The sequence below is a fragment of the Sulfitobacter sp. M05 genome (assembly GCF_029285175.1).
Classification (GTDB): domain Bacteria; phylum Pseudomonadota; class Alphaproteobacteria; order Rhodobacterales; family Rhodobacteraceae; genus Sulfitobacter.
Genome location: NZ_JABEDH010000003.1, coordinates 1 through 224,303 on the forward strand (window position 1 = coordinate 1; position 224,303 = coordinate 224,303).

The following is a 224,303-nucleotide window of genomic DNA, read 5'->3' on the forward strand; positions in this document are numbered from 1 at the left end:
GCCCGCTTGTCAATGCAATCCGCACAGCATCTTGGCGGAATTCGTCCGTCCGTTTCAGTCCCATAGTTCATCTCCTTTGCTGCAATAAATGCTATCAAAGGAGCGGCATCAAACCGTGACAGGTCCACTCTGGAAAAACCAATCAGCAGGCGCAAAGAGTAGCATAATATACACAAGAATATTCTTTCTAGCTTTCGGTGAGTGGTGCAATACTCTAGCGCTTATCGTATGATTTAACATGTACACAATTTCGAAATATGGACAGGTGGCGCATGTCTTTCAGATTATCGCGACGACAGATGCAAGGCCCGCCGATGTCGGATGTCGCCTTTGCGGAATGGTTTGTTGATGAAATTATGCCAGAAATGCATCCGATCCCACGCCGGGAACTGATGCGCGTAGAGTGTCTTCGCAATACAAAATCAGCTCGCGCCTATCTCAAGCATTTCGGTTTTGAGGTGACTTCAGATCAAGGCCAAGTCATGAGCCTTTTTTGGCTGTTGGGCCCCAACCTCTTTGAGATTGAACCATTCAAGGCGATCTTTGAAGATCGTGAAACCCCTGCCGAAACCCGTGTAAACGCGCTATGGGACGCCGATGATGCGGCATGGCACCGGGCCGAAGTCAATTGCGACGACCGCTATTGGCACCCCAGATTGGTGTCCGGTAACGTACTGGATTTAAAGGCGTATTCTGATATGACCAAGGCGGAGCTGGACGCACCTATCGATGAAGATGAGACCGATCCTTGGAGCCAGTTCCATGACAACGACTAACCCTTCGTGGCGCGGGGCGCGGAGATGACTGATATCCTTAACAACACCCAAGCACCTGACACGCCCGATGTGCGTGCGGCGCAGACACGGTTGGATGCAGCGCAGGCGGAATGGGTCGATGCAGGTGTTGAGGCGGGCCTGCTGGTTGCTTCGCTCAGTCCGGTTGGGGGGCAGGTCGCTGACGGTATCTCTTTGGCGCGCAACGTGGCTGGCGGCAATTACGGCGCAGCGATTGTGGACGGTATCGGCTTTGTTCCGGTGCTTGGCGACGTATTCAAAGGCTGGTTCCGAGGCGGTCGAGTCGCCCGTCGCGTGCAGCAGGCCGAAGAACTCCTGAGTGCCGGACGCCGGCAGTTTCAGCGCGTTTCAGAGATCGCTCGACGAAAGGCCGCGTCTGGTGTCCTGCGCCGAAGGATGCAGCAGCGACGCGACGACATCATGCGCAAATACGAAGGCTGCCAAGATGAGGTGTGCCGTGCGGCGCGCGACGCAGAGTTGCGAGATATGTACTCTCAGCATGGACGAAATTTGCCCGCCGAAAGCACGGGGTCGTTTCGAAATCCGGACGGATCGCCTGCACCGCCGGGCGAAGGCACGTTCATCCCCAACCCAAACGACAGAACCGGAGGTGATCTGGCGGATGCGCTCGACGAACATGGGGCGCGCGGCATTCCTTATTCAAACGGCCAGCCTGACTTGTCCGGTTTTCCGCCGAGAGGGTCTGCTGGACCGGATGGAAATGCCTGGTCGGTGGAAATCGAACAAAGTCTTACAGGAGAGCGTGGTGCGGATCGCAATGCGTCTTGGGGGACTTGGCGGGATCAGTACGGTGACACCCATCGCGACCCGAGCGGTGGGCATTGGCACCATTCCGGCGACGGGGCGACGATGCAGTACGTGGATGCAGACATTCACGGGGCGCTGTCGCATAGCGGCGACGCTTCGATTAACCAATCACCTGAATTCTAGAGATATTCGAGACGAGGGAACACATGTCTGAACTGGTATGGCGCGAAAACTGGCAGTTAAACGATCCTGCCGAACTTGATCTGAATACGGATGGTTCGTTCACCATCAAAGATCCGGTAGGTGATATCTTTTTGCCGGATGACTACATCGCCTTCATGCGTCGTTCCGAAGGAGCCGCGTTGCGGGATCGTGGGTCGTGTTTTCTCGGGCAATTCCACGACGGTGTCATTATTTTCGAAATCGAATGGCTTGGCAGTTTAAGAAATCTACGGCTTTCGACACGGCGCAACTATTATGACGACGAGGCCGAAGACTTGCTACCACGCTTCTTGGCGTTTATCGGCTACGCTGAACCAGGCCCCTCGGACGTCCTCATCAACGTCTCCAAAGGTGACCCCGACTATGGCAAGGTTTACGTCTGGACCCCAGCCAAAGACCCGTGGATGACGGGCGATAACACGCGTGGGTTAGGATGGGTTGCCGACAGCTTCGCCGACTTCATGAACAACCTTGCGCCCAAAGAGGCGCTATGAACGCAATGACTGGTTTTGGCCCGGTCGTCTGGGCGGCGGATATTGCCGCATATCCCGACGCCATACGTGCACTGATGGGGCCGATGGCCCAGGTCGAACTTGAGGCAGATGACTTTGCCTGCTTGACGGGTGAGGCCAAAGCCATCACCCCTGACAGCCAGGACAAATTAGACGAGGCCTTGGCAGATTTCCAGAGCACGGGCGCGTTTCTGCGACTGGGTCTGTGCAGTTTCAAGTTGGGGCCTGGTCGGCTTTTGCCTATCTACACCGGGACACAAGCCGCACTGACGCTGGCACAGCGAAATGCGCGGGTGCAAACCGTTGCGAGGGCCATGGTATCAGCCAAGAAAAAACGCCTGTTGTACCTACGCCCGCACCTCAATATTCCGCGTTGGAGCGAGTTTCGCGTTTTCATCAAAAACCGCTCTGTCATTGGTGTAAGCCAGTATCATTGCGACCAACGCTATTTGCAAATTCACCACTATGCGGCTCAGATCGAGAATACCATTCAGGTGCTCTTACAGCACCTGTTGCCCGCCCTTCATGTAGACAACACTGTTGTCGATCTCAGCATCGATCCAGAACAGAAAACAGCGCTCTTGCTAGAATTGAACCCGTTTGTACGTCGCACGGGATCGGGGCTGTTTTGGTGGACTAAACCTGGTGATTTCGATGGACGGATGAGATTTCTTTGAACGCTAATACGCCTCATGGAAACCAGTATCATTGTGTCAAGCTGCAACGATCCGGTCTGGGATGTCCTTGGCGACAGCGGCAAATATGATCGTTCTTAAATCTAATGTATTGTTCAGCAGTCATTGGCACAGCCGCAGCGAAAGTCGGTAAGGTCCGGCCTTATGTATCAAACGCACCAGCAATATAGCTTATAAAAACAAGGCTGTGAATCCATAATGCCCGGATGGGACAATCAATCGTTATACACGGCTTAATCAAGAAACGCGGCGAGATAGCAGGCCAGCACAAGGTCGCGCAGAAGGCCGCTGATGCCCTCAAGACTGATCTGGACGCCATAGACCGCGCTCTGGTGATATGCGGCTATGAGGACGACCCCAAGGCCATTCCAGCGCGTGGCAAGTACAAGCAGCTATTCGGGCGCAGTGAGTTGAAGCTGACTATCATCGACATGCTGCGACAAGCGCCTGCGGATGATGAAACGATTGCGGCGCAGATCATGGACGCTAAGGGCTGGGACGAGGACATGTACCCCGATGTGCTAAAGCGGGTGCGTGACGCCATTCAGCGCCAGCAGAAGGATGGGCATGTGGTGCAGGACTTCGGGCCGGATGGGTGTTTGTGGCGGCTGGCCGAATAGCTGAGATTTACCGCATCGTGCCCAACGTGGCCCAGATTGACATTTCACCTAAATGTTACAATAAAGGCTTGGGTCAGATTTTGCACATCTGATCCAAGCCGACGAAGGCCTGTTCGACCCTCTATTTACAACTGCTATTATCTACTATGTTTTAGCATTCGTATAGGCCTTGACGTCACCACCCTAAGTGATTGAAAAGGAAATGCAAAATGCCCAACGAAACACCTCCGGTCATCGGCTATCAGCAGGAATTTGACCTAGAGATAGTCGTAGAGAAAGAAGTCGACGGCGTCGGGATGGGCGTCCTAAATGACGGGACGCCGTTCCTCAATATTCGGGGTTTAGCGAGAATGTGCGGTGTCGATTCCGCCGTTATCGTCCGTATTACCAACAACTGGGATGATGAGTCTGCCAAGCCTAGGGAAAAGCGGATCAAAGAGATCATCCGAGAGCAAGGGTTTGATACTTCTGTTGCCTTTTTCGCGGTAGTAAAAGACGGGACAGTAAACCATGCTATCCCGTCTCACGTCTGCATGGCAATACTCGAATACTACGCATTCGAGAGCAATCAAGGCTCTAGAGATCAAGCACTAAAGAGTTATCGAGTCCTAGCCAAGAAGGGATTGAATGACTTTGTGTTTGCTCAAGTCGGCTATAACCCGAGCGGGTCTGTCGACATTTCTTGGCGGCAATTCCACGACAGGGTTTCGCTAACGGCAGATTCCGCTCCGGATGGATATTTTAGCATTTTCAGAGAGATCGCCAGTCTGATAGTCCCAATGATCAATGCGGGCATATCTGTGGGCCCAAAAATTGTTCCAGATATCAGTGTTGGACAGCGTTGGGGTAAAAAATGGACTGCTGAAAACCTGGAGTCTGTCTATGGGATGCGGCTGAAATTTGAGCATAACTATCCAGACTACTTCCCGCAGGCTCTTTCAAACCCCCAACACCCTTGGTGCTATCCAGACGATGCCTTGGCTGAATTCAGATCATGGCTAAAGAAGGAATACCTAAAGGATTTCTTTCCAACCTATCTGAACGGGCAGGTGAAACTTGGGAAACTTCCGGCACCTGTTGGTGCCAAGATGATTGCGTCGACAAAGTCGAAGAAAACTTTGGGAAAGCTCTAGTTTCAGATGGCAGCGGTTAGGGTTATGCCGCCCGCTGCCAATACCCCTTCCACTGGCGAGACACGGGCGCTGCCATAGAGTTAGACACAACGATCTTCGCCAGCGTCCCGTTGTCCGTGCGGCGGTTGTCTTCCAGCCATGCAGCGTGGTTTGCATACTGGTGTAGGTACTGCGGTGAAACGTGGTGGTGCTGGCCGCGCACCATGTTGCGCAGGCGGCTAAAGAAGCTTTCAACCAAGTTGGTGTGCTTGCCATCGTCGCTGTAAATCTCGGAGTGGTTCACGCGATCAACGTGGTGGCCCAAGTGCAGTTCATCCCAATGTGACGCTTCATCCGCTGACATGGTGGCTATGCGGCTCACATTCTCGTTTGCCAGTGCGACGCCTTCACCCTCAGACATGCCAACGAAAGGCAATGTGCGGCCCTCACGCTCACGCATGGCGATCACAACGCGGCGCTTGCCTGTCTGGTGCTGCTTCAAGCGGCGGTCCTTGCGGTCTGCCTTGGCGTTCTCTGGGCGGATGTGACCACCAAAGTATGCGCCGTCGATTTCAACGTGACCTTCAAGAACTTCGCCCGTGTGGACTTCCTGCGCCATTGCCTCACGCAGCTTGTGCGCCAACACGAATGCGGTCTTGTACTGGCAATCCAGATCGCGGCTCAGTTGAACCATGCTCACGCCCTTGGATGCGTTCACGATGATGCAGATCGCGGCTAACAGGTCTACAAAGTCCATCTTGCGCGATGCAAAGATTGTGCCGCTGGTAACGCTGAACTGGTGGTGGCACGCCTTGCACTTGAATTTGCGGCGGGTGGTGATCTTGTACGCTTCATCAAAGCCGCAGCATGGGCAAACGGCTTCGCCATCTGTCTCGGGCCAGCGCATTTCGCAGAACGTCTGGTACGCAGCATCTTCGCCAGCTTTGTAAATCGAACGCAAAGAGAGCGTCCGAGATGTTGCTGAAAGAAGGAAGTGCTGGGGCATTGTACTCTCTGTGATTACCTATATCACAAATATAGTACATGTAGATCACGTTTACAATGGCAAATATCACACATATGATGCCTTTATCACTTATGGAGCGATATCATGCCAGATCAGAGCGATTGGGAAGCCAAAGCGGCAAACATTTTGAAAGCGGAATTGAAACGGCAGGGCGTTACTTACGCCCATCTTGCCGAGTTGATTGGGGATAAAGAGCCTAATGTGCGCAACAAGCTGTCACGCGGGAAATTCAGCGCGGCGTTTATGCTCCAATGTCTTTCAGCAATACACGTTACTGAAGTTCGGCTTTAATTGGGCGTTCCCACGCGAAACGACATTGCGCTTTCAGACACTTGAAATATCCGTGCCAGTTCTGAAACGGAGTTCACACCGTTAGAGATGTGTTGATTGAGCAAATGCCTAGGCATCAAGATATCAGCGGCCATCTTGTTAGCCTGCACTTCCATCGAATTACTCAACCTGCTTCGATACAATCCATCATCCACGATCCCGTCACCAATAAACTGCCTGTGCAGAATAAAGTGGGCAATCTCATGTGCGGTAGTGAACCGGCGACGATTGATGTGATGACCCTTGTTCACATATATCGCGTAACCAGACGCTCCGCCCTGTTCAGCAGACTTTACAATCTTGCCGGACAAATCATCAGGCCAGTTAGGAACGTGCCAGACTTTTAGGCCCAGATCATCCGCCAAGGCGACAGTCTGCACTGGTGCAGCGATCTGGTGCCTTTGGATAATGTCTAGTTGCTCTGGGTACGTCTGGTTCATTCATCCTGCGCGGGTGTCGCGCCCTCAATTGGTTGATCGCCTAGGCCGTAGTTGCCGCTATGTTCCGGCGCTTCGCCCTGCGCTTTACTTATAGTCTGCTGATACAGCTTGATTTGTTCACTGGTAGTCTCGCGGGCTTCTTTCTCTGCGGCCTCGACTGCGGCCCTAACGGCAGCATTCTTGATCTCAGTATAGCCGAAAAGCCCCAAAGCCGCGAGGATAAAGCCTACAAGTACCAATATCATCTCAAGGATCGTAACATTCAAGGCCAGCGCTTCGACAGTGTAGCCTGTGGGGCTAACAGGCATAATAGCCGTTACTTCCGACACGCTGTACCAGTACACGAAGAAGGCGAGATTAACCGCCCCCACAAGGGCGATGAACAAGATCAACAGTCTTTTCGCTAACTTCAAGATGCAAACCCCAGAAAAAACTTATGATTGGATATCCGAAATTATAGGATACTGGAAGGCTTGGTGCGTTTGATACATAAGGCCGAAGGAGAGCCCTACTTCCATTGTTCGGCGTTGCAGTGAAAGTCTTACTTGCTGTCATGAAGCATCAACGTCGCAAGGTCGGAAATTTCGCTTTGGGACAGTAGATTGTTGGCAGGAAACGGAAGCATAAGTCGCCCTATCGCTGCCCAGTACAACAGTTTCGCTCGGGCCATTGCCGCGGACTTTGGCACCCCACCATTGACGAGAATTGCTTCTGCCACACCGATCCGCTCTTGGTCAACACGATCAACGGCCTTGGCGACAGATGCTTTGACTGTCGACCACGATCTAACAGCGCGTTCCAATTCCTCACCTGAACGAAGTGTTTTTTGTAGCAATTCATCTAGCGCTTGCTGCGGATCATCAACGTCCTGTGCCCTTTGGATAAGGTGACGGCTGGAACGCTCGGACCAGTGAGCAATGACAGCAGCATGAAAGTCATCAAGGCTTTCAAAGTGGTGGTAAAAACTCCCCCTGGTTACATTTAATTTCTTGGCCAGCGGTTGCGCCTTTAGAGCGTTGTAGCCGCAGTCCTTCAACTCTACCAAAGCGAGGTCTAGCCAATCTTCAGGTGTCAATGCAGTTGCTTCCATAACCTAGACATACACTTACGTATGTCGTAATCAACATGCACATGTGTATGCTGAGAGGGAAAAATAATGAATCGAGCCTTTACGAACATCCTGAGCAATAACGTTGAAGGGACGGCTAGCTTCTATGAAGATCTATTGGGGATGAAACGCGCTGGAGATTTCGGCTGGTTCATCGTCTTGTCGCATGACGAAATGCCGACGTTCGAGATGGGCGTTCTAGATAGAGATCATGAGACTGTTCCCGATGGGTTTTCGTCCGGCTCTACTGGCAATATCCTTACGTTCGTGGTGAACGATCTAGAAGAGGTGCATGCCCGGGCTGTTTCTATGCAAACCGACATCATCCAAGAGCCGACTGACTTGCCATATGGCCAACGACGTTTAATGCTGCGTGATCCGTCAGGCTCAGTGGTCGATATCAGTTCGCCAATTCGTTAAGCTTGACCGAAGCGGCAATTGGCGCACCCGCAGCGGATGTCTCGAAAATCTGCATCTGTTATGCTCGGATTCGATACAGCGAAAGGGGTATGTACCAGACAAGCCGTTTGTTCAGAGCGCGACGAAGGTGCCGGATGAACCCACTTTAGCCGATGCCACATTGTGGACGAACAGCAGCTTACCGCGTTGGCAACAAATCCGATCACCATCGGGAATCCATTAGGCTTTTGCCGCAGCACACCTGCGACAGTTTCCAAGCCAAGTTGCAGCCTCTCTTCGTTTGCCTCGTGACTGACGCAGAGGCGAATGGCTTCCGGCCCATTAAACGCGAAGCTGCGACCTTCACTGACCTGAACGTTCAGACTAGCACACTCCGCGCGAAATATGTCGGCACGCCAACCTTCCGGCAACGGTAGCCAGAGGTGGAAACCATCCGAAAGATTAAGGATCGCGTCAGCCCCCAGAACGCGTTGGGAGCGTTGCTGTCGAAGTTTGGCGACGCGCTGTTGCCGGTCAGCCAATTTGGCTGCCGTGCCATCCTCGATCAACCGGCTCGCAACCTCCAGCGTCAGCGGCGGTGTCATCCAAACGCTGAGATCGACCGACTGACACAGGAGACCTGACATGCGTTTCTTTCTTCCTCTGACCTCGGCTTTCGTTCTTTTGGGATCGCGGTTGTTCGCGGATGGTTTCGACCGGCCTATTCCTTAGGCGCAATCCGCAACTGCCGAGTTCTGGTATGCAATGGCCTGTATCACTCTGGTCCTGCGTATGGCAGCGGTGCATTGGCTGGTGTCGCGCAGATGAGCAAGGCGGGATGGTCCACGCGCAGGATCGCTCCTGTGCTTTATCCGTTCGGGGCGGATGCAGTCGCGGTCAATGTCTTCTTTGCATCTTTGATCTTTAGTTGGGTCGGAGGCTCGGTCCTTTCGACGTGCGCTTCCATCCTGATCGGTGCTATTCTGGGGCTTCCGGCGATATGGTATTTTGCCAAACGTATTCGCCGCCTGATGGGTCAGGCAAACAGGGGGACGTGACATGAAAATCGACATGACCGGCAGCCAGCCCACGATAGATGCAGGCGACCTTGGCGCACTACTGGATATGGCACCGAAAAAGGTGCAAGCCTTGATGCGGGCAGGGGAGATTACATCCCGTTTTGAAACCGGCGAGGGAGAAGACGCCGGTAAGTTCAGGCTGACCTTCTTGCACGCTGGTACGCGGATACGTTTGACCTGTTCGGAAGACGGAACTGTTCTAAGCAATACCCGCGTCGTGACGGAGCCGCGATGATGGCACAGAAATCAGCAGAGCAGATGCGCAATTGGCAAGGTCCGGCGTTGTTCAGTTTCGGGTTTCGTCCCTTTTTCCTTTTTGGCGCGATTTGGGTCGTGGTGGCGATGTGCCTGTGGCTGGCCATGCTGATGGGCGTGCTTGATTTGCCAATGCGATATGACAGTGGCTCGTGGCATGCGCATGAATTCCTTTTTGGTTATATGGGAGCTGTGCTTGCCGGTTTCCTGCTGACGGCTGTGCCCAACTGGACGGGTCGTTTGCCGATTGTTGGCTGGCGGCTGGCGGGGCTATTCGCACTTTGGGGCGCGGGGCGGATTTGTATCGCGTTTTCGCAGATGCTGCCGCCGCTTGTGGCCCCGGTTGTCGACCTGGCGTTTCCAATTGTGTTCGGCCTCATGATCCTGCGCGAAATCATTGCCGGGAAAAACTGGCGCAACCTTCTTGTGCTTGCGTTACTGACAGTCTTTACGATGGCCAACGGGCTGTTTCACGCCGAAGCGCTTGCTGGCGATTACGCGGCGCAGGGTTATGGGCAGCGGCTTGGGCTGGCGACGGCTGTGATGATGATCGCTGTTATTGGCGGGCGGATCATTCCGTCTTTCACTGGCAACTGGCTGGCTCGGGTCCAACATCCGGTGCGCCCCTCCCCACCGATGCAGGGTTTTGACAAGGCGGTTTTACTGAGCAGCCTTCCAATCCTCGCACTCTGGACGCTTTCGCCCATGTCATTTGCAACCGGGTATTGCCTGTTGGCCTTTGGCTTTTTGCATCTGGTCCGCCTCGTTCGCTGGCAGGGGCACCATACGCTGGCCGAGCCTTTGGTGGTGGTCCTTCATGCGGCCTATGCCTTCGTTCCTTTGGGGGCGTTTGCGCTGGGCGTTGATTTGATCACGGGCAATGCTGGCACTGCCGGGGCGCAACATCTCTGGATGGCCGGGGCAATAGGCAGCATGACCCTTGCGGTGATGACCCGTGCCACGTTGGGTCATACAGGACGGGACCTAACGGCGGATAAGGCGACCGTGGCGATTTACCTCTGTGTTTTTGCCGCTGCCGTAACGCGGTTCCTGACACCGCAGGTCGCTGACCTGACCGTCCTTTCCGGGGTGTTCTGGCTAATGGCCTTCGCCGGTTTCGCCTTCTTCTATGGCCCGTTGCTGCTGCGGGCGAAACCCAAAAAAGGCGCGAGAGCAGGGCAGGGATAAGTAGTTCACGGTTTTTGCGAAGTGCGATAGGTTCGCTGAATGAACACCTTTGACCCTACCCGTTTCGCTGTCATTTCGGACATTCACAGCAACGCTGATGCTTTGGTGGCGGTCCTTCGCGACATCTCGGATCAGGGGATCGACAGCATTGTTAATCTTGGTGATCACCTTAGCGGACCAATGGCCGCGCGCGAAACGGCCGAACTGCTATTGGCGCAGGGGATGCCGTCGATCCGCGGCAATCATGATCGGTGGCTTGTCGAGAAAAGACCGGAGGATATGGGGTCGATTGATCGGGTTGCCTTTGATCAGCTGGAGGCGCGGCACCTGAAATGGCTTCGGGAACTGCCGCCGGTACTTTGGGTGTCGGAGGATATTTTCGCCTGCCACGGCACACCAGACAGTGACACGACCTATTGGATGGAGGCGGTATCATCAAAGGGTGGCGTTGTCCTGAGATCACGGGAGGAGATCAATTCCGAGGCCAGCGAGATCACAGCAAGTCTCTTGCTATGCGGCCACACCCATCTTCCCCGCCGCATTGACCTGCCCGATGGACGGGTCCTGTTGAATCCGGGAAGTGTTGGGTGTCCGGGTTATGGTGACGACAGGCCCGTGCCTCATTTGGTTCAGACCGGCACAGGCGCTGCCTGTTATGCGGTTGTTGAAAGAAAGGCTGGCGGATGGGTGACGGCATTTCGGCATATACCTTACGATCCGCGCAGAATGGTCGAACTGGCCAAGGCCGCGGATCATGCGAATTGGGAAACTAGGCTGGCGACAGGCTGGGTCAACTGAGACAAGCGGTCGGGTACAGGGCGCATTTGAGGCCGGGAACCGGTACGCCGCGCCGAATCGGTAGGACACAATTTCAACACAAATGCCCAATTCACGGTCCAAATTTATCCACCGCCGTTTCAGAATCCCGTCATATCCCGCTGTATTTTGCGCATTGGCGCGCCTGCTGGCACAATAAAGGCGAAATTAAGGCACAATTGCAGCAAGGAATTGAAACCTGCGTCTGTCCGATCAATGCTGAACACCTCAAAACGAGGTCTGAACAAATGCACATGACACATCAGCCGGTTACCCTGTCGCAAAATCTTTGCGTGAACGCGTATAAGAAAGCCCAGTCAAATGGCGCGTACCAATCGCGGACCGGCGCTGTTGTTCAGCCTGTGAAAGCACAAGCAAACCGGGCTCCAGTCACCGCTGGCTCGCGCAAGACAACAAAAGAACTGAAAGTTTCGGTTCTGAGTTCGCTGCAAAGTCAGTCCAATGCCGGCACAGTGAAGATCCGCGATGTTGCAGTTGCCCTGGACCGTATTCTGAAGAAATCCTGACGGCAGCAGGGCAGCGCGCCGCAGAATAATTGGCTCTTCACGCTTTGCTCGTTTGGTCTGGTTGTTCCGCCAGCACCTGTTTCGAGGCTGATTGCAGCCAGTGCCGTGGATTAACCCCCATCACCCTTAAAAACTCGCGGTTAAAGTTTGACTTTGTATTGAAACCGCTGGCCAGCATTGCCTCTGTCACGGATTTACCGTCTTTCAGGGCGTTGCAGGCAAACAAGATGCGTTGCCGGTTGATGTAGCGCGATACATTCTCGCCTTTGCCTTTGTTGATGGCGCTGGACAGCTGTTTCTCTGGCACCTGCATTTTACGCGCCAGCCGGACCAGCGTAAGATCAGGATCGAGGTATGGCTTGTTTGTCTGCATGTATGTTTCAAGCTTTGTGATGATGGCCGTATCGCGTTCCTTGTCTTGTGGGGAGTAGGTAAGCGGGGTGTCGTTGTCCGCGCTTTGGGTCTCAATCGCGTGTGACAGACCGAGCGCGCCCAGAACGAACAATGTGATCGAGGAAAACAGACTGGGCAGCCAGAGCAGTATTGTCGTATCCCCCGCTGCCCGGCGCAGTTCAATGAACACGTCGACGCTTGCGGACAGGAGCAGGGCTGCAGCCAGCACGCGCCACACCAGAAGCGTAATGCGCCCGTTTTCCAGACGGCTGTGGGGCATACTGTCTTCACCGCGCAGCAGGGTGACCGCGATGGCGGTGCCATAGCCGGCAAAAAGCAGCGGGATCAGCAGGTCCAGCAATTGCGGGCTGTACACAAAACAAATCAGCGCAAAGGCTGGCCCTGCCATGTGCAGGTAAAGGTCCTGCCGGCGCAGACGGCCTAGCGACGACTGACGGAATGCCAGCCACGCCACCGCAGGGATCAGGGTTGGCAAAAGCGGCTGGAACCGTTTCAGACCGGAGATGTCATAATATTGAACCAGCGCGATCATGGCGCTCTGTGCCGCGCAGCATCCGATAAGGACCAAAAGCGTGGGGTGTGTGCTGCGGGTCGTAACGCGATGCACAAGTAACCCTGTCAGCAAGAGGGCAATGATCACGGGAATTGGCAAAACTGGCATCGGGCGCGGGTCCGTTTTTCACTTGATAGGACCTAAATCCTGATTTGTACGACCTTAAACCGGATTGAGGTCGCAAAAAACCGCAGGGGTCTTTGAATGAACCGATGAAATTCCCAATCGGATAGGCCCGTTATGAAACTTGCACTTGTTGCTCTTGCCCTTGCCCTCACTGTATTGACCGCCAGCGAAACCGCCGCTGGCGAGGTCGGCCTTGTCGAATTGAGCATAGCCGTGCCGCATCATGATCGCGACTTGCTGATGGCGGTTCTGTTCCCCAGCGCAGGCCAGAACCAGAGCCTCTTTGCCGAGAACGCGGTATTTCACGGCACTGTGGTGCATCGGGACGCGCCCCCTTTGCCCGGGAAATATCCGCTTGTCTTATTGTCTCACGGGTGGGGCAGTAATTATGCCCGATTGGCGTGGCTTGCGGCGGGTTTGGCCGAGAAAGGGGCAATTGTCTTGGCCGTGAACCATCCCGGCAGCACAACCGGAGATCTGGATTTTGACACGGCCTTTCACCATTGGACCCGGGCCAAGGATCTATCGGTTGGATTGGATCATTTGCTGCAAGACCCAGGTTTTGCGCCACATATCGACAGTTCCCGGATCTATGCCGCTGGCTTTTCCTATGGGGGGTGGACGGCGCTATCGCTGGCCGGTGTTCAGGGCAATCGCAATGGTTTTTTCGACTATTGCGAGGCCGCGGGTGCGGGATCACGGTTTTGTGCCAAACTGACTGCTGTCGGCGTGGACATCACCGCAATCGACCAACAGAAATACGAGGCATCTTACAAGGATACCCGTATCAGCGGTGTTGCGGCGATTGATCCCGGACTGACCTGGAATTTGACCCCCAAGGATGTGCGCAATGTGACGGCACCGTTGTTGTTGCTTGGGCTGGGAGCGGGGGGGGACCGCCTGGCGGCGACAGACACCCGCGCCACAGGCAGCGGTTTTGAGGAGGTCGTGCCGCAGGCCACGGTGAAAGTCGTGGCACCTGCGACCCATTTCACCGCCCTTGGACTGTGCAAACCTGCCGGGGAGGCGATTTTGATCGAGGAACAGGACGATCCTGTTTGCACCGATCCTGTCGGCACAGATCGCGCGCACGCACTGGGTGTGATTGTCGCGGCCCTGGGGGATCACTTCGGGTTAGAGTGATCTTTCGGCGCAAGCAATTGGCTTTAAGGGGTATAGTTCCGATACTCTTGAACCAGCGCATTCTCCCATTCACGCATGAAGGCCTGTTTCTTGATCTTGTCCAGATAGGTAATCAGCGCCGGTTCAAGGTTGATCGTGCGCAGCAGGTCGTCGTTTTGCGATTGCGTCAGAGGGGGCAGAGGGAATTTGAGTGCATCGCCGGTTTCCTGAAGCATGAGCAGGTGCCGGATAAAACCCTCAGCCGCCTGCGGCGACCGTGCGTCTTTGGACATAAGAACGGTCCGCATCATGGTTGTTGGGAACTCCGAGGGCAAAATGACTGTCAGTTCCTCTGATTGTTCCGCCTGCGCCTGCGCGTAGCTGCCCAAGACGTTATAGGCCATCACCAGCTCACCTTTGCGCAGATCGTCGATCATTTGCCCTGAGCAGCAATACAACCTTGCGCCGGTCCGGCCCATCACTTCCATCAAACGCCAGAAGGTTTCCGATGCCCGTGCGTCCTGTGTGGCAAAGAGATAGCCCAAGCCGGATTGCCTTACGTCATAGGTTCCAACCCGTTCTTGGAACCGGTCAGGATGGGCGCGCATCAATGCAATCAAATCCTGCCGGCTGCGGGGCAATGGCAGGTCGCCAAAGGCCTTGCGATTAATCACAATCGCGGCCGGTTCGGAGGTGAAGGCAAATAAGCGGTCGTGCCATTGCGCCCATTCTGGATGGTCCAGATCAACAAGCGGCGCGGCAAAACCATCGTTGGTAAGCTTGAACTGCAAATCCATGGCGCTGGAGATCACAACGTCAAAATCCGCCGGCGATGCCCGAAACGCATGGTCAAGATCAACCGTGCCGGTCACAAGGTATTCAACAGAAATATGCGGTGCTGTCTCGATGAAATCCTCGATGATGGGCGCGAAGAACGATGTGTCCGTGCTGGAGAGGATGCGCAGGGAAACCGCCTCGGAGGTGCCAAAGACCTGCCTGTCCTCCCATTCTTGAGCGGTGAGGGCACTTGGCAAAAGGAGTGATACTAAAAGGACAAGGTAACGCATGCGCCGCCCTCCGGTCTGTTGCGCAAGGTCATGGTGCCGCCGTGCGCTGTGGTGACTTCTTGGGCGATGGTCAGGCCAAGCCCTGATCCGATTTTGTTGCCCGTGTCCTTGCCACGCACAAAACGTCCGGACAGGGTGTGCATTTCAGCAAGGTCGAAACCCGCCCCATCGTCGAGAATACTGATGCTGATCCCATCATCCTTGGCAGTTCTGATCACGACATCGGTCTCAGACGGCGCATATTTCAAGGCGTTATCGATCAGGTTGCGCAGGGCATTTTGCAGCAAAATGGCATCCCCAGCCAGAACGGCAGGCCCTTCTGTCTGCAACGACAGCGCAATATCTTTCATTTCGGCAACGGGGGTCATCCTTTGCACCAGATCTTGCAGGACCTCGACCAGATCAACCTCTTCCATGTTCAGGTTTTCGGTACGAAACGTGACCATTGCATGATCAAGAAGCTGCCCAGCGGCACGGCTGCTTTCGTCAATCGCGCGGACCATGGATTGCAGTGCCGCCCGGTTCTCGGCGTGTTCCACCCTTTGCAACGTCGCCTCGGCATGAGATCGAACTGTCGCCAACGGTGTGCGGATGCGGTGTGCCGCCTCAGCGATAAAGTCCTCAGATTGCTGAAGCGTATGGTCCAGACGCTGCATGAACATGTTCAAAGACCCCACCAATGGCCCCATTTCAGTGGGCACGGCCTTGGTGACAGGACTTAGGTCCTGAGGGCCGCGGCGGGTTACGGAACGGGTCAGACGATGCAACTGGCTGCTTGTTGTTGAGGCGGCCCACAAAGCCAATCCGGACGACAAAATGAAAAAACCGACCCCCAAGAGCGCAACATTGCGCGAAATCGCGTTCAGTGTCTCAGACAGGGCATCTTGGGTCTGGGCGACAGAGACCGAAACGGTACGCGGTCCGTCCGATGCAAGCAAAAGCCGTGCCCCAGAGGCGATGCGAATTTTCTCGCCGCTGAAACTGGCGGTGTCGAAATGGCGATGGTCCGCTTTCAGGACATCCGGCGCGGGCAGCTTTTCGTAGCCAGACAACAGCGTACCGTCTTCGTAAATCGCGTAATACACGCGGTCATCCGCGTTGGTGCTAAGCATGGAAAACGACGAATAGGGAAAATCCAAAGTCACACTGCCGTCCCGAACAACAGCGGTGTCAAGGATTGAGGACAAAGACGCATTCAGGATGTTGTCTTGGCCCTGTTGTGCGACTTGCGTTGCCAATGCGCGCACGACGACGAATAGGATCACCGCCATCACAGCCGCTCCGCCGGTCAGAATAAGGCCCAACCGGTTTCTTAACGATCCTGCGACGTTCACATTACCCGTTATCATCCAACCTGTACCCTATGCCGCGAAGTGTTTTTATCTGGACGCGTGATCCTTCAAGGTGTTTGCGAAGGCGCCCAATATAGACCTCAATTGCGTTTTCAGAAACGTCATCGTCGTAAGAGAACAGGCGGTCTACCAACTTTTGCTTGGAGAAAACCTGTCCTTTGGCAGTGATCAGTAATTCCAGAAGGCGCAGCTCCCGATTGCGCAGGTTTATGTGATTTCCTTTTACCGTCAAATGCCCAGCAAGCGTGTCAAATTCGACGTCGCCGATTGTGAGAACTGAATGCGCTGAGCCTGATTTCCTGCGCAATACAGCTCGGCATCGGGCCTGCAATTCGGCGTGATCAAACGGCTTGGTCACGTAATCATCGGCCCCCAGATCCAACATGCTGATTCGATCAGACACCTGACTTCGCGCTGTCAGGACAATAATCGGGGTGTCGTTTTGCGCTGCGCGTTGTTGCTTGAGGAAGCTGCGGCCATCCCCGTCAGGCAACATGATATCCAGCAGGATCAGGTCATAATCACCGGTTGCCGAAAAGGCCGTAGCGTCTTCGATTTTTGCAGCGTGATCAACGATGTGCCCATCTAATCTAATGCGTGATGCAATGGCATCCGCGAGGTCCAGATTGTCTTCGACGAGCAGGTACTTCATGGGCGCAAAATATCCAAAAATAGACGTGACAGGTTTGTGTCAGGTTACTGTGCTTTGTTCTTCGGACGGGGCTGTGAGGAGAACGGCTACCAAATGGGAGAAGAACATGACAACGATGAAATTGGGCCGTCGCGCCCTGATGGCAACGGCCCTCGCCACTCTTGGCTTTGCAACACCAGCTTTTGCGGACGGCCATCAAATTCTTGATAGCATCCATTTTGTTATCCCCGGGGGTGCGGGCGGTGGCTGGGATGGTACCGCGCGTGGCACTGGCGAAGCGCTGACGAAATCCGGCATTGTCGGGTCTGCGTCCTACGAAAACATGTCCGGTGGCGGCGGTGGTGTTGCGATCGGGTATATGATTGAAAATGCCGACAGCCTTGAAGGCACATTGATGGTCAACTCGACCCCGATTGTGATCCGTTCCCTGACCGGTGTGTTCCCGCATAATTTCCGCGATCTGACATTGGTGGCCGGTACAATAGGCGATTATGCCGCGCTTGTTGTGCCCGCAGACAGCGACATTTCCAATATGGAGAACTTTCTTGCGGTCTTTGACGCCGATCCGGCTGGCACGCCAATCGGTGGCGGTTCTGTTCCGGGGGGCATGGACCACCTTGTTGCAGCCATGGTGATGGAAGCATCTGGACGTGACGCGCTGGGCGTGAACTATATCCCCTATGACGCGGGCGGCACTGCGATGGCGGCCCTGTTGTCAGGCGAAATCAAGGCCTTGTCGACCGGGTTTTCCGAGGCTGTTGATCTGGCCAATCAGGGCGAGGTCAAAATCATTGGCGTTACCTCTGACGCGCGGGTTGATGCGGCACCAGAGGCCATGACCATGATGGAACAGGGCATCGATACGACCTTCGTGAACTGGCGTGGTTTCTTTGGCGCGCCGGGCATGTCCGGTGAAAAGCTGTCGCAGTATCAAGCCGCAATCGCAGCCATGTATGACACACCCGAATGGGAGGCCGTTCGCGCCCGCAACGGCTGGGTAAATATTCACAATTCCGGTGATGACTTCCGTACCTTCCTTGAAGGGCAGGAAAAAGCCATCGGCGATTTGATGAAGAAACTGGGCTTCCTCTAAGCGGAAACCGGACCGGCAGAGCGTGATACGCGCTCTGCCCCAAATTTACGAATTTCTGAAAATGTTAGGGGTGGCTGATGGCCTTGGATCGCTGGATCGCACTTGTTCTATTGGGCATCTGCATTGTGTACGGGTATGCCGCGTGGTTCTTGATGGACGCAGATCTTGCGCCTTTTATGCGGCGCAATCCGATCTGGCCAAGCACCTTCCCCAAGGTTCTTTCAATTCTTGGTATTGGTGCATCGCTGGTTATTTTGCTCGGGCTTGAAAAAGGCGAGGAAAAGATCGGCGATATCGATCATCGCCGTTTAGGGGATTATTTTCTGGGGCAGGCGTTATTCCTGCTGGGATTGATGGTTGTCTATGCGCTGTGCCTGCGCCCGCTTGGATTTGTATTCTCGACATCGGCGTTCCTGATTATTGGGTCCTTCATTCTGGGGGAACGAAAATGGCATGTGATGGTGCCCGTCGCGCTGATTGCTACCGGCGCCGTCTGGTATCTGGTGCAGGAGGTGCTGGGCATTTTTCTGCGTCCGCTGCCGATCTTCGTGATGGGGGTATAAGAGGTGCTTGAAGGAATTTTGATTGGCCTGCAAACGGCCCTGTCGCTGCAAAACCTGCTGGTTGTCATCGGGGGCTGTCTGATCGGGACATTCATCGGGATGCTGCCCGGCCTTGGCCCGATGTCGATCATCGCGATCATGATCCCAGTGGCGATTACCATGGGGGACCCCTCTGCGGCGCTGATCCTGTTAGCGGGCGTTTATTATGGCGCAATTTTTGGCGGTTCGACCTCGTCAATCCTGCTGAATGCGCCGGGTGTCGCTGGCACGGTCGCCTCCAGTTTTGATGGCTATCCGATGGCGCGTCAGGGCAAGGCGGGTAAGGCACTGACCATCGCCGCCATTGCCAGTTTCGCGGGGGGGACAATCGGCGCAATCCTTTTGATGATCTTTGCACCGATGTTGTCCTCTGTGGCGTTGCTGTTCCACTCTGCTGAATATTTCTCTCTGATGGTGGTTGGTTTGTCGGCGATTGCGGCCTTTGCCGGACCGGGGCAGGTGACCAAAGCCGTGATGATGACGGTTCTTGGCCTGATCATGGCGACGGTAGGAGAGGGGGCCCTGTTCAACATGCCGCGTTTCACCGCTGGCATTATGGATCTGCAATCGGGTTTTGGTTTCATCACGCTTGCGATGGCAATGTTCGCCTTGCCCGAGGCGGTGTTCCTTGTGCTGAAGCCCAAAAACCTCGGTCAGGACGGCGGCGAAATCAAAGATTTGCGCATCACCCGCGCCGAAGCGCGCGCAATTGCGCCGGTGATCGGGCGCCAGTCGATTCAGGGGTTCTTTATCGGCGTCCTGCCCGGTGCCGGTGCCACGATTGCATCTTTTCTCGGCTACGCGGTGGAGCGCAATATAGCGCCCAAAGCGGAACAGGCCGAATTCGGCAAGGGGTCGATCAAGGGGCTTGCCGCGCCGGAAACCGCCAATAATGCCGCTTGTACCGGTTCGTTTGTGCCCTTGCTGACTTTGGGCATCCCGGGGTCGGGCACCACGGCGATTTTGCTGGGTGCTTTGATTGCATTGAATGTCACGCCGGGCCCGCGCCTGATGGTGGATGATCCACAGATTTTCTGGGCGGTTATTATGTCGATGTTTATCGGCAATCTGGTCTTGTTGATCCTCAATCTGCCGCTCATTCCATACATCGCGAAATTGCTGGCAATCCCCCGCAATTTCCTGATCCCTTTCATCTTGTTCTTTACGCTGATGGGGGCCTACATCGGGCAGAACAATGCGACAGAGCTGTTGATGCTGGTAGGGTTCGGAATTTGCGGTATTGCCCTGAAGTTCGCGAATTTTCCCCTGCCGCCGCTTTTGATTGGGTTCATCCTTGGGGGAATGCTGGAAGATAATTTTTCGCGGTCAATGCAGCTGTATGGTGGGGTGTCATTCATTTTGGAGCGGCCTATGACACTTGGCCTTCTGATCGTTGCTGCCGGCCTCATCGTGCTGCCGGCTGTGCGAACGCGTTTCGGGAAATAGAGGGCAGGAGCGGCCGGGCAGCCATGGGGCTGGCCGCGCCCTTTGCCAAGGTCGGACGGTGAGAAAACTCTGACGTCCATAACAAACGCACGCTGTTGAATCTTGGCTTAGGGTCCTGAACCTAAGCCTCATATTCACTGGGTTAGATTGGTAATCGCGCAACTGTCGAAAGATCATCTTGGAGGTAGTTTGGGGGAAGTCTTGTTTCAAAAAGCGGGCGGGTGCCAGTGAACCCGCGGAGGAGAGTCATTGGTGTCGCTGTCGCTCGGCGAATTGCATCAACCAGGCGATCGCCTACAGAATTCACCATAGTGGACAGAGCTTGCGTCATTTCAAGATCAGCCCCTGCCAAAGTTCCGTCAATCAAGGTCAACCGCTGATCTTTCCTGACCACATGTCGGCCATTCAAATCAAATCCAGAAATTGTTGATCCGGCGGTGGCCATCGCATCCGTCACGAGCATGATCCGCTCGCTTTTTTGGGCGGCGGCCAACGCGATGCGGATCGTTGCGGGATGAACATGAATCCCGTCCGCAATGAGTCCCGCATAGATGTCGTCGCGCGCGAGTGTCGCACCGACGAGACCGGGCTCACGATTGCCCAGTTGGCTCATCGCATTGAATAGATGTGTGACGCAGAGCGCGCCAGAATCGAAGGCCGCCATGCAGGTTTCAAAATCTGCGTCAGTGTGGCCGAGCGAGACTACGACACCTGCGTCAGACATCCTGCGAATTTGGGCGTTGCTTGTGTTCTCGGGCGCGACGGTCATCATGACGTTGGGCAGGCGCTCGGCCGCACGCAATACGGTGGCAACGTCATCGTCATCCATTCGTCGGATCAGGCTCGGATCGTGCGCGCCTTTCCGTGCCACAGACAGGTGTGGTCCTTCCAGATGGATGCCTACGATACCTTCAACGCGTTCAGCAATCGCCTGTTCTATTGCAGTGATTGCCGCTCTCGTGCGTTCTGGTGTGTCGGTGATCAAGGTCGGCAGTACCGCAGCAGTCCCAATAGAAGCATGAGCGGTCGCAATTATTTGCAGTGCCTCAACTGACTGGTCATCGTTGAACATGACCCCGCCACCGCCGTTGATTTGCAGATCAACAAAGCCCGGCGTGATGATGCCGCCCTGCAGATATTCCGTGCGGCAGTCTGTCGGCAAGTCCTGGCGCGGGATTATGCCGCGCGAGCTGTCGGCATAAACAACGAAAGCGTGATTGTCATAAAGATCGATACCGTCGTGAATGCCCGCTCCCACAAAGGCCCTTGAGAGTGCGGTCATACCGTTTCAGTCACTTTTTTAAGATGACGTGGTGCGTCTGGATTGATTCCCCGCGATTCTGCGACCCGTTCGACCATGGAATAGAAAGTCGCGATCAGACTAATCGGATCAGTGAGTGCATGTCCGGTCCTTATGGTGTCCAGCTGAGTTGCCCTATCAACCATGTTGCTTGTGGCGAACACGCTCGCACCCTTAGTGGCGATCTCATCTGCGACCTTGGCCAAAGGGGGTTCGGCTTCGTCTTTTGATGCAAGACCGATCACAGGGAAACCACCATCAACGATAGAGACCGGTCCATGAAGCACTTCGGCGGACGAGTAGGACTCGGCATGGATTTGGCAGGTTTCTTTGAATTTCAACGCTGCTTCGTTCGAGATTGCACAAGCAGGCCCGCGCCCAAGACAGAATATTGAGTTGCGGCCACCCAAAGCGGCACGAACCTCCGGCCAGTCAAGCTGCACGGCTATTTCCAGCTTTGAAGGCAGATCAAAAATCGCACGGCGCAGGTCATCGTCATCGGCACACTCTGCCAAGAACCAGATACCGGCGATGGCGGAGTTTACAAAAGTCTTGGTCGCGGCAACACTGATTTCAGGACCAGCATGCAGGTTCAGCGTATGGTCAGCTACTTGTGCGAGAGGGCTATCTGTATGATTTGTCATTGCAATCGACAGCGCACCACCTTCACGAGCCATTCGCGCCATCTCTACGATGTCCGGGCTTTTGCCCGATTGAGAAACTGAAAGACAGACGCTTCTGTCAAGCTTGAGTTTGCGACCGTAGATTGAGGCGATGGAAGGTCCGATAGATGCAATCGGAGTGGCGAGAAGCAGTTCTGATGCATATTTCAGATAGGTCGCGACATGGTCTGATGAACCGCGTGCCACGCTGACCATAAACTGGGGGTCGCGGGCACGGACAGCATCGGCGGCCCGTCTTACTGCGTCGCCACCGTTGGACAGCAAGCGCTCCGCTGCCACAGGAATTTCCAGCACTTCTGTGCGCATTTGGGTTTGTACGGTTGGCATAGTCTTTACCTACTCTTTGGCAAGGCGAAGCTCAGCTACGAAGTTGTAGGCGTCTCCACGATAGATTGATTGAGTGAATTCGACGACCCGGCCGTCACGAAGATAGGAGGTGCGTTCGATCCGTAGCCCTGCGGCGCCTGCCGGAATGTCCAACAGGTTTGCATCCTCCTCTTGCAGGTTTATCGCCGAGATTTTTTGAAGCGCGCGATGAGGCCGCAACCCGGAACGCTCCAAGACTTCATAGAGCGAGGTCTCGACTTCCAAGGGGTTCGGAAGCATCTCTGTTGAGAGCGAGGCCCGTTCGATAGCCATAGGTTTGTCATCAGCGGTTCTCAGGCGGGCGATCCTCGAGACAGACGCATCAGGGGTCAGGGCAAGTGCCAATACCTCATCCGGTGACGGCATAAATATGCCACGCTCCAGCCAGACACTTGTCGACGTCATTCCCCGCCGCGACATGTCTTCGCTAAAGGATGTCAGCCGCGACAAGGATTGTTCGAGTTGGGGCGTGTTGGATGCTATGAAAGAGCCGTGCCCTTGCTTTTGGACAATGATCCCGTCCTCTGCGAGAGCCTGAAATGCTTTGCGAACTGTAACCCGTGAGGTTTCGGTAATGGCGGCGATTTCGCGCTCCGGCGGCAAAGGGCTGCCGGGTTTGAGGACGCCTTGCTTCACACCGTCACTCACCCGTCTGCGCAGCTGCATATAACGCGGGCCGCCGTCCGATTTCAGCCAACTATCAGGAGCTAGGAAGTTTGCTATACTCATGAGAGGCCCTCCTGGCTGTTCTCAACGCTTTCTCTGGCAAGGGCAAAAGCGCCATCCAGGGCGTTTCCACGACGGTCGATTAGCCCAGCAGTGATTTCGTCAGGCAAGTATTTTGCGTAATGTGGCCCCACTCCCCCTGTCAGGCAGAGTGGATCACCCGCATTGAACCGCAGGGCGCTCAAGCACCGCATCAGGTGGCCTGCACCTTTCTCGAATAGCTTTTTTCCCACAGGGTCTCCGACACCCGCACTTTCCACGACCTCAGGGGCAAACACGCCATAGTCGCCGGGCTTCGCAGACCTACTGAAGGCGACAATTTCATTGGGATCGTTGTTAAATTTGGCGAACACTGCGCGGGTCAAGTCACTGTGTGGTGCTATTTCGTCATGGCACAACAAGACTTGGCGCAGGCATTTATGGCCAAGCCAAGACCCAGATGCATGATCGCCAACAAAAAAGCCCCAGCCGTCAACGCTTCGATAGGTCCCGTCTATTTTCGCAGCTGCAATTGTTCCTGTCCCGACAGACAACAAGAACCCGTCCTGCCCGCCAAATGCGCCATTGAGTGCTGTTGGGCGGTCGTCGGTAACAGTGACATTTTTATAAGGGACAGCGGCGGCAACGTTACCAGCGTCTTGGCTGGTCATAACTCCGGCGAGGCCGAGATGAGCGGTTGCGCCCTTTAGCTGTTCTAAATCGATCATACCTTTTGATGCGGCAGCTTCAACAGTATCGATGACGTTCTTGATCGCAAGCTCAGGGTCTGATGCAACGTTCGCGCGGCCGCCTTCTGCGCGGGCAAGGGCTCCATCCGCCGTCGTGCCGATAACAACCCGACATCCGGTGCCGCCGCCATCGACGCCAATAAGGAGGGTATGAAATGAATCGGACATATAATGCCTATAAGATACCTTTTCCCGTAAGGATAGCCCCTTGTACGCAAAAAGTCTTATATTGGCCTCTGATTTTTTACGGAAATCACCTCTGAAAAAGAAGTGGTAGACAAATGGTATTGTAAAGGTATTGTGTTGGCAGTGGGGGGATTCGAATGTCATTGCCAGCAACCGAAGTGGTTTCAGAGGGGCAGCACATAGATGTGCGGTCGCCGGCTGATGCGGCGGGTTTTTTGCTTGATGGTCAATCCGCAGCCATTGACGCGGTGAGGGCTGCAGAGCATTTGATTTTAAGAGCTTCGCATAGGATGGCCGTTGCAATTGGGTCAAATAATAGCTTGCACTACGCGGCGGCAGGGAGTTCTGGGCTTATGGCTCTTGCCGATGCCAGCGAGCTGCGTGGAACGTTCGGCATCCCATCTGAGAAAATTTATATCCATATGGCCGGTGGTGTTCCTGTGGATGCACATATGCCGGGTGATGCTGAAGATGACGAGGAAGCAGTTGAGCTGATCTCTGACACAATTTCTGAGGGCGATGTTGTGATCGTTCTGACGGCCAGCGGCTCCACACCCTTCGCGCTCGCTGTGGCGCGCGCGGCACAGCGGAAATCGGCAGTTGTCATCGGCATCGCCAACAATCCGGACACACCCCTATTAAACATTGCAGATGAACCGATCTGCATTGCGACGCCGCCAGAAGTCATTGCTGGATCCACGCGACTAGGTGCCGGGACCGCACAGAAAGCTGCGCTTAACCTCTTGTCCAGTTTGATGGGCGTCGAATTGGGTCACGTCTATCGTGGTGAAATGGTCAACTTCATAGCCGACAATGCCAAGCTCGTGCGGCGGGCGACCAACATGGTTTCGCGCATTGCAGGCGTTTCCGCAGAACTGGCAGAGGACGCAATCACAAAAGCAGGTGGACGCGTCAAACCTGCCATTCTTGTCGCCGCCGGGTGTTCACTCGAAGAAGCAAATATCTTGCTTGAGCAAAGCAGCGGCCAACTTGGCCCTTGTTTTTCATCACTGAAATCAAACCGGACAAACACGTCAATTTAGGGAGAAGACCATGAAGAAATCTACTTTGATCGGAGCCATGATGGCCACGTCTGTGCTTGCAGGGGCCGCCGCCGCGCAAGATGTTACACTGACAATCGAAAGCTGGCGCAATGATGATCTTGCCATCTGGCAAAACAAGATCATTCCAGCGTTTGAGGCGGCTCATCCGGGCATCAAACTGAACTTCACGCCATCTGCACCAGCCGAGTATAACGCTGTGTTGAATTCCAAACTTGATGCAGGCTCTGCTGGTGACATCATCACCTGCCGACCATTTGATGCCTCTCTGGCGCTCTATGAGGCCGGGCATCTGGCTGACATTAGCGATCTTGACGGCATGGCGAACTTTTCACCTGTGGCCAAGTCTGGATGGAGCACAGATGACGCATCCGTCCAGTTCTGCGTGCCAATGGCGTCCGTGATCCACGGCTTTATCTATAACAAAGACGCCTTTGCCGAGCTGGGCATCGAAGCGCCTGCAACTGAAGAAGAGTTCTTTGCCGCCCTCGACACGATCAAAGAAGATGGCAGCTACATTCCGATGGCGATGGGCACGAACGACCAGTGGGAAGCCGCAACCATGGGCTATAACAACATCGGTCCAAACTACTGGAAAGGCGAAGAGGGCCGCTTGGCCTTGCTGGCTGGTGACCAATCGTTGACAGACGAAGGCTGGGTTGCCCCATATCGCCAGTTGGCCCGCTGGGGCGAATATCTCGGCGACGGGTTTGAGGCACAGACCTATCCAGACAGCCAGAACATCTTCACGCTTGGCCGCGCGGCGATCTATCCGGCGGGGTCTTGGGAGATCTCTGGCTTTAACAACTTGGTCGATTTCGAAATGGGTGCCTTTTACCCCCCCGTCCAGAACGCTGGCGACACCTGCTATATCTCGGATCACACCGACATCGGCATCGGAATGAACGCCGCGACCGATAACCCCGAAGCCGCTGCGACGTTCCTGAACTGGGTTGGTTCATCCGAATTCGCGACGATCTTTGCCAACGCTCTGCCGGGTTTCTTCCCGCTGTCGGACGCACCGGTCACGCTTGAAGATCCACTCGCACAAGAATTCATCTCTTGGCGCGGTGAATGCGAAAGCTCGATCCGGTCTACTTATCAGATCCTGTCGCGCGGTACGCCCAACCTTGAGAACGACACATGGAATGCTTCCGTGGCGGTAATCAAGGGCGAGGAAAGCCCCGAAGACGCTGGCGCACGCCTGCAAAAGGGTCTGGCAAGCTGGTACGAACCACAGCAGTAAAGTTACCTTTCTGGCTCTGCGCGACACTGATCGTCGCGCGGGGCCGTATCTACTCACACAATGACCTATCTGCAAGGCGTCCGTCCGGCGCTTTTCAAATGGATCGTATCAATTTGAAGGGCCGAGCAAATGACAGAAAAACCACGCTTCCGTTGGCACATTGTTGTGTTCTTGGCTCCCGCAGTGTTGGTCTACACCGCCGTGATGATCTACCCGCTGTTCAACACGCTGCGCCTATCGTTGTTCACCGAAGTGGACCAGGCCCGGGTCTATGTCGGTTTGCAGAACTTCAAGACTTTGTTCGGTGATACGGTCTGGTCCACCCAATTCTGGAACGCATTGGGGAACAACTTTTGGTTCTTCATCGTCCATATGCTGGTGCAAAACCCGATCGGGATTGCACTGGCCGCCATTCTGAGCCACCCCAAACTGCGCTTCGCCGCATTTTATCGCTCTGCCATCTTTATCCCTACAATCCTGTCCTTTGTTATCGTGGGCTTTGCCTGGAAGCTGATCCTGTCGCCCATCTGGGGCATTGCCCCGGGTATGCTGGACGCAGTTGGCCTCAAGTCGCTTTACGCCCCGTGGCTGGGCAAAGAGGAATACGCCCTGACCACCTTGTCACTGGTGTCAGTCTGGCAGTTTGTCGGTATCCCAATGATGCTGATCTACGCGGCCCTGCTGTCAATCCCGGACGAAATTCTGGAAGCCGCAGAGGTCGAAGGGATCACGGGGCTGTCCGCTTTCTGGAAGATCAAACTGCCGCTGATTTTGCCATCTATCGGGATCATTTCAATCCTGACGTTCGTGGCAAACTTTAACGCCTTTGACCTGATCTATGCCGCACAAGGCGCTCTGGCAGGGCCGGACTTTTCCACGGATATTCTGGGTACGTTTATGTATCGCACGTTCTTTGGCTTCCAACTGCAATTGGGTGACCCGCATATGGGATCGACCATCGCTTCGGCCATGTTTGCAATCATCCTCATCGGTGTGTGCCTGTACCTTTTCGGTATCCAGTCGCGCATGCGCCGCTACCAGTTCTGAGGAGAATGAAAATGAATGCCGCACGTCAAAATCGCCTCAATACATTTGCTGCCCACGGTGCGCTGATCCTCTATGTACTGATCGCCCTGTTCCCGGTCTTTGTGATCGTGATCAACAGCTTCAAGGATCGCAGGTCAATCTTTCGCGAACCTCTGGCATTGCCAAATTCGGAGAGCTTTTCACTGATCGGATATGAAACCGTGTTGAAACAAGGGGATTTTTTTCTCTACTTTCAAAACTCCATGATCGTGACCGTGGGATCGCTTTTCTTCATCCTGCTTTTTGGGGCCATGGCCGCCTTTGCCCTTGCTGAATACCGATTCAAGGGCAACACGCTGATAGGGCTGTATCTGGCACTCGGCATAATGATCCCCATTCGGATCGGCACCGTCGCCATTCTGGAAATGATGGTGCAAACTGGTCTGGTGAACACACTGTGGGCGCTGATCCTTGTTTATACGGCGCAAGGCCTGCCGCTGGCCGTGTTTATCCTGTCTGAATTCATGCGTCAGGTCAGTGATGACCTGAAGAACGCGGGCCGCATTGATGGCCTGTCTGAATACCGTATCTTCTTTGTGCTGGTCCTGCCGCTGGTACGCCCTGCGATGGCGACGGTCGCCGTTTTCAACATGATCCCGATCTGGAATGATCTGTGGTTCCCATTGATCCTCGCGCCAGCCGAAGAGGTCAAAACACTGACGCTGGGCAGCCAGGTCTTTATCGGGCAGTTCGTGACCGACTGGAACGCAGTGCTGTCGGCCCTGTCGCTGGCCATCCTGCCGGTCATGGCGCTCTACGTTGTATTCTCACGGCAATTGATCCGGGGCATCACATCCGGTGCAGTCAAATGAGGGTCCTGGTCGCAGGTCTGGGAAATATGGGGCGCAGCCATGCGCTGGCCTATCACACCCATCCCGACGCGGATGTTATTGGGCTGGTGAACCGATCTGCGGTAGATCTGCCAGAGGCGCTGCTGAACTACCCGTGGGTCACGACATTTGCCGAAGGTCTCGCGCTGAAGCCTGATTTGGTTTGTATCGCAACCTATTCCGACAGTCACGCCGACTATGCGATTGCTGCGATGGAGGCGGGGGCGGATGTGTTCGTCGAAAAGCCACTGGCGACCACAGTGGATGATGCGCGCCGCGTTGTGGCTGCTGCTGAACGGTTGGGCCGCAAGCTGGTTGTGGGATATATCCTGCGCCATCACCCCAGTTGGCAACGCCTGATTACTGAGGCGCGCGACCTTGGCGGGCCATATGTGTTCCGTATGAACCTCAATCAGCAATCTGATGGTGACACATGGAAGACGCATAAGGCCCTGATGGAGAACACCTCTCCAATCGTCGACTGCGGTGTGCATTATGTTGATGTCATGTGCCAAATCACAGATGCCAAGCCTGTGCGCGTCAATGGCATGGGACTGCGGTTGTCAGATGAGATTGCGCCCAGCATGTACAACTACGGCCAGCTTCAGGTCTGGTTTGAGGATGGCTCTGTCGGTTGGTATGAGGCCGGATGGGGCCCGATGATGTCGGAAACCGCGTTCTTTGTGAAAGACGTGGTGTCGCCCAACGGGGCCGTGTCGATCACCGACGGCCACAAGGGCGCGTCCGATGACATCGATGGTCACACTAAGGTGGGTGGCATTCTGGTCCATCGCCCGTCCGACGATCAACTGATCGAAATACACAACGAGCCCGGCCATCAAGACCTGTGTGATGCACAAGCGGCCTTCATGATCGACGCTGTCAAAACTGATGCCGACCTGTCACGGCACATGGATGATGCCGTCCAATCCCTCGCAATTTGCCTAGCTGCCGATGAAAGTATCCGGTCTGGCCACCCAATGACACTAGGAGAAACCCGATGACTGCTCTGACCCTTACCAATGTTTGTAAATCCTTTGGCAGTGTGGAAGTTCTCAAAGACATCAACCTGACGGTTGAGGATGGTGAATTTGTTGTATTTGTCGGCCCGTCTGGCTGTGGCAAATCTACCCTGTTGCGTGTGATCGCAGGGCTGGAAGACGCAACCGACGGTACGGTCAGCATTGGCGGCGATGTCGTCAACAACACGCCACCCGCGAAACGCGGCATTGCAATGGTGTTTCAATCCTACGCGCTTTATCCGCATCTGAGCGTGCGGGATAACATGGCCCTTGGCCTCAAGCAGGAAAAGCAACCGAAGTCGGTAATTGATGAACGGGTCACCAAAGCGGTACAGATGCTTGATTTGACTGCGTATGTGGATCGCCGCCCGTCAGATTTATCAGGGGGTCAGCGTCAGCGAGTGGCTATTGGGCGTGCCATTGTGCGCGAGCCCAAGCTGTTCTTGTTTGATGAACCGCTTTCCAACCTTGATGCCGCGCTGCGGATGAATACACGCATTGAAATTGCTGAACTGCACCGCACGCTGAGTGCATCTATGATTTATGTGACCCACGACCAAACTGAAGCGATGACGCTAGCGGACAAGATCGTCGTGCTGAGGGACGGACGTGTTGAGCAGATCGGCAGCCCAATGGATCTGTACAACAATCCTGCGAACAAGTTTGTCGCTGGTTTTTTGGGCTCTCCCGCGATGAACTTTCTGCAACAGGCGCCTGTTGATATGCCCCAAGGTGGTACATTTGGTATCCGACCTGAACACCTGCGATTGGAAAAAGGGGGGCGGATCAAAGGGACTGTTACCCATGTTGAGCGTTTGGGCGGTGATACAAACCTTCTTATCTCCACTACTGCGCAAGAGCCGATGACAGTTCGTCTGTTTGGACAAGACAGCACCTCTGTTGGTGAAGCAATCGAGCTCGACTTTGATAACAACACGGCTTTTGCCTTTGATGCGAACGATCAACGCATCGCGGTTTAGGGCTTGAACAGCATTCGGAACAATTTTTACTGAAACACATCCACGGCTCTGGAATAAAGCCTTAAGCGTTTTGCTATCGCCAATGCCAAGTCTTGCCGCCGCGCAGCAGCGTAGCGATATGTCGTGCTGCGGTAATATTCGCGTTGCTAGGGTCCTGACCCTAGCGCGCGGCATGAAAACGCATTCACAGTATGGGCTGATTTTGCGAAAGCGTCGCATAGTCCCTGACGGTCTGTTGTTCGTCTGGCAAGTCACTTGGGTCAATGTTGTGACGTAAAAGCCAAAGTCATCTGACGCCCACCAACGAACAACTGGCGATCCCGGGAGGACTCGAACCCCCAACCCCCTGATTAGAAGTCAGGTGCTCTATCCAGTTGAGCTACGGGACCGCTGAGGACGGTTGTCACGCAAAATCGAGACCTATGCAAGACCAGCTTGTGGCCAATTGTGACTTATAACGTTTCGAGTTTAACTTGAAACACTTGTTCGCTGCCTCTTCCTCTGATCGAACGCGAAAAGGGGTGCGTTATGTTTCAGGCCAAATTCGAAAATTCTTAGCAAGCAAAACGCGCGGAAACCAACACGGCCAAGGGCTAGCGGTTCTGCACTTGTTTGGCTGTCACCTTGCCAGCGTCGAAGGCTTGTTTGCGGCATTTGATTTCTTGCGGTGAGAGTTTGGCCGCATTGGAATAGTCGTCTTTCCACCGCGGGGCACCGATCCATTCAAGGCCCGAGTGCAGGGTTGTGCGGGGGTGCTGCGCACTTTCCAAAAGGTCCAGCGCCATGTTCAGGACCGCGGCCTGTGACGCGGTATCCTTTGGCCGGCCTGCGGCATTCCCCAGTGGAAAATCGTTGAACAGGAAACGTGGAACACCGGCATGTTCGACGATATCCTTGGCGCATCCCATGATGACGGTTGTAATGCCGGCCTCTTCCAATTGGCGGGCCGCGATTGAAACGGATTGGTGGCACACCGGACAATTGGGCACCAGTAGGGCTGTGTCGATGCCGTTTTCGCGGCAAAGCTCAATAAGGGCCGGGCTGTCCACTTCGAGGGTTATGCGTTGGGACCGGTTGGTCGGCAATCCGAAAAAATGATCAGCTAATTTGCCGATACGTCCACCAGCCACTACATTTTTTAAGGCGGTCAGCGGGAAATAGCTTGCCTGGTCCTCGGCGGTGGTGTGGTCGCGGTCGATGGCGATATGGGAAATGCGCAGATCTGGCGTGCCCAAGGTTGGATGTGCATAAACCTCATAAAATTTGGCCGCAGCATTATAGGGTGCGCCGGGGCCTTGATCGCCCTTGTCTGGCTGAAAAAGCGCCGCAGTTGTGATCAGGCCAAGGGTGCATTCTGCCAAGGGTTTTGTGAGCGGGGCAAAGGGGACATCTATAAAACTGGCCCAATCATAAGGCGCACCATACCCCAGCGCCTGATAATAGTCGCGGGTGCGTTGCATATAGGCAATCGGCTTATCAGCGGCGCTCATTCGGGGGCTTTCCTGGACCAGTTGCGATATAGGGTAGCGCAGTTTCCGGCGGGTTCGTAGCCCTGTCAGGATTTTACCTTTGCCATCTTCGGATCATAGAGCGGGGCCAATGTCACCTTGGCCTTAACCCGATGGGTGGCCACCTCCAGCTCGTAATCACCAGATAAAACATATTCCTTATCAATGGCTTGGTCGCTGCGTACATAGCCCATGCCGATGCTTTCCCCCAACGTATGCCCATACCCTGCCGAGGACAGCCAGCCGCAACGTTCCCCATTGCGATAGATCGTTTCGCGGCCCGACAGGATAACCTCGCCGTCACAGGTAAAGGTCGCCATAATCTTTTTGACACCGCTTTCACGTTGGGATTGCACCGCTTCGCGGCCCTTAAACGGGATGTTGGATTTCATCTTTACCGCCCAGCCAAGGCCTGCCTCGTCCGGTGTGTGGTCCGGCCCGATGTCCGAACTCCATGCACGATAGCCTTTTTCCAGACGCAGGGTTTCAATTGCGCGGTACCCGGCATTGCGCAGGCCAAGGTGCGCACCCGCCTCGTGCAGCGCGGCAAAGACCGTCAGGGCATATTCGGTTGGCAGGTGCAATTCCCACCCCAATTCCCCCACATAAGTGATGCGCAGGGCAAGAACCGGACATCCGGCGATGCCGATGGTGCGGGCCTGCCCAAAGGCGAACCCTACGTGGCTAACGTCATCTCGGGTGCATTGTTCAAGAATGTCTCGGGCTTTCGGGCCGAACAGCGACAGGACCGCGTTAGAAGAGGTCACATCGACCAGCTGTGCGTTCATACCTTTGGGAATGTTACGGGAAATCCAGTCGAAATCATGGGTGGCAAAGCCGGTGCCGGTGACGATGTAATATTCATCTTCGGCGGTGCGCACACAGGTCAAATCACATTCGATCCCGCCGTGATCGTTCAGCATTTGGGTATAGATGATCCCCCCCACAGGTTTGTCCACACGGTTGGCGGCGATCCAGTTCAACGCCTCTTCGGCGTCCGGGCCCTTGAGGATAAATTTCGCAAATGAAGTCTGGTCAAACAGCACTGCTGCCTCGCGTGCGGCCTTGTGTTCGCGCGCGACTGGGGCGTGCCAGTTTGGGCGGTCGAAGGTGTAGATATCACGTGCGTCTTCGCCCGCTTCAGCGAACCAGTTCGGGCGTTCCCAACCTAGTTTTTCACCAAACACCGCACCGCTGTCCTGCAAGGCAGCATAGAGCGGCGAGCGGCGGCAGGGGCGGCCACTGCTGTGTTCCTCAGAGGGCCATGCCATGGTGTAATGCTTGCCGTAGGCTTCCATCGTGCGGGCGCGCACCCAGTCCTCATCCGTGTGCGGGCGGCCAAAGCGGCGAATGTCGACCGGCCAGAGATCATAGGGCGGCTCTCCCTTCGCGACCCACTCGGCCAGCGCCATGCCTGCGCCACCACCAGATGCGATGCCAAAGGCATTAAAGCCGGCACCGACAAAAACATTGGCCATTTCGGGCGCTTCGCCAAGGATGAAATTCCCGTCGGGGGTAAAGCTTTCGGGGCCGTTGATCAGTTGTTTAATGCCTGTGGTTTCCAATGCCGGAACGCGGGGCAGGGCCAGTTCAACCAGTTGTTCAAAGTGATCGAAATTTGAGTCCAGCAATTGGAAATCAAACGGGTCGGGGATGCCGTTTTTCGCCCAAGGAATGCCATTGGGTTCATAGCCGCCCATGACCAATCCGCCGACTTCTTCCTTGTAATAGGTCAGCCGGTCGGGATCGCGTAGGGTTGGCAGATCGGAGGGCACACCAAAAGCTTCGGTGATCATGTATTGGTGTTCCACGGACACCAAAGGCACCGTCACCCCGATGGATTTTGCCAATGTTCGGGTCCATTGTCCGCAACATAGCACCAACTTTTCGCAGGTGATATCGCCCTGCGGGGTACGCACGCCGACGATCTTGCCCTTTTCGGTCAAAATCTCGGTGACGGGCGTGTTTTCAAGCAGTTGCGCGCCTTTGGCTCGGGCACCTTTGGCTAAGGCCTGTGTGATATCGGAGGGGCTGGCCTGACCGTCAGTTGGCAGAAACGCCGCGCCCACAACATCACCGATATCCATTAGGGGCCACAGATCCTGCGCCTCTTGCGGCGTCAACAGCTGCATATCAAGGCCGAAACTATGGGCTGTGGTGGCTTGTCGTTTGACCTCGGTCCAGCGTTCCTGATTACAGGCAAGCCGCAAACCGCCGTTCATTTTCCATCCGGTGGCAAGGCCGGTTTCCGCCTCAAGCTTGTTATACAGTTCGATCGAATAGCCCAGAAGTTGGGTGATATTGGCGCTTGAACGCAATTGCCCGACCAGACCGGCAGCGTGCCATGTCGAGCCGGAAGTCAGCTGTGCCTTTTCCAGCAACAGCACGTCGTGGCCCATTTGCGCCAGATGATAGGCCGTGGAACAGCCGATGATGCCGCCGCCGATGATGATGATCTTGGAGGAAGATGGGAGTGTCATTTCAAACCTTATGTCTGCGCGAAATCGGCAAGTGCCGAGGTCAGTCGTTCCATGTTTTCAGAGGTGTAAGCGCCGTAATCCACATCCAGTTCAGAATGGATTTCCGAGGTCATTGACCAAAGGGTTTCGCGCATCAGCGATGTGCATTTCATGGCGCTGTAGGCGCGCCAGTGTTTTTCGGGAGAGGTCTCAAAATACTGCGCCAGCATCGCGCGTTCCTGATCTTCGGAGAGGGCGTTGTTTGACGCCAGCCCCGCCAGATCGAACAGCGGCGAGTTATATCCGCCATATTCCCAGTCAATCAACCAAAGCTTGTCACCATCATCGAGGATATTGGCGGCCAGCAAATCATTGTGGCCGATCACCATATCAATCTGGCCGACCGCAGCTTCCAACTCATTAAGCTGGGCCAGCATCGCAGGCAGGGCCTTGGCGTGGTGCGACCCATCCGTGTGCAATCGCGCCGCATAACTGCGGTTCACCTGAAACGGCCAGAAGGTTAGTACCGGTTGGCTGAGGTGACCGGCAAGGTCGCGATGAACGTGGGTGATCATTGAAATGATCCGCTGCAAATTGTCGGGGTTGCGCACATCTGCCTCGCTGAAGGTCTGGGCGTTCAGAAACTCCAGCACCAGAACACCGGGCTCATGGTGGATCACCTTGGGTGAAAATCCTGCTGCGCTGGCGGCTTGCGAGAGGGCCAGTTCGTTCCAGCGCATCACGCCATGTTCGGCGATGTCTTCGCCAAGGCGCACAACAAACTGCTGCGTCCCGTCGCGTACCCGCAGGTTCACATTGGTCAGCCCGCCGCCAAGGGCAGTGATGTCTTGCGGGTCTTGGAAACAGCTAAGGTTCGCGATCTTGTTGATGATTTCACGTGTCATATGCCCAACCTCTTACGTTGTCCCCGGGCCAAAGCGTTGACCAAACGGTCAGCGATGATGGCGATAAAGGCGACCGACAGCCCCGCGACAATCCCCTTGCCGGCGTTGGCCTTGGTCAGCGCGATATAGACCTCCTGACCCAGATCACGGGTGCCGACCAATGCAGTGATCACCAGCATCGACAGGGCAAGCATAGTGGTCTGGTTCAACCCCAACAAAAGCTGCGGCGTGGCCAGTGGCAGTTTAATGCGCCACAGGATCTGGCGCTTGGTGCAGCCGGCCATATGGCCCGCCTCGATCATTTGTTCGGGTACATCACCCAGCCCGTGGGCGGCATAGCGTACCGCAGGGGCCAGCGCATAAAGCACCACAGCGATCATCGCGCTGAAATCGCCGACGCGAAATAACATGATGACAGGGATCAGATAAACAAAGCTGGGCAAGGTTTGCAGCGTGTCCATCAGGCCAAGGATAACCTTGCCCGCCTTGGGCCGTTCCGCCGCCCAGATGCCCAAGGGTATGCCGACTATTGTGGCGATCAGAACCGAGACACCACAAAGGTAAATCGTGACCATCGCCTTGCCCCACAGACCACTGGCGGCGATGAACCCCATCATCAGCATGGCCATGATGCCCAGTTTCCAGCCACCGATCCGTGCTGCCATCAGCCCCGTGGCAATAATGCCCCAAGCCCAGGGAATGCCGGTGAAAAACTTCTTTACCGGCAAAAGAAGCCCCTGAAGGATCACCAGCTTTATGGCCTCGAATGTGTCAAAGAAATTGACGTTGATCCACTCCATCGCACCGGCCCAGAAGGGGCCCGTGGTCAGGGTCAGCGCTTCTGGATAGGTTTGCACCGCTGGGATAAGACGCCCGAGGATCATTGTTGCGATTGCGAAAAACAGAACCGTGCTGCTCAGCGGGTACCGCTGGATCAGATTGCCGGATTTGCGGACACGGTACTTGCGTTCTGAAAACGCCTGACTGGCCCGGTCCAGCGCGATGGCCATCAGGACAATGGCCAGACCAGCCTCAATCCCGCCACCGATATCAAGCCGGCGCAGCGAGGCCAACACGTCAAAGCCCAAGCCTCCCGCACCAATCATCGAGGCGATGATCACCATGTTCAGCGACAGCATGATCACCTGATTGACCCCGACCATAAGCGTGGGGGTGGCCGAGGGCACCAGAATTTTCCACATGATCTGGCGCTGCGTACATCCTGCCATGTGCCCGGCTTCAAGGATTTCGTCGGGGACATTGCGCAAAGCGACGATGGTGATGCGCACCATGGGCGGCATCGCATAGATGATCGTAGCGACCAGCGCGGCAACGGGTCCAAAGCCGAACAGGATCAGGATTGGCACAAGATAGGCGAAAACAGGCACCGTCTGCATCAGGTCCAGCACGGGGCGCAGGGCCATGTCGACCCAAGGATGGCGATAGGCCGCGATGCCCAGAAACAGCCCCCCAACAGCACCAATAGGCACGGCAATCAGGACCGAGGCCAGGGTGATCATCGCGCTGTGCCACTGGCCGAATACTGCGAGATACAAAAAGCAACAGCCAACCAATGCTGCCAACGCCCAGTCGCGGGCGTACAGCCCGATGGCGGCGATACAAATGATGATGGCAATCCAGCTGAGGGAGGGGGCCAGTTGTACGGCGGTCTCGCCATAGCCGCTTGAGAACCCTTCGATCAGCAGATTTCGCAGGAATTGATAGGGGGCTTCGATCAAGGCCGCCATCGCGCGGGTCAAATCCTTGAACGAAAACAGGTAAAACCCTGCGTCCTCAACCAGCCAGATCAGAAAGCCACTGATTGCACCATCAAGCTCCAGCTGCCATTTCTTGGGAAATCGGATGATCCAGCGTGCATCAAGCGCCTTATAAAGCTGGAACGACCAGGTGGACAGCGCCCAGGTTACAGCGAATAGCGCCAGCCAGAACACGCGCCCCGATGTCAGCCAACGCGGCATTTATGCGCGCCCCACAAGCACATCAATCACGGCCTGTCGGGTGATCTGGCCGATGACCTCGCCGTCCTTTTCGACCCTGTAGGGCGCGTTGGCCCCCTCGATCTGGCTGGCGATGTCATCAATCAGCTGTTTGTGATCGACAGTGCCGGCAAACGTGCCATCTTGCAGCGGCTGTATGACAGAGCCGGCAGTGATCACTTTGGAGCGGCTAACGTAGCGGGTGAACTCTGCGACATAATCAGTGGCCGGGTTCAGCACCAGTTCCTCGGGTGTTGCGACCTGTTGGATTTCACCGTCTTTCATCACGGCTATACGGTCGGCGAGGCGGATCGCCTCGTCAAAATCATGGGTGATGAAAACGATGGTTTTATGGAGCATGTTTTGCAGCCGCATGAATTCATCTTGCATTTCGCGCCGGATCAGTGGGTCAAGCGCCGAAAATGGTTCGTCCAAAAACCACAGATCAGGTTCGACAACGAGGGACCGGGCGATGCCGACCCGTTGTTGCTGACCGCCGGACAATTCGCGCGGATAGTTGTTTTCGCGCCCCTTTAACCCGACCAGTTCGACCATTTCCATGGCGCGGTCTTCGCGGGTTACCTTGTCGATCCCTTGCACATCCAAAGGAAAGGCGGCGTTTTCCAGAACGGTCAAATGCGGCAGCAGGGCAAATTGTTGAAACACCATGCCCATCTTTGTGCGCCGGATATGGATCAGCTCTGCTTCGTTCATGCTCAGCAGATTCTTGCCTTCAAAGAATATCTCGCCGGCAGTTGGTTCAACCAGCCGCGACAGGCAGCGAACCAAGGTGGATTTCCCCGAGCCGGAAAGGCCCATGATCACGAAAATCTCACCCTTGCGGATTTGTACATTGGCGCGGCGTACCGCTCCGATCAGGTTGTGCTTGCGCAGGTCGCCTTTCTGCGGATCGGGCGTGTGGGTCAGAAAGCTATCGGCCTTGGCCCCGTAGATTTTCCAGACGTCGCGGCACTCTAGGATGGTTGTCGTGTTCATTGGGGCCTCGGTCGCGCGTCATCCGTCAGCCGGAGGCGGCTGGCAGGTCGGCAATCCATGTGAAAAGGGTAGGGTGTTGCGCGCCGCAAGACCGGCGCGCAGCTTTTGTCGGTGGGATCAGGTGCGGTCAGTTGGCAATCCAGGTCGACCAGACATCCTTGTTGTCGGCCATCCATGCGGCAACAGTCTCGTCCACTGATTTTCCGTTCAGGTCGACGTCGGCAACCATCGCGCCCATGGCGTCATTGTCGATGTCGAAATTACGGATAGCTTTGCCGGCGTTTGGCCATTTGTCGTCCAGACCAGCCCAGGATACTTTCCAGATCGGGCCCGTCGGTTTACCACAGTCATAAGCCGCGTCAGGATTCATGCCAACAGATGGGTCGGCGTAACACTCTGGCGAATACTCAGGGAATTTAACGAATTTACCGTCGTATTTGGCCGGAGCCCAGTGTGGCGAATAGATCCACAGCATGATCGGGTCTTGGCGTTGGTAAGCGGATTCAAGTTCCGCGAAAAGTGCCGCGTCCGTGCCCGCGTGGATCACTTCGAAATCAAGGCCAAGTGCCTCGACACGTTCTTCGTCAAATCCGCCCCAAGTCACAGGCCCGCCCAAGTAACGGCCAAGCGGTGCGGTTTCCGGCGTGGAAAACGCGTCTGCACATTCCTTCAGCGCCTCCCAATTCGGCAGGCCGGGACAACGTTCTTCCATATAGGCGGGATACCACCATTCTTCGATGGCGATCATGCCGGTTTCGCCCTGATTGATCACCTTGCCAGATGCAGTCGCCTCGTCCATTGCCTCGCGGCCAGTGGTCTCCCAGATTTCCATCGCAACATGCAGGTCACCGGTTTTCAGCCCGGCAAATTGGGCGATGTAATCGGCCTGCACATATTCGACGTTATATCCGGCTTCTTTCAAAACCTCACCCATCAGGGTGGTGGTGATCAGCTGGCCTGACCAGTCATGCAGGGTGAGCTTGATCGGGTCGGTCGATTCTTGCGCAAGGGCTGGTGTCGCGGCCAGTAATGCGGCTGCTGCAACGGATAGAATTTTCATTGTTAACTCCCGGTTATGGGCCCGGTTCGTCTATGAGATATAGCATCTAGGCTAGCATAGCGCGGGCTCTCTGGGATCATTCAACAAGGTTAAAATCCCTAAATCAACAAAAATCAACATATCGCAACTAATTTTGTAGCTTTTGGATGTTGGTTGCGGAATAGATGGGCGGTGCGCTGGCCCAATGAAAGGATGCCCCATGACTGACCTTGAAAAGCGGCTGCTGACAGCCTTAGGGATCACCGAAGCCGCGGCACAGGTTGCACTGGGCCACTTCCGCAACAGCCCTGACATTGAAACCAAGCTGGATCAAAGCCCGGTGACAGTAGCGGATAAGGAAACCGAAACCGCGATCCGCGAGGGTTTGGCGCGCGCTTTCCCGAGGGAGGCGATTTTCGGTGAAGAGTTTGGCCAGACGGGCGCGGGCGGTGATATGTGGATTGTCGATCCGATTGATGGCACGCGGTCCTTTATCACGGGGTTGCCCTTGTTCGGAATGTTGTTGGGGTATCTGACGGGGCAGGGCCCACAGTTGGGGATCATCCGTATGCCGGCGCTGGATGAGGTCTATGCCGGGGCAGTGGGGTTCGGGGCGACCTGCAACGGTGCGCCAATCAGCGTGAGCGCGTGTAGGGAGCTGGCAAAAGCACGGTTGTTCATCAACGAAGGGGACAAAATCGCCGCCCAAGCCCCGACGGTCTTTGCACGTCTTGTGCAGGCCGGTGAGCTGCGCCGAATGGGGGCGGATTGCTATCCTCATGCCTTGGTCGCGCGCGGGTTGGTGGATGCGGTGGTTGATTTCGATTTGCAGCCTTATGACTATCTGCCCGTCAGTGCCGTGGTAGAGGCGGCAGGCGGCATAATGACCGACTGGCAGGGTGGGCCACTGGGCATGGGATCTGACGGGCGAACCCTGACGGCGGCAACGCCTGAATTGCACGCGGAGTTGATCGAGTTGGTGAACGCCTAACCGGCCCGGACCGCATCGACATGGGCTTGGAACGCGGGGTCCTGCATCAGTGCCTTGCAACGCTCAAACCGGCCCGTGGCATAGGCCCAGAAATCTTCCGCCGGGTTGCCATCAGCGTGCTGGATCAACCCCCACAACGTCCACAGGAGATCACACATCGCCTTGTAAATTACCATGCGACCTGTTTCTGCTGCCGTTGCAGGCCGACCGAAATACGCGGTCATCAGCTCGCTATCCTGCCGTGCATTCATGCCGGCTTCGACAGATAGATCACCAACATCCCACAAGGGATCGTTCATGCCGGAATATTCCCAATCCACGATCCACATGACGGTGCCATCATCCAGAAAGTTCTCGCACAGGGGGTCGCAATGGCAAGGGGCCAGCGTGATGTTTGCACTTTCCAGAACCTGTTTGATCGGGTTTGCCGCCGCAACAACCCCGTCATAGCCTTCTGGCAGTTCGACGTCCTTGGTCGATAAGATGTTCAGATAGTCATCAATCATTGCAAATAACTCGAACCGGAATTGGAAGGTTTCACCCGAGGTGTGCAACTTCGCCAATGCGATCCCTGCACGGGCCGGTGATCCGCCGCGTGTCGCGAACAACTCGGGCGACATTGTTTCTACATCCGGTACGGTTTCACTGATCATCAGACCGCTTGCCGGTTCGGCAAAGATCACCCTTGGCGAAACACCTGCGCGCGCCGCTGCTTCGGCGTTATGTACCTCAACTGTGCGGTCAATATATTCCTCTGTGCCATCGCCCGCGATACGGACGATGACCGAAGTGTCGCCCATATCGACACGATGCACCAGATTGGTCAGGCCGCCCAGACGGGTGATGCTGTCGGGGTTTTCAACCTCCGCAAATTGCGGGGCTTTACGCAGGGCTTGCAGGACGGTTTTCGCATGTTTGCTCATCAATTTACCCTTTCAATGCTACGTTCTGGGGGTCGTAAAGTGGGCCCTCGACCTGGGTGATCGGGTGGCGGTCGCCAAAGACTTCAAGGGTGAAGTCACTTGTGTCCCAATGTTCTTTTTCAAGATAGCCGCGAATGATGGTTTGCCCCACGGTCCAGCCAAATCCGACCGAGGTGGCAAGCGAGACCAGTTTTTCCCCCAGTAAAACCGCCTCGCCGCCCGTCAGCGGCAGGTTTTCCGGCGTCACAAAGGTGCAAAGCCTGCGTTGAACACCGACGGTTTTCTGTGCTTCAAGGATACGTCTGCCAATGAAATCGCCCTTGGACTTCAGGTGTACGCGGAACCCCAAACCCGCCTCGATCGGGGTATAATCCGGCGAGATGTCGCCCGACCAATAGACATAGCCCTTTTCCATCCGCAGGCTTTCAATCGCGCGGTAGCCGACATTGGTGATGCCGTGCGCTTTGCCCGCCTGCCAAAGCCGGTCATAGACATGGGCGGCAAATTCGGTGGGGATGTGCAATTCATAACCCAGTTCCCCAACATAGCCGATCCGGGCAGCGCGCACCGGGGCGGCGCCGATGATAATGTCGCGCGCGGTTGAAAACGGCAGAGCCGCGTTCGAGACATCGCTTTCCGATGCCGCTGCCAGCACCTTGCGTGCATTCGGACCCGCAATGTTAATCACCGCCATCGCGCTGGTCACTTCGATCACATGGACCGACCCATCGTCAGGCAGGTGTCGTTCGATCCAGTCACTGTCATGCACGCCAAAACCGGAGCCGGTGACCAGATAAAACCGATCCTTTGCAAGACGGATAAAGGTCACATCGGCCTCTATCCCGCCCTTAGCATTGCACATCTGTGTGTAAATGATCGTGCCCACTGGTTTGTCCATATTGGACACACAGAGACGTTGCAGCGCGGCCAAGACCCCAGTGCCGATGATCTCGAACTTGGCAAAGCTGCTTTGATCAATCAGCGCCACATTTTCGCGCACCGCCATATGTTCCTTGGCGGCAAAGGCCTTCCAGCCCGGGGTCAGGAAATCAAGCTGATCTAGCGGCTCCACCCCGTTGGGGGCAAACCACAGGGGCCGTTCCCAGCCATTTTTACTGCCATATACCGCGCCCTGATCCTTGAGCCGCTGATAGAGCGGGGACAGGCGCAACTGGCGTATAGTTTCATGCTCCTGACCGGGATACCGCATTTTGTAGTGATGCGCGTAATGCTCGACCGCGCGTGGATACATGAAGGCACGGGTGCCGTGATGCGGACCAAAGCGGCGCACGTCCAAGGGCCATAGGTCCAGCGATGGCTGCCCGTCGACCACCCATTCGGCAATCATCTCGCCGGCACCACCACCCGCCGCAATGCCGTAGAGAAAACCGGTGGCCAGCATCAGGTTTTGGTAACCCGGCTGCCAGCCCATAACAAAATCGCCATCCGCGGAGTAAGGGATCGGTCCGTTGATCACCTGCATTATGCCGACCTCATTGATCACCGGTGTTACCTTTCCGGCCAGTTCGGCCAGTGGCAGGAATCGGTCAAGATTCTCGGGCAACAGCTGGCGCACGAATTTGCCCGGAATGCCGGTGTCGCCGAAGGGCAGTGTGGCGTCCTCGTACCCGCCGACAACCAGCCGCCCGCCGACGTCAGGTTTATAATAGACCAGCCGTTCAGGATCGCGCAGCGTGGGGTAGTGACCGATTTCGTTGCCGGTGGATTCCGTGATGATGTATTGGTGTTCGACCGCGCAGGCGGGAATTTTCAGCCCCAGTTTCGCGGCGATTTCGCGACTCCACATGCCGGTGGCCAGAATGATTGTCTCGGCCTCCCAACGCCCTTCCGTGGTTTCGACAGAAGTGATCCGCCCGTCTGTGACGTTAAAGTCCAGCACCTCGACATTCTGGCGGATGTTCGCCCCTTGCCGACGTGCCGCCCCCGCGACGGCCTGACACAGGGATGCGGGATCGACATAGCCGTCTGTGGGGATAAACGCCGCCCCCTCCAGCCCGCGCTCTTCGATCAGCGGGAACAACTCTTTTGCCTCTGATGGGCTGATGATCTGCATGTCCAGATCAAAACTGCGTGCCATTGTGGCCAGCCTTTTCGCCTCAAGCATCCGTTCTTTGGTCGCGGCCAGACGCAAGGAACCGGTCTTCTTCCAATCGAATTGCAGCCCGTCCTCATTCTGAAGCCGGTCATACATCTCGACCGATTTCTTCAGCATCCGTGTGGTGTTGCGCGAGGAACGCAGTTGCCCAACCAGACCGGCCGCGTGCCACGTCGCCCCTTCGGTCAGGTTTGCCCGTTCCAAAAGAACCACATCTTTTTCGCCCATACGGGTCAGATGATAGGCAATCGAACAGCCAAGGATGCCGCCACCGATGATAAGATGTTTCGCGCTGTGCTGTGCCATTGTGCCGCCCAATATGGTGTATTATGGCGTCGAGCTTACCTTGAATCGACATTTCATCAAATAAAATGTTGATTTATGTTGATATTTGATCCGAATATCTTGCAAATATTGCGTTTCCCTGTTGGAATTATGGGTATATGTCTGGGTCATGTCGAAATACAAAGCCCAGATTTTACATGCCGTGAACATGCGCGGGACCGTTTCAGTCATGGAATTGGCCCAGATTCTTGGCGTGTCGGACCAGACCATCCGGCGTGTGTCACAGCCTCTTGTTGAAAGTGGGGATTTGGACAAAGTGCATGGCGCCCTTGTCTCTAACCGGACTGCGTCAGACCCGCCATTTCTGGCCCGAATGAATCAGAACCGCAGCGCTAAGGTTGCCATTGCCCGGCTGGCGGCGGAAATCGTGCCGGACGGGGCCAGCGTTGCTATTGATACCGGCTCGACCTCGGGGTTCATCGCCCAAGCGTTGCGCACCCGCCAGAAACTGACGGTGGTAACCAATTCGGCCTTTGTCGCCAGTACGCTGGCAATCATTCCGGGCAACAGGGTGTCGATGGCGGGCACACAGTTGCGCGATCATGATGGGGCCGCATTTGACCGTTCCGCTTTTGACGTGATTGAACGGATGCAGGTTGATTTTGTCATTCTGTCGGCCTCAATGGTGGATGCGGAAAAAGGCTTTTTGGTGCATGAACAATGCGAGGTCGATATGGCCAATGCCATGCTTAAAAATGCGGCGCAGGCAATCATGTCGGTTGATCACTCCAAGTTCCTTCCGCAAAGCCATCGACCAGCCTTGCGGCAACCGGCGCTAGGTGGCACCGATATGTTGATCACGGATACGCCACCGCCGCCTGCCTTTAATACATTGTTGCGCGATTTGGATGTGCGGGTTGCAGGTGGCAAATAGCGGCCCTATCACTTGGTTTCAGGCACCGATGGTCACGGATGACAAGCCGCAGCGCTTGCAGCATATTTTCACAACCCGCGCCCCTCGGATGTTTGATAGATCTTGAAAACCAGAGCGCGCATTTTGACAGGTGCCGCCGAGAAATTTCCAAAAAGGAACGTCACGATGAGCAAAATTGCATTCCTTGGCCTTGGCGTGATGGGCTATCCAATGGCGGGCCATTTACAGGCCGCAGGCCATGAGGTGACAGTCTATAACCGGACCGCCGCCAAGGCACAGGATTGGGTAGAACAACATGGTGGCCAAAGCGCGGATACACCGGCGCTGGCTGCAAAAGGGGCCGAATTGGTGATGGCCTGCGTTGGCAATGACGATGACTTGCGGTCGGTTTGTCTGGGTGCTGATGGTGCCTTTGCGGGCATGTCGCAGGGTGCGCTTTTCGTTGATCACACGACTGTGTCTGCAAAAGTGACCCGTGAACTTTATGTCGCAGCCAAGGATCAGGGCTTCGGTTTTGTAGATGCACCGGTGTCCGGCGGACAGGCGGGGGCGGAAAACGGCCAGTTGTCGATCATGTGCGGGGGCGACGCTGCTGAATACGATCGTGCTGAGCCGGTGATGAATATCTATGCCAAGCTGGTGCGCCGTATCGGAGAGAGCGGTGCGGGCCAGCTGACCAAAATGGCCAACCAGATTGCGATTGCGGGTTTGGTTCAAGGGCTGTCAGAGGCGCTGCATTTCGCCACCAAAGCCGGGCTTGATGGCCGTGATGTGGTTGAGGTGATCAGTCAGGGTGCCGCAGGCAGTTGGCAGATGGCAAACCGTTACGAGACCATGCTGGACGATCATTTTGAACACGGGTTTGCGGTAGACTGGATGCGCAAAGATCTGGGCATCTGTCTGGAAACGGCAGATGAAAACGGGGCGAGCCTGCCGGTGACCGCGTTGGTAGATCAGTTTTACAAGGATGTTCAGAAAATGGGCGGTGGCCGTTGGGATACGTCTTCGCTGTATAAACGCCTGAAATAAACATGCGGGCGGGGGTGGCTGCCCCCGTTGCGGACTTGCGGGGTGGTTTATGCGCGGGCAAGGCTGTCTGATGTATGCGGCTGCCCTGCCGGTGTGGTGCTGCGCCACAGGCTTTGCGCGACAACCGTCCCGATCAGGATCAGAAGAGGACCGATCAGCGCGGGCGGGGTTGCGCTTGCGGTGGGGCCAAGCAGGTCAATCAGGGCGGTTGCAGCAAAGCCGTAAAACCCGATGGTCCAGGCCGCAGCAACGACTATGTAATTTTGCAAGCGCGTGGCATGTTGCGTCACTGTTGGGCCAAGCAAACTGGCCGCCACTGTCAGGGTCGCCAGATCGTAATCATAATTGTAAGGGCTGAGCAGGGCCGAGAAGAACACCCCAATGCCCAAAAGATCACGGGTGGCGAGGCCAAGTTGCATCAGCCGCACCATTGTTAACAATGCGGCCGCGATAACACCTAAATGCAGGGCAAGCGCGACACTGTGAACCAGGCCAATCGACCGGCCAAAGGCATAGAGCGATGACATGCGAAAGATCGTAAAGGCATCGTTTTGGAAGGCGTCGCCGGTGGCGGTCACCCCGGCGATGAATGCTTGCCAAGCTTGCGCACCCAACAGCAGATAGGACAGCCCGCAGAAGATGGTGACAGTGGTAAGGGATGTGAACGCCAGCCGCCAGCGCCGGTTAACCAGTGACCAGATACCAAACCCCACGGCGAGATGTGGTTTGATCGCCATCAAACCCAGCGGCACACCGGCCAGTCGCGATTGACGCAGGGCCAGCAAACAGGTCAGCCCCATCAGGGAGGCCATAAGCAGGCTGTTTTGCCCCGCGCGGATGATCAGGGTGATCAGCGGCAAAAACAGGATAACCGTGATTTGAAATGCGTCTGCATCTAACCGCCCGATGACCCAAAGGAACAGCGCCAGCGTCGCTGTCATAAACAGCGCATAGGCCAGCCAAGCGGGCAGATACCCCAGTGGCGCGATGACCAGATCAAAAGTTGGCGGATAGCTCCACAGCAGCTGTGTACCGTTAAAGCCCGGCAGTACAGATTGGCGTTCGATAAAGGTGGCAACGTCATAGGTTTCGGGCAGGCTGCCTTGGGCCATCATGACGCTGGCAAGGTGGAAGGCGTCGAAATCCAGCAGCTTGCCTTTGTCCAGCGCTGCGGGGAAAGCGAATTCCAGCGTGACATAGAGGACCATCACCAGGGCGCAGGCCAAGAGGCCCAGTAATGTGGCGGGTTTCAAGATCATGAGTTTGCCCCAATCGGATCAGCCACCCGTGGCGGGGTCGAAAAGGCCCAATAACGTGCGCCGACAAAGGAAACGGTGGGCACAATCAAGGCCATGCAGATCATGGCTTGCGTCAGGGATGCGCCTGCGGCGGTTGCCACTGCGGTAATGGCGCTGCTTAACGCGAGGGATACAGCAGAGAGCGCAAGAAACCGACGCGAATGCCGGGCGCTCGGCGCGCCGACGCGGAAAGTATATCTGGCATGACCCGATAAAGAGACAAGAAAAGCTGCGCAAAATCCGGCAAGGTTCGCTGTCATCGCGCCAAGCGCAAAAATATGGGCGGCACCCAGGGCGGCAGTGACATGCACCAAGGTGGCCAGCACACCAACCCCGGCAAATCGGATGACCTGTGCGACTGTGGCGAGGGCGCGGTGCCCTTTGTCTTGCGCCGGCGTGGCTGTGTTCACTCCGCAGCTCCGATTTCGGCATGAGCCTCAAGACCATAGCGCGAGCGCACAATATACAGCGGGCGGTCGCGCACTTCGGTAAGAATGCGGCCAACATATTCGCCAACGATCCCGATGGCGATCAACTGTACCCCGCCAAAGGCCAGAATAAGCAGTAAGGTCGAGGCATATCCGGGCACATCGGTGCCATAGATCAATACGCTGATCAGATAGTAGAGCCCGTACATGAATGCCGCCATGGCCAAGCCGGTGCCGACATACGTCCAGATGCGCAGAGGTTTGGTTGTCGATGAGAAAATCCCGTCGAGCGCCATGTTCCACAGCTTCCAATAGGACATGGTGGTGCGTCCGGTATTGCGTTCCTGACGGGTATAGACCACCTCGTCTGTCTTGAAACCAACCCAGCTGAACAGCGCCTTGTTCAGCCGTGCGCGTTCCCCCATCGAACGCAGGACATCAACCACCTGACGGTCCAACAGCCGGAAATCCCCCACATCCGACGGCATGGGGTGATCGGCCAGAGCATTGAAAACCTTGTAGAACGCCCGCGCGGTTGAACGCTTGAGCCAGGTGTCTTGTGACCTATCACCGCGCCGCGCATTGACGATCTCGGCACCGTCGCGCCATTTCTGAATCATCTGGACGATCACATCGGGTTCGTCTTGCAGATCAACATCAATTGGAATGATCGCATCACCGGTTGCATGTTCCATGCCAGCGCAAAGTGCGGCCTCTTTGCCAAAGTTGCGCGACAGGTTGATCAGATGGATTGCCCGATTGTTGCGCATGAAGGAGCGGATGGCGAATTCGGTGCCATCTTTGCTACCGTCATTCACAAACAGGATTTCCCAATCAATATTCTTTACGGTGCCGCTGGTAAGTGTCTGGATCTCGTCCAGAAACGGTTTGATTGACTGCTGTTCGTTATAGACCGGCACCAGCAATGTGACCCGCTTGTGGGCCGGTTCCACGGGATGTGCGCCTGCGTGCATTTGCGAGATGTCTGGTGCGTGCATGTTCTCTGGCCTTCACAATAACAACGGGGACCCGCGCCGGCGGGTTTTGCTCTCGCGCCATCTTCTGCGAAAAAAAAGGACAAATTGTGTCGTGAAAGGGCCTTCATCATGACTGCCCATGTCGCGATTGAGCATGCATGAAGGCATTGATCCCCCGGCGAATCGTGCCCTGATGGTGCGGCGACCAGCGGTTTTTGCATCCCAAATCACAGGGAAGTGCGGGCGGATTGCCCTGATGTCGGCAGGGTTGAACATGCACAGCGCGGGCCAGATGGTTCGTTATCGCTACAGGATTGTGCGCAAAAATTGGGCGACGGGAATTTTTTTTGGCTTCTTTCCGAGGTATACTGTTAGACTACCAACACCAAGTTTCGTCGCAAAGTTATAGCTTTTCGTCGTTTGCCGGGCGCAATCACTGGAGCACTTGCAGAATCTTTTCATTGTTCCCGCAAGAGTGGCAAAACAAGAAGTGAGTGCATTTTCGGGTTTTAAATTTTTCGTTGTCAAATGGCGTCTCTGCCGTCAGTCTAACCCAGGAAGACAAAAAAATCTGCCCTCGGACGAATTGTGTGGCAGGGAAAAACGGGGATAAATCATAATGACTTCAACCGACGGGGCCTTTGTTGCCTTTGATCGTGTGCAAAAGAGCTATGACGGTGAGACACTTGTCGTCAAAGACCTCAACCTGTCGATGCCGAAAGGCGAATTCCTTACAATGCTTGGGCCATCAGGGTCTGGTAAGACGACCTGCCTGATGATGCTGGCAGGGTTTGAAACGGCAACGCACGGCGATATCACGCTGGATGGTGTGTCGATCAACAATATTCCACCTCATAAGCGCGGCATTGGCATGGTGTTCCAGAACTACGCCCTGTTCCCGCATATGTCGGTTGCCGAAAACCTGTCTTTTCCTTTGGAAGTGCGCAAGATCGGTAAATCAGCGCGTGAGGAAAAGGTGATGCGCGCCTTGGATATGGTTCAGATGGGCGATTTCGCTGGTCGCCGTCCCGCGCAATTGTCTGGTGGGCAGCAGCAGCGTATCGCCCTTGCGCGGGCCTTGGTTTTCGAACCCGAGCTGGTGCTGATGGACGAACCTTTGGGCGCGCTGGACAAACAGTTGCGCGAAACCTTGCAGTTCGAGATCACAAACCTGGCCCATGAGCTTGGCATCACCACGGTTTATGTGACCCACGACCAGACCGAAGCCTTGACCATGTCAGACCGTGTTGCGGTGTTCGACGATGGCCGCATTCAGCAGCTGGCCCCGCCGGACGAGCTTTACGAACAGCCTGAAAACAGTTTTGTTGCGCAGTTCATCGGCGAAAACAATACGCTGGAAGGTGTGGTGCAGGAGATCAAAGGCAACACATGTATCGTCAAGCTGGACAGCGGCGATATTATTGATGCGGTGCCGGTGAACGTGAACAACGTGGGTGACCGGACCAAAGTCTCCATTCGCCCCGAGCGCGTGGAATTCAACCGCGAGCGCCTGCATGATGATGCGCATACGCTCAAGGCTGAAGTGCTTGAGTTTATCTATATGGGCGATATTTTCCGCACCCGCCTGCGCGTTGCCGGTACGGATGAGTTTGTCATCAAAACACGCAACGCCCCCGATCAAGAGCGCCTGAAACCGGGCCAGATGATCGAAATCGGCTGGTTGCCACAGGATTGTCGGGCGCTTGACGCCTGACGGCCAAGCACTTGAACAAAAGAGAATGTGGCGGCCCGGGCTGCATTTTCAATCGATCAAACCGGGCAGAGATCAACGGGAGATACCTATGAACGTAACCATGAAACTGATGGCCACATCCTGCCTGACGCTGACCGCCACTATGGCGTTTGCGGATGGCCATATGGCCGATGAAATGACGATTGTCAGCTGGGGCGGTGCGTATTCCGCTTCGCAAAAGAACGCCTATCATGACCCCTATTCCGAAAAGACCGGCGTCAAGATCATCAACGACGAAAGCTCGTCCGAAGCGGTGGCCAAGCTGCGCGCAATGAACGAAGCGGGCAACGTGACCTGGGACGTTGTTGACGTGGTAGCATCCGATGCGATCCGTCTGTGCGACGAAGGTCTGGCGATGGAAATCGACGCGGACACTCAGCTGGCCGATGGCGATGACGGCTCGAAAGCGTCTGATGACTTTGGTGACCTGCTGGTTTCCGACTGCTTTATCCCGCAGATCGTATATTCCACCACGGTTGGCTATCGCACGGACCTTGTTGGTGACACACCGCCGACAAGCATTTGTGCCCTGTTTGACACAGATACATATCCGGGCAAACGCTCGCTTGAAAAACAGCCGATTGGTAACCTTGAGTGGGCCTTGATTTGTGACGGCGTGGCCAAGGAAGATGTTTACGACGTTCTTGAAACCGAAGAAGGTCAGGCACAGGCCTTTGCCAAGCTCGACACCATCAAAGACAGCGCCATCTGGTGGTCTGCCGGTGCTGACACACCTCAGCTTTTGGCTGATGGTGAGGTGATCATGGGCTCGACTTATAACGGCCGTCTGTTCGCGCTGATTGAAGAGCAGAAACAGCCGGTTGCGATGCTGTGGGACGCGCAGGTCTTTGACCTTGATGGCTGGATCATTCCAACCGGTCTGTCACCAGAGCGTCAGGCGCGTGCGCTGGATTACATCATGTTCGCGACAGACACACAGCGTCTGGCCGATCAGGCCAAGTACATTTCTTATGGTCCTGCGCGCAAATCTTCCGCACCGCTGGTTGGCAAGCACGCAACATTGGGCATCGAAATGGCACCGCATATGCCAACCGATCCTAACAACGCCAAGAACACCTTCCTGTACAACTACGAATGGTGGGCAGACTACCGTGATGATCTGGACGCGAAATTCCAGGCTTGGCTGTCCAAGTAAGCCATTGATTTCGGGGCACGGTTCGCCGTGCCCCGTTCTTTGATACCTCCGAACACGATCTATAAAAACCGCGCTGATTCAACACGCGCGAACCCGTACCAACAAGGGATGCCCCATGTCAGAACCCGTGATTGCCGCCGACGGCCGTCCGCTCAAAGCCTCGCTGAATCGTGCGCTGCGCCGTCAAAAGATGCGTGCGCTTGCACTGATCGCGCCTTTGCTGATCTTTATTCTGGTGTCATTCGTGATGCCGATTGCGGACATGCTGTTCCGCTCTGTCGAAAATGAAATTGTAAGTGAAACCCTGCCGCGCACCGTCGCTGCGCTTGATGCTTGGGACGCTGGATCCGGCGAGACGCCGGACGAAGATGTTTTTAACGCGCTTTACACCGATATGGCGCTGGCGGTCGAGTATAAGTCCCATACCCGTTTGGGCAGCCGGCTGAACTATGAAACCACCGGCATCGCGTCGCTTTTCCGCAAGTCGGGGCGTCGTGTCGGCAAGTTCGACACCGATGTCTATACCAAAGCGTTTCAGGATGCCGACCCACGCTATGCAGACCCGCAACAGTGGGTCGCGTGGATGGCAGATGACAGCATTCGCGCAAAACTTCCCATGACAACAAGTGCTTATGACGATTGGGCCAAGATGATTGTCGAGGCCGAAAATGATGTCCCAAGCGAGGAAGAGCCGTGGGATTTCGTCTATTCTGCGCTCTACAACGATGCGGTTAGCGGCGCGGAATTGCCGGTTTCTGTTGATGTCTCTGGCATCACGCCAGTATCGCTTCGGACGGCATTCGGGGATATCGACGACAAATGGCTGAATCCCAATGTCTGGCGCACGATCAAGACCTATTCGCCCCGATATACGGACGGGTATTTCCTGAATTCTGTTGACCTGATGAAAGGGGCCGAGGGTGTCGAGGCGCGTCCCGAGAACGAACAGATCTACATCACCCTGTTTATCCGCACGATGATCATGTCGCTGTCGATCATGGGCATGTGTGTTTTGCTGGGCTATCCCATCGCGTGGTTGCTGGCCAATCTCAAAGACCGCACTGCCAACCTGTTGATGATCCTTGTTTTGCTGCCTTTTTGGACATCACTTTTGGTGCGGACCTCTGCATGGAAAGTGCTGTTGCAACAGCAAGGTGTGATCAATGATATTCTGGTCTGGATCGGGATCGTCGCAGATGACAACCGGCTTGAACTCATCAACAACCAGACCGGCACAATCATTGCGATGACGCATATTCTACTGCCATTCATGATCCTGCCGCTTTATTCGGTGATGAAGACCATTCCCCCCAGCTATCTGCGGGCGGCCAAGTCACTGGGGGCCACGAATTGGACGGCTTTCTGGCGGGTCTACTTTCCGCAATCAGTGCCGGGGATCGGTGCGGGGTGTATCCTCGTCTTTATCCTTGCCATTGGGTATTACATCACACCGGAACTGGTTGGTGGTACCAAAGGTGTCTTTATCTCGAACCGGATTGCCTATCACATTTCCAGTTCTCTGAACTGGGGCTTGGCGGCCGCTCTTGGTACTATCCTGCTGACGATTGTGATGGTGCTGTACTGGGTCTACGACAAGATTGTCGGGATCGATAACGTGAAATTGGGGGGCTAATAGAATGTCCGGATTGCCACCTTATGCGACAACAGGTCAGCGTGCCTGGTACTATTCCTTCCGTGTGATTTGCGGGTTGATCTTCTTTTTCCTGATCGCGCCGATCATTGTGATCATCCCTTTGTCGTTCAACGCGCAGGATTTCTTTACCTTCACGCCGGAGATGCTGGCGTTTGATCCTGCGGGGTATTCGACCAAACATTACGAGGATTTCTTTACCAACTCGGACTGGCAGTTGGCGTTGAAGAACTCGTTGAAAATCGCGCCCGTGGCGACATTGTTGTCGGTGTCATTGGGAACATTGGCCGCTATCGGTCTAAGCCAGAGCCACGTGCCGTTCCGCCGGGCCATTATGGCGATCCTGATTTCACCGATGATTGTCCCACTGATCATTTCGGCAACGGGGATGTATTTCTTTTACTCCAACCCCTACATCCCGACACCCTTTGGCAAGATCGAACTGCCGTTCACCCTGACCGGTACCTATCTGGGGGTGGTTCTGGCTCATGCTGCGCTGGGTATTCCCTTTGTGATCATCACCGTGACGGCAACGCTTGTGGGATTCGACAATTCCCTGACGCGGGCGGCTGCCAATATGGGGGCAGGGCCGGTGACAACCTTTTTCCGGGTGCAGATGCCGCTGATCCTTCCGGGGGTGGTATCGGGGGGGTTGTTCGCCTTCATTACATCATTTGACGAGGTGGTCGTGGTGCTGTTTGTCGGTTCTGCGGGCCAGAAAACCCTGCCTTGGCAAATGTTTACCGGTCTGCGTGAACAGATCAGTCCAACCATTTTGGCTGTTGCCACGATCTTGATTGCGGTCTCGATTGTACTGCTGTTTGTGGTCGAATTGTTGCGCCGCCGCTCAGAGCGGCTGCGCGGCATGTCGCCCAGCTAAACCTGCCAAAGCCGCCCGGGTAGTCCCTCGGGCGGCGTTACCCCACCCAGACGCATAAGATGCCAGGCCAGTACCTGATTGCTGGAAAGCACAGGTTTGCCAATCTCGGTTTCAATTTCTGTGATCACGCCAAGGGTCCGCAGATTTGTGCAGGACAGAAATACCGCATCGCAACTGCTGTCCTTTGCCATATCAATTGCCGCATTGATAATCGCGTCGGCCTTGATGCGGACGACGTTTTCTTCCAGCTTTTCCTCGAAACTGGCGAAATGGGATACCCGGATGTCTGCCGCCTCGATCACCACCCGCAATTGATCCGACACATTCGCCACATAGGGTGTGATCATCCCGAGCCGCGAAACACCCAATGCGGAACAGGCCGCAATCAATGCGGTTACCGGATCGGTCACATGGGGGGTGGGCACGCCAGCCTTGATTAAATCGCCAACCCGTGCGGCCCCGATTTGGGCCGTAGCCGAGGTACAGCCATAGCCCACCGCCGCGATCTGTGCCCCGCGCGGCAAAAGCTCTGCTGCACCTGTCAGGCGGCCCTCCATGCCGGCAATCATCGCGGTGTCCAGTTCGGTACCCGAGGCAACACGGCTGATCAGAACCTCAGTTTCGAGCGGCAGCAACTGGCGCATGTCCCGTTCAAGGGTCTCGTCCGATTGCAGGACAACGAGGCCCAGTTGCACGGGGCGGTCTGATGATAAGGAATAGGGGAGGCCCATCAAATCACCCTGATTTCTGCCGGTTGCGGCGTCGACAGCCAAACCGGAGTACCATCGGTGACCACGATGTTTTCCTCGTGAACCATGATCCGCCCGTTCGGCAATATGATCCCCGGTTCAAGCGTCAGAACCATCCCTGCCGCCAGTGGCGTATGATCAGCGGCAATGATCGACGGCCATTCTGTCAACTGCATCCCCAATCCATGGCCCAGCCGACCAGCATCCGACCCGGTTGCCTGAGGGTTTACGCAAGCGTTCATCGCGTGGAACAAATCCGACATCAGCGCCCCGGGGCGGGCCAGATCAAAAGCGGCTCGCGTTGCGGTGATAAGCTGCTGATGGGCCTTGGAAACTTCGGCAGAAGGCGGCCCGACACTGAAATTTCGGTCAAAGTCGCAGAAATACCCATCCCAGACCAGACCCGTGTCCAACATCAGGACATCGCCAGCAGCCAGCGGCGTATCGGTTGCCGGCGAGATGACATCGCCGTACCCGTCTTGGCCCAAGCCGCCGGCAAGATAGGGCACGTAGTCCGCCCCTTCCTCAAGGCATAGGCGCTGAAAATCACGAAACACCTGTGCCAGCGCGGTGCCTGCTTGTGCAATTTCGGGAACACGATCAAAGGCGCGGTCGGCGATGGCTGTGGCGGTTTTGATCTTGGTCAGCTCTGCGTCTGATTTGACCAACCGCAAGCGGCGGGTCACGCTACAATCCCCCACGATCTCGCGCGGTGCCAGCATGCTTTCCAACTGCCGGAAATTTGCCAGTGGCATCCGCAAACTGCTTTCCATTTGATCGGCTATGCCAATCCGGGTGCCCTGCGGGGCGACTTCCATCAGGGTATCGGCCAACAGTGTAATCCCGTCGTCAGTGTAGTCAGGTGCCTGCCAACAGCGGACATCCGTGATCCATGTCTGGCGCATCAAATGGGCACCAATGGAGGGAATGACCGCAATCGGATCGCCGACGGCGGGCAGCACGACAAACCAAGGGCGTGTCGGGCTTTCCCAGAACCGCGTCAGAAAACCGGTGTAATAGCGCAACTCGGCTTCGGTGGTAAGCAGCAGCGCAGCCAGATCGTTTTCGGCCATCAAAGCTTGTGCGCGGCGGGTGCGGGTCTGAAACTCGGCATCCGGAAAACCACGCACAAGGGAGGTCATTGTGTAGGCTCTTCACTGAGGATCAGAAGCACCCGCGACTCTGCGGAAAGGCGAAAGATGTCAGGCTCTTTCATCGCAACCTGAAGACCGGCCAGCCCCGCCGCACCGGAGGGCGTCGAGGGCAATCCGGCGAGGGCAAAGGTCTCGTGTCCAGCGGTGCCTTCGTCTTCGGTCACGGTCATGAAAATATCGGCGTCACGGGCAAGCCCCTTGAGGGCGATCAATGAAGGTTCCTTGCAATCCAGTCGTCCCATCTGCGACGCTGGCCCTTGTGTCACCTGCGGCGAACCGGCGGCGATCGAGGCGATCAAGGCAGGGGCGGCGTCTGGCTCAACGACGATTATTGTCGGTTCGTGCCCCCAGACCTTGCGGGCATAGGCGGCTGAGGCGGCAGCCAACCCGCCAACACCTGCTTGCAAGAACAGATGTGTGGGCGGTGTCGGAATTTGTGCTGCGGCCTCTTGCATCAAAACCAAATAACCCTCCATCAGGCGGTGGGGGTGAACCACATATCCGCCCCACGAACTATCCGAAAGTAATGTCGCCCCTTCGGTTTCGGCAAGGGCGGCAGCGGCCTTCATCGCGTCCTCGTAAATGGCACCTTCGCGGCGGACTTCCGCGCCGATGTTGCGCAGGCGCTCGGCAAAGCTTTCTGGTACTGTCTCGGCCAGAAAGACGATGGCATTTGCCCCAAAAGCAGCCGAACCGGCAGCGACCGACAGGCCGTGATTTCCGGCGCTTGCGGTGACATAGGTCTGGCCCTTGGCGCGCCCCGCCTGTGCATCATGGGCAATTACATAGGCCGCTCCCAGAGCCTTGAAACTGCCCAGCCCCATGCGCGTGCGTTCGTCTTTGACATGAAGGCTTGCAACGCCCAGTGACGCCGCCAGATGGGGAACAGATGCAAGCGGTGTTTCGCCAGCACGTGGGCAGCGCTGAAGCAATGTCGTGGACATTGAGACATCGTCACTTGGCCAAGGGATATGGGCAAGCTGGATTAAGGTTTCGCGGCGCATGTCGGGGCTTGGTTGTATGTAATGCATAATTTTGTCGGCTAACATAGTGATGGTTTTTGAGAAACACATTTTCAAAAATGGATGTGTTTATTTTTTTCAACACCTGCTTTCGATCCGGGTCTAGACCAATGGTAAATGTATCAGCGCAGGCCATCAATTTGGGGAAGAGGCGTCATAGATTGAAGGTGATACACCTATTGCGGGAAAAATGTGCCGCTAAGCTGCAGATTGACGTCGTGTTTCTACTGACCCGCGGTTGGCTGTGGGAGTGTTTGTGCAGTGACCAAAGTCGCAAGTGTTGCCGCTGTGTCTGGGGTTAGCGGTTTGTTTGCAACATATTTGCAAAGGTGTGCAATTCCCCCTTGCTCAACGGTTTGCCGAGAAAACCCCGGACAGACTCGAAACCTTGGGCACGTTCTTTGCTTTTGGCGTGGATCGAGGTGTCCAGCATCACGATAACCGGGCAGAGGTTCGCACCGATCTGGTCCTGGGCGGCTTGCAGGAATTCGAAACCGTCCATTCTGGGCATGTTGATATCCAGTAGGATCAGGTCGGGCTTCAGGGTGCCAGGATCGGACAGGTATTCAAGCGCCTCTTCGGGGGCCGTGTATTGCAACAGATTGCTGACCAATCCAGTGCTGGCAGCGACCCGTTTACAGATCAACTGGTCGAAAGTGCTGTCATCAATCACCATCAGGGTCTTGATCAGTGGCTCCTGTGATCCGGTCGTGGCCAGCGTGATCATCAGGCGTTTGTCTTGCTTAAATGCACGGCGGCAGGCAAGGAAAGCCGGACATCCGGTGTTGCGTCAATGATGTGTTTCAAAAACCGGCCCGATCCCTGCTGTTTGTGGTGTGCCATGGTTAGGTCGAATAGGTTAACGGAGTCTAAAGTTGCGCGGCGGTTGACCTGTGGGTTTCACGCTGGCGCTTGCGGAAGGAAGGAAGACTGTATGCACGCCGGATTTGACGCTTTTATGGGGTTGCCCCTTGAGGAACTCGATTTTCAACTGTCGCCCAGCCGCTCCGCGAAAGATGCAGCGGGGGTGCTGAACGCTATGGTGACACAGACCTTGGCGGCACAGGATGATCCGGCGCTGGAGGTGCGGATGGATCTCCCGTTTGGGCCAAAACCGCGCCAGAAATTTGATCTGTACCAGCCGAAAGCTGCAAAACCGACCCCTAGGCCGGTCATTGTTTTCCTGCATGGCGGGTTCTGGCAGGAGGGGGACAAAAGCGTATCCGGTTTTGCAGCATCCTGTTTTGCCGCCCGTGGGTGGGCCAGTATTGCGCTGGGATATACCCTGACACCTGAGGTGAGCCTGACCGAGCTGACACGGGAAATCCATGCCGGCCTGGCCCATGTTGCGGCACAGGGGGCCGCATTGGGGATTGATACAGACAACATCATTCTTGTTGGCCATTCCGCCGGCGGTCATTTGGCGGCATCGGTGGTGTGCGATCTGTTGGGGCAGGGTGTTCACCGGCTGGTGCGGGGGGCGGTACTGATCAGCGGTGTCTTCGAACTTGCCCCGATAGCCCGATCATATGTCAGCGACCTGACCCCCATGACTGATGCCGAAATCCAAGATCTTTCGCCGTTGCGTCATCCGCCGCTGGCAAATGTCCCGATTCATGTCCTGATCGGGGCGGATGAACCGGCAGCATTTCAAGTGCAATCGTCGGTCCTGCGGACGGCATGGGCCCCGGCCTTGCCCGGTTTGACCTATCATCTCGCCGCAGGGCGGGACCATTTCGATGTGCTTGAAGAACTCCAAGATCCAACCTCTATTACTGTGCGTTCAATTGAGCAGATGATCCAAGGCACTGCGGAAAGCTGATTGATTTCAAAACTCTCCCTGCGCAGGATGGGGCAATCGGGATAGGTGACAGACCTGACCCTGCGGGGAGGCGTAAGGAAGAGATATGATCAGCAAGGAATTGAACGACACGATTACATTGACCGGACCGGGCAGTGACGCAGGGGCGGTGTTGCGCCGCTACTGGCAACCTGCGGCGCTTTCGGATGAACTGGCGGGGGAGCGCCCGCTGGTGCCGGTGACTTTGCTGGGTGAACGGTTGGTTTTGTTTCGCGACAACAATGGGGCCTTGGGGCTGATAGACCGCCATTGTCCGCACCGTGGGGCTGACCTGTGTCATGGCCGGTTAGAAGATAACGGGCTGCGCTGTCCGTTCCACGGTTGGCATTTTGACCGCAGCGGCCAATGTGTCGAGCAGCCGGGCGAACCGGACGGCAGCCGGATGCATGAAAGTATCCGTGCGACCTCTTATCCGGTAGAAGAGCGTAACGGCATCATCTTTGCCTATATGGGGCCGGGTGATCCGCCGCCGTTTCCGAACTTCGACTGTTTTCGCGCTCCTGACACCCATGTGTTTGCGTTCAAGGGGCTGTGGGAGTGTAATTGGTTGCAGGCAATGGAGGTCGGGATCGACCCGGCACATGCGTCTTTCCTGCACCGGTTTCTCAAGGACGAAGACCCCGCGGACAGCTATGGCAAACAGTTTCGGGATAAGGCGGCGGATACAAACATTCCGATGACGAAACTGCTGCGCGACTATACCAATCCCGAGATCACGGTGGAGGAAACCGATTACGGCCTGCGTCTGATCGCGCTGCGCCATCTGGACGCGGCCCAAAGCCATATCCGGATCACCAATCAGATTTTCCCACAGGCCATTTCGATCCCGATGAGCCGCGAGATGATCATTACCCAGTGGCATGTGCCGATCGACGATGAACATTGTTATTGGTATTCGATGTTCACCAGTTTCACCGACCCGGTGGATAAGGAACTGATGCGCGCGCAGCGACTAAAAGAACATCGCCTGCCGGATTATGCGCCGCTGAAGAACAAGCGCAACAATTACGGGTTCAACCCCGAGGAACAACGCACCGAAACCTATACCGGCATGGGAATGGACATCAACGTGCATGACCAATGGGCGGTTGAAAGCCCTGGACCGATCTTTGACCGCACCCGTGAGCATCTGGGCAAGACCGACGTTGCGATTATCAAATACCGCCGGATGCTGCGGGCAGCGATTGCGGCGGTGAAAGACGGGCAAGAGGATGCCTTGCCAATGCGGGGTGATGTGGACCCTGCAACGGTCTTTGGTCCGATTTCAAACGATACTATCGGGGACAAAGCCGCGTGGCGCGCGGTTTCCGCAACCAGCGATGCAGAGCGGCGGGCCGGGTGTACGGATTGGGATGCCACGGTCAGCCCCTCATGAGCGCGCTCAAGGACCGGATCGCAAGCGGCAGTCTGGCGCGCCTTGGCTTGCTGGACGGTGCGCGGATTGACCAATGCGCCGAGGTGGCGGCACAGGCCGAGGCCGCCAATCTGGAGACCATTCGCGTATTGTTCACCGATCAGCATGGTATTTTGCGCGGCAAGACGGTTGTGGCCAGCGCCTTGCCATCGCTTTTTGCCGACGGCATGGCCGCCCCGTCGACCTTGTTGCTGAAAGACACCTCTCACCGTACGGTTTTCCCGGTCTGGGAGGCGCAGGGCGCTGTTGCAAGTGACATGCGCGGTGCGGGGGACATCCTGATGGTGCCTGACCCCGCGACGTTTCGGGTTTTGCCGTGGTCACCGCATTCGGCATGGCTACTTTGTGATCTGGCGGATTGTACGGGGGCATCAACGCCGCTTTGTACACGTGGCATCCTGCGCAAATCCGTTGACCGTCTGGCGACACAGGGGATGGCGCTTGTTGTTGGGCTTGAGGTTGAATTTCATGTGTTTCGCGTGCTGGACCCCAAGCTTGGCCACGCAGCTGCGACCATGCCCGGGCAGCCGGTGCAAACCGAGAACCTTGCCCAAGGCTACCAATTTCTGACCGAAACCCAGTATGACGCGCTTGAGCCGGTAATGGATGATCTGCGCCGCACCTGCGAGGGGCTGGGCCTGCCGATCCGATCCATGGAGGTCGAGATGGGGCCAAGCCAGTTCGAATTCACTTTTGATCCCGCCGCTCCGATGACCCATGCCGACAATATGGTGATGCTGCGCACCGCCGTGAAACAGGTCTGCGCGCGCCATGGATTGCACGCCACGTTTATGTGTAAACCGAACCTGCCCAATGCCGTGGCCAGCGGGTGGCATCTGCATCAGTCATTGACCGACATGCACACCGGTTCGAACCTGTTTCAGACGCAGGAGGATGCCCTGACGCCAGAATGCAGCGGCTGGATTGCCGGATTGTTGGCACATGCGGCGCAGACTTGCCTGCTCAGCACACCGACAGTGAACGGGTACAAACGCTATCAGCCCCATCAACTGGCTCCGAACCGCATTGTCTGGGCCCGTGACAACCGTGGGGCGATGATCCGCGTATTGACGAAACCGGGCGATCCCGCCAGCCGGATTGAAAACCGTATCGCGGAACCCGCTGCAAATCCCTATCTGTTCTTCGCAAGCCAGATCATTGCGGGCATGGATGGGCTGACACAACAGATGGTGGCCCCTGCGCCAGTTGAAAATCCCTATGATGCCGAGGCGGCCCCCTTACCGGACAGCCTGCTGGCGGCGATTACGGCCTTTGACACCTCGCCGCTTTATCGCGCGACACTGGGGGACGCGTTTGTGGATTATCTGTGCAAGATCAGACGGGCAGAGTGGGACCGGTATCACCTGACTGTATCGGCTTGGGAGCAACAGGAGTATTTTGGTCTTTACTAGGGCCTGTGGACAATCATCCTGCCGCATTGGTTTCAGTCCAAAATTGCTCAGTTCCAGGCAAGAAAGCGTAGGACTAACGGGTTAATTCCAGCTTTCTTAACGCAGAACTGGGCAATTTTGGCGAAATCGCTGCGCGACGCGGCCCATTTTGCCTCCGGATTCACCGCATTGCCCTTCCGATGAACCACATCGGGGCGGTCAATTCGGCTCGCCAGCGGCAAAATGGGTCTCGCGCCAGTGCGGCAGGATGATTGTCCACAGGCCCTAGGCTTGGGGCGCAGCCCACTTGCAAGCTTCTGTCAGAAGATGTCTAACTTGGGCATTAATTGAACAGGAGTTCTATTCATGGAAATGTGGTCAGGAAGTGTGGCGATTGTCACGGGTGGGGCATCGGGTCTGGGGGCTGCGACAGCCACGGCTTTGGCCGGTGCCGGGTTGAAAGTGGCGATCTTTGATCTGAATGCGGAGGCTGGCGAGGCGCATGCCGCCAGCCTGGGCGGTACGTTTCACAGCGTCGATGTGTCAAATGCCGAACAGGTCAAGGCGGCAATGGATGCAGTCACCGAGCAACAGGGCGCGCCACGTGTGCTGGTCAATTGCGCGGGGATCGGACCTGCGGCCAAGACGGTTTCGCGCGGCGAGCCTCATGACGCGGGATTGTTTGCCAAAGTCATCGGCATCAACCTGATCGGATCGTTTATCTGTGCGTCAGAAGCGGCATCCCGCATGGTTGCCCAAGATCCGATGGCCCCTGACGGCGCGCGCGGCGTGATTGTGAACACGGCATCGGTGGCGGCTTATGACGGTCAGATCGGGCAAGTTGCTTATGCGGCGTCCAAGGGCGGTATTGTGGGCATGACCCTGCCTATGGCGCGCGATCTGGCGGACAAGGGCGTGCGGATTTGTACGGTGGCACCGGGGCTGTTCCTGACACCCTTGTTGGAAGGGTTGCCGCAGGATGTACAGGACTCACTGGGCGCGCAGGTGCCGTTTCCTTCACGGCTGGGCCAGCCCGCGGAATATGGCAAGCTGGTATGCCATATCCTCGACAACCCGATGCTGAACGGCGAGGTCATTCGGCTGGACGGCGCGATCCGTATGGCACCGCGCTAGGGTCCTGACCCTAGGCTCAGGCCCGGGCCGGCGGTCCGGGTTTCAGGTCTCCGGATCAGCCGCCAGTTCGCGGTCTGCTTCGGGGACGTTCAGGGTGGACCATGTGTCGTCACGCAGGGGCGGCGGTGGCGCGGTGCAGGACTGTTTGTGGATGTTCACCTTGGCGATAAAATTCGCCGAGATCGGGGCGGTGACAAACAGGAACGCCATGATCAGCAATTCATGCATCGACCCTTGGCCAATCAGATAGGAATTGATCATCGAAGCCAGCAGCAAGGCCCCGATGCCAATGGTGCCAACCTTGGTCGGGGCATGCAGTCGCGTCATGGAATCGTTGAATTTCAACAAACCGATGGTGCCCACCAGCGCAAAACCTGTCCCGATCAAGAGGCAGATACCAACCAGATATGTACCGATAATTTCAAAGCTCATTCGATGATATCCCCCCGCAACACGAAGCGCGCATAAGCTACGGTGGATACGAACCCCAGCATGGCGACAATCAGAGTTACCTCGAAATAAATCTGCGTCCCTTGCAGGATGCCAAGCAGCACAACCAGACCGATGGCATTCACCACCATCGTGTCCAGCGCCAGAATACGGTCGCCGACAGAGGGGCCGATCACCAGCCGTATCATCGACATGATCTGCGCCACCACAATGCCGACAAAGGCCATGTTATAAGCAAAATTCATAAAGTCGGTTGCAGCGTTCATAGGAAGATCTCCTTTAACCGGCGTTCATAACGCTCCTTGATCCCGTCACGTTCGCCATCAGGGTCATCCGTATGCAAAACATGCACCAACAGGCTGTGACCCTCGTCTGACAGGTCTGCCGAAACGGTGCCGGGGGTCAGGGTGATTGTACCTGCCAACACGGTGATGGCTTCGGGTGTGGTCAGATCCAGCGGGATGGTAATCCACGCGGGCTTTAGCGATGCGTTGGATTTTGTCAGCACGATCCATGCCACCTGAATATTGGCAACAATAATGTCCCACAACACGATCATCGCATAGCTGAACAGCCGCCCTACATGTACACCGCCGGGCCGCTCGGGCCACCAGATCGCTGTGGCTTTGGTGATGACGATGCCAAGGATCACTCCGAACAACGCCATGCCGGGGGTGAATTCATTTTGCAGCAAGGTCCAGACCACAGCCAGCAGGACGGTCAGCAACGGATGGGGAAACAGCCAGCGAAAACTGCGGGTCATGTCAGTACACCTCCTTTGTCGGGCTACTCAGCTTGCCTGGGGTCTCCAGCACCTTGGATATGTAGGGATCCGGTGCGAACAATTGTGCCGCAGTGCGTTCAACATAGGAATAGGCCGGACCGGCGAATACCGTATGTGCCACCAGCAATGCCAGCAATCCACCCACTGCAACATAGGATAGGGCGGCGGGTGCCGGGAAGGGCTCGGCGTCTTCTGGGACGGGGATGCTTTTAGCTTTCCAGAACAGGGTTGCGCCAGCCCGTGAAAAACCAACCACACTGATCAGGCTGGTGCCCAGTACGACCGCCCAAATCCAGACGGCCATCGCGCCGTCAAAGCTTGCATCTAGGATCAACAGCTTGCCGACGAAACCAGAAAGCGGCGGCAGGCCGGCCATGGCAATCGCGGCGAGAAAGAACAGCGCGGATGTCAGGGGCGCGCCCGATGCCGGTGCCATCGCGGTTAGCGCAAGAGAGGGGCGCCCGGTCCGCACCAGATCGGCGATCAGGAACAGCGCAGCTGCGGCCAATGTTGAATGCACGATATAGTAAAGCGCGGCGGCGATCCCTTCAGGAGTGAACATGGAAATCGCCACCATCACCATGCCCATCGACCCGATAACGGAAAACGCAACCAGCCGGTCCAGTTTTTGCGCGGCCAACACGCCAATCATACCAATCGCCAGCGAGACCAGCGCGGCGGGCATCAGCCAGATCGAGTGCAGCCCGTCGGTGGCCGCAAGCTCTGGCGGAAAAATCATCGTATAGACGCGGATGATGGCATAGGCCCCGACCTTGGTCATGATGGCAAACAAGGCTGCCACCGGTGCAGGGGCTTCGGCATAGCTGGACGGCAACCAGAAATGCAGCGGCACAATGGCGGCTTTGATGGCAAAGACCAGTAGCAACAGCACCGCAGCGACCCGGATGCCAACAGTGTCACCCAGATCAATCAATGCCACACGCTGCGCCAGATCGGCCATGTTCAGCGTGCCGGTCTGGGCGTAAATCGCCCCCAGCGCAAACAGGAACAGGGTTGAGCCGATAAGGTTGAACAGCACATATTGCACGCCGGCGCGCAGGCGTAAGTTGCCCCCGCCGTGGATCATCAACCCGTAAGAGGCGATCAGCAACACTTCGAAAAAGACGAACAGGTTGAACAAGTCGCCTGTCAAAAAGGCACCCATAATGCCCATCAGCTGAAACTGAAACAGCGCATGGAAATGCCAGCCGCGTTTGTCCCAGTTTGATCCGATGGCGTAAAGCAGCACAAACAGCGCCAGCACCGAGGTCAGCAGAACCATCAGTGTGGACAGCCGGTCCCCGACCAACACAATGCCAAAAGGGGCGGCCCAATCGCTGAGTTGATAGAGCGTGACCGTGCCATCGGAGGCCTGCCACGCAAGGCCCGCGCTGATGGCGATCAATGACAGAACACCGGCAATTGAAAACACCCGCTGGATGGCAAAGTGATACCGCGCGGCCAGCACGATGAACGGGGCCAGCAGGGCAGGCAGGATAACGGGGGCAATGATCCAGTGCATCATGTTGTCTCCTCCGCTTCTGTTTCCGGTGCCGGATCGTTCACCCTGTCATCATCGCCGCCCAAATAGGCCCCCAAACCAATCATCACAACCACGGCAGTCATGCCAAAGGAGATCACAATTGCGGTCAACACCAGCGCCTGCGGCAGTGGGTCTGTATACCGTGCGGCGTCGGTCAGAATCGGTGGCGCGCCGATGGTCAGCCGCCCGGATGCAAACAGAAACACGTTCACAGCATAGGTCAGCAGGGACATCCCCATGATCACCGGAAAGGTGCGCAGACGCAGCACCAGATACATGCCGGCGGCTGTCAGGATGCCGATGGCCGAGGCGACAAGAAGTTCAAGACCCATGTTACACGCCCTCCCGTTTCGGGTTGCCCGGATCGGCGGGATCGCTTTCCGCGCGCGATGGGTCGATATCCATCGGATGTTCGTTGTCTGTCATCTGGCTGCGCCGCGCCAGCCGTGAAAAGCTTTCGAGGGACAGCATCACGGCACCGACGACGGCAAGGAAAACGCCAAGGTCAAACAGTGCTGCGGTTGCCAGTTCGAATTTCTCGAAGGGTGGAATGCGGACATAGGTGAAATCCGAAGTCAGGAAGGGCTTGCCAAAGAACCATGATCCGATGCCCGTCAGGCCCGCGATCAAAACACCTGCCCCGATCACCCCGTGATAGGGATAGCGCAGCCGTGCGGAGGTCCAGCTAAAGCCGCTGGCCATATATTGCATCACGACGCCGATCGACACGATCAGGCCGGCGATGAACCCGCCACCCGGCTCGTTGTGGCCGCGCCAGAAGATGTAGAAACCAACCAGCATGACCAGCGGCATCAGAACACGCGTCAACACAACCATCATCATCGGATGCATGTCACCGGCACGTGGCTGATCCGGTTTGCGGTTCAACAGGCGCGCGCGCACAGGGCCATCCAGAAGGGTCTCGGTCAGCGCGTAGATCAGCAAGGCCGCAATGCCCAGAACGATGATTTCACCAAAGGTGTCAAAGCCCCTGAAGTCCACAAGGATAACGTTCACCACATTGGAACCGCCACCGCCCTTATAGGAACTAGCAAGGTGGAATTCGGAAATCGAAGGGGCAACCGTGTCGCGCAGCAGGAAGTGGTAGGAAAGGGCAAAGGTTGCCAGACCGGCAGCAATCGCAACCACCGCGTCGCGCATCCGCCGCAAGACCGTGCTTTCGACGGGGGTGCGGTTGGGCAAAAAGTTTAACGCCAGCAGCAACAGGATGATGGTCACCACTTCGACGGTGATCTGGGTCATTGCAAGGTCAGGTGCGCTGAACAGGACAAACCCGACCGAGACCATCAGGCCGACAATCCCGATCAGGATCAGGGACAACAGGCGGTTGCGGTGCAAAAAGACCAGCCCCAGCGTCGCAGTAACCAACATGACCCAGCCGGCAATCTCAACCGGACCGGCCGGTTGCGGTACGCGTGTTGCGGCCCCGACGCTGCCTGTGGCCCAAGCGTGGTATCCGGCGGCGGTAATCGTCACTGCCGCAATCGCCGCATAGCGTGAAAACGCGCCGGTATGCAGGCTGTGGATGATACCGCGCGACAGAGCAACAACAGCGTCGACAAGCGCCTCAAAGATAACCTTGGCTTCGGGGCGCGGGGCACCGTCCCACATTCTGAGCAAGGGTTTGAACAGGGCCAGCACGACCAGCCCCCCCAGAACCGCGGCGATAGACATGTAAAGCGCCGGCACTAGCCCGTGCCAGATTTTGAAATGCGCTGTCGGCACCGTCGCGGCCTCTCCCAGCAGGGAGGCGGTGACGATCTTTACAAAAGGTTCGGCAAGGAAAGGTGCGCAGCCGATCATTACAACCAGCACCACGAGCAGTGCGGGCGGGCCCCACATGCCAAAACCGGGGTCATGTGGATGGGCCGGATAATCATCGCGTTTGGGGCCAAGGAACGTGTGGCTGATCAGGCGGAAGCAATAGGCGGCGGAAAACAGGGAGCCAATAACCGCGAGGCTGGGTGCCAGCCAATGTGACCCGAACAGCACCGTGTGGTGGGCCTCTTCCAGCATCATTTCCTTGGACAGGAACCCGTTTAACAGGGGGATACCCGCCATCGACAGAGCGGCAAGGGTGACGATGCCAAATGTGACTGGCATCAGATGGCGCAAGCCTCCCAAACGGCGGATATCGCGGGTGTGGGTCTCGTGATCAACGATGCCAGCGGACATGAACAGTGCCGCTTTGAATGTGGCGTGGTTGAGGATATGAAACACCGCCGCCATCGCGCCAAAGGCTGTGCCTGTGCCAAGCAGCATGGTGATCAGACCCAGATGGCTGACCGTGGAAAACGCCAGCAGCGCCTTGAGGTCATGTTTGAACAAGGCAATCACCGCGCCCAGAACCATGGTCACCAGACCGGCAGTGGTCACAATCACGAACCATTCCGGCGTGCCTGACAAGACCGGCCAAAGCCGCGCCATCAGGAAAATGCCAGCTTTGACCATGGTAGCCGAGTGCAGATAGGCGGAAACCGGTGTCGGTGCAGCCATCGCGTGGGGCAACCAGAAGTGGAACGGGAATTGTGCGGATTTGGTGAAACAGCCCAGCAGGATCAGGACCAGCGCGGGCAGATATAGTGGGCTTGCCTGAATGATCTCGCGGCTTTGCAAAATGACGCTCAGGTCATAGCTGCCAGTGATGTTGCCCAGAATCAGCATCCCCCCGATCAGGGCAAGCCCCCCCATGCCGGTAACGGTCAGGGCCATGCGCGCGCCCTGACGTCCTTCGGGAAGATGTTTCCAATACCCGATCAACAGGAAGGAAGAAAGCGACGTAAGTTCCCAGAAAACGATTAAAAGCAGGATGTTATCGGACAGAACGATCCCAACCATCGCGCCCTGAAACAGCAGCAGATAGGTAAAGAATTCGCCCATATTGTCGTCACGCGACAGGTAGAACCGCGCGTAGGTGATGATCAGCAAGCCGATGCCGAGGATCAGCAGAGCAAAGAAGAACCCCAGCCCGTCGAGCATCAGGTTCACATTCATGCCAAGTGCCGGCAGCCAGTTCACACCGGTGGTGACAACCTCTCCTGCCAGCACGGTCGGAAGATTGGTCAGTAATCCAATAAAGGCGGCCAGCGTTACGGTGAAGGTGACACCGGCACAGGCCTGACGTCCCGCGCTGTTCATAAGGCCGGGCAGCAATGCGCCCAGGAAGGGCAGGGCGACGACAAGGAAGAGGGACACGCGAACTCCTGACCAGGACCTTAATACATCGTCCATATTTGTGGTAAAAAGCACGGTTTCTCAAGGGCAACCGACCCTCAAGAGGTCGAATTTTGGGATCAGGGGGCTGAATTAGTCACCTGTGATGGCGCATCTCGCCTTAAGACAGCTTGCCTTTGACCTTTGCCAACAGGCTATCTGACGCTTTGGCCAGCAAAGAGACATCCGATCCGCAGGCCACAAAACTGAAGCCTTCGTTCAAAAGCTCGGCAGCAAAATCCGGGTCCAGCACCAAGGTGCCGACGGGCACGCCCATTGCCATCAGTTTCTTGGCGGCGGGTCTGATCAGGGCCCAAACCTCGGGGTCCATCGGCTTGCCCAGCTTGCCAATGTCGGCGGCAATATCGGCCGGTCCGAAAAAGATACCCGACACGCCCGCCACGGCACCGATTTCTTCAGCACGGGCAACGGCGGCGGCGGATTCCAGTTGCAGCAGGACGGTGGTTTCTTCTTCGACCCGCGCCACGTAATCCGTAACACGTCCGAATTTATTGGCGCGCATTGCACCGGAAACGCCGCGTGTGCCATGTGGTGGATAGCGGGTGCTGGCGACGGCCTGTTCGGCTTCCTCAACTGTTTGGATCATTGGGAAGAGCAGCCCGCGCGCACCCAAATCCAACAGGCGTTTTACGATCACCGGATTATTCCATTCAGGCCGCACGATAGGTGTGGTGGCGGTATCGGCAAACCCCTGCAATTGCCCCATCACGGACAAATAGTCGTTTGGTGAATGCTCCATATCAATCAGCGCCCAGTCAAAACCGGCAGGACCAGTGACCTCGACGGCCAAAGGGCTGCACAGGCTGATCCAGAGGCCCAGCTGTTTGTCACCAGCGGCAAGGGCACGGGTAAAGCGGTTGGGCGCGAGTTGCATCAGATGTTTTCCCCTTTGGTGATGGCTTTCTGCACTGCCGCAATGTCGGCACTGCTCAGCCCATAGTCCTCGCTTGCGGTTTGGGCCGAAATATACCCCCGTGCAAGGTCGCGCATCACGCTTTCTCTAGGCCGTTCAGCCGGATCACCATAGCCAGCGCCGCCCGGAAAGGCCATCATCACCTTGCGGCCATGGGTCACCAGTTGCTTGCCCTTGCCGTACATCTTGGCCCCATCATCTTGAGCAATGGTGGTGGGCGCACCGGGCCCGCCGCCGCGTCGACCTTGGGCCGGATGATCCACGCGGTCGAACATGGCCTGAATGTCGAATTCATGGCCTTCGCGTGCGCCAACCACCATGTACTGGCCCAAACCGCCGCGCTGTTTGCCGCTGCCGCCTGAATCGGGCCGCAGTTCCTTGCGCCAGATGATCACGGGGCCTGCATGTTCGGTTGCCTCAACCGGCATGGTCATCACGCCTGAGGGGAAAGCGGTGGCATTCAGCCCGTCGTGTTCAGGCCGCGCCCCTGATCCGCCCGAGTTGAACGTCAGGACTTCACGGCGGACAGCGTCTGCGGGTGCAGGTGCGTCCATGCGCGGGCGTAACGAGACCTGAAAGTTACACAGGCATCCCGCACCCTCAGCAGGCACAAGGCTTGGTACGATCTTGTCAAAGGCATTGAACACCACGTCGGGAATGAAGTGCCCCACGATATGGCGCAGGGCCACAGGCGCGGGATGCAAGGCGTTGACGATGGTATTGTCGGGGGCGGCGATTTCAAACGGGGCAAGCGAGGCTGCATTGTTGGGGATTTCAGGCGCAATCGCGACCTTGAGGGCGTAACATGCATAGGCTTTGGCATAGACCAGCGGACAGTTGATGCCCTTGCGATCAAGGCCTGAGGTGCCTGCAAAATCCGACAGGATGCGGTCTGCTTCGATGCTCAGCGTGACCTTGAGGGTGATCGGCGCGGAAAACCCGTCGATGGTCATTTCGCCCGACGCTTGGGTGCGGGGCAGGGCGGCGATCCGCTCCAGCGTGGCACGGCGCGAGTTATCGAGGATAAAGGCGGCGATACCGTCGAGTGTTTCCAGCTCGAACTCCTGCATCATGTCGATCAGGCGGCGATGGCCGATCTCGTTACAGGTGGTTAGCGCGTAAATATCACCGATCAGTTGGTCCGGTTCGCGCACATTGCCCCGGATGATCCGCACAAGGGTTTGATCCACTTCGCCCGCATCAGCGAATTTCATAATGGGCAGATAAAGCCCCTCTTCGTAAACGCTCGCCGCATCCGCACCAAAGCCGCGCCCGCCAATGTCGACGATATGCGCGGTACAGGCGAAGAACCCGACCAGCACATCGTTGTGAAACGAGGGCGTAACCATGGTGATGTCATGCAGGTGGCCGGTGCCTTCCCAGGGGTCATTGGTTATATAGACATCCCCTTGGGTGATGTTCTGCCGCCCGATCCGCCGGATGAAATGCGCCACCGCGTCGGCCATAGCGTTCACGTGGCCCGGTGTGCCTGTGATGGCCTGCGCCAGCATCCGGCCATGGGTGTCATAAACACCGGCAGACAGGTCACCTGCCTCACGTACGGAGGTGGAAAAAGCAGTGCGTACAAGGGCTTGCGCCTGCTCTTCAACAACCGATATCAGACGATTCCACATGACCTGATAGGCGACGTTTGAGTGTTCTTTAACCATGGATCAACCTTTCGCAGTCACGTCAATGCAGCCATCAGGCTGGCGGATCGCCTTGCGGCTGGTGGGGATGATGATGGTGGTTTCATCCTCTGTGATAATGGCAGGGCCCTGTGCTTCTGCGCCTTCTGACATCCCGTCCCGAAGGACAACCGCGCTGTCCTGAAAGCCGGCAAGCGCGGGATCGTACATGGGGCGACGTGCGGTGATGGTGGCAGCCGTTTTGTTTGAGGCAGTGGCCACTTTTGCGACCTGCTCGGGTGGGGTTGTTGCATTGGCGGACCAGACGGTGATTTCAATGTCCAACCCCTCAACCGTGCGGCCAAACAGCTTGGCGTAATCCTCGGCGAACAACTGTTCGAAGGTTGCCGCGTCAGGATTGGCGGCTTGATCCGCGGTCAGGATGATCGGAATTTCCCAGCCCTGACCGGCATAGCGCATGTAGGCTTTGAATTCTGACAGGATGGTTGCATCGGGTGCGCAATTGCGCACGAAGCCTGTTGCTTCGCTCTGCAACTCGCCCAGCAGCGTCTTGATCTTACCTGCATCAAAATCCGACAGGCGCATGTAGACGGATCGGTTTGCCTCAAAGCTGAAAGGTGCGCGCAGAAATCCGATGGCCGATCCAACTCCGGCACCCGGTGGTACGAGCAAACGATCAACGCCCAGCTTTTCACACAAGCGACCCGCATGAAGCGGAGCCGCGCCGCCAAAGGCGATCATGGTATATTCTGATAGGTCTTCGCCGTTTTCGACAGCATGGACCCGTGCAGCATTGGCCATGTTTTCGTCGACGACCTCGGCCAGACCAAAGGCGGATGTAGCCGCATCCATGTCCAGCACATCGCCCAAAACAGCGGTCAGCGCCCCTTCGGAGCTGGTTGTGTTCAGCTGGATCGAGCCGCCAGCGAAATTGTCGGGGTCCAGTTTGCCCAACACCAGATCGGCATCGGTCACGGCAGGTTTTGCGCCACCCCGGCCATAGCAAGCGGGGCCCGGTTCCGATCCGGCACTTTCTGGCCCAACCCTGATCTGGCGCATGGCATCAACATGCGCGAGCGATCCGCCGCCTGCGCCAATCTCGACCATATCGATCACGGGGATCGATATCGGCATACCGGAACCCTTTTTGAAACGGTAGGTGCGGGCCACTTCAAACACGCGGCTGGTTTTCGGGGTCTGGTTCTTGATCAGGCAAATCTTGGCCGTGGTGCCGCCCATGTCAAAGGACAACACCTTGTCCAAACCGTAACGTGCCGCGATATGGGCTGCGAAGACTGCACCACCTGCTGGGCCGGATTCGACCAGTCGGACAGGAAATTCTGCGGCGCTTTCGATGGAGATAATCCCGCCACCGGAATGCATCAGGAAAATGTTACAGCTGACACCTTCGTCTTTCAGGCGTCCCTCAAGACGGCCCAGATAAGATTTCATCAGCGGTTTGATATAAGCGTTGGCGACCACCGTGTTGAAACGTTCGTATTCGCGCATCTGCGGCGAGACTTCGGAAGACAAAGACACCATCGCATCCGGCATCATCTCTGCCAACACATCGCGCACCATCTGTTCATGCGAGGGGTTCAGATAGGAATGCATCAGCCCGACCGCGACGCTTTCAAAGCCCGCGGTCTTGATCTGTGCCACTACCGCCTCGACATCGGAACGCTTCAGCGGGATCAGAACATCCCCACGGGCATCAACCCGTTCGGCCACGGTATAGCGCATCTGACGGGCCAACAGAGGTTCGGGCAGATTGAGGTTCAGATCGTACTGCTCAAATCGCGATTCGGTACGCATTTCGATGACATCGCGAAAGCCTTCGGTGGTGATCAGGGCTGTCTTGGCCCCGCGCCGTTCGATCAGCGCATTGGTGGCCAAGGTCGTGCCATGGATAATCTGGGTAATGGCATGGGGCGTGATGTCCGCCTTGGTGCAGACCTGATGCATGCCGTCGATGATGGCGTTTTCGGGGGCGGCATATGTGGTCAGCACCTTGGTGGAAAAGGACGCGCCATCCACCTCAAGCACCACATCCGTGAAGGTGCCGCCAATATCCACGCCAAGCCGGACAGATGTTTTTTGCATGTTGGACTCCCCGATTTTCGCCAAACATAGAAAACCGGGAGGGATAAGTGCAAATTATTATATTCTATCGCGGTGATCAGTATTGGTGATCCAGTCATCTACCCGGCGGATGGCCCGGTTGTGAAATCCGTCGCGCATTCGGCGGCAATCTGCGCTGCGTTTTGCACGAACTGGGCGGCCCGTTCCACATGAAAACGCGCTGCAACCCGCAACGGGCTGGGATGCCAGAGGTGGGGCACTTCGTTCAGCGTGCCGTCAGTCAGGTGGTGCGCCAGTAGGGCACGAGGCAATATCGCAATGCCAAGTCCGTCCATCGCCATATGCATCGCCGCGGACAGACTGTTGGAGGGGACAATGCGGATGGGTGCTGCGGATTTCGCATCAAAATGTCCAACAACCTCAAGATAGGCTTGGGTATGGCGGGTATGGGTCAGGATGGGATGCCGGACCAGATCATCCTGAGAAATAGTGCCCCGGCCCAGTTGCTGTGCAAGGGTCGGTGCCGCGACCCAAGCATAGCCATATTCACCCAGCTCGATACTTCCGCTGACCTCTGCGGCAAACGGGGCGGTTTGGAGTGTCAGATCAAGCGCGTTCGAGGCCAGTTCGCGGTCAAGGTTGCGCGACAGATCGACCGTCAACTCTACGGTCACATTTGGATAGGCCCGTTTCAGACGTATCATCAACGGCCGCAGCCATGTGGCAGCGACCAGTTCGGTCACACCAAGGCGCAGGCGGTCGTCAACCAGATCGGGCCGACCTGCAATTTCGATCACACGGGCGGCGTCCTGTAGGGTGATCCGCGCCTGTGCCAAAACCTCTGTGCCGCGCGGGGTCATGCGCACCGATCCGGCGTCACGCAACATCAAAGGCAGGCCAAGCGCGCTTTCCAGACTGGCGATCCGTGCAGAGATATTCGGTTGGGTGGTGTTCAGATGATGGGCGGCCTTGCGAAAACTGCCCAAGTCGGCAACCCAAACCAATGCTTCAAGTTGTTTGAGGGTAAGGTGGTGACCGATCATGCGGTGCCTCATGCGTTGCAGTTGTTGTTGAGTGCGCCGCACCGGTGATCATGTCAATTGTTCAATTTCTGGCTGGCTGATCGTGAAACTTGATCTTGCCCCAAAGGAGTGGGGTGGCCCCCGCACATCGGCAGAACGTGCAGGGGGCGGTTGTGTTCAGGTTTCTTTGGGGGCGAGTGTGCCGACTGTGACCTCCAGCGTGACCTCCTTGCCGCGGCGCAAGACGGTAATTTCGGTGGTTTTATCCGGCGTTGTTGTCGCGACGGCGCGGGTCAGATCACGCAGTTCTTCGACCGGTGTGTCGGCAAAGGCAGTGATGATATCGCCTTTCTTCAGGCCTGCCGCTTCGGCGGGGCTATCCTTGCCGACCGCCTCGATTACCGCGCCTTTGGGGGCGTCATACCCCAACACGGCGGCGACCTCTTCGGTCATCGGGCGGATGTTCACTCCCAGCCAGCCGCGCGCGATCAACCCGTCATCCGCCAGATCGGCGACGATGGTTTGAACCAGATCGGAAGGGACGGCAAATCCGATCCCGACAGAGCCACCTCCAGGGGATAGAATGGCGGTATTCACACCGATTACCTGACCGGCGTTGTCAAACAGCGGTCCACCAGAGTTGCCCCGATTGATTGCCGCGTCAGTCTGGATGAAATCGTCGAAGGGGCCGGAACGGATGTCACGCGACAGGGCCGAGATGATACCCGATGTCACCGTGCCGCCCAAACCGAAGGGGTTGCCAACAGCAACAACTTCGTCCCCAACGCGCAGGTCTTTCGACGTGCCAAAAGAGACCGTCGGCAGGTCAACATCAGCAGTGATTTTCAGAACCGCAATGTCGGTCAACGGATCGCTGCCCAGCACATCGGCATCAAAACTGCGCCCATCGGACAGTTTGACAGTAACGCTATCGGCCCCTTCAACAACGTGGTGGTTGGTCACGATCTGCCCGTCTTGCGAGATGATGAACCCCGATCCGAGCCCTTGTTGCGGCTGGGATTGGCCGGGCATCAGCCCTTCAAAGTGGCGGCGCAATTGCGGCGGCATGTTCGGGGGCAAATTACTATTGGCGGGCAGTGCCCTGGTGGTAACTTCGATAAAGACGACCGCGGGGGAAACGGCTTCCACCAGATCGGCATAGCCACCGGCGGGCACTGCAAATGCCGGTGCCGGTGCCATGCTAAGGACAGATGCCGAGATCAGCGCGGCGGTCAGGGCAGCGGTGGTGGTGCGGGTGGAGGTTTTCAGTAAGGTTCGCATTGGGATGCCTCATTGTTATCTTGGATGAGACGGATATGGGGTGCTCGGTTTACAGAAAAATTGGGCCGCCTATACAAATTTGTAACGCGCTCTGATCTGGGGCGGGAAGCGCCTATATAGAGGGGCGGAACAAAGGTTGGATCGGCAGAAATGAAACTATTGGTTGTAGAGGATGATGCCACCACGGGAAGTTATATCGCGCGCGGGTTGCGCGAAGAGGGGCATGTGGTGGACCTTGTCACAGAGGGCAAGGGCGGCTTGGTGGCTGCGACGTCCGGCGGCTATGATGTGATCGTGCTGGACAGGATGTTGCCGGAAATTGATGGGCTTACCGTATTGAAAACACTGCGGGGGGCCGGGACGCTAACGCCGGTATTGCTGTTGACCGCTTTGGGGGATGTCGAAGACCGGATAGAGGGATTGCAGGCAGGCGCAGATGATTATTTGGCCAAGCCATTTGCATTTGGCGAATTGTCCGCCCGGGTTGCGGCGCTGGCACGCCGACCGCAGGCGCTTGAGGCGGAAACGGTGCTACGGGCCGCTGACCTTGAGATGAACCTAATAACCCGTCAGGTGGCGCGCGGCGGCGTGGTGATTGATCTTTTGCCGCGTGAATTTGCCCTGCTGGAACATTTGTTGCGCCGCAAGGGGCGGGTGCAGACCCGCACGATGTTGCTAGAGAATGTCTGGGACATCGGTTTTGATCCCGGCACCAATGTGGTGGAAACCCATGTCAGCCGGCTGCGGGCCAAGGTGGACAAGCCGTTCAGTCGCGAGTTGATCGAGACCGTGCGCGGTGCGGGTTACAGGATTGTGGCGTGATCCGGCTGCGCCAGATTTGGCGGTCGATGCCTTTGCGTCTGGCCATTCTGCTGGTGGCGTTGTTTGCCATGGCCAGCCTGCTCAGCCTGGCGGCGAGTTATGCCGTGACGCAGGCCTCTTTCGAAGAGAGTATTCGTGCAGATTTGCAACAGGATCTGGCGGGCTTTCGGGCCGCGCCCTCGGCCCGCGCTGTGGCACAATTGGTCGAGGCGGAATCGCGCGCCGCTGATCCGGGGCGGCTGATCCTCAGTTACATCGCGCCGGACGGGCGTATCTATGGCAATGGCGCAATTGCACAGGACGAGGGGGGGTTTCACATCTTTTCCCTCAATCCCGAGCGCGCCGAGTTTGAAGGGGAATACCTGTCGCTGACCAACGCACTCTATGGCGGGGTGATCACCATTGCCCGCAGTCGTGCCGAAATTGTCGCCTTGCGCGGTGTGTTTGTGAACATCCTTTTGATCAGCCTATTGCCTACGGTTTTGATCGCCCTGTCCGGTGGATTGATCCTTGCGCGGCGCTCAAAGCGTCATGTTGAACTGGTAGAGCGGGCGCTTGATAAGATGACCAGCGGGGATTTGGGTGCGCGGGTCAGGACCGGGCCGCGCTGGTCGGATGATCTGGTGCGGATCGGTGGCAAGCTGAACCAGATGGCGGTTGCGCAAGAGGCGCAGATGGGAGCCTTGCGCGATGTTACCTCTGACATTGCCCATGATTTGCGCACGCCTCTGCAACGGGTGGCGCTTTACGTGCAGGATTTGCAGGACCGCGTCGGAGATGATCCGGAAAGCGCAGCGTTGACGGCCAAAATGCAGGGCGAGGTTGAAGGCATGAGCCACGTTTTTAATGCCCTGCTCCAGTTGGCCCGGGTCGAGGCGGGATCGCCCAAAGCACGGTTTGAAACGGTGGATCTTTGTGATGTCTGCCGCACGCTTGCCGAGATGTTCGAGGACAGCGCCACAACCAGTGGACATGTATTGTCGCTTGACGTGCCTGCGGCACCCCTTTGCCTGCACGGGGATCGTGCGTTGTTGGGGCAGCTGTTGTCGAACTTGATTGAAAACGCGTTGCGCCACACGCCTGCGGGGACGCAGATCACCGTTTCCCTTGACATGCAGGGGCCGGCCCCGGTGTTACAGGTGTCCGACAACGGGCCGGGAATTCCGGCAGAGGAACACAGCAAGGTGTTGCAACGGCTTTATCGGCTGGATCGCAGCCGCCAGACGCCGGGACATGGGCTTGGCCTGAGCCTGGTTCAGGCAGTCGCAGGGTTGCACGGGGCAGAGGTGACCCTGCAAGACAATGCGCCGGGGTTACGCGTTACTTTGCGTTTCCCAGCGGCAGACGGGTAAATTTGTCACGCACACGGCTTGTCATTCGCGGCGCGCTCTGACTTTTTGCACGAGCCTAATCAGACAAGGACCGACCCCATGCGCGCAATGCAAGTCATCGCTTACGATCAACCGCTGTCGATGCAAGACATTCAGGTGCCGACGCCAAAGGCGGGCGAAGTTTTGGTAAAAATTGACGCCTGCGGGATGAATTTTGCCGATACCTTGATGATCAAGGGAACCTATCAGGAAAAGCCGCCTTTACCTTTCACTGCCGGAATGGAACTGGCTGGAACCGTTACGGCGGTTGGCGCCGGTGTTACCACACTAGCCGAAGGACAGCGCGTTGCGGCCTATGCAGGGGTCGGCGGCTTGGCCGAATACGCGGCATTGCCGGCGGATATCTGTGTGCCGATCCCGGACACGATGTCGTCCGCTGATGCTGCGGCCTTTCTTATTGCCTATGGCACCAGCCACGTGGCGCTGGGGTATCGGGCGGGATTGCAGCCGGGGGAGCGTTTGCTGGTGCTTGGGGCCTCTGGCGGTGTGGGGCTGACCGCGATTGAATTGGGAAAACTGATGGGGGCCGAGGTGATCGCCTCAGCGCGTGGGGCGGAAAAGCTGGAGATTTGCAGGGCCGCCGGTGCGGATCATCTGGTTGATTCAGAAACGGATGACCTGCGCGCTATCGTCAAAGAGTTGGGCGGTGCGGACGTGGTTTATGATCCTGTAGGCGGTGATCAGTTCAAAGCGGCCCTGCGCGCCTGCAATCCCGAAGCGCGGTTGCTGCCGCTTGGGTTTGCGTCGGGTGAGGTGCCGCAAATCCCAGCCAATATTCTGCTGGTTAAGAACCTGACCGTGATGGGCGTGTACTGGGGCGCTTACGCCAAACTGCGCCCCTCTGTGCTGACCGATAGCTTTGCAGCGCTTTTCGACTGGTATGTTGCAGGCAAGTTAACCCCACATATCAGCAACGTGTTGCCGCTGGATCGTGCGAATGACGCGCTTGATCTCTTGCGTACCCGCAAAGCCACGGGCAAAGTCGTGGTCCAGATCGCCTGAGTGCGTGAAAATTTAGGAGCTTCCCCATGCAGATGTCCGACACCCGCCAGATCGCTGTTCCGCCTGCACAGGTCTATGCCGCGCTTTTGGACCCTGAGGTTCTGAAGAATTGTGTCCCGGGTGCGCAGGAAGTAACCGGTTCAGTCGAGGATGGATTTAGCGCCACTGTGGTGCAAAAAGTCGGGCCGGTGAAGGCGACCTTTAAGGGGGAAGTCGCGATTTCCGATCTGGTGCCGGATACGTCGTTGAAAATCGACGGCGCGGGCAAGGGCGGGGCGGCAGGGTTTGCCAAAGGCGGGGCCGACGTGCGGCTGGCAGCCAAGGATGGCGGCACCGAGCTGAGCTATGATGTCGAAGCCAAGGTCGGCGGCAAGCTGGCGCAGCTGGGTAGCCGGATCATTGACGGTTTTGCGAAAAAGATGGCGGACCAGTTTTTCCAGAACCTGCAATCCGCGCTGGAAGGTCCTACTGATCCTGAAGCCGGGGCAGCCGAAGACCACCCTGCAAAAAAAGGCTGGTTCGGGCGCACCAAAGACTGAACCCATCTGTTTACTCAGTGGCATCCGGTTTAGGGTGTTGTGCGGAACAAGGACGGCAGCATGAGAAACATAGTCGAGATAAAAAACCTCAAGAAGTCCTATAAAGGTGGCTTTGAAGCGCTCAAGGGTGTCAATCTCGACATTCGGGAAGGTGAAATTCTGGCGTTGCTGGGGCCAAATGGTGCTGGTAAAACCACATTAATTTCAACGGTTTGCGGTATCACTACGGCCAGCTCCGGCTCCGTTTCGGTGGGCGGGCATGACATTGTCCATGACTATCGCGCAGCACGTGCGATGATCGGGTTGGTCCCGCAAGAGATCAATCTGGAACCTTTTGAACGGGTCATCAACACGGTGCGGTTCTCGCGCGGACTGTTTGGTCGGTCCGGCGACGACGGCACCATGGAAAAGGTGCTGCGCCAGTTATCTCTGTGGGACAAGAAAGACAGTCAGATCCGGGAACTGTCGGGCGGTATGAAGCGCCGCGTGTTGATCGCCAAGGCGTTGTCTCATGATCCGCGAGTGCTGTTCCTGGATGAGCCCACGGCCGGCGTCGATGTTGAATTGCGTAAAGACATGTGGGAAATTGTGGCCGGGTTGAAAGCGGCCGGTGTGACGATCATTCTGACAACCCATTACATCGAAGAGGCCGAGGCCATTGCCGACCGTGTGGGTGTGGTCGCCAAGGGCGAGTTGATGTTGGTCGAGGACAAAGACAAACTGATGGCGCGAATGGGACAGAAAGAACTGGAGGTGCAGCTAAGTGCGCCTCTCAGCGAGATCCCCGGTGCGCTGCAATCAGACGACCTGCGCCTGTCGAAGGATGGTGCCCTGATTTACACCTATGATACCCGTGCAGAGCGGACCGGCATCACGTCCCTGCTTGCTGCTGTTGCGCAAGAGGGGCTTACGTTGCGTGATCTGGTGACGCGACAATCCAGCCTTGAGGAGATATTCGTGAACCTTGTCCACGAGGGTGGCTCGAAAACCGAAGCGGAGGGTGTCGCATGAACTGGACAGCTGTGATTTCCATTTATCTATTTGAAATGCATCGATTCTTTCGCACGATTGCGCAGAGCTTTCTTGCGCCGGTCATCTCAACCTCGCTGTATTTTGTGGTTTTCGGGGCGGCGATTGGCAGCCGCATTCAAGAGGTTGACGGCGTGAGCTATGGTGCGTTCATTGTGCCGGGGCTGATCATGCTGACGGTGATCACACAATCCATCTCGAATGCCTCGTTTGGCATCTATTTCCCGAAATTCATCGGAACGTTTTCCGAACTGCTGGCCGCGCCCATCAGCTTTCTTGAGATTGTGCTGGGCTACGTCGGGGCGGCGGCGACCAAGGCGTTGATCATTGGGGTTATTATCCTGATTACCGCATTCTTTTTCGTCGATTTCAGTATCGAACATCCACTGGCGATGCTGACTTTCCTTGTCCTGACCGCAATCAGCTTTTCCCTGTTTGGTTTCATCCTTGGCATTTGGGCGGGGAATTTCGAACAGTTGCAAATCGTGCCGCTGCTTATCGTAACGCCGTTGGTTTTCCTTGGCGGGTCGTTCTATTCGATCTCTATGTTGCCCCCGATCTGGCAATCGATTTCGATGTTCAATCCGGTGGTCTATCTGATTTCCGGTTTTCGCTGGGCGTTCTATGGGGCGGCAGATGTGCCGATTGTGACCAGTTTGCTGGCGATCGGTGTCTTTACCGGCATTTGCCTCTATGTGATCTGGTGGATTTTCCGGTCCGGCTGGCGCATCCGCGATTAATCACGCCCGCGTCCTTGTTTGCGCAGGCTGTGCGTTCTACATGAGGTTACATGAAAAACTGGCTGCCTTTCCTGAAATCTGATCCGACTGTTGCTGTGATCCGCCTTTCTGGCGTGATCGGCGGGCAGGGGCGCGGGGTATTAAACGACGCGACGCTGGGGCCGGTGATCGACAAGGCGTTCTCTAAGGGCAAGCCGGCTGCGGTGGCGCTGGAGATAAATTCGCCGGGGGGCAGCCCTGTGCAATCGTCATTGATCGGCGCGCGTATTCGCCGGCTTGCCGAGGAAAAGAACATTCCCGTTATCGCCTTCGTCGAAGATGTTGCAGCATCGGGTGGCTATTGGCTGGCGGCGGCGGCAGACGAGATATATGCCGATCCGTCATCGGTTGTTGGGTCCATCGGGGTGATTTCCGCGTCTTTTGGCCTTTCTGAATTCATCACTAACCACGGCATTGAACGGCGGGTTTATACAGCGGGTAAATCCAAAAGTATGCTGGACCCGTTCCGCCCTGCTGCGCCGCAAGATGTCGCACGTCTCAAGACTTTGCTGGAAGATGTGCATGGCAACTTCAAAGATCACATCACAGCGCGCCGCGCGGGCAAGTTGCCTGAGGATCAGGATTTGTTTACCGGCGAGGTCTGGTTGGCCAAACGTGCGACCGAATTGGGGTTGATCGAAGGTATTGGCCATCTCAAACCCTTTATGAAAGAGCGTTTTGGCAAGAAAGTCAGGTTCCGCTCTTATGCTGTCAAACGCGGGTTCTTTTCGCGGTTTTCGACGCAGGTGGTGCAGGACGCAGTACAGGGTATTGAGGAACGCGCAGCCTATGCACGGTTTGGTCTTTGACCGATGGTTGCTAAAATTGTTCTTTTGTTTCTGGTGTTTATGGGTGTTTTGGCCTGGTTTGGCAAAATGCACTGGCTGGGTTCAAATCGTTTGAAACAAACCAAATGTGCGGCCTGTGGCCGATTTCGCATTGGCAAAGGGCCCTGCGCCTGTGGGGGTAAAGGCTGATGTTGATGCCGTGGGTCTTGTCTGGTTTGGGTCTGGTGATCCTTCTATTAGCGGGTGACGCGCTGGTTAAAGGGGCAGTGAACCTTGCATTGCGCTTGGGGATACCGGCGCTGATTGTCAGCCTGACAATTGTTGCTTTTGGCACGTCAGCACCTGAATTGCTGATTTCGATCAAGGCGATTCATGACGGAGCGCCGGGTCTTGCGCTTGGCAATGTTGTCGGGTCGAACACCGCGAACATTCTGTTGGTGTTGGGTATTCCGGCCTTGTTGGCAACCATGCACACGTCGCAATGCGACACCCGCAAAAGCTATAATTTCATGATTGCAGCAAGCTTGCTGTTTATCGGGTTGGCATTTCGGGGGGTGTTCGACTGGCTTGCCGGTTTGGTGCTTTTGGGCGCGCTGGCCTATGTATTGTTCGATCAGTTACGTGATGCGCGTGAACACCGCCGGTGCGGGGCGGACGGGCCTGAAGAACCCGAAGGGGCTGACCCCAGCATGCCGTCATGGCAAATCGGAATCTTTCTGGTGCTTGGTCTGATCGGTCTGCCGGTCGGGGCCGGGCTGTTGGTTGATAACGCCACCCTTATCGCGCAGGCCTACGGAGTCAGTGACACAGTTATCGGTTTGACGATGGTTGCCATCGGCACGTCGTTGCCGGAACTGGCGACCACGGTCATGGCGGCGTTGCGGCGGCAGGCAGATGTTGTGTTGGGCAGTGTGATCGGTTCGAACATGTTCAACCTTCTTGCGATCATCGGCATCGCCAGTTTGGTCGGACCGATTTCGGTCGATCCCGAGTTTTTGAAATTTGACCTTTGGGTCATGCTAGGGGCGTCTTTGTTGCTGATCCCGTTTGTATTCTTGAAAAAAGATATTACGCGGAACTGGGGGGTCATGCTGAGTGCCCTATATGCGCTTTATCTGGTACTGGTTCTGGTCTGAGGAGAAAGCTGATGCGGCGGGCACTTGTGACAGGCGCGGGGCACCGGCTTGGCGCGGCGATGGCCTTGTATCTTGCCAAACGTGGGTTTGAGGTTGCTGTGCATTACGCCAGCAGCAGCACTGGCGCGGATGATGTGGTTCAACAGATCAAGACGGCGGGCGGTAACGCGGTTGCCTTGCAGGCTGATCTACTGAGCGAGACGGCGACAGGCGAGCTGTTCGGGCAGGCCACGGCGGCTCTGGGCGGGCCGATCACCTGTTTGGTGAACAACGCTTCGATCTTTGAGTACGATACGGTGGCAACAGCGACCCGTGACAGCTGGGACCGGCATATGGACAGCAATCTGCGTGCGCCTTTTGTACTGACGCAGGCCATGGCCGCGCAGGGGCTGGCAGCATCGCCCGATGCTATGGGCGAGCCGCAGGCCAGCGGGCTAATCATCAATATGGTGGACCAGAGGGTGCGCAAACTGACGCCCGAGTTCATGACCTATACCCTTGCGAAGATGGGACTTTGGGCATTGACCCAGACCACCGCACGCGCCCTTGCGCCGGCGATCCGGGTGAATGCGATCGGGCCGGGGCCAACGCTGAAGGGCGCGCGTCAGTCGGACGCCCATTTTGAAAACCAAAGGACCAATACCGTGTTGGAACGGGGGGCGAACCCTGCCGATATCACCGCCGCTTTGGGGTACTTTCTGGATGCGCCTGCGGTAACGGGACAATTGCTCTGTGTGGATGGCGGTCAGCACCTTGGCTGGCAGACGCCGGACATTGTCGGGGTCGAATAGGGTGACGCTAGGAAAGTTCTACACGGGGGCGTTGGGGGAACACAAAACCGTTACAATTAACCCGTGTTTTCAGAGGGTTGGAAAGTCGTTAATAATTTGTTAATACTTTTCAAACGGTTATATATGTGCCTAAAAATTAGGCATTCCAATGAAGTCTGCCAAATACAACGATAAATTCAGATCCACCCAAACTTACCCGCAGAGTTATCCACAGGTTCGGTGGACAGGTTAGCTCTTGTTGCCACCACAGGCATAGTGCAGCGCAAACGGAGAATCAGGCGGTCGATGACGGAACAGAGTCAGACAAAACCTCAGGGCTACGAGGTCATCCAGAGCTACCTCAAGACGCTTGATGCGTCGCCCGGGGTTTACCGGATGCTGGATGGCGAAAGCCGTGTTCTCTATGTGGGCAAAGCGCGCAATTTGCGGGCGCGGGTCAGCAATTATGCGCGCCCTACCGGGCATTCCGGACGTATTGAGCGGATGATTTCGAATACCGTCTCGATGATGTTTCTGACCACAAAAACCGAGACCGAAGCGCTGTTGCTGGAACAGAACCTGATCAAGCAGCTGAAACCCAAGTACAACGTATTGTTGCGGGACGATAAGAGCTTTCCCAATATTCTGGTGACCGCAGATCACGAGTATCCCCAGATCAAGAAACACCGCGGTGCGAAAAAAGAGAAGGGTGCCTATTACGGCCCGTTTGCCAGTGCAGGCGCTGTGAACCGCACATTGAACCAGCTGCAACGGGTCTTTTTGCTGCGCGACTGTTCCAACGCCATGTTCGAGAGCCGCACACGCCCCTGCCTGCAATACCAGATCAAACGATGTTCAGCGCCCTGTGTCGGCAAAGTAAGCCCGCAGGAATACCGCCAGACCGTCAGCGATGCGCAGCGTTTTCTGGGGGGCAAAACGACAGATATTCAGGCACGGCTGGCCAGCGAGATGAATGCTGCCTCTGAAGAGATGGAATTTGAACGTGCGGCGGCGTTGCGCGATCGTATCAAGGCGCTGACTCAGGTGCAGACGGCGCAGGGGATCAACCCCAAGGGCGTGTCAGAGGCTGACGTGATTGGGTTGCATATGCAGGACGGGCAGGCCTGCGTGCAGGTGTTCTTTATTCGCGCCAATCAGAATTGGGGTAACAAGGATTATTACCCGCGGGTGGGGGCGGATGTAGATGCGGCCGAGGTGCTTGAGGCCTTTATCGGTCAGTTTTACGATCAACGTGATCCGCCGCCGCAGCTGATCCTAAGCAACCAGATTGAAAACCCTGATCTAATGGCGGATGCTTTGTCAGGCAAACTGGGGCGTAGGGTTGAATTGCTGGTGCCCCAGCGCGGCGAAAAGGCCGAACTGGTCGATGGTGCGCTGCGCAATGCGCGCGAATCGCTGGCGCGCAAAATGGCCGAGACAGCGACACAGGCAAAACTGTTGAAGGGGCTGGCGGAGGCTTTTGAACTGCCTGCGCCGCCTGCGCGGATTGAGGTTTATGACAACTCGCATATTCAGGGTACTAATGCGGTGGGTGCGATGGTGGTCGCCGGACCGGATGGGATGATCAAGAACCAGTACCGCAAGTTCAATATTCGTGGGGATGAGCTGACCCCGGGTGATGATTTCGGCATGATGAAAGAAGTGTTGCAGCGCCGGTTCAAGCGGCTTTTGAAGGAAGACCCGGACCGCAAGGAAGGCCATTGGCCGGACCTGCTGTTGATTGACGGCGGGGCAGGGCAGGTTTCCGCCGTGGCGTCGATCATGCGGGAATACGGGGTTGAGGATATTCCGATGGTGGGGGTCGCCAAAGGGGTGGACCGTGACGCCGGCAAAGAAGAGTTCCACCGTGTCGGCAAGCGGCCCATGGCGCTGCGCCACAATGATCCGGTGCTGTATTTCGTGCAGCGGATGCGTGACGAGGCACACCGGTTTGCCATCGGGACACACCGTGCGAAACGGGCCAAGGCCGTCGGGGCGACCCCGCTGGACGATGTTCCGGGCGTGGGGGCTGCGCGCAAACGGGCACTGCTGGCGCATTTCGGGTCGGCCAAGGCAGTGGGACGGGCCAATTTGTCGGACCTCAAGGCGGTGAGCGGGGTGTCGGATGCTTTGGCCGAAACGATCTATGCCTATTTCCATGAACGGGGTTAGGAAGTTGGCCATAGCGCGCGCAGGCGCGGGCCGTGGGTGCGGACAGTATTTAAGGCCAAAAAGAGGAGGCGCGTTGGTGCTTTTACATGGGCGAAGGGCGCTGTAGGGTGCCGACATGATGTGGAATTTGCCAAATGCCTTGACGTTTTTACGTCTGATCGCCGCGCCAATGGTGGCGGTGATGTTCTTGTATTTTACGCGGCCTTACGCGGATTGGTTTGCCCTGTTGTTATTCGTTTCGGCAGCGGTGACCGATTGGTTTGACGGGTATCTAGCGCGGGCCTGGAAGCAGGAGACCAAGTTGGGCGCGATGCTGGATCCAATTGCGGACAAGGCGATGGTGGTGATTGCATTGATGGTGATCATAGCGTTTTCCAGCTGGTCTGCCTGGCTGGTGCTGCCGGCGACAGTTATTCTGTTCCGCGAGGTTTTTGTGTCGGGCCTGCGCGAGTTCCTGGGGGATGTGTCGGGCACGTTGAAAGTGACCTATCTGGCGAAATGGAAAACTACATTCCAGATGACAGCGATTGCGGTGCTTTTCGGTCAAGGTGTTTTCGAGCATTATCTTGGCATGTCTGTTTTCGGCATGGACGAAGACCTGATTTCCGCCATTCTTGAGGGTTCCCAAGAGGATGTTCTGGGGCTGGGCTGGAAGTTGACCGGCATGGAATGGTCGGGGCGTATTGGGCTGTGGCTGTTGTGGTTGGCAGCGGCGTTGACGGCGATCACAGGGATTGATTACCTGCTTAAAGCTCTGCCACATCTGAAAGAGGGACGGTGATGGATATTCTGTATTTTGCCTGGGTGCGTGAACGCATCGGGATGCCGCGTGAGACAATCGAAACCACAGCGCATACTGTGGCCGGGCTGGTCGAGGAGCTGAAAGCCCGCGAGGAACGCTATCAGTTGGCGTTTTCGGATCTCTCCGCCCTACGGGTGGCTGTGGATCAGACCCTGACAGATTTTGATGCATCGCTGGAAGGCGCGCGCGAGGTTGCGTTTTTCCCGCCGATGACAGGCGGTTAGAACATGCGCGTTCTGGTGCAAGAGGCCCCGTTTGATCTGGGACAGGAGAGCGCGGATTTCGCCCGTGGTCATCGCGACATGGGGGCCATCGTGACTTTCACCGGCGTGGTGCGGGATTTGCCGGATGACCCGCTGGAAGCCATGGAAATCGAACATTATCCCGGCATGACGGAGGCAGCGTTGCGCGATTTTGCTGCGCAGGCCGTGACACGTTTTGACTTGGGGGACGCTTTGGTCATTCACCGCTACGGGCGATTGGTTCCAGGCGAGATGATCATGATGGTGGCCACCGCGGCCCGTCACCGAAGGGCCGCCTTTGAAGGGGCCGAGTTTCTGATGGACTATCTCAAGTCGCGGGCCCCCTTCTGGAAGCGCGAGATTACCGTAAAAGGTGCAGACTGGGTTAAGTCGAAAACTGTCGATGAGGAGGCACTTAAGCGCTGGTAGCGCGTCAGCGTTTGCTGGAAAAGATCTCGCCGGCGGCGGGGGCGGATTGGTTTTCGATATAACCGCGCAGCTCTTCTGCTTCGCGGCGCGCATCGCGCAGCCCTTCCATGGCCGCGCCCAGTTCTGCTTCGGTCTGGGACAGCTGGTTTGTCAGCTCTGCCTCGCGCTGTTGCAGATAGGTAATTGCCTGATCACGGGTTTCTTCGGCCTCGTGAAGTTCCTGGCTCATCCGGTCCAGCTCGGCGACATCGCCGGCTGCCACGCGGGTAAACCGGTGCAGCAGCCAGTTTGCAAACCACCCCAGGCAGAATGCAACAAATAGGACAATCGCGGTCGCAAGGACAAATTCGGTTCTACTCATCTGTGGTGCCTTGCTCTGTCGAATCGCCGTCTGTATCGCCTGATTGGGCGATAGATTCCAGCGTTGTTTGTTCCGGAGTGGCCACTGTATCGGGGCGCACCAGCTTAAATTCGATGCGCCGGTTGGCTTCGCGGCCAGCTTCGGTGTCGTTGCTCGCGATGGCATGGTCTTCGCCATAGCCCTTGGCGGTGAACGTACCGGTCAGAACCTGCCGTGCGCGCAGCTCGTTCAGAACAGATTGTGCGCGGCTTTGGCTTAGGGCGAGGTTCATTGCTTCGCGGCCCTGACTGTCGGTATAGCCTTGGATCTCCAACGGGATATCGCCGCAGCGGCGCAGGATTTCCGCGATTTCATCCATCACCCCAAGGGCTGATGCGTCGATTGTGGCGGAGCCGGGTTCAAAATTGATCTTGCCGGTCTTTAACACCGCGCCAATTTCGGCCTCGCATTCATCGGGAGAGGGCAGACCCAGCACCGGATCAAGCTTTTCCTGATAGGTGACGTCGATGTCGTACTCTGCGCCCTCACCAAGTTTTCCGGCCAGCATTGCGGCAATTTCCGAGCTGGCATCGGGGTTGCCGGTGTTGCCAGAGACAGACAGATCATCAGGCGTCACGGTGACGGACCCGTTGTTCAAGCCCGAAAGCGCTTCAAGCCCGGTCAGCACGCGTGGAGCCCAGTCCGCCGGCAGGTTCTCTGCGATACGGGCCGCAGTATAAACCTTGTCCGAGCCAAAACGCGCCTTGGCATAGCTTTCGGCCAGTTCACGCAGGGCGACATCGCTGACACGGCCGCGCAGCTGGACCTGCCCTTCCGGGCTGAGGGTGGCGGTAAACTCGGGCGGACCTTCGTTCGGGTCAGGCACCTTGGGCAATTTCGAGTGCAGGGCAAAAACCTCGGGCAGGCTGTTTTCCAGCTCACCGACGACGCGGTCGAAACTAGATTGATCTGCGCCCGGCAGGGCAACCAATGTGATGTCTGCGTCAGCAAAGGTTACTGTGCCGCCGCCCAACCGCTGCACCGCACTTATCGCCTGTTCGACGGCCTCGGCCCAGCGCGGTGTTGGAACGCCAAGGCCAACGGTACATCGCGCCGTGTCGGCGACACCTGCATTGATCGCGGCGGCAAGGATCCGATCGCGGGCGGCTTCTGAATCCGCCGAGCAGGCATCGAACCTTGCGCTTTCTTCATCCTTGATAAAGCGCAGGGTAAACGGCGTCAGCACCGGACGCGGGGCGGCAATATCCAGCACCAGTTCAACACTGGGCGGCAGGCTGCGGTTCAGTTTGTTCTCCATCGCGGCCTTGGCTTCTGAGCTGTCAGCAATTGCGGTGATCGAAACATGGCCCGCCTCGACCGAGGCCTTGGCGCGGGGCAGTTGCGTCATCGCGGTCATTGCAAAGGCCAGCGCGTCCTCCCAACCTTCAGGTGCGGGGTAATCGCCCTGTTCCAGAAAATCGGCGACGTTTTCCTCACCGACGATATCAGAGAACCGTTCAACGGCTGCTTCGCGGTCAGATGTGGCGGGGATCAACCCGATGATCGAAATGCCGCTGTCGTTGCGCAGAACCTCGGCAGAAAAGCGGGGTGGCGCAAGGGCGGCCTGTGCTTCCACTTCCATTTCGTCAATCACCCGGGCGGCATCGACAATGGAACCGGCTGTGGTCAGGGCCTTGAAACGCACCGCTTCCGTGGCGGCGATACCGGCCAGTTTCACTTGCAGCCCGTCAGCCTGCACTTCGGCCCATGTCATGCCTTCGTTGTCCAGCGCATCGCGGACGCCGATTTCGGATGTTTCCTCGATCAGTTTCACACTGAAGTTGGCCGCGACAAGGGACACGATTGCAGCCGCAAAAAAGGTCATGGCGATGATAAGGAGTGAAGACAGACGCATGTGCCGATTATACCCTGTTGGAACTAAGTGGTTGATACGCCCCGCAGGTCGGGGGTGCAATCACACGAACAGGGCGATTGCGAAAAACAGCAGCGGGATTATGCCGGTATCCCTGTTCGCAAGAAACAATTGATGCATCTTTGCCGCATTGTCGATGTCCAGACCGCGCAGTTGCCAGGCCATATGCCAGCCCATTGCCCAAGGCCCGGCAAGGGCAATCACCAGTGCCAGCGGCGAGGCATTCGGCATGGTGCTAAAGATCACAGCCAGCCCCAAGAAACCGACCGTCATCACCAGAAAGCGGCGCAGCCATTGTGCAGATCGGTCCCCGAACAGGCGGGCGGTTGACTTAACCCCGATCAAGGCGTCGTCGTCCTTGTCCTGATGGGCGTAGATGGTGTCGTAAAACAGGGTCCATGCGATGCCGCCGACATAAATCAGGATGGCAGGGGGATGCAGCATACCCGTATGTGCGGTCCAGACCAGAAGTGCGCCCCAGTTAAAGGCAAGCCCCAAAAACACCTGTGGCCACCAGGTGAACCGTTTGGCAAAGGGGTAAATTGTGACCAGCAGCAGCGACAGAAACCCCAACCCGATTGCCGCAATATTGAAGGTAAACAGAATCACCGCTGCCATCAGGGTCTGGAGTACCATCCATACAACAGCCGCCTCGACCGAGACCTGACCGGATGGGATCGGACGAGACCGTGTACGTTCAACCTGACCGTCTATATGGCGGTCGGTGATATCATTCCATGTACACCCCGCCCCGCGCATCAGAAAGGCACCGATGCCGCAGCCGATAAAGATCCAGATATCTTCCCAACGTGGGCTTTGATCATAAAGGATCGCCAGCGCCAGCCCCCACCAGCAAGGCAATAGCAAAAGCCAGGTGCCGATCGGCCTGTCCGCCCTGCTCAGCCGCAAAAAGGGGCGGGCAAACGGCGGTGCATAACGGTCTACCCAATTGTCTGCTGCAGCATCTGCGACAGGTGCATCTGGTGATGTGGGTGTCTCTTGCATATATCGGTCTCATGAACGCTAAGATCAGACTTTATGTAGAGCACCCCCTAGGGGTTGGGCAATCGGTTCCTTTGGACAAAGGGCAGGCGCATTACCTTTTTGGGGTGATGCGGCAGTCCGTTGGCGGACAGGTGTTGCTGTTTAACGGAACCGATGGCGAATGGCGGGCTGAAATTGCCCATGCAGGCAAGCGCGCCGGCACGCTGCACTGCGTCGAACAGACGCGGCCCTTGCAAATGCCGCCGGACGTTTGGCTGCTGTTTGCGCCGATCAAAAAGGCGCGCACCGACTTCATTGTCGAAAAAGCCGCCGAAATGGGCGCGGCGCGGATTGTGCCGGTGATGACCGAGTTTACCAATTCGGGCCGTGTTCAGCGTGACCGATTGCAGGCCCATGCCGTTGAGGCGGCAGAGCAATGTGGCGGCACTTTCGTGCCCGAAGTGGCCGAGGCTGTAAAGTTCGACCGTCTGCTGGACGGCTGGGACACATCTCGCAAGATCATGTTTTGTGACGAGGCATTGGCAGGGGCGACATCGGAACTGCCTATGCAGCCGGGCCCTTGGGCGATTCTAATCGGACCGGAGGGCGGATTTTCCGACCGCGAACGGGGCAAGCTGCACAGGGCAGAGTTTACCGATGCGGTAACCTTGGGGCCGCGTATTCTGCGGGCAGATACGGCGGCCGTTGCTGCATTGACGATCTGGCAGCAAAAGCTGGGGGATTGGGGATGATACGGTGTGCAACCGAGGCAGACGCTGGTGCGATGGACAAATTCCTAAGCCGGTATGCAGCCAGCTCAATGTTTTTGCGCGGCAATCTTTCAGCCTATGGTACGCAGGACCGCGAACACAGACACGGCACTAAGTTCTATTTGTCTGAAGACACAAATGGGATCAAGGCTGTCGCGGGGATCACCAACAGCGGATACCTGATGTGTCAGGCACCCGATGCACCGATGTTGTTCTTTGAGGCGGTGGCAAAGATGCTGAACGGCCGGACAATAGTCGGTATGACGGGTGACCCAGGGCAAGTATCGACGATGTTGACCGGGATTGGTTGCGACAAGGTGGCTTTCGCCCTGCGCGTGCAAGAGCCGCTCTATGCGTTGAGTCTGGATGAGTTGATGCCGTTGCCATTGCAAGAGCGTTTGCTTGTGAAGCCTTCACCGGACAACGCAGCTTGGCTGACCAAGTGGTTTCTGGGCTATCATCAAGACAGCGGTTTGCCGTTGCCGCCGGGCACCGATCTGGCCGATCTGGCATTGACGTTCACGGCAAATCCGGATGCCAGATTGTTGACCGTTAATGATACACCCGTGGCAATGTCGAATCTGAATGCACGTACGCGGGATACCGTCCAAATTGGTGGTGTTTATGTTCCGACCGAACACCGGGGACGCGGTTATGGCGGCGAGATCGTACTGCGCCATTTACATCAGCTGTGTTTGGAAGGAATCGGCAAAGCGATCTTGTTTGCCGCGTCTGCATTCGCTGCCCGCGCCTATGAGGCGATCGGTTTCCGGCATATTGGTGCCTATGAAATTGCATTGCTTAAGGAACCTTGGAGGGTCAAAACATGACCTTCCTGCGACCTGAAGCCAAGGCCGCGATCTGGCGCTGGCACGAGGGGTTTGCCGGTGCGGCGCTGGCCGTGTTGGGCATTTGGCTGGTGTCGGGGCCGGGGTTCCTCTTGGCGGTGCCCGGTTACGCGGCAATCGGTGGCGGGCTCTTGCTGGCATGGCTCGGAATCCAGCGTGGACGGTTTCGCGGTGCGGATGATGGCACCGGTGCGGTGCAGGTAGACGAAGGGCAGGTCAGCTATTTCGGGCCCCTGACCGGCGGTACGGTGGCGCTGCGCGAGATGGACAGGCTGGCGCTTGAAGGCAATATGTTTCCCCCCCATTGGCGGCTTAGCCAGCAGGGCCAGCCGCCGTTGCTTATTCCGGTCAATGCCGCCGGTGCCGATGCCTTGTTTGATGCCTTCGCCGCGCTGCCGGGATTGCGAACCGAAAAAATGCTGAACACATTGCGCGCTGAACCTCATGCCACAGTTGTGATCTGGCAACGTCCGGCGACGGCACAATCGGGCACACTGCTGCATTGACACCTTTGCCAAATCCGACCATCCCTTTCCCCTAATGCCAACCAATTCCGGAGCTTTGCCCCATGTCCATTCCACAATCCGGCGGAGGCCCGATCGAGCGCCACGAACAGCTGGCCGAGTATCTGGCTGAGGGGTGCAAGCCCAAGGCGGACTGGCGTATCGGTACCGAGCATGAAAAGTTCGGCTATTGTAAAGACACGATGAAACCGCTGCCTTATGAGGGAGATCGTTCGATCCGTGTGATGTTGGAAGGTCTGCGTGACCGTCACAACTGGGCACCGGTCGAAGAGGGCGGCAAGCTGATTGGGCTTGAAAAAGACGGGGCCAATATTTCGCTCGAACCGGGTGGCCAGCTTGAGCTGTCCGGCGCGCCGGTCGAAACGATCCATGAAACCTGCGACGAAGTGAACACCCATCTGCGCGAAGTGCAGTCTGTGGCCGACGAAATTGGTGCAGGCTGGATCGGGCTGGGTGCTGCGCCCGAATGGACCCACGAACAGATGGATCTGATGCCCAAGGGGCGCTATAAACTGATGAATGATTACATGGGCCGTGTCGGGTCCATGGGGCGGGTAATGATGCGCCGGACCTGCACTGTGCAGGTCAATCTGGATTTCGCATCCGAGGCCGACATGGTGCAGAAAATGCGCGTCGCAATCGCGTTGCAGTCTGTGGCGACAGCGCTGTTTGCCAATTCACCGTTTTTCGAGGGCAAGCCGAACGGGTATAAATCCCTGCGTTCGATGGTCTGGCGTAATCTGGATGCGGCCCGCACCGGCACGCTGCCGTTTGTCTTCGAAGAGGGGTTCGGGTTTGAACGCTGGGTGCAATATGCCCTCGATGTGCCGATGTATTTTGTCTATCGTGATGGCAAGTATATTGACGCGCTGGGCATGTCGTTCCGCGACTTTATGCAAGGCAAGCTGCCGGCCCTTCCCGGCGAGATGCCGACGCTAAGTGACTGGGCCGACCACCTGACCACCGCATTCCCCGAAGCTCGGGCGAAAAAATTCATCGAAATGCGCGGGGCGGATGGCGGCCCGTGGCGGCGGCTCTGTGCCTTGCCAGCGTTCTGGGTTGGCCTGATGTATGATCAGAATGCGCTGGATGGTGCCTGGGATCTGGTTAAGGACTGGACACCGGCACAGCATGACGCGTTGCGCACTGCGGCGTCGATTGATGGCTTGCAGGCCAAGGTGTCGGGCATCAACATGCACGACATCGCCCACGAGGCGCTTATCCTGTCCGAAGCAGGGTTAAGGGCCCGCGCCAAAACCGGTGCAGGTGGTCTGGTGCCTGATGAAACCCATTTCCTGAATGCGCTGAAAGAAAGCGTCGAAACGGGCAGGGTGCCCGCCGACGAACTGCTGGACGACTACCATGGCAAGTGGCAGGGGGACATTGGCCGGATTTACGCTGATTACAGCTATTGAAGGGTCCGGTCTTTGATCTGAACACTTCATACCCCCAATGTCCTGCGAATGCGCAGCTTGGCAAGGTATTGGGGGTATTCCTGTCGCGTTGTCTTTCAGTCGACTTTGGCCGTCAGAACCTTGAATGCAATGGCACCGAATGACAGGGCAAAGAACCCCTCGAACCACCGTTTCGCGCTCACATAGGCGGCTGCCATCGGTTTGGAGGAAAAGATCAGCGCATAAAGGTGGAACATGATGGTGCTTTGCAGCCCAATCGCCAGAATGACGGTGATCAGGGCGCTAGGCGCTGTTCCGGGCGGGATTCCGATCGCGTAAAGCGCGCCAAAGAATAGCACCGCTTTGGGGTTTGTCAGATGCAGCGCCAAGCCTTTGGCATAGGCCCGTCGCGGGGTCGTAACAGCCATGTCGCGGGCCACGAGCTTGCTGCCCAGCCATGCAGAGCGGGCGGATTTGAACGCCAGCCACGCAAGATACCCCGCACCTACGTAACGGATGATTTCAAACACCCAGACATTGGCTGCCATCACAGCGCCCAAGCCAAAGGCGGCGGCGACTGACCACATAAATGATCCCGTTGTCACGCCTGATGCCAGTGCCAAACCGCTGCGCCGTCCTGACGCCATCGAGGTGCCAGCAATGGCAAGGGTTGCGGGGCCGGGACTGCCAGAGGCAAGGAAGGCCGCAAACAGGATCACGGGCAGGTTGATATCACTCACTACAAGGCCGCCAAGGGTCGTGCTGCACCGGTACGCATGGTCACTTTTTTTCGCCGATCTTGGGTTCAGTGCCGGCCTTGATCCTTTGAATATTGGCGCGATGACGCACAAAAAGCAGCACTGTCAACAAGATACCAAGTATCAGCACGTGTCCGAAATTCAGAACCACCAGCAGAATTGTTGAAGCTGAAGCCGCAGCAAGTGCGCCCATCGACGACACCCGCGTTACAGCGACGGCAACCACCCAGGCCAGACAGCAGCCGACCCCGACAGGCCAGGCCAGCGCCAGCATGATGCCGAGGAACGTTGCAACCCCTTTGCCGCCTTTGAAATTCAGCCAGACCGGAAAGCAGTGCCCCAGCATCGCAGCAAGGGCGGCCAGCTGTGCCGCTGCTTCACCCGCAAGGGCGCGGGCCAACAGCACCGCAACAGCCCCTTTTGCCGCATCAAACAGCAGGGTCAGCGCCGCTGCCTTCTTGTTGCCCGTGCGTAGAACATTGGTAGCCCCGATGTTGCCTGACCCGATGTCGCGCAAATTGCCCAGCCCCATCAGGCGGGCCAATACCATGCCAAAGGGGATCGAGCCGGCAAGATATCCCAATACAGCCCAAAGGATCAGGACGGCGGCAGAAGAGTCAATTGGCGGCATTAGGGCCCCTCGAATACACAGGTTCCGGAAACATAGGTTTTCAGCACCTTACCTTGCATACGCATCCCGTCAAACGGCGTGTTGCGTGATTTTGAGCGCAGTGTTGCACGGTCCATCACAAAAGGCGCGTTTGCGTCAAACAACACCAAATCTGCTGGGGCACCGACACTTAGGCGTCCGCCCGGCAGGCCCAGCCGTTGGGCGGGGTTGAACGACATAGCCCGCCAGAGGGTCGGCAAATCCATTAGTTCTACGTGCACCAGACGCAGTGCAGCGGGCAGCAGCGTTTCCAGCCCGACAGCGCCAGCAGCCGCTTCTTCGAACGGCAGACGTTTTGATTCCTCGTCCTGCGGTGTGTGCATAGAGCAGATGATGTCGATCAGGCCGCTGGCCACGGCTTCGGCGACGGCCAGCCGGTCTTCCTCGTCACGCAGTGGCGGTTTCAGCTTAAAGAATGTGCGATAGTCGGCCACATCCAGCGCATTCAGCGTCAGATGGTGGATGCCGACGCCCGCAGTGATGTCCAGCCCGTTTGCCTTGGCCCGTGCCAGCGCTGGCAGGGCGCGGGCGGTGGTGATCTGGTCGGCATGGTATTTCGCGCCGGTCATTTCGATCAGCGCAATATCTCGGTCCAACCCCATACGTTCGGCCATGGGCGATACCGCTGGCAGGCCACGCAGCGAGGCAAATTTCCCCGATGTTGTTGCTGCACCTGCGCTCAGGATCGGTTCTTGCGGGTGGGCAATGACCAAAGCGCCCAGACTGCTTGCGTAGGTCAGCGCGCGGGCGAATACTTTGGTGTCGGTGACAACGTGATCGCAATCGGTAAAGGCGGCGGCCCCGGCATCCATGAGAAAGCCGATCTCGGTCATCTCGCGGCCTGCGCGCTCTTTGGTCAGCGCTGCCATGGGGACCACATGCACCGGCGCGGCCTCGTTTGCGCGGCGGGTCACAAATTCAAGCACCTCGGGGCTATCGATTGTTGGCGTGGTATCGGGGCGGGTAATCATCGTGGTTACACCACCGGCGGCGGCGGCCAGTCCGGCGGAACGGTAACTTTCCTTATGCCGTTCGCCCGGCTCGCAGACCTTGACGCCCAGATCGACAATGCCGGGGGCGAGGTATTTTCCCTGACAGTCGATGACCTGGGCATTCGCAGGCGGGGCGGCATCATCGGCGCTGATTTGAACGATCTTGCCGTCCGCAATTTGAAGTCTACCAGTGATGATTTCCCCTGCTTCGGGGTCGATCAGCTTGGCATTGATGAAATGCAGCGTCATGGCGGGCCTTTGGTCTGGATCAGGTTGTGGTGTCTTGCCCGAAAACCGCCCCTAAACCAAGGGGGGCCGAGCGGATATCAGGGGCGGCGCGGCCCGCGGGCGGCGTCGATTTGGTCGGCGGTGTCGGCGGCATAGGGCAGATAGCGCATCAATATACGTTGCCCCGAGGCAAGTTTGACCACAACGCGGGTGCCGAATTGCACCTTGGCGCTGTCGATTTCTCCAAGCGGAATTTGCGCTCGCCCGTCTGGCCCGTCATAGATCAGTTGTCCCTCGCTGATTTGCCACAAATCATTGCGCAGGTTGCGCCACCGCAGCAGGTCCTCGATTACAAAGCCTAATGTCAGCACTCCGGCACTTGGAAAAATCCAGACGTCCGGAAGCGTGAAATAGAACGAATAGGCAAAGATAATGGCCGAGAGGCCGAGAAACGTAAGGACAGCGGTGATTCCCACACGTCGCAAGAACACCCGCCGCGAGGGGGTCCAGCTGATGCCGTCCGCCGTCAGGCGATCCACAGCATCATGCCCACAATGCCAAAGGCGACGAGTAAAGCGATGGTCGCGATTCTGCCGGACATCTTGGGATCTTTAGGGTCTTCCATCTGGTGTTCCTTTCGCAGGATAGGTCAGGCCAAGGCCCACCACAATATGACAACGGCAAGCAGGATCAGCGCGCCAACCGCCAATGATCCGCCGCGGCGGGTGTCGGTGGCGGTGGCCGACGGGGGAGGGGGGCCGGTGTAGGGCTGTGCAGCATGGGCCGAGACATTGGTTTGCGGACGCGACGCCGGTGATTGTGCGTATGTGCCGATCAGTGTCAGCGCAGAGGCCGGCGTCAGGGTCGTCGCCTTGCCGCCAAAGGCCAGCGAATGCACCAGCATTACCCATCCGTCTAGCGCCGCCAGTTTGGCCGCGTCGCGTTTAAGATCGGCTTCCGGCGCATCCGTGCCATCGCGCAAATATCCGACAAGCCCAACGTCGCCCAGATCGGCAAGTTGAAACACCTCAAGACCGTCAGGGTTCAGCCCCTCGGCCCCCAGTATTGCCAACTGTGCCTGCGGGTTGGCTTGCAAGCTCCGTGCCTGTGTCGGCGGCATCGACAGGGAAAACACCCGCGTTGTGCCGATTTCTCCGGTTGAGATATCAAGGCCCATCGCTGTTACACCGTTTCCAATGCGCTGGTGCGAAGATTGCGGGCCAAGAGATCCATCACGGCCATACGCACAGCGACGCCCATTTCGACCTGATCCTGAATCACACTGCGGTTGATGTCATCGGCCAGCGTTCCGTCAATCTCGACTCCGCGATTCATCGGGCCGGGGTGCATTACAATCGCGTCGGGTTTGGCATGGGCCAGCTTGTCCGCGTCCAGCCCGTAGCGGTGGTAATATTCGCGTTCTGACGGGATGAACCCGCCGTCCATCCGTTCCTTTTGCAGGCGCAGCATCATCACCACATCCACGTCCTTCAGCCCCTCGGCCATGTCGTCAAAGACCTCGACCCCGAATTCGCTGATCCCCGATGGCATCAAAGTGGGCGGGCCAATCAGGCGGATGCGGTTCTCCATCTTGCCCAGCAGCATGATGTTGGAACGGGCGACACGGGAATGCGCGATATCACCACAGATCGCGATGGACAGGCGGTGCAGGCGTCCCTTGGCGCGCCGGATTGTCAGCGCGTCCAGCAGCGCCTGTGTTGGGTGTTCGTGACGTCCGTCACCGGCATTCAACACTGCACAGTTTACCTTTTGCGCCAACAGGTCGACTGCGCCGGATTGCGGATGGCGCACCACCAACAGATCAGGGTGCATTGCATTCAGTGTCATTGCCGTATCAATCAGGGTCTCGCCTTTTTTGATCGAAGAGGCCTGCATTGCCATGTTCATGACATCCGCCCCAAGGCGTTTACCGGCAATTTCAAAGCTGGCCTGCGTGCGGGTGGAATTCTCGAAAAACATGTTAATTTGCGTCAACCCTGCAAGGGCATCGGTATGTTTCAGCGGCTGGCGGTTCAGGTCTGCATAGGTATCGGCCAGATCAAGAATCGCCGTGATGTCTGTTGGTGACAGATGTTCGATACCAAGCAGGTGTTTATGGGGGAATGCGGCGGGTGCGAGGGACATGGGGACACCTTTGAATGTGATTGCCCCCTTATAGGGTGCGGGCCGGTGTCGCGGCAAGGCGATGAGGGATTTAGATTGCTCTTTAGGGGGCGTAAGCTGTGGCCATGGAATCAGCGAGCTTTCATCACGATCACGCACTGCTGGAATGGCAGATTGAACTTGGTGCGACCGAGGCGATTTCGGACGTGCCGGTCAATCGCTATGAGGTGCCTGCCGCAGTTGAAAAACCCAAGGGTGCCACGCCGCCAGCGGTTGGGTTTGTCCCGATGGCCAAGGAAGATCCCGTCGCTTTGGCCGAACAGGCGGCCAAGGCCGCGAACACGCTTGAGGAATTGCGCGCTGCGATGGCGGGCTTTGATCATTGTGATTTGAAAAAGGGCGCGCGAAATCTGGTATTTTCCGATGGCACGCCGGGGGCCCGTGTGATGCTGGTCGGCGAGGCACCGGGGCGCGATGAAGACCGCGAAGGCAGGCCGTTTGTCGGGAAGGCGGGACAGTTGCTCGACAAGATGCTGGCGGCGATCCAGATGGGGCGCAACCATGCTGAGGCACCGGTCTATATCACCAATGTTTTGCCATGGCGTCCACCACAGAACCGCGATCCGAAGCCGCATGAAATCGCGATGATGAAACCGTTTTTGTTGCGCCATATCGAATTGGCCGCGCCTGACATATTGGTCCTTGTGGGCAATTGGTCTTGCCAGACTTTGCTAGGCAAACGCGGTATCACCCGGCTACGCGGACAATGGACGCAAGCGGCGGACCGACCTGCTCTGCCGATTTTTCATCCGGCCTATCTGCTGCGCTCGCCTGAATACAAACGCGAGGCATGGGCGGATTTGCTTAGCCTGCGGGAACGGATGAAGAATGGTTGACCCCCTAACACTTTTGGCCTTCGTGCCTGCGGCTCTTGCGCTGAACCTGACGCCGGGGCCTGATATGATGTTCTGTCTGGGGCAGGGATTGCGGGCCGGTCCGCGCGCGGCTTTTGCCGCCAGCGGTGGTGTGGCAGTCGGCGGCATGGTGCATGTTGCCTTGGCGGGATTGGGGTTGGGCGCGGTGATTGCGGCGCACCCTTGGGCCTTTGATGTGATCCGCTGGATCGGTGTGGCCTATCTTGTTTACCTTGCCATAGGTGCTTTTCGGCCAGTTCCGCCCGTGGGGCCGACGGGGCCGGGCCTGTCCGTCGGGCGTGCCTTTGGCACCGGCCTTATGATCAACCTGACTAACCCAAAAGTGATCCTGTTCGTGCTGGCCTTTGTGCCGCAGTTTATCCGTCCCGAGGCTGGCAATGTGCTGGGCCAGTTCCTGATCTGCGGCGCGGTGATCGGTGTCGGTGGTTTTGTGATCAACGGGGCGGTCGGCGCATTTGCGGGACGGTTTGGCCGTGCCCTAGCGACGGGTGGCCGGGCAAGCCGTGTCACGGGGTGGATCAGCGGTAGCATTTTTCTGGGCCTCGCCGCCCGACTAGCAGTATTGGAGCGTACATGAGCCGTATTGACGAAACCGCCGAATTTGTCGCGGTGCGGATTGCACTTCTGACGGTATCGGACAGCCGCGATTTGTCGCAGGACCGCTCTGGCGATGTGCTGCGTGACCGGATTGAGGCGGCGGGGCATTCGGTTGCCGAGCGCCATATTCTGCCGGACGAGCGGGGCCTGATTGCAGACCAGCTGCGGGCGTGGTGTGCGGACGACGCGATTGATGTGATCCTTTCTACAGGCGGCACAGGATTGACTGGACGTGATGTCACGGTCGAGGCACATCGCGATGTCTATGAAAAAGAGATCGAAGCCTTCGGTACTGTTTTTACAATCGTCTCGATGCAAAAGATTGGCACGTCAGCGGTGCAAAGCCGTGCAACCGGTGGTGTGGCGAATGGTACCTATCTGTTTGCGCTGCCCGGATCGCCGGGGGCCTGCAAGGATGCATGGGATGAAATTCTGGTGAAACAGTTCGATTACCGGCACCGGCCCTGCAATTTTGTCGAAATCATGCCGCGTCTGGATGAACACAAGCGGCGAAAATAATAGTGTGTTTCCTGCGACAGAAACGCCCAAGACCGCCGTTGAACAAGATGTAACTTGGTATTCCCTGCGCGGCCATTAGGGTGGCGCAGAGGAAAACCCATTGGATCGGACGGGTATGCGTTTTTTACGTCAAAGCATGATTGGCCTCTTTCTGGCGGCCTGCACCATTGGATTGCTGGTGTTTGCCGCCGCAATGGTGGGGGGCGCGGTCAAAGAACGGATGGCCGAGGATCCCAAAGCCCCCCCAGTGCGCGAGCGCGTTTTTGCGGTGAATGTGATCACGGCGCAAGCTGAGGATATCGTGCCGGTGCTGGAAACCTTTGGCGAGGTGCAAAGCCGCCGGTTGCTTGAGCTGCGCGCGGCAGGCGGTGGACGGGTTGTCGAACTGGCCGAAGGTTTTGAGGATGGCGGTCGGGTAACGGCCGGTCAGGTGCTGGTGCGTCTGGATCCGGCAGATGCGCAATCGGCGGTGGATCGTGCGCAAAGTGATGTGGCCGATGCTTTGGCCGAGGGCCGCGATGCGGCACGCTCGCTTGAACTGGCGGGGGCGGAGCTGGACGCGACCCAATTGCAGGCGGATTTGCGCACCCGCGCATTTGAGCGCCAGCAGGGATTGGCGCAACGCGGTGTCGGGACAGCCGCGACCACAGAGGCGGCAGAGCTGGCCGCCGCCGGTGCGCAACAGCTGGTTGTGTCCCGCAGGCAGGCCGTCGCACAGGCCGAGGCGCGGCTGGATCAGACCAAAACCCGGCTGGCGCGGGCGCGGATCACTTTGGCCGAAGCTGAACGGAGGCTGACCGATACCACCTTGACGGCACCGTTTGACGGGACGCTTTCGGCGACCGATGTGGTCGTGGGGCGACGGGTTTCCGCAAACGAGCGGCTGGCAGAATTGATTGATCCGCAAGACCTTGAGGTGTCGTTCCGCCTGTCGACGGCGCAATACGCGCGATTGCTGGACGAAAACGCCGGATTGGTAAACGCCGAGGTTACTGTGTTGCTTGATATCACCGGCGTTGACCTTGAGGCAAAGGGCAGGATCAGCCGCGCAAGCGCCGCCGCCGGCGAGGGGGCGACAGGTCGGTTGATCTTTGCTGCGCTTGGTAATGCCGGCGGTTTCAAACCCGGCGATTTCGTGACCGTGCGGGTGCAGGAACCTTTGCTGGAAAATGTCACCCGTCTGCCCGCGTCTGCGGTGGATGCACAGGGTGAATTGCTGGTGCTGGATCAGGAAAACCGGCTTGAGGCGGTACGTGTCGAAATCTTGCGCCGGCAAGGGGATGACGTCTTGGTACGGGGGGCGATCCTGGGCCGGCAGGTGGTCGAGGCCCGCTCGCCGCTTTTGGGAGGCGGCATTGCGGTCAAGCCTGTGATCCGTGGGGCGCCGCCTTCAGAACCGGAAATGCTTGAACTCTCCGCAGAACGCCGTGCCAAACTGGTCGCCTTTGTCGAGGCAAACCAGCGGATGCCCAAAGAGGCCAAGGCCCGGGTGCTGGCCCGTCTGGCGGAGCCGACCGTGCCGGCACAGATGGTCGCCCGCATTGAAAGCCGGATGGGGGGCTGATCCATGGTACGCAAGATGCCAAGCCCGGCCGGAGGCATCCTGTCGTATTTCGTGCGTCACCGCACGGCGGCCAACCTTTTGTTGATGGTCCTGCTGGTTGCCGGTTTCGTTTCGGCACCCAACATGCGGGCCCAGTTTTTCCCGGATGTGATTGTCGATAATGTAACGGTGTCAACAGTTTGGCTGGGCGCTGGTGCCGAGGATGTCGATGCCGGCATTGTACAGATCCTAGAGCCTGCTTTGCTGGCCATTGAAGGTGTCGAAGGTTCAAACAGTACCTCACGCGAAGGATCGGGGCGCATTGTCCTTGATTTCGAACCGGGCTGGGACATGGCGCGCGCTGCCGCAGATGTGCAGACGGCGGTAGACCTTGTCACCAGTTTACCCGAGGAGGCGGAAGAACCCAACGTGCGCCGCGGGGCGTGGCGCGACAGGGTGACGGATGTTGTGATCACAGGGCCGGTAGCGACCGAACAGCTGGGTCGGTTCGCGGATGAATTTGTCACCCGGCTGTTTGCCGCCGGTGTGACCCGCACCACCATTCAGGGTGTGGCCGCGCCCCAGACCCTGATCGAAGTGCCTTCGGTTCAGCTTGTTGCCTATGACATCACCATGGCGGAAATTGCGGCGGCCATCGCCGCAGAGGTCGATGCCGATCCGGCGGGGGATGTCGGCGGGGCGAATGCGCGGGTGCGCACTGGTACGGCGAAACGGTCAGCGCGCGAGATTGCAGGCATCGTTCTGCGCTCGAATTCTGATGGATCGAAACTGACGATCGGGGATGTGGCCACGGTACGCGCCGAGGGCGTGGACCGTGAACGACAGTTTTTTGTGGGGCAGAACCCCGCGATGTCGGTGCGGGTGGACAGGTCGGATCGGGGTGACGCCATTGGCATACAGGAAGACGTCGAGCGCGTCGCGACTGAGCTGCGGGCGAACCTGCCTGCGGCGGTGACGGTCGAGTTGATCCGTACCCGATCCGAGGCCATCAAAGGCCGGCTTGATCTGTTGATTGATAATGGACTGATGGGGCTGGGTCTTGTGGTTGGGCTGTTGTTTCTGTTCCTGAATGCGCGCACAGCCTTTTGGGTGGCCGCCGGCATTCCCGTGGCGATGGGGGCGGCAATTGCCCTGATGTATCTGGGGGGGCTGACGATCAACATGATCTCGCTGTTCGGATTGATTATCACGCTGGGCATCGTTGTGGATGACGCGATTGTTGTGGGGGAACATACGGATCACCGGTATCGCGCCTTGGGGGAGCCACCGATGGTCGCGGCAGAAAAAGCGGCGCAGCGCATGTCGATGCCAGTGTTTGCCGCGACACTCACAACCATCATTGCGTTTTTCGGACTGGTCGCCGTGGGCGGGCGGTTTGGCGATTTGATCCGCGATATTCCCTACACGGTGATTGCTGTGTTGGCCGCATCGCTGGTTGAGTGTTTTCTGATCCTGCCCAACCACATGGCCCATGCCGTGGCGGCAGCGGATAAGGCGCATTGGTATGATACACCCAGCCGCGTGGTGAATCGCGGCTTTGTTTGGCTGCGCGAAACCCTGTTCCGTCCTTTTATGGCCGGGGTGATCCGTGCGCGTTACGTTGTGCTGGCCGGCGTCGTTGCCGTCTTGGCGTCGCAACTGGCGATGTTCATCAAAGGGGATGTGCAATGGCGGTTCTTCAACGCACCGGAACGCGGGTCTGTCACCGGTAACTTTATGATGACCGAAGGGGCGACCCGTGCGGATACACTGGCGATGATGCGTGAAATGCAGCGCGCCACCGAGGTGTTGGGCGCGGAATACGGCGAACGCTATGGGGTTAATCCGCTGGATTATGTGATTGCCCAGACCGGTGGCAACTCCGGCTATGGGCTTGCTGGGGCGGATACCAAGGATAACGACCTATTGGGTGGCATTTCGATTGAACTGATCGACGCGGATCTGCGGTGCCCGCGCACCGAAGGGTGCTATTCCAGTTTTGCCTTCGTGGCCGAACTGCAAGACAGCGTGGTCAACCATCCGATGGCCGAGACGGTCAGCTTTCGCGGCTGGCGCTCTGGTCCGGGTGGTGATGCGCTGGATGTCCAGTTTTACGGAGCAGATACGGAGAGGTTGAAAGCCGCGTCCGAAGCTTTGCAGGAGGCGCTGCGCCAGTACCCCGAGGTTAGCGCGGTGCAGGACAATCTGGCTTATGACAAGGAAGAGTTGATCCTTGATCTGACACCGCAGGGGCAGGCGCTGGGCTTTACCATCGACACGTTGGGCCGCGCTTTGCGCCACCGGTTGGGCGGCATCGAAGCGGCAACCTATCCTGATGGGCCACGCTCTGCGACGATCCGCGTGGAACTGCCCAAGGGCGAGCTGACGGCGGATTTTCTGGACCGTACGCAAATGCGGACACCTGCCGGCCTCTATGTGCCGTTGGCGGATATCGTGAGTGTTCAGCGACGCACGGGGTTTTCCACCGTCCGGCGTGAAAACGGCATTCGCCTGATTTCGGTGACAGGGGATATTTCCGAGGATGACGCGGCACGTGCCACGGCGATTCAGGACGCACTGGAAAATGATATCTTGCCTCGCATCGCCTCAGAACTTCAGGTTGAATACCGCCTCGCGGGGCTAAGCGAACAAGAGAGTGATTTCCTGAGCGATGCACTGACGGGGCTGACCTTGTGTCTGACCGGCATCTATCTGGTGCTGGCATGGGTGTTCGGCAGCTGGACACGGCCCATGGTGGTTATGGCAATCATCCCGTTTGGATTGGTCGGCACCATCTACGGGCATCACCTGTGGGAGGTGCCGTTGAGCATGTTCACGGTTGTCGGCTTGCTGGGCATGACCGGTATCATCATTAACGATTCCATTGTTCTGGTCACTACAATCGACGAATATGCAGAGACGCGCGGGCTGATCCCGTCGATTATCGACGGGGCCGCGGACCGCCTGCGGCCTGTGATGCTGACCACTTTAACCACGGTGCTGGGCATGGCACCGCTGCTCTATGAGCAAAGCCAACAAGCGCAGTTCCTTAAACCTACGGTGATCACGCTGGTTTATGGCCTTGGCTTCGGGATGATCCTTGTGCTGTTGGTGGTGCCTGCCTTGATCGCTGCGCAACATGACGTGGCCCGCCAGATTGCGGCGCTGCGCCGTGGGATGCGGGCGCCGCTCAAGGGGCTTCGGCTGGGGATGTTGGGGCTTTGGACGGTGGTGTTGGGCTGGGGCGCGGTGACGATGGGCTGGGCGGCGTGGTTCGGTGCGTTACATCCGCTTGCCGCCAGCGTGGTGCCGGCGATGCAGGCCTTGCCAGCACTATTGGCGGGGCTGTTGTTGTTTGTCGCGGGGGCCGCGTTGGTGGCGCTGGTCGGTTACCTGATGATGGCACTGGTGTTCAACATGCGCCGAAAGGTCTGAGTGCGCCGCTTACCCGGCTGTGCAGCCGCGAATATCGACCGAATGACTGGAGCCCAAGACGGTAATCCGGATGGCCGAACGGTTAAGCGCAAGTGGTGACCCATCCGCGGCCATGATTTCCCCTTTTGCACGCAAGGTGCCACCGCTGCGGGTGACTTTTGTCTCGCTCGACCACAATCCGGGCTGTCCGGCCTCGATGATCACAACCTCGTCGCCCCCTGCCGGAGGCAGTTTCATCCAAGCTTCAATCTGGATACCGTCCTTGGTCGGGCTTAGGGCACAGGTGGCAGTCTTCACGCCGGCCTCTTTGGCGGAATAGGGCCGCGTGGCAAGCGCTGCGGCAATCGCCGGTGTTGGTTTACCGTTGGTACCATCAAGGACCGCAGACAGGGACATGCGATGCGGAATGCAGATGTCTTTGCACACGCCGATGTCCAACGCTGCGTTCAACACCATCGTTTCGCCTGCACGCTTTGGCGCGAGTGTCAGGGGCAGGATCACGTCCCCGGAATACCCAATGGTGCGCATACCGGATGTTGTGAATACTTCGGGCGCGGGCCAGGTGATGCCGACCCCGCGCAGATTATCAGAGCCGGACCAGTTGAATTCGGGCGGGATGCCAGCATCGCCGGGGCTGCGCCAATAGGTTTTCCAGCCGGGGGCAAGTTTCAGGCGCAGGGCCGCGATACGCGTGCCATCGGCCCGCTGCCAGCCTGTCAGAATTTCACCAGATACCGGTGTTCCCACATCATTGCCTGCCGTCAGGGGCAGGGCGGTGGCGCAGGTCAGCGCAAGGGCGGAGAGACATCTTTTGATCATTTCCCAAAGATGGGGCAATCGCCATCCAGTGCCAAGTCACGTTTACATCAGCGATGTTTCGGAAATATGGGGCTGGAAGTTGCAAAACTCTTGTCGCAGGGGCCGTCTGCGGGCATTCTTATCATTATGCACAAGACGCCCCTCCAGACCGACGCGCCTTTGTCCCTCACGGGAAAACTGTTGATTTCGATGCCGGGAATGGGCGATCCGCGCTTTGCCCATTCGGTGATTTTTTTATCTTCCCACGATGCGGAAGGTGCAATGGGTTTGATCGTGAACAAACCTGCGAAAGGTGTCAGCCTGTCGGATGTGCTGGACCAGCTTTCCCGCGACATCACACCAGCGAAAAACCAACTCGGCGTGCATTTCGGCGGACCGGTTGAAACCGGTCGTGGTTTTGTTCTGCATTCGGATGAGTACCGCTCTGCCTTGCACACATTGCAGGTCGAGGGTGGGTTTGGCATGACCGCGACTTTGGACGTTCTGGAAGACATCGCGCAGGGAACGGGGCCGGATAAGGCCTTGTTGCTGTTGGGCTATTCTGGCTGGGGGCCTGGCCAGTTGGAGGCAGAGATCGGTCAGAATGGTTGGTTGACCGCCGATGCGACATCCGAAATCGTGTTTGATCTGCCGGATGGCGAGAAATGGGAGGCGGCGCTGGGCTCGCTTGGGATTGATCCGCTTGTTTTGTCCGCCACAGCCGGGCACGCCTGAGGCGGTTGTCTAGCGCGGTGCGGCGGCCCGCCTTAGGCGGTCGTTGATCGCCTGACCCAGACCATGGGCGGGAATCGGGGCCACGGCAATCGGACGGGATTTGGCGTCAAGCTGGTGCAGATGGTCAAACAGGTTCGCGGCCGCTTCGCTGAGGTCGCCGATTGTCGACAGGTTCAGATCGCAGGGCATCTTGCCAAATCCCAACAGCAATTCACCGTTCTCGGCCTGAGTTGCGTTTAACCGCACTTTTGCTGCCGGTGCGTAATGCGAACTGAGCTGACCGGGAGCGGTGACATCGCCGCCACTGGGCTGGGCAAGCGGATGGCCAAGCGCTGCTTCGATGGCTTCCTGAGGGAGACCGCCGGAGCGTAAAAGTGTCGGCTGCCCGTCCCCAAGGCCGATGATTGTGCTTTCAAGACCGACGGCGCAGGGGCCATCGTTCAACACCGCGGCAATTTTGCCGGACAGACCGGCCAACACATGTTCTGCCGTGGTTGGTGAAATCCGCCCTGAGGGGTTGGCCGAAGGTGCGGCAACCGGCCCGCCGAAAGCGGCAAGCAGCCGATGTGCCGTTGCATGGGCCGGAACGCGCAGTGCAACCGTATCCAGTCCGGCAGTGACAAGAGAGGACAGCCCATGGTTCTCCCGCAGGGGCAGCACCAACGTCAGCGGGCCGGGCCAGAAGGCACCTGCCAGAATATCCGCCGCATCTGACCATTGGACATAGGCGCGCGCCATCGACGCTTGGGCCAGATGCACGATCAGCGGGTTGAAGCTGGGGCGGCCTTTGGCCTCGTAAATCCCTGCCACAGCTGCACCATTTCGGGCATCCCCGCCCAATCCGTAAACCGTTTCGGTCGGGAACGATACCAGATCACCGGCATCAAGCAGGCTGGCCGCGCGGGCAATTCCTGCGGGATCGGGAGTAAGTTCAAGCGTTTCCATTTCCATCCGTGGCCCTTTGACGCGGCGTTTTGGTTGCGGTAGGGCAACGCGGCATTCCATGTTACAAGCCATAGTTCCCTTATCAGGGCTACGGCTGACGTGCCAGCCATGCCGACTTTATCAGGAGACACTTCATATGCCATACCGCGCCGCCGTGAACGAATATCTTTTCATGATCGACAACTTATTAGACGCGGATGCCCTACGGCAAACCACCCGGTTCGAAGAAGCAACCGCGGATGTGACCGCCGCCATTCTGGAAGAGGCAGGCAAGCTGTGCGACGAAGTGCTGGCCCCGCTGCAACGCAATGGGGATCTACACCCGTCTAAACTTGAGAACGGAGTCGTGCGCACATCGCCGGGTTTTGTTGAAGGTTTCAAAGCCATTGCCGAAGGTGGCTGGATCGGCATGTCCGCAGATCCCGAACACGGCGGCATGGGCTTGCCGATGATTCTAAGCTCGGCTGTAAACGAGATGATGAGTGGCGGGTGTATCTCGCTGCAATTGGCTCCGTTGATGTCACAAGGCCAGATTGAGGCGTTGGAACACCACGGTTCGGACGCGATCAAACAGTTGTACCTGCCCAAACTGGTGTCGGGGGAATGGACCGGTACCATGAACCTGACAGAGCCGCAGGCCGGATCGGACGTTGGCGCGCTGAAGTCCAAGGCGGTTGACAATGGTGACGGCACCTATGCCGTTTCGGGCCAGAAAATCTTTATCACTTGGGGTGATAACGATGTGTCCGAAAACATCTGCCATCTGGTGCTTGCCCGTATTCCTGGCGCCCCCGAGGGCACCAAGGGTATCAGCCTGTTTCTGGTTCCCAAGTTCATTCCCAACGAAGACGGCACGCCCGGCAAACGCAATGGCGTCAGTGCCGTAAGCCTGGAGCATAAGCTTGGTTTGCACGGTTCACCGACCGCAGTCATGCAGTATGACGAGGCCACAGGCTGGCTGGTCGGCGAAGAGCAGGGCGGTATGGCCGCAATGTTCACCATGATGAACAACGCCCGTCTGGGTGTTGGTGGGCAGGGCATCGGTGTGGCCGAAGCGGCCTATCAGCACGCACTGAGCTATGCGCTTGAGCGTAAACAGGGGCGCGCCGGTGCGGACGGTGCAGGCACCATCGCGGATCATGCTGATGTGCGCCGGATGCTGGCCGAGATGAAAGCGGATATTTTTGCCGCCCGTTCTATTGCACTCAACTGTGCCTATGCGCTGGACATGACGGCGGCCACTGGTGATCCGGCATGGCGTGCGCGTGCGGCTTTGCTGACACCGATTGCCAAGGCCTTCGGCTCTGATACCGGTTGCAAGGTGGCGGATTTGGGGGTGCAGGTGCATGGCGGCATGGGCGTGATCGAGGAAACCGCCGCGGCGCAGTTCTGCCGCGATGTGCGGGTGACCACCATTTATGAAGGCACCAACGGCATTCAGGCGATGGATCTGGTGGCCCGCAAGATGATGGACGGCGGCGAGGCGGCCGGCCTGTTGTTGGACGAAATGGAAGAAGACATCGAACGGGCGCGTCCTGACTTTCCCAATATGGCAGATGCCTGCTGGCAGGCGTGCGAAAGTATGCGGGAAGCGACCGAATGGTTGGTGGCACAAGACAATATGAACAACCGTTTTGCCGGTGCGGTGCCATATCTACAGGCTTTTGCGCGGGTCTTGGGCGCGCAGCTGCACCTCAAGGCGGCAATGGCAGATAAGGGCGGACCCCGCGAAAAGCTGGCGCGATTCTATATCCTGCGGATGTTGCCGGATCATGTGGGCTTGCTGACCCATGCACAAGCCGGCGAAGCGGACCTGTTTGCCGTGACCACCGAAGCACTGGCCTCCTGATGGCGGACATAGCACCCGCGGGTCTGCGGTATCCGTTTGACACGCCACCGGTTGCCGGCAGCGCCGCAATCGAAGTCGCCCCGGGGGTGCTATGGCTGCGTATGCCGCTGCCGATGAAGCTCGACCATGTGAATATCTATGCCTTCGATGAGGGCGACAGCTGGACGATCATCGACACGGGGTTTGCGTCGAAGAAATCCAAGGAAATCTGGGCCGAGGTTCTTGCGGGGCCGTTGGGCGGTAAACCGGTGAGCCGTGTTGTGGTCACCCACCATCACCCTGATCATATCGGGTTGGCGGGCTGGTTTCAGACCGAACACGGCGCCGAACTGGTCACCACGCGCACGGCATGGCTGACGGCACGTATGCTGACACTGGACGAACAGGAAGTGTCGCCCGAAGAAACGCTGGCGTTTTACCGGCTTTCGGGGATGGACCCTGAAATGCTGGAAAAACGACGTAAGGACAGGCCGTTCAACTTCTGTGATATTGTTGCCCCGCTGCCGCTGGGATTCACCCGTGTAAAACAGGGCGATTGTATCCGGTTTGGCGGGCGCGACTGGGATGTCCATATGGGCAACGGTCATGCGCCAGAACACGCAACCTTCTGGAGCAGGGATGACAACCTTGTGCTTGCGGGAGACCAGATTCTGTCGTCGATCAGCCCGAATGTCGGGGTTTATCCGACCGAACCCATGGCGGATCCGATTGGCGAATGGCTTGAGGCATGTGAGCGGCTGGCCCCGATGGCGCGCGCCGACCATCTGGTGTTGGGCGGGCACAAGCTGCCGTTCACCGGGCTGCCCAAGCGAATGGAACAGTTGATTGAAAACCACCACGGCGCACTAAAGCGGCTGGCGGCCTATATCGACAGGCCGAAATCCGCTTCGGAGTGTTTTTCACCTTTGTTCAAAAGAAAGATAGGTGAGGCGGAATATGGCCTTGCCCTGGTTGAAGCGGTCGCCCATTTGAGCCACCTTTACCAAAGCGGCCTTGCCACGCGGGAACTGCGTGCGGAAGATGGGGCGTGGGTGTATCAGAGCAAGGGATGAGGTGTGATGGACAACGAGATCAAGACAGCCGCTGAAGCGGTCGAAAGTGATGCCTTGCCCCGTTGTCACGAGGTGCATAGCGACCCGACACGGTCCAAAGCCAAGGCTGAAAGCCTGCCTGAATCTGTAAAGGCCGAATCGGTTGCGCAGAAAAGTCCCGCACAATGGGCCTATGAGCGCACGGTGCTGTATCTCAAGAACTTCGAAGAACAATTGGACAACGAACATGAGGTCGCCATGGGGTTTGCCGGTGGTGACGCAGGTGTGCTGCGCATTGAAGGGATGGGGTATTTCGACCCTGACATCGTGACGTTTTACGGCACAGATCCCGCGGGCGGGCGCACTCAGTTGGTGCAACATGTCAGCCAGTTGAACGTGATGTTACGGGCCTTGCCCAATGCCAAAGAAGGGGCAGCTCCCAACCGGATCGGCTTTCGGTTGGTTGAAGATTTGGAGAAGTCACAAGACGAGGTTGGCTGAACTGTGGTCAATGAGGTGTTTTGACTGGGTGACAGCGGAACCGAAATAAGATAACCAGCCGCGAAACAAGTATCTGAAGGAACCTACAGATGGCCGAACATGAACATGGCTCAATGGATTGCAGCGAACAGCAGAAAATGTTCGACGGATTCATGTCATTTACCACCAAATCCACGATTGTAATCATCGTAGCACTGGTGCTGATGGCGATTTTTGCCACGTAAATCTGCTGCTGCGGGCTTGCATTGAACCAAGGGCGTCATGCGGCAAGAACGCGGGCGTCATTTTCTATGCTGCCCGCGTACCGAAACAGGGTGCCTTGCTTGTGAAACGTTTTCTTGCCGGTCTGGCACTGATTGCCTTGGTTTCGGGATGTGCTGCCAATTCCGGCGGCGACAGTTCTTTTGATGAAATTTCTGCGGCGCGTTATCAGGCCGGAGGACAGCCGACCCTGACGGTATTCACCATGGTGAACAACCGCAGTGGCAGCGGCGGACACACTTCTTTGATGGTCAGCGGGTCCGAACGTGTGATCTTTGATCCGGCGGGGTCGTTTCGCGATGACCGTGTGGTCGAACGCGATGATGTGCTTTACGGCATGACGCCGGGTTGGGTGCAGGCTTATAAATCCGCACATGCCCGATCGACCTTTCATGTGGTGTCGCAGGAAATACCGGTCACTGCGGCGCAGGCCGAACAGGCTTTGCGTCTGGTCAAGGCAAACGGCAGTGTTGCCGGCGCATTCTGTGCAAACGCAACCTCTGGCATCCTGTCTCAGATTGACGGGTTTGGCGATGTGAAAACCACGTTTTTCCCGACCAACCTGATGGACCAGATCGAGACTTTCCCGAATGTCACCACGACGAGATTGTTCGAGGATGATCCTGACGATCTGGCCGGCGCTGTGCGCGCCGCCGCCTTAACCCAGTAGATACAACATCCCGTAGAGGGTAAATCCGCCGGCAAGCATCGCCCCAAGGACATTTTTTGTCAGCAACCCGACTGCAAGCGCAGCCGCAGCTGCGGCCAGACGCGCAGGATCGGTTTCGCCACCGGTCGCAGATGGCCACAGGACCTGTGGTGCGATCAGCGCCGGCAAAACCGCCACAGCGGTATATCGCAAATGCCGCAGCAACCATGCCGGCATCTCGCGGTCTCCGACAAAACCGGTAAAGGCAAAACGCAACAGGAAACTGCCCACGCCCAGGCCGATGATCACAATCCAAAGGGTGGTCTTGTCAATCATTTCCGTCCCCCTTCTGGGCCAGACGCTTTTCAAGCGCGGCCCCGGCAAGCATACCGGCAACCCCGCCAATGATCACTCCCATGGAATAGGGCACGCCCGTTGCAAGCAGGCTGACCACCACAGCGACGAAGGCGGCGACAACATGGGGCAGGGTGCGAAACATCGGCGCAATCATTGCCAGAAAGGTGATTGGGATCGCAAAGTCCAACGCCCAGCTGTCCGGCACTTGCGTACCCAGAACAGCGCCCACAACTGTGAAAACGTACCACAGCGGGACCACCGGCGTGACGGCACCAAAGAAATAGGCGACCCGTTGCGGGACTGTCATCTTGGGGTTTTTCTCGAATTCCGCCATCGACACCACATAGGATTGATCGACGGTCAGATAGGCGGCAAGTGCGCGCTGCCAAAGAGGGGCGGACCCGATGTAGGGGGTCAGGGAGGCCGAATACATCGCCATTCTCAAATTTACCGCCAAGGCTGAGGCCAGCACAATCATGGTCGGCGCTTCTTCTTGCAGCAGTTGCAGGGCGGTAAACTGTGCCGCACCGGCGATAACAACCAGCGAAAACACCAATGCTTCCAATACGCTTAGCCCCGCCTCGGTGGCAATCAGGCCAAACAGCGAAGCAAAGGGAATGATCACCAGAATAAAGGGTGATCCGTCGGCAAAGCCTTTTAAAAAGGCGGATTTCACGGTGGTGGTGGTCATGCGAAGCCCCTAGTTTAACGCCATGCGTAACGCCAACCAGTGGGGGATACAATTGGCCCGAGATACTGATGTCACAGAATATCTGATTGCGCCCGATCCAGCCGCTGTCAGGTTGACCCGTGCGGTACATGGTGTGGATCACGAGGGGCGCGAAACCACATTGAATGTGGTCGAAGAACGCCCGCTGACGATCTTTCTGAACGCACAGGAAATTGTGACAGCGATGACGATCGGCGACTACCCCGAATACCTCGCGCTTGGGTTTTTACGCAATCAAGGGATGTTGCGCCCAGACGAAGACATTACTCGGGTCGATTATGACGAAGAGCTTGAAACTGTTGTGGTGCGGACAGCACGGGCGACCGATTATGAAGATAAGATGCGACGCAAGACCCGGACATCGGGCTGTGCGGTGGGCACTGTTTTTGGCGATATGATGGAGGGGCTCGACGGGGTTGTCCTGCCCCAGACCGCCGTGCGTACCTCATGGCTTTATGCCCTGTCGGCCAAGATCAACCGCACGCCATCGCTTTATCTTGAGGCGGGTGCAATCCACGGTACGGTGCTGTGCCAAGAGGACAAGCCGCTGGTTTATATGGAGGACGTCGGACGTCACAATGCGGTCGACAAGATCGCCGGCTGGATGCTGTCCGAGGGGATCTCGGCAGAGAGCAAGGTGCTTTACACGACGGGGCGCTTAACCTCTGAGATGGTGATAAAGACGGCGATGATGGGTATTCCTGTGCTGGCATCGCGCTCTGGCTTTACGGCTTGGGGGGTAGAGATTGCCCAACAGCTTGGCCTAACCTTGATTGGCCGGATGAAAGGCAAACGCTTTGTCTGCCTGAGTGGCGAGGATCGGCTGATCCGGGATGCAGACCCAGCGTTGGTTGCGGATGACCCTAAGCGGTCTGGCCGCAAGGGGGCGGTATGAAACAACCACTTGGTGTGATCCTTGCCGGTGGGCAAGCGACCCGGATGGGCGGGGGCGACAAAGGCTTGTTACCGCTTGGTGGGCAAACCTTGTTGCAACGGGTTTTGGACAGGCTGGCCCCTCAGGTGGCGGATGTGGCGCTGAACGCAAATGGCGATCCGCTGCGGTTCGCGGCATTTGATCTGCCGATACTGCCTGATTCCGTCACTGGTTTCGCCGGTCCGCTGGCTGGGGTTTTGGCCGGTCTGGATTGGGCGGCGGGGCAGGGGGCGGAAACGATTGTAACAGCCGCAGCCGACACGCCGTTTTTCCCTTGTGATCTGGTGCCGCAGCTCTTGCTGCGCAGCGAAGGCATGGCGCATCCGTTGGTCTTGGCCGCGACACCCGATGCAAAACGTGGGACAGCGCGCCACCCCACCTTTGGGCTGTGGCCCGTGGCATTGCGCGACGACCTGCGCGCAGCGCTGAACGGCGGGCTGCGCAAGGTGGTGCTATGGACCGAAAAACATGGTGGGCGCGAGGCGTTGTTCCCGCAAGAGCAGGCGTTCTTCAACGTTAACACACCCGCGGATTTGGCAGAGGCGGAGGCAATGATATGAGGCTTTACGGGATTGTCGGATGGAAGAACGCGGGCAAAACCGGCCTGATGGAGCGCCTTGTCACGGAAATCACCGAGCGCGGGTTCAGCGTGTCTACCGTGAAACATGCACATCATGCTTTCGACGTTGATCATCAAGGCAAGGACAGTTTCCGCCACCGCGTCGCCGGTGCCACCGAAGTGTTGCTGGCCTCGCGCAACCGCTTTGCCCTGATGCATGAATTGCGCGATGAAGAGGAGCCCAGCCTGGCGGATTTGCTGACGCGGCTTGGTCCGGTCGATCTGGTGCTGATTGAGGGGTACAAACGCGATGGCCACCCCAAGGTCGAGGCCCATCGCAGTGTCACAGGAAACCCGTTGATCGCGCCGGAAGACCCCACCGTGCGCGCGGTTGCCAGCGACACGCCGCTGGACTTGGAGGTGCCTGTGTATGATCTGAACAACACGGTGCAAATCGCTGATTTCATTCTGGCCGAGGTGGGGCTGTGCTAGGGTTTGACACCATCGTTGCTGTTGATTGGAGCAGTGGCAACGACACCGGCCCACGCCCGCGCAAGGATGCCATTTGGGCGGCGGTTCACCGCAATGGCAAAGCACATGAACCGGTTTATCTGCGTAATCGCCAAGTGGCGCAGGAATGGCTAACGACGCTGTTTGCTGAAGAACAAGCGGCCGGTCGCCGCCTGCTGGCGGGCTTCGATTTTCCGTTTGGCTATCCGACGGGCTTTGCCACAGCGCTTGCTGGTTCTGCCGACCCTTTGGCGGTCTGGGACTGGTTTGAGGAACGGATCACCGACACCCCGCAAGAGAACAATCGGTTTGATCTAGCGGGTGCGATCAACCTTGCGCTTGGGAACGGCAAGGGGCCGTTTTGGTTCAACGGGCTGAAGCGTGAAATTGCGGGATTGGGCCGGAACAAACAAGGGTATGTAAACCTGTTTACCGACCGGCGGCGCTGTGAAGAGCTGGCCAAGGGGGCCTTTACCTGTTGGCAGATGGGCGGCACGGGCGCTGTTGGCGGGCAAATGATGACTGGTATGGCGGTGTTGGCGCGTTTGCGGCGGCAATTTGATGTGGCGATCTGGCCGTTTCAATCGCTTGATGCGCCAATCGCTTGTGTGGAAATTTGGCCCTCGCTAACGGCTGGACCCGCACCTGACGGCATGATCAAGGATGCGTGGCAAGTTGCCGAGGTTGCACGGCAAATTGCATCTTTGGGGGCCGATCGCCTGCACGAAATACTGGATGTCGAGGCACCGCAGGAAGGGTGGATTTTTGGTCTGGGGTATGAGGCGGAATTACAAACGCCCCCACTTCGCAACGATTGTTTTGCCCTGCCTGCCGGGGTTCATTGGACACCCGTGGACGAGGCGCTTGATCTGCTGAAAGACCGGTTGGCCCCTGTTGCGGGCATTGAAACACTGCCGGCCATGCAGGCTTTGGGGCGCGTCTTGGCGACACCGGTGGCGGCGTTGCGGTCAAATCCGCCGCTGCCCAATACGGCGGTTGACGGCTACGGATTTGCTGGCGGTCGCGGTGCCGGTGCGCATGTGCTGCCTTTGGCAAAGGGACGCGCGGCTGCCGGTGATGCGCCGGCAGAGCTGATCGAGGGGCGCGCGGTTCGGGTGTTGACAGGGGCCGCTTTACCGCGCGGGGTGGACACCGTGGTCTTGCAGGAAGACGTTGTTCTGAGGGACGGGGAAATCCGGTTTTCTGGTCCGGTCAAGGCTGGATCGAATACCAGAAAAGCGGGTGAAGATGTAAAGGCAGGTCAGGAAATCCTTGCCTCAGGGCGGCGACTGACACCGGCTGATCTGGCGTTGATGGCGGCGTCCGGTGTGGGCGACGTGCAATTGCGCAAGGCCTTGAGAGTGGGCATCCTGTCTACAGGGGACGAACTGGTTGAGGCTGGCGAAACAGCTGTCGCGGGTCAGATACATGACGCCAATCGGCCCATGCTGAGCGGGCTGGTGACCTCCTTTGGTCACGACTGTGTCGATCTTGGCCGCGCGCCTGATGATCGTGCCGCGTTGGGCAAGCGGCTGGATGTCGCAAGCAGCAAAGTGGATGTGATCCTGACCAGCGGTGGTGCCTCTGCGGGGGACGAGGATCATATGTCAGCGATCTTGCAAGAGGCGGGCGCATTGTCGCTTTGGCGGATTGCGATTAAACCGGGCAGGCCGCTGGCACTGGGGATGTGGAAAGGTGTACCGGTTTTCGGATTGCCGGGAAACCCAGTGGCAGCAATGGTTTGCACGCTAATCTTTGCGCGCCCTGCGATGGATGTTCTGGCCGGTGCGGCATGGGCTGTGCCGCAGGGATTTGACGTACCTGCCGGGTTTACCAAGACGAAAAAGGCCGGGCGACGCGAATACCTGCGGGCGCGTATTCGGGACGGGCGCGCCGAGGTTTTTGCCTCGGAAGGGTCTGGGCGGGTTAGCGGGCTATCGTGGGCGGAAGGATTGATCGAACTGCCCGAACCGGCCGGCACCATCAACGCCGGCGATCTGGTGCGGTATATTCCTTACGGCAGTTTCGGCGTGCAGGCCTAGCTCTAATCAAACGTGCCTGCACAGCGCCCCAGCAACATGAAGGCGCGGGCGGTTCGGGTGTCGGACAGGGCGGAAATTTCAGTGTCAGAGGCGGTTTTCTCAAAGCCTGAAAACGTCTGGTCGAACCGGCGCAGGAAGTGGTGTGCCGCGTCACGAAAGATCGGGTCCTGTTTCATCCGTGCATTTGTCAACGCCAGAGAGGATCTGTCGCGAATGCCCCCCAGCGGGGCGATGGCACGGCCGCGCGCACCTTGGGCAAAGTGCCGCCAGACTTCAGGGCGGGCCCGGTCAGGGCGCAGATCATCCATATAGATTCCATCCTGACTCATCAGGGTCAGCACGTCCTGCGATGCCTGCACCAACTGCGAGGTTGAACGGTCCTTGAGCGCCCGGCGCAGGGAGGCAAAGCCGACCTCATCTTCGGCAGTCTCGGGAAAGTTCAGGGCGCGGATAAAATCGTCATTCGACAACAGCGGGGCCATGTCAGCGGCCTGTGTCCCAAGGGCCAGAGCGGGCTGATCATCACCGGCTTTGGTGGGTTCCGGCGGTGCCTTTGGCCGGCCGGATTCATCCCGGCGCGATTGAAATGTTGCAAGGGCGGTTTCGGTTTTGCGCGCGGCGGCGGCGATCTCGTCCAGCTTGCGGGTCACAGAGGGTTCCGTGCGATTGTTTTGGCCCTGTTGCTGGGTGATATAGGCCTGCCGGATGGCATCAATGGATGATTGTAAGCGCTGGCTTTCTTCGCGCATGACGCGGCTGGCCTTTGCCGCAGTGGCCGCAACCCAGATCATCGCCACGGGCATAAAAATTGCCAGCATTGTCATCAGAAACCGCAAGCTCTGCGCGCTTTCATCGCCGCTGCTTTCATCGCGCAGGATCAGGAAAAAGAACGCAGCCCCCAGTAACCATACACCGCTGAGCGCCAGCGCAAGGATTTCGATCGAGGTGATCGTTTCCGGGCGCGGTTTGTCGTAAATGCCCAAAGATGTGGGCCGGCCCGAAATACCCGTTACTTTGACGGTGGCGGTTTGGGCCGGTGGGTTTCCGGCCTGGGCCGGGTCTGTCTGGTCTGGGTCAGTCATCTGCGCGGTCCAATTCAGGCATAGACGATCTTGAGGACCTCATAGGATCGGACACCGCCGGGGGTGCGCACTTCGACGCTGTCACCCTCATCCTTGCCGATCAGGGCGCGGGCAATCGGGGATTTGATGTTCAGCAGGCCGTCTTCGATCTTGGCCTCGTATTCGCCGACAATCTGATAGGTCTTTTCTTCGTCGGTGTCTTCATCCACCAACGTAACGACGGCCCCGAACTTGATTGATCCGGACAGTTTCGCGGGGTCAATCACATCAGCGAGTGAAATCGCCCCTTCCAATTCCTTGACGCGGCCCTCGATAAAGGACTGCTTTTCCTTGGCTGAATGATATTCGGCGTTTTCGGACAGGTCACCATGTTCGCGGGCTTCGGCGATTGCCGTGATGATGGCGGGGCGCTCGACGGTTTTCAGCTGCTTCAGTTCCGTCTCAAGGGCGGTGTGCCCGGCGCGGGTCATTGGAATCTTTTCCATGGCATTTGTCCACGTACAGAGGGCCGCGCACCGCAGTGTTGCGGGTGAACGGCCGTTAAAAGGTCAGGTCGTTGGTTACCTGACCTAAAGTGGTGTGGAAATGCAAGGCCCATCGCAGGGATGCGCGGCCTTGCGCGGGTATCAGTATTGCACAACCTCGAATTCGATCCCGTCAGCGTCGTGAAAGTAGAAGCGCCGCCCGGGTTCATAATCGGCGTGGTTGCCGGTTTTAAAGCCTTGCGCCTTTACGGCGGTTTCCATGGCATCAAGGTCTTCGACCACCACGGCGATGTGGTTCAGGCATCCGACCTGCGTATAGTTTACACCCTTGGCCAATACGTCGTCGCCGGGTGTGTAAAGGGCAACATATTGTGTATCTGTTCCGACATGCACGGTGTGCCCGCCCGCCATGGCGTCACCCTGCCAGCGGATATGCCAGCCGAAAACCGTTTCCATCCAGCGCGCGGTGGCAAGCGGATCGGGGACAGTGAAATTTGCGTGTTCCAATATGGCCGTCATGGTTTTTCCTTTGCTGTTGTCTAGGTGATAAATCCGTTGTAATTTCTAAACCTAACTTTAGGTCAAGGTATTTTTTAGGAGAATTTGAGTGGCAAAGGACGGGCTGACGATTGGGGCATTGGCGTCGCGTACGGGGTTGGCCGTGTCAGCCATCCGCTATTATGAGGCGCAGGGGTTGATTAAACCGTGGCGCAATACTGGCGGACAACGGCGGTTTGAACGGGCAGACCTACGCCGGCTCAGCTTTGTTATGATCGCCCAACAGTTCGGATTTACCCTGCCGCAGATCAAGGAACAGCTGGATCAGTTGCCCCATGGCAGTGCGCCGACCAAGAACGACTGGATCAAAATCAGCAAAGGGTTTCGCGCGACACTGGATGCACGGATCGCAACCCTGACGAAATTGCGTGACAATCTGGACGGCTGCATCGGCTGCGGCTGCCTAAGTCTGGACGTTTGCGCCTTGTATAACCCCAAGGACCGGGCGGCGGAAAACGGCAACGGGCCGCGCTATCTGATGGGGGACAGACCCGTGCGTCAGGGATAGGTCATCGTCATCCCGGTGCTTTGTTGTTTCGCCCGAAAAGCACCTGCGCCCTTCGTAAGGAAACGCTTCTTTCATTTCGGGAGCAGGCCACGGATCAACGGAACTTCGCGGCGGCGATGCCGGGGTGAGCAAAACGGCATTTTGCGTGCAAAAACGGGCAAAATTCATGCCTTAGGTGGCAACAATGGCGTTTTTACGCATCGTCCTGATTGCAATGAAGCCCCGCGTGGTTTAGCGAATTCCAAACTGTATTTGACCAAAGGAACTCTTGCCATGGCCGAGATCGAGCGTGAAGCAATGGAATATGACGTCGTCATCGTCGGGGCGGGGCCTGCGGGTCTGTCTGCGGCGATCCGGCTCAAGCAGCTTGATGCCGATTGTAACGTGGTTGTCCTTGAAAAAGGATCCGAAGTCGGGGCGCATATCCTGTCCGGTGCGGTGCTTGACCCCTGCGGTCTGGACAAGCTGATCCCGGATTGGAAGGCCAAAGGTGCGCCGCTGAATGTGCCTGTGAAAGAAGATAACTTCTATGCACTTGGCGAAGCTGGCAAGGTGCGCCTGCCAAACTTCATCATGCCTCCTTTGATGAACAACCACGGCAACTACATCGTGTCGATGGGCAATGTGTGCCGCTGGATGGCTGAGCAGGCCGAAGAGCTGGGCGTTGAGATTTTCCCGGGCATGGCCTGTTCCGAGATTGTTTATGGCGAAAACGGCGAAGTCAAAGGCGTGGTTGCTGGTGAGTTCGGCAAAAATGCAGACGGCAGTCATGGCGACGGCTATGAGCCGGGCATGGAGCTGCACGGCAAATACGTGTTCTTTTCCGAAGGTGTGCGCGGCAGTCTGAGCAAACAGGTGATTGCGAAGTATAACCTTGATGCCGATTGCGATGTGCCAAAATTCGGCCTTGGGATGAAAGAGATCTGGGAAATCGACCCGTCCAAGCATAACGAAGGCGAAGTAACCCACACCATGGGCTGGCCTTTGGGAACCAAGAACACCGGTGGTACCTTCATCTATCATCTTGAGAACAATCAAGTTTACGTCGGCATGATCGTCGACCTGAACTATAAGAACCCGCATCTCTACCCCTACATGGAGTTCCAGCGCTTTAAACACCACCCGATGGTTTCCAAGCTGTTGGAAGGCGGCAAACGCGTGGCCTATGGTGCCCGCGCCGTGACCAAAGGTGGCATTCAGTCGATCCCGAAATCTGCGTTCCCCGGAGGGGCCTTGCTGGGCTGTTCCGCAGGGCTGGTGAACCTGCCGCGGATTAAGGGCAACCACAATGCGATGCTGTCCGGTATCGCAGCGGCGGAGGCCGCGATGGAAGCGATCAAGGCGGACCGCAGCGGTGACGTACTGGAAGCCTATGACGCGGAATTGCGCAGCGGCGAGGTGGGCAAAGACCTCAAGAAAGTCCGCAATGTGGCTCCGCTGAACGGCCGCTACGGCTTGTTGGGCGGTCTTGCGATCGGTGGCTTTGACATGTGGTGCAACACGCTGGGCTTTTCCCTGCTGGGCACGTTGAAGCACGGCAAGTCCGATGCTGAATCGACAGAACCCGCTTCAAAACACAAGGTTATTGATTACCCCAAACCCGACGGCAAACTCAGCTTTGACCGCCTGACCAATGTGGCGTTTTCCTTTACCAATCACGAAGAAAGCCAGCCGGCCCATCTGACGCTGAAAGATGCCTCTGTTCCGGTTGATGTTAACCTGCCGAAATTTGCGGGCCCTTCCGCGCGCTATTGTCCGGCAGGGGTGTATGAATTTGTCGGTGAAGGCGCAGAACAGAAGTTTCAGATTAACTTCCAGAACTGTGTGCATTGTAAAACCTGCGATATTAAAGACCCCAGCCAGAACATCGTCTGGACCACTCCGCAGGGCGGCGACGGGCCAAACTATCCGAACATGTAACCGGATGCAGGCAAGAGCCTGACGGGAGCAAGACAAAAGGGCGGGGTTTTTCCCCGCCTTTTTTTGGCTGAAATCCGCCTCACAGGACTGTCATGTCCTGCGCCGCGCCATTGCGCTTGCAGGTAGACCTGATAGCTTTGCATGCAAATCAAAGAGGCAGTCGAGATATGTTCAGAAACGTCCTAACTGGCGCAGCGGCCCTGCTGTTAAGTGCTGCGTTTATCCCTCAGGCCAATGCCCAATCTGTGGCTGGTGCCTATCTGGCCGGTCGCCATGCTGCTGTGAAATCGGACTACCGCGAGGCGGCTCGCTATTACGCCGAGGCACTGGCGCGCGATAGCAGCAATGTCGAATTGATCGAAAGCACCGTGTTATCCTATCTGTCGCTGGGGCGGGTGGAGCAGGCAGTGCCGCTGGCCCGTGTGCTGGAACAAAAGAACCAGACATCGCAGGTCGCGCGGATGGTGATCACCGCCGATCTGGCGCAGCGCGAAGAGTATGGCGAGCTGTTGGCGCGGGCATCCGACAGCGAGGGGATCGGCCCTTGGGTGGACGGGCTGGTCAAGGCATGGGCGCATGTGGGCAAGGGGGATGTGACCTCGGCTATGGTGGCATTCGACGCCCTAAGCAAAGAAGCCGGAATGCAGGGTTTTGTGTTGTATCATAAGGCGTTGGCATTGGCGTCTGTGGGTGATTTCGAAGGTGCTGAGCGGATATTCGGCACGGCGGCTGCCGGTGCGGCGGGCCAGACCCGGCGGGGTGTCATGGCCCATGCGGTGGTGCTGGCACAGCTTGAGCGCCACGAGGATGCTTTGGCCGTTTTGCAGACCAGCTTTGGGGATGCAACGGACCCCGAGCTGGACCAGATGATTGTTGCCCTCAAGGCGAAAGAGCCGCTGCCCTTCACGCTTGTGCGAGATGCAAAGTCAGGCATCGCAGAAGTTTTCTTTACCTTTGCTGCCGTGCTGAAAAGTGAAACGGCAGGGGATTACTATGTGCTGCTCTATTCCCGTGTGGCCCGTTTTCTGCGCCCCGGCCACGTTGACGCCCTGTTGCTGACCGCCGGCCTGCTGGAGAACCTTGGCCAAAACGATCTGGCCATCGAAGAATACAAAGCGGTGCCTGCCGACGATCCGGCATTTCATGTAGCTGAGCTGGGCCGGGCGGATACGCTGCGCCGGTCGGGCAAGGAAGATCAGGCGATTGAAGTTCTGGAACAGCTTGCGCGAAGTCATGGGGACCTTGCGGTGGTGCATTCCACGTTGGGGGATGTGCAGCGCGGGCAGGGGAACTTTGCCGATGCCATTGCGGCCTATGATCGGGCGATTGCGCGTATCGCTGATACAGCACGGGCGCGTTGGGTCCTCTATTATTCCCGCGGTATCGCCTATGAACGTTCGGGCAATGCAGAGATGTCAGAGGCCGATTTTCGCGCCGCCTTGGCGATCAATCCCGAACAGCCGCAGGTGCTGAACTATCTGGGGTACTCCATGGTCGAGCAGAACCGGAATCTGGAAGAGGCTCTGGACATGATCGAACGCGCGGTCGCGGCAAGTCCGCAGTCGGGCTATATCGTTGATTCACTAGGCTGGGTTCTGTACCGCATGGGCCGCTATGAGGAAGCGGTGGCCCATATGGAACGTGCGGTCGAATTGGTGGCGGTTGATCCGGTGGTGAACGACCACCTGGGAGATGTCTATTGGGCGGTTGGTCGGCAACGCGAGGCCGAATTTCAATGGAGCCGCGCGCTGTCGTTCATTGATGAAAAAGACAATGAGAGCGAGGCAGACCCTGACCGTATCCGGCGCAAGCTCGAGATAGGGTTGGATCAGGTTCTGGCCGAAGAGGGGGCACCGCCTTTGAAGGTTGCCAATGACCTTTGAGGTCTTTGCACCAGCGAAAATCAATCTGACACTGCATGTCACCGGACAACGGGAAGACGGGTATCATCTGCTTGATTCTATGGTGGTTTTTGCCGAGTTTGGGGACCGTTTGTGGTTCAGCCCGGAGCCGGATATCAGCCTTGATGTGACCGGCCCCTTTGCGCCGGGCGTACCGGTAGACGGTCGCAATCTGGTCTGGCAGGCGGCTGAAATGGCCGGTTGGACGGGCCGGATCACGCTGGAGAAAAACCTGCCGCATGGTGCGGGCATAGGCGGCGGGTCTACCGATGCTGGCGCGACGTTGAATGCCTTGGGGTTTCAGGGGGGCACGGCCAGTCTGGGCGCTGATGTGCCGGTTTGTCAGCGGCAGGTGCCGACGCGGATGCAGGGCATAGGCGCGCAGTTAACAGCCATTAATGGTGTTCCCCAATGCTGGGCGGTTCTGGTCTGGCCGGGCGTTGGTGCTGCTACTCCGGATATCTTCAAGCGTTTGGAAAGAAAGAATAACCCGGCAATGCCCGAGATCCTGCCGACGTTTCAGGAACCACGTCAAATGATCCAGTGGTTGCAAGGGATGCGCAATGATCTGCAAGCGACCTGCGCGGGTTTTGTGCCAGAGGTCGCGCAGGCGTTGGAGGTCTTGAGCGCGTGCGAGGGGCTGGCGCTGGCCCGGATGTCTGGTTCGGGGTCTACCTGTTTTGGGCTGTTTAACAGCATGTCAGAGGCGCGCGCCGCTGCGGCGAAAATCGCCCATGCACGGCCTGACTGGTGGGTCAAATCCTGTGTGATTGGCGGCGCTAGTTGATCCTGCTGACCACGTAATCCGCGATATCAGACAGCATGTCCTTTACCTCGTGGTCTGGCAATACCGCCAGCGCGCCCTTGGCCTTTGCTGCCCAGGACAGGGCGTCATCCTTGGTGGCGGCCAGCGTCTGGTGTTTGTTCAAGAAGGTCAACGCCTGTTCCAGATCGCCGTCTTCCTGACGGCCCTTTTCAATTGTGCGCACCCAGAATGCACGTTCGGCTTCGTCTGCTTTTGCAATGGCTTTGATCACTGGCAAGGTCAGCTTGCGTTCGCGGAAATCGTCACCGATGTTCTTGCCCGTCGCGCCGCTATCCCCTTGATAATCCAGCAAGTCGTCAACAATCTGAAACGCAATGCCCAAGGCATCGCCATAGTCGTAAAGCGCTTGAACCTCTGCGTCCGGCGCATCGGCGATGACGCCCCCCACCTGCGTCGCCGCAGAGAACAGAGCTGCGGTTTTGCCGCGTACAACCTGAAGATAAATGCTTTCGTCGGTGGCCAGATTCCGCGCCGCAGTAAGTTGCAGCACCTCACCTTCGGCGATGGTTGCCGCAGCGTTCGACAGAATCTGCATGACCAGCATGGAACCGGGTTCGGTCATCAGCTGAAAAGAGCGCGCAAACAGGTAGTCCCCAACAAGTACAGAAGACTGGTTGTCCCACAGCAGATTTGCCGTCGGACGGCCCCGGCGCTGATCACTTTCATCGACGACATCATCATGCAGCAGCGTCGCCGTGTGAATAAATTCAACTGTTGCGGCCAGATGGACATGATATGGCCCGCCATAGCCACACATCCGCGCCGCCGCGAGGGTTAGCATCGGGCGCAGACGTTTGCCGCCGGCCTCGACCAGATGGGCTGTCACTTCGGGAATTCGCGGCGCATGTTTCGACGCCATGCGCTCTCGAATAAGGGTACTCACCGCAGCCATATCATCGGTCAGAAAAGCCGCCAGCCGTTCGTGTGGTTTTACACTTGCATCATCGTTCATCAAGACGATCCCATTTCCCGCCCCGCAAAGAGGCTCGACAATCTGGCCGAACTGGCCCACACCTTTGATATGAAGGAACTTTTACGCACAACAGACATGACAGTTATCGCCTTTGCTCAAGCCCTTCTTGAGGGTGAGGATATAGCCTGCTTCGCAATGGACGTAAATATGAGCGCGCTGGAGGGTGGCATTGGAATTTTCCCGCGCCGGTTGATGGTTCATCCTGACAATCACGGTGCGGCTGAACGGGTGTTGCTGGACAATGACATCCCCCTCGGGCGTTAAGCGCGATTATGGGGCGATCTGATCAAGACGCGATCACCCGTGATGCTTTCCTTGGCGGGCGGCTTCACCTGCTCCAGCCCGCGCAGGGGTATCGCGCCGGTCTTGATGCTGTCCTGTTAAGCGCTTGCGTTCAGGCGGAAAAAGGCCAGCGGGTGCTTGAGCTGGGCTGTGGTGTCGGGGCGGCCATCCTGTGTCTTGGCTGCCGGGTGCCGGGGCTGGAATTAACCGGGATTGAGCGGGAAGCGGGGTATGCGGCGCTGGCCCGTCAAAATGGCGGCGCAGCGCTTGAGGTGGTTGAAGCGGATTTGACGGATTTGCCATTGCCGTTACGTCAGCGACAATTTGACCACGTTCTTGCGAATCCGCCGTATTTTGACCGGCGTGCATCGGTGGCTTCTGATGATCCGGCACGTGAGGCTGCGCATGGGGCGCAAACGCCCTTGGCAAAATGGGTCAAAACCGCAGCAAAACGGTTGGCCCCCAAAGGATATGCGCATTTCATTCATCTGACGGAACATCTGCCGGAAATCCTTGCTGCTTTGCCGCATGAGATGGGCAGTGTTGAGGTCTTACCGCTGGCGGCGCGAGCGGGGCGGGCACCGGACCGGTTCATTCTGCGGGCCCGTAAAAACGGGCGTGGGGCATTCAAGCTGAATGCCCCGCTGATTATGCACCAAGGGGCGCGTCATGTTGAGGATGGAGATACCTATGTGCCGGTCGTCAGGGCGGCGCTGCGCGACGGCGCTGCGCTGGTGTTTTAGGCGGGGTTAAGCGGTTGTTTACCCAACTTGTGGTTATGCTGCGCGGCGGCGTGACAGAACTGCGAATCTGTGATTCACTCAAGGTTCAACATTCATCAAGGAGGACTATATGGCTTTTGACGCACGTCTGGAGACCCTCAAGCGGAAACACCACGAGATGAGCGAAGCGGTTGAAACCGCGCAACGCGCACCGGGTTATGATGATCTGCAAGTTGCGACGATGAAGAAAGAGAAATTGCGTCTGAAAGAGGAAATCACGCGGTTGTCGAGCTAACCTAGTTTTTTAAACTCGCGCGCGCGGCGACAAACGCCCCGCCCGTAACTAAAACGGCCGCCCAAAGCAGTGTAAAGCTTGGGGCGGCCACGCCAGCAAGCACAAGAACAAGAGTAGACAGCAGCGGTGCTGCGTAAGAGCTGGTGCCCAGCAGCTGGATGTCCCCCTGTTTAACGCCGATATCCCAGACAAAGAAGGCCAGCCCGACCGGCCCGAGGCCCAGGCCGATGACAGAGGCCCAACCAAGGGCGGTTTCTGGCCAAACGGTTTCTTCAAATACCAGATGAAGAGGGAGAGACAGGCCCGCAGTTGCCAGACAGAAGACAGCAACCGTCGCCGTCGGAGCGTTGCCGACAAGGCGGGACAGCACTGAATAACCAGACCACGTCAGCGCGCAAAGCAAGGCAAGACCATAGCCTATGAGGTATTCAGTCGAAAATGCGGTTCCACCGCCCATGATGATCAGCGCGGCCCCGGCAAACCCAATAGCGGCCCCGATCACATGCCCGGCCATCAAGCGTTCACCAGGCAAAAGACCAGAAAACACGACAATTAACAGCGGCCAAAGATAGGCGATCAAACCTGCCTCGGCGGCGGGGGCCAGACGCAGGGCGGAAAAATAAAGCGCGTGATAGCCAAAAAGACCAATTGTGCCAAAGGCATATACCTTGAAAGGGACGGCGCGCAATGTCGGCAGGGCACCGTTGGATGCCGCCCAAATCAATCCCAATGTGCCGCCCATTGCAAAACAAAGCGTGTTTAGCAGCAATGGCGGCACGGGGGCCGACCCAACCGTGAACAATGCCAACAAGGCCCACAAAAGAACCGCGATAAAGCCGACGAAGGTGGCGCGTGTGCGTGTCATTTCAAGGCAGGCCTTTTCAAGAGTGTCATTGCGTCCGCAATGGCCGCAGTTTTGTCTATTTCACGTAATATCCATTGTTTGAAGGCGTCAATCTGAGGCCGCGTTTCGGCCCCTTTTTGGCATAAAAACCGGAAGCGTGCGCCAGTATTGAGCGCTGTGCCGTAGGGGGCGACCAGCCGGCCTTCGGCCAGATCTTTGATCACCAGTGCCCGCCTGCCAAGGGCAACGCCAATGCCAGCAAGCGCGGCGTCCAGCGCATGGTCACCTTGTGAAAAACGCGGGCCGTTAGGGATCAGCGGTGGCAGGTTCATCGCCGCGGCCCAAGCCGCCCAATCGGTTGGCGGGTCAAGGAAGTTTATTGATTCATCAACGATCAAAACCGCCTGTGCCAGATCGGCAGGGGTTGGATATTTCGCAGCCAGCTCAGGTACCATAACCGGCGTGACCCATTCTTCGGCCAAGGGCACCGCATAAAGGTCTGGGTCCGCCTGAAAACCAAAGCGAATTGCAACGTCGATGTCGTCCCGCACAAAATCCATCAACCGAAGCGAGGCTGAAAACCGCAGTTCGATTTCGGGGTGTTCCTGTGCAAACTCGAACAGTCGCGGGGCCAGCCATTTGGCGGTAAAGGCTGGGCCGGCCGTCACCGTCAGCGAATGATGATCCTGTGTTCGCTGCGCTGCGCGCCAGCCGTTTGTCAGGGTTTCGAAGGCTGCCTTGGCATCAGGGGCCAGCGCCCGTCCTGCATCTGTCAACTCAACAGCGCGGTTCAGGCGCCGAAAAAGCGGTGCCCCCAGATGGGCCTCCAGTGACTTGATCTGAAACGACAAGGCGGCGGGCGTGACATTTAATTCTGCTGCCGCAGAGGCAAATGACATGTGGCGGGCGGCGGCGTCGAAGGCGCGTAGTGCGGTGAGTGGGGGGAGGGGAGCTGCCATGTTCAGTTAAGTACAGCTTAACCGAAGTGTTGGAAAGTCTCGTTTGTCAGTCTGTGTGGCGCAGGTCATATTAAGGTCAGTTCAAAAACACTTCGTTAGCTGCCAAAGGAGCTTTCCGATGATTGAAGCCACTACAAACCCCGCTGCCCGCAAAGCGATGCAAAAAGCCCACGACGCGCGGGGGCAGGCGATGTCATCCGTTTGGGCGTGGCTGTTCCGGTCTTCCCGCTGACGCGCTGCAGAGCGTCTTACGGGATAAAAAAGGGCGGCTCACTCCTGAGCCGCCCTTTTACATTTCAGATTTTCGACAAATCAGACGAAGAATTGCGCTCCGTTGGCCGAGATTGTGGACCCGTTGATAAAGCCGGCGTCGTCGGCCACCAGGAATTTCACGGCGCGGGCGATTTCTTCTGGCTCGCCCAGACGTCCGGCCGGTATTTGTGCGATGATGCTTTCGCGCACTTTTTCAGGCACAGCCATAACCATGTCGGTGCCGATATAGCCCGGGCAAATCGCGTTGGCGGTGATGTTTGCGCGGGCGCCTTCTTGTGCCAGTGACTTCACAATGCCCAGATCGCCGGCTTTGGTTGCCGCATAATTGACCTGTGCGAACTGACCTTTTTGACCATTGATCGAAGAGATGACGACAATGCGACCGAATTTGCGTTCGCGCATACCTGTCCAGACAGGATGCACCGTGTTGAACACACCGGTTAGGTTGGTGTCGATCACCTCGTGCCACTGTTGTGGTGTCATTTTGTGGAAAGGGGCGTCGCGGGTGATGCCCGCGTTTGCCACCACGATCTCAACCGGGCCAAGATCCGCTTCGACCTGTTCGATGCCAGCCTTGGAGCTGTCATAATCCGCGACGTTCCACTTGTAGGTCTTAATTCCGGTTTCTGCGGTGAACGCTGCTGCGGCTTCGTCGTTGCCTGCGTAGGTTGCAGCGACGGTATAGCCTGCTTCCTTGAGTTCTTTAGAAATGGCGGCTCCGATGCCTCGGCTGCCTCCGGTAACAAGTGCGACACGGGACATAAGTTTCCTCCGGTTGGGTTCGTTTATTGCTATTCAAAAAGTTGGCGCGCAATTTTATTGCGCGCCCAATCTTCTTAAGCGCGCTCTACGCACATAGCAACACCCATGCCGCCGCCAATGCACAATGTGGCGAGACCTTTCTTAACGCCACGCCGCTTCATTTCGAACAACAGGGTGTTCAGGATGCGTGCGCCGGATGCGCCGATGGGATGGCCGATGGCGATGGCACCGCCGTTTACATTGACGATGGCCGGATCCCAGCCCATGTCCTTGTTGACGGCGCAGGCTTGTGCGGCAAAGGCTTCGTTGGCTTCAACCAGATCAAGGTCTTCAGCCTTCCAACCGGCCTTTTCCAGCGCTTTGCGTGATGCATAGATCGGTCCAACGCCCATGATCGACGGATCAAGGCCGGCAGTGGCATAGGAGGCGATGCGGGCCAGTGGTTCGATGCCGCGTTTTTCTGCTTCTTCTGCGGACATTAGCAGGGCACCAGCGGCTCCATCGTTTAGGCCAGAGGCATTGGCCGCCGTGACAGAGCCGTCCTTGGCAAATGCCGGACGCAGTTTCTGCATTGCGTCCATTGTCGCGCCGTGACGGATGTATTCATCTGCGTCGACGATCGTGTCGCCGCGGCGGCCCGGTACCGTATAGGCCATGATCTCGTCCGCGAATTTGCCGGCTTTCTGGGCGGCTTCGGCCTTATTTTGCGAGGCCACGGCAAATTCATCCTGCTGTTCGCGGCTGATCTGCCATTTTTCAGCAACGTTTTCCGCGGTCTGCCCCATGTGGTAGCCATTGAATGCATCCCACAGACCATCTTTGATCATGGTGTCGATCAGTTTCATGTCGCCCATCTTTTGACCAGCCCGCATCGCTTGAGCATGGGGGGACATGGTCATGTTTTCCTGACCACCAGCCGCAACGATAGAGGCATCGCCCAGCTGGATGTGCTGTGCGGCAAGGGCCACAGCGCGCAAGCCAGAGCCGCACACCTGGTTGATCGACCAAGCAGATGATTCTTGAGGGAACCCGGCGTTGATATGGGCCTGACGGGCGGGGTTCTGGCCTTGGGCCGCGGTCAAAACCTGACCCAAAATCGTCTCGGAGACTTCCGACGGATCTACACCGGCGCGGGCCACGAGTTCTTTTAAAACGGCAGCACCCAAATCATGAGCGGGGGTATTCGCGAAAGCCCCTCCAAAGCTGCCCACAGCGGTCCGTGCAGCAGATGCGATGACGACATTGGTCATTAATAGCGTTCCTCTTCCAATGGCAGAGGAAAAAGTGACATTCCGGGCAATATCCGCTCAGAACGACTCCCCCACCTTCTGGGCAAGGTGATACAACATGGTACACCGCGCGGCAACTAAGCCTCTGGTCGTGCTGAAATGGCAGAACTTATGGGAAGGTGCCGCTTTAGCCGGCCCGCTTGTTCCGGGATTGCAGCCAAGCGGGCCGTGTCGTTGGCGCACCAAATTGATACCCTTGCAGGCAATCAAACCCCAGTTCGGTCAAGAGGGCCGCATCTTCGGCGTTTTCGACAAACTCTGCCACGGTCAGCATGTCGAAATGTTCAGCAATCGACAATAGCGCGGTGGTAATTACCCTGTTTTCAGGATTTTGCGCGATACCGTTGATAAACTGTCCGTCGATCTTGACGATGTCAAAGTAGAAATCGCTGAAATAGCGGATCGCAGTAAAGCCGGCCCCGAAATCATCAAGGGCAAAGCAGACCCCCTTGGGCTGGAGGTCGTCCATAAAATCGACGACAAGTTCGGGCACCAGCATTGCCGAACTTTCGGTGATTTCAAGGATCAGCCGTTCGCCCAATGTCTTGTCCTGACGTAGGTGCCGGTTCAGCATTTTGGTCCAGCCACCATACCCGATAGAGCGTGCTGACATGTTGATCGACAGGCGCAGTCCCGGATTTGCACTTAGGGCTTGCAACCCCATGCGCAGCGCCAAAACGTCAATTTCGCGCCCCAGCTCCGTGGCTTCGATGACGGGCATGAATTCGCCGGCTGGGATCACCCGCCCGGTCGCGTCAAGCACACGAATCAGCCCCTCGTAAAACGCGACCTTGTCGTGATTACTGGCCCGCATCACCGGCTGATAAGCCAGCAAGGTCTGCTTATGTGCAATTGCCTCTTTTACCATGTCTATTGTCGTCTTGTCGCGTTGCGACACCGCATAATTCAGCGGATTGTCCGCCCCGGCGGGCAGATCGGCAATGCGGCGTTTAATGCGGCTGACCACGACAATTTACTTTCTTCAGTGATTGGTCGACCATGGCGACCAAGTTCTAAGGGTGTGTTAAAATGCCGATTTGGATCGAATTTTAGTCAGCCCTGTGCGCGGGCAAGTTGGAGGGCGATATGGAGCGTTGCGGATGGGCCGGCTCAGAACAGATTTACATGGATTATCATGACACTGAGTGGGGTGTGCCGGAATACGACAGCCGTGCTTTGTGGGAAAAGCTGATCCTCGACGGGTTTCAGGCCGGGCTCAGCTGGATCACAATCCTGAAAAAGCGCGACAATTTTCGTAGCGCATTCGAAGGGTTCGACCCCAATGTGATCGCAGGGTGGGGCGAACCGGAGGTACAGCGCTTGCTGGGAAATGCGGGCATCATCCGGCATCGCGGCAAGATCGAGGCCACGATTACCAACGCCCGTGCATGGCAAAAGGTCGAGCAGCGCGTGGGATTTGATAGCTTCATGTGGGGCTATGTCGACGGCACCCCTTTGCAAAATAGCTGGGCGACATTGGCAGATGTCCCCGCCAAAACGGCTCTTTCGGAACAGATATCGAAAGACCTCAAGAAAGAGGGGTTCAAATTTTGCGGCCCCACGATTGTTTATGCCTGGATGCAGGCCTGTGGGTTGATTAACGATCATCTGGTGACCTGTCCGAAGCGTGCGGAATGTGCCGCGATGGCGCGGGAGAAATAAGCGGATTTACGAACGGCTGGTCGGCAAGGTTTGACGCCTCAGTTTTGCCGAAGTTGCAGTGTAGCCTTTGTGTGAGCCTTGGCCAGGGCGAAGTAGAGCATAGGGGCGGGCAATGGAAGCCACCGTAGAAATCGTAAGGTTTATTCATGAAAACCGTTTGGTTGGGGCAGTGTCGCTCGCCGCATTTATCCTGTACTTTTTCCTGTCATCGCGTCGCGGCAAACAGCGGCAGCGCGCAGCTCACAGCGATAGGCTGACCTCTAGAAGCTCGGAGTATTACAGTACAGAGATTGACGAACTGCAACGGTAGACGACTGTGATCAGCTTTCGTCAAAGGCGAGGCTGTATTCCTCCTCCTTGAACGCAAAAGCTGTGATTTCCCTCTGTCGTGCTACTCCGTCCATTGACTCCCCCAATATCCGCCGTATAAGCGCGCATTCATTGGTGTTGGTGGCCCCCGCAAGGGGATGCCTGTCGGGGTTCGCCCAAAGGACAACGCCCTTTACATATCTAAAGGAGAACAGCCGTGACCAAACGCACCGCTGCCAAGCACAAACTCGACCGCCGCATGGGCGAAAACATCTGGGGCCGTCCAAAGTCACCAGTCAACCGTCGCGAATATGGCCCCGGCCAGCACGGTCAGCGCCGTAAGGGCAAAATTTCCGACTTCGGTATTCAGCTGCGCGCCAAGCAGAAGCTCAAGGGCTACTACGGCGACCTGACCGAAAAGCAGTTCCGCCGCATCTACGGCGAAGCTGAGCGTGTAAAAGGCGATACAGGTGAAAACCTGATCGGTCTGCTGGAGCGTCGTCTGGACGCGGTTGTGTACCGTGCCAAGTTCGTGGCCACAGTATTTGCCGCCCGCCAGTTCGTGAACCACGGCCACGTCCGTGTGAACGGCAAAAAGGTTAACATCCCTTCCTACCGCGTAAAAGAAGGTGACGTGATCGAAGTACGTGACCGTTCCAAGCAGATGGTTGCATTGCTTGAAGCCACTCAGCTGGCAGAGCGTGACGTGCCTGACTATATCGAGGCTGACCACTCCAAGATGACTGCGACATTCACACGCACCCCAACTTTGGGCGACGTGCCATATCCAGTTGTTATGGAACCAAACCTCGTCGTGGAATTCTACGCGAAGAACTAATCTTCGCCTTTTCATTCCAAGCCAATCACAGGGGCTGCGACGGGAAACCGCCGCGGCCCTTTGCTTTTGGCACTGGTCGCGCCCCTCCCTCAAGGCTAGAACGTCTTGAAACCAGAGACAGGACGCGCAGATGACGCAAATCGCACCGCAGCCCGGCATTATGGACATCACGCTTTATCAAGGGGGGGCCGCATCTGTGGCCGGCCTTGAAAATGTGGTGAAGCTATCGTCAAATGAAAACCCTTTGGGCCCGTCACAGGTTGCTATTGACGCGTTCCGCCGGGCGTCTTTCGCGTTGCATCGCTATCCGTCCACGGACCATGGTGCCCTGCGTGCTGCCATCGCCGAAACCCATGAGATTGACGCGGACCGCATCATTTGCGGAGCCGGTTCAGACGAAATCATTGCATTTCTCTGTCAGGCCTACGCTGGCCCCGATACCGAAGTGCTGCATACTGAACATGGGTTTGGCATGTACCGGATCAATGCACTGGCCGCCGGCGCGACACCGGTCGAAGTGGCAGAGCGCGAACGTGTCACCGATGTCGATGCCTTGCTTGAGGGATGCACAGACAAGACGCGACTGGTATTTATGGCCAACCCCAATAACCCAACAGGTACGATGATCGGTGCGTCGGAAATCGCGCGGCTTGCTGACGGTTTGCCACCCAAGGCGCTGTTGGTGCTGGATGGTGCCTATGCCGAGTATGTTGAAGGGTATGACGGCGGGGCATCCCTTGTTGATAGCCGCGATAACGTCGTGATGACGCGCACCTTCTCCAAGATCTACGGGCTGGGCGGGCTGCGTGTTGGCTGGGGGTATTGTCCGAAACATGTGGTGGATGTGCTGAACCGTGTGCGCGGCCCGTTTAACGTCAGCCAAGCAGCGCTAAGTGCTGCGGAAGCTGCGGTACGAGATACCGCCTATCTGGAGCATTGCCGCACTGAAAACGCGCGCTGGCGGACATGGATGGCCGATGCCCTTGCTGAAATCGGCGTGCCGTCGGATGTGTCTTGTGCCAACTTTGTGCTGGCGCGGATGGCCAGTGCTGAAGACGCGGATGCCTGCAACGCCTATCTTGCCAGTCAGGGCCTGCTGGTTCGTCCGGTAGGGAGTTACAAGCTGCCGAATTGTCTGCGGATCACCGTCGGGGACGAGGCCAGTTGCCGGCGTGTTGTTCATGCCATCCGAAAGTTCAAAGAAGGGGCTGTTGATGCCGCAAGTGTATGAACGTGTCGCTCTGATCGGTCTCGGGCTGATCGCCTCCTCTATGTTCTGGGCGATAAAGCGGGGGGGGCTGGCAGGCGAGGTGACCGGCTTTGCGCGTTCGCCCCAAACCCGCGAAACAGCGCGCGAAATCGGCCTGTGTGATCGGGTGTGCGACACAGTTGCAGAGGCTGTCGAAGGGGCCGATCTGGTGGTGTTTTGTGTGCCCGTCGGTGTCATGGGGGCAGTTGCCGCCGAAATAGCCCCCTATCTAAAGGCCGGTGCTACGGTTTCCGATGTGGGCTCGGTCAAGGCGGATGTCATCGCGCAGGTCGCGCCGCATCTGCCTGATAACGTCCATTTTGTGCCCGCGCACCCGCTTGCCGGGACCGAGCATTCTGGCCCTGCGTCCGGTTTTGCCGAACTGTTCGACAACCGCTGGCTGCTGATTGTACCGGCTGATGGCACCGACCCCGCTGCAACGGCGCGTTTGCGCGCCTTGTGGGAAGGCATGGGTGCAAATGTTGAAGAAATGGATGCAGAACACCACGATTTGGTTTTGGCCGTGACCAGTCACGCGCCGCACCTGATCGCCTACACCATGGTGGGCGTCGCGGATGATCTGCGCCGGGTGACCGACACCGAAGTGATCAAATATTCCGCTGCCGGTTTTCGTGATTTCACTCGTATCGCGGCGTCAGACCCCACCATGTGGCGTGACGTGTTCCTGTCCAACAAAGATGCCACGCTGGAAATTCTGGGCCGTTTCACCGAAGAGTTGTTCGCCTTGCAGAGGGCGATCCGGCAGGGTGATGGGGAACACCTGCACAAGTATTTTACCCGCACCCGGGCAATCCGGCGCGGGATTATCGAAGCCGGCCAAGATACGGATGCCCCTGATTTCGGGCGGGGCGCGGAGCGCAGCAAGTGATCCGGATCTGGGTCGCCTGTTTGATGCTTGGTTCTACGCAGCTGGCATTTGCGGCGGATCCCGCGGCCTCTTTAAGGCCGGTGTTGCGCGGCGGTAATGTTGCCCAGCAGCCGGTAACACTTGAGCCGTCAGGCGCAATTTCCCAACCGCCGCAAAGCGCGCAGCAAGAGGCAGTCAAGCAGCGTGGTGGCATATTTTCCTCCCTGCGTCCGCTTTTTCGCAGCAAGAAAGCAGCCAAAGAGGGACGGGCCCGCAAGCAACAACTGGCCAAAGGTGCCCTGTGTGGGGACACCGCAATTCAGGGCGAAACGGTGGGCCGTGTCACCGGCAAGCTGCGCGGATGTGTCATTGAAAACGCTGTAAGGGTGCGTTCGGTTTCTGGCATTGGCCTAAGTCAACAGTCGGTGATGGATTGTAAAACGGCGGGTGCCCTCAAGCACTGGATAGAAAATTCAGCCAAGCCGGCCTTGTCGAAAAAAGGGGGTGGGTTGAGCAGCATCCGAGTGGCGGCGCATTACGCCTGCCGCACCCGCAATAACCAGAAGGGTGCCAAGCTGTCCGAGCATGGCAAGGGCCGCGCGATTGATATCTCCGGCTTTAGGCTGGCGGACGGCACTCAGGTCAGCGTGTTGAAAGGCTGGAAGGCACGGCGCTATTCCAAGGCGCTGCGGCGGATGCACAAGGGGGCCTGTGGGCCGTTTGGCACGGTTCTGGGCCCCAAGGCGAACCGCTTTCACCTTGATCACTTCCACTTTGACACCGCCCGATATCGCTCGGGCAGCTATTGCAGATAGTCAGCGCTGGAACAGACGCGGGGCAGGGCCGATCGGGATTGGCCCGAGGAATGCGCGGCCTTCAACAAACCGCAGTTTGAGGTCAAGCCGGGCCGGATCACCGCCCAGATTGGCCAGTGCGTTCAACATCACCTCTGCCTGTGGCCGCATGTCCGCGCCAAGCAGACCAGCGTTCTCGGCCAGTTCAAGGGCAGCGCGCCAGTTCTCGATCAATAGGTCAAGCTGACCCTCCGGGGTGCCCGATGCATCCAGTTGGATTTGGCCGGCAAGATTTATCTTAACCGGTCCCCAGCTCAGCGCAATTCGTTGAATCTCTATCTCACGGGGGGATGGTGCCGGCTGGTTCAGCGTGTGGCGATCAAGCGGTGCGTCAAATGTAACGGTGGCATCTGCAACCGCGGTGTCAAACGTCAGTGGCCAGTCAAGCGGCAGGGACAGGGCGCGACGGACCATCCCGCCCGGAACCAGCTGTGCAATGTCCAATGTAATGCGGTAGACTTCAGCGGTGCCCCCCTGGCGCAAATCCCCCGCGAAACCCTGTGCATTCAATAGGTTGCCCTGTTGCAGGTCCAGTTGCCAAGGACCGCTGACGGCATTCAGGTGATCCAGTTGCAATGCAGGTGAAGGATGCAGGCGCAGGGCCGCCCGCGCGTCTGGGGCCGTCAACGCGAACGCGACATCCGGCGTTGAAATGTCGACCGCTGTTTGTGGGAAATGCACCGCAAGGTTACCGGGCCAATACGACAGGGCCGTGATCCGCAGGGCATCCGCAGAAAATCCGTGTCCAGTCCGGGGCGATTTCAGCGCGAGCTTGTCCATCCCCAGATCAAAACGCCCGGGAAACCCGCCCAGCTGTACCGCGCTGACATCCGCTTGCCAGCCCGCGCTGCGGCGTTGCTCTAACCATTTGTTCAAACCGGTTTCCAGCGCAGTTGTGGCAAGCAGCCACCAGATGCCCCAAAGCACAGCAAGCACCGCAATTGTCCAAACCAGCCTGCGCACCTGCAAAACCCCTTTAACTTAACCCTCAGATGCGGTTTACCGGCCCCGACAAAGAAGGACCAGCACGATGGCATTATGGGTATTCGGATACGGATCACTTTTGTGGAATCCGGGGTTTGAGGTTGCAGAGTCTGTGATCGCCAGCCTGCCGGGTTATGCGCGATCTTTTTGCATGCGCTCGATCCACCATCGTGGCACGCTCGAAGACCCCGGATTGGTACTGGCGCTGGATGAACAACCGCAAACCGCCTGCTCTGGCATGGCCCTGCGGGTGATGGACGGACAAGAAGACGAAACGCTGGCCTATCTGCGCGAACGCGAACTGGTGTCAGCGGCTTATCTGGAAAAGATGCTGGATGTGACCCTTGCAGATGGGCGCATTGTGACGGCCGTTGTCTATGTCATTGACGAAAACCACGAACAGTATTGCGGCGGTTTGCCGTTGGAAGAGCAGGCACAGATCATCGCAATGGCCGTCGGCGGGCGGGGGCCAAACACAGAATATCTCTATAACACGGCTGATCACCTATGTGCCGTGGGACTGGAAGATGCAGACCTGAACTGGCTGCATACGCGTGTGAAAGCGCTCGCGGGATAAAGCCTTGGCAAACTAGTGCGTTTTCTGTCTAATCTACCCAGAGAGCAGTAATACCGGGGCAGGAGAAACGGCTTAATGGCGCAGGCAGACCGCGCGGAGCGACCACAGTTTTCCCAGCCCTTCCGTCAGATATCATTGATGCTGATCGTTCTGGGGCTGACCGGCTTCGGGGCCTTTCTGGCATTGCCCTCGGTTTATCCGATTTTTGTGGCGAACCCCTATCTGAACGGGGTGATCATTCTGGTATTCTTTATCGGCGTGCTGGCGTGTTTTTATCAGGTATATCAACTGATTGGATCGGTTCGATGGATCGAGAACTTTGCCTCTGACGCGCCCGACCCCGACACGGTTGCTCCGCAACTTCTGGCCCCGCTGGCGTCACTGCTGCGCACACGTGGCGCACGGATGCAGGTTTCCGCAACCTCGACCCGCTCGATCCTGGATTCCGTTTCCACCCGTATCGACGAAGCCCGCGAGATCACGCGTTACATCGTTAACATGTTGATTTTTCTCGGTCTCTTGGGAACGTTCTATGGTCTTGCAACGACGGTTCCGGCGGTTGTCGATACAATCCGCAGTCTCGCCCCCTCTGAAGGGGAGGGGGGTGTTGATGTTTTTGGTAAGCTGATGACGGGGCTGGAAGCGCAGCTGGGCGGCATGGGCGTTGCCTTTGGGTCGTCTCTTTTGGGGCTGGCGGGGTCTTTGGTTGTGGGGTTGCTAGAGCTTTTTGCGGGGCACGGGCAAAACAGGTTCTATCAGGAACTTGAAGACTGGCTTAGCTCGATCACCCGCGTAGGCTTTAGCGCCGGTGAAGATGCAAGTGGCGAACAGGCGGCGATGGCGGGCGTGTTGGATCATTTGTCAGAGCAAATGGTCAACCAAATGGATGGGCTGCAATCACTATTTGCCAATTCCGAAGCGGGTCGCGTTGTTGTTGATGAAAAGCTGGGTAAGCTGGCCGATGCCGTCGACCGGATGACCGAGCGTATGCAACGCGATGATGCCGCTGCCGTCGCGCTTGAGCGGATCGCGGGCGGGCAGGAGCGGCTGATCACCACACTGGAGGCGCATAGCAGCGACGGTATAGACGCCGAAAGCCGGATGCGTTTGCGCTCGATTGATGTGCAGATGTTGCGCATTCTTGAGGAGATTTCAGCGGGCCGTCAGGAAACCATGGCCGAGTTGCGACAGGATATCTCCCTGCTGGCCCGGGCGATATCCGGCACGCCGCCGCGGCGGGTACGCGCGCCCGACAAACCGGGTGGAGGAGAGCGATAGATGGCTCTTTCGCGTCGCACCGGTGCGCGCTTTCAAAGCTCGATCTGGCCCGGGTTTGTCGATGCGATGACCGGCTTGTTGCTGGTGCTGATGTTTGTTCTCACCATTTTTATGGTGGTGCAGTTTGTCCTGACGGAACGGATCACCGGGCAGGAAAACGAGTTGAATACCCTGTCAGGCGAGGTTGCCGCCCTTGCGCGGGCGTTGGGGCTTGAGGAACGCGATAATGCCCAGCTTGAGGCGCGGTTGGGGGCACTGAACGCGTCGTTGCAATCGGCACAGGACGTGGCATCGCAGCAAGAGGCGTTGATTGCGGCACTGACGGCGGAACGCGACACACAGGCCCGGGCGCTGGATGCGGCAGCCGGTGAAATCACGACTTTCGAAGCCCAGGTTGCCGGGCTTTTGGCCGATCGGGAACGGGATCAGGCGGTGCTGTCCGATTTGCAGGCCCGCGAGGCAAAGTTGATCACCGATCAGGAAGCCCTGAATTTGGCGTTGGCCAATGCGCGCAGCGAAATTGATGCCAAATCAGAGGCGGCACGGTTTGCTGCGGCCCGTCGCGAAGCGCTTGAGGCACTGGTTGCTGATTTACGTGCCCGCAACGGAGAAACGCAGGCACAGGTCGTCGATCTGCAAGCGCAGGTTGCCGCCGGTGTCGACGCTTTGAGCGCTGAAGAAGCCGGGCGTCTGGCCGAAGCGGCAGCCGCCGAAGCCCTGCGCGCCCGACTGGCTGAGGCGGATGCAGAATTGACCGCGATGACCCTTGCGCTGGAGGCGCAGCGTCAGGAAGCCGAGGATACATTGACCCTGCTGGCGGCGGCGCGCGCGGCGCAGGGCGATCTGGATCAAACACTGGCCGAAACGCTGATCCGGTTGCAGTCGGCACAACAAGAGGCACAGGCAGCGGCAGGGGCACAAACCGATCTAACGAAGGCCAATTCGGAAATTACACGACTTGAGAATGAGGTCGCCGGGCTAAGCACCACTGTAGCGGACTTACGTGGTCAGCTGGGACAACAGAAGGCCGCGGCGGATCAGGCCACAGCTTCGGGCGAGGCCGTTCGACAGGAGCTTACAGCGGCGCAGCAGGAGCTGGACAGCTTGCGCGCAGCGGTCGCAGCGCAGGAAGCCGTAGCAGCAGAGCTGGGCACAGACCGCGAGGCATTGCGTGCCCGTCTGGCCGCCGCCGTCGCGGCCCGCCTCGCGGCGGAAACAGAGGCGCAGGATCAAGCCAGCCAAGCCGAAGCCCGCGCCGCCCTTTTGGACGCTGCCCGATCGGCCCTTTCAAAAGAGGAATCCACAAGTGCCGACGCGCAACGCCAGACAGAGTTGCTTAACCAGCAGGTTGCCGCCCTGCGTACGCAGTTGGGAAACCTTCAGTCGTTGCTGGATGATGCCAAGGCCCGTGATATCGCAAAAGACGTGGAATTGCAGTCCCTTGGAAATGAACTGAACACAGCGCTGGCCCGTGTCGCAGCCGAAGAAAGCCGCCGTGCTGATTTGGAAGCTGCCGAACGTGCCCGCCTAGAAGCCGAAGCCGCGGCCCTGAAAGCAGAAACCAAGGATCTGGAACAATATCGGTCAGAGTTCTTTGGCCGGCTCAGGGATGTGCTGGGGGCGCAGGAAGGCGTGCGCATCGAAGGGGATCGGTTTGTGTTTTCCTCAGAGGTCCTGTTTCCACCGGGGGGCGCTGTGTTGTCTGATGAGGGGCGCGGCGAAATTGCAAAAGTTGCCAGCATTCTTCGATCTGTCGCCGATGATATCCCTTCAGAAATTGACTGGGTGATCCGCGTTGATGGACATACAGACAATCAACCCTTGTCCGGTTTCGGAGAATTCGCGGACAATTGGGAGCTGAGCCAGGCGCGGGCGCTGTCGGTTGTGAAGTATATGATCAACTTTCTGGGCATCCCGCCTGGGCGTTTGGCTGCGAACGGGTTTGGCCAGTATCAGCCGGTAGCATTGGGCAATAGTGAAACGGCCCGGGCGCAAAACCGTCGGATTGAGTTGAAATTCACCGAGAAGTAACGGGGGCAGTCATTTGATGATGACGTGTTCCTGTCGGCTATTGATCACGATCCCTCCCCGCAACAAGGTTGCCCGCGCAACATAGGGTCCCGCTGGCCACGTCTCGCGCCGTCGCAGGTGCTGGCCAACGGCACGAAAAGTCTGGGCATTGCGTCTGGTCAACGTGCGATCTTCGGCGATGACCACCCCCTGCGGGCCGCTGATCTCCAGCCGGATGACATCATCTTTTCGGGTGCCGAAGCTAAAGCTGTAGATAAACAATGCGGGTGCCGTGACGGGCAAGGTGCGAACGGGGGCAAGCCCGTCCTTGACAGCCTCGTATTTCGGCATTGCGGTTCTTAACCCTACTTCCAGAATACCGCCCGGTTGATAGGTTGGCGTCTCGGCCCAAAGGGTGCTGTCCCCCGGGCTGGCGCAGGTCAGTGTGCCGTCCGGATCAAAGGGATCAACAGGTTTGCCGTCCTTACGCACCGAGAGATGCAGATGCGGGAATTCGGTACGGCCAGACAGGCCGATCTGCCCCAGAACATCACCCGCCTTGACCATCTGGCCTTTTTCGACGCTCACGCTGCCCTGTTTTAAATGGCAATATTGCGTTTCCCAGCCACCGGGATGCGCCAAAACAACGCCGTTGCCGCATTCTTTGCCCTTCACGCTGGCCGCCGTTTCGTCGGTGTATCCGGTATCGGGCATCTGGTTGCGCCGCCCCCGTACCTGACCGTCTGCGGCGGCCAGAACGTCAACGCCGGCCCGCATTCGTGCACGGTTAGGCAGGGCAAAATCGGTGCCCTTGTGCCCGTCATAACTCAGGTCCAGACATTGATAATCGCGAGACGCGTCACCCGGATCACGGTCCATATATTGCTGAATATAGCAGCTGTCGCCTAATGTGCAGTCCACCGGGAATTGCAAGCTTAACCCCTCTGCCGCAGCACTGCCGGCAAAGGGGAGGGACAGGGCCCAAAGGCCCCGTCTTATCATTCCGCAGTCAGCAATGGTGGTTTGTTGCCTGACAGCTGGCGTTTTCCATGATCAAGGATCGTCAGTTCAAGTTCGTCTTTCTTGACCCCGACTTTCACAACGCCACCTTTGGCAAGCTTGCCAAACAGCAGCTCTTCGGCCAGCGGCTTTTTGATGTGTTCCTGAATCACACGTCCCAGCGGACGTGCGCCCATCTTGTCATCATAGCCTTTGTCGGCCAGCCATTCGGCGGCCTTCTTGGACAGTTCAAAGGTGACGTTGCGGTCCATCAGCTGTGCTTCCAGCTGCAGCACGAATTTTTCGACCACTTGCAGGATCACTTCTTTGGGCAGGGCCGCAAAGGAGATGACGGCGTCCAGACGGTTGCGGAATTCCGGCGTAAAGGTGCGTTCAATCGCCGCTGTATCCTCGCCGGTGCGCCGTTCGCGGCCAAAGCCGACAGCCTCTTTTGCCTGCTCGGAAGCCCCGGCGTTTGACGTCATAATGATCACCACATTGCGGAAATCCACCGTGCGCCCGTTATGATCTGTCAGCTTGCCGTGGTCCATCACCTGCAACAGAATGTTGTAGACATCCGGATGGGCCTTTTCCATTTCGTCAAGCAGCAGCACACAATGCGGGTGCTGATCAACGCCATCCGTCAACATGCCACCCTGATCAAATCCGACATAGCCGGGAGGGGCGCCGATCAGGCGTGAAACCGCGTGTTTCTCCATGTATTCGGACATGTCAAAGCGCAGCAATTCAACACCCAAGGTGTCGGCCAGTTGCTTGGCCACTTCGGTTTTCCCGACACCGGTTGGCCCGGCAAACAGGTAGTTACCGATGGATTTTTCCGGTTCCCGTAGCCCGGCCCGCGCCAGTTTGATTGCCGATGCCAGCGCTTCGATGGCGGCGTCCTGGCCAAATACCACGCGTTTCAACGATGCTTCGAGGTCCTTCAAAACCACCACATCATCCTTGCTGACCGACTTTGGCGGAATGCGGGCGATGTTGGCGACAACGGCTTCCACCTCTTTGGTGCCGATGGTCTTGCGACGTTTGGAAGCGATAACCAAATGCTGCGCGGCACCGGCCTCGTCGATGACATCAATGGCAGAATCCGGCAGTTTACGATCGTTGATATACCGCGCCGCCAGCTCAACCGAGGTTTTGATCGCATCAGAGGTGTATTTGACCGAATGGTGATCCTCAAAATAGGGCTTGAGGCCTTTGAGGATTTTCACGGCATCCTCGACAGAGGGTTCATTCACGTCGATTTTCTGGAACCGGCGTGCCAAGGCACGGTCTTTTTCAAAGTGTTGGCGGAATTCCTTATAGGTGGTCGACCCCATGGTGCGCAGCTTGCCACCAGCCAGGGCAGGCTTGAGCAGGTTCGACGCGTCCATTGCGCCGCCAGAGGTGGCACCGGCACCGATCACCGTGTGGATTTCGTCGATGAACAACACGGCATCGTCGTGATCTTCCAGCTCGGTCACCACGGCTTTAAGGCGTTCCTCAAAATCGCCGCGATACCGGGTACCAGCCAGAAGCGCCCCCATGTCGAGCGAGAATATGGTTGTGTTTTCCAGCACTTCGGGCGTCTCACCCGCAACGATCTTGCGCGCCAGACCTTCCGCAATGGCGGTTTTCCCGACACCGGGATCGCCGACCAAAAGCGGGTTGTTCTTGCGGCGGCGGCACAGTACCTGAATGCAGCGTTCGACCTCGTTGTCCCGCCCAATCAGGGGGTCGATGTCGCCCTCGCGGGATTTGGCGTTCAGATCGACGCAGTATTTCTCAAGCGCGGTCTCTTTCTTCTCGCCTTCGGTCACCCCTTGGGTTTCTTCCTCATGTTCGGGGGCACCGGCAACCGGACGGGCCTCGCCATACGCGGGGTCTTTGGCAACACCATGGGCGATGTAATTCACGGCATCATAGCGCGTCATTTCTTGCTCTTGCAGGAAATAGGCGGCATTGCTTTCGCGTTCGGCAAAGATCGCGACCAGAACATTCGCCCCGGTTACCTCAGTACGACCGGAGGACTGTACGTGGATCGCCGCGCGTTGGATGACCCGCTGAAAGGCGGCGGTCGGCACTGCTTCAGAGCCATCCACATCCGTCACAAGGTTGTTCAGATCATCGTCGACAAATTCGACGAGTGTCTCGCGCAACTCGTTTATGTCGACAGAACAGGCTTTCATCACCTGCACCGCGTCGGGTTCGTCGATCAGCGATAAAAGGAGGTGTTCCAGCGTTGCGAATTCGTGACGCCTTGCATTGGCCAGTGCCAATGCTGAGTGGATTGCCTGCTCAAGTGTATTTGAGAATGAAGGCACCTGCGTGCTCCTTATCCTGTGGGCCGGTGGGAATGCTGTGGTATGACAGGTTCCCGTGCCGACCATGGCCTCTTAGTGTTAGAGTTTGGTTGATCGTGGCGCGTCTTCAAGCATTTTCTTGAAAAAACTGGCTTTTGATCACGATATTTTGCAATTTTTGTCTTGTCTGTGGCGGTCAGAAAACATCTTTCTGCCTGCGGATTTCTGTGAACACTTCTGCATCAGAAGCGGTTTGCATCCCCAAATGCGCACGAATGCCCGGATCGGCGGGGCGCAAAAAGGGGTTGGTTTCAAGCTCGGTTGCAAGGGAGGACGGCACCGTGGGTTGCCCCTTGGCGCGGGTCCGTGTGATTTTTTCTGATCTTGATATAAGGGCGGGATTTTCCGGATCAACCGTCAGAGCGAATTTCGCGTTGGACGCGGTATATTCGTGGCCGGAACACAGAGTTGTTTCTGGCGGCAAGGTCATCAGCTTTTGCAAAGATATCCACATTTGCTCTGGCGTGCCTTCAAACAGCCGGCCACAACCAAGCGCCATCAGGCTGTCGGCAGTGAAACAGACCTGCGCGGTGGGAACATAAAATGCGATATGGTTCAGGGTATGGCCGGAGACGTCGAATATCTCGGCCTCAAGCGCGCCCAATTGCACTTTGTCGCCTTCACTCAGAGCAACATCCAACGGGGGCAGCCGGTGTGCGTCGGCTTTGGCCCCGACAACTTGCGCCGGATGGCTGGCGAGCAGATCGGCCAACCCGTCAACGTGATCCCAGTGGTGATGTGTCAGCCAGACCTGACTTAACGTCCATCCCCGCGCCTCCAGCTCGGCCTTAATCGGCGCGGCATCCGGCACGTCGATAACCGCCACTTCGCCAGTTTCGCCATCGCGCAACAGATAGGCATAGTTATCGGTGAGGCAGGGAATGGTGATCAGGTCAAAGGCCATGGTGGATTTTTCTGTTGTTGCTATGATTTGACCAAAGTGACACCGCAAAGGCAGGTTCGCAATGCACCTCGACGTTCAAGATCTGCGCAACTTCTACTATCGCAACGCTTTGGGGCGTGCGGCACAGAAAAGTCTGCGTGACCGGATGCTGGAGCTTTGGCCCGAGGCCAAGGGGCAGACGGTTGTGGGGTTCGGGTTTGCCGCACCGTTGCTGCGCCCTTATCTCAAGGACGCCAAGAGGGTGGTTACCTTGATGCCGGGCCCGCAGGGGGTGATGCCCTGGCCGGCGGGGATGCCGAACACTGCGGTTCTGACGGAAGAGACCCTGTGGCCGATCGAAACCGGGCATGTGGACAAACTGGTTTTGTTACACGGGCTTGAAACCTGTGAACGGCCTTCGGATCTGCTTGAGGAATGCTGGCGGGTGCTGGGGCCGGGGGGTAAGGCGTTGTTTATTGTGCCGAACCGTGCCGGCCTCTGGGCGCGGCGTGATAAGACGCCGTTCGGTTTCGGCCAACCCTATTCGCCGGGGCAGCTGGACACGCAGCTGAAGAAACACCAGTTTCTGCCGGAACGCCAGCTTGGGGCGTTGTTCCAGTTTCCCACCCATCAACGCATCTGGATGAAGTCGGCGGGCCTGTTCGAGCGGGTTGGCCGGCATATGCCGGCCATTCTGGGGGGCGGGGCCTTTATGGTCGAGGCGACCAAACTGGTCTATCCGCCCAAGGGAATTTCCGCGCGCGAACGCAAAAGGGTCAGCGTGTTGAACGGGTTGTCCGAACCCGCTGTCAGCGGTGCGCGCAGGGTGTTGTGAAACGTCAGAAGGTCCGTTCGCTGCCAGCACGGAATGGGCCGCAGGGCGTTCGCGCAGCATGTGCTATCTATTCAGACAGGCCTTCTTGGCTTTCCCAGTCAATATCTGGCTGTTGGCCTATGATACCGTTTGGATTGTGATCGCCATCGTTGACATAATAACCATATCTGATTTCGTCGAAATTAACTGTTTCTCGAATGCCGGGCACTTGAAATATGCGTCGCGTAAAGCGCCATAATCGCGGATAGTCCAACAGTCGTTTCCGCGTACAGCGAAAATGCGTCGCATAGACGGTGTCGAACCGAACAAGAGTCGCAAACAACCGAATGTCGGCCATGGTCAAATCGTTTCCGAAAAGGAATGTCCGATCGCTCAACCTGTCTTCCAGCGCATCAAGTGTGCGGAAAACAGCGTCAACGGCCTCATCGTACTCGTCTTGTCGCTGCGACTTGCCTGCGCGATAGACGGCGTTCGATAACCCGTCAAAGATATAGTGAATTAGCTGGTCGATATCACTTTCCAACGCCTTCGGTCGCAGGTTGATCTGTGAGCTTACCCGATCAAATGCGACCATAATATCAGCAGAAGAGTTCGACAGAACCTTGCGATTTACTGCGTCCCAGAGGATTGGTACCGTTGAACGACCGGTATAGTCGGGAACCGTTGACGTGTAGAACTGGTGAACATGCTGAAAATCAGCGCGGTTCGGGAGCGGCCCGCCTGGCAAAAGGCCATATCCTTCGCGGCGCGGCCCCCCAGCCCACTGTATTCCGACAATATTCTTGAGACCCGCAAGAACGAGTGTGATGACGGCACCATGTGACCAAGGGCAACTTGCCGAAGCAATGAGGAAAATCCGACCTTTCGATGTGCTGTCATCTTGCAAAAGGTTTGCATCAATCGAAGTTGGAAGTGCGCTCTGCTCGCGTCGATACGTCCCAGACACCATTGACCGATCCACATCACCTTCCCACCTGCCATTAATTAGCATGCCCATTTCTTATTTTCCTCTAGCTGTTTTGGGAAAGTTATCATTGAGTTAAGGACGCGAAAAGCCGGCCTTGGCGTTGTAATATCGAAAGCTCGCTCTGTACCGATTTCCCGATTGTATCCGATATCAGATTGATGGGGGATGCTGATGAGCTGACACCGCGCCCTGATACGATGCGGAAAATCCACTGTATCGAAACAAGTTTCACGACAAGCCATAGACCCAGCGGTCAGTTCTTCAGACTGGCCATCAGGCGATGGAACTTCTCGCCCTGAACGGCAACATGATCTCTTAGGGCGGTGGCCGCACGATCTGCATCTTCGTTTTGCAGAGCCGCAACAATTTCCAGATGCTCGGCCATGGATTGATCCAGCCTTCCGCGAAACCGCAACTGCATCTTGCGATAAGCCCTCAGCCGGTTCTGCAATTGTAGCGTCTGTTTTTCGAGGTATCGGTTTGCAGATCCGCGATAGATAATCTGATGAAACCGTTCGTTTTCATCGTAATACAGATCGTGATCCAGATTTGCGACGGCTTGCTGGCAATTCACATTGGCCTCGGCTAGCTGCGCCAGCCCGTCTTCGGTGATCCGCGTGGCGGCCAGCCGGCCACAGGCCGCTTCGATTTCGGCCATGGTTTCGAACATTTCCATCAATTCGACCGGCCCGGGTTGGCGCACAAAAACACCACGGCGCGGGATTTGCTCGGCCATGCCGGAAGACACAAGCACCTGTAGCGCTTCGCGTATGGGGGTGCGGGAGACGTTGAATTGCTCGGCCAGCTTCAGCTCGTCAAGCCGGTCACCATCACTGTAGGCCCCGGAAAAGACCAGTTGTTCCAGCGTTTCTGCAATCTTGTCTGCGCGTCTGATATCCATGTGGATTTTCTACAGGGAGCGGGCGGGGAATGCGAGGGTGGAATTTTTGTATACAATAAATTTGACTTAGGATGCAAGACGTGGAAAAACCACTGCCAGTCGTATTGGAGCATTGAACTCCGGACAAATCCTGGGAGGGAGCTATGAACTCAAAGTTATTTACAACCGCCGCCGCATTGGCCTGTCTGGTGCTTGGCACCGCTGCGCAGTCAGAAACGCTGCGCCTGTCGCATCAATGGTCCAACAAGGATGTGCGCCATCAGGTCGCGCAAATCGTCGCTGATGAAGTTGCTGCGGCAGATGTTGATCTGGATATTCAGATTTTCGGTTCCAAGTCTTTGTTCAAGCCGCGCGAGCAATATCGCCCCCTCAGCCGCGGCCAGTTGGATATGACGGTGCTGCCGCTCAGTTATGCCGGCGGACAGCAACCCGCCTATAACCTGACTTTGATGCCGGGCATGGTGAAGAACCACGATCACGCCGCCCGTCTCAGTGCCTCGCCTTTCATGGAAGCACTTGAGGAAAAGATGGCGGATGATGACGTGATGGTGCTGGTCCACGGCTATCTGGCTGGTGGTTTTGTTGGCAAGGACAAGTGCATCACTGCACCGGAAGATGTGAAGGGGCTGCAAACCCGCGCGGCAGGCAAGGCGTTTGAGCAGATGCTGGCGGGGGCAGGGGCGTCGATTGCGTCTATGGCCTCTTCGGAAATCTATAACGCCATGCAGACCGGCGTTTTGACGGCAGCCAATACATCGTCTTCGTCTTTTGTGTCCTATCGGATTTACGAACAGGTCAAATGCTATACCCCGGCGGGCGATGTGGCTTTGTGGTTCATGTACCAGCCTTTGTTGATGAATAAATCCACCTTTGACGGTTTGAACGCGGGTCAGCAAAAGGCGCTGCTGGATGCGTCGGCCAAGGCCGAGGCTTTCTATCTCGAAGAAGCCAAGAAACAGGATGCGGCATCGGAAAAAGTGTTCCGCGACGCCGGTGTCGAGATTGCACAGATGTCGAGCGAAGATTTTGATGCTTGGCGTGCCTTGGCACAGGAAACCTCTTACAAGGCCTTTGTGGCCGATGTGCCGGACGGTCAAAAGCTTCTCGATATGGCGCTGGCCGTCGAGTAACCCACATGCGGAAGGCCGCCGGGTTGCGCGCGGCCTTCCAACTTTGCTCCTCAAACCTCCAAGGAATTGATTATGGCGGGCTCAAGCTCGGCTGTTGCAGCGCATACAGGTAACAACCTGTTTCTGCGTTTTGTGGCTGCCCTTTCTACGGTTGCCGGATGGTGTTCTGCCGCGATGATCGTGGCGGCGGTGGCGATCACTTGTCAGATGATCTTTGTGCGCTTTGTGCTGAACGGATCGACCGTCTGGCAAACCGAAGCGGTGATTTATCTGGCCATTGGTGCCACGCTGATCGGGCTGCCTTATGTGCAGCGGTTGCGCGGTCATGTGAATGTGGATCTGATCCCGCTGATGCTGGGCAAGCGGGCGCGTTTTGCGATGGCGCTGGGCACCCTGTCTTTGTCGATTGCCATGGTCGCTATTATGCTTTGGTACGGATTTGAATTCTGGCACGTGACGTTTGAGCGGAATTGGAAATCGGATACGGTTTGGGGGGTGCGTCTGTGGATCCCCTATTTGGCGATGCCTGTGGGCTTTGGTCTGTTTCTGTTACAACTGATTGCAGATTTGGTGGCGGTGATTTTGAAAATCGACGCGCCCTTTGGTCTGGAGGATACATAATGGATCCGCTTACGCTTGGCGGTATTGTCGCCCTCGCCACTATTCTTGTGCTGTTTTCCGGCGTGTCGGTGGCCCTTGGCCTGTTGATCGTCTCTACGGGTTTTCTGATGATCTTCGACGGGATGCGCTCGCTTGAGCTGCTGCCGGAAATCCTGTTTGGCAAGCTGGATAATTTTGCCCTCCTTTCGATCCCGATGTTTATCATCATGGGTTCTTCCATCGCCTCGACCCGTGCCGGTGCGGACCTGTACGAAGCTCTTGAGCGCTGGTTGACGCGGGTGCCCGGCGGGCTTGTTATCTCCAACCTCGGGGCATGTGCGCTGTTTGCTGCCATGTCCGGCTCCAGCCCGGCCACCTGTGCGGCGATTGGCAAGATGGGCATCCCCGAGATGCGCAAGCGCGGTTACCCTGATGGCGTGGCAGCGGGGTCTATCGCAGCGGGTGGTACGCTTGGCATCCTCATACCGCCCTCGGTGACGATGATCGTTTACGGCATTGCAACCGAAACCTCGATCGGGCGGCTGTTCCTTGCGGGTGTCATACCGGGGCTGATGTTGGTGACCTTGTTCATGGCGTGGTCGCTTTATGCCACATGGCGGTCTGGCGATCAGAAGCTGCTGAACTCAGCCAGCTATACATGGAAAGAGAAATTCGAAATCCTGCCGCGGGTGCTGCCGTTTTTGCTGATCATCATCGGTGTGCTTTATGCGATGTACGGCGGTGTCGCCACGCCCAGCGAGACCGCAGCTGTGGGCGCGCTGTTGTGCCTGATCATCGCGATGGTGATTTACAAACTGTGGAACCCGCGTGACCTGTGGGTGGTCCTGCGCGACAGTACCAAAGAAAGCGTGATGATCCTGTTCATCATCGCGGCTGCGGGTGTGTTTTCTTATATGCTGTCCAGCCTCTATATCACGCAATCCATTGCAAACTGGATCGGCACGCTGGATGTGAATCCTTGGATACTGATGGCGGCGGTGAATGTATTTTTGCTGATTGCTGGGTTCTTTCTGCCGCCCGTTGCGGTGATCCTGATGGCGGCACCGATCTTGTTGCCGATCATCACCACCGCCGGGTTTGATCCGATCTGGTTTGCGGTCGTATTGACGATCAATATGGAAATTGGCCTGATCTCGCCGCCGGTTGGCCTGAACCTTTACGTCATTAACGGCATCGCGCCGGACATTTCGCTGAAAACGATCCTGACCGGTTCCTTGCCCTTTGTCGGGTGCATGGTTCTGGCAATTGTCCTGTTGTGCCTGTTTCCCGGCCTTGCCACATGGTTGCCGGACGCTGTGATGGGGGCCGCATTGTGAGTTTCTTTGGCGGGTTGATCTCAACCGTATTTGAAAAGCGTCATCGCGGGGCACTGTCCGAAGATGCGGCAGGGCGCGATACGCCGGCGCTGGCCCGTGATCTTTTGGGGAGTAGAAGCGAGGTGTCGGGGGGCACCTTAGCGCGGCTGATCCTTGACCGTTATGCCTTGATGCCGGCGGATGAAAAGCCCGCGTTTTTCGCCTATATGACAGAGGGGCTTGAGATTGACGCCGAGGCGGTGATCAAGACTTTGAAGTCCTATCGCGAAGCACCAAGCAAACAAAGCTATCGTGCCTTTGCCGCGGCAAGCGAGCCAAGACGGCAAGAGCTGATCCGGCGCTTGAATCAGGTGCCCGGTGCCACGGCAAGACTGGTAAAGATGCGTCAGGACTTGCTGGAATTGCTGCGGGACAACCCGTCGCTCGAACCGCTTGATGTCGATTTCCAACATCTGTTCTCCTCATGGTTCAACCGGGGCTTTCTGGTGCTGCACCCGATCAACTGGTGCAGTCCGGCGGACATCCTTGAGAAAATCATCGCCTATGAGGCAGTGCATGCCATCGACAGCTGGGACGACCTGCGCCGCCGGTTGCAGCCGCAAGACCGGCGCTGTTTCGGGTTTTTCCATCCCGCGATGGCTGGGGAGCCGCTGATCTTCGTCGAGGTGGCCCTGACCAAGGGCATACCGAATTCGGTTCAGGGCCTGCTGGCAGACGAACGCGAGGCGATTGACCCGGAGGAGGCGGATACGGCGGTGTTCTATTCCATTTCCAACTGTCAGGCGGGGCTGGCCGGTATTTCTTTTGGCAGTTCATTGATCAAACAGGTGGCGGCGGATCTGTCGCGTGAGCTTCCGACGTTAAAGAACTTTGTAACGCTCTCGCCGATCCCGGGTTTGAACAAATGGCTGGCAACATCACAACTGCCTGCCGCGACAGAAGACAACCGGCGGGCATTGGCGGCGCACTACCTGCTTGAGGCAAAGCGCCCCGACGGGATGCCCGTTGATCCGGTGGCGCGGTTCCATCTGGGCAATGGTGCAGCCTTACATGCGGTTCACGCCGGGGCGGATACATCGCAAAACGGTGTCGCCCAATCTGGTGGTGCAATGGTGAATTACCTTTATGATCTCGCACAAATCACGTTTAACCACGAACGCTTTGTGACGGAAAAGACGGTCACCGCCTCGCCAGAGGTCCGTGCATTGAGCGCGAAAATAGAACTAAGGGCTGAAGGATAACAGCAATGGCGAACCCGCTTTTTGATACGCTTTTTGGAAAGCATGACGGCAATGACGCCGTGTTCCTGCATTTACCGGATGGGCGCACGATAACCTATGCGGCCTTCCTGAAAATGACGGCGCAATATGCGGGGTTGCTCTGTGCGCTTGGGTTGAAACCCGGGGATCGCCTTGCTGTGCAGGTCGCCAAATCGCCACAAGCGCTGGCGGTTTATGCGGCCTGTGCGCAGGCGGGGATTGTCTTCCTGCCGCTGAACACGGCCTACACGGCTGATGAAGTGTCGTACTTTGTCGAAAATAGCGGGGCCGGTGTGTTGCTTTGTGATCCCGCCAAGGCCGCAGCGCTTGAACCTGTTGCGGTCGCCTGTGGGGCGGTATTGGAAACCCTGAGCGGGGAGGACAGCGGAACCTTTCGAGATAAGGCAGCCGAGATGCCGTCCGCATTTCATACGGTAGCGCGCAGCGGTGAGGATTTGGCCGCCTTCCTTTATACTTCTGGCACAACCGGGCGCTCCAAGGGGGCGATGCTGACCCAGAACAACCTGTTGTCCAACGCGCAGGTTTTGGTCGAAGAGTGGCGCTTTACCTCTGAGGATGTGCTGCTACATGCCTTGCCGATTTTTCATACGCATGGGTTGTTTGTCGCGTCGAACATCACCTTGCTGGCGGGCGGGCAGATGATCTTTCTGCCGAACTTCCAGCTGGACGAGGTTATCGCGCAACTGCCTAAAGCCACAACAATGATGGGGGTGCCAACTTTTTACACCCGCCTGCTGGGGGACTCAGGGTTTACCAAGGATTTGGTTCAGCACATGCGCCTGTTCGTGTCGGGCAGTGCGCCGCTTTTGGCGGAAACGCATGTCCAGTTTGAAAACCGCACCGGCCAGCGCATTCTTGAACGCTACGGGATGACCGAGACCAATATGAACACCTCCAACCCTTATGAGGGTGAACGGCGGGCAGGGACCGTCGGTTTTGCTTTGCCCGGTGTCGAGGTGAAAATCACTGACAGTAAGACCGGTGAAACCTTACCGCAGGGCGAGATCGGCGAAATCGAGGTGCGTGGGCCGAATGTATTCAAAGGCTATTGGCAGATGCCGGAAAAGACCGCTGAAGAGCTGCGCGAGGATGGGTTCTTTATCACGGGTGATCTAGGGCAGGTGGATGCGGACGGTTACATCAGCATCGTGGGACGCAACAAGGATTTGATCATTTCAGGGGGCTACAACATCTACCCCAAGGAAATTGAGCTGTTGCTGGACGAGGCCGAGAACGTGCTGGAGAGCGCCGTGATCGGTGTTCCGCATCCGGATTTTGGTGAATGCGTCGTCGGGATCCTTGTGGCGCAGGGTGACACCGCGCCGGATCTGGAGGCGATCGGGGCCAGCCTTGGCACGGTTCTGGCGCGTTTCAAACAGCCCAAACGCCTGATCGTCTTGCCCGAGTTGCCGCGCAACACGATGGGCAAGGTCCAGAAAAAGGCACTGCGGGATCAGTTCGCGGATTTGTTTTCCGTCTAGATGGCGTTCTACGACTAAAGTCGCATTCACGGGCGCGCGTGGAGGGATTTCAAGGGAGAAACCGACTGCTGGTGCCGCGTTTGCGGCAGAGTGGAACAGGTAATTTTTTGGAAAACCCGGCGACAAGTAGTTGAGAATCGTATTAACGTCCCCCGAACACCGGGCTTATTGCGGCGATTGACCGGTGTGAAAATTAATGGACCGGCAAGGGAAAATTAATTTTCAGGGGGACACATTGGCGCACGTTACTGTGTTGCGGCCTTTGGAGCGCTCTGTTACATCGCCACTGATTTAGACGTCTTGATCCGATTCAAGCCGCGCCAACTAACCGGTGACGCGACCTGTTCGCATATCCGATTTGACAGAATGAGAGGATGGACGTGTCCGAAACAGCTTCGATCTCCACCGGCATTGCACAGCGTTACGCTTCCGCTGTGTTTGATATCGCCAAAGAAGGCGCAAAGATCAAAGCGATTGAAGCCGATCTTGACGCCTTGCAGGCCGCAATGTCGGACAGCGATGATTTTCGCAACCTGATCCAATCGCCTATCTACACCCGCTCAGAGCAGGGTGACGCCATCGCAGCATTGGCGAAAAAGATGAAGATTTCCCCAACGATGACGAACACATTGGCGCTGATGGCGTCCAAGCGTCGTCTTTTCGTGCTGCCCCAGTTGATTAAGACCCTGCGTGAAGCAATTGCAGAAGACAAAGGCGAAGTGACCGCCGAAGTGACTTCTGCCAAGGCTTTGACCAAGGCTCAATCAGACAAGCTCGCCAAATCTCTTAAAGCAAGCACCGGCAAAACCGTAACACTTGAAGCGACAGTTGATGATTCTCTCATCGGCGGTCTTATCGTCAAAGTGGGCTCCAAGATGATCGACACGTCGATCCGCTCGAAGCTCAATTCCCTCCAGAATGTAATGAAAGAGGTCGGATAAATGGGTATCCAAGCAGCAGAGATTTCTGCAATCCTGAAAGACCAGATCAAGAACTTCGGCCAAGAAGCCGAAGTTGCTGAAGTTGGTCGCGTATTGTCCGTTGGTGACGGTATTGCGCGCGTCTATGGTCTGGACAATGTTCAGGCCGGTGAGATGGTCGAATTCCCCGGTGGTATTCAGGGTATGGCCCTGAACCTCGAAGCGGACAACGTTGGTGTTGTTATCTTCGGTAACGACCGTGACATCAAAGAAGGTGACACAGTCAAGCGGACCAACTCTATCGTTGACGTTCCAGTCGGTGACGAGCTGCTGGGTCGCGTTGTAGACGGTTTGGGTAACCCAATTGACGGCAAAGGCCCTATCGGCGCGAAAAAGCGCGGTCTTGCCGAAGTTAAAGCGCCGGGCATCATCCCGCGTAAATCCGTTCACGAGCCGATGGCCACAGGCCTCAAGTCCGTTGACGCGATGATCCCGATTGGCCGCGGCCAGCGCGAATTGATCATTGGTGACCGCCAGACCGGTAAAACGGCTGTTGCTTTGGACGCGATCCTGAACCAAGCACAGGTTAACGCTGCCGCTGGCGACGACGAGAGCAAGAAAATGTACTGTGTGTACGTTGCGATCGGTCAAAAGCGTTCCACTGTTGCCCAGCTGGTTAAAAAGCTCGAAGAGAGCGGCGCGATTGAATACTCCATCGTTGTTGCCTCAACCGCGTCCGAACCTGCACCTATGCAGTTCCTTGCACCTTACTCTGCGACAGCGATGGCGGAACACTTCCGCGACAACGGCCGTCACGCATTGATCATCTATGATGACCTTTCAAAGCAGGCCGTATCTTATCGCCAAATGTCCTTGCTTCTGCGTCGCCCACCGGGCCGTGAAGCTTATCCTGGTGACGTTTTCTATCTTCACTCCCGTTTGCTTGAGCGTTCCGCCAAGCTGGGTGATGACGCCGGTAACGGGTCACTGACCGCTCTGCCGATCATCGAAACCCAAGGTGGTGACGTTTCCGCGTTTATTCCAACCAACGTGATTTCGATCACCGACGGTCAGATCTTCCTTGAAACGGAACTGTTCTATCAGGGCATCCGTCCAGCTGTGAACACCGGTCTGTCGGTCTCGCGTGTTGGTTCCTCCGCCCAGACGAAAGCGATGTCTTCTGTTGCCGGTCCGGTGAAACTGTCACTGGCTCAGTACCGCGAAATGGCTGCCTTTGCTCAGTTCGGTTCCGATCTGGACGCCGCGACACAGCAGTTGCTGAACCGTGGTGCCCGTCTGACAGAACTGATGAAACAGCCGCAGTACTCGCCGCTGTCCAACGCCGAAATCGTTTGCGTTATCTACGCAGGCACCAAAGGCTATCTGGACAAGCTGCCGGTCAACGAAGTTGGCCGTTGGGAGCAGGGCCTGCTGGCGCATCTGCGCAGTAAGCACGACGATCTGCTGAAAGACATCACCAACAACGACCGCAAAGTTAAGGACGAGTTGGAAGATAAAATCAAAGCTGCGCTCGATTCATACGCCGCTGACTTCGCTTAAGGAGAGATAAGCCAATGGCAAATCTCAAGGACCTTAAAAACCGGATCTCGTCGGTCAAATCGACCCGCAAGATCACGAAAGCCATGCAAATGGTTGCCGCGGCGAAACTTCGCCGCGCGCAGGAAGCTGCCGAAGCCTCCCGTCCCTATGCAGAACGGTTCAATGCCGTGATGTCTGGGCTGGCCGCTTCGGTTGGCGGGTCTGACTCCGCGCCCAAACTGCTTAGCGGTACGGGTTCGGATCAGGTTCAGCTGTTGATCGTCATGACGTCAGAGCGCGGCCTTTGCGGTGGTTTCAACACCAATATCGTTAAGAAAGCGCGCGCGTTTGCTCAGGAAAAGCTTGCCGCTGGCAAGACTGTGAAAATCCTGACCGTCGGCAAAAAAGGCCGCGATCAGCTGAAGCGTGACTTTGCGGATCACCTTGTCGGTCATGTTGACCTGACCGAAGTGAAACGCTTGGGCTATGCGGATGCACAAGGCATCGCCAAAGACGTGCTGACACGTTTTGACGGTGGTGAATTTGATGTCGCCACATTGTTCTATGCGAACTTTGTGAACGTGGTCAGCCAGATTCCGCAAGCTCAGCAGATCATTCCTGCGAAGTTTGAGGATGCCGGTGCGGACGACGGTGCTGCGACATTGTTTGATTACGAGCCTTCCGAAGAAGCGATCCTTGCCGACCTGCTGCCACGCGGCGTCGCCACGGCGATCTTCTCGGGACTTCTGGAAAATGCCGCCTCTGAGCAGGGTGCGCGGATGTCCGCCATGGACAACGCCACACGCAACGCGGGCGACATGATCGAGAGCCTCACGATCGAATATAACCGTTCCCGTCAGGCCGTCATCACGAACGAGCTGATCGAAATCATTTCCGGCGCGGAAGCGCTGTAGACAAAACCGGAGAAACGACATGGCAAATGCAGTCGGCAAAATCACTCAGGTCATCGGCGCCGTCGTTGACGTGCAGTTCGAAGACAACCTGCCAGAGATCCTGAACGCTCTGACAACAGAAAACAACGGCAACCGCCTGATCCTTGAGGTTGCGCAGCACCTTGGTGAGAACACAGTGCGTGCCATTGCGATGGACGCGACAGAAGGCCTCGTTCGCGGTGCTGCTGTAACCGATACAGGTGCCCCTATTCAGGTGCCTGTCGGTAAGGCAACATTGGGCCGCATCCTGAACGTGACCGGCGACCCGGTTGACGAAAAAGGCGCGGTTGAAACTCAGGAAACACGCGGTATTCACGGCGAAGCACCTGCGTTCTCAGAGCAGTCCACCGAAACCGAAATCCTGACCACAGGTATTAAGGTTATCGACCTGCTGGCCCCCTACACCAAGGGTGGTAAAATTGGTCTGTTCGGCGGTGCCGGCGTTGGTAAAACCGTTCTGATCATGGAACTGATCAACAACATCGCGAAGGTACACTCCGGTGTGTCCGTGTTCGCGGGTGTTGGTGAGCGGACCCGTGAAGGCAACGACCTTTACCACGAGATGATCGAATCCGGCGTTATCGTTCCTGACAACCTGGTCGATTCTAAAATTGCGCTGGTTTACGGCCAGATGAACGAACCTCCAGGTGCGCGTATGCGTGTTGCCCTGTCCGGCCTGACACTGGCCGAGCAGTTCCGCGACGAATCCGGTTCCGACGTTCTGTTCTTCGTCGACAACATCTTCCGCTTTACCCAAGCCGGTTCCGAGGTTTCCGCCCTGTTGGGTCGTATTCCTTCTGCGGTTGGTTACCAGCCAACACTGGCCACCGACATGGGTGCGATGCAGGAACGCATTTCATCAACAAAGAACGGTTCGATTACCTCGGTTCAGGCCGTATACGTTCCTGCGGATGACTTGACCGACCCTGCACCTGCGACCTCCTTTGCGCACCTCGACGCGACAACGGTTCTGGATCGTGCGATTTCTGAAAAGGGCATCTACCCTGCGGTTGACCCGCTTGGTTCCACGTCGCGTCTTTTGGACCCGCAGATCATCGGCGAAGAGCATTACGCTGTTGCAACCGACGTTCAGCAGATCCTTCAGCGTTACAAGTCGCTTCAGGACATCATCGCCATTCTTGGTATGGACGAACTGTCAGAAGACGACAAACTGGCCGTATCTCGTGCGCGTAAAATCGAACGTTTCCTGTCACAACCGTTTGACGTTGCGAAGGTCTTTACCGGTTCCGACGGTATTCAGGTGCCACTGGAAGACACAATCGCGTCCTTCAAGGCGGTTGTTGCTGGTGAGTATGACCACCTGCCCGAAGGTGCCTTCTACATGGTTGGCGGCATCGACGAAGTTAAGGCGAAAGCCGAAAAAATGGCAGCAGACGCAGCCTAAGGGAGCTTTGAGCAATGGCAGACACGATGCAATTCGATCTGGTGTCGCCTGAACGGCGGCTGGCCTCTCTTCAGGTCACATCCGTCCAGATCCCCGGTGCCGATGGCGACATGACGGCGATGGAGGGGCACGCCCCCACCATCACCACCCTGCGTCCCGGTGTGTTGTCGGTCGATGGACCTGAAGGCACGTCAGACTATGTTGTGACCGGCGGCTTTGCCGAGATCACCGCAAAAGGTGTGTCGGTTCTGGCCGAACGGGCAGTGCCTAAGGGTGACATGACCCAAGCGCACCTTGACGAGATGATGGAAGAAGCCAGAACCATGTATTCGAACGCAAAGGAAGCTTTCGAAAACGAACCCGGTCCGGTCGATGACGCAGCAAAACTGTTGTCTGACATGGTTGCGATGGGTGATCACATGGGCCTGACTGCAAAGCAGTAAGCGGCTCTTGCCTCTAACAATTTCAGAAGGCCCTGCATTGCGCAGGGCCTTTTTTTCTTTGGCCATCCGGTCTCTGCCGTCCTTTTGTCCCAGTCTTGCCGCGCTTGTACGATAGGTTTGCCGTGATGATGCAAGGAACAGCGGGGCCGCGAGATGCAAAAACTGGTTTTAACGATTGCCCTCACTTTGCCGGCTGGCGCTGGGGCCCAGCCCTATAGCCACAGCATGGCGGATTGCGCCGCTGTGTATCAGAATGCCGCACAATGGGTTAGGACCGACGAGAGCGCCGACAAGCTCATGCACGCCGCCATTCAGTGGGCAGCGGCCGCTGTGGTGCAGTCCCGGGTGGAAGGGGTCTCTGACGGCAGCAAGGCGGTCTGGCAGAGGATCGACAGTAAGACCGAAGCTTGGGAGGCCAAGGGCGGGGCGGTGTTTTTCTCACAGGAGTTTCGCGACTGGACCCGCTATTGCCGCAGCTTTGCCAAGGCCCGTGGTGTGTCCATCAAGCGCTGAACTTGACGTCCGGCACCCCTTTAAGCCCGCTGCCGCCTTCGCTATCTTGCTGAGATGTATTCAGTTAGTCAGGCACCACAAAAATGAAGAAACTTCGCAGCCATACCGTAGGAATTGACAGCGGCGACGTGGTTTTGTTCACCGACTATGAAGACGGTGGTGAAATGTGGACGGGGCGTGGCCAGCGTGAGCGACGCCGGCACATCAAGTTTTCTGAAAAATACAAGTCTGCGCCGACGGTTCAGCTGTCGCCGTCGCTTTGGGATCTGGACGCTACAACCATCATGCGGGCGGATATTGTTGCGGAATCTGTGACTAAATCCGGATTTGATATGGTGTTCCGCACATGGGGGGACACGCGCGTTGCACGTGTCCGTATCGCGTGGATGGCGATTGGTGAAATGTCCGAGCTGGACGATTGGGATGTGGTGTAACGCCGGATTAAGGCGTGTACATTCCGTCATAGATTGGTCCCAATGTGTCCGCCTCGAACAAGGATGACACAGAGGTGCCGTTCCAAATGTTCAGAATGGCCTGCGCAAAGATTGGCGCAGTTGGCACGATGCGGATGTTGGCGGCGTTTTTGACTTCGGCAGTTGGCTGAATGCTGTCCGTGATCACCAGCGACTTCATCACTGAATTGGTCACGCGCTCGACTGCCGGGCCAGACATCACGCCGTGGCTGATGTAGGAATGCACTTCTTTTGCGCCGTTCTCCAACAGAACTTCGGCAGCTTTGCACAGGGTGCCGGCGGTATCGCAAATGTCGTCGACAATCAGGCAGGTTTTGCCGGTCACATCGCCGATCACGGTCATCTCGGCAATCTCGCCGGGCTTTTCGCGGCGCTTGTCCACGATGGCGAGGGGAGAGTTGATCCGTTTGGCCAGTTCACGCGCGCGGGCCACACCACCAACGTCAGGCGAGACAATCATCAAATCGCTCATCTGGTCCTTGAAGTGGTCCTTGATGTCTAAGGCAAAGACCGGTGAGGCATAAAGGTTATCCACGGGAATATCAAAGAAACCCTGAATTTGAGCCGCGTGCAGGTCCATTGTCAAAACCCGCTCGATGCCCGTTCCGACCAGCATGTTGGCGACCATCTTGGCGGTGATCGGTGTGCGGGCCTTGGTGCGGCGGTCCTGACGGGCATAGCCGAAATAGGGCAGCACCGCAGTGACACGCGCGGCTGATGAACGGCGCAGGGCATCGGCCATGATCAGCAGTTCCATCAGGTTGTCATTTGCCGGGTTCGAGGTGGACTGGATAATGAACATATCCTCGCCGCGCACATTGTCGAAAACTTCGACGAAAATTTCGCCATCGTTGAACCGCTCGACCCGTGCCTCGACTAGCCCGACGTTGACGCCGCGATGCAGCGACATGCGCCGTGCGATGGCTTTGGCCAATGGCATATTGGCATTGCCGGAGATAAGTTTCGGCTCGGAAGTGCGTGGCATAGGGGCTCCGTGGCAGCGGGAAATGACAGAATCGGTACGTTGAACCTCGCTTAGCACGCGTCTACGGTGCGGCAAACCTTAGGGAGGTCCAAATGGCCCAGATCGACTATTTTTTCGCAACACTATCACCCTATTGCTACCTTGCCGAGCAACGACTGGAAGAAGTCGCCGCAAAGCACGGAGCGACGATCAACTACAAACCCTTCGACATTATTGCGGGTTTTGGCCGGACCGGTGGGACACCTCCCAAGGATCGCCATATCAGCCGGATCGAATACCGCGCACAGGAACTGCCACGGCAGGCCAAAAAGCTGGGGCTGGCGTTCAACTTGCAGCCTGCGCATTGGCCCACCAACGGGGCACCTGCGGCCTATGCGTTTATTGCGGCACAGAATGCCGGCGGCGGCGATCTGGGCAAGCTGGCACATGCGATCTTTCGCTCTGTCTGGGCGGACGAGAAAGACATTGCGCAGGATGAGGTGGTGCGGGCTTGCCTGAGCGAAGCGGGTTTTGACCCGGAACTGGCCAACAGCGGGTTGCTGGAGGGGGCGGAAACCTATGCCCGCAATCTGGAAGAGGCCGTCGAGGCCGGCGTTTTTGGCGCGCCGTTCTATATTGTCGAGGGACAGCGGTTCTGGGGACAGGATCGGATTGCTGATGTTGATGCGTTTTTGGGGGGTGAACTGTGACTGCACAGCAAGGGTTTACACCGCAGACTGTGACGCTGGGCGATGGACCGCATCGGGCGCTGGCGCTGCATTGTACGATGGCCTTTGGCGGCGCATGGGCTGGGCTGTCCAAGGCTTTGCCCTCGATGACATTTGTGGCCCCTGACATGCCAAGCCATGGCCGTAGCCCGGATTGGGACGAGGTAAGCAGCTTTGGCGAAACGGTGTTTCAGGCAAGCCTGGCGGCGATGGATGATGGCCCGATGGATGTGGTCGGGCATTCCTTTGGGGCGATGATTGCATTGCGCCTTGCGGTGGAAGCGCCTGAGAAACTGCGCAGCCTGACGGTGATCGAACCGGTGTTCTTTGCGATTGCCAAAGCCGATGCACCAGAGGCGCTGGAAGAACAGGCCATCGCTGCCGGACCGTTTGGCAAGGCGATGGAAGCGGGCGATTTTGAGACCGCGGCACGGACTTTCAACCGGATGTGGAGTAATGATGCGCCGCCTTGGGCCAGCTTGCCCGAAAGAACCCGCGCGGCCATGACCCGCGCGGTGCATGTTGTGCCGGATACGCAGGATTTCCTGTTTGAAGACTCGGCTGGGATGCTGGCCGCAGGGGCGTTGGATGCTTGCACCATTCCCACCTTGGTGGTGCGCGGTTCGCTGGCGCATCCGGCAATCACCGCGGTGAACGACGGGCTGGTGGCACGGATGCCAAATGCGACCTCTGCGGTTGTTGAGGGGGCAGGGCACATGGCACCGATCACCCATCCGCTGGATGTCGCCAAGATCATGGCCCCCTTGTTGGCCCGCCGCTAGAAGTGGCTGAGGAACGCGTCGATCTGGTCATGGCCAATCGACCAATCACAAACCAGACGGGCCGCGACCGGTGCATCGGCAGGCCCCTCTAACGGGCCGTCCCAAAGGTAGTAACGCGCACCCGCGTCATGCAGTTTCTGATGCACGGCGCGGGGCCAGCTGGCAAAAATCATATTGGCTTGGGGCTCATGCAGGAACGTCGCGCCGGCCTTGCGCAGACCTTCGGCGAGGTAGGTCGCGTTGGCATTGGCCATTTGGGCAATGTCCACAAATGCGTCGTCCTGAAGGTATCCCGCCATCTGGGCGGACAAGAACCGGTGCTTGGAAAACAGATGCGCCCCGCGTTTGCGGCGCAGTTCAAATTCCCATGCCTTGGCAGGGTCAAAGAAAATCACGGCTTCGACGCCCATGCATCCGTTCTTGGTGCCGCCAAAGCTGACCACATCCACACCGGATTTCCACGACATTTCTGCGGCGGTGCAGCCAAGGGCGGCCATGGCATTGGCAAACCTTGCGCCGTCCAGATGAACGGGCAGATCATGGGCTTTGGCAACGGCTGTCAAGGCTTGAAGTTCGTCGAGTGAATGGACCGATCCGCGTTCTGTCACCTGAGTGATCGACACCGGGCCGGGCTGTGCGCCATGGACATTGCCGACGGTCTGTTTTGCAATCGCGGCATCCAGCGCGGCGGGTGTCATCTTGTCATCGGTATCAATCAGCGTGAGCTTGGCGGCACCGGCATAGAATTCGGGGGCATTACACTCGTCCTCTTCGATGTGGGCGACCCTGGAACAGAAAATTGTCTGCCATGGCTGGGTGTAACAGGCCAGCGCCAGCGCATTGGCCGCTGTGCCGGTGGCCACCAGATAGACCTCGGCCTGCGGGGCCTCAAAGACCTCGCGAATGCGCAGCCGGACCTCATCCATGATCGTGTCTTTGCCATAGGGCATCTGGTATGCGTTATTGGCGGCAATCACGCGATCCATCACCTTAGGATGCACCGGGCCGGCATTGTCAGAGGCAAAAAACATCAGATCGGCTCCTCAATTATGTGATCTTCCCATTCTTCGAACGGCGTGTCGAATTCCGATACGGTTTGCCCCTGCACTGAAATGCCTGCGCTATGCACCGTATCTTGGGTGCCGCTGATCAGCGGATGCCAGTCAGGCAGGGGTTTGCCCTGCCACAGCAGACGATAGGCACAGGTTTGCGGCATCCAATAGGCGTGTGTGTCAAGGTTTTCTGGTTTGAGCACGATGCAATCAGGGACAAACTGGTGACGGTTTTCATAATGCGAACACAGACAGGTGGAATCGTCCAGCAAACGACAGGCAACCCGTGTCAGCGCGACCTCTTGCGTGTCCTCGTCTTCCAGCTTGTTCAGACAGCATTTTCCGCAGCCATCACAGAGGGCCTCCCATTCGGTGGGGGACATTTTCTTGAGCGGCTTTTTTTCCCAAAAACGTGGCGACAGGCCGGCGCGGGTGATCCGATCGCTCATAGAGCGGCCAGAATAGCGCGGGCTTGCAGGCTGTCGGCATCCATTTGGGTGATCAATGCGTCAAGGCTGTCGAATTTTTCCTCGCCGCGCAGGTGTTGCACCAATGCGACCGATAGCGGTGTGCCATAAAGATCGCCTTTGAAGTCAAAGACAAAGGTCTCAAGGTTGGCTTTGTTCTCGCCGAACATCGGGCGCACGCCTAGGCTGGCAACGCCGTGGTAACTTCCTGAGTGGGGTCCTTCCAAGACATCCACCAAGACGGCATAGACGCCAAAAGCGGGCTGGTGCAGCCCGTCGATGGACATGTTCGCGGTCGGGTAGCCCAATTCGCGGCCGCGTTGTTCGCCGGTGATCACAGGGCCGTCTATCCGGTGCCAATGGCCTAGCATTTTGGCCGCTTTGGCCATATCGCCGGCGCTGAGGGCGGCGCGGATCGCGGTGGAGGAGACGGTGTGCGCATCCTGTGCCATAAGCGGTGCGATGGTGACGCCAAAGCCCAGTTCTTGGCCAAAGCGGGCCAGATCATCGGCCTTGCCGGCGCGGCCTTTGCCAAAGCAGAAATCGGCCCCGACAACGACGTGACGCAGGCCCAGACCGTCCTTGATGACATCGCGGGCGAACTCCAGCGGGCTGAGGGAGGCGAGCCCTTTGTTAAACCCCAATTCGTAGAGGCATTGCACGCCAAGCTTTTCAAGCCGGTGGGCACGGGCCTCGGAGGACATCAGGCGGAACGGTGGCGCGTCAGGCGCGAAGTATTCGCGGGGATGGGGTTCGAAGGTGAGAATACCGAGCGGCGCGTCAGGCACAGCCGCACGCGCCATGTCAATGACGGACAGGTGGCCTTGATGCACCCCGTCGAAATTGCCAATCGCCGCGGTTGCGCCGCGATCGGTTTCACTTACAAATTGATAGTCACGTATGATCCGCATGGGCCAAATCTGTAGCCCTGCAAGGGGTTAAGGGCAAGCGGTGCATGGCTTGCCCGTAGAAAAATACGACGGGGCAGAGCAATCAGTCGAACTTGCGTGACGGGGCCAATACGGTGGCTTCGCCGATCAGCACCTTTTTCCCGTCAACCGAGCAGTGGCAATCCATTTTGACCCGGCGCTTGGAGAACTCGATATCGGTCACCTTGACCTCGGCATAGACCATATCGCCGGGGCGCACTGGGGCGAGGAACTTTAGCGACTGGCCCATATAGACCGTGCCATGGCCGGGCAGTTGTTCCCCAATGACTGCCGAGATCAGGCCGGCTGTCAGCATGCCGTGCGCGATGCGCCCCTGAAAGATCGTGTCGCGGGCATATTCGTCATCCAGATGGACAGGGTTATGATCGGTCGAAATTTCGGCGAATTTCTCGATATCCTCATCGGTGACGACCTTGCGCAGATACCGCATCATGCCGATTTCGATGTCTTCGATACAGATTGTGCCGCGCGGTAAATTGTCCAACATGCCATACCTTCAAGTAATAAAGTGCTGCGTGGGTGGTGTGTATTGCAACTTTATTACTTTGCAGGTGCAGAAAATCAAGCTTAATCTTTCAGCGTAAAAAGCCGATTGAATAGGTGGGGTTGGACATTTCTGTTTCCAAGTAATTGCTTAGGGCTTCTGGATCGGGTTGCCTGTCGGTTTTGGTTTCTGCGGCAGCCAACCCGCCGGAGATAAAGAGGGAATCGATGTCTTCGCCCATGGCACCCTTAATGTCGGTCAGCACGCCATCACCAATGCACAAAATGCGATCATCGGGAATCGCTGTGCCAAGGGCCGAGAGCCTGCGGCGTGCGAGGTCATAGATCGGCGGGTGTGGCTTGCCGAAATACAGGCTTTCGCCACCCATTTCGGTGTAGAGCGCGGCCAAAGCGCCAGCGCACCATTCGCGTTCTTCGCCGCGATCAACCACGATATCGGGGTTGGCACAGAGCAGTTTCAGGCCCTTTTGCTTGGCGTAAAGGAACTGTGGGCGCATCACTTCGGGGTCTGCCATTGGATCGGCAGGGCCGGTACAAACGATGCCTTCGGCCTCTTCAAGCGGGACCTGCGTAATGGCGAGCGGATCATCGAGAACGTCGAGTGGTTCAAAGAAATTCTGGTCTTGCGGTTGGCCGATGAACCAGACTTTGCGGCCCACGACGCCGCGAAACATTGCGGAGCGCGCGGAATCGCCAGAGGTGGCGATGCCGTCCCAGCTGTCGGGGGCAACGCCAAACCGGTCCAGTTGTTCGGTAACGCTGTCAAAGGGGCGAGGCGAGTTGGTAACGAGGATCACCTTGCCGCCGGACTTGCGGTAGGTTTGCAGGGCGGCCACGGCATCGGGAAGGGCGCGCACCCCGTTATGAACGCAGCCCCAGAGATCGACAAAAAGTGCATCATATTGAGCGGAAATCTCCGCAAGGGTCTCGACGATTCTGGTCATGGGACGGGCCTTTGATCTGGAGCTGTGGAGCAGCGAAAAACGGGGGGCACCGGGCGTACACCTCCTGTACACCCCCCATGCACCCTTTCGGGTGCGGTCTGAACTCAGAGTTTGAGGTTCGGGATGATCTGCTTTTTGCGGCTCATGATGCCGGGCAGGACCACGTGATCGCCGCTGACAGTCGCACCAAAGCTTTTCTCGGCGATGGATTTGACGGTGTCGTTGGGCACCATCAGCGTCGCTTCTTCCTTGAGGATGTCGACGATGAACAACAGCACCTCGGCTGCGCCATCCGCAGTTGCAACGGCAGGCATCGCCGCCATCAGCGCATCTTTGCGCGCCATCAGAGGGGCGGGGGATGTGGTTTCAAGAACGGAGACACGCAGGTTTGTGCCGTCGAGATCGAATTCCTTGCTGTCCATGCGCAGCAGTTCTTCTTCGGAGAAGGCCGAAACGTCGGATTTGGCCGCGAACATATCGGCAGCATAGGCGGAAACATCGACACCCAGTTCGGCGGCGATGGCCTGTGCGACGGCTTTGTCTTCGTCGGTGGTGGTCGGGCTGCGGAATTCCAGCGTGTCGGACAGGATGCAGGACAGGGCGGCACCTTTGACAGCGGTCGGTGCTTTGGCCCAGTTTGCGCCGATCATGTTGTACATGATGGTCGCGGTACAGGCGAGCGGCTGGATTACCATGTGGATCGGGCCTTTGGTTTCGATCCCGCCGACAAGGCGGTGGTGGTCGATGATGGCCTTGATGTCACAATCGTTGATGCCGGCGGGCAATTCGGCAGGGTTGTTGGTGTCGACAATCACAACCGGTGTGCCAGCAGCCACGTCGCTGACGATTTCGGGTTTGTCGAGCTTCCAGTGTTCCAGCATGAACAGAGCTTCGGTGTTGGGTTCACCCAGCAGGACCGGTTTTGCGGCAACACCTAGAACTTCGTTCAGGTACCACGCCCAGATAATCGGGCTGCCGGTGCTGTCTGTGTCGGGGGATTTATGGCCAAATACGAGCGTTGTCATGAAAGCTGTCCTTGCGTGGGAGATCGGTTCGTGGGCCTTATATGCACGGCTGACAGGCTTGTCACGACCCAGCGTCAGAGACCGAGTGCCGCACGCTTTTTACGGGTCAGTCCGGCGACAACCATATCGTAAGAGGCGCGGATATGGTCGCGCAAACTTTCATCCGAGAGGCCGGGTTCGGCGTAATGCTGAATCCATTTCAGCCCCCGCGAGGCCATATAGGGTGCAGGGCGCAGGCCGGGGCTGTCGGAGAGAATTTCGAAGGCCATTTCGGAGGCTTTGAAGGTGACGGCAGCGTCGATCCCGCTCATTCCGATAACGGCGAACAATTTGTCGCCCACTTTATATACATCCGAGTTACCCCATTGAACCACATGGGTGGCGTGGGGCAGAGAGGCGCAATAGGTGTTCAGTTCATCACGGGTCATCTGTGCAGACTAGCGGGTTGGACTGGCCGTGCAAATGGGTCAATCTGTCGAAATGAGTACTGCACGCGAAACTGACCTTTACCCGCCGATCAAGTCTTTTCTGGAAGATCAGGGGTATGTTGTGAAATCCGAGGTCGGGGCGGCGGATGTTGTGGCTGTCCGCGGTGGCGAGCCGCCGGTGGTGGTTGAGCTGAAGCTGGGGTTTTCGCTGGCGTTGTTTCACCAATGTATCGCGCGGCTGAAGGTCAGCGACGATGTGTATCTGGCAGTGGCGCGCGGGACCGGCAAGCGTTTTGCAAAGGCGGTGAAGGAGAACACCGCGCTGGCACGGCGGCTGGGATTGGGGCTGATCACGGTGCGGCTGAAAGACGGGTTGGTCGAGGTGCATTGTGATCCGGGGCCCTATGCGCCGCGCAAATCCACCAAGCGGCAAGCCCAGTTGCTGCGCGAATTTGCGCGCCGGCAGGGGGATCCGAATGACGGGGGCCAGACGCGGGCCGGGTTGGTGACAGCCTATCGTCAGGATGCGCTGAAACTGGCGGTGTATCTTTTTGAAGCGGGTGCTTGCCGGGGCGCGGATGTGGCGCGCGAGACCGGTGTGCAGCACGCGACACGGATGATGCGTGACAACCACTATGGTTGGTTCGAGAAGGTCGACACCGGGATTTACGGATTGGCCCAGAGCGGCGCAGATGCCGTTGCGACATCGGCGCGTATTCTAGGCGCGGATTGACGCAAAATTTTTTCAAACGGTTTGGTTGACTCCTGAATACGGTGTGCCTAGCTATGCGTCGTTAGCACTCGATGATGATGAGTGCTAATGCCTGAATGCCCCACGAAGGGGTGGCAGGCTTGGAATAAACTTTGAGCCTTAAGGAGCTGCAAAGATGGCATTAACACCGCTTCACGACCGCGTGCTGGTAAAGCGTACCGAAAGCGAAGAAAAAACCTCTGGTGGTTTGATCATTCCCGAGTCCGCCAAAGAGAAGCCCTCCGAGGGTGAAGTTGTTTCTGTTGGCGAAGGCGCCCGCAAAGACAACGGCGAGCTGATCGCACCTGCCGTAAAAGCCGGTGACAAAATCCTGTTCGGCAAGTGGTCCGGCACGGAAGTTACCGTCGATGGCGAAGAAATGCTGATGATGAAAGAGAGCGACATCATGGGGATCATCTCCTGATTTAGGGGATGGCGGGTTCTGCCCGCCCCAAGGTTCGACGCTTAATTCTGATATAAATGGAGAAGACACATGGCTGCTAAGGACGTCAAATTTGACACCGATGCCCGCAACAAAATGCTGACGGGTGTAAACACTCTCGCAAACGCGGTTAAAGTTACCCTGGGCCCCAAAGGCCGCAACGTGGTTCTGGACAAATCGTTCGGTGCCCCGCGCATCACCAAAGATGGTGTATCCGTTGCCAAAGAGATCGAACTGGAAGACAAGTTCGAGAACATGGGCGCGCAAATGGTTAAGGAAGTTGCTTCCCGTACCAATGACGAAGCAGGCGACGGTACAACAACCGCAACTGTTCTGGCGCAAGCCATCGTTAAAGAAGGCATGAAATCAGTTGCAGCGGGCATGAACCCGATGGATCTGAAGCGCGGTATTGATCTGGCGACAACAAAAGTTGTTGAAGCGATTAAAACAGCGGCCCGTCCCGTATCCGACAGCGACGAAGTTGCGCAGGTTGGTACAATCTCTGCAAACGGCGAAAAAGAAATCGGCCGTCAGATCGCAGACGCGATGCAGAAAGTGGGCAACGAGGGTGTGATCACCGTCGAGGAAAACAAAGGTCTGGAAACAGAGACCGATGTTGTTGAAGGTATGCAGTTCGACCGCGGTTACCTGTCACCTTACTTTGTCACCAACTCTGACAAGATGACTGTTGAGCTGGAAGACGCGATTATCCTGCTGCACGAGAAAAAGCTGTCTTCCTTGCAGCCAATGGTTCCGCTGTTGGAGCAGGTGATCCAGTCGCAGAAGCCTTTGCTGATCATCGCAGAAGATGTTGAAGGCGAAGCGCTGGCAACTCTGGTTGTTAACAAACTGCGTGGCGGTCTGAAAATCGCAGCTGTTAAGGCACCTGGTTTCGGTGACCGTCGCAAGGCGATGTTGCAGGATCTGGCGATTCTGACCGGCGGTCAGGTGATCTCTGAAGATCTGGGCATGAAGCTTGAGTCCGTAACCATGGACATGCTGGGTTCCGCCAAGAAAGTTTCGATCACCAAGGACGAGACAACTGTTGTGGACGGTGTTGGCGAGAAAGCCGAGATCGAAGCACGTGTTGCGCAGATCCGTACACAGATCGAAGAAACAACTTCCGATTACGACAAAGAAAAGCTGCAAGAGCGCGTTGCCAAACTGGCTGGCGGTGTTGCCGTGATCCGCGTTGGCGGCATGTCCGAAGTCGAAGTTAAAGAGCGCAAAGACCGCGTTGATGATGCACTGAACGCGACACGTGCCGCTGTTCAGGAAGGCATCGTTGTTGGTGGTGGTGTTGCTCTGGTACAGGCTGGCAAGAAGCTTGACGGTCTGACAGGCGATAACAACGACCAGAACGTCGGGATCAACATCGTGCGCAAGGCACTGGAAGCACCTCTGCGCCAGATCGCTGAAAACGCCGGTGTCGATGGTGCCGTTGTTGCGGGCAAAATCCGCGAGAGCGACGACCTGACATTCGGGTTCAACGCGCAGGTCGAAGAATATGGCGACATGTTCAAATTCGGCGTGATTGACCCGGCCAAAGTTGTGCGTACAGCACTTCAGGATGCGGCATCTGTGGCGTCCCTGCTGATCACAACCGAAGCCATGGTTGCTGACAAACCTTCCAAAGAAGGCGCAGCCGGCGGTATGCCCGGCGGCATGCCAGACATGGGCGGCATGGGCGGCATGATGTAAGGGTTTCTCCTTATTTATCCTGCCAATCCGGCAAGATACGCAAAAGGCCCTTCGGGGCCTTTTGTCGTTTTCGCAGAAGGTATCAGACAGGTTTGGGTCGGGCTGGTCTGTGCCTTGCGTTAAGGTTCCATCAATGGGGCAATGGTAGCGTCGGTGTACATGACAGCGGTGAGTATCTATGAATTCCGAAAACGCCCCATCCCCACAGGTCGCCGAGACACATACTGGCTCCTCTCAGGACATTGAGGACTTCATCTATTTGATCAGTCACGATGTCCGCGCCTCGGTACGTGCCCTTCTTGAGTTGCCACATTGGATCGTCGAGGACCTTGAAGAGGCTGGTGTGAAGGTTGAGGGCTCTGTTGCGGCGTCGATCGAACTGATGAACCGGCATACCGGGCGCCTTGACCGGATGTTGGTGGATTTGCTGACCTTTTCGCGCGTTGGCCGCATGCAGGAAGTGCGCAGCAATATTCTGCCTTTGGTCATTGAACAGGTGCTAGAGGAAATTCAGCTTCCTGCCGGGTTCAAGGTGATCAAGAACCTTGAGTGTGAAGCCATCGTTATGGGGGATCGTGATATTCTGACGCTGTTTGACGCATTGATCCGTAACGCCCTAAAACATCACGATAAACGCTCTGGTCAGATTGTCGTGAGCAGCGCCGTTCAAGGGGGGGAGGCCGTCCTTTCGGTTGCGGATGACGGGCCGGGTATTCCCCTTGAATACCGCGAGAACGTTTTTGGCGCGATGCGTACCCTGCGTCCGCGTGATGAGGTTGAGGGGAGCGGGATGGGGCTTACCAATGTCCGAAAAATTGCCGCTCTTTATGGTGGTACGGCCCATGTTACCGATTCACCCTACGGACGCGGTACACTTGCAGAAGTGCGTTTGCCTTTGACCGGGCTGGTGTGAGCCCCGCTGATTTTAGTCAATTGAGGCGCTCTTGGGGCGTTCCGTTAAAGATAAAGCAGGAAATATCCGCAATCTTGCAGTGGTGCAGATCAACCAAGGATTTACCCAATGCTAAGTGCAGAAGAAAACCGGTCTTCCTTTCCCGGCGTTCCTCCGGTTCCCCATGACATTCGGGCATTGCTGTTGGACGACAGCAACTTTGACCGTGCCCGTATCCGGCGGCTGAGTCGGAAAACGGAATTGTCCATCCATCTGGATGAGGTCGAGAACATCGAAGCAATGGACCTGGCGGTCGCCAGACAGAATTACGATCTGATCCTCATTGATTACCGTCTGCCGGTTGGGGACGGGATGCAGGCGCTGAACCACGTTATGCAAAATGAGCGGAACAAGGACGCGGGTAGGATCATGATCACGGGGGACGACGCGCGCCAGACCGCAGTGCAGGCGCTGCGCGGCGGCTATCACGATTTTCTGACCAAGGAAGAGATGGATGCAGAAGGCCTGCGGGATGCCATGCTGAACGCTGTCAGAGTGGCGCGGCAGCAGCAACAGTTGATGTTGCAAGCGACACAGCACCGCGAATTCGTGCGTCAGGGATTGGTTGCAGCACTGCAAGACAGCGACGTGCAAAGCAGTGTTGTTTCCATGGTGCGCCGGAACATGGCAGGTGCCAATGACCGCTTTAACGAGATGATTAGCCGGTTTGATGTTGCCGATGTTGATGCATTGCTGGCCGGGTTGGATGACGAGGACGATTTTGTCTTTCACTGAGGTGCAGCATTGGTTCCGATCAAACAGATTTTCGTGAAGTCCGGGCTCTTGGCGTTGTGGGGCAGAGGGGCTAAGTCAAGATATGCGCCTTTTCCTCGCCATCACTGTTACCATGATCGCCTTCGCGGCGAATTCGGTTCTGACCCGTATGGCGATTGGTGGCGGGTTTATTGATCCTTCAGGTTTTGCATTGGTGCGTGTGATCTCGGGGGCGCTTGTTCTGGGAATGATCATTTCTCTGCGCGGCGGCGGGCTGCCGCTCTTGCGCCGCCGGCGCATTCCGGGCGCGGTTAGTCTAGCGGTTTATCTTGTCGGGTTTTCATTGGCCTATCTGACGCTGGATGCGGGGTTGGGCGCGCTGATCCTTTTTGGCGTGGTACAGGTGAGCATGTTTCTGCATGGGGCGCTGCACGGCACCGGGCCAACTTCGCGCCAGCTGACCGGTGGGGTGGTGGCATTTTTAGGGTTGTTATGCGCGCTTTGGCCTGGGCCGGGTGGCGTTGCCGATCCGATTGGAGCGGCACTGATGGTTTTTGCGGGGCTTGGCTGGGCGGCCTATTCGATCATCGGGCGCGCGGCCCAAGACCCGCTGGCCGCCACCTCGGCCAACTTTTTGCTGTCTATTCCGATCCTGTTGATCCTGCTGGTCGGCACAGGTTTGACCTTTAGTGCGACAGGCATTGCATTGGGCATTCTGTGTGGCGGGCTGACCTCGGGTCTGGGCTATGCGCTTTGGTACTCGGTACTGCCGCGCATTCAGGGCGCAACGGCGGCAATCGTGCAGTTAAGCGTGCCGGTCATTGCCATTCTTGCAGGGGCGGTATTGCTGAACGAGGAGATCGGGCCGGTTGTTCTGTTTGCTACGCTGATGGTTGTCGGCGGGATTGGCTGGTCGGTCACCGGATCAGGACCCCGCAATACGCGCAAGGAACAGCGCTGAGCCTTGCAGGTCTGTGGCGCGCATAGTGCCGATGATGCGCTGGCATCTTCCGAATTTGGAGCGGTTTCAGCAAAAATGCGCGCGTTTTTCGACCCTCTGATGCGCAGACGGCATTTCACCCGACCGGGTTTCGGTCTATCTGCGTGGCTATGATCCGCCAGTTCTCCATTCTCGCAGCCTTTATTGGGATTACCGCTTGCCAGTACACTCCGGCGCAGGCCCGCTGTGTGGTATTACTGCATGGGCTTGCGCGCACAGAGACGTCTTTTGCCTTGATGGAAGCCGCGCTTGAGGCGGATGGGTTTCGGATTGTGAGGCCGGGATACCCGTCGACCGAAGCCCCGATAGAAGAGCTGACACGCGAAACCGTGCCCGCGGCTGTTGCCGCCTGTGGCACGCCGGTTGTGGATTTTGTCACCCACTCGATGGGGGGCATCCTTGTGCGGCAATGGGTGAACGATGTCGGCGCGGATCGTGTCGGACGGGTGGTGATGTTGGGACCACCAAATCAGGGCAGTGAGGTGGTAGATCAGTTGAGCGACATTGTGGTCTTTGACTGGATCAACGGCCCCGCCGGAAAACAGATGGGGACGGGCGCGGACAGTCTGCCGCGGCGGTTGCCGGCGGCGACATTCCAGTTGGGGATCATCGCCGGTTCGCAATCATTGAACCCCTATTTCTCGTCTCAGTTGCCCGGACAGGATGACGGCAAAGTTTCTGTTGCCTCGACCAAGCTGGCGGGGATGCAGGACCACATTGTTCTGCCTGTGACCCATACGTTTATGATGAATAATCCGCAGGTGATCGCGCAGACGATGGCATTTTTGCATACCGGCAGATTTGACCGGAGCATGACGTGGTTCGATGGGGTTCTGGACTCTATCGGTTGCCCGGAAGGGGGCTGCATACTTGGAGAAGGGGGCGAGGATGCCAAACCTTGACTTGACCGGCGCACAGGTGTTGCAGGCAGACGGGTTGCAGGCGGCGCAGTTTTCTTTTGCCGAGGGGAGGGTGGTCGATGCCCCCGTTGGGCGCGGCGTTGATCTGGCGGGGTTCCTTGTGCTGCCGGGGATTGTTGATTTGCACGGAGACGGGTTCGAACGCCATCTGGCGCAGCGGCGCGGCGCGATGAAACAGCTGGATGCGGGCTTGATTGCCTGTGAGGCGGAACTGGCGGCGAACGGAATTACCACTGCTGTGCTGGCGCAATTCGTCAGTTGGGAAGGCGGAATGCGCGGGCTGGACTTTGCCGAACGCGTGTTTGCCTCGATCCGCGACACCAAATCAGCTTTGGTCACAGATCTGCAGGCGCAATTGCGATTCGAGACGCATCTGCTTGAACTATATGACGGTCTTCCAGAGCGGCTGGCTGAATGGGACATCCGCTATATGGTCTTCAACGATCATCTGCCGCATGATCGGCTGGATGCGGGAAAATTGCCGCGCCGGTTAAACGGACAGGCGCTTAAGGCGCGGCGCAGCCCGGAAAAACACCATGCCTATATGAAGGATCTGCACGCACTGGGGCCGCAGGTGCCGGCTGCGCTGGATACGCTTTGTCCACGGCTGGCGGCGGCGGGTATCCGCATGGGCAGCCACGATGACGCAACAGTCGAAACCCGCGCGACATGGCGGAAACGGGGCGTGCGGATTGCCGAATTTCCCGAGACGCTGGAGGCCGCAGAGGCAGCCCATATGGCGGGTGATCCGGTGTTGATGGGGGCACCCAATGTGGTGCGCGGCGGGTCGCACAACGGTAATCTTTCAGCGATAGATTTGCTGGCGATGGGATATTGTGATGCTTTGGCCTCGGATTACCATTATCCGTCACCGCGCCGGGCCGCGCTGATGCTGGCGGATGCCGGGGTGATGGATTTACCGGCGGCTTGGGGGCTGATTTCCTCAGGGCCGGCGGCGGTGTTGGGCCTGTCCGACAGGGGCAGTCTGGAAGTTGGTAAACGTGCCGATTTTGTTGTGCTTGATGCGCAGACACGGCGCGTCGCCGCGACTTTTGTCGCGGGACGTGTGTCTTATATGAATGGTGGGATCGCGGAGCGGTTTATCGGGTGATCCGGTTGACGTGGCCCATTTTGCGGCCCGCTTTAACCTCGGCCTTGCCATAGAGGTGCAGGGCGGTGTCCTTTTGCGCGGCCAATTCAGGAACGCGGTCCATGTCATCACCGATCAGGTTTTCCATCACGATATCTGCATGGCGTGAACCATCCCCCAAGGGCCAACCGGCGACCGCGCGGATGTGTTGTTCGAATTGATCCACGCTACAGCCGTTTTGCGTCCAATGGCCGGAGTTATGCACACGCGGTGCGATTTCGTTGACGATCAACCCCTGACGCGTCACGAAAAGCTCGACACCCAGAACACCAACATAGTCCAGCGCATTCAGTATGTTGGCGGCCAACAGGACCGCGTCCATCCGTTGCGATGCGTTGAGTGTTGCGGGTACGGTGGTGGTGTGCAGGATACCGTCGCGGTGGACGTTCTCGCCGGGATCAAAACAGGCGACATCGCCGGCAGGGCTGCGCGCGGCGATGACGGAAACCTCGTGGGTGAAATCGACAAAACCCTCAAGGATGGCGGGCGCGCCGTTCATATCGGTAAATGCCTGATCGGCATCGTCGGGGGTGCGCAACCGCGCCTGGCCCTTGCCGTCATAGCCGAAGCGGCGGGTTTTCAGGATGCTGGGGGCACCGATTTGGGCAACCGCAGCGGCCATTGCGGGCGCGTCTGCAACATCGGCAAATGGCGCAACAGTCAGCCCCAGCCCTTGCAGGAATTCTTTTTCGGTCAGCCGGTCTTGCGATATGCGCAGGGCCTCGCGGCCCGGTCGGATCGGCACCTGTGCCTCGATCAGATCAAGGGCGGCGGTCGGGACGTTTTCAAATTCAAACGTCACCACATCGCAGGCCGCAGCAAAGCGGCGCAGGGCCTCGGCGTCCTCGTAGGGGGCGGTGGTGATCGTGTCGGCCACATGGCCGGCGGGCGGGTTGGCACCGGGTTCAAAGATATGGGTCTTGAACCCCAAACGTGCCGCCGCAACAGAGAGCATCCGCCCCAGTTGCCCGCCGCCGAGAATGCCGATGGTGCTGCCAAGCGGAAGGGGATCAGTCATCGGAGGGCTCCTCGGGAATGGAGGCGCTGAGCGCGTCACGCCATGCGTCAAGACGCGCGGCAAGGGCGGTGTCTTGGAGGGCCAGAATGCCCGCCGCCATCAGGCCCGCATTTGCAGCCCCCGGCGCGCCGATGGCCATGGTTGCCACGGGAAAGCCTTTTGGCATTTGCAAGATAGAATAGAGGCTGTCGACACCTGACAGGGCTTTAGTCAGCACAGGCACGCCGATCACGGGCACACGGGTTTTGGATGCCATCATGCCGGGCAAATGGGCCGCACCGCCAGCACCGGCGATGATCACCTGCAATCTGCGTTCAACGGCGGTCTTGCCATAGGTCCAAAGGCGGTCAGGCGTGCGGTGGGCGGAAACGATGCGGGTTTCATAGGCGATGCCCAGTTCGTCCAGCAGTACTGCGGCTTCGCGCATTGTGGCCCAATCGGATTGCGAGCCCATAATGATGCCAACAGACGGGCCGGCAGGAAGTGTGGTCATGTGAACAGCGCCTTTGCTCGGAAATCAGGAACGCGCACTATAGCCAGACTGCGCGGGGGGGCAATGCAGTCTGTCAGACAGGCCGGGCAGGACCTGCATTCAGGCAATAATATCAGGCGTTAGGCGGTCTTCGATCTGGGCAATCAGATCTTTCAGGCGCAATTTGCGTTTCTTGAGGCGCTGAATCGTCAATTGATCAGCTGTTGTGCGTTCTGCCAGGGCAGAAATCGCTTCGTCCAGATCACGGTGTTCGCGGCGGAACACTTCGAGTTCGACGCGCAAAACGTCATCATTCTTCATCGAAAGATCGGTGGGCGCATTCATAACCGGATGATTCCATTAGTGTCTATTCGCCTAACATAGTCGTTCACCTTGCTTGCGCATAGCCCTTGCACGAATGGCAAGCTGCCCCCATATTCATGAGAGTGGTCGCCATAACGGGGCCGAACATGACTGTCGCTTGAGATTGTAAGGACGTGTCGCATGACGAAAATGACGTTAGCCTCTTATCCCCACATGTTGGGATTTGAACAGCTGGAGCGTGTGCTGGAACGCACTGCCAAAACCGGTAACGAAGGGTATCCGCCTTTCAACATCGAACAGACCTCTGAATTAAGTTACCGCATTACACTTGCCGTTGCAGGGTTCGCGGAAGGCGATCTTGCCATCACAGTTGAGGACCGCCAGCTGGTCATTCGCGGACGGCAGGCGGACGACAGCGAAGGCAGGATATTCCTGCATCGCGGTATCGCCGCGCGGCAGTTCCAGCGGTCTTTTGTACTGGCGGACGGTGTGGACGTCGGCGAGGCGCAGATGGAAAATGGGTTGCTGCACGTGGATTTGACCCGCGCCAAGCCAGAGACCGTTGTGCAAACGATCAAGATTAAGAAAGGGTAGGACGATGCAAGACATGACCCCCGAAACCAATGTTGCGGCTGCGAAAGACCGGACCGTATATGTAAAATCCATTCTGGTCACGGATTTGCCCCGCGAGGTGCGCGATCAGGCCGAAGGTCTGGAACATCTATATGCCGTGCATGATGCAGATGGTCAGCAACTGGCGCTGGTTGGCAATCGCAAGCTGGCGTTTTCCCTGGCCCGTGAACATGATTACGCGCCTGTAATGGTGCATTGATCCGGTCAGATCCGGAATGAAAGTGACGTTGAAGGGCTGCATATGGGTGCGGCCCTTTTTGCATAGGAGTGGATATGGTTTTTGATTTCGACTGGGTAGATGCCTTTGCAGATGCGCCTTTTGGCGGCAATGGCTGTGCGGTGGTGCATGGCGGCGCGGTGTTGCCGGACGCGACCTGTATGGCCTATGTGCGCGAAACGTCATTGGTGGAATGTACCTTTACCGGGCCGTCCGAAGTGGCTGATTTCAGGGTGAAATACTATCTGGCCAGCCGCGAGATTCCCTTTGCGGGGCATCCGACCATCGCCACTGTCGCGGCTTTGTTGCACCGCGGTATCATTGGCGAGGGGGCGCTGACACTGGAAACCGGCGCGGGGATTGTGGCTGTGGATGTGGCGGATGGTTTGATCACCATGACACAGGTTGCACCGGAGTTCGGCGTCCGGGTGCCGGCTGATGTTGTGGCGCAGGTCGGGGGCGTGGCACCCGACGCCATTATCGCGCCGCCGCAGATTGTTTCAACCGGCTTGCCGTTTTGCATTACCGTTCTGCGCGACCGGGCTGCGGTTGAGGCGCTGCGTTTTGACGAGGCCGGTTTCGCGCAATATTGCCGCCACTTGGGCCTGTCCTCTGACGATCTGATGGAACCTTATTGGATCACATTGGAGGGGGCGACGGTGGCGGGTGATAGCTTTGCGCGGCTTTTGCTGGCCCCGCCCAGCCCGCCGGAAGACCCTTTTACCGGGTCAGCCACGGGGGCGGCGGCCTCTTATCTTTGGGCGAATGGGTTGATCGATGAACCTGCTTATGTCGCGCAGCAAGGGCATGGCATGGGCCGCCCCGGACAGGCGCAGGTCGAGGTTTTGGGCCCGCGCTATGCGATTGCCGGAGTCAAGGTTGGCGGGCGCGGTGTGGTTGTCATGTCTGGTCAGGCCTATCTGCCGATATAAAAAAGCGCGGCCCGTTCAGGACCGCGCTTTCATCTTTGGACTGCTCTGATCAGGTTGGTTTACCCTGAGATAAGTCCCATGCTTTCCAGCTTCAGCAGAACCTGATGGGCGCAGTTGTCGACTTCGACGTTTTCTGTCTCAACGCTGAGTTCCGGGTTTTGCGGAACATCGTAAGGGTCTGAAATACCTGTGAACTCTTTGATTTTGCCTTCCCGTGCCAGCTTGTAAAGGCCCTTGCGGTCACGGCGTTCGCATTCTTCGAGGCTGGTCGCGACATGCACCTCGACAAAGGCACCAAAGTCTTCAACGTCTTCGCGTACCGCACGGCGTGTGGTGGCATAGGGGGCGATGGGCGCGCAGATGGCGATGCCGCCGTTTTTGGTGATCTCTGACGCAACATAACCGATGCGGCGGATGTTTAAATCGCGGTGTTCTTTGCTAAAGCCCAGTTCGGAGCTGAGGTTTTTGCGCACGATATCGCCATCCAGCAAGGTCACAGGACGCCCGCCCATTTCCATTAATTTGACCATCAAGGCGTTGGCAATAGTGGATTTTCCCGAGCCGGAGAAGCCAGTGAAAAAGACCGTAAAGCCCTGTTTGTTGCGCGGCGGGCGGGTGCGGCGCAGTTCCTGCACCACTTCGGGGAAAGAAAACCACTCGGGAATTTCCAGACCTTCCTGCAAGCGACGGCGCAATTCTGTGCCCGAGATGTTCAGGATGGTCACGTTTTCCTTATCTGCAATCTCGTCTGCGGGTTCGTATTGGGCGCGTTCCTGCACATAGACCATGTGTTTGAAATCGACCATTTCGATGCCCATTTCTTCCTGATGTTCGCGGAACAGGTCTTGTGCGTCATAGGGGCCATAGAAATCCTCACCGGCAGAGTTTTTGCCGGGGCCTGCGTGGTCGCGGCCCACGATGAAATGGGTGCAGCCGTGGTTTTTGCGGATCAGCCCGTGCCAGACCGCCTCGCGGGGGCCGGCCATGCGCATGGCAAGGTTCAGCAGGGACATGGATGTGGTGGCCTGTGGATATTGATCCAGCACCGCCTCGTAACAGCGCACGCGGGTAAAGTGATCGACGTCGCCGGGTTTTGTCATGCCGACAACAGGGTGGATCAGCAGGTTTGCCTGTGCTTCGCGCGCGGCCCGGAACGTCAGTTCCTGATGGGCGCGGTGCAATGGGTTGCGGGTCTGGAAGGCGACAACCTTGCGCCAGCCAAGTTTGCGGAAATAGGCGCGCAATTCGTTCGGGGTATCGCGGCGGCCTCGGAAATCATAATGCACCGGTTGCTGAATGCCGGTGATCGGACCACCAAGGTAGATTTTGCCGGCCTGATTGTGCAGGTAGTTGACCGCAGGGTGGGCTGGGTCATCCGCGCCAAAGACCTTTTCAGCCTCATGTGCTTTGTTCGGTGTCCAGCTGTCGCTGATGGTCATGGTGGCGAGGATCACCCCCTCTTGATCGCGCAGGGCAATGTCCTGTCCGATCTCAAGCGAAGCGGCGAACTCTTCGGAGACATCCAGCGTGATCGGCATGGGCCAAAGCGTGCCATCGGCCAGCCGCATGTTGTCGACAACGCCGTTGTAGTCTTCTTCGGACAAGAACCCCTTAAGCGGGTTGAACCCGCCGTTCATCAGCAACTCCAGATCGCAAATCTGGCGTGGCGTCAAATCGTGGCTGACAAGGTCGGCCGCTTCGTTTTTCATTTTTTGGGCGGACTCGTAGGATACGTATAGCTCTGGAATGGGAGCAAGATTTGTCAGCATATTCATAGTTTTTCTCGTTTATTGCCTCAGACTGCGCTGGTTGATTGATCGCCCTATGCCGCGTGATTGCGGCAAAAGTCTAGCTATGCTGCGGCAATATCCATAAAAATAGGAGAAAGTCGCGGGTTTTGCGGCATTTTGGAACCTATGTCTCTTTATCGCGGGGAAACCGTGCCAGTTGTACAGCGAGGTCACGGGCGTCGATTACGGGCCATGCCAGCAAGGGTGTGCTGAGGCCGCGCAGGGTGAGGGCGTGCATGTGATCTTCGGCCACCCTATGTCCCGCGACCCGCAGCAGGGGGAATGAGATGAACGCCTGCACTTTGTGTTCCTTGGTCACCCCTTCAAGGCGGGAGGCCGTGTTGACGGTGTCGCCAATCAGGGTACGGGGGGCCTGACCGGCGGCCCCGATTTCCCCCAGCACGACATCCCCCAGATGGGCACCTATGCCGATGGCAACGGGATTTTGGCCTTCGCTTGCGAGGGTTGCGTTAAAGTCGGCCAATGCCTGTGCAATGCCTTCAATGGCGCGCAGGGCTGCCTGCGCCGAACTGTGCGCGTCAGGCAGTTCGAATACGGCAAGAAAGCCGTCGCCCAGATATTTATCAACCGTGCCGCCCTGTGCGTTGATCGCTGGGACGATGGCGTCAAAGAACCTGTTCAGCAGGAACACCACATCATAGGGCAGTTGCCCGGTGGTGCGGGCGGTGAACCCGCGCATGTCCAGAAACAGCAGGGCCAGTTCCTTTTCCTCGCCCTGACTGGCGTGGCCGCGATGTTTGCTGTGTCCGTCCGGTTGAAAGACGCGCAGCACTGTCATCGGTTCAATTGGTTTGATCTGGCAGGCCAGTCGGGTGTGGGATTCCGCGCCGACGGCGGCAAGGCTGCGGGCCTCGGCTTCGCTGGGGGGATGCAGCCACTCTTGCCCTTCTTCGATCACCACGCGACAGGTGGTACAGCGCCCGCGTCCGCCACAAAGCGAGGCATGGGGCACTCCGCGCAGGCGCGACATTTCCAGCAGGGTCAGCCCGCGTGGCGCGGTGATCCGGGTGCCGCCGCCATAGCCGATTGTGACGGACCTGCGCCGCGCCCGGATGTATTTCACCAGATAGGCCAGTGCGACAACGGCCATCGCCGCCCCGAAGAACCAGCGCAGCTGTTCGGTGAGACTGATCAATTCGCCAAAAGTTTCACGGTTGGGAAAGTTGAAGTGCTGGATCAGTGCGTCGCGGGCTGCCGGATCGGCAAACTCGGCCTTGATGCGCCGCCCTTCCACCAGAAACCCGGTGAGGGCAAAGGCGGGTATCAGCGCGGCGAGCCCCGCGAGTGTGGGAAGGTTGCGCCGCCACCATGCCTTGCCGCGCAGCCAGAAATGCAGACCCGTGCAGCCGTGTGTCCAGACCACCAGCAACAGCAGGGTTTGCTTCCAGCCGTCTGCGGTATTGTAGAGCAGCAGCATGATATAGCCCATTTCGTCGTTGACGCCGTAGACTTGATGGGCAGTGCGGGTGTGGATCAGATGGGCGACCAGCAGAACCGGAATAAGAATGCCAAGGCCGATTTGCACAGCCTCCCACAGAGGCATACGCAGGGTGCCGCGCCGGGCCAGCTTGACCAAAGCGAGGATGATGTGGATGGCAAAAGCACCATATAGCAAGATCGAACCCGCGATGCTGCGGGTTACCAGCTGGCGGGTGTCCTGCATGGCGTCCATCCAGACCGGTGAAAACAGGCCAAGCCCGATGTTGAGAAAGTGGAAAAGCGCATAGGTAAACAGGACCAGCCCGCTAATGATGCGCAAACGCGTGACCAGACTGCCACGCCATAGATCGCTCATTTTGTGCCCTCCTGCCTCTAGCACTGCGCAAGGAGAGTGGGGGCGTCAAGTCTGAGGTTCAGATTGCCGCCCCTTCAGTGTGGGGTTTTAGGATCAGGACCTAGGCGGTTTCATCGCCGACTTCGGCCAGAAAACGCTCGGCTTCGAGGGCGGCCATACAGCCCATGCCGGCAGAGGTCACCGCCTGGCGGTATTTGTGGTCGGTCAGGTCGCCCGCGGCAAAAACACCGGGGATCGAGGTTTCGGTGCTGTCGGGTTTTGTCACGACATAGCCGCCCATGTGGGTTTCCAGCGTATCCTTAACCAGCTCGTTGGCGGGGGCATGGCCGATCGCGACAAAGACGCCTTTGCAGGGGATGTCGGTGATCTCGCCGGTTTTGGTGTGTTTGACTTTCACCCCTTCGACGCCCAGCGGGTTGTCGGTGCCGTAGACTTCGTCCAGCTCGTGGAACCACAGTGGCTCGATCTTGGGGTTCTTTTCCAACCGGTCAATCAGGATGCGTTCCGCGCGCAATTCGTCGCGCCGGTGGATCAGTGTGACCTTTGAGGCGAAATTGGTTAGGAACAGTGCCTCTTCAACAGCAGTATTGCCGCCGCCGATCACGACGATCTCTTGGCCGCGATAAAAGAAGCCGTCGCAGGTGGCGCAGGCAGAGACACCGAAGCCTTTGAACTTTTCCTCGGTCTCAAGACCCAGCCATTTGGCCCGCGCGCCGGTGGCAAGGATCACTGCGTCGGCCACATAGGTGGTGCCGCTGTCGCCTTTGGCGTGGAACGGACGGCTGGACAGATCCAGATCGGTGATGATGTCGCCGATGATTTCCGTGCCCATTGCTTTGGCGTGGGCTTCCATGCGGACCATCAGGTCGGGGCCTTGCACGTCGGTGTCACCGGGCCAGTTTTCAACTTCGGTGGTGGTGGTCAACTGGCCGCCGGGCTCCATGCCCTGTACCAAAATAGGTTCCACCATGGCGCGGCTGGCATAGACGGCGGCGGTATATCCCGCGGGGCCGGAGCCGATGATCAGAACCTTGGTTTTGCGTGTATCGGCCATCTGGCACCTCTGAAGACATTATTTGCAGCCCGCCTGATATAGACCTGCACGCTGGTATCTTAAACCCCCCAACGCGCCGGCATTTGGATAGCCCTGAGGGAGGACAACCCCGCGTCAAACGGGAATGATGGAAAGATTGTTACGCTTGAATGTAATATTATTGCGACTGGCGACGCCCCTGCTATAAGAATCGCAAATTCAAGAAGGAAACCCCATGACAGGCTCACGCCTTGACCCGATTGACCGGAAAATTCTGGCCGAGCTACAATCCGATGGGCGGATGACCAATGTCGAACTGGCCAAACGGGTCGGCATTTCTGCGCCGCCCTGTTTGCGCCGGGTGCGCACGCTGGAAGAACAAGGGTTTATCCGCGGCTATCACGCTGATGTTGATGCGCGCGAGCTGGGATTTGAGGTGCAGGTATTTGCGATGGTTGGCCTGCATTCGCAAGCCGAAGCGGATCTGAGCGCCTTTGAACAGAAGTGTCGCGGGTGGCCCTTGGTGCGCGAGTGCCACATGCTGAACGGGGAAGTTGATTTCGTTTTGAAATGTGTCGCCCCGGATCTGTCGTCTTTTCAGGCCTTCCTTACCGGCGATTTGTTGACCACTCCGAATGTGGAAAGCGTCAAGACATCGCTGGTGATCCGCTGCGCCAAGGATGAGCCAGGCGTGCCCTTTGACGTATTGGAAAAGCGGCTTGAGGTGGCCCCCTGAGGGCAAGACTCAGGGGAGCGACAAAAAGCGCGCAGGGTGGTTAATTGGCCGCGAGGCGGGTTTCGGATGCCTGAGCCGGTTCGGGCGCGCGCGGATGGGCCAGCGGGCCAAAGTCGGTAACATGGCTGATCCGGGGGAACATGGCCAGAAACCTGTCGCGCAACGACTGTGCCACACCGTGAATCGCTTTGGAGCCAGGGTGAAAGGTTTCCATTTCGATACCGCCGACACGGATCGCAGCATGGCGTTCAAGGCAGATGTGGAACAAACGAACGGGTGTTGGAGGGACCACCTCGATCACGTTTACACCATCCAGAAAGGCGCGGACCGGTGTTAGCAACTGTTGTTCGCCGGCCTCGGCCCGCAGGTGATGCGGCGTGTGCAGAATACGCGCGGCGGGACCGACAGTAAGGAAGGAACTGGGGCGGCCTTGCCCGAAGGTATCGGCCATAATGCGCAGCAGGGGCGTACGCCGGCCTGCATCCGCCGGAACAAAATTGCTTGAACCGATCCAGATCAATTTGGCGGCCTCACCCGTTGAGGTGTTGACCATATCACCCGGCTGCAAATCCTCGACGGCGACGTCACCCTGTGGTGTCGCGATCAGCGTGCCGCGCGCAAAGGCGGAAAACGCATTTTCGAACAGGGGCACAGCCGGCGCTTTGTCCTGACCGATGTAAAGTGATCCGTCGCTGCGCAACGCCGCCACTTCGAAACTGCGCATCGGCATTTTCGTGGTGGGCAACACCCCCCGTGCAGAGGGGGTGAACCCTCGTGAATTCAAACCGTTTGCGGTTGGGCGTGCGCCCAGAGCAGCAGTCAGTGTCATGCGATCACCTTTTAGCAGGTTGTCACATCCGTGTTGGCCCCCACCAACAAGCACGGAAATAACCAATGTCATTTCGTCTTTGATGGAGACTAAAACACCTTATTGGCGGTTGATTGTCAAAGTTTGAACAACATTGGCCCCGGATTTCGCGCCAATTCGGCGGCCTTGGCCCATTCTGTTTCCGCTATCGGGAGGGGGGGTGCCACATTTCCGGTCAAAAATTCAAAAACAATGCCCCGCCAGCGAATCAACGCAGGCGGGGCGGGCATATCGTCTTAGAGCGTCACGCCTTAGGCTCAGGTTAAAGGCGGGGCGCTTTAGAGGGTAACCAAAGAACTCGTTAACCCGTCAAAACCTTGGAGGAGGCCGTATGGGAGGAGGGATAATGGTGCAGCTTTGGTGAACGCACTGTCTTCAGGCGCTGCGGCGTTCCGGCTTGTCAGTGCTTCGTTTGGCGATAAAGGCGCTGCGTCGTTTGCCGCGGGCCCATGGCATGACAGTGTCTTCTTTGGCTGCGGCTGCGACGACACCTTTGATGAAACGTGTGTTGGTTTTCATGGGCTCAATCCTCGATCTCTTGTTTGCGGGCTTGGTTGCCCTTTGCTTGAGGATCAATATGACGGTGCAATCAGGCCGGTTTTTGGCAACGATGCAGTTTTTCTGAAAAACCTCGAAAAATTTCGGGCCAGTTTGTGACAGGGTTGCCTTAATTCGTCGCGCGCCCTGTTTTTATGGCTGTAAGGGGCTGGGTTGTGATCAATCACGAAGGAAAGCGGGGATTGTTTCCAGCTTTAGCACGCTCAATCGGGCGGTGACGGGGCAATCTCTGCCCCAATTATGCCAAGTTCTACAACGTGATGGCGGCGATCAGCCGGCCATAGTCGGCGTCTTTTGCATGGGTGGCGCGGCGGTAGGAATAAAAGCGGCGGGCATCAGCATAGGTGCAATGGCGGGTCCATTCCGCCACGCCCACACCCGCTCCGCGCAGGCGGCTGAGCCCGAAGCCGGGCAAATCAAACAACAACCTGTCACCGGTGCCTTGGGCAAAGAACCGGTCAAAGCTCGTGTCTTCGGCCAGAAAGCCCTCAAAGAACTCCGGGCCGACTTCATAGGCACCTTGGCTGATGCAGGGGCCGATTACCGCTGTGATATTCTGGCGGTCCGCGCCCAAGCGCTGCATCCCGTCGATGGTTGCCTCAAGGACGCCGTCCAGCGCGCCGCGCCATCCGGCATGTGCCGCACCGATGACACCCGCGTGTTTGTCGGCGAACAGCACCGGCTGGCAATCCGCGGAGAGCACTGACAAGGCAACACCGGGGGTGCGGGTCACCATGGCGTCGGCCTTGGGTTTGTCCGGCAGCGGGCCGGTGACCTCGACCACAGTGGCGGAATGAACCTGATGCACCCCGACCAGATGATCCGCCGCCACACCCATGGCATCGGCCACCCGGGCGCGGTTGATATGTACGATATCTGTCTGGTCACTGCTGCCGTAACCACAGTTCAGTCCCTCGAACACGCCGGAGGAGGCTCCGCCGCGTCGCGTGAAAAAGCCATGGCGGAGACTGCCAAGGTGATCGGAGGTCAATATTTCGAGTGTCATGGGTCCACTCCCGGCGGGGGGGCACTTCCTTGTGGGTAGAGTGCCATTACCTTGAACAGATTTCCCATTTCTTCGGGATGCGTCAACCTGTGATGCGCGGCAATGTGGGTTTCCAGCGCAGCGCCGGTTAACTTGGTGGCGAGGTTTTGCGCCCGTTGGGTGATGCCAAGGCGTTCAAGGAAAACGCCCTGCGGGGTAAGAGCAGAATGGGCGCAGCTGGCCCCGGCCTGTGCCAGCGCGGCAAAATCCACATGTGCGGTCAGGTCGGCGTCGCCGGGCGTGCCCAGCGGCGGCACTTTCTGATGGTCCCGCAGGGCTTGCAAGGTATCGCCGGTGTGTTGCCAGCCACCGTAATCAACGATCAGCGCGACACCGCCGTGGGCCGCAATGCGGGCCGCGATTGTATCCATCACCGGGGCGATGGCGGCACAGCTTTCGATCAGATCACCGTCTTGGGTCGTGTCCAGCCGCGCGGTCAAGGCGGGCTGGGCCTGAGCGGGGGCAAGACCGAAAGTCAGGCTGCCGTCATGCAGGCCGACCTGACGTTCGCGCCAGCCGCTGCCGTCGCGCAGGAATTGACGGATCGGCAGGGCGTCGAAAAATTCATTGGCGATCAGGAACAGGGGCTGCTCGGGCAGAGCTTCAAGGTCATCGGCAAAGGTCACCCTATGGCCGGCCAGAGTTTCGGTCTGGATTGCACGCAGGGTGGGGGAGGCCTCGACGAGGGTGATTTCTGCGGCCTCGATAAAGCCGGGCACGTTGCGACAGGCGCGCAGGGCATCCGCCATCAAGGTCCCGCGCCCCGGTCCCAATTCGGCCAGTGTAAACGGGGTAGGGGCCCCTTGGTCCAGCCACGTCTGGGCGATGCACAGGCCCAGCACCTCGCCAAACATCTGACTGATTTCGGGGGCGGTGATGAAATCACCTGCCGCGCCAAAGGGGTCGCGGGTGGTGTAATAGCCCATTGTCGGATGCAACAGGCAGGTGGTCATATATTCGTCGATCCGCATCGGCCCCTGCGCGGCGATCCGGGCTTTTATATGTGCCGTCAGGGTCATGTCGTGCGGCGGGCCCGCAGGATAAAGAACACACCGACCAGCACCATGGGGATGCACAACAGCTGGCCCATGGTCAGCCCATAGCCGCCGCTGTGAAGCGCGAGACCCAGCGGGTTGCCCGGAGAAATAAACTGTGCGTCCGGCTGGCGGAAAAATTCAACGGCAAAACGCGCGGCACCGTAGCCGGCGAGGAAGACGCCCATCAGTAGGCCGGGGCGTTTAAAGGCCCCTTTGCGCCAGGCCATCCATATCAGCACAAGGCCGAGAACCAGACCTTCCAGCAGGGCCTCATAGAGTTGTGAGGGGTGGCGGGCGCAGATGCCGGCCACATCCGGGCAGTATTGGGCGGCCTGAGTGGGAAAGGCGACGCCCCAAGGCAGATCCGTTGGCCGGCCCCAGAGTTCGGCATTGATGAAGTTGGCAATGCGTCCCAGAAACAGGCCGGGGGCAAGGCCAAGCGCCACAAGATCGCCAACCGACAGGGTGTTCAGCCGGTAACGTTTGGTAAAGAAGAACGCTGCGACGATGACCCCGATGGCCCCGCCGTGAAACGACATGCCCCCCTCCCAGAGTTGCAGCACGCGCAGCGGGTTAGAGAGGTAGTAGTCGAATTGGTAGAACAGGACATACCCCAGCCGCCCGCCAAGGATCACACCGAGGATGACCCAGAACAGCAGATCTTCGATCTTGCCGGGGGTCATTACCGGTTGGTCATTGTGCCACAGGCGCGGGGTGCGGGCGGCACTGACAACCAGTCGCCATCCCAGCAGGATGCCGACGATATAGGCCAGCGCGTACCAGCGCAGGGCGAAATCGACGCCAAACAGGGTAACGGAAAAAATCTCGGGCGAGATGTTGGGGAATTGGAGCATTGCATTCATGGCGGTGATTGAGACGGTCTGTCACGGGATGTCAACCTTGCCTGAGCGGGCACGACACCCCATATAGGGGACAAGCAACGCCCGGAGGCCCAAATGCAAACCCGTAACAAGTTTTTCGACGACATGTCCCAGATGATGACAAATGCAATGGGCGTGGCCCAAGGTGCCAAGGATGAAGCCGAAAATGCCCTGAAGGGGATGATGGACCGCTGGTTGGCGGATCGCGATTTTGTCACCCGCGAAGAGTTCGATGCGGTGCGCGCCATGGCGCAAAAAGCCCGCGAAGAGAACGAGGCGCTGAAGGCGCGTCTGGATGCGTTGGACGCCTCCAAGGGATAAATCCTCTCGCTGCGGTGCTTTCTCGCGTGCCGCAGCATTTCAATCTGCCCTTGCTTTTGAGTTTAAGGGCAAGATGAAGATCGGCCCCTGCGCCCCATATATGGGTGTTTTCAGGTCTTTGGGTCGCTTTCTCCACAAGATATTGCAGTTATCCCCAGAAAAAGGCTTGCCAGACGTGGCTGCTATGCCCACCATATCTGGTATGGGCGGTTGGGTGACCAACGGTCTGTTGTGGAGGCATCCAAGTCTGGTGCGGTGAAACGCGGCAGCGCTTGGACAACGAACAGAGGTGTCGAAATGGCCCTGACCGAGCAGTACCTTGAAGAAGAAATCCATCCGATTGATATTGTCGAAAATCTGGCGGCCTATCATGAGTGGGACTTTGACCGGATATCGGATGAGCAGATTGCGATGTCTGTGGAAGGGCAGTGGCGCACCTATGCCATCACCCTTGCGTGGTCGGCGTTTGACGAGACCTTGCGCCTGATTTGTACGTTCGAGATGGACCCGCCAGACGACAAGTTGGGCGGGTTGTTCGAATTGTTGAACCATGTGAACGATCAATGTTGGGCTGGCGCATTCACCTATTGGGCCGAGCAAAAGTTGATGGTTTACCGCTATGGCCTGGTTTGTGCTGGGGGTGTTGATGCCAATGCCGAACAGATCGATACCATGATCGGGGCGGCGGTCATGTCGGCCGAACGGTATTATCCGGCATTGCAGTTGCAGGTCTGGGGCGACACCTCGCCGAAAGAGGCGCTTCAGGTCGCCATTGCAGAGGCCTACGGGCGGGCGTAACAGTTTCCCTGAAATAACTCGGGGGATGTGAGATGAAAGACAGCCGTATTGCCGAACGGGGCCTTGTGCTTTTGGGCTGTGGCAAGATGGGGTCGGCGATGCTGGCGGGATGGCTGGCACGGGGGTTGCCCGCCGCTTCGGTTTGGGTGCTCGATCCGTTTCCGTCTGACTGGCTACGCAGCACCGGGGTGCATTTGAACGCAGCGCTGCCGGAAAAACCGGCGATTGTATTGGTTGCGGTCAAACCCCAGATGATGGCCGAGGCATTGCCCAGTTTGCAGGCGATGGGTGGTGGCGACACGGTTTTTGTCAGCGTCGCAGCCGGCACGACAATCCGCTATTTCGAGGAAACCCTTGGCGCGGGCACCCCTGTGGTGCGGGCCATGCCCAACACGCCAGCGGCGATTTCACAGGGCATCACGGCGATTGTTGCAAATGATGCGGCCGGATCTGCCGGATTGGATGAGGCGGAAACCCTGTTAATTGCGGTCGGTCAGGTGGTGCGTTTGAGCGAAGAGACGCAGATTGACGCGGTCACCGGGGTGAGCGGATCCGGCCCGGCCTATGTTTTTCACATGATCGAGACGATGGCGGCGGCAGGTGAAGCCGAAGGCTTGCCCGCAGAATTGGCTCTGCAACTGGCCAAAGCTACGGTCGCGGGGGCAGGGGCGCTGGCGTTGCAGTCTGAGGAAAGCCCGTCGCAACTGCGGGTCAATGTGACCTCGCCCAATGGCACCACACAGGCGGCGCTGGAGGTCTTGATGGACGAGGCGGAAGGGTTCCCCGCTCTGTTGCGCCGTGCGGTCAAGGCCGCAGCGGACCGGTCGCGGGAGTTGGCCAATGGCTGAAATTGAATTTGATGATTTCATGAAGGTGGATATTCGCGTGGGCACTGTGATCCGTGCGGAGCCTTTTCCCGAAGCGCGCAAGCCGGCGATCAAGCTTTGGCTGGATTTCGGGCCGGAGATTGGCGAACGCAAGACGTCCGCGCAGATCACCGCGCATTACGATCCGCAGGGTTTGGTTGGCAAGCAGGTGATGGCGGTGGTGAACTTCCCGCCGCGCCAGATTGGGCCGTTTATGTCCGAAGTGCTGGTCTTGGGCGTGCCGGATAAGGAGGGAGCGATTGTGTTGCTGTCGCCGGATCAGGATGTGCCAACTGGCGGGCGGATGCATTAGGCTCTGGGCGCAAAACCTTATAGCGTGTTGAGTAAAATTTGGCCCGGTTGGTCGAACGCGAAAAGCGATATATGATGGCTCAGGTTAAAGGCGGGACGCTTTAGTTGTTCTTGTCGCTGTGTTGCGCTGCCAGATCAAGGAAACGGGTGATGCGTTTGCCTTCAAGTTTCACCGTTGTGCAACAGGCGACCCATTGGGATTTGCCGGCGCTTTTCGCGTCGATGAGGCCTTTCATCGTTGACGCCACGGCGCTGTGGGAAGATTTGGCCATGGGTTTCAGGACCTTGATCTGTTGGTCGATCACTTTGACCAGTTTCTTCTGTGCCTGTTCCTGTTTTTTCAACGCGCCGGCGACGCGTTTCGAACTGTCCTTGATCTCTTTTTCAAGCTTTCCGAAGACGGGATAGGGGATTGGCACCGGGCCGGCAGGTGCGGGGGATTTGGTGACATCGGGAAAACGCTGGAAGGCTTTGGTAAAGGCCTTGTGCTGTTTGTCCATTGCGCTGGCCAAAGCCGCGGTTGCGGTGTCTATGTCCTTGCGAGCCGTTTCCAGTGCTTTGGTATCTGCGGGGGTGTCTTTTGATTTGGCGACAGCGGTATCCAGATCTTTCAACTTCGCAAACTGCTTTGGTTCGGGCTTCTTTGGCTTGACGTCCATCGTCAGCCTCCCCTTTTTTTGAAAATGCATCATTTGAGTATGTCGGTAAAAGTACCGGCAGATTGCATTTTCTCAAAGCGGTAGTTGTTTTTTCTTCGGTTGTCGTCGCTTGACTGTCAGGCGCTGTCGCCCACGGCCTCGCGCCAGTGGCGGCGGCACAGGGACACATAGGTTTCATTGCCGCCGATCTGAACCTGTGCGCCGTCTTTCATGGCGACACCCTTGGCATCCATCCGCACAACCATCGTGGCCTTCTTGCCGCAATGGCAGATTGTGCGGACTTCGCGCATTTCGTCAGCGAGGGCGAGCAGGGTGGCCGATCCGGGGAAAAGTTCCCCGCGAAAATCGACACGCAGGCCGAAGCACATGATCGGCACATGCAGGTCGTCCACAACCCGCGCCAGTTGCCAGACCTGTTCGGTCTCCAGAAACTGGGCCTCGTCGACAAAGACGCAGGCGCAGGGGCCTTCGCTAAGGCGTTGTTTCAGCTTGGCAAACAGGTCTTCTCCGGGGCCGTAGGTATCGGCCTCTTCGCCGATGCCGATCCTTGATGCGATGCGCCCCTCGCCGGCGCGGCCATCGAATTGCGCGGTCAACAGATAAGGCACCATGCCGCGTTCGACATAGTTATGCGCGGCCTGCAACAGCACCGTCGATTTGCCGGCGTTCATCGTGGAGTAGTGAAAATAGAGTTTTGCCATGGCGGCCTGTTACGACAAAAGCTGTGACGTGTTCAAGGCAACTGCGAAGGGCAGAGTGTGAGGAAGAGCTGTACGAGCCCGCATACCCCGTAAGGTCCGATCTGCCGTGCGGAGCAGTCCGAACAGGGGGGCATGCGAACCCGTAAACACCCCGACTTGTGGGTCTGGGTACTCATGAAGTCCCGCCACGAGGACGGGATGGTTGGTAAATGCCATTTACGGCCCCATAAATTAATGGGAAAAGCCAAGAGGCATTCCCCCGCAGTGCGGACCGGGGGCTTGTCATAGATGTTTGGGGAACAGGACATATGGCCAATATCGGCAGCTATTTAAAGAAACACACCGAAGCCTTGGTTAAAGATGTGGGTATTGAGCCCGCGTGCGACGTAACCGGAAAGTCGAAGGCGACGTTGGGGCGGTATTACTCTGACAATGACGAACATTCCGATCGATTTATGCCGATTGATGCAGTTGCCCAGCTTGAACAGGTTTCCAGTTACCCCCATGTCACCGCTGCTTTGGCGGAGCTGAAGGGGATCGGCCTGAATTTTGAGGACCGGCGTGACAATGCCCCGCGCAAGGGGGGGGTGAATTCCGATGTGATCGCGTTGTCCCAGCGTTTTGCGATGCTGATGGCCGAATACCAGCAGTCGATGGAAGACGGCAAGATCAGCGTCAACGAGGCCAAGCGGCTGTTGAAAGAGACAACCATGCTGCAACAGGTTCTGGTTGATATGAAACTGAACCTTGAGGACGAAAGTGACTGATTCCCTTCCTTCGCTGAACGCAAGCCAACTGCCGAAAATTGATGTTGATGCGCTGAAGGCATCGGATGACCCCGGGCACAAGCCACGGATTTTGCTTTTGTACGGGTCGCTGCGGGAGACGAGTTACTCTCGCAAGGCGGCAGAAGAGGCGGCGCAGATACTTGAGTATCTGGGGTGCGAAACGCGGATGTTCGATCCCGCAGGGCTGCCTTTGCCCGATAGCGCAGAGCCGGACCATCCAAAGGTAGTGGAGTTGCGCGAGCTGGCCGTCTGGGCGGAAGGCATGGTGTGGTCCAGTCCCGAGCGTCACGGCGCGATGACGGGGATTATGAAGTGCCAGATCGACTGGTTGCCGCTGTCCTTGCAGGGCGGCATCCGTCCGACACAGGGCAAGACGCTGGCGGTGATGCAGGTGAGCGGCGGGTCACAGTCCTTTAACGCGGTGAACCAGATGCGCATTCTGGGACGCTGGATGCGGATGGTGACGATCCCCAACCAGTCCAGCATTCCGAAAGCCTGGCTGGAATTCAACAGCGAGGGGCGTCTGCCGGAGGGGCCGTTTTATGCGCGGATCGTCGACGTGATGGAGGAACTGGTCAAGTTCACATGGATGGTGCGCGGGCGCGCCGGCTATCTGGTGGACCGCTATTCCGAACGGGTCGAATCCGTGGACGAAGTGCATAAGCGTGTGTCGAAAAAGGCCGACTGAGACGGTTAGCCGTGTTTTTCGACGATGACCGACCCAACAGAATACCCCGCGCCGAAGGAACAGATTAGACCGGTATCGCCGTCTTTCATGTCACTGGAATGTTTGGAGAATGCGATGATCGACCCCGCCGAAGAGGTATTGGCGTAGTCTTGCAGGATATTGGGTTGCTCGCCGTTCTCAGGCGGGCGGCCCAACACTTTGCGGCCGATGAAATCGTTCATTGATTTATTGGCCTGATGCAGCCAGAGCCGTTTGAGATCACTGGCCTGCACGTCATTGTCGGCCATATGACCGGCAATGTGATCGGCGACCATGGGCAAGACTTCCTTGAACACCTTACGCCCGTTCTGCATGAACTGCATGTCGCGCCGGTCGGCCAGACCATCCGGGCGAGAGCGGCGCAGGAACCCGTTATTGTTGCGAATGTTGTTGGAGAAATCCGTTGCGCAACGGGTTGATTTAATTTCGAAATAGGGGCCTGCCGCGTCTTCGGTCCGTTCAATCAGGGTGGCGGTTGCGACATCACCGAAAATGAAATGGCAGTCACGATCCCGCCATTCAAGGTGGGCTGAACAAATCTCGGGGTTAACCACCAGCGCGCTGCGGATTGAGCCGCTGCGCACCATGTCAGCAGCGGCCTGAATGCCGAAGGTTGCAGAGGAGCAGGCCACATTCATGTCGAAGGCGAAGCCGTTGATTTTCAACAGATCCTGAATTTCAATCGCAACGGCAGGATAGGCTCGTTCCAGATTTGAGGCGGCACAGATCACCGCGTCGACATCGGCGGCGGTCTTGCCCGCCTGCGCCAGAGCCTTTTGTGCTGCGTCCAGTGCCATTTCGGCCATCACGCCGGGTTCATCGTCGCTGCGTTGGCGCAGGACCGGATGCATGATTGTGGGGTCAAGAATGCCGGTCTTATCCATCACATAGCGTTGTTCAATGCCACTGGCCTTGAAGATGAATTCCTCCGAGGAGTGCGCCTTTTCCGGCATGTCGCCTGCTTTGATCGCGGCGGCGTTTTCGGCATTGTAGAGATCAACATAGGCGTTGAAGGCGACAACAAGCTCTGCGTTGGTGATGATTTCGGAGGGGGTGAAAACACCGGTGCCGGTGATGGCTGGTTTATACATGCGAACCTCTTGAGTTGAGGGAGAATAGACCCGCGCGCCGGGGCTCTGCAAGGGGGACTGCGGGGCAGGTTTCAGTCAGGAAGAATTAAGACATCCATGACATGCTGCGCCATCAGATTGATTTGAGGCTGATATATGCTGCGGATTACATTGGCGCTATTTCTGCTTGTCTGCGGTTTTGAACCGGTCGCGGCCCAAGATCATATTGCGATCCGCCAGACCCTCTTGTTTGAACAGCTTCAGCGGACCCAGCGGATTGGCAAATCGGCTTGTATGGTCATGTCGGGTGCGGATTCGCAGCTGCATTCGGATGCGACCGTCGACAATGCGGTGGCGTTTAATCTGGTCATGGCGGCGATCATTGAGGGCGACCCGTCCATTGGCCTTGTGCCAATGGCGGCGGGGCCGGAACGCGCTGCGCTGAGCGAGGTGGCAAAGGTTTCGCGCGGCCTGACCCAGTCAGCGCAGCAGGTGGCAGCAGGCGACATCCATGCGGTGCCCGTGGCCCTTATCCTGTCGCGTCCGGCCATGATCGCGGAGGGGATGCATGCCGCACTATCAGAAATGGGCCCATCTGCTGGGGGACAATCCGCAGCGGTGCAAAATGCGGTCCGGCTGCTGCATCAACAAAATGCGTTGCTTGAAGAGATATTAAAGGATTTCTGTCATATGCGCCTGTCAATTGGCGCGAAAGATACGGCAGCGCAGATCACCCAGAATATGGCGTTGTTCACCTCCATAAATGCGGCGTTGATCAAAGGCGACGCGGCGCTTGGTCTGCACAAAGCGCCCAATATCAAGATCAAGATCACGCTGGGACAGATTGATAGTAAATGGGTTTCCTTTGAGCGGCTTTTGAAACCTGCTCTTGCCGGTGGAGACATGGAGTTGCGCGATGCGCAGCTGGCGTCGGTCATCGGCGGAACACTGTCTAAACGACTGACTAAACTAATCAGCATGTATCAGGCGCTTTAGGATGCCCCCCGTTTGACACGGGGGGCTCCGGTTGCCTTCAGCCCTGAAGGGATTTTACGCCAATTTCGTCTTCGGCTTGCGCCTTGATGGCCAATGCGGCGGCATAGGCACCTGCGGCTGTGGTGTAGTAGGGGATCTTGTCGAACAACGCGATAGACCGGATCGACTTGCTGTCCTCGACCGCCTGCGCGCCCTCGGTTGTGTTCAACACCAGATGAATTTCTTCGTCTTTCATCATATCGGTGATGTCTGGGCGCCCTTCATAGACCTTGTTCACGGTCTGGCAGGGGATGTCTTGCGCGGCAAGCCAGCTTGCTGTGCCACGGGTCGCGACAATGCTAAATCCTTGTGCAACAAGGATTTGTGCCGCTTCCAGCATTTCGGCTGTCTTGTCCATCTCTTTGATCGAAAGGAAGGCACAACCGCCGCGTGGCAGCTGCGTGCCGGCCCCCATCTGTGCCTTGAGGAAGGCGCGCGGGAAGTCGCGGTCCCAGCCCATGACCTCGCCGGTGGAGCGCATTTCAGGACCAAGCAATGTGTCGACCCCGGGGAAACGGGCGAAAGGCAACACGGCCTCTTTGACCGAGAACCACGGCATATCAGGGTTGGCCAGGGTCATCGGATCGCCCAAGGGCAATGTGTCGGAATAGGCCGATTGCTCGGGGTAGGCGGCGCGCAGCGGGAAGGTGCTGAGCGGCTCGCCAGCCATGATACGGGCGGCGATGCTGGCAATGGCACTGTCGGTGGCCTTGGCAACAAAGGGCACGGTGCGCGAGGCGCGTGGGTTCACCTCGATCAAATAGACCTCGCCATCTTTCACAGCGAACTGGATGTTCATCAGGCCAACGACGTTAAGAGCAAGCGCCAAAGCTTTGGTTTGCTTGGTAACTTCGTCGATGATCGACTGGTCCAGAGAATAAGGCGGCAGAGAACAGGCGCTGTCGCCAGAATGCACGCCGGCCTCTTCGATGTGCTGCATAATGCCGGCAACATGTACGTCCTTGCCATCACAAAGCGCGTCCACGTCAAGTTCAACCGCGCCGGACAGATAGCTGTCGAGCAACACAGGGCTGTCACCAGAGACGACCACAGCCTCGCGGATATAGCGTTCAAGCTGTGCCATATCGCGCACGATTTCCATGGCGCGGCCGCCCAGAACGTAGGAGGGGCGGATCACCAGCGGGAAGCCGATTTCTTCGGCGATTTTCAATGCCTCTTCGTCGGTCGAGGCGATGCCGTTATGTGGTTGTTTCAGGCCAAGCTGTTGGACAAGCTGCTGGAAACGTTCGCGGTCTTCGGCCAGATCAATCGCGTCGGGTGTGGTGCCGAGGATTGGAATGCCAGCTTCTTGCAGGGCATTGGCCAGTTTCAGTGGGGTCTGGCCGCCAAACTGTACGATCACCCCGTGCAAGGTGCCGTTTTCCTGTTCGACACGCAGGATCTCCATGACGTGTTCAAAGGTGAGCGGCTCGAAATAGAGGCGGTCGGAGGTGTCATAGTCTGTCGAAACCGTCTCGGGGTTGCAGTTGACCATGATGGTTTCATAGCCTGCATCGGTGAGAGCATAGCAGGCGTGGCAGCAGCAATAGTCGAATTCGATGCCCTGACCGATACGGTTGGGACCACCGCCAAGAATGACGACTTTTTGCCGCTCCGATGGGCGCGCTTCGCATTCGACCTCGCCCATCATAGGGGCCTCATAGGTGGAATACATATAAGGGGTCTGGGCCTCGAACTCGGCAGCGCAAGTGTCGATGCGTTTGAACACGGCTGTGACGCCGGCCGCGATGCGCAAGTCGCGCACTGCGGATTCGGATTGACCGGTCAGGGTGGCAAGGCGGGCGTCGGTAAAGCCCATCATCTTGAGGTGGCGCATACCGGCCTCGTCCTGTGGCAAACCAGCGCTGCGCACACCTTCTTCGGCGTCGACGATTTCGCGGATGCGGTCGAGGAACCAAGGGTCAAACATGGTGACGCCGTGGATTTCATCGTTGCTCATCCCGTGGCGCATGGCCTGAGCGATGGTGCGCAGGCGGTCGGGGGTTTGTTTACTTATTGCAGAAACGATGGCGGCCTTATCGGGGGCACCGGGGATTTCGATTTCATCAAAACCGGTCAGGCCCGATTCCATGCTCGCCAGTGCTTTTTGCATTGATTCGTGGATCGTGCGGCCAATCGACATGGCCTCGCCCACAGATTTCATCGCCGTTGTCAGGTAAGGTTCGGAGCCTGGGAATTTTTCGAAAGCGAATTTCGGGATTTTTGTCACGACATAGTCGATGGTCGGTTCGAAAGACGCAGGCGTAACCCCGGTGATGTCATTGTCCAGCTCGTCCAGAGTAAAGCCAACAGCAAGTTTTGCGGCGATTTTGGCGATGGGGAATCCGGTCGCCTTGGAGGCCAGGGCAGAGGAGCGCGATACGCGCGGGTTCATTTCGATAACGACCATGCGGCCATCGGCAGGGTTCACGGCCCATTGTACGTTTGAACCGCCGGTTTCCACGCCGATCTCGCGCAGGACCGCGATGGAGTGGTTGCGCATGATCTGGTATTCTTTGTCGGTCAGGGTCAGCGCCGGGGCGACGGTGATCGAATCACCTGTATGCACGCCCATGGGGTCGACGTTTTCGATGGCGCAGACGATGATGGCGTTATCTGCCGTGTCGCGCACCACCTCCATCTCGAACTCTTTCCAACCCAAAAGCGATTCGTCGATCAGGATCTGCCCGACCGGTGAGGCATCCATGCCAGAGCGGCAGAAGAATTCGTAATCCTCGCGGTTATACGCCACGCCGCCGCCGGTGCCGCCCATGGTAAAGGCCGGGCGGATGATTGCCGGGAGGCCGATATCTTCGAGGGATTCCAATGCGATGGCGACGCCTGCTGCAAGGTCTTTCTTGCCCTCGGTGTCTTTCGGTGCCGTGCAGATGGTTGCCCGCGGGTTCTCAATGCCCAGGCGGTCCATGGCGTCGCGGAACAGTTTGCGGTCTTCGGCCATCTCAATGGCTTCGCGCTTGGCCCCGATCATTTCGACGTTGAATTTCTCCAGAACACCGTTTTCCTCAAGTGCGAGAGAGGTGTTGAGGCCGGTTTGCCCGCCCATGGTCGGCAAAAGCGCGTCGGGGCGTTCTTTTTCGATGATTTTCGCGACGATCTCGGGGGTGATCGGTTCGATGTAGGTGGCATCGGCCAGCCCGGGGTCGGTCATGATTGTCGCCGGGTTGGAGTTCACGAGGATGACGCGATACCCCTCTTCTTTCAGAGCCTTACAGGCCTGAGCGCCGGAGTAGTCGAATTCGCAGGCCTGCCCGATCACAATGGGGCCTGCACCAATGATCATGATCGATTTGATGTCGGTACGCTTTGGCATCGGAGCCCCCATAAATAAGCAAATTTACCGCGTTATAGGGATGGGGCGTTTGGGTGCAAGGGGGTTCGAAGTTCTGCTTGGTTGTTCCGGTGTCGAGAGGGCGTTTTTAGACGCGAGCAACCCTGTTGTTTGGGGAGGGGAGCAGGAAAGAAGGGGCTCTGCCCCGCCGCGCAAGCGCGCCTCCCCGCAGTATTTAAGGCCAAAAAGAGCAGAAGGCTGGAGCTGACGCGGGGATTTGCCACAGCAATTTTAGAGATTCGGTTGTCAGGCGTCGAGGAAGGCCCGGACAGATGCCTCGAAGGGACGCGGTTTTTCGGCGTGAAGCCAGTGGCCGGCATCGGAGATTTTGGCAAAGCGGGCGTTTGGAAAAAGCGATTTGATTTTGTCGCGGTGCGTTGGGAGGACATAGTCGCTTGCACCGCCGGAGAGAAAGAAGCTGGGGCCATCGAAGGGGCCGGTGATCTGATCTGGCCAACCGATGATCTTGTCCATTTCAGCCTCAAGAACATCGAGGTTGAGACGCCATGCTTTGTTAGGCACATCTAGGGATTGGGTGAAAAAGCTTTGCAGCGCGGGTTCGATACCGGCAGCGGCAAGTTGTGATTCAGCGTCTGAGCGGCGGGTGAGTGTGGCGAGATCGACGGTGCGCATGGCGTCGATCATCCCCTGTTGGGTATGGCCATAGCGCACGGGGGCGATGTCGGCGATGATCAGGCGGTTGATCAATGCGGGCTGTGTGAGGGCAAGGGCCATTGCGGTTTTGCCACCCATTGAGTGGCCGAGAAGATCGACCGGACCACCGAAGTGGTTGATCAGCTCTGCAATATCCTGGGCCATGTCTGGATAGCTTTGGCTGGGTGCGCGCGGGCTGCTGCCGTGGTTGCGCATGTCTGGTGTGATGACATGGCGGGTGTCGGACAGGCGTTTGGCAATCACGCCCCAATTGCGGCCCGACCCATAGAGGCCGTGGACGATGATCAGGGACGGGGTATCGGCGCTGGCGGTGCCGTATTCTGAATAGCTAAGCATAAGGAAGAGGTAGCGCCATTGCAGCGGCTGTGCCAGTGCGTTTAACTGGGGACATGAGGGAAGCCAGAGATATCGCAGCCAAGATCGAGGTGGTGCAGGCATTGCTGACGCGCAAGTTGGGACTCAAGCGCGCGCGCCTTGAGAAGATGCTTGGGCGGGCGGGCCGGCAATTGCCCAAACGGGTGCAGGCCAAGGCAAGGGCCTTGGCGGAGGCGCAACGGCTTGCAGAGCATCCCAAGCTGGCCCGTCAGATCGACGGCGAAGCAGTGACGCGGGATTTCGCGGATGTGACAGGCTATCTTGAGGCCATCGACGTGGCGGACCTGCGCCGTGGCCGGATGTTGGGGATGGCGGGCAGCGTGGTGTTTAACCTGCTGCTGGTGGCGGCGGCCTTTGTTCTTTGGCTGTGGTGGCGCGGCTATGTCTAGTTGGACTGGGCGCTTGCGCCACCATATTCGGCATCGGTGACCTGCTCAAGCCAGTCTGCTGCTGATCCGTTCTGCGCCTCTTGTAGGGCAATATGTGTCATGGCGCAGGTCGGGCTGGCCCCGTGCCAGTGTTTTTCGCCGGGCGCGAACCAGACCACATCGCCGGGGTGGATGGATTGAACCGCTTCGCCGGCTTTCTGAATAAGGCCGGCCCCTGCTGTGACGATCAGTGTTTGGCCCAGCGGATGGGTGTGCCATGCGGTGCGCGCGCCCGGCTCAAAAGTGACGGAGATCGCGTTCAGCCGCGCGGGTGCTGGTGCATTAATCAGCGGGTCCATACGCACAGTACCGGTGAAATAATCGGGATTGGGCGTGGTGGACGGGCGTGATCCGGCGCGGTGGATGATCATGAGGATTCCTTTTCGGGCGTTACGATGGGCGTTTCGGGGGAGGGTACAGCACCCGCCGGAAACCAAAAGGCATATTCGCCGGGCGAGGGTAAGCGGATGAGGGGTCGGGTGTTGCGGAAAGGGGGGCGAACTTGCGGCTGTTAAGGGCAGCCGCCATGGGGTAGAGCGGGCAGAACTAGAGCTTTTTGAGTTCAACTTGAGACATCACGCAGCCCTTTTCATGTTCGATAAGGGAAGAGGCCGCGAACAAGGGGTCCCAGTTTTATTTGAAACGCGATAGTGCATCCTGATCCCAGATAAGAAAGCCAGTATTGCAATGTCCGAACCGCGCATGAAAATGGTCTTGGTCACGCCTGAAATTCCTTACAATACCGGTGCGATCGGGCGGACTTGTGTGGCGTTGAACCTTGAGCTGATCCTGATCAGGCCCTACGGGTTTTCGCTGGATGAAAAATCGGTGCGCCGGGCCGGGACGGATTATTGGAAACACGTCAATCTAAGCGAATATGATGACTGGCAGAGCTTTCTGGAGGCACGCAAACCGGCGCGCGATGCATTGTATTTCTTTGAGGAGCATGGCGCGCAAAGTCTTTATGCACCGCAGTACCGGCCTGATGCCTATCTGGTGTTTGGCTGTGAATCCGCAGGGTTGCCCGCGTCGGTGATTGAAGGGGCGCAGGATCGGGTGTTCCATTTGCCGATGCTGGATAAGCGGGTGCGTTCGCTGAACCTTGCGAATGTGGCCACGGCGGTGATCTATCAGGCGATGCGGCCCCAGCTGGGCGGCTGAAGGCAGGGCAGGCCCTTTGACATAAGAAGGCCCCGCGCAGAAATGCCGGGGCCTTTGAGTTTGTGGGGGGCATCGCGCCCCTGCCGTAGCTTACAGGTTCGGATACATTGGGAAGCGGGCGCACATAGCTTCGACTTCGGCTTTTACCTTGGCTTCGACCGCTGCGTTGCCTTCTTCGCCGTTGGCCGCCAGGCCGTCGACCACTTCGATGATCCAATCGGCGATCTGACGGAATTCTGCCTCGTCAAAACCGCGGGTTGTCCCAGCCGGTGACCCCAGACGGATGCCGGAGGTGATGGTTGGCTTTTCCGGGTCAAATGGCACGCCGTTTTTGTTGCAGGTGATATGGGCGCGGCCCAATGCCTTTTCCGTGGCGTTGCCTTTGACGCCTTTGGGGCGCAGATCAACCAGCACAACATGGGTGTCGGTGCCGTGGGTAACTGTGTCCAGCCCCCCTTTGATCAATTGATCAGACAGGGCCTGTGCGTTTGTTACGACGCGCTGGATATAGCTTTTGAACTCGGGGCGCAGGGCCTCGCCAAAGGCCACAGCCTTGGCGGCGATGACGTGCATCAAGGGGCCGCCCTGAATGCCGGGGAAGATGGCGGAGTTGAATTTCTTTGCCAGTGCCTCGTCATTGGTGAGGATCATGCCGCCACGCGGGCCACGCAGGGTTTTATGCGTGGTGGTGGTGGCGACATGGGCGTGCGGGAAGGGGGAAGGGTGTTCGCCCGCAGCAACCAGACCGGCGAAATGCGCCATGTCAACGTGCAGATATGCACCAACGCTGTCTGCAATCTCGCGCATACGGGCGAAATCGATCTGGCGCGGGATGGCAGAGCCGCCGGCGATGATCATTTTGGGCTGGTGTTCGGTCGCCAGTGCCTGCACCTGATCGTAATCCAGCAGGTTGTCTTCTTCTCGCACGCCGTATTGCACAGCGTTGAACCATTTGCCGGACTGGTTCGGCTTGGCCCCGTGGGTCAGGTGACCGCCAGCATCCAATGACATGCCAAGGATGGTGTCGCCGGGCTGTAGCAGTGCCTGAAACACACCTTGGTTGGCCTGAGAGCCGGAATTGGGTTGCACGTTGGCGAAACCGCAATCGAACAGTTTGCAGGCGCGTTCAATCGCGAGGTTTTCTGCCACGTCGACCCATTCGCATCCGCCGTAATAGCGACGCCCAGCATAGCCTTCGGCGTATTTGTTGGTCATGACGGACCCCTGTGCCTCAAGCACAGCAGCCGATACGATGTTTTCAGACGCGATCAATTCGATCTCGTTGCGCTGGCGGCCCAGTTCGCCGGTGATAGATGCCTTGAGATCCGGATCGGTGTCAGCAAGCGTTGCGGTGAAGAAATCTTTCATGGTGCAGGTCCTCTTTGCCCAAACTTGGGGGTTTCGTATCGGAAACGCGCCCGGTCTGAAAGCCGTGAATGCGCCGGAAATAACGTTATGTGCGACCAAGCTGGCCCTCTCAGGAATAATGTGGTTGGTTTGGGGGAATTTGCGGCGCATCGGAAACCCCATACATGACGGTCCTGACACTATGAAAATTGCATTTGCTGCCAGTCGGGCGATTGTCGCCCAGACGGCCCGAGCGGCGTTGATCGGGCGTTATGGCAACGTGCCACAGGACGAGGCTGATGTGATTGTGGCCTTGGGGGGGGACGGATTTATGCTGCAAACCCTGCACGATACGCAAGAATTGGCGGCACCGATTTATGGCATGAACCGGGGCACCATTGGGTTCTTGATGAACGAATATGCCGAGACCGGCTTAATCGAACGTCTGCAAGCGGCAGAGCGCGAGGTGCTGAATCCGCTTAGCATGAAGGCGACCCATGTGGACGGGGCGACCTCAGAGGCGTTGGCAATCAACGAAGTTGCTTTGCTGCGGGCGGGGCCGCAGGCGGCGAAGTTGCAGATTACCGTCGATGGCCGTCTGCGGATGCAGGAACTTGTCTGTGACGGGGCGCTGGTGGCGACGCCAGCGGGATCGACGGCTTATAACTACTCGGCGCATGGCCCGATCCTGCCTATCGGGTCGGATGTTCTGGCTTTGACGGCAATGGCCGCCTTTCGTCCACGGCGTTGGCGCGGTGCCTTGCTGCCCAAGATTGCGAAGGTGCGGTTTGATGTGCTGGAGCAGGAAAAACGCCCGGTGATGGCGGATGCAGATGGCAACAGTTATCGCGATGTGGTGACAGTCGAAATTGCGTCGAACCCGGGTATCGAACACGAGATTCTGTTTGATCCCGGTCACGGGCTGGAAGAGCGGTTGATTTCGGAGCAGTTTACCTGAGGTCTGACCCTAACGCGCTTCGTTGAGGCATCTCAGTCCAGTGTGAAAAGCTCAAGCCGTTCAGTCACGCCGCGCAGGCGGTATTGACCAAGGGACACCAGATCAGCGCGGGAGGTGCAGACCTCCCCCGCGACTTGCGATGAAATGACGATGTTTTGATCAAGCGGGCCGGACATGCCCAGAATGCGGGCTGTGGCATTCACTGCAGGGCCAATGACGGTGAAATCCAGCCGGGTTTTGCCGCCGATGTTGCCATAAAGCACGTCTCCCGCATGTAAGGCGAGGGAGAACCCGGTGGTATATTGCCCTGCTGCCGCACGCCGTTCGTTTGTCGCGGCAAACACCTCACGCAGCTCTACGGCGGCTTTGATCGCCACATGGCGGGCCCGCGGAATTTCAGTGAGGTCAAAGATTGCCAACATGCCGTCGCCCATGAATTTAAGCACGTTGCCACCATTTTTTTCCACGACATCAACAGCTTCGGCGAAATACTCGTTTAGCAGTTCGATTACCTCTGTTCCGGGCAGAGACTCGGACAGTTTGGTGAACCCTTTCAGGTCGAAATACAGGATCACCGCGGAAATGGTCTCGGAAGAGCCGCGCATGATGTCTCCGGAGAGGACGCGGCGGCTGGCATCGCGCCCCATATAGGCTGCTGTGATGTCCTCGGCCATCAGACGGTTTGCGCCGCATTTCAGGGTCAGGCACATGGGCACCAGCAGCGGGCGTAAAAGGTCAAGCTGCGCATTGGAAAACCCGCCCGGCTGGTCTGTTACCATAGAAATGGTCATGCCTTCTTCGGCGGGGCCGTTGGGGTCGGTGACATGTCCCTGATTCCGGCGCAGGAAGTACCGCTTTGCGGCGTAGTATTCAGTTGCCCCCAAAGCCCGCAATTCGTCAAAAATCGGGAAGTTCAGCGCCGGGTCTGGTACATCAAGGCGTTGGCGCATCTCTGAGATTGGGTTTGATACCAGATGGAAAAGCGGACTGCGCCGGTATTCCTCCATAAGATCGGAAGTCGGGCTGTTGGAGCGGCTGTATTGAAACTGCTCGCTGGCACCGTCGCGCTGCCAGCGGAAGGCAACCGCGCCGATCTCTGGATGATGGGCGCGGGTCGAAAGGTTAACGCGGCTTAACGGGATGCCGGCCGCGTTTACCTTTTCACAGAATTCAGCCAGCCAATAGTCCGTCGGCGTATTCTCAAGACCCTGTTGCACGAGCCATGTGGAAAGATCGGCCAGGGCTGTCGCCATCTCAAAACTGTCGAGCATCTGTCCGGTCATTGCGTTTCGTTTACCTAGCTGTCTTGCGCATAGCCGATTTCTTGCAGTGCGACCTTAATCTCATCCAGAATTGCCGGATCGTCAATTGTCGCCGGCAGTTTGAAAGTCTGGCTGTCCGCGATTTTCACCATGGTGGCCCGCAGGATTTTGCCCGAGCGTGTCTTGGGCAGGCGGTCCACGACCAAAGCGGTTTTGAAGGCAGCAACCGGGCCGATCTGATCACGGATACGTTTGACGCATTCTGCGGTTATCTCGGCGTGCGGGCGATCCACGCCCTTGGAAAGACAGACAAAGCCGACGGGCGATTGCCCCTTGAGCGTGTCACTGACGCCAACAACGGCACATTCGGCAACGTCCGGATGGCCGGCCAGCACCTCCTCCATGGCACCTGTGGACAGGCGGTGACCTGCGACATTGATCACATCATCGGTGCGCGCCATGATATAGAGGTATCCGTCCTCGTCCATCATGCCGGCATCCCCGGTTTCGTAATAGCCGGGAAAGGTTGTGAGGTAGGATTTGACAAAGCGGTCCGTCGCCCCCCACAGGGTCGGCAGGGTGCCCGGTGGCAGGGGCAGTTTGATGGCAATCGCGCCAAGTTCGCCGGGTTTTTGCGGATGGCCCGCTTCGTCCAGGATATGCACGTCATAGCCGGGCATTGGTACAGTGGGCGAGCCAACCTTGACCGGCAGCGCCTCAAGCCCTGCGGGGTTGCCCGCGATGGTATAGCCGGTTTCGGTTTGCCACCAGTGATCGTAGACCGGTTTGCCCAGCTTGTCCTGCGCCCACTCGATGGTGTCCGGGTCGGCCCGTTCGCCCGCAAGATAAAGTGCGCGCAGGCTGGATAGATCGTATTTCTTGATGAATTCGCCTGTTGGGTCTTCGCGTTTCACGGCGCGAATGGCGGTCGGGGCGGTGAAAAAGCTGCGCACGTTATGTTCTTTGATGATGCGCCAGAAGGTGCCCGGGTCCGGCGTGCCCACGGGCTTGCCTTCAAAGACCACAGTGGTGTTGCCATGGATCAGCGGGGCATAGCAGATGTAGCTGTGACCGACGACCCAGCCCACATCTGATGCGGCCCAGAAGACATCTCCGGGGTCGACGTTATAGATGTTTTTCATGGTCCAGTTCAGCGCCACCAGATGACCGCCGGTCGGACGCACCACACCTTTGGGGGCCCCGGTGGTGCCGGAGGTATAAAGGATATAGGCGGGGAAGTTTCCTTCGACTGGGAAACATGCGGCGGGCAGGCAGTCTTTTTGGGCCTCAAACCAGTCCAGATCCCGTCCTTCGATCAGATCGCAAGGGTGTTCCTCGCGTTGCAGGATCAGGCAAAGCTCGGGTTTATGGTCGGCCTGTTCGATCGCACTGTCCAGCAGGGGTTTGTATTCGACAACGCGGCCCGGTTCCAATCCGCAAGAGGCGGCCATGATCGCCTTGGGTTTGCAATCGTTGATCCGCACAGCCAGTTCGTTGGCCGCAAAACCGCCAAAGACCACCGAATGGATCGCCCCCAGCCGCGCGCAGGCCAGCATTGCCTCGATCGCCTGCGGGATCATCGGCATATAGATGACAACCGTGTCCCCTTTTTCGACGCCCCGCGCCAGCAGGGCACCAGCCAGATATTCGACACGTTCTTTCAGCTGGGCATAGGTGATTTTTTCAATCTTGCCAGTGATCGGGCTGTCATGGATGATTGCCAGCTGTTCGCCGCGTCCCTGTTCCACGTGGCGGTCAACGGCATTGTAACACCCGTTTACCATGCCATCGGCGTACCATTCATAAAGATTGTCACCGTGATCGGTCAGCGCTTTGCTTGGCGGGGTAATCCAGTCAATCGCGGATGCTTGTTCCATCCAATAAGCTTCTGGATCGTGTTTCCAGCGGTCGTAAGTTGCGCGATATCCCATGGTCTTTTCCTCCCCGTTTCCCTTTTGTTAGGCAGCAGCGGGCAGAGGAGCAAGCCCGTAGGGCGCAAGGCCAAAATCTGAGGAAAGAAAATTTTCATCCATGCGGGCATATCTGTTGCTTAATTTACACTTTTCCGCCGACGCTAAGGTCTTGGGGCTGCGTCACGCTGGTAACTACTTCATAAGATGCTAGCTGTCATAAAAGAGCTATCATTTTTTGGAGAATCGTCCTGTGCGTTTGCCCCTTTCGTTTGTTTTGGTGGCTTCATCAAGCCTTGTTTTTGCGATGCCTTTGGCCGCGCAGGAGCGTTCTTTCAATTTTGCTATCGGGGTTGGTGCCGTCACCAAGCGGGCCTATCCCGGTGTCGATGGTTATGAGACTTCTGCCGATCTGAAATTCACTTTCGGGAATCTGACATGGGGCAAGGTCAATATCGGTGACGGTATCGGGAATGTTCCTGAAAATGGTTTGTCCCTAGGCGGGGCCTTGCGGATCGTCGGATCACGTGATGTGGCCGATTATCCCGAATTGGCCGGGCTGGATGACATTGATACCGCGGTTGAGCTTGGCTTTGGCCTGACTTACCAGCAGACCAATTGGCGTGCCTTTGGTGAAATCCGACAGGGATTTGGCGGGCATGAGGGCGTTGTCGGCACATTGGGTGCCGATGTGATTTTCCACCCCAATGACCGCTGGACCGTCACCGCCGGTCCGCGCCTCAGCGTGGGCGACAGCGAATATGCAGGCACCTATTTCGGCATCACCGGCGCCGAGGCAGCGCGCTCGAATTTCAACGCATTTGACGCGGGTGGTGGTGTTCTAGGGGCCGGTCTTGAGGTCAGCGCGACCTATCGCATTGATAACTACTGGTCGTTTGAAAGCTTGCTGAGCTATGAAAAGCTGATGAATGACGCGGCGGATAGCCCGATCACGCAGGTTGGTTCGGAAAACCAGCTGAGCCTGAGTATTGGGCTCAGCCGGGCATTTACCCTTAACTTCTGATCTATCCGTAATGCGCAACGGGGGTGCCAGCGATGGCCCCCACGTTCAACAACCCGCGGGCAGTGATTGATGGGGAAACGATATGGGCCTTGTTGCCCATGCCCATCAGGATCGGCCCGACTTCCAAAGCATCGCCCTTCATTTTCAGGATGTTACGCACTCCCGAGGCTGCATCGGCATGGGCAAAGACCAGTACGTTTGCCGCCCCCTTCATGCGGTTGCCCGGCATCAGGCGTTCGCGAAATTCGGGATCAAGTGCAGTGTCGATGTTCATCTCGCCTTCGTAACAGAAGTCAGCATTTTCAGCGTCTAACAACCGGATCGCTGCGCGCAATCGGCCGCCGGTGCCTTCGCCCTGATTGCCGAATTGCGACTGCGAGCAGAACGCGATGCGCGGTTCGATCCCGAAACGGCGCACATGCCGCGCCGCGCCGCGGGCAATCTCGGCAATCTGTTCGGGATTGGGATGCAGATGGACCTGAGTGTCGGCAATGAACAGCGGCCCGTCTTCGAGGATCATCATCGACAGGGCACCATGCGGGCGCAATCCGCCGCGCCCCAGAATTTGCTCAACATAGTTCAGATGCCAGCGGAATTCGCCGAAGGTACCGCAGATCAGGCTGTCCGCTTCGTTACGATGCACCATTACGGCCCCAATGGCGGTGCTGTTGGTGCGCATAATCGCTTTTGCGATGTCCGGGCTGGCCCCGCGGCGGCACATAAGAGTGTGATATGTCTCCCAATAATCGCGGTAGCGGGGATCGTTTTCAGGGTTCACCAATTCAACATTGTCGCCAACGCGCAGGGTTAGCCCGGCCTGTTCGATACGCCGTTGAATAACCTCGGGGCGGCCAATGAGGATCGGTGTTTCGACGGTCTCTTCAATGATGGCCTGAGCGGCGCGCAGCACCCGTTCGTCTTCGCCTTCGGCAAAAACGATCTTGCGCGGCGAGGAGCGGGCGGCTTCAAAAACCGGACGCATCAGCAAGGCGGATTTGAACACCGAACCGTCCAGCTTGAGGCGATAGGCCTCCAGATCGTCAATCGGGCGCGCCGCCACACCTGTTTCCATCGCGGCCTTCGCCACGGCAGAGGAGACAACGCCGATCAACCGCGGATCAAACGGTTTGGGGATCAGATATTCCGCTCCAAAGGTCATCTCTTCGCCCTTATAGGCGGCGGCCGCTTCGGCGCTGGTTGTTGCGCGGGCCAGTTCGGCAATACCGTCGATGCAGGCCAGCTGCATTTCATCATTGATCGTGGTCGCGCCGACGTCCAACGCCCCGCGAAAGATAAACGGGAAACACAATACGTTGTTGACCTGATTGGGAAAATCGGAGCGCCCGGTGGCGATGATCGCATCCGGTGCGACCGCGCGGGCGAGGTCAGGCAGGATTTCCGGTGTCGGGTTGGCCAGTGCAAAAATGATCGGTTGTTTGGTCATTTTGGCAACCATTTCAGGGCTTAACACCCCGGGGCCAGAGAGGCCGAGAAACAGGTCGGCCCCGTCGATCACATCCTCAAGAGTGCGCAGGTCGGTCTTTTGGGCAAACTCCGATTTGATCGGGTTCATGTCGATCTCGCGGCCCTCATAGACCAACCCGTGAATGTCACACAGCCAGACATTTTCGCGGCGCACACCCAGTTTCAACAACATGTTCAGGCAGGCAATACCGGCAGCACCGCCGCCGGTTGACACGATCTTGATGTCCTCGAATTTCTTGCCGGCGACATGCAGGGCATTGGTGACCGCAGCCCCCACAACGATGGCGGTGCCGTGCTGGTCGTCGTGGAAAACCGGGATGTTCATCCGCTCGCGGCAAATTCGTTCAACGGTAAAGCAATCGGGTGCTTTGATGTCTTCAAGGTTGATCGCGCCAAAGCTGGGTTCCAGCGCACAGACAATATCGGCCAGCTTTTCAGGGTCGGATTGATCGACCTCGATGTCAAAGCAGTCGATATTGGCAAATTTTTTGAATAGGACTGCTTTGCCTTCCATCACTGGCTTGGAGGCCAGCGGGCCGATGTTGCCAAGGCCCAGCACCGCAGTGCCATTGGTGACCACAGCGACCAGATTGGCGCGCGAGGTATAGAGCGCAGCGGTGGCGGGATCGTTCTTGATCTCTATGCAAGCTTCGGCAACGCCGGGGGAATAGGCGCGGGCAAGGTCACGCCCGTTGGCCAGCGGTTTGGTCGCGCGTATCTCAAGTTTGCCGGGCTTGGGGGAGGCGTGATAATCCAGTGCGGCCTGGCGCAGATTGGGCGTGTCGGACATATAATGAAGCCTCTCTGAAAATGATAGTTTAGCATTAAACCACTTTTCAACTGCCGCAAACCCCAAGGTCGCCATCTTTGTCTGGTGGTGGCTGTTGGCGTTGATAAGGGTGCAGGGTATTGGGAAAACCGGTGAAGGGGAAGGATCAGTATTTTTGCCCCTCGAAACTTGCAAATTCAAACCCTATAGTTCCACGATCAAGGGGGCGTTTATGAGCGGTGATCTGAGACAGCAGGCGGTTGATGTGCGCAAGCGTGCCCATGCCCCTTATTCTAAATTCCAAGTCGGAGCAGCGCTGCGCGCTGCATCCGGTGCGATTTATGCGGGCTGTAATGTTGAAAATGCGGCCTATCCGCAAGGCACCTGTGCAGAGGCCGGGGCGATTGCGGCGATGGTTGCAGGTGGTGACGTGAAAATCGCCGAGGTTTATGTGGTGGCTGGCAGTGCTGCGCCGGTGCCGCCTTGCGGTGGATGCCGTCAGAAACTGGCAGAATTCGGTGCCGGTGATGTGCCGGTGATCATGGCGACCGTTGACGGGATTGAGCAGCGCACCACATTGGCAGAGCTTTTGCCCGGCGCGTTCGACGCCGGTTTCCTGAAAGGATAATTGATGAACGCGCGGGCCATTCTGGCAAAGCTGCGGCACAAACAGACGCCCACACGGGCAGAGCTGGCGTGGATGGCGCAAGCTCTGGCTGATGGTGCGGTAAGTGATGCGCAGGCCGGGGCGTTTGCAATGGGGCTATGCCTGAACGGGTTGTCTGATGTGGGGCGTGTGGCGTTCACCCTGGCAATGCGCGATTCAGGCCGGGTTTTGTCCTGGGATCTGGACGGTCCGGTGTTGGATAAACATTCAACCGGTGGCGTGGGCGATTGTGTGAGCCTGCTTTTGGCCCCTGCGCTGGCGGCTTGCGGGGCCTATGTCCCGATGATTTCGGGCCGCGGGCTTGGCCATACTGGCGGCACTTTGGATAAGCTGGAGGCCATTCCCGGCGTCACGACCCAGCTGACCGAACCTCAGTTGAAAGGCGTCGTGGCGCAGGTGGGCTGTGCAATTGCAGGCGCAACAGCGGATATCGCCCCGGCGGACCGGCGGCTTTATGCGGTGCGCGATGTGACCTCAACGGTGGACTCGCTGGACCTGATTACAGCGTCGATCCTGAGCAAAAAACTGGCGGCCGGGCTGGATGGTCTGGTGCTGGACGTCAAAGTCGGCAGCGGTGCCTTTATGAAAACCGTTGCCGAAGGGCAGGCGCTGGCCGAAGCCTTGACCAAAACAGCAAACGCGGCGAAGTGCCGGACAACAGCCGTGATTAGCGATATGAGCCAACCCTTGGTGCCAAGTCTGGGCAATGCCTTGGAAGTCGCCGAGGTGATGCGAGTGCTGACCGGCAACGGGCGGGGACCGATTGTCGATGTTGCGGCGGCGCTGGGCGGGGTTTTGCTGGCCAATGCGGGGCTGGCACAGGATGTACAGGAAGGCGCGGATGCCGTGGTTCATGCGATCCGCAAAGGGTATGCCGCCGAGCGGTTTGCGCGGATGTTGTCCGCGCTGGGCGGGCCGGTGAATTTTGTCGAGAACTGGCAGCGGTTCCTGCCGGAAGCGACGGTCATCCGACAGGTGTCAGCCTCACATGACGGCTATGTTGCGCGTATCAACGGCGAGGCGCTGGGCTGGGCTGTGGTTGATCTGGGCGGTGGGCGGATGCGGCAGGAAGACCGCGTCAATCCGGCGGTTGGCCTGTCCGACGTGGTGCGCCTAGGAACCAAGGTCAAGCGAGGGCAGGTGTTGGCCGTGGTGCATGCGGTGCGCTCTGATCAGGCGGACCGCGCGGCGCAAACGGTGCTGGAGGCAATTACCCTGTCGGGGTCACGCCCCAAGGTGCCGGAGCAAATCATCGAAAGGATCGGCTGATGGCGCGGGCCTTTCTTGTGGTAATGGATTCAGTCGGCATTGGCGGCGCGCCGGATGCAGATCAGTTCTTTAACGGTGATGTTCCCGACACCGGTGCCAATACTCTGGGACATATTAGGGCGGCCTGCGCTGCGGGGCTGGCAGAGCAGGGGCGCAGCGGGCCGTTGCACCTGCCAAACCTTGAACGGCTTGGGCTTTTACATGCCATGGCTTTGGCAACCGGCGATGAAATGCCAGAGGTGGCGGCGCAAGGCGCATGGGGGGCTGCGACAGAAACCTCACGCGGTAAGGACACACCATCGGGACATTGGGAACTGGCCGGCCTGCCGGTGCCATGGGACTGGCATTATTTTCCCGATACAAAGCCCGCGTTCCCTGCTGCGGTCACCAGCTATGTGGCAAAGGTGGCCGGCACGGAGGGCATCCTTGGGGATTGCCATGCGTCGGGCACCGCGATCATTTCAGAGCTGGGGCAGCAGCACATCGAAACCGGTTGGCCGATTTGTTACACCTCGGCGGATTCCGTTTTCCAGATTGCGGCCCACGAAGAGAGTTTCGGTCTGGAGCGGCTTCTGGACCTGTGTGAAACTGTCGCGCCGATGTTGCATGACATGAAGGTTGGCCGGGTGATCGCGCGCCCGTTCACGGGGGAGGTTGGTGATTTCAAACGTACCGGCAACCGGCGTGATTATGCGATTACGCCACCGGGGCCGGTGCTGATGAACTGGGTTCAGGATGCCGGTCGCCATGTATATGCCGTTGGCAAGATCGGGGACATCTTTTCGATGCAGGGCATTGATGAGGTACGCAAGGGTGATGATGCGGCGTTGATGCGGCATCTCGCCGATCTGGTGGATGGGGCCGTTGACGGGTCGTTGACCTTTGCCAATTTTGTCGAATTCGACAGCCTGTTCGGGCACCGCCGTGATGTGTCGGGATATGCCCGGCAATTGGAGTGGTTTGACGCAGAAATCGGCCAGTTGTTGTCGCGGCTGGGACCGGATGACATCATCGTCCTAACCGCAGATCACGGGAATGATCCGACCTGGATCGGCACAGATCACACCCGTGAACAGGTCCCTGTGTTGGTCGCCGGAACAGAGTCCAAAGCGTTGGGCGCATTAGGGTTCAAGCAGGTGGCGGCATTGGTGGCGCGGCACCTTGGGGTTGCGCAGGGGTGAGCGGACGGATTGGGGCGCTGCCCCAAACCCCGCAGTATTTATCGCCAAAAAGAGCAGGCAGGGGTGCTTGCGGTAACGCGCGTTTCGCGCCACAACGAGGACAAAAGGGAGCTGCTGCCAATGCCTGATCTTGATGACCATCTGACCCATGTGGACCACCCGTTGGTGCAGCACAAGCTGACCATTATGCGCGACAAAGAGACACCAACAGCGGTGTTTCGCCAGCTTCTGCGCGAGATTTCCCAGCTGTTGGCCTATGAGGTGACACGTGGCTTGCCGATGACCACCAAACGCATTGAAACGCCGATGCAAGAGATGGATGCACCGACGCTGGATGGTAAAAAGCTGGCGCTGATTTCGATCCTGCGGGCGGGCAACGGGCTGATGGATGGGGTGCTTGAGTTGATTCCGTCGGCGCGGGTCGGCTTTGTCGGCCTGTACCGGGACGAAGAAACCCTGCAACCTGTGCAGTATTATTTCAAGGTGCCCGAGCGTCTGGATGACCGGTTGGTGATTGCGGTTGATCCGATGTTGGCGACGGGCAATTCATCTGTGGCCGCGATTGATCTGCTGAAACAGGCGGGGGCGACGAATATTCGGTTCCTTTGCCTGTTGGCCTCGCCCGAGGGGATTGCGCGGATGAAGGCGGCGCACCCTGATGTGCCGATTGTTACGGCGGCGATCGACGAGGCATTGAACGATCAGGGTTATATCATTCCGGGTCTGGGTGATGCCGGTGACCGGATGTTCGGGACCAAGTAATCCACCAAAACAGTGGTATGCGCCGGTATGGGTGCTGGACTTGTCCGCGTTGCTGGGGCATCTTCAACTACATATTGTGTGGGGGCACGAAATGAGACTATTAAAAATACTTGCAATCGCAGCAGTGGCAGGCAGTTTTGGCCTTGTTGTCGAACCTGGTTCTGCTTTGGCGAAAATCCAAGAACAGCAGCCGGCAGAGTTTCCGGCGCGTTCTTACAAGGGCAAGCAGTATGTAGATAGCAAGGGCTGTGTTTTCATCCGGGCAGGGATTGACGGGAACGTGTCATGGGTGCCGCGGGTGACGCGTGACCGCAAGACGGTTTGCGGGTTCAGGCCAACCAATGCAGGCACCGCTGTCGCCGAAGCGCCGACCGCGGTTGCTGAGGAAATCAAGGTTGAAGCGGCCACCCCCGTGGTCAAGCCGGCGCCGCGCCGCGTGGCACAGGCCAAGAAAAAACGCCGCGCCGCACCTGCGGTTGTGCGCCAGAAGCCAAAGCGCAAAGTTGCCCCCCCCAAGCCCCGCGTTGCCAAAGTGGCCCCCGTTGTTGTTCCGCAGGGGCAGCAAAGGACCGTTGTGGCAGAACAGGGTGGCTGTCCCGGTGCCTCGGCAATTTCTGGCCGATATTTGCGGGGAACAGGCGTGCGCTGTGGCCCTCAGACACAGCCGGTTGTTGGAAACCATTTCACCCCCAGAACCCAGACCTTTGTCGTGGCTGGAAAGTCGCGCAGGGCAAGTGTTCAAGCGGTTCCCGCCGCTAAGGCCCGCATTGCCCCAGTGGCATCAGAGGTTACAGCCACAACACGGATTGTGCCCAAACATGTGGCGCAAAATCGTATCAATACCCGCAACGTGTCCGTGCCACGCGGGTATCGTCCGGTATGGACCGATGATCGTTTGAACCCGAAACGCGCCGAGCAAAACCTGAAAGGCCGGTCTGATATGCTGTTGGTCTGGACGCAGACCTTGCCGCGCCGGTTGATTAACCAGTCGACAGGCCGCGATGTGACCGCCTCTGTGCCGCTGGTTTACCCCTATACTTCCGTAACGCAGCAGCGCCGCGATCTGGGCGAAGTCACCATCGTGCAGCGCGACGGGCAGACCGTTAAACGTGTGGTGCGCCATGCCAAGGGCAAAGCGTTAAAGCGCAAACCGGTCTACTCTTCGCGTTCAGCACCGCAGAGCGCCGCTGCGCCCAAGGTGGTCCAGAGAAAGGTCAAGGCGTCGCCAGCTTTGGCAGGTAAGAAATACGTACAGGTCGGCACCTATGGGGATGCGGCCAATGCACAGCGCGCCGCACAAAAGATTGCCCGTATGGGCATGGCGGCGCGGATCGGCAAACACCGTAGCGGGGGCAAGACCTATATGTCCGTGCAGGCGGGACCGTTTAACGGCACGCAGGCGTTGCGGTCGGCCATGCGGCGGTTGCGCGGTGCTGGCTATGCGGATGCTTTCGCCCGCTAAGCCGTTCTTTTTAGATTGAATTGTGGCCAGTCGGAGAGAATTCGGCTGGCTATTTCTTTTGCCCAAAGCGTGTAGAGCGGCGCGGCTGGATGAAATCCGTCAGAGGCGACCAATGCCGGATCAAGCGGCAGATCGAAGGGCATATGTGTGCAATCCTGCCGGGTGGCGAGATAGGTTGCGCGCTGGCGTTCCAGCTTGTCTGCGTGCCGCCCAAGAGTCCAGCGCAGCGGGTGGGGCAGCAGTGGGAAATGGGCCATCGGGGGCATCCCGCTGATGTAGATCTGTTTGGGGTGGTAGAGGGTGTTCAGCCGGTCAAACAGGCCGCGTTGTTGGCGCACCCAGCTCTTTGCAGGGATCAGCCGCGTGACATCGTTGACGCCAAGGGCTGTAACGATGACATCAAACGGTCGGGCAGGGGCCTCGGCCAGACGCGCAAGGGTGCTGCGGGTGGTCGCGCCGGTGAGGGCGTCCAGATGCCAGCTGACAGTGAAATTCTGGGCCAGCTGTTGCACGAGTTGCCCGCTTAGCGCGTTGTCCTGATTGGTGACTCCGACCCCCGCTGCGGAGCTGTCACCGATGATTGCCAGTCGCAGGGCGGGGCCGGTGCCGGCTGTTCCGCTGCGTGGTCCGGCGGCCTCGGGGAGGCTCTGGGCGCTGCGACGTACATGCAAGGCCTGCGCAATGAGAAGCGGCGACAAAGCCGCCCGGGCTACTGTATCAAACATGGCTCAACCGCCGCAGATGGATTGTAACCGCAGCCAGTTGGCATCCGACATCAAAGGCTCTGTCAGCTTGCCATTCATCGGGTCGCCCTCGATCAGTTTCAGGGTGGTTTCACCGGTGATGTCGCGGGCATAGGCATAAGGCGTGCTGCGCAGGGCCACTTGTTCAAAGCGCACTATCTGGCGGCTGATCTTGGCCTTGGCCGGTGGCGTTGTCATTAGATGTTTCGCATAAATATCAAGCGCTTGGGGGGCGACATCGCCTGTGGTCAGAAGACGGAAATTCTCGCGTATGCCCACAACTTTCAGCAAATCGCGCAGCGGATCGGTGGCGTCGCGGCGAGTCTGCTCGGTGACGATGAAACCGGCGGCGACATCGGGTTCTTCAAAATCCTCGATGACACTGCGGTTTAGCAGGATCAGATCACCGGGCACATGCAGGATGTCTTGGGTCATATTGGGCAGCACAGCCACTTTCCCGGCCTGCAACCGCTGAGACAGCAGATCAAGGGCCGCCCGACCGGCGGCATCGGCACAGACCGGCCCTGACACCCGCTCGATGCGTTTGAGCAGGGCCTGTCCGATGGCAACGCGTTTGGCCTTGGGCACAACCTTCAAGGTGTGATCCTGCATTGCACCGGGCAGCCAGAAGGCGGCAATCCAGATCACCACCAGCACCGATGCCGCCATGCCGATCCAGCGCAGACGGCCTGGGCGCGGGCGGGTCTTTTCGATGGCTTTGCGCAGGGTCTCGATGGCCTCTGTCATCTCGGCCTCGCCTTCGGGCAATTCCAGTGTTTCACCGGGGTCGCCGTCGGGGTGGAAAATGGCAGGAATGACGCCGGGGTTGGCCCGTTCCACAGCGGCAAGCGACCAATGGGCAAGCGGCTTTTCGTTATTGTCGATCACTACCAGTGTCGCTTCGCCAATAGAGACAATCACCTCGCGGCGTTGTTCATCGGGGGTCGGGCGCCACAGGGCGGTTGCCTCAAGCCTTGCGTATTTTGTCAGAGCGGTCACGGGGGTGCTGCTGGCCTTTTGATTTTTTTATAGTGTAGCATCTGGCAGGGGCGGGGCAATGGTGCAAGCGCCGGGATGGCAGGGGATGCAGATGCAGTTTCGTTCAGCACAAATCGAGGACACACTGGCTGTCGCTGCGATGTGGCACGCAGGCTGGCACGCAGGACATGCCGCCCATGTGCCCAAGGCGTTGGTGGTGACGCGCACCCTTGAGGAGTTCGAAACACGGACGGCGGGGCGCATTTCACACACGACCTTGCTGGAGGTCGGGGGCCAGATTGCCGGTTTTCATATGCTGGAGGGGGACGAGCTGTATCAGTTTTATGTTGATGCAGGTTTTCGGGGTACCGGGGTGGCAAGCACCTTGATGGCCCATGCCGAAGAGGGGCTGGACGGGCGTGTGGCTTGGCTGGCCTGTGCCGTCGGCAATGACCGTGCTGCGCGGTTTTATGAAAAGAGTGGCTGGAGCCGTGCGGCGACGCAGGAATATTTTGTGGAGACTGCAGGCGGGCCGATGGGCGTCGCCTGCTGGCGTTATGAAAAGAACCTGATGCCCCGCTCTTCAGCCTAGAGATCGGCAGAGATTTTGCGCAGCTCGTGTTTCTGGATCTTGCCGGTAGAGGTTTTGGGAAGCTCCTGAAACACCACATGTTTAGGGGTTTTGAATCCGGCAAGCGTTTCGCGGGCAAAGGCAATCAGCGTGGCCGCATCGGCGGTGGCTGCTGGTTTCAGCTCGACAAAGGCGCAGGGTACTTCGCCCCATTTGTCATCCGGTTTGGCAACCACGGCAGCAAGGTTAACGTCCGGGTGGCCCATTAAAACGCCCTCGACTTCGACGCTTGAAATGTTTTCGCCTCCCGAAATGATGATGTCCTTGGCGCGGTCGGCAATCTGGATATAGCCGTCAGGGTGCTGCACGGCCAGATCACCGGAATGGAAGTACCCGCCTTTAAAGGCTTCGGCGGTGGCTTCGGGGTTTTTGAAATACCCTTTCATCACCGAATTGCCACGGATCACAATTTCGCCCTGTGTGCTGCCGTCCATGGGCGTTTGTGCCACCTCGGTATCGGCGACGGTAATGTGATCCATCATCGGCATGGCGACCCCCTGACGGGCTTTGACGGCGGCGCGTCCAGCGGTATCCAGCGCGTCCCAGTCTTCGGCCTTCCAGATGCATTCGGTGACATGGCCATAGGTTTCGGTCAGCCCGTAAACCTGCGTGATGTTAAAGCCCAGTTGTTCGATCTTGGTCAGGGTTGCGGGGGCAGGCGGCGCGCCGGCGGTAAAGACTTCGACAGTGTGATCAAAGGGGCGGCGCTCTGCCTCGGTGGCGTTTACCAGCATGTTGAGGACAATCGGCGCCCCGCCGAAATGGGTGACCCCCTCGTCAGCGATGGCGTTATAAATATTGGCTGCCGTGATGTCGCGGCAACATACCAGCGTGCCGCCGATCAGCGGCATCATCCACGTGTGGTTCCAGCCATTGCAGTGAAACAGCGGCACGATCTGCATGAACACCGGATGCAGGACCATGCGCCAGGATATCACTGTGCCCATGGTCATCAGATAGGCCCCGCGATGGTGATAGACGACACCCTTGGGGCGTCCGGTGGTGCCCGACGTATAGTTAAGGGCAAGGCTTTCCCATTCGTCCTGTGGCATGACCCAGTCAAAGGCCGGATCGGCCTTGGCCAGCAAGTCCTCGTAAGTGGGATAGCGGCCCGTGGCCGGGAAGGCTGTATCGGTCACTTCAATGATGCGGGGCGCGGGCCCTTCCATTGCGGTAATGGCCGCCTCGGCAAGGGGCATGAATTCGGTGTCGACCAGCAATGCCTTGGCCTCGCCGTGATCAAAGATATAGGCCACTGTGGCCACATCCAGCCGCATGTTGATGGTGTTCAGCACCGCCCCGCAGGCGGGCACGCCAAAATGTGCTTCGGCCTGTGCAGGGGTATTTGGCAGCAAGGTGGCCACGACATCGCCAGCTTTGATCCCCATGGCCGATAGGGCCGAGGCAAGGCGGGTGCAGCGCTCGTAGTATTGCGCATAGGTGACACGGTGATCCTGATGGATAACGGCGGTACGTTCGGCAAAGACGCTGGCGGCACGACGCAGGTGCGAGAGTGGCGAGAGCGGCACGTAGTTTGCGGCACATTTGTCCAGCCCGGTTTCGTTTGCCATCCATCCCATGTGTTCGTCTCCCCCGCGTGACAACTCTTGTGAGAAACCGAGTATTGCGGGGGCTAGACTGTTTTGGAAGAGTGATTTTCACCCGCTGCTCCTTTACTTCGACCAAGGGGTGCAGTTCTGTGCAGACAAAGCGCTGATTTTTCGCGCCAACGGGTGGGCAGGCCAAAGGCAAAGGCCCAGAATAAATGAGGTCTTGCATGAGCAGCCAAAGCACCAATTCGGGACTCGCAGCTGCATCGGTGCTGGCGGGTATGGCGGCGCTGGGGCTGACCGATAACTTCGTGCCCTTCATCTCGGAACGCGGATCGCTGTGGCAATTCCATTTTGTCCGTTCGCTGCTGGTTTTGGTGGTCCTTGTCGGTTTTGTGGCCTTAGGGTTTGGCAGTTTCCGGATGAACAGGCCATTGGCGGTCCTTGCCCGCAGCTTTTTTCCGGCCAGCGCGATGTTGATTTATTTCGGCTGCCTGTCGGTGCTGCCGATCGGCGTGGTGGTGGCGGGGCTGTTTACCTCTCCTTTGTTTGTCGTGCTGATCTCGATCTTGTTTCAGGGAAAGCCGGTGGGCATTTTTCGCTGGGCGGCTGTGATCTTTGGTTTCGTCGGGGCTGTGATGGTGATCCAGCCTGATCCGGCAGCCCTTGATCCGGTGGCGTTTTTACCGGTGATTGCGGGATTGTTTTATGCGGTGGGTGCTGTTGCCACGCGCGCGTGGTGCGAAGGGGAAAGCACCCTGTCGCTGACGGCGGGATTCTTTGGTATGTTGGGTGTTTTCGGGGTGATCGGAATATTTGTGGTGAACGCAGATGCGCCTGTGGGGCACGCGGGGTTTGTGCTGCGGTCATGGGGGCCGTTGGACGGAGCGATGTTGTTCTGGTTCGTGGTACAGGCGGTCGGCTCGTTGATCGGGATTGCGTTGATCTTTCGCGGCTATCAGCTGGGCGAGGCCAGCCATGTGGCGGTGTTTGAATATTCGCTGCTGGTTTTTGCCAGCTTTTGGGCATGGGTTTTGTGGGGGCAGACGGTGTCGCCGTTGGCCCTGACGGGTATGGCGCTTATCGCCATCGCGGGGGCCGTGATCGCCTTGCGCAGCACGTCGCAGGAGCAGGCAGAATGATCATCAGTCGCGGGCGGTCTTACATCTTTGTGCATGTTCCCAAGACCGGCGGCACCTCGCTGGCACTGGCACTGGAAGATCGCGCGATGAAGGATGATATCATGCTGGGCGATACACCAAAGGCGGTCAAGCGGCGCAAAAAGATCAGGGGCATCGCAACCTCTGGGCGGCTTTGGAAGCATTCGGGATTGGCAGACATCGACGGGTTGGTTCGCGTTGATGAGATTGCGCAGATGTTCACCTTTACCTTGGTGCGCAACCCGTGGGATCGTCTGGTCAGTTATTATCATTGGCTGCGTGAACAGGGGTTTGACCATCCTGCCGTCACCTTGGCCAAGGCGCAGACATTCGAGGGGTTTCTGGCCGACCGCGCAACCCAGACTGCGCAACGCAACTGGCCTGCGTCGCGCTATATGACGGATGTGAACGGGGTAGAACGGGCAAACTGCTACATCCGGCTTGAGCATTTTGAGCAGGACGCAGCGGCGCTTGAGGCGCATTTGGGGTTCAGACTGGTGATGCCGTGGGAAAATCGCTCGGCGCGAGGTGAGGATTATCGCGCCTATTATTCACAGGCGATGCGCGAAACTGTTGCCGCGTGCTGTGCCGAAGACATCGCCCGCTTTGGCTATGGGTTCGGGCCGGAGTAGAGCAACGGTGGTCCGCTGTGTGTGCGGCGCAGAATAGCGTAATCGACGGCAAACCAGCAATTGCCCGCAGCACGTGCAGGCGGTAGGGTCGAGGTATGAAACAAGTGAAAAAAGAAACCACGGATGACGCGCTTATTCAGGAATACCTGAACAAGGGTGGCAAAGTCAGCGTCGGAAAGACCAAACCGCCAAAGGCGGAACTGGGGCTGAGCAATAACCAGTGGAACAACAAATTGACCAAAGAAGAAAAAGCCGCCCGCGATAAAAAGTAAGGCGGCGTTTTTATTTGGCAGGAAAAGGGCTTGGGCCCTGATCTTCACGTGCTGCGGGTGGTTGAGACCTGCCGTAGCTGACGTGTGTGCAAAACCATCATTCCATTTTCGAGACGTTCCGGCGTATCGCGATTAAGACCGCGCCGGGGGCAATGTTCCCTTTTGTGCAACTGTCTCTTGTAACGTAAAAAGGGACGCCGAAGCGCCCCTTTTCGATGATCATATATTGCCGGTTCAGGCGGCTGCGGCTTCATCGCCGAAACGGCCATAGAAAGACTGGCCTTTTGCCGCCATCTCGCGCAGCAGGTCAGGGCATTTGAACCGCTCGCCAAACTTGGCTTCCAGCTGGTCACAGCGTTCGGCGGCGTAGGGGGTGCCGATCATGTCGAGCCATGAGAAAGGGCCACCTGTTGAGGGGGCAAAACCCCAGCCAAGGATCGCGCCGACGTCACCTTCACGGATGTCCATCAATACGCCTTCTTCCAATGCGCGCACCGCTTCCAGCACCTGCACAAACATCAGACGGTCCTGCACTTCTTGCAGATCAGGCTGCACTTCGGCCAGCGGATAGCGGTCATGTACGCCTTTCCAATAGCCCAGACGTTTGCCCTTTTCGTCATAATCGAAGTATCCCGCCTTGGCTTTACGGCCCAAGCGGCCCTCGTCTTCCATCCAGACAATCAGATCGTCAGCTTCGGACGCTGGATAGGCGTTGCCCATCGCCGCCTTGGTGGCGCGCATGATCTTGGTGGCCAGATCAATCGAGGTTTCGTCACCCAGCTGTACCGGACCGACGGGGAAGCCAAGCATTTGCGCGGCATTGTCGATCAGAACCGGTGCAACACCTTCGGTGATCA

Annotated in this window: 228 protein-coding genes and 1 tRNA gene (1 of these 229 running past the window's edge); 128 read left to right on the forward strand and 101 right to left on the reverse strand. The window is 57.6% G+C overall.

Annotation, left to right across the window (positions count from 1 at the left end; genetic code table 11):
* Positions 1-314: 314 nt before the first annotated feature.
* The 6 genes from HKX44_RS13675 to HKX44_RS13700 all read left to right on the forward strand — a co-directional run bounded on the left by HKX44_RS13675 (position 315) and on the right by HKX44_RS13700 (position 4,744).
* Positions 315-776: a hypothetical protein gene (locus tag HKX44_RS13675; RefSeq protein WP_276151919.1), complete on the forward strand. Its 462-nt coding sequence runs from the start codon at positions 315-317 to the stop codon at positions 774-776.
* A gap of 24 nt (positions 777-800) precedes the next feature.
* Positions 801-1,745 (forward strand): HNH endonuclease, encoded by a 945-nt coding sequence (locus HKX44_RS13680; RefSeq protein WP_276151920.1) that lies wholly within the window; start codon positions 801-803, stop codon positions 1,743-1,745.
* A 23-nt stretch (positions 1,746-1,768) separates the two neighbouring features.
* Positions 1,769-2,278 (forward strand): SMI1/KNR4 family protein, encoded by a 510-nt coding sequence (locus HKX44_RS13685; protein WP_276151921.1) that lies wholly within the window; start codon positions 1,769-1,771, stop codon positions 2,276-2,278.
* Entirely contained in the window at positions 2,275-2,973 is a 699-nt protein-coding gene (locus HKX44_RS13690; protein WP_276151922.1) for a hypothetical protein, read from the forward strand. Before HKX44_RS13685 ends, HKX44_RS13690 begins: the two co-directional genes overlap by 4 nt.
* A gap of 224 nt (positions 2,974-3,197) precedes the next feature.
* Positions 3,198-3,611, forward strand: coding sequence for a hypothetical protein (locus HKX44_RS13695; RefSeq protein WP_276151923.1), 414 nt, complete (start codon positions 3,198-3,200; stop codon positions 3,609-3,611).
* 209 nt (positions 3,612-3,820) lie between these two features.
* Positions 3,821-4,744, forward strand: coding sequence for a hypothetical protein (locus tag HKX44_RS13700; RefSeq protein ID WP_276151924.1), 924 nt, complete (start codon positions 3,821-3,823; stop codon positions 4,742-4,744).
* 22 nt (positions 4,745-4,766) lie between these two features.
* On the opposite strand, the gene HKX44_RS13705 is transcribed toward HKX44_RS13700, so the two are convergent.
* The gene (locus HKX44_RS13705) at positions 4,767-5,729 is read right to left on the reverse strand and encodes an IS1595 family transposase (RefSeq protein WP_276151925.1); all 963 of its coding nucleotides are present in this window, start codon (positions 5,727-5,729) and stop codon (positions 4,767-4,769) included.
* Between the two features lie 105 nt (positions 5,730-5,834).
* Here HKX44_RS13705 and HKX44_RS13710 point away from each other — a divergent pair, with 105 nt between their 5' ends.
* Entirely contained in the window at positions 5,835-6,041 is a 207-nt protein-coding gene (locus HKX44_RS13710; RefSeq protein ID WP_276151926.1) for a DUF6471 domain-containing protein, read from the forward strand.
* Here HKX44_RS13710 and HKX44_RS13715 read toward each other — a convergent pair.
* From HKX44_RS13715 to HKX44_RS13725, 3 genes are all read right to left on the reverse strand, one after another.
* Positions 6,038-6,520 carry an ImmA/IrrE family metallo-endopeptidase gene (locus HKX44_RS13715; RefSeq protein WP_276151927.1) on the reverse strand — a complete coding sequence of 161 codons (483 nt, stop codon included), beginning with the start codon at positions 6,518-6,520 and terminating at the stop codon, positions 6,038-6,040. The genes HKX44_RS13710 and HKX44_RS13715 overlap by 4 nt on opposite strands.
* Positions 6,517-6,906: a hypothetical protein gene (locus HKX44_RS13720; protein WP_276151928.1), complete on the reverse strand. Its 390-nt coding sequence runs from the start codon at positions 6,904-6,906 to the stop codon at positions 6,517-6,519. The genes HKX44_RS13715 and HKX44_RS13720 overlap by 4 nt, the downstream gene beginning before the upstream one ends.
* Before the next feature lie 155 nt (positions 6,907-7,061).
* Positions 7,062-7,610 (reverse strand): TetR/AcrR family transcriptional regulator, encoded by a 549-nt coding sequence (locus HKX44_RS13725; RefSeq protein WP_276151929.1) that lies wholly within the window; start codon positions 7,608-7,610, stop codon positions 7,062-7,064.
* Between the two features lie 66 nt (positions 7,611-7,676).
* On the opposite strand from HKX44_RS13725, the gene HKX44_RS13730 reads away from it, so the two are divergent.
* Positions 7,677-8,048, forward strand: a complete 372-nt coding sequence (locus tag HKX44_RS13730; protein ID WP_276151930.1) for a VOC family protein — start codon at positions 7,677-7,679, stop codon at positions 8,046-8,048.
* Here HKX44_RS13730 and HKX44_RS13735 read toward each other — a convergent pair.
* Positions 8,045-8,674, reverse strand: coding sequence for a hypothetical protein (locus HKX44_RS13735; protein WP_276151931.1), 630 nt, complete (start codon positions 8,672-8,674; stop codon positions 8,045-8,047). The two genes, HKX44_RS13730 and HKX44_RS13735, sit on opposite strands and share 4 nt — an antisense overlap.
* 177 nt (positions 8,675-8,851) lie before the next feature.
* Between HKX44_RS13735 and HKX44_RS13740 the strand changes: the two genes are divergently transcribed.
* Genes HKX44_RS13740 through HKX44_RS13760 form a run of 5 tightly spaced genes read left to right on the forward strand, consistent with a single transcriptional unit; the run spans position 8,852 to position 11,892 of the window.
* Positions 8,852-9,085 (forward strand): NnrT protein, encoded by a 234-nt coding sequence (locus HKX44_RS13740; protein ID WP_276151932.1) that lies wholly within the window; start codon positions 8,852-8,854, stop codon positions 9,083-9,085.
* Between the two features lies 1 nt (position 9,086).
* On the forward strand, positions 9,087-9,341 hold the full coding sequence (locus HKX44_RS13745) for a DUF6522 family protein (protein ID WP_276151933.1): 255 nt from the start codon (positions 9,087-9,089) through the stop codon (positions 9,339-9,341).
* Entirely contained in the window at positions 9,341-10,549 is a 1,209-nt protein-coding gene (locus HKX44_RS13750) for an NnrS family protein (RefSeq protein WP_276151934.1), read from the forward strand. Before HKX44_RS13745 ends, HKX44_RS13750 begins: the two co-directional genes overlap by 1 nt.
* Positions 10,550-10,588: 39 nt before the next feature.
* Positions 10,589-11,347, forward strand: coding sequence for a metallophosphoesterase family protein (locus tag HKX44_RS13755; protein ID WP_276151935.1), 759 nt, complete (start codon positions 10,589-10,591; stop codon positions 11,345-11,347).
* 26 nt (positions 11,348-11,373) lie between these two features.
* Positions 11,374-11,892 (forward strand): hypothetical protein, encoded by a 519-nt coding sequence (locus HKX44_RS13760; protein WP_276153138.1) that lies wholly within the window; start codon positions 11,374-11,376, stop codon positions 11,890-11,892.
* A gap of 37 nt (positions 11,893-11,929) precedes the next feature.
* Here the strand turns inward: HKX44_RS13760 and HKX44_RS13765 are convergent, their stop codons facing one another.
* The gene (locus tag HKX44_RS13765) at positions 11,930-12,967 is read right to left on the reverse strand and encodes an AraC family transcriptional regulator (protein WP_276151937.1); all 1,038 of its coding nucleotides are present in this window, start codon (positions 12,965-12,967) and stop codon (positions 11,930-11,932) included.
* Between the two features lie 132 nt (positions 12,968-13,099).
* Between HKX44_RS13765 and HKX44_RS13770 the strand changes: the two genes are divergently transcribed.
* Positions 13,100-14,128 (forward strand): prolyl oligopeptidase family serine peptidase, encoded by a 1,029-nt coding sequence (locus tag HKX44_RS13770; RefSeq protein WP_276151938.1) that lies wholly within the window; start codon positions 13,100-13,102, stop codon positions 14,126-14,128.
* 23 nt (positions 14,129-14,151) lie between these two features.
* On the opposite strand, the gene HKX44_RS13775 is transcribed toward HKX44_RS13770, so the two are convergent.
* From HKX44_RS13775 to HKX44_RS13785, 3 genes are read right to left on the reverse strand one after another with little or no spacing between them, the layout of a single operon-like run.
* Positions 14,152-15,174, reverse strand: a complete 1,023-nt coding sequence (locus HKX44_RS13775; RefSeq protein WP_276151939.1) for an ABC transporter substrate-binding protein — start codon at positions 15,172-15,174, stop codon at positions 14,152-14,154.
* Complete coding sequence (locus HKX44_RS13780; RefSeq protein WP_276151940.1) at positions 15,153-16,523, reverse strand: sensor histidine kinase; 1,371 nt, start codon at positions 16,521-16,523, stop codon at positions 15,153-15,155. Before HKX44_RS13780 ends, HKX44_RS13775 begins: the two co-directional genes overlap by 22 nt.
* The gene (locus HKX44_RS13785) at positions 16,510-17,178 is read right to left on the reverse strand and encodes a response regulator transcription factor (protein WP_276151941.1); all 669 of its coding nucleotides are present in this window, start codon (positions 17,176-17,178) and stop codon (positions 16,510-16,512) included. Before HKX44_RS13785 ends, HKX44_RS13780 begins: the two co-directional genes overlap by 14 nt.
* A gap of 106 nt (positions 17,179-17,284) precedes the next feature.
* Between HKX44_RS13785 and HKX44_RS13790 the strand changes: the two genes are divergently transcribed.
* From HKX44_RS13790 to HKX44_RS13800, 3 genes are all read left to right on the forward strand, one after another.
* Positions 17,285-18,271, forward strand: a complete 987-nt coding sequence (locus HKX44_RS13790; protein WP_276151942.1) for a tripartite tricarboxylate transporter substrate-binding protein — start codon at positions 17,285-17,287, stop codon at positions 18,269-18,271.
* A gap of 77 nt (positions 18,272-18,348) precedes the next feature.
* Positions 18,349-18,834: a tripartite tricarboxylate transporter TctB family protein gene (locus HKX44_RS13795; RefSeq protein WP_276151943.1), complete on the forward strand. Its 486-nt coding sequence runs from the start codon at positions 18,349-18,351 to the stop codon at positions 18,832-18,834.
* A gap of 3 nt (positions 18,835-18,837) precedes the next feature.
* Complete coding sequence (locus HKX44_RS13800) at positions 18,838-20,319, forward strand: tripartite tricarboxylate transporter permease (protein WP_276151944.1); 1,482 nt, start codon at positions 18,838-18,840, stop codon at positions 20,317-20,319.
* Between the two features lie 142 nt (positions 20,320-20,461).
* Here HKX44_RS13800 and nagA read toward each other — a convergent pair whose 3' ends face one another.
* Genes nagA through HKX44_RS13820 form a run of 4 tightly spaced genes read right to left on the reverse strand, consistent with a single transcriptional unit; the run spans position 20,462 to position 24,452 of the window.
* A complete protein-coding gene (gene nagA / locus HKX44_RS13805; RefSeq protein WP_276151945.1) occupies positions 20,462-21,601 on the reverse strand; it encodes an N-acetylglucosamine-6-phosphate deacetylase in 1,140 nt (379 codons plus the stop codon).
* Positions 21,598-22,629 carry an SIS domain-containing protein gene (locus tag HKX44_RS13810; protein WP_276151946.1) on the reverse strand — a complete coding sequence of 344 codons (1,032 nt, stop codon included), beginning with the start codon at positions 22,627-22,629 and terminating at the stop codon, positions 21,598-21,600. Before HKX44_RS13810 ends, nagA begins: the two co-directional genes overlap by 4 nt.
* Positions 22,630-22,638: 9 nt before the next feature.
* Positions 22,639-23,397, reverse strand: a complete 759-nt coding sequence (locus HKX44_RS13815) for a GntR family transcriptional regulator (protein ID WP_276151947.1) — start codon at positions 23,395-23,397, stop codon at positions 22,639-22,641.
* Positions 23,394-24,452, reverse strand: a complete 1,059-nt coding sequence (locus HKX44_RS13820) for a BadF/BadG/BcrA/BcrD ATPase family protein (protein WP_276151948.1) — start codon at positions 24,450-24,452, stop codon at positions 23,394-23,396. The genes HKX44_RS13815 and HKX44_RS13820 overlap by 4 nt, the downstream gene beginning before the upstream one ends.
* Here HKX44_RS13820 and HKX44_RS13825 point away from each other — a divergent pair.
* The 6 genes from HKX44_RS13825 (at position 24,446) to HKX44_RS13850 (ending at position 30,533) form a co-directional block, all read left to right on the forward strand.
* A complete protein-coding gene (locus HKX44_RS13825) occupies positions 24,446-25,351 on the forward strand; it encodes an N-acetylmuramic acid 6-phosphate etherase (RefSeq protein WP_276151949.1) in 906 nt (301 codons plus the stop codon). The two genes, HKX44_RS13820 and HKX44_RS13825, sit on opposite strands and share 7 nt — an antisense overlap.
* Before the next feature lie 10 nt (positions 25,352-25,361).
* Positions 25,362-26,615 (forward strand): ABC transporter substrate-binding protein, encoded by a 1,254-nt coding sequence (locus tag HKX44_RS13830; protein ID WP_276151950.1) that lies wholly within the window; start codon positions 25,362-25,364, stop codon positions 26,613-26,615.
* A 129-nt stretch (positions 26,616-26,744) separates the two neighbouring features.
* Positions 26,745-27,662: a sugar ABC transporter permease gene (locus HKX44_RS13835; protein WP_276151951.1), complete on the forward strand. Its 918-nt coding sequence runs from the start codon at positions 26,745-26,747 to the stop codon at positions 27,660-27,662.
* An 11-nt stretch (positions 27,663-27,673) separates the two neighbouring features.
* Entirely contained in the window at positions 27,674-28,513 is an 840-nt protein-coding gene (locus HKX44_RS13840; RefSeq protein WP_276151952.1) for a carbohydrate ABC transporter permease, read from the forward strand.
* A complete protein-coding gene (locus tag HKX44_RS13845) occupies positions 28,510-29,535 on the forward strand; it encodes a Gfo/Idh/MocA family oxidoreductase (protein ID WP_276151953.1) in 1,026 nt (341 codons plus the stop codon). The genes HKX44_RS13840 and HKX44_RS13845 overlap by 4 nt, the downstream gene beginning before the upstream one ends.
* Positions 29,532-30,533 carry an ABC transporter ATP-binding protein gene (locus HKX44_RS13850; RefSeq protein ID WP_276151954.1) on the forward strand — a complete coding sequence of 334 codons (1,002 nt, stop codon included), beginning with the start codon at positions 29,532-29,534 and terminating at the stop codon, positions 30,531-30,533. The genes HKX44_RS13845 and HKX44_RS13850 overlap by 4 nt, the downstream gene beginning before the upstream one ends.
* A 312-nt stretch (positions 30,534-30,845) precedes the next feature.
* Here HKX44_RS13850 and HKX44_RS13855 read toward each other — a convergent pair.
* The 7 genes from HKX44_RS13855 to HKX44_RS13885 form a co-directional block, all read right to left on the reverse strand.
* A tRNA-Arg gene (locus tag HKX44_RS13855) sits at positions 30,846-30,922 on the reverse strand.
* Between the two features lie 204 nt (positions 30,923-31,126).
* Positions 31,127-32,023, reverse strand: a complete 897-nt coding sequence (locus HKX44_RS13860; RefSeq protein WP_276151955.1) for a glycine reductase — start codon at positions 32,021-32,023, stop codon at positions 31,127-31,129.
* A 65-nt stretch (positions 32,024-32,088) separates the two neighbouring features.
* Positions 32,089-34,521, reverse strand: a complete 2,433-nt coding sequence (locus HKX44_RS13865) for an FAD-dependent oxidoreductase (RefSeq protein WP_276151956.1) — start codon at positions 34,519-34,521, stop codon at positions 32,089-32,091.
* Between the two features lie 8 nt (positions 34,522-34,529).
* Positions 34,530-35,405: a choline/ethanolamine kinase family protein gene (locus tag HKX44_RS13870; protein WP_276151957.1), complete on the reverse strand. Its 876-nt coding sequence runs from the start codon at positions 35,403-35,405 to the stop codon at positions 34,530-34,532.
* A complete protein-coding gene (locus HKX44_RS13875; protein ID WP_276151958.1) occupies positions 35,402-37,384 on the reverse strand; it encodes an ABC transporter permease subunit in 1,983 nt (660 codons plus the stop codon). Before HKX44_RS13875 ends, HKX44_RS13870 begins: the two co-directional genes overlap by 4 nt.
* Entirely contained in the window at positions 37,385-38,398 is a 1,014-nt protein-coding gene (locus HKX44_RS13880; protein ID WP_276151959.1) for a betaine/proline/choline family ABC transporter ATP-binding protein, read from the reverse strand.
* Positions 38,399-38,525: 127 nt separating this feature from the next.
* Positions 38,526-39,458, reverse strand: a complete 933-nt coding sequence (locus HKX44_RS13885) for an ABC transporter substrate-binding protein (RefSeq protein ID WP_276151960.1) — start codon at positions 39,456-39,458, stop codon at positions 38,526-38,528.
* Between the two features lie 199 nt (positions 39,459-39,657).
* On the opposite strand from HKX44_RS13885, the gene HKX44_RS13890 reads away from it, so the two are divergent.
* The gene (locus tag HKX44_RS13890) at positions 39,658-40,428 is read left to right on the forward strand and encodes an inositol monophosphatase family protein (protein ID WP_276151961.1); all 771 of its coding nucleotides are present in this window, start codon (positions 39,658-39,660) and stop codon (positions 40,426-40,428) included.
* Here the strand turns inward: HKX44_RS13890 and HKX44_RS13895 are convergent.
* Together HKX44_RS13895 and HKX44_RS13900 are read right to left on the reverse strand one after the other, a co-directional pair.
* The gene (locus tag HKX44_RS13895; RefSeq protein ID WP_276151962.1) at positions 40,425-41,351 is read right to left on the reverse strand and encodes a choline/ethanolamine kinase family protein; all 927 of its coding nucleotides are present in this window, start codon (positions 41,349-41,351) and stop codon (positions 40,425-40,427) included. The genes HKX44_RS13890 and HKX44_RS13895 overlap by 4 nt on opposite strands.
* A 4-nt stretch (positions 41,352-41,355) precedes the next feature.
* A complete protein-coding gene (locus HKX44_RS13900; protein ID WP_276151963.1) occupies positions 41,356-43,773 on the reverse strand; it encodes an FAD-dependent oxidoreductase in 2,418 nt (805 codons plus the stop codon).
* Between the two features lie 148 nt (positions 43,774-43,921).
* Here HKX44_RS13900 and HKX44_RS13905 point away from each other — a divergent pair, with 148 nt between their 5' ends.
* Complete coding sequence (locus HKX44_RS13905) at positions 43,922-44,686, forward strand: DeoR/GlpR family DNA-binding transcription regulator (protein WP_276153232.1); 765 nt, start codon at positions 43,922-43,924, stop codon at positions 44,684-44,686.
* Positions 44,687-44,809: 123 nt separating this feature from the next.
* The gene (locus HKX44_RS13910) at positions 44,810-45,715 is read left to right on the forward strand and encodes an NAD(P)-dependent oxidoreductase (protein ID WP_276151965.1); all 906 of its coding nucleotides are present in this window, start codon (positions 44,810-44,812) and stop codon (positions 45,713-45,715) included.
* Positions 45,716-45,762: 47 nt separating this feature from the next.
* On the opposite strand, the gene HKX44_RS13915 is transcribed toward HKX44_RS13910, so the two are convergent.
* Genes HKX44_RS13915 through HKX44_RS13925 form a run of 3 tightly spaced genes read right to left on the reverse strand, consistent with a single transcriptional unit; the run spans position 45,763 to position 48,439 of the window.
* Positions 45,763-46,974, reverse strand: coding sequence for a glycosyltransferase family 87 protein (locus HKX44_RS13915; protein WP_276151966.1), 1,212 nt, complete (start codon positions 46,972-46,974; stop codon positions 45,763-45,765).
* Positions 46,971-47,423 (reverse strand): GtrA family protein, encoded by a 453-nt coding sequence (locus HKX44_RS13920; RefSeq protein WP_276151967.1) that lies wholly within the window; start codon positions 47,421-47,423, stop codon positions 46,971-46,973. The genes HKX44_RS13915 and HKX44_RS13920 overlap by 4 nt, the downstream gene beginning before the upstream one ends.
* A complete protein-coding gene (locus HKX44_RS13925; RefSeq protein ID WP_276151968.1) occupies positions 47,420-48,439 on the reverse strand; it encodes a glycosyltransferase family 2 protein in 1,020 nt (339 codons plus the stop codon). Before HKX44_RS13925 ends, HKX44_RS13920 begins: the two co-directional genes overlap by 4 nt.
* Positions 48,440-49,037: 598 nt before the next feature.
* Between HKX44_RS13925 and HKX44_RS13930 the strand changes: the two genes are divergently transcribed.
* The 4 genes from HKX44_RS13930 to HKX44_RS13945 all read left to right on the forward strand — a co-directional run bounded on the left by HKX44_RS13930 (position 49,038) and on the right by HKX44_RS13945 (position 53,858).
* Positions 49,038-50,132: an ABC transporter ATP-binding protein gene (locus HKX44_RS13930; RefSeq protein ID WP_276151969.1), complete on the forward strand. Its 1,095-nt coding sequence runs from the start codon at positions 49,038-49,040 to the stop codon at positions 50,130-50,132.
* A gap of 88 nt (positions 50,133-50,220) precedes the next feature.
* Positions 50,221-51,327, forward strand: a complete 1,107-nt coding sequence (locus HKX44_RS13935) for an extracellular solute-binding protein (RefSeq protein WP_276151970.1) — start codon at positions 50,221-50,223, stop codon at positions 51,325-51,327.
* 115 nt (positions 51,328-51,442) lie between these two features.
* Complete coding sequence (locus tag HKX44_RS13940; protein WP_276151971.1) at positions 51,443-52,960, forward strand: ABC transporter permease; 1,518 nt, start codon at positions 51,443-51,445, stop codon at positions 52,958-52,960.
* Positions 52,961-52,964: 4 nt separating this feature from the next.
* Entirely contained in the window at positions 52,965-53,858 is an 894-nt protein-coding gene (locus tag HKX44_RS13945) for an ABC transporter permease (RefSeq protein ID WP_276151972.1), read from the forward strand.
* Here HKX44_RS13945 and HKX44_RS13950 read toward each other — a convergent pair.
* From HKX44_RS13950 to HKX44_RS13965, 4 genes are all read right to left on the reverse strand, one after another.
* Entirely contained in the window at positions 53,855-54,589 is a 735-nt protein-coding gene (locus HKX44_RS13950) for an Asp/Glu racemase (RefSeq protein ID WP_276151973.1), read from the reverse strand. The two genes, HKX44_RS13945 and HKX44_RS13950, sit on opposite strands and share 4 nt — an antisense overlap.
* Positions 54,589-55,749: a Xaa-Pro peptidase family protein gene (locus HKX44_RS13955; protein ID WP_276151974.1), complete on the reverse strand. Its 1,161-nt coding sequence runs from the start codon at positions 55,747-55,749 to the stop codon at positions 54,589-54,591. Before HKX44_RS13955 ends, HKX44_RS13950 begins: the two co-directional genes overlap by 1 nt.
* Complete coding sequence (locus HKX44_RS13960; protein ID WP_276153231.1) at positions 55,746-56,765, reverse strand: pyridoxal-phosphate dependent enzyme; 1,020 nt, start codon at positions 56,763-56,765, stop codon at positions 55,746-55,748. Before HKX44_RS13960 ends, HKX44_RS13955 begins: the two co-directional genes overlap by 4 nt.
* 316 nt (positions 56,766-57,081) lie before the next feature.
* Positions 57,082-57,510, reverse strand: a complete 429-nt coding sequence (locus HKX44_RS13965; protein WP_276151976.1) for a response regulator — start codon at positions 57,508-57,510, stop codon at positions 57,082-57,084.
* Between the two features lie 207 nt (positions 57,511-57,717).
* Here HKX44_RS13965 and HKX44_RS13970 point away from each other — a divergent pair, with 207 nt between their 5' ends.
* The 4 genes from HKX44_RS13970 (at position 57,718) to HKX44_RS13985 (ending at position 62,583) form a co-directional block, all read left to right on the forward strand.
* Positions 57,718-58,605: an alpha/beta hydrolase gene (locus tag HKX44_RS13970; protein WP_276151977.1), complete on the forward strand. Its 888-nt coding sequence runs from the start codon at positions 57,718-57,720 to the stop codon at positions 58,603-58,605.
* Positions 58,606-58,690: 85 nt separating this feature from the next.
* On the forward strand, positions 58,691-60,019 hold the full coding sequence (locus HKX44_RS13975) for an aromatic ring-hydroxylating dioxygenase subunit alpha (RefSeq protein ID WP_276151978.1): 1,329 nt from the start codon (positions 58,691-58,693) through the stop codon (positions 60,017-60,019).
* The gene (locus HKX44_RS13980) at positions 60,016-61,470 is read left to right on the forward strand and encodes a glutamine synthetase family protein (RefSeq protein WP_276151979.1); all 1,455 of its coding nucleotides are present in this window, start codon (positions 60,016-60,018) and stop codon (positions 61,468-61,470) included. The genes HKX44_RS13975 and HKX44_RS13980 overlap by 4 nt, the downstream gene beginning before the upstream one ends.
* Before the next feature lie 345 nt (positions 61,471-61,815).
* Positions 61,816-62,583, forward strand: coding sequence for an SDR family NAD(P)-dependent oxidoreductase (locus tag HKX44_RS13985; protein ID WP_276151980.1), 768 nt, complete (start codon positions 61,816-61,818; stop codon positions 62,581-62,583).
* Between the two features lie 42 nt (positions 62,584-62,625).
* On the opposite strand, the gene mnhG is transcribed toward HKX44_RS13985, so the two are convergent.
* From mnhG to HKX44_RS14040, 11 genes are all read right to left on the reverse strand, one after another.
* Positions 62,626-63,015, reverse strand: a complete 390-nt coding sequence (mnhG, locus tag HKX44_RS13990; RefSeq protein ID WP_276151981.1) for a monovalent cation/H(+) antiporter subunit G — start codon at positions 63,013-63,015, stop codon at positions 62,626-62,628.
* Positions 63,012-63,299: a K+/H+ antiporter subunit F gene (locus tag HKX44_RS13995; protein WP_276151982.1), complete on the reverse strand. Its 288-nt coding sequence runs from the start codon at positions 63,297-63,299 to the stop codon at positions 63,012-63,014. Before HKX44_RS13995 ends, mnhG begins: the two co-directional genes overlap by 4 nt.
* The gene (locus tag HKX44_RS14000) at positions 63,296-63,796 is read right to left on the reverse strand and encodes a Na+/H+ antiporter subunit E (RefSeq protein WP_276151983.1); all 501 of its coding nucleotides are present in this window, start codon (positions 63,794-63,796) and stop codon (positions 63,296-63,298) included. The genes HKX44_RS13995 and HKX44_RS14000 overlap by 4 nt, the downstream gene beginning before the upstream one ends.
* 1 nt (position 63,797) lies before the next feature.
* Positions 63,798-65,342, reverse strand: coding sequence for a monovalent cation/H+ antiporter subunit D (locus tag HKX44_RS14005; RefSeq protein WP_276151984.1), 1,545 nt, complete (start codon positions 65,340-65,342; stop codon positions 63,798-63,800).
* Positions 65,339-65,692, reverse strand: coding sequence for a Na+/H+ antiporter subunit C (locus tag HKX44_RS14010; protein ID WP_276151985.1), 354 nt, complete (start codon positions 65,690-65,692; stop codon positions 65,339-65,341). The genes HKX44_RS14005 and HKX44_RS14010 overlap by 4 nt, the downstream gene beginning before the upstream one ends.
* 1 nt (position 65,693) lies before the next feature.
* Positions 65,694-68,576, reverse strand: a complete 2,883-nt coding sequence (locus HKX44_RS14015; RefSeq protein ID WP_276151986.1) for a monovalent cation/H+ antiporter subunit A — start codon at positions 68,574-68,576, stop codon at positions 65,694-65,696.
* 139 nt (positions 68,577-68,715) lie between these two features.
* Positions 68,716-69,489: an aldolase/citrate lyase family protein gene (locus HKX44_RS14020; RefSeq protein ID WP_276151987.1), complete on the reverse strand. Its 774-nt coding sequence runs from the start codon at positions 69,487-69,489 to the stop codon at positions 68,716-68,718.
* The gene (locus tag HKX44_RS14025; protein WP_276151988.1) at positions 69,489-71,198 is read right to left on the reverse strand and encodes a hydantoinase B/oxoprolinase family protein; all 1,710 of its coding nucleotides are present in this window, start codon (positions 71,196-71,198) and stop codon (positions 69,489-69,491) included. Before HKX44_RS14025 ends, HKX44_RS14020 begins: the two co-directional genes overlap by 1 nt.
* A gap of 3 nt (positions 71,199-71,201) precedes the next feature.
* Positions 71,202-73,280 (reverse strand): hydantoinase/oxoprolinase family protein, encoded by a 2,079-nt coding sequence (locus HKX44_RS14030; protein ID WP_276151989.1) that lies wholly within the window; start codon positions 73,278-73,280, stop codon positions 71,202-71,204.
* 98 nt (positions 73,281-73,378) lie between these two features.
* Positions 73,379-74,302: a LysR family transcriptional regulator gene (locus HKX44_RS14035; protein ID WP_276151990.1), complete on the reverse strand. Its 924-nt coding sequence runs from the start codon at positions 74,300-74,302 to the stop codon at positions 73,379-73,381.
* A gap of 156 nt (positions 74,303-74,458) precedes the next feature.
* Complete coding sequence (locus tag HKX44_RS14040; protein WP_276151991.1) at positions 74,459-75,562, reverse strand: Do family serine endopeptidase; 1,104 nt, start codon at positions 75,560-75,562, stop codon at positions 74,459-74,461.
* 150 nt (positions 75,563-75,712) lie between these two features.
* Between HKX44_RS14040 and HKX44_RS14045 the strand changes: the two genes are divergently transcribed.
* From HKX44_RS14045 to HKX44_RS14105, 13 genes are all read left to right on the forward strand, one after another.
* On the forward strand, positions 75,713-76,384 hold the full coding sequence (locus tag HKX44_RS14045; RefSeq protein WP_276151992.1) for a response regulator: 672 nt from the start codon (positions 75,713-75,715) through the stop codon (positions 76,382-76,384).
* The gene (locus tag HKX44_RS14050; protein WP_346348185.1) at positions 76,381-77,736 is read left to right on the forward strand and encodes a HAMP domain-containing sensor histidine kinase; all 1,356 of its coding nucleotides are present in this window, start codon (positions 76,381-76,383) and stop codon (positions 77,734-77,736) included. The genes HKX44_RS14045 and HKX44_RS14050 overlap by 4 nt, the downstream gene beginning before the upstream one ends.
* 78 nt (positions 77,737-77,814) lie before the next feature.
* Positions 77,815-78,777, forward strand: a complete 963-nt coding sequence (locus tag HKX44_RS14055) for an NADPH:quinone oxidoreductase family protein (RefSeq protein WP_276151993.1) — start codon at positions 77,815-77,817, stop codon at positions 78,775-78,777.
* A 26-nt stretch (positions 78,778-78,803) separates the two neighbouring features.
* On the forward strand, positions 78,804-79,316 hold the full coding sequence (locus HKX44_RS14060; RefSeq protein WP_276151994.1) for a carbon monoxide dehydrogenase subunit G: 513 nt from the start codon (positions 78,804-78,806) through the stop codon (positions 79,314-79,316).
* A 60-nt stretch (positions 79,317-79,376) separates the two neighbouring features.
* Positions 79,377-80,327, forward strand: a complete 951-nt coding sequence (locus HKX44_RS14065) for an ABC transporter ATP-binding protein (protein WP_276151995.1) — start codon at positions 79,377-79,379, stop codon at positions 80,325-80,327.
* Positions 80,324-81,085: an ABC transporter permease gene (locus HKX44_RS14070; RefSeq protein WP_276151996.1), complete on the forward strand. Its 762-nt coding sequence runs from the start codon at positions 80,324-80,326 to the stop codon at positions 81,083-81,085. The genes HKX44_RS14065 and HKX44_RS14070 overlap by 4 nt, the downstream gene beginning before the upstream one ends.
* A gap of 50 nt (positions 81,086-81,135) precedes the next feature.
* Positions 81,136-81,933 carry a S49 family peptidase gene (locus HKX44_RS14075; RefSeq protein ID WP_276151997.1) on the forward strand — a complete coding sequence of 266 codons (798 nt, stop codon included), beginning with the start codon at positions 81,136-81,138 and terminating at the stop codon, positions 81,931-81,933.
* A gap of 170 nt (positions 81,934-82,103) precedes the next feature.
* Complete coding sequence (locus HKX44_RS14080) at positions 82,104-83,048, forward strand: calcium/sodium antiporter (RefSeq protein WP_276152258.1); 945 nt, start codon at positions 82,104-82,106, stop codon at positions 83,046-83,048.
* Between the two features lie 11 nt (positions 83,049-83,059).
* Positions 83,060-83,839 carry an SDR family oxidoreductase gene (locus tag HKX44_RS14085; protein ID WP_276151998.1) on the forward strand — a complete coding sequence of 260 codons (780 nt, stop codon included), beginning with the start codon at positions 83,060-83,062 and terminating at the stop codon, positions 83,837-83,839.
* A gap of 285 nt (positions 83,840-84,124) precedes the next feature.
* Entirely contained in the window at positions 84,125-85,990 is a 1,866-nt protein-coding gene (gene uvrC, locus HKX44_RS14090) for an excinuclease ABC subunit UvrC (RefSeq protein ID WP_276151999.1), read from the forward strand.
* Between the two features lie 115 nt (positions 85,991-86,105).
* Positions 86,106-86,771, forward strand: coding sequence for a CDP-diacylglycerol--glycerol-3-phosphate 3-phosphatidyltransferase (gene pgsA, locus HKX44_RS14095; RefSeq protein ID WP_276152000.1), 666 nt, complete (start codon positions 86,106-86,108; stop codon positions 86,769-86,771).
* Positions 86,768-87,016 (forward strand): molybdopterin converting factor subunit 1, encoded by a 249-nt coding sequence (gene moaD / locus HKX44_RS14100; RefSeq protein ID WP_276152001.1) that lies wholly within the window; start codon positions 86,768-86,770, stop codon positions 87,014-87,016. Before pgsA ends, moaD begins: the two co-directional genes overlap by 4 nt.
* A 3-nt stretch (positions 87,017-87,019) precedes the next feature.
* The gene (locus HKX44_RS14105) at positions 87,020-87,463 is read left to right on the forward strand and encodes a molybdenum cofactor biosynthesis protein MoaE (RefSeq protein WP_276152002.1); all 444 of its coding nucleotides are present in this window, start codon (positions 87,020-87,022) and stop codon (positions 87,461-87,463) included.
* A gap of 4 nt (positions 87,464-87,467) precedes the next feature.
* Here HKX44_RS14105 and HKX44_RS14110 read toward each other — a convergent pair whose 3' ends face one another.
* The 3 genes from HKX44_RS14110 to ubiA are packed head-to-tail and all read right to left on the reverse strand — an operon-like array spanning position 87,468 to position 90,741.
* Entirely contained in the window at positions 87,468-87,824 is a 357-nt protein-coding gene (locus HKX44_RS14110; protein ID WP_276152003.1) for a hypothetical protein, read from the reverse strand.
* Entirely contained in the window at positions 87,817-89,718 is a 1,902-nt protein-coding gene (locus HKX44_RS14115) for an OmpA family protein (RefSeq protein WP_276152004.1), read from the reverse strand. The genes HKX44_RS14110 and HKX44_RS14115 overlap by 8 nt, the downstream gene beginning before the upstream one ends.
* 60 nt (positions 89,719-89,778) lie before the next feature.
* Positions 89,779-90,741, reverse strand: coding sequence for a 4-hydroxybenzoate octaprenyltransferase (ubiA, locus tag HKX44_RS14120; protein WP_276152005.1), 963 nt, complete (start codon positions 90,739-90,741; stop codon positions 89,779-89,781).
* Positions 90,742-90,752: 11 nt separating this feature from the next.
* On the opposite strand from ubiA, the gene HKX44_RS14125 reads away from it, so the two are divergent.
* From HKX44_RS14125 to HKX44_RS14140, 4 genes are all read left to right on the forward strand, one after another.
* Entirely contained in the window at positions 90,753-91,472 is a 720-nt protein-coding gene (locus HKX44_RS14125; protein WP_276152006.1) for a 16S rRNA (uracil(1498)-N(3))-methyltransferase, read from the forward strand.
* Positions 91,469-92,320 (forward strand): GNAT family N-acetyltransferase, encoded by an 852-nt coding sequence (locus tag HKX44_RS14130; protein WP_276152007.1) that lies wholly within the window; start codon positions 91,469-91,471, stop codon positions 92,318-92,320. Before HKX44_RS14125 ends, HKX44_RS14130 begins: the two co-directional genes overlap by 4 nt.
* Positions 92,317-92,844 carry a hypothetical protein gene (locus tag HKX44_RS14135; RefSeq protein WP_276152008.1) on the forward strand — a complete coding sequence of 176 codons (528 nt, stop codon included), beginning with the start codon at positions 92,317-92,319 and terminating at the stop codon, positions 92,842-92,844. The genes HKX44_RS14130 and HKX44_RS14135 overlap by 4 nt, the downstream gene beginning before the upstream one ends.
* A 62-nt stretch (positions 92,845-92,906) precedes the next feature.
* On the forward strand, positions 92,907-94,277 hold the full coding sequence (locus HKX44_RS14140) for a glutamate--cysteine ligase (protein ID WP_276152009.1): 1,371 nt from the start codon (positions 92,907-92,909) through the stop codon (positions 94,275-94,277).
* Between the two features lie 95 nt (positions 94,278-94,372).
* On the opposite strand, the gene HKX44_RS14145 is transcribed toward HKX44_RS14140, so the two are convergent.
* The 6 genes from HKX44_RS14145 to HKX44_RS14170 form a co-directional block, all read right to left on the reverse strand.
* Positions 94,373-94,996 carry a LysE family transporter gene (locus tag HKX44_RS14145; protein WP_276152010.1) on the reverse strand — a complete coding sequence of 208 codons (624 nt, stop codon included), beginning with the start codon at positions 94,994-94,996 and terminating at the stop codon, positions 94,373-94,375.
* A gap of 40 nt (positions 94,997-95,036) precedes the next feature.
* A complete protein-coding gene (plsY, locus tag HKX44_RS14150) occupies positions 95,037-95,645 on the reverse strand; it encodes a glycerol-3-phosphate 1-O-acyltransferase PlsY (protein WP_276152011.1) in 609 nt (202 codons plus the stop codon).
* Positions 95,645-96,925 carry a dihydroorotase gene (gene pyrC / locus HKX44_RS14155; RefSeq protein WP_276152012.1) on the reverse strand — a complete coding sequence of 427 codons (1,281 nt, stop codon included), beginning with the start codon at positions 96,923-96,925 and terminating at the stop codon, positions 95,645-95,647. The genes plsY and pyrC overlap by 1 nt, the downstream gene beginning before the upstream one ends.
* A gap of 77 nt (positions 96,926-97,002) precedes the next feature.
* The gene (locus HKX44_RS14160; protein ID WP_276152013.1) at positions 97,003-97,443 is read right to left on the reverse strand and encodes a hypothetical protein; all 441 of its coding nucleotides are present in this window, start codon (positions 97,441-97,443) and stop codon (positions 97,003-97,005) included.
* Positions 97,444-97,553: 110 nt separating this feature from the next.
* A complete protein-coding gene (locus HKX44_RS14165; RefSeq protein ID WP_276152014.1) occupies positions 97,554-98,081 on the reverse strand; it encodes a hypothetical protein in 528 nt (175 codons plus the stop codon).
* Between the two features lie 5 nt (positions 98,082-98,086).
* Positions 98,087-99,049, reverse strand: a complete 963-nt coding sequence (locus HKX44_RS14170) for an aspartate carbamoyltransferase catalytic subunit (protein WP_276152015.1) — start codon at positions 99,047-99,049, stop codon at positions 98,087-98,089.
* 104 nt (positions 99,050-99,153) lie between these two features.
* Between HKX44_RS14170 and HKX44_RS14175 the strand changes: the two genes are divergently transcribed.
* From HKX44_RS14175 to HKX44_RS14195, 5 genes are all read left to right on the forward strand, one after another.
* Positions 99,154-99,924 (forward strand): uracil-DNA glycosylase, encoded by a 771-nt coding sequence (locus tag HKX44_RS14175; RefSeq protein ID WP_276152016.1) that lies wholly within the window; start codon positions 99,154-99,156, stop codon positions 99,922-99,924.
* Positions 99,917-100,540, forward strand: a complete 624-nt coding sequence (locus HKX44_RS14180; protein WP_276152017.1) for a LysE family translocator — start codon at positions 99,917-99,919, stop codon at positions 100,538-100,540. The genes HKX44_RS14175 and HKX44_RS14180 overlap by 8 nt, the downstream gene beginning before the upstream one ends.
* The gene (gene moaB, locus HKX44_RS14185; protein ID WP_276152018.1) at positions 100,537-101,079 is read left to right on the forward strand and encodes a molybdenum cofactor biosynthesis protein B; all 543 of its coding nucleotides are present in this window, start codon (positions 100,537-100,539) and stop codon (positions 101,077-101,079) included. Before HKX44_RS14180 ends, moaB begins: the two co-directional genes overlap by 4 nt.
* 115 nt (positions 101,080-101,194) lie before the next feature.
* On the forward strand, positions 101,195-102,643 hold the full coding sequence (locus HKX44_RS14190; RefSeq protein ID WP_276152019.1) for an HlyD family efflux transporter periplasmic adaptor subunit: 1,449 nt from the start codon (positions 101,195-101,197) through the stop codon (positions 102,641-102,643).
* Between the two features lie 3 nt (positions 102,644-102,646).
* Positions 102,647-106,057, forward strand: a complete 3,411-nt coding sequence (locus tag HKX44_RS14195; RefSeq protein ID WP_276152020.1) for an efflux RND transporter permease subunit — start codon at positions 102,647-102,649, stop codon at positions 106,055-106,057.
* 9 nt (positions 106,058-106,066) lie between these two features.
* Here the strand turns inward: HKX44_RS14195 and HKX44_RS14200 are convergent, their stop codons facing one another.
* On the reverse strand, positions 106,067-106,894 hold the full coding sequence (locus tag HKX44_RS14200; RefSeq protein WP_276153721.1) for a protein-disulfide reductase DsbD domain-containing protein: 828 nt from the start codon (positions 106,892-106,894) through the stop codon (positions 106,067-106,069).
* A 141-nt stretch (positions 106,895-107,035) separates the two neighbouring features.
* Between HKX44_RS14200 and HKX44_RS14205 the strand changes: the two genes are divergently transcribed.
* Positions 107,036-107,590 (forward strand): YqgE/AlgH family protein, encoded by a 555-nt coding sequence (locus HKX44_RS14205; protein WP_276152259.1) that lies wholly within the window; start codon positions 107,036-107,038, stop codon positions 107,588-107,590.
* Positions 107,591-107,599: 9 nt separating this feature from the next.
* On the opposite strand, the gene HKX44_RS14210 is transcribed toward HKX44_RS14205, so the two are convergent.
* Positions 107,600-108,541 carry an L-threonylcarbamoyladenylate synthase gene (locus HKX44_RS14210; protein WP_276152260.1) on the reverse strand — a complete coding sequence of 314 codons (942 nt, stop codon included), beginning with the start codon at positions 108,539-108,541 and terminating at the stop codon, positions 107,600-107,602.
* Between the two features lie 130 nt (positions 108,542-108,671).
* On the opposite strand from HKX44_RS14210, the gene HKX44_RS14215 reads away from it, so the two are divergent.
* The 5 genes from HKX44_RS14215 (at position 108,672) to HKX44_RS14235 (ending at position 112,847) form a co-directional block, all read left to right on the forward strand.
* Positions 108,672-110,384 (forward strand): acyl-CoA dehydrogenase, encoded by a 1,713-nt coding sequence (locus HKX44_RS14215; RefSeq protein ID WP_276152022.1) that lies wholly within the window; start codon positions 108,672-108,674, stop codon positions 110,382-110,384.
* Positions 110,384-111,436, forward strand: coding sequence for an MBL fold metallo-hydrolase (locus HKX44_RS14220; RefSeq protein ID WP_276152023.1), 1,053 nt, complete (start codon positions 110,384-110,386; stop codon positions 111,434-111,436). The genes HKX44_RS14215 and HKX44_RS14220 overlap by 1 nt, the downstream gene beginning before the upstream one ends.
* A gap of 6 nt (positions 111,437-111,442) precedes the next feature.
* Positions 111,443-111,916 (forward strand): DUF6173 family protein, encoded by a 474-nt coding sequence (locus tag HKX44_RS14225; RefSeq protein WP_276152024.1) that lies wholly within the window; start codon positions 111,443-111,445, stop codon positions 111,914-111,916.
* A gap of 89 nt (positions 111,917-112,005) precedes the next feature.
* Positions 112,006-112,140: an aa3-type cytochrome c oxidase subunit IV gene (locus HKX44_RS14230; RefSeq protein ID WP_276152025.1), complete on the forward strand. Its 135-nt coding sequence runs from the start codon at positions 112,006-112,008 to the stop codon at positions 112,138-112,140.
* 101 nt (positions 112,141-112,241) lie between these two features.
* Positions 112,242-112,847 carry a hypothetical protein gene (locus tag HKX44_RS14235; RefSeq protein ID WP_276152026.1) on the forward strand — a complete coding sequence of 202 codons (606 nt, stop codon included), beginning with the start codon at positions 112,242-112,244 and terminating at the stop codon, positions 112,845-112,847.
* On the opposite strand, the gene HKX44_RS14240 is transcribed toward HKX44_RS14235, so the two are convergent.
* Together HKX44_RS14240 and HKX44_RS14245 are read right to left on the reverse strand one after the other, a co-directional pair.
* A complete protein-coding gene (locus HKX44_RS14240) occupies positions 112,836-113,162 on the reverse strand; it encodes an AzlD domain-containing protein (protein WP_276152027.1) in 327 nt (108 codons plus the stop codon). The two genes, HKX44_RS14235 and HKX44_RS14240, sit on opposite strands and share 12 nt — an antisense overlap.
* Complete coding sequence (locus HKX44_RS14245; RefSeq protein ID WP_276152028.1) at positions 113,155-113,874, reverse strand: AzlC family ABC transporter permease; 720 nt, start codon at positions 113,872-113,874, stop codon at positions 113,155-113,157. The genes HKX44_RS14240 and HKX44_RS14245 overlap by 8 nt, the downstream gene beginning before the upstream one ends.
* A gap of 46 nt (positions 113,875-113,920) precedes the next feature.
* Between HKX44_RS14245 and HKX44_RS14250 the strand changes: the two genes are divergently transcribed.
* The 4 genes from HKX44_RS14250 to HKX44_RS14265 are packed head-to-tail and all read left to right on the forward strand — an operon-like array spanning position 113,921 to position 117,958.
* A complete protein-coding gene (locus HKX44_RS14250) occupies positions 113,921-114,808 on the forward strand; it encodes a formate dehydrogenase accessory sulfurtransferase FdhD (protein WP_276152261.1) in 888 nt (295 codons plus the stop codon).
* Positions 114,805-115,407: a molybdenum cofactor guanylyltransferase MobA gene (gene mobA, locus HKX44_RS14255; RefSeq protein WP_276152029.1), complete on the forward strand. Its 603-nt coding sequence runs from the start codon at positions 114,805-114,807 to the stop codon at positions 115,405-115,407. Before HKX44_RS14250 ends, mobA begins: the two co-directional genes overlap by 4 nt.
* On the forward strand, positions 115,404-115,898 hold the full coding sequence (gene mobB / locus HKX44_RS14260; protein ID WP_276152030.1) for a molybdopterin-guanine dinucleotide biosynthesis protein B: 495 nt from the start codon (positions 115,404-115,406) through the stop codon (positions 115,896-115,898). Before mobA ends, mobB begins: the two co-directional genes overlap by 4 nt.
* Entirely contained in the window at positions 115,892-117,958 is a 2,067-nt protein-coding gene (locus tag HKX44_RS14265; RefSeq protein WP_276152031.1) for a molybdopterin-binding protein, read from the forward strand. Before mobB ends, HKX44_RS14265 begins: the two co-directional genes overlap by 7 nt.
* Before the next feature lie 2 nt (positions 117,959-117,960).
* Here HKX44_RS14265 and HKX44_RS14270 read toward each other — a convergent pair whose 3' ends face one another.
* The 3 genes from HKX44_RS14270 to HKX44_RS14280 all read right to left on the reverse strand — a co-directional run bounded on the left by HKX44_RS14270 (position 117,961) and on the right by HKX44_RS14280 (position 120,044).
* Positions 117,961-119,040 carry a hypothetical protein gene (locus HKX44_RS14270; protein WP_276152032.1) on the reverse strand — a complete coding sequence of 360 codons (1,080 nt, stop codon included), beginning with the start codon at positions 119,038-119,040 and terminating at the stop codon, positions 117,961-117,963.
* Between the two features lie 14 nt (positions 119,041-119,054).
* Positions 119,055-119,525 carry a transcription elongation factor GreA gene (greA, locus tag HKX44_RS14275; RefSeq protein WP_276152033.1) on the reverse strand — a complete coding sequence of 157 codons (471 nt, stop codon included), beginning with the start codon at positions 119,523-119,525 and terminating at the stop codon, positions 119,055-119,057.
* 141 nt (positions 119,526-119,666) lie between these two features.
* Entirely contained in the window at positions 119,667-120,044 is a 378-nt protein-coding gene (locus HKX44_RS14280) for a VOC family protein (RefSeq protein WP_276152034.1), read from the reverse strand.
* Between the two features lie 88 nt (positions 120,045-120,132).
* Here HKX44_RS14280 and soxR point away from each other — a divergent pair, with 88 nt between their 5' ends.
* From soxR to HKX44_RS14300, 4 genes are all read left to right on the forward strand, one after another.
* The gene (gene soxR, locus HKX44_RS14285) at positions 120,133-120,591 is read left to right on the forward strand and encodes a redox-sensitive transcriptional activator SoxR (protein ID WP_276152035.1); all 459 of its coding nucleotides are present in this window, start codon (positions 120,133-120,135) and stop codon (positions 120,589-120,591) included.
* A 273-nt stretch (positions 120,592-120,864) separates the two neighbouring features.
* Entirely contained in the window at positions 120,865-122,511 is a 1,647-nt protein-coding gene (locus HKX44_RS14290) for an electron transfer flavoprotein-ubiquinone oxidoreductase (RefSeq protein WP_276152036.1), read from the forward strand.
* A gap of 167 nt (positions 122,512-122,678) precedes the next feature.
* Entirely contained in the window at positions 122,679-124,394 is a 1,716-nt protein-coding gene (locus tag HKX44_RS14295) for a tetratricopeptide repeat protein (RefSeq protein WP_276152037.1), read from the forward strand.
* Positions 124,384-125,199, forward strand: coding sequence for a 4-(cytidine 5'-diphospho)-2-C-methyl-D-erythritol kinase (locus HKX44_RS14300; RefSeq protein ID WP_276152038.1), 816 nt, complete (start codon positions 124,384-124,386; stop codon positions 125,197-125,199). The genes HKX44_RS14295 and HKX44_RS14300 overlap by 11 nt, the downstream gene beginning before the upstream one ends.
* On the opposite strand, the gene HKX44_RS14305 is transcribed toward HKX44_RS14300, so the two are convergent.
* Positions 125,192-126,190 carry a polyprenyl synthetase family protein gene (locus HKX44_RS14305; protein WP_276152039.1) on the reverse strand — a complete coding sequence of 333 codons (999 nt, stop codon included), beginning with the start codon at positions 126,188-126,190 and terminating at the stop codon, positions 125,192-125,194. The two genes, HKX44_RS14300 and HKX44_RS14305, sit on opposite strands and share 8 nt — an antisense overlap.
* 69 nt (positions 126,191-126,259) lie before the next feature.
* Between HKX44_RS14305 and HKX44_RS14310 the strand changes: the two genes are divergently transcribed.
* The 3 genes from HKX44_RS14310 (at position 126,260) to HKX44_RS14320 (ending at position 127,510) form a co-directional block, all read left to right on the forward strand.
* Positions 126,260-126,475 (forward strand): DUF2007 domain-containing protein, encoded by a 216-nt coding sequence (locus HKX44_RS14310; RefSeq protein WP_276152040.1) that lies wholly within the window; start codon positions 126,260-126,262, stop codon positions 126,473-126,475.
* Between the two features lie 8 nt (positions 126,476-126,483).
* On the forward strand, positions 126,484-127,236 hold the full coding sequence (locus HKX44_RS14315; RefSeq protein ID WP_276152041.1) for a methyltransferase domain-containing protein: 753 nt from the start codon (positions 126,484-126,486) through the stop codon (positions 127,234-127,236).
* A gap of 109 nt (positions 127,237-127,345) precedes the next feature.
* Positions 127,346-127,510, forward strand: a complete 165-nt coding sequence (locus HKX44_RS14320; protein ID WP_276152042.1) for a YdcH family protein — start codon at positions 127,346-127,348, stop codon at positions 127,508-127,510.
* A 1-nt stretch (position 127,511) separates the two neighbouring features.
* Here the strand turns inward: HKX44_RS14320 and HKX44_RS14325 are convergent, their stop codons facing one another.
* From HKX44_RS14325 to HKX44_RS14345, 5 genes are all read right to left on the reverse strand, one after another.
* Positions 127,512-128,375 (reverse strand): DMT family transporter, encoded by an 864-nt coding sequence (locus tag HKX44_RS14325; RefSeq protein WP_276152043.1) that lies wholly within the window; start codon positions 128,373-128,375, stop codon positions 127,512-127,514.
* Complete coding sequence (locus tag HKX44_RS14330) at positions 128,372-129,313, reverse strand: transcriptional regulator GcvA (protein WP_276152044.1); 942 nt, start codon at positions 129,311-129,313, stop codon at positions 128,372-128,374. The genes HKX44_RS14325 and HKX44_RS14330 overlap by 4 nt, the downstream gene beginning before the upstream one ends.
* Before the next feature lie 312 nt (positions 129,314-129,625).
* Positions 129,626-130,348: an acetoacetyl-CoA reductase gene (gene phbB, locus HKX44_RS14335; protein WP_276152045.1), complete on the reverse strand. Its 723-nt coding sequence runs from the start codon at positions 130,346-130,348 to the stop codon at positions 129,626-129,628.
* A 74-nt stretch (positions 130,349-130,422) separates the two neighbouring features.
* Positions 130,423-131,598: an acetyl-CoA C-acetyltransferase gene (locus tag HKX44_RS14340; protein WP_276152046.1), complete on the reverse strand. Its 1,176-nt coding sequence runs from the start codon at positions 131,596-131,598 to the stop codon at positions 130,423-130,425.
* Positions 131,599-131,764: 166 nt separating this feature from the next.
* Positions 131,765-132,604, reverse strand: a complete 840-nt coding sequence (locus HKX44_RS14345) for an EAL domain-containing protein (RefSeq protein WP_276152047.1) — start codon at positions 132,602-132,604, stop codon at positions 131,765-131,767.
* Positions 132,605-132,723: 119 nt separating this feature from the next.
* Between HKX44_RS14345 and HKX44_RS14350 the strand changes: the two genes are divergently transcribed.
* From HKX44_RS14350 to HKX44_RS14370, 5 genes are all read left to right on the forward strand, one after another.
* The gene (locus HKX44_RS14350) at positions 132,724-133,299 is read left to right on the forward strand and encodes a DNA-3-methyladenine glycosylase I (protein WP_276152048.1); all 576 of its coding nucleotides are present in this window, start codon (positions 132,724-132,726) and stop codon (positions 133,297-133,299) included.
* A gap of 526 nt (positions 133,300-133,825) precedes the next feature.
* Positions 133,826-134,446, forward strand: a complete 621-nt coding sequence (gene rpsD, locus HKX44_RS14355; RefSeq protein WP_276152049.1) for a 30S ribosomal protein S4 — start codon at positions 133,826-133,828, stop codon at positions 134,444-134,446.
* Positions 134,447-134,576: 130 nt separating this feature from the next.
* A complete protein-coding gene (gene hisC, locus HKX44_RS14360) occupies positions 134,577-135,677 on the forward strand; it encodes a histidinol-phosphate transaminase (protein WP_276152050.1) in 1,101 nt (366 codons plus the stop codon).
* On the forward strand, positions 135,661-136,584 hold the full coding sequence (locus HKX44_RS14365) for a prephenate/arogenate dehydrogenase family protein (RefSeq protein ID WP_276152051.1): 924 nt from the start codon (positions 135,661-135,663) through the stop codon (positions 136,582-136,584). Before hisC ends, HKX44_RS14365 begins: the two co-directional genes overlap by 17 nt.
* A 23-nt stretch (positions 136,585-136,607) precedes the next feature.
* Positions 136,608-137,378, forward strand: a complete 771-nt coding sequence (locus HKX44_RS14370; RefSeq protein ID WP_276153722.1) for an extensin family protein — start codon at positions 136,608-136,610, stop codon at positions 137,376-137,378.
* Here the strand turns inward: HKX44_RS14370 and HKX44_RS14375 are convergent, their stop codons facing one another.
* Positions 137,379-138,380 (reverse strand): DUF2125 domain-containing protein, encoded by a 1,002-nt coding sequence (locus tag HKX44_RS14375; RefSeq protein WP_276152053.1) that lies wholly within the window; start codon positions 138,378-138,380, stop codon positions 137,379-137,381.
* 67 nt (positions 138,381-138,447) lie between these two features.
* On the opposite strand from HKX44_RS14375, the gene HKX44_RS14380 reads away from it, so the two are divergent.
* The 3 genes from HKX44_RS14380 (at position 138,448) to HKX44_RS14390 (ending at position 142,287) form a co-directional block, all read left to right on the forward strand.
* Positions 138,448-138,978 carry a gamma-glutamylcyclotransferase gene (locus tag HKX44_RS14380; protein ID WP_276152054.1) on the forward strand — a complete coding sequence of 177 codons (531 nt, stop codon included), beginning with the start codon at positions 138,448-138,450 and terminating at the stop codon, positions 138,976-138,978.
* Between the two features lie 75 nt (positions 138,979-139,053).
* Positions 139,054-140,256, forward strand: coding sequence for a biopolymer transporter ExbB (locus tag HKX44_RS14385; RefSeq protein WP_276152055.1), 1,203 nt, complete (start codon positions 139,054-139,056; stop codon positions 140,254-140,256).
* The gene (locus tag HKX44_RS14390; RefSeq protein WP_276152056.1) at positions 140,257-142,287 is read left to right on the forward strand and encodes a peptidoglycan -binding protein; all 2,031 of its coding nucleotides are present in this window, start codon (positions 140,257-140,259) and stop codon (positions 142,285-142,287) included. It begins immediately after the preceding gene.
* A gap of 9 nt (positions 142,288-142,296) precedes the next feature.
* Here the strand turns inward: HKX44_RS14390 and HKX44_RS14395 are convergent, their stop codons facing one another.
* From HKX44_RS14395 to gloB, 3 genes are all read right to left on the reverse strand, one after another.
* The gene (locus tag HKX44_RS14395; protein ID WP_276152057.1) at positions 142,297-143,268 is read right to left on the reverse strand and encodes a M23 family metallopeptidase; all 972 of its coding nucleotides are present in this window, start codon (positions 143,266-143,268) and stop codon (positions 142,297-142,299) included.
* Positions 143,265-145,586 (reverse strand): ATP-dependent Clp protease ATP-binding subunit ClpA, encoded by a 2,322-nt coding sequence (gene clpA, locus HKX44_RS14400; RefSeq protein ID WP_276152058.1) that lies wholly within the window; start codon positions 145,584-145,586, stop codon positions 143,265-143,267. Before clpA ends, HKX44_RS14395 begins: the two co-directional genes overlap by 4 nt.
* A gap of 175 nt (positions 145,587-145,761) precedes the next feature.
* Complete coding sequence (gene gloB / locus HKX44_RS14405) at positions 145,762-146,529, reverse strand: hydroxyacylglutathione hydrolase (protein ID WP_276152059.1); 768 nt, start codon at positions 146,527-146,529, stop codon at positions 145,762-145,764.
* A gap of 61 nt (positions 146,530-146,590) precedes the next feature.
* On the opposite strand from gloB, the gene HKX44_RS14410 reads away from it, so the two are divergent.
* A complete protein-coding gene (locus tag HKX44_RS14410) occupies positions 146,591-147,343 on the forward strand; it encodes a class I SAM-dependent methyltransferase (RefSeq protein ID WP_276152060.1) in 753 nt (250 codons plus the stop codon).
* Between the two features lie 67 nt (positions 147,344-147,410).
* Here the strand turns inward: HKX44_RS14410 and HKX44_RS14415 are convergent, their stop codons facing one another.
* Both HKX44_RS14415 and HKX44_RS14420 read right to left on the reverse strand, forming a co-directional pair.
* A complete protein-coding gene (locus tag HKX44_RS14415; protein WP_276152061.1) occupies positions 147,411-148,340 on the reverse strand; it encodes a glutathione S-transferase C-terminal domain-containing protein in 930 nt (309 codons plus the stop codon).
* A 223-nt stretch (positions 148,341-148,563) separates the two neighbouring features.
* Positions 148,564-149,211 (reverse strand): GntR family transcriptional regulator, encoded by a 648-nt coding sequence (locus tag HKX44_RS14420; RefSeq protein ID WP_276152062.1) that lies wholly within the window; start codon positions 149,209-149,211, stop codon positions 148,564-148,566.
* Positions 149,212-149,354: 143 nt separating this feature from the next.
* Between HKX44_RS14420 and dctP the strand changes: the two genes are divergently transcribed.
* From dctP to HKX44_RS14480, 12 genes are all read left to right on the forward strand, one after another.
* Positions 149,355-150,341 carry a TRAP transporter substrate-binding protein DctP gene (gene dctP / locus HKX44_RS14425; protein WP_276152063.1) on the forward strand — a complete coding sequence of 329 codons (987 nt, stop codon included), beginning with the start codon at positions 149,355-149,357 and terminating at the stop codon, positions 150,339-150,341.
* A gap of 72 nt (positions 150,342-150,413) precedes the next feature.
* Entirely contained in the window at positions 150,414-150,962 is a 549-nt protein-coding gene (locus HKX44_RS14430; RefSeq protein WP_276152064.1) for a TRAP transporter small permease, read from the forward strand.
* On the forward strand, positions 150,962-152,278 hold the full coding sequence (locus tag HKX44_RS14435; protein ID WP_276152065.1) for a TRAP transporter large permease: 1,317 nt from the start codon (positions 150,962-150,964) through the stop codon (positions 152,276-152,278). The genes HKX44_RS14430 and HKX44_RS14435 overlap by 1 nt, the downstream gene beginning before the upstream one ends.
* Positions 152,275-153,519, forward strand: a complete 1,245-nt coding sequence (locus HKX44_RS14440; protein ID WP_276153723.1) for a malonyl-CoA decarboxylase — start codon at positions 152,275-152,277, stop codon at positions 153,517-153,519. Before HKX44_RS14435 ends, HKX44_RS14440 begins: the two co-directional genes overlap by 4 nt.
* 5 nt (positions 153,520-153,524) lie before the next feature.
* A complete protein-coding gene (locus HKX44_RS14445; protein ID WP_276152067.1) occupies positions 153,525-155,039 on the forward strand; it encodes a malonyl-CoA synthase in 1,515 nt (504 codons plus the stop codon).
* Between the two features lie 380 nt (positions 155,040-155,419).
* On the forward strand, positions 155,420-155,980 hold the full coding sequence (locus tag HKX44_RS14450) for a F0F1 ATP synthase subunit delta (RefSeq protein WP_276152262.1): 561 nt from the start codon (positions 155,420-155,422) through the stop codon (positions 155,978-155,980).
* Positions 155,981-157,519 carry a F0F1 ATP synthase subunit alpha gene (gene atpA, locus HKX44_RS14455; RefSeq protein WP_276152068.1) on the forward strand — a complete coding sequence of 513 codons (1,539 nt, stop codon included), beginning with the start codon at positions 155,981-155,983 and terminating at the stop codon, positions 157,517-157,519.
* Positions 157,520-157,533: 14 nt separating this feature from the next.
* Positions 157,534-158,412 (forward strand): F0F1 ATP synthase subunit gamma, encoded by an 879-nt coding sequence (locus HKX44_RS14460; protein ID WP_276152069.1) that lies wholly within the window; start codon positions 157,534-157,536, stop codon positions 158,410-158,412.
* 19 nt (positions 158,413-158,431) lie between these two features.
* Complete coding sequence (gene atpD / locus HKX44_RS14465; protein ID WP_276152070.1) at positions 158,432-159,856, forward strand: F0F1 ATP synthase subunit beta; 1,425 nt, start codon at positions 158,432-158,434, stop codon at positions 159,854-159,856.
* 14 nt (positions 159,857-159,870) lie between these two features.
* The gene (locus HKX44_RS14470) at positions 159,871-160,299 is read left to right on the forward strand and encodes a F0F1 ATP synthase subunit epsilon (protein WP_276152071.1); all 429 of its coding nucleotides are present in this window, start codon (positions 159,871-159,873) and stop codon (positions 160,297-160,299) included.
* Positions 160,300-160,452: 153 nt separating this feature from the next.
* On the forward strand, positions 160,453-160,812 hold the full coding sequence (locus HKX44_RS14475) for a hypothetical protein (protein ID WP_276152072.1): 360 nt from the start codon (positions 160,453-160,455) through the stop codon (positions 160,810-160,812).
* A gap of 83 nt (positions 160,813-160,895) precedes the next feature.
* Positions 160,896-161,246 carry an H-type lectin domain-containing protein gene (locus HKX44_RS14480; protein ID WP_276152073.1) on the forward strand — a complete coding sequence of 117 codons (351 nt, stop codon included), beginning with the start codon at positions 160,896-160,898 and terminating at the stop codon, positions 161,244-161,246.
* Positions 161,247-161,253: 7 nt separating this feature from the next.
* Here HKX44_RS14480 and HKX44_RS14485 read toward each other — a convergent pair whose 3' ends face one another.
* Complete coding sequence (locus HKX44_RS14485) at positions 161,254-162,270, reverse strand: ribose-phosphate pyrophosphokinase (RefSeq protein WP_276152074.1); 1,017 nt, start codon at positions 162,268-162,270, stop codon at positions 161,254-161,256.
* 92 nt (positions 162,271-162,362) lie between these two features.
* Between HKX44_RS14485 and HKX44_RS14490 the strand changes: the two genes are divergently transcribed.
* Together HKX44_RS14490 and HKX44_RS14495 are read left to right on the forward strand one after the other, a co-directional pair.
* Positions 162,363-162,959 (forward strand): 2-hydroxychromene-2-carboxylate isomerase, encoded by a 597-nt coding sequence (locus HKX44_RS14490; RefSeq protein WP_276152075.1) that lies wholly within the window; start codon positions 162,363-162,365, stop codon positions 162,957-162,959.
* Positions 162,956-163,759 (forward strand): alpha/beta hydrolase, encoded by an 804-nt coding sequence (locus HKX44_RS14495; protein WP_276152076.1) that lies wholly within the window; start codon positions 162,956-162,958, stop codon positions 163,757-163,759. The genes HKX44_RS14490 and HKX44_RS14495 overlap by 4 nt, the downstream gene beginning before the upstream one ends.
* Here the strand turns inward: HKX44_RS14495 and HKX44_RS14500 are convergent.
* The 7 genes from HKX44_RS14500 to HKX44_RS14530 all read right to left on the reverse strand — a co-directional run bounded on the left by HKX44_RS14500 (position 163,756) and on the right by HKX44_RS14530 (position 169,129).
* Positions 163,756-164,790: a beta-eliminating lyase-related protein gene (locus HKX44_RS14500; protein WP_276152077.1), complete on the reverse strand. Its 1,035-nt coding sequence runs from the start codon at positions 164,788-164,790 to the stop codon at positions 163,756-163,758. The genes HKX44_RS14495 and HKX44_RS14500 overlap by 4 nt on opposite strands.
* Entirely contained in the window at positions 164,790-165,260 is a 471-nt protein-coding gene (locus HKX44_RS14505; protein ID WP_276152078.1) for a YcgN family cysteine cluster protein, read from the reverse strand. The genes HKX44_RS14500 and HKX44_RS14505 overlap by 1 nt, the downstream gene beginning before the upstream one ends.
* A complete protein-coding gene (locus tag HKX44_RS14510; RefSeq protein ID WP_276152079.1) occupies positions 165,257-166,189 on the reverse strand; it encodes a bifunctional riboflavin kinase/FAD synthetase in 933 nt (310 codons plus the stop codon). Before HKX44_RS14510 ends, HKX44_RS14505 begins: the two co-directional genes overlap by 4 nt.
* An 82-nt stretch (positions 166,190-166,271) precedes the next feature.
* Entirely contained in the window at positions 166,272-166,715 is a 444-nt protein-coding gene (locus tag HKX44_RS14515) for a MaoC family dehydratase (RefSeq protein WP_276152080.1), read from the reverse strand.
* 88 nt (positions 166,716-166,803) lie between these two features.
* On the reverse strand, positions 166,804-167,676 hold the full coding sequence (locus tag HKX44_RS14520; RefSeq protein WP_276152081.1) for a TIGR01459 family HAD-type hydrolase: 873 nt from the start codon (positions 167,674-167,676) through the stop codon (positions 166,804-166,806).
* Between the two features lie 104 nt (positions 167,677-167,780).
* Entirely contained in the window at positions 167,781-168,701 is a 921-nt protein-coding gene (locus HKX44_RS14525) for a manganese-dependent inorganic pyrophosphatase (protein ID WP_276152082.1), read from the reverse strand.
* 74 nt (positions 168,702-168,775) lie between these two features.
* Positions 168,776-169,129 carry an MmcQ/YjbR family DNA-binding protein gene (locus HKX44_RS14530; protein WP_276152083.1) on the reverse strand — a complete coding sequence of 118 codons (354 nt, stop codon included), beginning with the start codon at positions 169,127-169,129 and terminating at the stop codon, positions 168,776-168,778.
* Positions 169,130-169,181: 52 nt separating this feature from the next.
* Here HKX44_RS14530 and HKX44_RS14535 point away from each other — a divergent pair, with 52 nt between their 5' ends.
* The 8 genes from HKX44_RS14535 (at position 169,182) to HKX44_RS14570 (ending at position 176,720) form a co-directional block, all read left to right on the forward strand.
* Positions 169,182-169,862, forward strand: a complete 681-nt coding sequence (locus HKX44_RS14535; RefSeq protein WP_276152084.1) for a DUF2161 family putative PD-(D/E)XK-type phosphodiesterase — start codon at positions 169,182-169,184, stop codon at positions 169,860-169,862.
* A gap of 154 nt (positions 169,863-170,016) precedes the next feature.
* On the forward strand, positions 170,017-170,304 hold the full coding sequence (locus HKX44_RS14540; RefSeq protein WP_276152085.1) for a co-chaperone GroES: 288 nt from the start codon (positions 170,017-170,019) through the stop codon (positions 170,302-170,304).
* 69 nt (positions 170,305-170,373) lie between these two features.
* On the forward strand, positions 170,374-172,023 hold the full coding sequence (gene groL, locus HKX44_RS14545; RefSeq protein WP_276152086.1) for a chaperonin GroEL: 1,650 nt from the start codon (positions 170,374-170,376) through the stop codon (positions 172,021-172,023).
* Between the two features lie 178 nt (positions 172,024-172,201).
* Entirely contained in the window at positions 172,202-172,936 is a 735-nt protein-coding gene (locus tag HKX44_RS14550; RefSeq protein ID WP_276152087.1) for a HAMP domain-containing sensor histidine kinase, read from the forward strand.
* Positions 172,937-173,044: 108 nt separating this feature from the next.
* On the forward strand, positions 173,045-173,710 hold the full coding sequence (locus HKX44_RS14555; RefSeq protein ID WP_276152088.1) for a response regulator: 666 nt from the start codon (positions 173,045-173,047) through the stop codon (positions 173,708-173,710).
* An 82-nt stretch (positions 173,711-173,792) separates the two neighbouring features.
* A complete protein-coding gene (locus HKX44_RS14560) occupies positions 173,793-174,650 on the forward strand; it encodes a DMT family transporter (protein ID WP_276152089.1) in 858 nt (285 codons plus the stop codon).
* 149 nt (positions 174,651-174,799) lie between these two features.
* Positions 174,800-175,591, forward strand: a complete 792-nt coding sequence (locus HKX44_RS14565) for an alpha/beta fold hydrolase (protein WP_276152090.1) — start codon at positions 174,800-174,802, stop codon at positions 175,589-175,591.
* Positions 175,578-176,720 carry an alpha-D-ribose 1-methylphosphonate 5-triphosphate diphosphatase gene (locus HKX44_RS14570; protein ID WP_276152091.1) on the forward strand — a complete coding sequence of 381 codons (1,143 nt, stop codon included), beginning with the start codon at positions 175,578-175,580 and terminating at the stop codon, positions 176,718-176,720. The genes HKX44_RS14565 and HKX44_RS14570 overlap by 14 nt, the downstream gene beginning before the upstream one ends.
* Here the strand turns inward: HKX44_RS14570 and HKX44_RS14575 are convergent.
* The 3 genes from HKX44_RS14575 to HKX44_RS14585 all read right to left on the reverse strand — a co-directional run bounded on the left by HKX44_RS14575 (position 176,710) and on the right by HKX44_RS14585 (position 178,594).
* A complete protein-coding gene (locus HKX44_RS14575; protein WP_276152092.1) occupies positions 176,710-177,777 on the reverse strand; it encodes a 5-(carboxyamino)imidazole ribonucleotide synthase in 1,068 nt (355 codons plus the stop codon). The two genes, HKX44_RS14570 and HKX44_RS14575, sit on opposite strands and share 11 nt — an antisense overlap.
* On the reverse strand, positions 177,770-178,231 hold the full coding sequence (purE, locus tag HKX44_RS14580; RefSeq protein ID WP_276152263.1) for a 5-(carboxyamino)imidazole ribonucleotide mutase: 462 nt from the start codon (positions 178,229-178,231) through the stop codon (positions 177,770-177,772). The genes HKX44_RS14575 and purE overlap by 8 nt, the downstream gene beginning before the upstream one ends.
* A 138-nt stretch (positions 178,232-178,369) precedes the next feature.
* Complete coding sequence (locus tag HKX44_RS14585; RefSeq protein WP_276152093.1) at positions 178,370-178,594, reverse strand: DUF465 domain-containing protein; 225 nt, start codon at positions 178,592-178,594, stop codon at positions 178,370-178,372.
* A 159-nt stretch (positions 178,595-178,753) separates the two neighbouring features.
* Between HKX44_RS14585 and HKX44_RS14590 the strand changes: the two genes are divergently transcribed.
* The 3 genes from HKX44_RS14590 (at position 178,754) to HKX44_RS14600 (ending at position 180,355) form a co-directional block, all read left to right on the forward strand.
* Positions 178,754-179,167: an Hsp20 family protein gene (locus tag HKX44_RS14590; RefSeq protein ID WP_276152094.1), complete on the forward strand. Its 414-nt coding sequence runs from the start codon at positions 178,754-178,756 to the stop codon at positions 179,165-179,167.
* A 13-nt stretch (positions 179,168-179,180) separates the two neighbouring features.
* Positions 179,181-179,405: a DUF1150 family protein gene (locus tag HKX44_RS14595; protein WP_276152264.1), complete on the forward strand. Its 225-nt coding sequence runs from the start codon at positions 179,181-179,183 to the stop codon at positions 179,403-179,405.
* A 74-nt stretch (positions 179,406-179,479) separates the two neighbouring features.
* Positions 179,480-180,355 carry a PhzF family phenazine biosynthesis isomerase gene (locus HKX44_RS14600; protein ID WP_276152095.1) on the forward strand — a complete coding sequence of 292 codons (876 nt, stop codon included), beginning with the start codon at positions 179,480-179,482 and terminating at the stop codon, positions 180,353-180,355.
* 59 nt (positions 180,356-180,414) lie between these two features.
* Here HKX44_RS14600 and HKX44_RS14605 read toward each other — a convergent pair whose 3' ends face one another.
* From HKX44_RS14605 to trxB, 3 genes are all read right to left on the reverse strand, one after another.
* A complete protein-coding gene (locus HKX44_RS14605; RefSeq protein WP_276152096.1) occupies positions 180,415-182,130 on the reverse strand; it encodes a bifunctional sulfate adenylyltransferase/adenylylsulfate kinase in 1,716 nt (571 codons plus the stop codon).
* Positions 182,131-182,269: 139 nt separating this feature from the next.
* The gene (locus tag HKX44_RS14610; RefSeq protein ID WP_276152097.1) at positions 182,270-183,961 is read right to left on the reverse strand and encodes an adenylate/guanylate cyclase domain-containing protein; all 1,692 of its coding nucleotides are present in this window, start codon (positions 183,959-183,961) and stop codon (positions 182,270-182,272) included.
* A 100-nt stretch (positions 183,962-184,061) separates the two neighbouring features.
* Positions 184,062-185,015 carry a thioredoxin-disulfide reductase gene (trxB, locus tag HKX44_RS14615; RefSeq protein WP_276152098.1) on the reverse strand — a complete coding sequence of 318 codons (954 nt, stop codon included), beginning with the start codon at positions 185,013-185,015 and terminating at the stop codon, positions 184,062-184,064.
* 214 nt (positions 185,016-185,229) lie between these two features.
* Between trxB and HKX44_RS14620 the strand changes: the two genes are divergently transcribed.
* A complete protein-coding gene (locus tag HKX44_RS14620; RefSeq protein WP_276152099.1) occupies positions 185,230-185,730 on the forward strand; it encodes an Lrp/AsnC family transcriptional regulator in 501 nt (166 codons plus the stop codon).
* A gap of 40 nt (positions 185,731-185,770) precedes the next feature.
* Here HKX44_RS14620 and HKX44_RS14625 read toward each other — a convergent pair whose 3' ends face one another.
* From HKX44_RS14625 to lgt, 5 genes are all read right to left on the reverse strand, one after another.
* The gene (locus HKX44_RS14625; RefSeq protein ID WP_276152100.1) at positions 185,771-186,559 is read right to left on the reverse strand and encodes a Hint domain-containing protein; all 789 of its coding nucleotides are present in this window, start codon (positions 186,557-186,559) and stop codon (positions 185,771-185,773) included.
* Positions 186,560-186,973: 414 nt separating this feature from the next.
* The gene (locus HKX44_RS14630; protein ID WP_276152101.1) at positions 186,974-187,117 is read right to left on the reverse strand and encodes a hypothetical protein; all 144 of its coding nucleotides are present in this window, start codon (positions 187,115-187,117) and stop codon (positions 186,974-186,976) included.
* Between the two features lie 289 nt (positions 187,118-187,406).
* Positions 187,407-188,162, reverse strand: coding sequence for a peptidoglycan editing factor PgeF (gene pgeF, locus HKX44_RS14635; RefSeq protein WP_276152102.1), 756 nt, complete (start codon positions 188,160-188,162; stop codon positions 187,407-187,409).
* A complete protein-coding gene (locus tag HKX44_RS14640) occupies positions 188,159-189,220 on the reverse strand; it encodes an SAM-dependent methyltransferase (RefSeq protein ID WP_276152103.1) in 1,062 nt (353 codons plus the stop codon). The genes pgeF and HKX44_RS14640 overlap by 4 nt, the downstream gene beginning before the upstream one ends.
* Complete coding sequence (gene lgt / locus HKX44_RS14645) at positions 189,217-190,101, reverse strand: prolipoprotein diacylglyceryl transferase (protein ID WP_276152104.1); 885 nt, start codon at positions 190,099-190,101, stop codon at positions 189,217-189,219. The genes HKX44_RS14640 and lgt overlap by 4 nt, the downstream gene beginning before the upstream one ends.
* Before the next feature lie 93 nt (positions 190,102-190,194).
* On the opposite strand from lgt, the gene HKX44_RS14650 reads away from it, so the two are divergent.
* The 4 genes from HKX44_RS14650 (at position 190,195) to HKX44_RS14665 (ending at position 192,417) form a co-directional block, all read left to right on the forward strand.
* Positions 190,195-190,440, forward strand: a complete 246-nt coding sequence (locus HKX44_RS14650) for an accessory factor UbiK family protein (protein WP_276152105.1) — start codon at positions 190,195-190,197, stop codon at positions 190,438-190,440.
* A gap of 297 nt (positions 190,441-190,737) precedes the next feature.
* Positions 190,738-191,238: a YbjN domain-containing protein gene (locus HKX44_RS14655; protein ID WP_276152106.1), complete on the forward strand. Its 501-nt coding sequence runs from the start codon at positions 190,738-190,740 to the stop codon at positions 191,236-191,238.
* Between the two features lie 32 nt (positions 191,239-191,270).
* Entirely contained in the window at positions 191,271-192,086 is an 816-nt protein-coding gene (gene proC, locus HKX44_RS14660) for a pyrroline-5-carboxylate reductase (protein ID WP_276152107.1), read from the forward strand.
* Positions 192,079-192,417: a tRNA-binding protein gene (locus HKX44_RS14665; protein WP_276152108.1), complete on the forward strand. Its 339-nt coding sequence runs from the start codon at positions 192,079-192,081 to the stop codon at positions 192,415-192,417. The genes proC and HKX44_RS14665 overlap by 8 nt, the downstream gene beginning before the upstream one ends.
* Positions 192,418-192,517: 100 nt before the next feature.
* On the opposite strand, the gene HKX44_RS14670 is transcribed toward HKX44_RS14665, so the two are convergent.
* Positions 192,518-193,075 carry a hypothetical protein gene (locus tag HKX44_RS14670; protein ID WP_276152109.1) on the reverse strand — a complete coding sequence of 186 codons (558 nt, stop codon included), beginning with the start codon at positions 193,073-193,075 and terminating at the stop codon, positions 192,518-192,520.
* Positions 193,076-193,191: 116 nt separating this feature from the next.
* Positions 193,192-193,776 (reverse strand): thymidine kinase, encoded by a 585-nt coding sequence (locus HKX44_RS14675; RefSeq protein ID WP_276152110.1) that lies wholly within the window; start codon positions 193,774-193,776, stop codon positions 193,192-193,194.
* Between the two features lie 308 nt (positions 193,777-194,084).
* Here HKX44_RS14675 and HKX44_RS14680 point away from each other — a divergent pair, with 308 nt between their 5' ends.
* Both HKX44_RS14680 and arsH read left to right on the forward strand, forming a co-directional pair.
* Positions 194,085-194,543, forward strand: coding sequence for a hypothetical protein (locus HKX44_RS14680; RefSeq protein WP_276152111.1), 459 nt, complete (start codon positions 194,085-194,087; stop codon positions 194,541-194,543).
* A complete protein-coding gene (arsH, locus tag HKX44_RS14685; RefSeq protein ID WP_276152112.1) occupies positions 194,536-195,252 on the forward strand; it encodes an arsenical resistance protein ArsH in 717 nt (238 codons plus the stop codon). Before HKX44_RS14680 ends, arsH begins: the two co-directional genes overlap by 8 nt.
* A 5-nt stretch (positions 195,253-195,257) precedes the next feature.
* On the opposite strand, the gene HKX44_RS14690 is transcribed toward arsH, so the two are convergent.
* A complete protein-coding gene (locus HKX44_RS14690) occupies positions 195,258-196,382 on the reverse strand; it encodes a beta-ketoacyl-ACP synthase III (protein WP_276152113.1) in 1,125 nt (374 codons plus the stop codon).
* 135 nt (positions 196,383-196,517) lie between these two features.
* Between HKX44_RS14690 and HKX44_RS14695 the strand changes: the two genes are divergently transcribed.
* Entirely contained in the window at positions 196,518-197,357 is an 840-nt protein-coding gene (locus tag HKX44_RS14695; RefSeq protein WP_276152114.1) for a hypothetical protein, read from the forward strand.
* Positions 197,358-197,394: 37 nt separating this feature from the next.
* On the opposite strand, the gene carB is transcribed toward HKX44_RS14695, so the two are convergent.
* Complete coding sequence (gene carB, locus HKX44_RS14700; RefSeq protein WP_276152115.1) at positions 197,395-200,727, reverse strand: carbamoyl-phosphate synthase large subunit; 3,333 nt, start codon at positions 200,725-200,727, stop codon at positions 197,395-197,397.
* 264 nt (positions 200,728-200,991) lie between these two features.
* The gene (locus HKX44_RS14705) at positions 200,992-201,756 is read right to left on the reverse strand and encodes an alpha/beta fold hydrolase (RefSeq protein ID WP_276152116.1); all 765 of its coding nucleotides are present in this window, start codon (positions 201,754-201,756) and stop codon (positions 200,992-200,994) included.
* A gap of 53 nt (positions 201,757-201,809) precedes the next feature.
* Between HKX44_RS14705 and HKX44_RS14710 the strand changes: the two genes are divergently transcribed.
* Entirely contained in the window at positions 201,810-202,184 is a 375-nt protein-coding gene (locus HKX44_RS14710) for a hypothetical protein (RefSeq protein WP_276152117.1), read from the forward strand.
* On the opposite strand, the gene HKX44_RS14715 is transcribed toward HKX44_RS14710, so the two are convergent.
* Positions 202,181-202,594: a cupin domain-containing protein gene (locus HKX44_RS14715; protein WP_276152118.1), complete on the reverse strand. Its 414-nt coding sequence runs from the start codon at positions 202,592-202,594 to the stop codon at positions 202,181-202,183. The two genes, HKX44_RS14710 and HKX44_RS14715, sit on opposite strands and share 4 nt — an antisense overlap.
* Before the next feature lie 316 nt (positions 202,595-202,910).
* Here HKX44_RS14715 and HKX44_RS14720 point away from each other — a divergent pair, with 316 nt between their 5' ends.
* Positions 202,911-203,384 carry a tRNA (cytidine(34)-2'-O)-methyltransferase gene (locus HKX44_RS14720; protein ID WP_276152119.1) on the forward strand — a complete coding sequence of 158 codons (474 nt, stop codon included), beginning with the start codon at positions 202,911-202,913 and terminating at the stop codon, positions 203,382-203,384.
* Between the two features lie 90 nt (positions 203,385-203,474).
* Here the strand turns inward: HKX44_RS14720 and glyA are convergent, their stop codons facing one another.
* Positions 203,475-204,752 (reverse strand): serine hydroxymethyltransferase, encoded by a 1,278-nt coding sequence (gene glyA / locus HKX44_RS14725; RefSeq protein ID WP_276152120.1) that lies wholly within the window; start codon positions 204,750-204,752, stop codon positions 203,475-203,477.
* A gap of 181 nt (positions 204,753-204,933) precedes the next feature.
* Here glyA and HKX44_RS14730 point away from each other — a divergent pair, with 181 nt between their 5' ends.
* Entirely contained in the window at positions 204,934-205,689 is a 756-nt protein-coding gene (locus HKX44_RS14730; protein WP_276152121.1) for an NAD kinase, read from the forward strand.
* 32 nt (positions 205,690-205,721) lie between these two features.
* Here the strand turns inward: HKX44_RS14730 and HKX44_RS14735 are convergent, their stop codons facing one another.
* Entirely contained in the window at positions 205,722-206,960 is a 1,239-nt protein-coding gene (locus HKX44_RS14735) for an adenylate/guanylate cyclase domain-containing protein (RefSeq protein WP_276154236.1), read from the reverse strand.
* A gap of 26 nt (positions 206,961-206,986) precedes the next feature.
* On the reverse strand, positions 206,987-208,882 hold the full coding sequence (locus HKX44_RS14740; protein WP_276152123.1) for a propionyl-CoA synthetase: 1,896 nt from the start codon (positions 208,880-208,882) through the stop codon (positions 206,987-206,989).
* A gap of 232 nt (positions 208,883-209,114) precedes the next feature.
* On the opposite strand from HKX44_RS14740, the gene HKX44_RS14745 reads away from it, so the two are divergent.
* Positions 209,115-209,885 (forward strand): MipA/OmpV family protein, encoded by a 771-nt coding sequence (locus HKX44_RS14745; RefSeq protein ID WP_276153724.1) that lies wholly within the window; start codon positions 209,115-209,117, stop codon positions 209,883-209,885.
* Position 209,886: 1 nt separating this feature from the next.
* Here the strand turns inward: HKX44_RS14745 and HKX44_RS14750 are convergent, their stop codons facing one another.
* On the reverse strand, positions 209,887-212,160 hold the full coding sequence (locus tag HKX44_RS14750) for an NADP-dependent malic enzyme (RefSeq protein WP_276152125.1): 2,274 nt from the start codon (positions 212,158-212,160) through the stop codon (positions 209,887-209,889).
* A gap of 211 nt (positions 212,161-212,371) precedes the next feature.
* On the opposite strand from HKX44_RS14750, the gene HKX44_RS14755 reads away from it, so the two are divergent.
* From HKX44_RS14755 to HKX44_RS14775, 5 genes are all read left to right on the forward strand, one after another.
* Positions 212,372-212,767 (forward strand): cytidine deaminase, encoded by a 396-nt coding sequence (locus HKX44_RS14755; protein WP_276152126.1) that lies wholly within the window; start codon positions 212,372-212,374, stop codon positions 212,765-212,767.
* Positions 212,768-212,770: 3 nt separating this feature from the next.
* Positions 212,771-214,075 carry a thymidine phosphorylase gene (locus HKX44_RS14760; RefSeq protein WP_276152127.1) on the forward strand — a complete coding sequence of 435 codons (1,305 nt, stop codon included), beginning with the start codon at positions 212,771-212,773 and terminating at the stop codon, positions 214,073-214,075.
* Entirely contained in the window at positions 214,075-215,256 is a 1,182-nt protein-coding gene (locus HKX44_RS14765; RefSeq protein WP_276152128.1) for a phosphopentomutase, read from the forward strand. The genes HKX44_RS14760 and HKX44_RS14765 overlap by 1 nt, the downstream gene beginning before the upstream one ends.
* A 120-nt stretch (positions 215,257-215,376) precedes the next feature.
* Positions 215,377-216,018, forward strand: a complete 642-nt coding sequence (upp, locus tag HKX44_RS14770) for a uracil phosphoribosyltransferase (RefSeq protein ID WP_276152129.1) — start codon at positions 215,377-215,379, stop codon at positions 216,016-216,018.
* Between the two features lie 91 nt (positions 216,019-216,109).
* Positions 216,110-217,480, forward strand: coding sequence for an SPOR domain-containing protein (locus tag HKX44_RS14775; RefSeq protein ID WP_276152130.1), 1,371 nt, complete (start codon positions 216,110-216,112; stop codon positions 217,478-217,480).
* On the opposite strand, the gene HKX44_RS14780 is transcribed toward HKX44_RS14775, so the two are convergent.
* On the reverse strand, positions 217,477-218,205 hold the full coding sequence (locus HKX44_RS14780) for an SGNH/GDSL hydrolase family protein (RefSeq protein WP_276152131.1): 729 nt from the start codon (positions 218,203-218,205) through the stop codon (positions 217,477-217,479). The genes HKX44_RS14775 and HKX44_RS14780 overlap by 4 nt on opposite strands.
* Positions 218,206-218,208: 3 nt before the next feature.
* Positions 218,209-219,222 carry a hypothetical protein gene (locus HKX44_RS14785; RefSeq protein ID WP_276152132.1) on the reverse strand — a complete coding sequence of 338 codons (1,014 nt, stop codon included), beginning with the start codon at positions 219,220-219,222 and terminating at the stop codon, positions 218,209-218,211.
* Positions 219,223-219,313: 91 nt separating this feature from the next.
* On the opposite strand from HKX44_RS14785, the gene HKX44_RS14790 reads away from it, so the two are divergent.
* Positions 219,314-219,793 carry a GNAT family N-acetyltransferase gene (locus tag HKX44_RS14790; RefSeq protein WP_276152133.1) on the forward strand — a complete coding sequence of 160 codons (480 nt, stop codon included), beginning with the start codon at positions 219,314-219,316 and terminating at the stop codon, positions 219,791-219,793.
* Here HKX44_RS14790 and HKX44_RS14795 read toward each other — a convergent pair.
* Positions 219,790-221,412 carry an AMP-binding protein gene (locus HKX44_RS14795; RefSeq protein ID WP_276152134.1) on the reverse strand — a complete coding sequence of 541 codons (1,623 nt, stop codon included), beginning with the start codon at positions 221,410-221,412 and terminating at the stop codon, positions 219,790-219,792. The two genes, HKX44_RS14790 and HKX44_RS14795, sit on opposite strands and share 4 nt — an antisense overlap.
* 197 nt (positions 221,413-221,609) lie before the next feature.
* Here HKX44_RS14795 and HKX44_RS14800 point away from each other — a divergent pair, with 197 nt between their 5' ends.
* From HKX44_RS14800 to HKX44_RS14810, 3 genes are all read left to right on the forward strand, one after another.
* On the forward strand, positions 221,610-222,524 hold the full coding sequence (locus HKX44_RS14800) for a DMT family transporter (RefSeq protein WP_276152135.1): 915 nt from the start codon (positions 221,610-221,612) through the stop codon (positions 222,522-222,524).
* Positions 222,521-223,174 carry a sulfotransferase family 2 domain-containing protein gene (locus tag HKX44_RS14805; RefSeq protein ID WP_276152136.1) on the forward strand — a complete coding sequence of 218 codons (654 nt, stop codon included), beginning with the start codon at positions 222,521-222,523 and terminating at the stop codon, positions 223,172-223,174. The genes HKX44_RS14800 and HKX44_RS14805 overlap by 4 nt, the downstream gene beginning before the upstream one ends.
* A gap of 95 nt (positions 223,175-223,269) precedes the next feature.
* Entirely contained in the window at positions 223,270-223,446 is a 177-nt protein-coding gene (locus HKX44_RS14810; RefSeq protein WP_276152137.1) for a hypothetical protein, read from the forward strand.
* A 234-nt stretch (positions 223,447-223,680) separates the two neighbouring features.
* Here HKX44_RS14810 and HKX44_RS14815 read toward each other — a convergent pair whose 3' ends face one another.
* Positions 223,681-224,303, reverse strand: partial view of a 3-hydroxyacyl-CoA dehydrogenase NAD-binding domain-containing protein gene (locus tag HKX44_RS14815; RefSeq protein WP_276152138.1) — the 3' portion only. The gene runs 1,579 nt beyond the window's last position; only the last 623 of its 2,202 coding nucleotides appear in the window; its start codon lies off the right edge, out of view; its stop codon occupies positions 223,681-223,683.

What these genes read in the sequence shown, in the direction of transcription:
- HKX44_RS14230 (WP_276152025.1), top strand. Translation starts at nt 112,006, where the DNA reads ATGGCCGAACATGAACATGGCTCAATGGATTGCAGCGAACAGCAGAAA.
- HKX44_RS14735 (WP_276154236.1), bottom strand. Translation starts at nt 206,960, where the DNA reads ATGCTCGACAGTTTTGAGATGGCGACAGCCCTGGCCGATCTTTCCACA.
- HKX44_RS14605 (WP_276152096.1), bottom strand. Translation starts at nt 182,130, where the DNA reads ATGAATATGCTGACAAATCTTGCTCCCATTCCAGAGCTATACGTATCC.
- HKX44_RS13810 (WP_276151946.1), bottom strand. Translation starts at nt 22,629, where the DNA reads ATGCCAACCGTACAAACCCAAATGCGCACAGAAGTGCTGGAAATTCCT.
- HKX44_RS13895 (WP_276151962.1), bottom strand. Translation starts at nt 41,351, where the DNA reads ATGAGCAAACATGCGAAAACCGTCCTGCAAGCCCTGCGTAAAGCCCCG.
- greA (WP_276152033.1), bottom strand. Translation starts at nt 119,525, where the DNA reads ATGGAAAAGATTCCAATGACCCGCGCCGGGCACACCGCCCTTGAGACG.
- HKX44_RS14775 (WP_276152130.1), top strand. Translation starts at nt 216,110, where the DNA reads ATGAGACTATTAAAAATACTTGCAATCGCAGCAGTGGCAGGCAGTTTT.
- glyA (WP_276152120.1), bottom strand. Translation starts at nt 204,752, where the DNA reads ATGAAAGATTTCTTCACCGCAACGCTTGCTGACACCGATCCGGATCTC.
- HKX44_RS14380 (WP_276152054.1), top strand. Translation starts at nt 138,448, where the DNA reads ATGGCATTATGGGTATTCGGATACGGATCACTTTTGTGGAATCCGGGG.
- HKX44_RS14140 (WP_276152009.1), top strand. Translation starts at nt 92,907, where the DNA reads ATGTCCATTCCACAATCCGGCGGAGGCCCGATCGAGCGCCACGAACAG.
- HKX44_RS14435 (WP_276152065.1), top strand. Translation starts at nt 150,962, where the DNA reads ATGGATCCGCTTACGCTTGGCGGTATTGTCGCCCTCGCCACTATTCTT.
- HKX44_RS13710 (WP_276151926.1), top strand. Translation starts at nt 5,835, where the DNA reads ATGCCAGATCAGAGCGATTGGGAAGCCAAAGCGGCAAACATTTTGAAA.
- HKX44_RS13875 (WP_276151958.1), bottom strand. Translation starts at nt 37,384, where the DNA reads ATGCCGCGTTGGCTGACATCGGGGCGCGTGTTCTGGCTGGCGCTATTC.
- HKX44_RS13690 (WP_276151922.1), top strand. Translation starts at nt 2,275, where the DNA reads ATGAACGCAATGACTGGTTTTGGCCCGGTCGTCTGGGCGGCGGATATT.
- HKX44_RS14315 (WP_276152041.1), top strand. Translation starts at nt 126,484, where the DNA reads ATGGGGCGATCTGATCAAGACGCGATCACCCGTGATGCTTTCCTTGGC.
- HKX44_RS14585 (WP_276152093.1), bottom strand. Translation starts at nt 178,594, where the DNA reads ATGAATGCGCCCACCGATCTTTCGATGAAGAATGATGACGTTTTGCGC.
- HKX44_RS14040 (WP_276151991.1), bottom strand. Translation starts at nt 75,562, where the DNA reads ATGCGAACCTTACTGAAAACCTCCACCCGCACCACCACCGCTGCCCTG.
- HKX44_RS14670 (WP_276152109.1), bottom strand. Translation starts at nt 193,075, where the DNA reads ATGGACGTCAAGCCAAAGAAGCCCGAACCAAAGCAGTTTGCGAAGTTG.
- HKX44_RS14195 (WP_276152020.1), top strand. Translation starts at nt 102,647, where the DNA reads ATGGTACGCAAGATGCCAAGCCCGGCCGGAGGCATCCTGTCGTATTTC.
- HKX44_RS14070 (WP_276151996.1), top strand. Translation starts at nt 80,324, where the DNA reads ATGAACTGGACAGCTGTGATTTCCATTTATCTATTTGAAATGCATCGA.
- HKX44_RS14340 (WP_276152046.1), bottom strand. Translation starts at nt 131,598, where the DNA reads ATGACCAATGTCGTCATCGCATCTGCTGCACGGACCGCTGTGGGCAGC.
- HKX44_RS14575 (WP_276152092.1), bottom strand. Translation starts at nt 177,777, where the DNA reads ATGACTGATCCCCTTCCGCTTGGCAGCACCATCGGCATTCTCGGCGGC.
- HKX44_RS13780 (WP_276151940.1), bottom strand. Translation starts at nt 16,523, where the DNA reads ATGATAACGGGTAATGTGAACGTCGCAGGATCGTTAAGAAACCGGTTG.
- groL (WP_276152086.1), top strand. Translation starts at nt 170,374, where the DNA reads ATGGCTGCTAAGGACGTCAAATTTGACACCGATGCCCGCAACAAAATG.
- HKX44_RS14280 (WP_276152034.1), bottom strand. Translation starts at nt 120,044, where the DNA reads ATGACGGCCATATTGGAACACGCAAATTTCACTGTCCCCGATCCGCTT.
- HKX44_RS13975 (WP_276151978.1), top strand. Translation starts at nt 58,691, where the DNA reads ATGATCAGCAAGGAATTGAACGACACGATTACATTGACCGGACCGGGC.
- nagA (WP_276151945.1), bottom strand. Translation starts at nt 21,601, where the DNA reads ATGACCGCACTCTCAAGGGCCTTTGTGGGAGCGGGCATTCACGACGGT.
- HKX44_RS14215 (WP_276152022.1), top strand. Translation starts at nt 108,672, where the DNA reads ATGCCATACCGCGCCGCCGTGAACGAATATCTTTTCATGATCGACAAC.
- HKX44_RS14300 (WP_276152038.1), top strand. Translation starts at nt 124,384, where the DNA reads ATGACCTTTGAGGTCTTTGCACCAGCGAAAATCAATCTGACACTGCAT.
- HKX44_RS13970 (WP_276151977.1), top strand. Translation starts at nt 57,718, where the DNA reads ATGCACGCCGGATTTGACGCTTTTATGGGGTTGCCCCTTGAGGAACTC.
- HKX44_RS13870 (WP_276151957.1), bottom strand. Translation starts at nt 35,405, where the DNA reads ATGACACGTGAAATCATCAACAAGATCGCGAACCTTAGCTGTTTCCAA.
- HKX44_RS14135 (WP_276152008.1), top strand. Translation starts at nt 92,317, where the DNA reads ATGACCTTCCTGCGACCTGAAGCCAAGGCCGCGATCTGGCGCTGGCAC.
- ubiA (WP_276152005.1), bottom strand. Translation starts at nt 90,741, where the DNA reads ATGCAAGAGACACCCACATCACCAGATGCACCTGTCGCAGATGCTGCA.
- HKX44_RS14165 (WP_276152014.1), bottom strand. Translation starts at nt 98,081, where the DNA reads ATGGGCCTTGATATCTCAACCGGAGAAATCGGCACAACGCGGGTGTTT.
- HKX44_RS13985 (WP_276151980.1), top strand. Translation starts at nt 61,816, where the DNA reads ATGGAAATGTGGTCAGGAAGTGTGGCGATTGTCACGGGTGGGGCATCG.
- HKX44_RS14570 (WP_276152091.1), top strand. Translation starts at nt 175,578, where the DNA reads ATGCCAAACCTTGACTTGACCGGCGCACAGGTGTTGCAGGCAGACGGG.
- HKX44_RS14415 (WP_276152061.1), bottom strand. Translation starts at nt 148,340, where the DNA reads ATGGGCATGCTAATTAATGGCAGGTGGGAAGGTGATGTGGATCGGTCA.
- HKX44_RS14475 (WP_276152072.1), top strand. Translation starts at nt 160,453, where the DNA reads ATGCAAAAACTGGTTTTAACGATTGCCCTCACTTTGCCGGCTGGCGCT.
- HKX44_RS13765 (WP_276151937.1), bottom strand. Translation starts at nt 12,967, where the DNA reads ATGCCAGTTTTGCCAATTCCCGTGATCATTGCCCTCTTGCTGACAGGG.
- HKX44_RS14590 (WP_276152094.1), top strand. Translation starts at nt 178,754, where the DNA reads ATGACGAAAATGACGTTAGCCTCTTATCCCCACATGTTGGGATTTGAA.
- HKX44_RS14430 (WP_276152064.1), top strand. Translation starts at nt 150,414, where the DNA reads ATGGCGGGCTCAAGCTCGGCTGTTGCAGCGCATACAGGTAACAACCTG.
- HKX44_RS14130 (WP_276152007.1), top strand. Translation starts at nt 91,469, where the DNA reads ATGATACGGTGTGCAACCGAGGCAGACGCTGGTGCGATGGACAAATTC.
- HKX44_RS13890 (WP_276151961.1), top strand. Translation starts at nt 39,658, where the DNA reads ATGACTGACCTTGAAAAGCGGCTGCTGACAGCCTTAGGGATCACCGAA.
- HKX44_RS14625 (WP_276152100.1), bottom strand. Translation starts at nt 186,559, where the DNA reads ATGACACTGACTGCTGCTCTGGGCGCACGCCCAACCGCAAACGGTTTG.
- HKX44_RS13965 (WP_276151976.1), bottom strand. Translation starts at nt 57,510, where the DNA reads ATGATCACGCTGGCCACGACCGGATCACAGGAGCCACTGATCAAGACC.
- HKX44_RS14025 (WP_276151988.1), bottom strand. Translation starts at nt 71,198, where the DNA reads ATGGTTAAAGAACACTCAAACGTCGCCTATCAGGTCATGTGGAATCGT.
- proC (WP_276152107.1), top strand. Translation starts at nt 191,271, where the DNA reads ATGAAAGACAGCCGTATTGCCGAACGGGGCCTTGTGCTTTTGGGCTGT.
- HKX44_RS14190 (WP_276152019.1), top strand. Translation starts at nt 101,195, where the DNA reads ATGCGTTTTTTACGTCAAAGCATGATTGGCCTCTTTCTGGCGGCCTGC.
- HKX44_RS14350 (WP_276152048.1), top strand. Translation starts at nt 132,724, where the DNA reads ATGGAGCGTTGCGGATGGGCCGGCTCAGAACAGATTTACATGGATTAT.
- HKX44_RS13705 (WP_276151925.1), bottom strand. Translation starts at nt 5,729, where the DNA reads ATGCCCCAGCACTTCCTTCTTTCAGCAACATCTCGGACGCTCTCTTTG.
- HKX44_RS14655 (WP_276152106.1), top strand. Translation starts at nt 190,738, where the DNA reads ATGGCCCTGACCGAGCAGTACCTTGAAGAAGAAATCCATCCGATTGAT.
- HKX44_RS13825 (WP_276151949.1), top strand. Translation starts at nt 24,446, where the DNA reads ATGTCATTGCCAGCAACCGAAGTGGTTTCAGAGGGGCAGCACATAGAT.
- HKX44_RS14460 (WP_276152069.1), top strand. Translation starts at nt 157,534, where the DNA reads ATGGCAAATCTCAAGGACCTTAAAAACCGGATCTCGTCGGTCAAATCG.
- HKX44_RS14530 (WP_276152083.1), bottom strand. Translation starts at nt 169,129, where the DNA reads ATGACCCGTGATGAACTGAACACCTATTGCGCCTCTCTGCCCCACGCC.
- HKX44_RS14500 (WP_276152077.1), bottom strand. Translation starts at nt 164,790, where the DNA reads ATGTTTTTTGCCTCTGACAATGCCGGCCCGGTGCATCCTAAGGTGATG.
- HKX44_RS14640 (WP_276152103.1), bottom strand. Translation starts at nt 189,220, where the DNA reads ATGACCCTGACGGCACATATAAAAGCCCGGATCGCCGCGCAGGGGCCG.
- pgeF (WP_276152102.1), bottom strand. Translation starts at nt 188,162, where the DNA reads ATGACACTCGAAATATTGACCTCCGATCACCTTGGCAGTCTCCGCCAT.
- HKX44_RS14485 (WP_276152074.1), bottom strand. Translation starts at nt 162,270, where the DNA reads ATGCCACGCACTTCCGAGCCGAAACTTATCTCCGGCAATGCCAATATG.
- hisC (WP_276152050.1), top strand. Translation starts at nt 134,577, where the DNA reads ATGACGCAAATCGCACCGCAGCCCGGCATTATGGACATCACGCTTTAT.
- HKX44_RS13820 (WP_276151948.1), bottom strand. Translation starts at nt 24,452, where the DNA reads ATGACATTCGAATCCCCCCACTGCCAACACAATACCTTTACAATACCA.
- HKX44_RS14320 (WP_276152042.1), top strand. Translation starts at nt 127,346, where the DNA reads ATGGCTTTTGACGCACGTCTGGAGACCCTCAAGCGGAAACACCACGAG.
- HKX44_RS14675 (WP_276152110.1), bottom strand. Translation starts at nt 193,776, where the DNA reads ATGGCAAAACTCTATTTTCACTACTCCACGATGAACGCCGGCAAATCG.
- HKX44_RS14180 (WP_276152017.1), top strand. Translation starts at nt 99,917, where the DNA reads ATGGTTGACCCCCTAACACTTTTGGCCTTCGTGCCTGCGGCTCTTGCG.
- HKX44_RS14210 (WP_276152260.1), bottom strand. Translation starts at nt 108,541, where the DNA reads ATGGAAATGGAAACGCTTGAACTTACTCCCGATCCCGCAGGAATTGCC.
- HKX44_RS13740 (WP_276151932.1), top strand. Translation starts at nt 8,852, where the DNA reads ATGAGCAAGGCGGGATGGTCCACGCGCAGGATCGCTCCTGTGCTTTAT.
- HKX44_RS14110 (WP_276152003.1), bottom strand. Translation starts at nt 87,824, where the DNA reads ATGAGTAGAACCGAATTTGTCCTTGCGACCGCGATTGTCCTATTTGTT.
- purE (WP_276152263.1), bottom strand. Translation starts at nt 178,231, where the DNA reads ATGGGCTCGCAATCCGATTGGGCCACAATGCGCGAAGCCGCAGTACTG.
- HKX44_RS14610 (WP_276152097.1), bottom strand. Translation starts at nt 183,961, where the DNA reads ATGAGCGATCTATGGCGTGGCAGTCTGGTCACGCGTTTGCGCATCATT.
- HKX44_RS14600 (WP_276152095.1), top strand. Translation starts at nt 179,480, where the DNA reads ATGGTTTTTGATTTCGACTGGGTAGATGCCTTTGCAGATGCGCCTTTT.
- HKX44_RS13860 (WP_276151955.1), bottom strand. Translation starts at nt 32,023, where the DNA reads ATGAGCGCCGCTGATAAGCCGATTGCCTATATGCAACGCACCCGCGAC.
- HKX44_RS14525 (WP_276152082.1), bottom strand. Translation starts at nt 168,701, where the DNA reads ATGACAACGCTCGTATTTGGCCATAAATCCCCCGACACAGACAGCACC.
- HKX44_RS14540 (WP_276152085.1), top strand. Translation starts at nt 170,017, where the DNA reads ATGGCATTAACACCGCTTCACGACCGCGTGCTGGTAAAGCGTACCGAA.
- HKX44_RS14310 (WP_276152040.1), top strand. Translation starts at nt 126,260, where the DNA reads ATGAAGGAACTTTTACGCACAACAGACATGACAGTTATCGCCTTTGCT.
- HKX44_RS13675 (WP_276151919.1), top strand. Translation starts at nt 315, where the DNA reads ATGTCGGATGTCGCCTTTGCGGAATGGTTTGTTGATGAAATTATGCCA.
- HKX44_RS14555 (WP_276152088.1), top strand. Translation starts at nt 173,045, where the DNA reads ATGCTAAGTGCAGAAGAAAACCGGTCTTCCTTTCCCGGCGTTCCTCCG.
- HKX44_RS13865 (WP_276151956.1), bottom strand. Translation starts at nt 34,521, where the DNA reads ATGACACTCCCATCTTCCTCCAAGATCATCATCATCGGCGGCGGCATC.
- HKX44_RS14085 (WP_276151998.1), top strand. Translation starts at nt 83,060, where the DNA reads ATGCGGCGGGCACTTGTGACAGGCGCGGGGCACCGGCTTGGCGCGGCG.
- HKX44_RS14075 (WP_276151997.1), top strand. Translation starts at nt 81,136, where the DNA reads ATGAAAAACTGGCTGCCTTTCCTGAAATCTGATCCGACTGTTGCTGTG.
- HKX44_RS13880 (WP_276151959.1), bottom strand. Translation starts at nt 38,398, where the DNA reads ATGAACACGACAACCATCCTAGAGTGCCGCGACGTCTGGAAAATCTAC.
- HKX44_RS13835 (WP_276151951.1), top strand. Translation starts at nt 26,745, where the DNA reads ATGACAGAAAAACCACGCTTCCGTTGGCACATTGTTGTGTTCTTGGCT.
- HKX44_RS14410 (WP_276152060.1), top strand. Translation starts at nt 146,591, where the DNA reads ATGCACCTCGACGTTCAAGATCTGCGCAACTTCTACTATCGCAACGCT.
- HKX44_RS14560 (WP_276152089.1), top strand. Translation starts at nt 173,793, where the DNA reads ATGCGCCTTTTCCTCGCCATCACTGTTACCATGATCGCCTTCGCGGCG.
- HKX44_RS14720 (WP_276152119.1), top strand. Translation starts at nt 202,911, where the DNA reads ATGTCCGAACCGCGCATGAAAATGGTCTTGGTCACGCCTGAAATTCCT.
- HKX44_RS14175 (WP_276152016.1), top strand. Translation starts at nt 99,154, where the DNA reads ATGGAATCAGCGAGCTTTCATCACGATCACGCACTGCTGGAATGGCAG.
- HKX44_RS14030 (WP_276151989.1), bottom strand. Translation starts at nt 73,280, where the DNA reads ATGCAAAAAACATCTGTCCGGCTTGGCGTGGATATTGGCGGCACCTTC.
- HKX44_RS14665 (WP_276152108.1), top strand. Translation starts at nt 192,079, where the DNA reads ATGGCTGAAATTGAATTTGATGATTTCATGAAGGTGGATATTCGCGTG.
- HKX44_RS13980 (WP_276151979.1), top strand. Translation starts at nt 60,016, where the DNA reads ATGAGCGCGCTCAAGGACCGGATCGCAAGCGGCAGTCTGGCGCGCCTT.
- HKX44_RS14650 (WP_276152105.1), top strand. Translation starts at nt 190,195, where the DNA reads ATGCAAACCCGTAACAAGTTTTTCGACGACATGTCCCAGATGATGACA.
- HKX44_RS13935 (WP_276151970.1), top strand. Translation starts at nt 50,221, where the DNA reads ATGAACGTAACCATGAAACTGATGGCCACATCCTGCCTGACGCTGACC.
- gloB (WP_276152059.1), bottom strand. Translation starts at nt 146,529, where the DNA reads ATGGCCTTTGACCTGATCACCATTCCCTGCCTCACCGATAACTATGCC.
- HKX44_RS14490 (WP_276152075.1), top strand. Translation starts at nt 162,363, where the DNA reads ATGGCCCAGATCGACTATTTTTTCGCAACACTATCACCCTATTGCTAC.
- HKX44_RS14055 (WP_276151993.1), top strand. Translation starts at nt 77,815, where the DNA reads ATGCGCGCAATGCAAGTCATCGCTTACGATCAACCGCTGTCGATGCAA.
- HKX44_RS13845 (WP_276151953.1), top strand. Translation starts at nt 28,510, where the DNA reads ATGAGGGTCCTGGTCGCAGGTCTGGGAAATATGGGGCGCAGCCATGCG.
- HKX44_RS14035 (WP_276151990.1), bottom strand. Translation starts at nt 74,302, where the DNA reads ATGATCGGTCACCACCTTACCCTCAAACAACTTGAAGCATTGGTTTGG.
- HKX44_RS13815 (WP_276151947.1), bottom strand. Translation starts at nt 23,397, where the DNA reads ATGAGTATAGCAAACTTCCTAGCTCCTGATAGTTGGCTGAAATCGGAC.
- HKX44_RS13950 (WP_276151973.1), bottom strand. Translation starts at nt 54,589, where the DNA reads ATGGGCCTCCCCTATTCCTTATCATCAGACCGCCCCGTGCAACTGGGC.
- HKX44_RS14295 (WP_276152037.1), top strand. Translation starts at nt 122,679, where the DNA reads ATGTTCAGAAACGTCCTAACTGGCGCAGCGGCCCTGCTGTTAAGTGCT.
- HKX44_RS14245 (WP_276152028.1), bottom strand. Translation starts at nt 113,874, where the DNA reads ATGACCACCACCACCGTGAAATCCGCCTTTTTAAAAGGCTTTGCCGAC.
- HKX44_RS13725 (WP_276151929.1), bottom strand. Translation starts at nt 7,610, where the DNA reads ATGGAAGCAACTGCATTGACACCTGAAGATTGGCTAGACCTCGCTTTG.
- HKX44_RS14005 (WP_276151984.1), bottom strand. Translation starts at nt 65,342, where the DNA reads ATGATGCACTGGATCATTGCCCCCGTTATCCTGCCTGCCCTGCTGGCC.
- HKX44_RS14550 (WP_276152087.1), top strand. Translation starts at nt 172,202, where the DNA reads ATGAATTCCGAAAACGCCCCATCCCCACAGGTCGCCGAGACACATACT.
- pyrC (WP_276152012.1), bottom strand. Translation starts at nt 96,925, where the DNA reads ATGACGCTGCATTTCATCAATGCCAAGCTGATCGACCCCGAAGCAGGG.
- HKX44_RS14800 (WP_276152135.1), top strand. Translation starts at nt 221,610, where the DNA reads ATGAGCAGCCAAAGCACCAATTCGGGACTCGCAGCTGCATCGGTGCTG.
- HKX44_RS14325 (WP_276152043.1), bottom strand. Translation starts at nt 128,375, where the DNA reads ATGACACGCACACGCGCCACCTTCGTCGGCTTTATCGCGGTTCTTTTG.
- HKX44_RS14385 (WP_276152055.1), top strand. Translation starts at nt 139,054, where the DNA reads ATGGCGCAGGCAGACCGCGCGGAGCGACCACAGTTTTCCCAGCCCTTC.
- HKX44_RS14565 (WP_276152090.1), top strand. Translation starts at nt 174,800, where the DNA reads ATGATCCGCCAGTTCTCCATTCTCGCAGCCTTTATTGGGATTACCGCT.
- HKX44_RS14395 (WP_276152057.1), bottom strand. Translation starts at nt 143,268, where the DNA reads ATGATAAGACGGGGCCTTTGGGCCCTGTCCCTCCCCTTTGCCGGCAGT.
- HKX44_RS14505 (WP_276152078.1), bottom strand. Translation starts at nt 165,260, where the DNA reads ATGAGCGATCGGATCACCCGCGCCGGCCTGTCGCCACGTTTTTGGGAA.
- HKX44_RS14000 (WP_276151983.1), bottom strand. Translation starts at nt 63,796, where the DNA reads ATGACCCGCAGTTTTCGCTGGCTGTTTCCCCATCCGTTGCTGACCGTC.
- HKX44_RS14595 (WP_276152264.1), top strand. Translation starts at nt 179,181, where the DNA reads ATGACCCCCGAAACCAATGTTGCGGCTGCGAAAGACCGGACCGTATAT.
- HKX44_RS14515 (WP_276152080.1), bottom strand. Translation starts at nt 166,715, where the DNA reads ATGTTGGACAATTTACCGCGCGGCACAATCTGTATCGAAGACATCGAA.
- HKX44_RS13685 (WP_276151921.1), top strand. Translation starts at nt 1,769, where the DNA reads ATGTCTGAACTGGTATGGCGCGAAAACTGGCAGTTAAACGATCCTGCC.
- HKX44_RS14780 (WP_276152131.1), bottom strand. Translation starts at nt 218,205, where the DNA reads ATGTTTGATACAGTAGCCCGGGCGGCTTTGTCGCCGCTTCTCATTGCG.
- HKX44_RS13955 (WP_276151974.1), bottom strand. Translation starts at nt 55,749, where the DNA reads ATGACCTCCCTTGTGCGTGGTTTTCCGGATGCCGAGTTTCAGACCCGC.
- HKX44_RS14795 (WP_276152134.1), bottom strand. Translation starts at nt 221,412, where the DNA reads ATGGGATGGATGGCAAACGAAACCGGGCTGGACAAATGTGCCGCAAAC.
- HKX44_RS13915 (WP_276151966.1), bottom strand. Translation starts at nt 46,974, where the DNA reads ATGATCTTGAAACCCGCCACATTACTGGGCCTCTTGGCCTGCGCCCTG.
- HKX44_RS14290 (WP_276152036.1), top strand. Translation starts at nt 120,865, where the DNA reads ATGGCCGAGATCGAGCGTGAAGCAATGGAATATGACGTCGTCATCGTC.
- HKX44_RS14760 (WP_276152127.1), top strand. Translation starts at nt 212,771, where the DNA reads ATGAACGCGCGGGCCATTCTGGCAAAGCTGCGGCACAAACAGACGCCC.
- HKX44_RS13995 (WP_276151982.1), bottom strand. Translation starts at nt 63,299, where the DNA reads ATGAACGCTGCAACCGACTTTATGAATTTTGCTTATAACATGGCCTTT.
- HKX44_RS13790 (WP_276151942.1), top strand. Translation starts at nt 17,285, where the DNA reads ATGACAACGATGAAATTGGGCCGTCGCGCCCTGATGGCAACGGCCCTC.
- HKX44_RS13830 (WP_276151950.1), top strand. Translation starts at nt 25,362, where the DNA reads ATGAAGAAATCTACTTTGATCGGAGCCATGATGGCCACGTCTGTGCTT.
- HKX44_RS13750 (WP_276151934.1), top strand. Translation starts at nt 9,341, where the DNA reads ATGGCACAGAAATCAGCAGAGCAGATGCGCAATTGGCAAGGTCCGGCG.
- HKX44_RS13930 (WP_276151969.1), top strand. Translation starts at nt 49,038, where the DNA reads ATGACTTCAACCGACGGGGCCTTTGTTGCCTTTGATCGTGTGCAAAAG.
- HKX44_RS13795 (WP_276151943.1), top strand. Translation starts at nt 18,349, where the DNA reads ATGGCCTTGGATCGCTGGATCGCACTTGTTCTATTGGGCATCTGCATT.
- HKX44_RS13905 (WP_276153232.1), top strand. Translation starts at nt 43,922, where the DNA reads ATGTCGAAATACAAAGCCCAGATTTTACATGCCGTGAACATGCGCGGG.
- mobB (WP_276152030.1), top strand. Translation starts at nt 115,404, where the DNA reads ATGAGGCTTTACGGGATTGTCGGATGGAAGAACGCGGGCAAAACCGGC.
- HKX44_RS13730 (WP_276151930.1), top strand. Translation starts at nt 7,677, where the DNA reads ATGAATCGAGCCTTTACGAACATCCTGAGCAATAACGTTGAAGGGACG.
- HKX44_RS14065 (WP_276151995.1), top strand. Translation starts at nt 79,377, where the DNA reads ATGAGAAACATAGTCGAGATAAAAAACCTCAAGAAGTCCTATAAAGGT.
- pgsA (WP_276152000.1), top strand. Translation starts at nt 86,106, where the DNA reads ATGATGTGGAATTTGCCAAATGCCTTGACGTTTTTACGTCTGATCGCC.
- HKX44_RS14690 (WP_276152113.1), bottom strand. Translation starts at nt 196,382, where the DNA reads ATGTATAAACCAGCCATCACCGGCACCGGTGTTTTCACCCCCTCCGAA.
- HKX44_RS13755 (WP_276151935.1), top strand. Translation starts at nt 10,589, where the DNA reads ATGAACACCTTTGACCCTACCCGTTTCGCTGTCATTTCGGACATTCAC.
- mnhG (WP_276151981.1), bottom strand. Translation starts at nt 63,015, where the DNA reads ATGAGCTTTGAAATTATCGGTACATATCTGGTTGGTATCTGCCTCTTG.
- HKX44_RS13775 (WP_276151939.1), bottom strand. Translation starts at nt 15,174, where the DNA reads ATGCGTTACCTTGTCCTTTTAGTATCACTCCTTTTGCCAAGTGCCCTC.
- HKX44_RS14630 (WP_276152101.1), bottom strand. Translation starts at nt 187,117, where the DNA reads ATGAAAACCAACACACGTTTCATCAAAGGTGTCGTCGCAGCCGCAGCC.
- uvrC (WP_276151999.1), top strand. Translation starts at nt 84,125, where the DNA reads ATGACGGAACAGAGTCAGACAAAACCTCAGGGCTACGAGGTCATCCAG.
- phbB (WP_276152045.1), bottom strand. Translation starts at nt 130,348, where the DNA reads ATGTCCCGTGTCGCACTTGTTACCGGAGGCAGCCGAGGCATCGGAGCC.
- HKX44_RS13735 (WP_276151931.1), bottom strand. Translation starts at nt 8,674, where the DNA reads ATGTCAGGTCTCCTGTGTCAGTCGGTCGATCTCAGCGTTTGGATGACA.
- HKX44_RS14010 (WP_276151985.1), bottom strand. Translation starts at nt 65,692, where the DNA reads ATGGGTCTTGAACTTCTTGTCGCCTCGGCCATCGGCATCCTGACAGCC.
- dctP (WP_276152063.1), top strand. Translation starts at nt 149,355, where the DNA reads ATGAACTCAAAGTTATTTACAACCGCCGCCGCATTGGCCTGTCTGGTG.
- HKX44_RS14535 (WP_276152084.1), top strand. Translation starts at nt 169,182, where the DNA reads ATGAGTACTGCACGCGAAACTGACCTTTACCCGCCGATCAAGTCTTTT.
- HKX44_RS13695 (WP_276151923.1), top strand. Translation starts at nt 3,198, where the DNA reads ATGGGACAATCAATCGTTATACACGGCTTAATCAAGAAACGCGGCGAG.
- HKX44_RS14755 (WP_276152126.1), top strand. Translation starts at nt 212,372, where the DNA reads ATGAGCGGTGATCTGAGACAGCAGGCGGTTGATGTGCGCAAGCGTGCC.
- HKX44_RS14790 (WP_276152133.1), top strand. Translation starts at nt 219,314, where the DNA reads ATGCAGTTTCGTTCAGCACAAATCGAGGACACACTGGCTGTCGCTGCG.
- atpA (WP_276152068.1), top strand. Translation starts at nt 155,981, where the DNA reads ATGGGTATCCAAGCAGCAGAGATTTCTGCAATCCTGAAAGACCAGATC.
- HKX44_RS14730 (WP_276152121.1), top strand. Translation starts at nt 204,934, where the DNA reads ATGAAAATTGCATTTGCTGCCAGTCGGGCGATTGTCGCCCAGACGGCC.
- HKX44_RS13770 (WP_276151938.1), top strand. Translation starts at nt 13,100, where the DNA reads ATGAAACTTGCACTTGTTGCTCTTGCCCTTGCCCTCACTGTATTGACC.
- HKX44_RS13680 (WP_276151920.1), top strand. Translation starts at nt 801, where the DNA reads ATGACTGATATCCTTAACAACACCCAAGCACCTGACACGCCCGATGTG.
- HKX44_RS14270 (WP_276152032.1), bottom strand. Translation starts at nt 119,040, where the DNA reads ATGACTGACCCAGACCAGACAGACCCGGCCCAGGCCGGAAACCCACCG.
- HKX44_RS14740 (WP_276152123.1), bottom strand. Translation starts at nt 208,882, where the DNA reads ATGGGATATCGCGCAACTTACGACCGCTGGAAACACGATCCAGAAGCT.
- HKX44_RS14305 (WP_276152039.1), bottom strand. Translation starts at nt 126,190, where the DNA reads ATGAACGATGATGCAAGTGTAAAACCACACGAACGGCTGGCGGCTTTT.
- HKX44_RS14370 (WP_276153722.1), top strand. Translation starts at nt 136,608, where the DNA reads ATGCTTGGTTCTACGCAGCTGGCATTTGCGGCGGATCCCGCGGCCTCT.
- HKX44_RS14045 (WP_276151992.1), top strand. Translation starts at nt 75,713, where the DNA reads ATGAAACTATTGGTTGTAGAGGATGATGCCACCACGGGAAGTTATATC.
- HKX44_RS13850 (WP_276151954.1), top strand. Translation starts at nt 29,532, where the DNA reads ATGACTGCTCTGACCCTTACCAATGTTTGTAAATCCTTTGGCAGTGTG.
- trxB (WP_276152098.1), bottom strand. Translation starts at nt 185,015, where the DNA reads ATGGCCGATACACGCAAAACCAAGGTTCTGATCATCGGCTCCGGCCCC.
- HKX44_RS14765 (WP_276152128.1), top strand. Translation starts at nt 214,075, where the DNA reads ATGGCGCGGGCCTTTCTTGTGGTAATGGATTCAGTCGGCATTGGCGGC.
- HKX44_RS14240 (WP_276152027.1), bottom strand. Translation starts at nt 113,162, where the DNA reads ATGATTGACAAGACCACCCTTTGGATTGTGATCATCGGCCTGGGCGTG.
- HKX44_RS14115 (WP_276152004.1), bottom strand. Translation starts at nt 89,718, where the DNA reads ATGCGTCTGTCTTCACTCCTTATCATCGCCATGACCTTTTTTGCGGCT.
- HKX44_RS14805 (WP_276152136.1), top strand. Translation starts at nt 222,521, where the DNA reads ATGATCATCAGTCGCGGGCGGTCTTACATCTTTGTGCATGTTCCCAAG.
- HKX44_RS13940 (WP_276151971.1), top strand. Translation starts at nt 51,443, where the DNA reads ATGTCAGAACCCGTGATTGCCGCCGACGGCCGTCCGCTCAAAGCCTCG.
- HKX44_RS14420 (WP_276152062.1), bottom strand. Translation starts at nt 149,211, where the DNA reads ATGGATATCAGACGCGCAGACAAGATTGCAGAAACGCTGGAACAACTG.
- HKX44_RS14125 (WP_276152006.1), top strand. Translation starts at nt 90,753, where the DNA reads ATGAACGCTAAGATCAGACTTTATGTAGAGCACCCCCTAGGGGTTGGG.
- HKX44_RS14020 (WP_276151987.1), bottom strand. Translation starts at nt 69,489, where the DNA reads ATGCAACTCGCGCCCAACCGCTTTACCCGTGCCCTTGCCGCTGGTGAC.
- HKX44_RS14480 (WP_276152073.1), top strand. Translation starts at nt 160,896, where the DNA reads ATGAAGAAACTTCGCAGCCATACCGTAGGAATTGACAGCGGCGACGTG.
- HKX44_RS14710 (WP_276152117.1), top strand. Translation starts at nt 201,810, where the DNA reads ATGAGGGAAGCCAGAGATATCGCAGCCAAGATCGAGGTGGTGCAGGCA.
- HKX44_RS14390 (WP_276152056.1), top strand. Translation starts at nt 140,257, where the DNA reads ATGGCTCTTTCGCGTCGCACCGGTGCGCGCTTTCAAAGCTCGATCTGG.
- HKX44_RS14105 (WP_276152002.1), top strand. Translation starts at nt 87,020, where the DNA reads ATGCGCGTTCTGGTGCAAGAGGCCCCGTTTGATCTGGGACAGGAGAGC.
- lgt (WP_276152104.1), bottom strand. Translation starts at nt 190,101, where the DNA reads ATGAATGCAATGCTCCAATTCCCCAACATCTCGCCCGAGATTTTTTCC.
- HKX44_RS13945 (WP_276151972.1), top strand. Translation starts at nt 52,965, where the DNA reads ATGTCCGGATTGCCACCTTATGCGACAACAGGTCAGCGTGCCTGGTAC.
- moaB (WP_276152018.1), top strand. Translation starts at nt 100,537, where the DNA reads ATGAGCCGTATTGACGAAACCGCCGAATTTGTCGCGGTGCGGATTGCA.
- mobA (WP_276152029.1), top strand. Translation starts at nt 114,805, where the DNA reads ATGAAACAACCACTTGGTGTGATCCTTGCCGGTGGGCAAGCGACCCGG.
- HKX44_RS13885 (WP_276151960.1), bottom strand. Translation starts at nt 39,458, where the DNA reads ATGAAAATTCTATCCGTTGCAGCAGCCGCATTACTGGCCGCGACACCA.
- HKX44_RS14365 (WP_276152051.1), top strand. Translation starts at nt 135,661, where the DNA reads ATGCCGCAAGTGTATGAACGTGTCGCTCTGATCGGTCTCGGGCTGATC.
- plsY (WP_276152011.1), bottom strand. Translation starts at nt 95,645, where the DNA reads ATGCCGCCAATTGACTCTTCTGCCGCCGTCCTGATCCTTTGGGCTGTA.
- upp (WP_276152129.1), top strand. Translation starts at nt 215,377, where the DNA reads ATGCCTGATCTTGATGACCATCTGACCCATGTGGACCACCCGTTGGTG.
- HKX44_RS13960 (WP_276153231.1), bottom strand. Translation starts at nt 56,765, where the DNA reads ATGCGCCGCGAAACCTTAATCCAGCTTGCCCATATCCCTTGGCCAAGT.
- HKX44_RS14330 (WP_276152044.1), bottom strand. Translation starts at nt 129,313, where the DNA reads ATGGCAGCTCCCCTCCCCCCACTCACCGCACTACGCGCCTTCGACGCC.
- HKX44_RS14520 (WP_276152081.1), bottom strand. Translation starts at nt 167,676, where the DNA reads ATGACCAGAATCGTCGAGACCCTTGCGGAGATTTCCGCTCAATATGAT.
- HKX44_RS13840 (WP_276151952.1), top strand. Translation starts at nt 27,674, where the DNA reads ATGAATGCCGCACGTCAAAATCGCCTCAATACATTTGCTGCCCACGGT.
- carB (WP_276152115.1), bottom strand. Translation starts at nt 200,727, where the DNA reads ATGCCAAAGCGTACCGACATCAAATCGATCATGATCATTGGTGCAGGC.
- HKX44_RS14750 (WP_276152125.1), bottom strand. Translation starts at nt 212,160, where the DNA reads ATGTCCGACACGCCCAATCTGCGCCAGGCCGCACTGGATTATCACGCC.
- HKX44_RS14705 (WP_276152116.1), bottom strand. Translation starts at nt 201,756, where the DNA reads ATGCTTAGCTATTCAGAATACGGCACCGCCAGCGCCGATACCCCGTCC.
- HKX44_RS14225 (WP_276152024.1), top strand. Translation starts at nt 111,443, where the DNA reads ATGGACAACGAGATCAAGACAGCCGCTGAAGCGGTCGAAAGTGATGCC.
- HKX44_RS14170 (WP_276152015.1), bottom strand. Translation starts at nt 99,049, where the DNA reads ATGTCCCTCGCACCCGCCGCATTCCCCCATAAACACCTGCTTGGTATC.
- atpD (WP_276152070.1), top strand. Translation starts at nt 158,432, where the DNA reads ATGGCAAATGCAGTCGGCAAAATCACTCAGGTCATCGGCGCCGTCGTT.
- HKX44_RS14060 (WP_276151994.1), top strand. Translation starts at nt 78,804, where the DNA reads ATGCAGATGTCCGACACCCGCCAGATCGCTGTTCCGCCTGCACAGGTC.
- HKX44_RS14445 (WP_276152067.1), top strand. Translation starts at nt 153,525, where the DNA reads ATGGCGAACCCGCTTTTTGATACGCTTTTTGGAAAGCATGACGGCAAT.
- HKX44_RS14695 (WP_276152114.1), top strand. Translation starts at nt 196,518, where the DNA reads ATGCTGCGGATTACATTGGCGCTATTTCTGCTTGTCTGCGGTTTTGAA.
- HKX44_RS13715 (WP_276151927.1), bottom strand. Translation starts at nt 6,520, where the DNA reads ATGAACCAGACGTACCCAGAGCAACTAGACATTATCCAAAGGCACCAG.
- HKX44_RS14470 (WP_276152071.1), top strand. Translation starts at nt 159,871, where the DNA reads ATGGCAGACACGATGCAATTCGATCTGGTGTCGCCTGAACGGCGGCTG.
- HKX44_RS14680 (WP_276152111.1), top strand. Translation starts at nt 194,085, where the DNA reads ATGGCCAATATCGGCAGCTATTTAAAGAAACACACCGAAGCCTTGGTT.
- HKX44_RS14810 (WP_276152137.1), top strand. Translation starts at nt 223,270, where the DNA reads ATGAAACAAGTGAAAAAAGAAACCACGGATGACGCGCTTATTCAGGAA.
- HKX44_RS13700 (WP_276151924.1), top strand. Translation starts at nt 3,821, where the DNA reads ATGCCCAACGAAACACCTCCGGTCATCGGCTATCAGCAGGAATTTGAC.
- HKX44_RS14715 (WP_276152118.1), bottom strand. Translation starts at nt 202,594, where the DNA reads ATGATCATCCACCGCGCCGGATCACGCCCGTCCACCACGCCCAATCCC.
- HKX44_RS14510 (WP_276152079.1), bottom strand. Translation starts at nt 166,189, where the DNA reads ATGCGGATCATACGTGACTATCAATTTGTAAGTGAAACCGATCGCGGC.
- HKX44_RS13785 (WP_276151941.1), bottom strand. Translation starts at nt 17,178, where the DNA reads ATGAAGTACCTGCTCGTCGAAGACAATCTGGACCTCGCGGATGCCATT.
- HKX44_RS14220 (WP_276152023.1), top strand. Translation starts at nt 110,384, where the DNA reads ATGGCGGACATAGCACCCGCGGGTCTGCGGTATCCGTTTGACACGCCA.
- HKX44_RS13900 (WP_276151963.1), bottom strand. Translation starts at nt 43,773, where the DNA reads ATGGCACAGCACAGCGCGAAACATCTTATCATCGGTGGCGGCATCCTT.
- HKX44_RS13925 (WP_276151968.1), bottom strand. Translation starts at nt 48,439, where the DNA reads ATGCACGCACCAGACATCTCGCAAATGCACGCAGGCGCACATCCCGTG.
- HKX44_RS13745 (WP_276151933.1), top strand. Translation starts at nt 9,087, where the DNA reads ATGAAAATCGACATGACCGGCAGCCAGCCCACGATAGATGCAGGCGAC.
- HKX44_RS14620 (WP_276152099.1), top strand. Translation starts at nt 185,230, where the DNA reads ATGACAGGCTCACGCCTTGACCCGATTGACCGGAAAATTCTGGCCGAG.